Source organism: Curvibacter sp. EU05-FHT14A10 (assembly GCF_058791075.1).
On record NZ_JBYTDE010000006.1, the window covers coordinates 225743 to 426489 of the forward strand.

Here is a 200747-nt window from a genome sequence, read left to right on the forward strand (position 1 = left end):
CTCTGCTACCCCTTCGGCGGAACGGCGGACGGCCTCCAAGGCGACCACGTGCTGCTGGCGCCGCCCTATATCGCAAGCCTTGATCAATTGCAGCAGATCGCCGATTTGCTGGCCCAGGCCGTGGAGGCCGTCGTGCCTTCGCTGGCGAGCTGATTTCACCTTCGATTTTTCAACCCAGAGGTACACACATGATCAACCGCCGATCCGTTCTGCTGAATGCCTTGCTGCGTTCGTGGCTTGTCCTGGCTTCCATGAGCCTCGCTGCCATCACAGCTCAGGCCGAAGGCACTTCTACCCTCAAGAAAATCCGAGAGACCGGGACCGTGACCGTGGGCTATCGAGAGGCTTCCTTCGGCTTTTCGTATGTGGACGGCGGGCCCAAGCCCATCGGCTACAGCCTGGATATCTGCCATCGGATCCTGGAGGTCATCAAGGGCGACCTGAAGTTAACCAATCTCGAAGTGCGGTACCAGCCCGTGACGTCACAGAACCGGATTCCCCTGGTGGCCAATGGTACGGTCGATATCGAATGCGGCTCCACGACCAACCTGATCGAGCGCCAGAAGGATGTTGCCTTTTCGCCCGACATCTTTCGCTACAACGTGCGCATGGCCGTCAAAGTCAGTTCGGGCATCAAAAGCATTGCTGACCTGCAGGGAAAAGCGGTGGTCACCACGGCCGGCACAACATCATTTCGCCTGCTGCGCCTGGCGGACAGAGGGCAAAACCTCGACGTCAATCAACTCGCCGGCAAAGATCATGCCGAATCGTTCCTGCTGGTGGACAGCGGGCGGGCTGCCGCCTTCGTGCTCGACGACATCCTGTTGGCCGGGCAGATTGCCAATGCCCGCAATCCCAAGGATTTCGCCATCGTGGGCGAAAGTTTGCGCACTGAGAACCAGTCACTGATGTTTCGCAAGGATGACGCTGAATTCAAGGCGCTGGTGGATCGCGTCGTGACCGGCATGATGAAGTCTGGCGAAATGGAGCGGCTCTACAACAAGTGGTTCATGTCACCCATTCCTCCCAAGGGCATCAACATCAACTATCCGATGAATGCCGAGACGCGTGACGCCTTCACCAACCCGTCTTCCAAAGGCATCTGAATCCGCCATGACGCGCATTGCATTGATTCATGCCCTCAGCCATTCTGTGGCCCCCATCAACCTGGCCCTGGCCCGCGACTGGCCAGAGGCCCGACGAATGAACCTGCTCGACGACAGCCTTTCCGCAGATCTGGCGAGTCAAGGTTTGGGGCTGGATGAGCTGATGTACGACCGCTTTGGCGTTCTGGCAGGCTATGCCGTCAACTCGGGCGCAGATGCGATCCTATTTACCTGCTCGGCCTTTGGGCCCTGCATTGAACGGGTGGCGCGCAGATATTCACCGATACCGGTGCTCAAACCGAATGAGGCCATGATCGCTGAGGCCGTGAGCGTGGGCAGGCGCATTGGCCTGATCGCCACATTTGCACCGACCCTTGAATCCATGCCGCTCGAATTTCCTGGTCATGTCGCTTTGCGAATCGGGTTGGCTGAGGGGGCGTTGACGGCTCTCAATGCCGGTGACCCAGACACGCATGATGCCTTGATCGTGGCGTGTGCCCGTCGCCTTGTCGAGGAAGGCTGCGATCTGCTGGCCTTGGCCCAGTTCAGCATGGCAAGGGCCCGCGACGCCTGCGAAGTAGCTACAGGCGTCAAGGTCCTGAGCACTGTTGACAGTGCGGTGAGCGTGCTCAGGCAACGTTTGTCATCCAGTGGCCTGCGGGGCCCCGCCTGAGTAAGACCGTGCGCGTATGCCAGCGCCGCGACTGCTGCTATGTTTGGGGTTTTTACCTCCCACACTCGCCCGCCATGGACCTGCGCCACATCGACCTGAACCTGCTGGTGGTGTTCCATCAGTTGCAGTTGGACCGCAGTGTGTCGGCCGCTGCCGAGCATCTGGGCCTGACCCAGCCAGCGGTGAGCAATGCCCTCAAGCGCCTTCGGGCCGGGCTGGGGGACGAGCTGTTCACTCGCACTTCGCACGGCATGTCGCCGACACCGTATGCCCTGCACCTGGCCGATCCGGTGGCCCAGGCACTGAGCACCCTTCAGGGGGCACTGGCCACGCGCGATGCTTTTGATCCATCCAGCAGCACCCGCCTCTTTCACCTGGCCATGACCGACATTGGCGAGATGTACTTCATGCCGCCGCTGATGGAGGCCCTGGCCCAGCGCGCCCCGCACCTGCGCATCAGCACCTTGCGCCCGCACACCGGCGACCTCAAAGAGGACATGGCCCAGGGGCGGGTGGACCTGGCCCTGGGCCTGTTGCCGCAATTGCAAAGCGGGTTCTTTCAGCGCCGCTTGTTCAGGCACCGCTATGTGTGCATGTTCCGCCAGGGCCACCCGACGGCACGCTCGCCGATGAGCCTGGAGCAGTTCTGCGAGCTGGAGCACGTGGGCGTGGTGGCCGCCCACACCGGGCATGGCGAGGTCGATGGGCAACTGGAGCGGGCCGGCATCCAGCGCCGCATGCGCCTGGTGGTGCCGCACTTCATTGCGGTGGGCCACATCCTGCAAAGCACCGACTTGATCGCCACCGTGCCGCAGCGCTTTGCGCTGCGTTGCGAGCAGCCTTTCGGCTTGATCAGCTCACCGCATCCGGTGCGCCTGCCCGAGATTGCGATCAACCTGTTCTGGCACGGGCGCTACCACCGCGACCCCGCCAATCTGTGGTTGCGGCAGTTGCTGATCGAGCTGTTTGCAGACCGCTGAGCTCAGCTCGCAACGGTCTGCCGGGGCCTGCTGATCAGTAGCTCAGCTCGCCATGCGGGATCAGGCCCAGGCGGTTGGCCCGGGCGGCCTCGGCGCTGACTTCGGCGCGCGTCAGGGTCGATTTCAGCAAGGGCTGCACACGCGACATCTCCAGCAGGCTGGGGTCTGCGATCTTCAACTGGGCCGCGGCCACCGCCTCGGCATTGACTTCGGCACGGCTTCGCTGCGACACCACCGGCGCAAATTGTTCGGCGTAGGTGTCGGCTTCGCCGGTGGCAAAGCTGGGGGTGGCGGTCAGGGCAGCACTGGTGGCCAACAAGGCCATGGCGATGAGGGAGCGGTTCATTTTGAAATCCTTTCAGGGGTGATCAGAGGGTCTTGTCGGGTGCCTGTGCATCCGGCACTCGCTGGGCCTGCTGCGGCCTGGGAGGCCGGCTATGGCGCATCGATGGGTGAACTTTATTCTTTCCAAAACAACAATAAAACAAGTTAAATAGAAATTGGAAATTTCTAAAAACGAAACAAGTAACGATGGCGCAAAACCGGAACAGGGCGTTGATGGGACCTGCGGTGCCGACAATCTGTTTCTGAAATAGAAATTACCAATTACTGAAAAACATGTTTTATTGCTGATTTAGGTGTCCTAAAGTCACGCATCGAAGACGCAAGCGCGTTCAGCGCTTCGCTTTCTCCGTCCAGCCGGGCCTGTGCCCGGCCTGCCAACCCATTCAAGGAACCTCGCCATGCACCGCACCTTCTTTTCCGCCGCCTTGTTGGCCGTGACCGCACTTGCCGCTTCCAGCAGTTTTGCTGCGGGTGAGGCCGACACCTACCAGGCTCAGTTGACGGCACCCAATGTGGCTCAGCGCAGCCGTGCCGAGGTGCGCGCCGAGGCGGTGCAGACCGCCCGCCATGGGGCCGATGTCGACCCTATGTCCCAAGGCCTGCCCGTCGTCAAGTCGGCCGTGAACCGGCAGGACGTGCGTGCGGCGGCCGCGGCCGCCAACCGTGCCGGCCTGCTGCCGCACGGCGAAGCCAGCTTCTGAGGGCGTGCGCCTGGCTGTGGCGCCGCCCTGTTTCCTTTTTTCTTTTCCATTGGATGACCATGATGAAAAAATCCCTGATCGCCCTGGCTGCGCTGAGTGCGCTTGCTGGCTCCATCACCGCCCATGCCGAATCCGGCTCCAGTCTGCAGCTTTACGGCCTGGTGGACGCTGGCGTGCGCAGCGACAGTGCCGCGGCCAAAACCAGCGCCGGTACCGGCTCGCAGACCCAGTTCTCGTCGGGCGTGCTGAACACCTCGCGTTTCGGCTTCAAGGGCACGGAAGACCTGGGGGGCGGCCTGCGTGCCAACTTCAACCTCGAGTCGGGCTTCAACACCGGTACGGGTGCCACCTCCAGCACCGGCAACGTCTTTGACCGCCGCGCGATCGTGGGCCTTGAGAACGCGTGGGGCCGTGTCGACCTGGGTCGCAACACCACCTTCAACTACGACCTGCAAGCCGGCTCCATCAACGACCCGCTGGGCCAGGAGCTGACCAACAACAAGCAGTACGCCGCAGTGGCAGCCACCACCGTGAACCCGCTGGGCACCCTGGTGGGCGGCAGCCTGGACACCTCGCGTCGTGACAACATGGTCAAGTACCAGAGCCCCGTCTGGGCCGGCACCTCGCTGGGCCTGGCCTACTCGTTCGGCAATGTGGCGGGTTCGACCGCGGCCAATTCGTCGGTGCAGGCCATGCTCAAGTACGACATGAACCCGGTGCAAGTGGGCGCGGCCTACGACCGCCTGCGTGATGTGGCTGGCCGCAATCAGACCACCTGGACCCTGGGTGGCAACTACCTCTTCAATGGCCTGCGCGTCACAGCCGGCTACACGCAGATGGAGGCCGACGCCAACTTTGCCAACAGCAACACCTCGATCCTGACCAGTTCGAGTGCCAGCACCTCGCTGTACAAGTTCCTGAATGGCGCCAGCGCCAGCACCACGGGCCTCAAGGCCCAGGTGGCCGATGTGGGCGTGACCTTCAACGTGAGCGATCTGGTGAAGGTGGTGGGGGCCTACTACAACACCAAGTACTCGGCTGACGGCCTGTCGTCCAACCGGTACGACACTTACGTGGCCCGTGCCCGCTACACGCTGAGCAAGCGCACCGATGTGTATGCCGAACTCGACTACACCAAGGCCAACAACGTGGCGGCGGCCCAGACCGCGAGCGGCAAGAGCAACAACACCGGTGTAGCTGTCGGCCTGCAGCATCGGTTCTGAAGCCGTCAGGCGCGCCAGCGCCTGACGCATCAGCGGTTTTTCTCCATTGCATTGACCCCGTCACTTCGCTGTGACGGGGTTTTTTTGCGCACGGGTCGCCGTGTTGGTGTGGTTTGGCCGGCGCATGCTGCCCACTGCGCCAGCGCACTTCTTCAGTGCGCACTGCCTGGCTGGGTGGCCTGCTGCTGCCACCCGCCGCCCAGGGCGAGGAACAGGGCGACTTCATCCAGCGCAGTCTGGCCCTGGCTTTGGGCCACTTGTTGATCCAGGCGGGTCAGTGTGCCTTGCGCCTCCAGCTGGCTGAGCAAGGGCGCACGGCCACTCTCATGCAGCCGATGGTTGTCCTGGGCCACCTGATCCGCCTGCTCGCGGGCCTGTGCCAACTGGGCTTGCTCGTCCAGCGCATGCACATAGCGGCTCAGGGCGGTCTCGGTCTCGCGCAGCGCCTTCAGCACCACCCCGTCGAAGCGGGCCAGGGCGGCCTGGGCATCGGCCTGCGAGGCCTGCACGCGGGCACGCGCTGCGTTGTCCGGAATCTGCCAACTGATCAGCGGGCCCAGGCCCCAGCGCGCGGTGGAGGCGTTGCCCAGGTCACCCAGCACCCCGCTCAGGCCAGCCGAGGCGCCCAGGTGGATGCTGGGGTACAGCGCTGCCGTGGCGACGCCGATGCGAGCCGTGGCGGCGGCCAACTGGCGCTCGGCCTCGCGCACATCGGGGCGGCGCTGCAGCAAGGCGGCTCCGTCGCCCACCGGCAGAGGTCGGTCCAGCTGTGGCGGCGCCGCACAACGGGTGCGCTCGCGGTCCAGCGCCCGGGGGGGCAAGCCCAGCAGGGCGGCCAACTGGTAGTGCGCGGCGTCCTGAGCCGCCACATAGGCAGGCAGCTGCGCCTTCAGTGCCAGGGTCTGGGCCTGCGCGGCCTGCGCCAGGGTGCGGGTGCTGCGGCCGGCCTCGACCAGGCGCTGGGCCAGATCGAGCCGGCGCTGTTGCACGGCCAGCGCGGCCTGGGCACTGTGCAGTTCATGGGTGGCCGTGCAGCCCTGCACATAGGCGCGCACGGTGGCGGCGGCCACGCTCACGCGCACCACGTCCAGCGCGGCGGCCGTGGCCTGCTGGCTGGCGTGGGCGGCCTCTTCGGCGCGGGCCAACTGGCCGAACAGGTCGATCTGGTACGAGACGCTGAAGCCCAGGTTGCCCTCGTTCATCACGGGCAGCTTTTCTTTGAGCAAGTAGGTCTCACCAGCCTCCTGGGCTCGTTTGGCGGCCCCCTCTGCGCTGGCGTGGGGCCCGGCCTCGGCCTCTACCGCCTGCACCATCGCATGGGCACGTTGCAGATGGGCCCGGGCCTCGCGCAGACCGGTGTTGGCCCGCAGGGCCTGCTGCACCAGGCTGTCCAGTGCAGGGTCGGCATACAGCTGCCACCAGTGATCGGGCACCGGTCCCAGTGAGACCGCCGGGCCCAGTGCCTGCTCGAAGCCGGCCTGGGCCAAGGCTTGCCGTGCCAGGGCCTGGTCGGCCAGCGGCGGGGTGGGCGTCAGGGGCGAGCAGGCGGCCAGTGCGCTGGTGCAGGCCAGCACCAGGGCCTTGCGCCGCCAGCGGTGCAGGCTCGCGGCGCGGTGGGTTGGCAGGGGCTGGGCGATCATGACGGCCTCCCGGGGCGGGTTGGCGTTGCTTGCGAGGTGGGCCGCTCATCCAGCACCGACACCGTGGCTGTGCGTCCTGCGATCAGGTGGAAGTTGCTCGGCACCTCATCAAGCGCGACGCGTACCGGGATGCGCTGGGCCAGCCGCACCCAGTTGAAAGTCGGGTTGACATTGGGCAGCAGGCTGGCACCGTTGCTGCGGTCGCGGTCTTCGATGCCGGCGGCCAGGCTTTGCACGTGGCCGCGCAACCTCACCTCGCTGCCCATGATGCGGATCTCTACCGGCTGCTGCAGGTGGATGTGGTCGAGCTTGGTCTCTTCAAAGTACCCGTCGACATGGAAGGACGCCCGGTCCAGTACCGACAGCACCGGCCGGCCGGTGCTCACGTAGTCGCCCACGTGGGGGGCGCGGTCGTTCACATAACCATCCACCGGGCTGGTGACGCGGGTGCGGGCCAGGTTGAGGCGCGCCAGGGCCAGGGTGGCTTCGGTGCTGGCCAACTGGGCCTCGGCCTGTTCCAGCCGGGCGTCGCCCTGCTCCTGGCTTTCGCGGGCCACCAGGTCGCTGAGGCGGTGGTTGCGCTCAGCCTCCAGCCTGGCCTGGGTCACCACGGTGCGTTGCGCGCGCCAGGCGGCTTCGGCCTGGCGCACCGCCAGCTCGTGACGTGCGCGGTCCACCACCATCAGCAGCTCGCCCCGGTGCACGGGCTGGTTGTCGTGCACCCGTACCTCGGTCAGCAGGCCCGATACATCGGGGGCCACCTGCACGGCGTCGGCCCTCAGGTGGCCGTCGCGGGTCCAGGGGGCATCGTTGTAATAGGCCCAGAGGTGTTCGCCGGCTTTGACCGCAGCGGCGGCCATCAACAGGGTCAGCAGCACCGGGACGGCCCGGCGCTTCAGGGTAGGCAAGAGGGGCATGGGGCGCTTGGGGTTCATGGGTTCAGGTTTTCCACCACAGGCTGGCTTGCACGCAGGCCGACAGCACGACCACGAACAGGCAGAAGTTGAAAAGGGAGCGGTGCCACACCCGTCGGTACAGGCCCAGCCGGGCCAGCAGCAGGCGCAGCCCCGTGGTCAGGCCCAGGGCCAGCACGGTCAGCAGCAGCAAGCTGGGGACAAACACCCCGTACAGGTCAATCTCGGCATTCATGCAGTGGGGCTCCGTTTGGGTCGGGCGTGACCGGGGGCCGTGCGGGTGCCGGCCGGCCTGGGCACAGCGTGATGCGCAACTCGGCCAGCGCCTGGCGGGCCAGGCGGGCCTGCGGGCTGTCCTGCCTGGCCAGTGTGTGCAGGGCCCGGTCGATGCGCTGGCCCAAGGCCTGTGCTGCGTGGGGGCGGGGGGTCTGGTTCAGGCGTGCCCGGTAGTGGGCGGCCACGGCCCCCAGCACCCGGCGCAAGGCTTGCGCAACAGGGCCGGCGGGCGCGCCGCTGCCTTGCAGATCCAGCACGCTGAAGCCCACACGCAGCTCACTGAAACCATCGGTGACCCGGTCATGGGCGCTGGCGGCCAGGCGCGGTAGCAGCAGGCTCAGGCGATCCAGCATGAGATCGCCCATGGCGCTCGGCGCGGCGTGTTCGCTCGGATGGCGCCCCCAGGCGTGGCGCACCAGGTCGCGCCACAGGCTGCGCACCAGGCGGCGCAAGGCCAGGCCGGTGCCAAAGGGGCGGGTCAGCAGCGTCCACACCAGCGCGCCGAAGGCCCCGGCGATGCCGGCCAGATTGCTGTTCACAAAGTCTGCAAATTGGGCGTCGTAGGCACCCGACAGGCCCAGAAACGAGGCGGTGCAGACGGTCAAGGTCATCGCCATGGGGGCAAAGCTTGGACGCAAGGCCAGCGTGCCCAGGGGCAGGAAAGGCAAGGCCAGGGCCAGCACCAGGGTTTCGAAATCATGGGTGGCCGGAATCACGTAGAACAGCAGCACGCTGGTCAACAGCATGCCCACGCAGGTCCAGGCAAAAAAGCTGCGTTGAGCTTGGGCAGGTTCATCCTGAGCGGCAAAGAAGCAGGCCGTGATGGTGCCCATGATCACCGCGCTGGCGCCTTGCTGCCAGCCGGTTTCAATCCACAGCAGGCACAGCACAAAGCTCAGCGCTGAGGCCGACAGGGCCGAGAACATCACCATGCCGTGGTCCACATGGCGGGCCTCACTGTCCAGGTGCTGGCGGCGGTAGGCCGGCACCCAGTCGTCCATGCCGGTGCGGCCATGGTTGTTTCGGGCGATGCGCTGGCGCAGCGCCAGGCAGTCTTGCCACAGGCAGACCAGGGTGTGCAGCCGGGCCAGGGTGTGCTGCGTCAGCACTGCAGGCCAATCAGGGCCGGCCGCGCCACCTTCATCGTGGTTTAGCCATGGGAGCTCAGGGACAGCGGGCGCCTGGGTGTCAGGGTGTTGCATCCAGTGGACCACTTGCGCCAGGGCTTGCTCAAGGCCCTTTGGCAGGCCTGGCGGGAGGTGGCGCAGCTCGGCCAGCGCGGCCTGCAGTGAAGACAGCATGGGCAGCAGCAGGCTCAGGCGCCAGCGCAGTTCGCGGGCATGGCGCACCACGTCCACGCTGGCGGTGTCATAGGCCAATTGGCCGATGAACTGGTCCAGGGCCAGGATGTCGGTGGCCAGCTGGTGGCGGCTGGCGCCCGGCAACCGACCCGGTTGCAAGGCCTCGGTGGCCCAGGCTGCGGCGTCGCGCAACCACACGCCCATGCGCTGGTCCAGCACCGGGGCCACCCGGCCCGGAAACACCAGGGCGGCCACCGTGCTGGCGCAGGTGATGGCCAGCAGAATTTCCTGGGTGCGGGCCACGGCGATATTGAACACCTCGCTTGGTGAGCCCACGGCGCCGAAGGCGATCATGGGCAGCGTGTAGGCGGCCAGCATGTAGAGGTAGTTGCGCGGCGTGCGGTCCAACTGGGACAGGTACAGCAAGCTGCCTGTCCACAACGACACCACCGCACTGAGCAGCACCGGCTGGTTCACCAGCCAGGGCACCAGCAGCACCGCGGCGCCGGCGCCCAACAGGGTGCCGCCAGCCCGGTACACGCCCTTGGAGCGGGTGGCGCCCGTCAGGGGGTGCGACACCACATACACCGTGGCCATGGCCCAGTAGGGCCTGGGCATGCCCAGCGCCAGCGCGATGTACAGCGCCAGCATCGAGGCTGCAAAGGTTTTGACGGAAAACAGCCATTCCCGCCCGCTGGGCATTGTCATGGGTTCTTTCTTGGCGCAGCGGACTTCAGCGTCCACCGCAAGCGGTCAATGGGCGCTTTGGGTGCAGCGACCCAGCCACGGGTCTTTCTCGCTGTCGGGAAAGGCCTGCGTCAGGTGGTCCAGAAAAGCCTGGGTCTTGGCCGGTACGTGCTCACGCGTCGGAATGGCCGCGTGAAGGTTCAGGGCTGGCAGCCGCCAGTCGCCCAGCACGCATTGCAATTCACCGCTGGTGCAGGCCGGTGCCGCCACAAAGGACGGCAGCACCACCAGGCCCAGGCCCTGCAGCGCGGCCGAGCGGGCGGTCTCCAACTGGGTGGTGCTGAGTGCGACCTGGTTGAAGGCCATGGCATAGCTTTCGTCGGGCTGGCTGTCTCGGGCACTGGCGGGGGGCCGGCGAAAGCTCAGGTCGTGCACAAAAGGCAGGGCCACCAGGGCATGGTTGATCAGGTCTTTGGGGTGCTGCGGGCGCCCATGGGCTTTCAGGTAGTCGGGCGCGCCGCACAACACCAGCTGCGAGTGCGCCAGGCGCCGTGCCACAAAGTCGCCGTTCAAGGGTCGGGCATGGGTCATGACGACGCAGACGTCAAAGCCCTCGTCCAGGGTTTCGGCTTGGGCGTTGGTCGTCAGCTCGATCGTCACCTTGGGGTGCTTTTGCTTGAAGCTGTGAATGATGCGCACCAGCTCATAGGTGGCCAGCGAAGGGGGCGCCAGCACCTTGAGCCGGCCCCCCACCCGCTGCGTGGCCGACTGCACCGAGGCCTCGGCCTCTTCGATGTCGGCCAGGATGCGGCGCACCTGGTCCAGGTAGATGCGGCCCGCCTCGGTCAGCACCAGCTTGCGTGAGGTGGACCGGTTGAGCAGGCGTGCCGAAAGATGGGTTTCCAGATCGGAGATCAAACGGGTGACCACGGGCGGCGACATGTCGAGGGTGCGGGCCGCCGAGGCAAAGCCTTGGCAGTCGACCACGCGGCAGAAGACCTGCATGCTGAGCAGACGGTTCATGGTTGGGGCCTTGTGTGGAACATGGGGTGGACAGCGGTTGCCCAGGCGCTAGAGGTCAGGCGGGGTGGGGCACCGATCCCGATCAAAACGGGCCGCTTGTCGGGCAAGTGGGCTCAGTGTAGGGAGATCAGTTCGCCAGAGAAACCGTTTGCCAAGCAATTGGCTGTTCCTGAAATGGCAATAAAAGCAACAATTAAATTTGTTCTATGTCCCAAATAGAAATAAATCAAACAGCGCATTTGCCGGATCTGATCAGGGGCCGCTCACCTTGAATCCGCTGGGGCTGTTGGGGTGCAGGTGTCTGTCTGCCGGGCCGGCGCGAACGAAAAAGCCCCCAGCAAGCTGCTGGGGGCCGAAAGGCGAAAGGCGAAAGGCGAAAGTCGGAAAGCGGGCCGGTCGTCCGGTGCGGTGGCGCTCAGGTCGCTTGGGCGCTGCGCGACAAAGGCACCAGCAGGGTGAGCGCGGCCCCGGCGATGGCCAGGCAGGCCAGCACGTAGAAGATGGTGTTGAGCGGCAAGCCCGCCGCAATCAAGGCACTGCCCAGGATGGGGCCGCCGATGCCCCCGATGCGGCCAAAGCCGGCACACCAGGCCACGCCGGCGGCGCGCACCTGGGTGCGGTAGTAGTTGGCGACAAAGCCATAGATCAGGGTCTGTGTGCCGCTGGTACCCAGGCCCACGATGGCCACCACCGCCAGCAGCGCCGCCAGGGGCAGGCTCAGCGTGGCAAGCGCCAGGGCCAGTGCGCCCGTCACAAAGCTGGCGGCCACCACAGGCTTGGGGCCAAACCGGTCGGCAAAGCGCGAGGCTGCCATGGCACCGAACAGCGAGCCGCCATTGAGCACCGCCAAAAACGCCAACGAGCCCTTGGTGTTGTAGCCGGCGCGCAGCATCAGCTCGGGCAGCCAGGTGTTGAGCGAGTAGACCAGCAGCAGGCCGGTGGCGCTCATGCAGCCCAGGACCAGGGTCGGGCCCAGGTAGTACCGACCCAGCAGACCGGCAAAGCCGCTGCGGATCTGCGTGGGGTCAACGGTCGTGGAACCTGGCGTGGATGTGGACGCGAGTGAGGGTGTGGATGTGGATGCCAGCGGCAGCGGCACGCCGGTGCGCTGCGACAGCGCCTGGGCTTCGGCAGTGCGCCCGCGCGCCGCCAGCCAGGCGACCGATTCGGGCATCTTGAAATACGCCAGCGGCAGCAGGGTGAGCACAGGCAGCGCGCCGATCCAGAACATGCCTCGCCAGCCGATGTGCTGCATCAGGGCAATGGCCAGCATGGCCGACATCATGCTGCCCAACGGAATGCCGCCATTGCTGATGGCAATGAACAGGTTCTTCTTGTCACGCGGTGCGTACTCGGCGACGAGCGCCGCCGTGGTCGCCACCAGCGCCCCGATGCCCAGGCCAGTGGCAAAGCGCATCCACCCGAAGGCGTCGGTGCTGTGGGTCATGGCCGTGAGGGCCATGCCGACCGAGAACCAGGCGTATGAGGCCAGCATCACCTTGCGCCGCCCGATGATGTCGCCCACTGAGCCCGCCAGAAGGGCGCCCAGTGCCACGCCGAACAGGGCGTAACTGCCCAGGGTGCCCGCGATGTGCGGGGTCACGCTGCCGATCTGGCTGTCATCGCGCAAAAAGGTGGAAACCACCGCGCCATAGACCACCAGGTCATAGCCGTCAAAGATCAGGCCCAGCGTGGCCAGGGTCAGGATCCACCAGACCGTGCGCATGGGGCGCGGGTCTTGTGGCGTGGGTGCTTGGGTGGGTGTCATGGGCATTTTTTTGTGATCGAGTGGGGTATCTATTGCATACATACAATATGTATACTTATGATAAGCTTACGAATCAAAAACAAAACTAGGGTTAACACTTAAATCGATCCGCTGCGCCCCGTCGCACTGCAGCGTGGGGACCGGGCGTGCAGCGGCCTCTCAGGCGCGGGCGAGGGGGACCAGGCTTGCCAGGTGACCCAGGCAGTCGCCTGCGTCCACCCGGGCCAGCGCGCGAATGCACAGGGCCAGGCCCGCGCCCTTGAAGCGCACCTCAGTGGATGGCCTGCTGGGTCGGGTGGGGTCGTGAATCCAGCCGGCGATCTGTCCGGCCTGCACTTCGTCGCCCAGTTGGAAGGCCGGCTCGAACAGGCCGGGCTCGGGAGCGAACACATAGTGGGCATCGCCGTCCACACGGTAAAGGCGGGTGGCCGGGTCGGGCTGCGGCGCTGGCGTCGGGGGCAGCAGCCCCATGCCCTGCATCAGGCGCTCGATACAGGCCTCAGCCAGGGCCAGGCCTTCAGGGCTGCACACGGCCTGGCCGCCAAATTCGCCGCAGAAGAACAGCAGGCCATGGCGGTCCGCCGCGGCACCATAAGTGCGGTCTTCGCCCAGCAGGTCCATCACAAGTGTGCGCGGTGCGCCCAAGGCATGCACCAGTCGGCTGTAGTGCTCAGCCTGGCTCGGGTTGGTGGGCCACGCCGCCAGCACGGTGGGCAGGTAGTGGGTGGAGGCCCCACCCGCATGCAGATCGAAGGCCACGTCGGCCAGCGGGAACAGCACACTGTCCACGTAGTGGGCCAGCATCTCGGTGAGGCTGCCATTGCGTTGTCCTGGAAAGGCTCGGTTCAGGTTGCCCTGGTCGATGGGTGAGGTGCGGGTGCCCTGCATCAGGGCCGGAAAGTTCAGTCCCGGGATGACGATCAGGCGACCCCGGATCTGCAGTTGTGGCAGGCGCCGCATCAGCTTCATCAAGGCGATCGGGCCTTCAAACTCATCGCCGTGGTTGCCCCCGGTCAGCAGCAGGGTGGGGCCAGGCCCGTGATTCAGCACCGCGATGGGCACAGGGATGTGGCCGTAGCCCGATCGGTCGTGCGAGTAGGGCAGGCGCAGGTGGCCCGATTGCAGGCCGGGTCGGTCAAAGTCGATGTCGGTGCTGATGAGGGAGGGACGTGCAGACGCTGGGTCAACTGGGGGCATGGGAGGTGAACTGTTTCAGGGGGCCACCGCTGCAGCGCCCATCGCCGCAGACCCGCCGGCCCCGTGAAGCCGAACTATCGATTCAATGCACAGAAACCGCCAATGCTGTTGATTGATAGCTGTGATGCATTCAAAGCATCACAAGAGCGAAGGCGCCGTTGGCTGCAGGGCACCGAGAAATCGTTGCAGGCCCGGGCCGGTGCCCTCGCGCCGGCAGGCAAACGACAAGCTCAGGGGCACCGAGACATCGGCCAGGGGCACAAAGCGCACCCGGGCCGGCGGCCGGCCCCGGTTGGCGCCATTGACCAGCGCGATGCCGATGCCTGCCGACACCAGCGACAGCACGGCCGATTCACTGCCCACCTCCTGCACGATGTGCGGCGTCAGCCCGGCCTGGGTGCAGGCCCCCATCAGCCGATCGTGGTAGGCCGGGTACACCGGGCGCTCAAACATCACAAAGGGCTCGTCGGCCAGTTCGCTGGCCTGCACCAGAGGGCGCTGGGCTAGACGCGAACCCTCGGGCACGGCCAGGATCACGTCGTGCCGGGCCAGTGCCGTGCACTGCAACGCCGAATCCAGGGCTTCAAAGGGATAGATGAACCCACCGTCCAGACCACCCGCTTGCAAGGCGGCCAGTTGCTGCGGTGTGCTCATCGGAAACAGCTGGATGCGCAGGCCTGGGGCTTCCTGCTGCAGGCGGCCGATGGCGTCTGGCACCAGGCCGTCCCAGCCCGCGCTTTCGATCAGGCCCAGGCGCAGGCTGCCCAGCAGCCCGGCGGCCCGCAACTGCACCGAGCGCTTGGCCTCCTGCACGGCGGCCAGGATGCGCTGGGTATCGGCCTGGAAGGCCAGGCCTGCTTCGGTCAGGCGCAGTCCGCGGCTGCTGCGTTCGAACAGGCTCACACCCAGTTCGGCCTCCAGGTCCTGGACCTGGCGCGACACCGCAGGCTGGGTCACATGCAGGTGCTCTGAGGCGGCGCGCACACTCTGGTGCTCGGCCACCATGGCGAAATAACGGAGATGGCGCAGTTCCATGTTGGGCGTGTCCTTGTGCGGGTGATGCTTTCAAGGCATCAAGCAAGCAAAAAGAATGAATTGTGATGTGGGTTCTCGCTCAGCATAGTGGATGGCACCCTCAACTCCAACCGGTGCCCCTCATGACGCTTCGCCCCCTGACCCATCCACGCTCTGCGGTTCGCCGTTCTTCCCTGTTGCTGGGCCTGATGGCCGCGCTGGCCCTGCCGACGCTGGGCCAGGCCAGCCCCGTGGCCGCCGCCACCGCGCCGGCCTGGAACCCTGACAAGCCCATCCGCCTCATCGTGCCCTGGGCCCCGGGCGGTGCCGTCGATGGCACCTCGCGGGCCCTGGCCAGCGGTCTGGGCGCGCGCCTGCACCAGCCCGTCATCGTCGAAAACAAGCCCGGTGCCAGTGGCATGGTGGGGGCCGGCTATGCCGCCGCCAGCCCGGCCGATGGCTACACCTTCTTCATGGGCAATGTGGACACCCAGGTGGTCAATCCCCTGCTGTTTGCCAAAACCCTGCGCTACGACGCGGCCAACGCGTTTGACCCGGTGCTTGAACTGGGCCGCGTGCCCATGGCGGTGGTTGAGCGCGCGGGCGTCAACGTGCGCAACGCCCAAGACCTGCAGCGCCTGGCGCGCGACAAGCCCGGCAGTGCCAGCTATGGCACCTGGGGCATCGGCAGCACGGCCCACCTGGCCTTTGCGCTGCTGGAGCAACAAAGCGGCGTGGACCTGAATCACCTGCCCTACCAGGGCGCCACTCCGGCCTATGCCGCCTTGCTGGGCGGGCACATCGAGTTTGCCCTGGCCCAGGTGCCCTGGGCCCTGGCGGCCCAACGCGATGGCAAGGTGCAGATCCTGGGCGTCACCTCGGCCCAGCGCAGCACGCTGGACCCCAGCCTGCCCACGCTGGCTGAACTGGGTTTCAAGGATTACGCTGTCGAGCAATGGGTGGGGCTGTTTGCGCCTCGGGGTGTGCCGGCCGATCTGCGCGAGCGACTGGGCCGTGAGGTGAACGCCTGGCTCAAGACGTCCGAAGCCCAGACCGCCCTGCGCGCTGCCGGCGTCGAGCCCGCGGGGGGCACTGCCGAGCAACTGGCGAGCCGTCAAAAATCCGAATCCGTGTTCTGGCAGCGCCTGATCCGGGCCCGCAACATCACCGTGGAGAACCTGCAATGAGCGAGTTGTTCGGCACCCAGGCCCCCACCGGCCCCGTCCACCAGGTGGGCGAGTGGTCCATCTGGAAGGTGGAGGAGCGCTGCATCGACAACTTTGCGCCTGCCTTCCTGTTCCCGGCCTGGGATGAAGCCACTGCGCCAGCGCGCACCGCCTGGACCGATGCCAGCACCACCGCCGATGAGGGCCGCAGCCTGCGCCTGAGCATCCACAGCTGGGTGTTGCGCCGCCCCGGCCAGACCGTGGTGCTGGACACCGGCATCGGCAATGGCCGCGAGCGGCCCGGCAAGGCCATCTTCCATCAGCTCAACACCGCTTACCTGAGCCGCCTGCAGGCCAGTGGTGTGCAGCCCGACCAGGTTGACCTGGTCATCAACACCCATTTGCACACCGACCACGTGGGCTGGAACACCCACTGGCTGGACGGGCGCTGGCAGCCTTTGTTCAGCCGGGCCTGCTACCGCTTCCCAGCCCCTGAATTGGCGCACATTCGCCAGCACACCGGCCACCTGGCCCCGGTCTGGCGCGACAGCATCGAGCCCGTGGTGCAGGCCGGCTTGCATCTGCCCATTGGCTTCGAGCCCACCGTCATCGCGCCGGGCCTGACGATGGTGCCCACCCCAGGCCACACGGCCGGCCACATGAGCCTGTGGCTGGTGTCAGAGGGGCAGCACGCGCTGTTCGGTGGCGATGTGATGCACCACCCGCTGCAGGTGTTGGCGCCGGCGCTGAGTTCGGTCTTTTGCGAAGACCCGGTCCAGGCCGGCGCCACCCGCAGCGCCTTGCTCCACGAACTCAGCGAGCGGCGGGCCCTGTACTTCAGTTCGCACTTTCCGGGCAGCTCGGTCGGGCGGGTGCAGCGGGCGGGGCAGCGCTATCGGTGGGTCGCTGAATAAGCAGCGTTGCCTTGCTTGGCCTTGCAGCAGACACCAGCCGGATCAACGCAGGCAGGGGCCGATGCCTGCGCGCATTGAATGGCATAAAGGCTTTGTCAGTCGTCGATAAATACAGGGTTAATCCAGCCTGAAAATGATCGGGTCTTGTGTGGACTGAACCAAGGCACCGTTTCTTTTGAGAATATGGCGACAGGTTTCAGAGCGACGGGCCAATGAATATCTCAGCAGAGAGGACCCGCAATGACTGCTTCGACCCAAGAATCCAGTGAAAGCTGGACTATTTTGTGTGTCGACGATGAGCCTCACATCCTGAGTTCTCTGCGCAGGCTGCTGAAGCCCTGTGGCTATCAATTTCTCGGCGCCAACAGTGCCGAGGAAGCGATTGCCCGGCTTGAAGAAGAAAAAGTGGATTTGATCATATCTGACATGCGGATGCCCGGCATGCAGGGCGCCGAGTTCTTGGGGATTGCGCGGCAAAAGTGGCCATCGATCACCCGGGTCATGTTGACCGGCTACTCGGATGTCAGTTCAACCATCGAGGCCATCAATAAAGGTGAGATCTACCGATATATTGCCAAGCCCTGGAATGATATTGAGGTACTGGGGGTTATCAATCAAGCCTTTGAACGTCATCGCATGGAGAGAGAAAATCTGCGTCTGCAAGCGGAGCTTCTTTCCAGAAATGAGGAATTGAATCGCCTGAACGAATCCTTGGAAGAGCGTGTGCAAGCTCGTACCAAAGAAGTCGAACGCATGGCGCAACAAATCAGAAAAAGCCACATCAATTCCATCAAAATATTCTCGACCCTGCTTGAATGGCGAGAGGGTTTATTGGCTGGGCATTCGCGTCGAGTGGCCGACATGGCGCGAAAACTGGCCAAAGCCATGGATTGCTCTGAACAAGAGCTTCAAGATATTTTCATTGCCGGCCTGATTCATGACATCGGGTTGATCTCGCTCCCTGATTCGGTGATTGAAAAGCCGGTTTCATTGTTGCAGGGCGACGATTTGCTGCGCTATGAAAAGCATCCTTCTTTTGGTGAGCAGATCCTTTTGTCGCAGGATGATCAGCAGGGGGTTGCCAGCATCATCCGCTCGCATCACGAGCGTCATGACGGGGCGGGATTTCCGGATCGGCTGCACGGCACGCAGATTCCGCTGGGGGCCCGCATCATCGGAATCGCCGACACCTACGATGACCTGTGCTTCGGACGCATCACCAGTGCCAGATTGAGTGATGCGGATGCCCGGCTGGTGATTTCCAGGGGGCGAGGCAGCCAATTTGATCCAGAAATCGTTGATGTCTTTCTGCAAATGCTGCTGGCAGCTCAACCCCAAGCTGAAAAGCCACCTCGGCAGCTGCGCTCAGAGGCCTTGCGTGCCGGCATGTGCCTGGCCCGGGATCTGATGTCTCCCGAGGGGCTGATCCTGCTGTCTGCCGGTCATGTGATTCATGCTGACCTGATCAAACGCATCCGGTCGCGTGAAGCCAGAGAATCGAGTCATTATATTTTTCACATCAAGAATGACTGAGGATCGATCATGAAACAAAGAATCATCTTCATCGACGACGAGCCCAATATCATTTCGGCACTCAAGCGCGTGCTGCTTCCGGCGCTGTCTGAAACGGCAGATATTTATTTCACGTCTGACCTGCAAAAGGCGCTTGAGTGGGTGCGTGAGATCGAGTTCGATGTCATCGTTTCAGATTATTTGATGCCCGACATGAGTGGTCTTGAGTTCATCAAGATCGCCAAGGCACTGCAGCCGGATGCCGTTCTTCTGATGCTCAGCGCCTCCACAGAGTTTGAAGTCATGCGCACTGCAGTCAATGAGTTGAATATATATAAATACCTAATCAAGCCGTGGGTGTCTGACGAGTTGTGCCGAGATATTGCTATGGCTTTGAATAAGGCGTCCGATGATCGCTATCAGAGGGAGTTGGCTGGTGTGGGGCTGATTCAATTCAGACCTGCCTCCTCCGACTGAAGGAACTGTCCCGGACGGTGCGATGTTCAACCTGGATTTTCAGCGAGTTGATGATGGGTGTTCTGGAATTGAAGATACTTGAGGCCATCAGTCAGCCCATCTTTGTCTGCGATGGGCAAAGGATTGTTCATGCCAATGAAAAGATGCTGCGTTTGCTGGGCCGCAGTCTGGCGGATCTGCAGTCCACGACGGGCATTGATTTTTTCTCCGATGAGCATTCATCCAAGGCGAATCATTACTTGCGCACCTGCCTGGACAGCAATGTGGCGTCCCCGTCGATCGAGTTGGACATCCGCTCCGCAAGCGGCTTGACGCGATGCATCGAACTCACAGGTGTCAAACATGCCATGGCAGAGCGGGCGGTGGTGATCTGTACCTGCCAGGACCTGAGCGACATTCGAATTGTTCAGGACAGTTTGATGGAGATGGGGCAGCGACTCAATCAGATCATCGAGAATGATCCGGTCGCGACCTTGGTCATGAATGCCGACCACGTGGTGACCCACTGGAATGCGGCGGCTGAGCACTTGACCGGGGTCAGCAAGGCGGCCATGGTCGGCGGGCGTGATGCATGGCGCCCTTTTTATGTCAGTGCTCGGCCGATTCTGGCCGATTTGATCATCGAAGGCTCGGTGGATGCCGCGATGCCTGTGTTGTACAAGGGCCTTGGAAAGAAATCCAACCTGATCCCGAATGCCGTCGAGGCCGAAGACTTCTTTCCGAACATCGGCGCCAGTGGTTGCTGGTTGTATTTTTCGGCAGCGCCGTTGCGCAATTCAAAGGGCCAGTTGGTGGGGGCCATCGAAACCTTGCAGGACGTCACCAGTCGCAGAGATGCCGAGGACGCGCTGCGCCGTCAGCAATTGGCGCTCGAGTGGTCGGTTGCAGAACGCACGGCCGAGGTGCGCGCGCAGCATCAGCAAATTGAGGCGCTGCTGGAAAATGCCCCCATTGGCATTGTCAAGATCAAGGACGGTGTGATTTCGAGATTGAATGACACCTTTGTCGAAATGTTCGAATTGCAAGATCTGCCCATCGACCAATTGCGGGTTGAGCACATATTTGCCAGCCGCGATGATTACGACTTCATTCGAAAAATGTCGCGTCCAATGCTCAAGGCGGGGGCGGCTTTCAATTATGAAGCCCGAATGAAAACCCATCTGGGAAACCTGCGCTGGATTCAATTGATTGGTTATCCGGCTCAACCAGGCGCTGGTGACGAAAGTTCGTGGTGGTTATTGCTGGATCGAACCGATATCAAGACTGCTCATGAAAATCTGCAGAAAAATTTTGATCGGATCAAGGATATCAATGACAAGCTGGAAGATGCCCAGAATCAACTGCTTCAGTCTGAAAAAATGGCCTCGATAGGGCAGTTGGCCGCCGGGGTGGCTCACGAAATCAACAATCCGCTTGGCTTTGTCAGTTCGAACATCGGGGCATTGGGTCGGTATTCTAAAGACCTGCTGGAGGTCGGGCGGACCGCGATGGCGTTGTTGAAAATGCAGGATCGCCCGCCTGCTGATCGCGCCTGGGCCGATCTCGCAGCCTCATTTGAGCGGTTTGACTTTGAGTTTCTGGCCGAAGACCTGCCCAACCTGCTCAGCGAGACAGAAGATGGTCTCAACCGTGTGAAGCGGATTGTGCAAGACCTCAAGGATTTTTCCAGGGTGGACCACGATGAGTGGGCAGAGGCCGACATCAACCAGGGGCTGGATTCGACGCTGAACGTCGTCAGAAATGAGGTGAAGTACAAGGCTGAAGTCATCAAGAACTACGCCGTCCTGCCAAGGGTGAAATGCCTGGCGGCCCAGATCAATCAGGTGTTCATGAACCTGATTGTCAATGCGGCGCAAGCGATCCAGGACAAAGGTCGGATCGTGCTTCAGACCGAGTTGCGCGACGGTTGGGTGGTGGTTTCGGTGTCGGATACCGGCTGCGGCATGTCCGAGGACGTCAAGAAGCGCATTTTTGAACCTTTCTACACCACCAAACCTGTTGGGCAAGGGACCGGCCTGGGCCTGTCGCTTTCCTACTCCATCGTTCAGAAGCATGGGGGCCGCATCGAGGTCGACTCAACACCTGGTGTCGGGACAACGTTCAGCGTGCACCTCCCGCTGGTGCCTCCCCCGCGGGCGCAGCCCCCGACCGCACCCAGGGCCTGACGCGGCGCCCGGAGGCACGCCGGAGCCCGAACCATCAAGGGCTGCCCGGCCCCAGCAAAACGGCCAGCTCCTGCGGCGGCATCGGGCGCGCGAACAGATAGCCCTGTCCCATGGGGCAGCCCTGCGCACACAGAAAGGCCAGTTGTGCCTCGGTCTCGATGCCCTCCGCCGTCACTTCCATCTCCAAGGTCTTGCTGAGCCCGATGATGGCTCGCACGATGGCCATGTCGTTGGCATTGCCGGGCAGGTCCCGCACAAAGGACTGATCGATCTTGATGCGATCCAAGGGCAGATGCTTCAGATAAGACAACGAAGAAAATCCGGTCCCGAAGTCGTCCACCGCGATGCGGATGCCCATGGATCGCAATTGCCACAGCACCCGCCGGCTCAGCTCCAACTCCTGCAGCAGGCTTTCCGTGATTTCCAGTTCAAGAAATTGCGGCGTGAATCCTGAGCCCTCCAGCGCTTCGGTCACATCCTGTATGAAGTTTTCTGCCGCCATCTGGCGGACCGAGACGTTGACCGCCACGGTCAGGTTTGGGTGGCCTTGCCGGTGCCAGGCGGCACCTTGTTGGCAGGCCGCGTGCAAGACCCAGCGTCCCACGGCCTCGATGAGTCCGGATTCTTCCGCAACGGGGATGAACCGGGCCGGTGACACGAGTCCGTTCTCGGGGTGTTGCCAGCGCACCAGTGCTTCGACGCCGATGATCTGCCGCCCTGGCAGCGCCACGACCGGTTGGTAGTACAGCATCAGCTCCTGGTGTTCGACGGCGTGGCGCAGCCCCTGCTCGATCCGCATGCGTTCATGAACCCGCTCTGCCATCTCCGGCGCGTAGAAGCAATAGCGGTTGCGACCCCGTCGCTTGGCGTCGTACATGGCACTGTCGGCAGCCCGTATCAGGTGGTCCACATCCTCGCCGTTGGCTGGAAAGACCGCGATTCCCAGGCTGGCCGACACCACCAGGCGCTTGTGACCGCTCAAGTCCAGGGGCTCGCGCACGGCCCGCAACAGCTTGTCGGCCAGGCCGGCTCCGTCCTCGATGCGAAGCATGTCGGGAGCCAGCACCACGAACTCATCCCCGCCGAGGCGAAACGCCATGTCTGCGCGTCGGATTGTTCCACGCAGGCGTTGCGCAACCTGTTTCAGCAGCTCGTCACCCACGGCATGGCCCAGGGTGTCGTTGATCGTCTTGAACCCGTCCAGGTCGATGAAGATCAACGCAATCGGTATGCCGGAGCGCCGTGAACGCTCGATTTCACTCTCCATGCACTCGGCCAGCAGGTTGCGATTGCCGAGCCCTGTGAGGGCGTCATGAAAAGCCAGGTGATTGAGTTGCAGTTCAGCGTCGCGAATGGCGCTCAGGTCGGAGAAGGCCAGCACGTACTGGACCACCTGGCCAAGGTCATCGCGCACGGCGCACACGTGTTCCCAGGCGGTGAAGCGCTCGCCGGACCGCCTCAGACACACGGTTTCACCGTTCCAGTAGCCGTGTTCCGAAGCCTCCAGTCGTTCGTAGAAGACCGGGCTGTGCCGACGCGCGTGCAACACCTCGTCTGGCGTGCGGCCAATCACTTCGTCGGGCTCCATGGCGGTCAGCAGGGTGAACGCTGGGTTGATCGACACGATGCGTTGTTGCTTGTCCATGATCGCGATGCCCTCGGCCGTGGTGCGGAAAACGACGCTGGCCTGGCGCAGCTTTTCCTCCATTTCCTTGCGCTCTGTCACATCGCGCAGCACCCCGACAACGCGGTGCTCACCGTGCCGTTTTGCGTGGATCTCGGCCCACAGATGCACCCCGGCATCGCGCTGCAGGCGCACGGTGGCGCAGGCCATGCCAGGTTGTTGCAGGGCTTCGACCAGCACGGCGCGGTCGTCCCCATGGACCTGATGGAGCAAGGCGCTCTCACCTTCCAGAAAGGTCGTGGGGGCGCCCCCCACGATGCGTGAAAAATGCCCTCCGATCTTCAGGTGTCCGCTGTCCGTGTCCCACTCCCATACACCCAGCTCAGCGGCATCGACCGCCAGCCGCAGCCGCTCCTCGGCGCTTTCGATGTCCAGCTCGGCGGTGCGGCGGCTCAGGGCCATCTGCAAGGTGGCGCGCAGCTCGCGCATCTCATAGGGCTTGACCAGGTAACCATAGGGTGCGCTGGCCGCCGCTCTGCGCAGGTTGTCGTCTTCGGCGTAGGCCGTCAGAAAGATGATGGGCACAGGAACGACCGATCGGATCGTGCGGGCCGCCTCGGTGCCGTCCATCGGTCCTTCCAGGTGGATGTCCATCAGGATCAGGTCGGGTGGGCTTCGCCGTGCCAATTCGATCGCTGCGGGGCCGGTGGCCACGATGCCTGTGATCTCGCACCCCAGGGCCTCCAGGGCCTGCTTCAGGTCGAGTGCCACGATGCGTTCGTCTTCGACAATCTGGATGCGGGTGTTTTTCATGGCACGTCCCGGTGTTCCTGGGTGGAGTCGTCCAACGGCTGCAGGACCACGTCAAAGCGGGTTCCCTGCTCACTTGCCATGTGCAACTGGCCTTGCAGCTGCTCCACCAGCAGCGGGATCAGCTGAAAGCCCAGCGACCGGGCCTGGCCCAACGCCGGTCCTTCAGGCAGGCCGATGCCGTTGTCGCTGACCACGATGCGGCCCCGGCCCTGTGCATCACGGTCCAGGATGACCTGGACCTCGCCGGGCCGCTGGTCCGGGAAAGCGTGTTTGAGTGCGTTGGTCACCAGTTCCGTGACCAGCAAGCCGCAGGGCACGGCACGTTGCAGGTCGAGTGCGACCTTGTGGCGGTGGTGCACCAGCAGTTGCACATGCGGTCTGCCCCGGAGCATCGATTCGCGCAGCAGGCTGGACAGCCGTTCCAGGTAGGTCCCCAGGTCGATCTCGTTGAAGTCGTGCCGCTCGTACAGCAGTTGGTGGATCAGGGCCATGGCCTTGACCCGGCGCTGGCTTTCTTCCAGCAAGGCCTGGGCTTGGGGCGGGGCATGGCGTGCCTGCAGGCTCAGCAGGCTGGAGACCACCTGAAGGTTGTTTTTGACACGGTGATGCACCTCCCCCAACAGGGCGGTCTTTTCGCCCAGGGCCCGCTCGATCTGCAGTTGGGCCGCCTTGCGATCCGTTACGTCAACAATGGTGGCCAGCACACGCTGGGATTGGCTGGTGGTGATCGGGTTGAGGCCGATCTCCACCGGAAACTCGCTGCCGTCACGGCGGCGTGCGTACAGCTCACGCCGCTGTGCCATTTCCCGGGCAGAGGGCTGGGCGAAGAAGGTCTGGCGCAGGCTGGGATGGCGTGCCCGGTAGCGTTCGGGCATCAGCATCTCGATGGTCATGCCGAGAAACTCCTCGCGCGAGTAGCCGAACAATGCAACCATTTTTCCGTTGACCATCTGCAGGCGCCCGTGAATGTCGACCATGGCCATGCCGTCCGGCGACGACTCCACGGCCTGCCTGAAGCGCTCCTCGCTCTGCCGCAATTCCTGTTCGCTTTGCTGGCGGCTGCTGATGTCGATCGACGAGGCGATCAGGTGCGTGATGACGCCGGCACTGTCGCGCAGGGGGGCAAGCATCAGGTCGGTGGTGATGCGGCCATCTTCGCGCGACCGCATCACCACATCGAAACGCACCACCTCGCCCTGGGCGGCCTGGCCCACCGAATCCCTGAGCTGCCCTTGCACACCGGGGTCATAGTTCCACCAGTGGCAGTCCCAGAACTTGCGCCCCAGCACAGCGTCCATGCCGATGCCGGCGGCGTCCAGCGGCGCCTGATTGGTTTCGATCAGCGTGCCATCGGGCAAGAGGATGCCGACAAAGGCGAACAAGGTGTTGAGCAGCCTTTGCAGATGCCGTTCATGGGCTTCGTTCTGCAACTCGTTCTGACGCTGCAGGGTCACGTCCTGCACGAGCGCGAGAACGCCCTGCAGCGAGCCCTGCTCGTCGCGGTAGGGGTGGTAGCTGGCCCGCCAGCAGCGGGCCGCCTCACGTGGCGCGCCCGGGCCGGGCTCGACGCCGGGCTCCATGACGACCTCGTCGATCACTGGCAAACCTGTGCTGAGCACACGCTGCAGCAACTCTTCGATCCGATCGGCCGCCGTGGGCAGCACTTCGCGCACGGTCCGGCCCAGGTGGGCGTCGACGGGCAGGCCGTTCGATTGGGCCAGACAGGTGTTGATGCTCAGATATCGGAAGTCTGTGTCCAGCAAGGCCATGCCGTGGGGCACCACGTTCAGCGTGGCGTCCAGCAAATGGCGGCAAGACGGATTGAACCCTGCAAGACCCTGCATACCCCTCCCTCAAGGGTTGAGCTGTTGACGTCAAAGCCTGTCGATGTGCGACACGGCATCGGTGCTCATTTATTGTTTTTCTGGCCGTCCCTCAAGGGTCGGTGCACTGCGATGAACAGTCTTCAGCCTGATGTTTTGATGGTGGCCGTTCGCGCGGGTCGATAGTCCACGCTGGGCCAAGCATTCATGGCTTGTGGCGCTCAGGATACCGTTCATCTCTCAATTCTGTCCAGCGGGAACGGCGGGCAAGACAGGCGATGCGCAGGGGGCGCCTCAATTGGTGCAAAGGATGGCCTGAGGCGCTGGCGCCATGGGGTCGCTCGTTGGCGTTTCGGGCAGGGCTGCCACGCAGATCCGACCTCGGCCCTGGGCCTTGGCTTCGTACATGGCCTGGTCGGCCTGGCGCAGCAGCATGTCTGCCGCGTTGCCGTGGTCTGGAAAGAAGGACACGCCGATGCTGGCGCCCACGCATACCTCGGTGCCGTTGCCCAGTGCGATGGGCTGGCGCACGCAGGCCAGGATGCGATTCAGGACCTGCTCGTGATCGCGCCTGGTGCCCAGAGGGTTCAGGATCAGCACGAACTCGTCGCCTCCGGTGCGGCTCACCGTGTCTGCAGGCCTGAGCTCACGCTCCAGCCTGCGACCTATTTCTTGCAGCAGCAGATCGCCCGCCTCGTGACCGTTCTGGTCATTGACGGCCTTGAAGCCATCGAGGTCCATGAAGCACACACCAATCACCAGCCCGTTTCTGCGTGCGTTGGCAATCGCCGTCTCCAGCCGATCAGTCATCATCCTTCGGTTGGGCAATCCGGTCAGCCCATCGTGGTAGGCCAGTGCCTCGATCTTCTCGAACAATTGGTGGGCCTGCGTGACGTCTTCGATCAACCAGAGCGACTCGCCTTCCTTGCCCGCCAGATGGCTGCCGAAAGCCTTGATCCAGAGGATGTTGCCGTTCTTGTGACGCATCTGGATTTCCGTGCGATAGCGTCCCCGGTCCGACAGCGCCGAGTAGGCCTGCTCACCCACCCGGACGTAGCTGGCCTCATCCGCGTACAGGGCGCGAATCGGTTGCCCCACCAGCTCGCTTTGCTCAAAGTCGAAGATCCGGGTCACCCCGCGATTCATCCACACCACCTTGCGGTCCACCAGCTTCAAGATGCCGATCAGGTCGTTGTCCAGCATGGCCTGTTGCTCATTGACGAGGCCATCGAGTCGTTGCTGCATGTGGTGCAGGCTGGTGACGTCGTACATGACCGTGCGTATCTGCCGGTGCGTGCCTGAGGCCTGGGGGATTGCGGTTGCACTGAGGCTGACCCGGCGCCTGGGCGTGTCCACTGTGGCCAGCAGGTCCACCTCCATGTCCTGGGCCAGGCCCTCTGTCCGGACCTTGTCCAGCAGCCTGGCAAAAACCTGTCGATCGTCTCCCGCCAGGAAGTCGGCCAGCGACCTGCACCCGATCAGGTCGTCACTGGGGTGTTGCAGCCAGCGCAGGCCCGTGGCATTGATCTGCAGGAAAGTACCTTGATCGTCCATGACGTGGTAGGCACAGGGTGCGTTGTCCCAGAGGTCTTGTGCGCGGTCATTGGAGGCCTTGAGCCGTGCCTCCAGTTCGTTTCGGTGGGTCATGTCCCGAGCCGAGCAGAACACCAGCGCCTGGCCATCGAGGGTCACCTTGGCCGCATAGATTTCGACACAGACCTGCCGCCCATCAGCTCTTCGAAACTGGGCTTCGCGGCGCAGATGGGGCCGCCGATCCAGCATCCGGCCCCACACCTGGACGTGTCGCGGGCTGAAGCCTGGCAGCCACAAGGACATGGGGCGACCGATCAACTGAGCGCGCCGATAGCCCAGCAGCGTCAGAAAGGTGTCCCCCACTTCGATCAGTGTGCCCCTGGCATCCAGCACATGGGTGCCGTCGCTGGCCATCCTCAGCAGCGCCTGTAGGCGCTGGCCCTGTCGAGCCAGGGTTTGGGCATGGGTCGACTCGCGGTCCCAGGCCTGGTAGATCAGCCATGTGTACCAGGCGATGACACTCAGTGCCAGCAGGGCCAGCGCCATCACCTGCAGCGCCTGAAGGCGCCAGAGGTGCAGATAGCCTGCGGTGGCCACACCCGCGATCACCGTCACGGCCTGGTCGGGCACGCTCAGGTAGACATAGTTGCGTTCCACGGAGTCGACGTCGCTGCGAGCCGTGAATTCGCCCGTGTCGGTCTGGCGGGCCAGAGCATGCAGAAAGTCGTCGGACAGTCTTGATTCACCGAAGGGGTCTTGTGCCTCGCCACCCGGCCCGAAGCGCTTGCTGGCAAGCAGGCGCATCGAGGGGGTATGGCGCAGGCTGACGGCGCCCTGTGGCCCCATGGCGACCGTGTCCATCAAGGATTGAAAATGCGCTGCGGGCAGCAAGCCAAGGACCGCCCCATCGTTGTCCCCGGCCGGGCTCAGCCCTTGGCGACCCAACACAAGCACCCACCGCCCATCAGGCTGGGCCAGTTGAACCAAGGCCAGGACCGACAGCCTGGTTGTACTGGCGGCCTGCAAGGCCCCGATGATTTCTTGTTCCAGAGCAGGCAATCCCGCGATCGGTTCTCGGCTGTTCCATCGGATTCGTCGGCCCGCCGGGTCGAGCCTTCCCACGGCCATCAGGCCCTGGGCCAGCAGGGTCTGTCCGCTGGCTTGTTCAAACGACCCGGTCGCGAGCCGAGCGTGCCGACGCCATTCGGCATCGGTCAGCAGGCTGTCCAGATGCAGCAGATCAAGCTCGATCACTTTTTGCAGGCTCTGCGCCGTCACCCGTGCGGTCTCGAAGGCCTGGGCCTTCAGGCTGGCCTGGCTGGCGTAAAGCCAGAACGTGGCGAGGGCCGCCAGACAGACACCCACGATGCCAGTTCCGGCCCATGCACGGCGGATCAACTGAGTGCGCAGTCGCGGGCTCAGGGTGTCGTGCAGGGCTTGTCTCAGCATGTCAGGCCAGTGTCAAAGTGGTTTTGCCAAATGTATCAAATAAATCTTTTTTAAATGCCATATCCCGCATTTAAACGGGGTCATTGTGTCGCTGACGAACGTCCAGGTCCGAGCCCTGACGCTCTGAGAGGGGCCTGCAAGGGAGAGAAGGCGCGCTGGTTCAAGGGGCTGGGGCGGTGCAACTGCGTGCGCACCGGCACTTGCCGGTGATGGACGTTCTAAGGACCAACCGTCTTGGATTCTCGGCAGGGCAAGGTCTGTGGGCCGGCCTTGAGCTTGGTATCGATTGGGTGGGTGGCGCATGGCGCGTCATCCCTGCCGTGGTCGCGATGCGAACTTTTAGCAGAAATCACCATGAATTGATAGTGACCCGCATTTTCATCTGAGTAATCATTATTAATTGCTTGAATTGGTATTTGACTGGACAATTTGATCAATTCAATGTTCTTTCAACGATTCAGTACCGAGGTGCCCGATGACCCTACAACGTCTCTCCGTGCGGACCCAGTTGTGCGCTGCCTTTGGCAGCTTGGCTGTCCTGGTCATGCTGGCTGCGGGCATTGCCGTGAATGCGCTCCAGGAGGCCAACGGGGCCTTTGAGTCCTTTGTGCAGGGCATCAATGCCCGCGCGATCCTGGTGGCCCGCATCCGCTCAGAAGTGGATGCGCGGGCAATTGCTGCCCGCAATCTGGTCCTGGTCACCCAAGCCAGCGACCTCGAACTTGAGAAGGCGGCCGTCCATCGTGCCCATCAGCAAGTCCAGACGGATCTGGCGGCCTTGAAAGAGATGGTGGCGGGCCGTGACGTGCCTTCCAACGTCAAGGCGTTGGTCGCAGACATCGAGCAGGTTGAGCAGGTCTACGGGCCGGTGGCCCTGGCCATCGTGCAACTGGGCCTGCAAAACAGACGTGAAGAGGCCATTGCCAAAATGAACGATGAGTGCCGGCCCTTGCTGGCCAGGCTGATTGACAAGACCAATGCCTATGCCGAAGTCACCGCCCACCGGTCGGCCGCTCTGATCGATGCGGCTGAAGCGCATTACGTGACACAGCGCAACTGGCTCATGGCGGCCTGCCTGTTGGCGTTTGCCATGGCCATTCTGGCGGGTGGGTGGATTGTTCGCAGCTTGGGCCGAGCCCTGGGCGCAGAGCCCGGCTTGTTGGGGGAGGCTGCTCAACGGGTTGCCAACGGCGATCTGAGCCCGGTCGAGGGCGTGGCTTCGGCGCCTTCGGGCAGTGTCCTGGATTCGCTCGGCCTGATGCAGCAGAGCCTGGTCCGGATCGTCAGCCAGGTGCGCGGTGCCTCCGATTCCATTGCCACCGGCTCGGCGCAGGTGTCGATGGGCAGCATCGATCTGAGCCAGCGCACCGAAGAACAGGCCACCGCCTTGCAGGAGACCGCTGCCACCATGGACCAGTTCAGCATCACGGTGCGTCACACGGCCGACCATTCGCACACAGCGCATCAATTGGCCCACACCGCCTCTGAGGTGGCCAGCCGGGGCGGCTTGGTGGTGACCCAGGTGGTGGACACCATGAAGGGCATCAACCACAGCTCCAAGAAGATCGGCGACATCATTGGCGTGATCGACGGCATCGCTTTTCAGACCAATATCTTGGCGCTGAACGCCGCCGTCGAGGCCGCGCGGGCCGGCGAGCAGGGCCGCGGCTTTGCCGTGGTGGCCAGCGAGGTGCGCCAACTGGCCGGTCGCAGCGCCGAGGCGGCCAAGGAAATCAAGGCCTTGATCGGGGCCAGTGTGGCGCAAGTGGAGCAGGGGTCCCATCTGGTCGACCAGGCGGGCCTGACCATGGGGGAGGTGGTTGAGGCCATCTCGCGGGTCAGCAGCATTGTGGGCGACATCAGCACCGCCAGCGCTGAACAAAGCGCGGGTGTGGCCCAGATTGGCCTGGCCATCTCCCAGCTGGATCAGACCACCCAGCAGAACGCCGCCTTGGTGGAGGAAAGCGCAGCCGCAGCCCAAAGCCTGGAGCACCAGGCACAGCAGTTGGTGGCGGCCGTGTCCATCTTCAAACTGAGCCACGAAGCGGTTCGCCAGACCGTTGCCTCAACCCGGAGGCCCGTCCCACAACTGCTGGCAGCCTGAACACGGCGGGCCCAACACGCCTGCCGCAGGGCCGGTCTTCTTGTGGCAAGCTGTGGCCCTTTTTGCTTCTGTGCGCCACCGTCACCTGCCATGCACCAGTCCGAGTTGTTTGCCTCTGAACCCCTCCCTGCGTCACACACCACCTTTTGTGATCTGCGCTTGGGCCGCGATGAGGTCCAGGCCCTTTTGCGGGCTGCGAATGGGGCCGCTTTGCGCTTTGAGCGCTGCGATTTTGATCAGCAGGATCTGGCCCAGCTCGCGCTCGGGCAGGCCGCTTTCATCGACTGTCAATTGGCCGAGACCGACTTCACCCGGGCTCAATTGCAGGGCAGCCAATGGTCGGGGTGCCGCGCCAGGCAGGCCGACTTCGGGCTGGCCGACCTGAGCGATGCCCGCTTTGTGGGCTGCGACCTCAATAACACCGAGTGGGGTCGGGCCAAGCTGGCCTCGGCCAGCTTTGCCAGTGTCAAGCTCACGGGGGCGCGCTTTGCCGACAACAGCACGCTGGGCCTGGGCTTTCGCGACACCCTGTTGGTGGCCGCGACCCTGCGGGGTTTCTCGTTTCGCAAGCAGCGCCTGGAGCAGATCGACTTCTCCGAGGCCGATCTGTCGGGCAGCGACTTCCGCGACGCGGTGTTCGAGGGCGGCTGCCTGCGCGATGCCCACCTCAAACAGGCCCGCTTTGAAGGGGCTGATCTGCGCGAGGTGGACCTGGGCGGCCTGCAACCGGGCAACCTGGCCCTGTTCAAGGGCGCCACGATCTCGGTGCGCCAGGCGGTGGCCCTGGTGGCGGCGCTGGGTTTGCAGGTGGCTTGAGGGCGGGGCCGTCCGTTAAATCACCCCCCGCGAACGCAACTGCGCCACTTCCTGGGCGGACAGGCCCAGCTCGCCTTGCAGCACCTGCTCTGTGTGCTGCCCCAAGCCAGGCGAAGGCGCGTGGTGCACCGGTGTGTTTGAAAATCGCAGCGGGCTGCGGATCACGGGGTAGCCTGCGCCGGGTGCGTCGCCCTCATCACCCAGTTGCTGCACCAACTCGCGGTGTTGTACCTGCGGGTCGGCAAACACCTCGTCGATGCGGTTGATGGGGCCGCTGGGCACCCCGCTGCGCGCCATCAGATCGCTGAGTTCGCCCCGGGTGTAGCGGGCGATGGCGGGGGCCAGTTGTTGGCGCAGGGCCTCGCGGTGTTCGATGCGCTTGGTGTTGCTGGCAAAGTGCGGGTCGGCGGCCAACTCGGGCCGGCCCAGCGCGTCGGTCAGGGCCTTGAATTGCAGGTTGTTGCCGGCCGCCACGATCAGCTCGCCATCGGCGCAGGCAAAGACCTCGGAGGGCGCGGCGATGGGGTTCGTATTGCCGGCGCGGTGCGGCACCCGGGCGCCCATCAGGTAGCCTTGAGCCAGGTGGCCGTTGAGCGCCACCGAGGCGTCCAGCAAGGCCATGTCCAGGGTCTGGCCCTGGCCCGTCAATTGGCGGTGGTACAGCGCGCTGACGATGCCCACGGTGGCGTACAGGCCCGTCACCGCATCGGTGATCGGGATGGCGGTGCGCATGGGGGGGCCGTCGCCCTCGCCGCAGGTGCTCATCAGTCCGGCCAGACCCTGGGTGATGAAGTCGTAGGCCGGCCGGGTGGCATAGGGCCCGGTCTGCCCAAAGCCGGTGATCGAGCAATAGATCAGCCCGGGCTGCTGCGCCCGCAGCGTGGCTGCGTCCAGCCCGTAGCGGGCCAGCGCGCCCACCTTGTAGTTTTCAATCACCACATCACAGCGCAGCGCCAGGGCCTGGGCCAGCGCGGCGCCCTGGGGGGTGGCCAGGTCCAGGGTGACCGATTGCTTGCCCCGGTTGTAGGCGTGGTAGGCGGCTGACTCGGTGCGCGCCGGGCCGCCCTCGGGCGGGGTCAGCGTCACAAATGGGCCCATGCGGCGCGTGTCGTCGCCTTCACCGGGCTTCTCGATCTTGTAGACCGTGGCGCCCAGGTCGGCGAGCATCTGGGTGGCCATGGGGCCGGCCACCACGCGGGTCAGGTCCAGCACCTTGATCTGCTGCAGGATGGAGGGGGTCATCGTGGTTCCCGGGGATCAGTCGAGGTGGATATGGGCTTGCTGCACCACCTGGGCCCAGCGTGCTGCCTCGCTGCGGATGAAGGCGTCGAACTGCGCCGGGGTGCCACCCACCGGATCGATGCCGTAGTCGATCAGCTTTTGCCGCATCTCGGGCGCATCCAGCACCTTCTGGGTTTCGGCCGCCAGGCGCTGCAACACCGGCTTGGGCGTTTTGGCCGGCGCCAGCAGGCCGATCCAGCTGCCCGTGGTGAGGCTGGGGTAGCCCAGCTCGGCCAGGGTGGGTACCTCGGGGGCGCCGGGCCAGCGCTGCGCGCTGGTCATGGCCAGGGCATTGAGCTTGCCGGCCTTCACGTGGGGCCCCATGGTCTGCACCGAGTCGAAAATCATCGACACCTGGCCCGAGAACAGATCGGGCAGCGCCGGTGCAATGCCCTTGTAGGGCACGTGGGTCATGGGCAGGCCCACGGTCTGGGCAAACAGCTCGCCCACCAGATGCGCGCCTGAGCCGGTGCCGCTGGAGGCAAAGGTCAGCGCGCCCGGGTGGGCCTGGCCCCAGGCCACCAGGTCCTTAAGCTGGCTGGCGGGCACCTTGGCGCTGGACACCAGCAGCAAGGGGATGTGGCCGAACAGACTCACCCCTGTCAGCTCGCTCAGCGGGGCGTAGCTCATGCGGGTGTACAGGCTGGGGTTGATGGCGTGCGCCGCCACCACCACCAGCAAGGTGTAGCCGTCGGGTGCGGCTCGGGCCACCGCGGCCGAACCGATCTGCCCGTTGGCGCCGGCCTGGTTGTCCACCACGATGGGGTTGTTCAGCCGCTCGGCCAGCTTTTGCATCACCGTGCGGGTGACCGCGTCCGACACGCCGCCGGGCGGGTAGGGCACCACCACCCGGATCGGCTTGCTGGGGTAGCTTTCCTGGGCCCGGGCGAGCAGCGGGAGGCCCACGGCCTGCAGGGTGGTCAGCAGGGCCAGGGCCCCGCCCAGGGCCAGGCGGCGGCCGCGGCCGGATGGGGTGTGTCGGCCTTGCGGGGCCTGGTGGGTCAAGGTCATGCGGGTCTCCGGGGTGTTCATGGGGCTGGGCCGGGGGGCGGCTCAATCGAGCCAGGCGGCTGGCACTTGCAGGGGGCAATCCAGCAGCATCTGGGCAAATGATTTGCCCAGCGGGTCAGAGCGCAGGCTGCACACCCCGCCGCCGCCCAGGGCCTGGTGCAGCACAAAATTGAAAGCCTGCAGGCCAGGCACTTCATGGCGCTCCACGGGGCCCTGTACCAGGTGGGCCAGCCAGTGCCGCACCACCTCGGCCGTCAACTGGGCCCGCAGCAGGGGCAGGTAGCGGGCCTGGCGGGCGATCACGCCAATGTTCTCGTCGTCGCCCTTGTCGCCACTGCGGGCCCAGGCCAGGCGCAGCAGCGGCACGCTCACCAACGGGCCCTGGGGCCCATCGTCGTTCAACGGATCGCCCACCGGGTCATCCGGGCGCTGTGCGGCGGCCAGGGGCGCGGCGGGCTGCGCCGTCGCCACTGGCCCAGGCGGCACGGGCCAGGTCTGATCACCCAGGCGCAGTTGCAGCGCCACCTCGGTCTTGGGCACCAGAAAGGACAGCACCTGGATCACCGGCTGGATCTCGGCCCGGCCCGAGAAAGACGAGCGTGTGCCCGGCCCCATCGAGGTACCGGCCGAGGCGCACTCGCGCTGCAGATACACCAATCCCCGGGCCTCGGCATGGCGGGCCGCCAGTCGCAGCACCACCTCGCGGGTGGGCAGCATCTGGCGTTGCGGGCCGTACAGGGCTTCGCAGCCCAGCAGTTCGACGGCCGTCTCGCTGTAGTCGTCCAGGCCGGCCTGGGCCAGTTGCCGCCGGGTGCGCAGCAGCAAGGCCTCGGCGGTCTTGCGGGCCTTGGCTGGCGCCTCGATGCCCCGGATGGCCATCAGCACCTGGATCTGGTAGCCCTGCTGCCAGGTGCCGTTGGCCTTGTAGGTGTCGGTCGGTGGGCGCCCGCGCGCACCGCTCACGGCCACCCGGTCGGCCGACAGGGCCCGTACCTGCACCTGGCGAAAGTCGCAACTCACGTCGGGCATCAGGTAGTGGGCCGGGTCGCCCACTTCGTACAGCACCTGTTCGGCCACGGCGCCGGGGTGGATCAGCCCGCCGGTGCCCGCGGGCTTGCCGAGTTCGAACGACCCGTCTTCGGCCACGTCGATCACCGGGTAACCGATGCCGGCCCAGTCGGGCACCTGCTGCCAATCGGTGAACAGGCCCCCGGTGGCCTGGGCGCCGCATTCGATCACGTGGCCGGCCAGGGTGGCGGCGGCCAACCGGTCCCAGTCGTCCCAGCACCAGCCAAACTCATGAGCCAGCACGCCCAGCACCACCGCGCTGTCCACGCAGCGCCCGGTCACCACGATGTCGGCGCCCTGGTCCAGGGCCAGTGCGATGCCCTGAGCACCTACATAGGCGTTGGCCGAGATCAGTGCCTTGGGCAGGGGCTGCCCTTGCAGGTCGTGCCAGGCCGGGGCGCTGCCTTGGTCGGTGGCTGCCCGGTGCAACACCGGCATCAGGTCGTCGCCCAGCAGCACGGCGATGCGGGGCCGCAGCCCTTGCTGTGCCGCGATCCGGGCCAGTTCGTCGGCGCAACCCTGGGGGTTCAGGCCGCCGGCGTTGGCCACCACGCGCACGCCCTGGGCCAGCAGTTGTGCCAGGTGCGGGGCCATCGCGTCGTGCACAAAATCAGTGGCATAGCCCAACTCGGGGCGCTTGCGGCGGGCCCGGGCCAGAATCGCCATCGTGGTCTCGGCCAGGTAGTCATACACCAGGTACTGCAGGCCGGGTACGGCCAGCAACTGCGGTGTGGCCAGGGCCGAATCGCCCCAGAAGCCGCTGGCGCCGCCAATGCGCACCCGGCGCGATGACCGAGGGTGGGGCCGTGTGGGTTCGCTCATGCTGACGCCTCCTCGATGCGCATCAACAACGCGCCTTTGCGGGTCTGGGTCTGGGCTTGCACGGCCAGCTCGGCCACCACGCCATCGCAGGGTGCCAGCAGCACATGCTCCATCTTCATGGCCTCCAGGACCACCAGCTTTTGTCCAGCCTGCACCCGATCGCCGGCTTGCACGGCCACGGCCAGTACCCGGGCCCCCAGGGGGGCGTGCACCCGCCCGCTGGGGGTGGGGGCGGCGCGCTCACGGCGCTCGCTCACCTGTTCCAGGGCCCAGGCCCGGCCTTGGTGGAACACATGCCAGGTGCTGTCTTGGGGGGCCAGCCAGACGCGCTCCAGGCGGCCGTCCAGTTCGGCCTGCAGTCCCCTGCGGGTGGCGTCGGTCCAGGCAGCGCCGCGCAGGCGCCAGGGCCCCAGGGGGGCGAAGTCGCCGGGGGCGGAAGGCGAGAACAAGCGCTCGCCCTGCAGCTGCCAGTCGCCGCCCTGGGCCTGCAGTCGCCAGCGCCAGCGCTGGCTGCCTTGTTGCAAGGTGATCGTCTGGCCCAAGCCGGCTCCGGCCAGGGGCGGCGGGTTCAGCAACTGGCCCGGGCCGGGGCTGTGGCTCGGGTGCATCAGCGCTGCGAAGGCCGTCAGGGCCAGGGTGGCCCCGGGCAAGGCCGGCGGGCGCGGGGACAGGCCGAAGCGCTCGGCCACAAAGCCCGTGTGCACGGCGCTGCCGTCCGCAAACACGGGATCGGCCAGGCAGTCGGCCAGAAAGCCCTGGTTGCTGGGCACGCCCAGCAGTACGCAATGGCGCACGGCGTTGAGCAGCTTGCGCCGGGCCTCCTCGCGGGTGCGGCCGTGGGCGATCAGCTTGGCCACCATCGAGTCGTAATGGGGCGACACCAGCGCGCCCTCGGCCAGGGCATGGTCCACCCGAACCGGCCAATCGGTGGCCGGGTCGTGCCAGCGCAGCACCGGGCCGGTCTGGGGCAGAAAACCGGCGGGCACGTCTTCGGCGGTCAGCCGCACCTCGATGGCATGGCCGTGCCAGCGCAGGTCTTGCTGGCGCAGCTCCAGCGCCTCGCCGGCTGCGATGCGCAACTGCCATTCCACCAGGTCAAGGCCGGTCACCGCCTCGGTCACCGCATGCTCCACCTGCAGCCGGGTGTTCATCTCCATGAAGTAGAACTGCCCGTCCGCATCCAGCAAGAACTCCATGGTGCCGGCGCCCAGGTAGCCGATGGCCTGGGCACCGCGCACCGCCGCCTGGCCCATGCGCTCGCGCAGAGCGGCATCCACTGCGGGCGAGGGTGACTCTTCGATCACTTTCTGATGGCGTCGTTGTACCGAGCAGTCGCGTTCGCCCAGGTGCAGCACCTGCCCATGGGCGTCGGCCAGCAGCTGGATCTCGATGTGACGCGGGCGGTGCAAGGCCCGCTCCAGGATCAGCTCGCCCGAGCCGAAGGCACTCAGGGCCTCGGAGCGGGCCGAGGCCAGGGCCGTGGGCAGCTCGTCAGCGCTGTGCACCTGGCGCATGCCCCGCCCGCCACCCCCGACGCTGGCCTTGACCATCAAGGGGTAGCCCAACTGTGTGGCGGCGCGCAGCAGGGCGGCATCGCTCTGGTCCTCGCCCTGGTAGCCCGGGATGCAGGGCAGTTGAGCAGCCTCGGCCAGGCGCTTGGCCTGCGCCTTGTGGCCCATGGCCTGGATGGCCCGGGCCGGAGGGCCGACAAACACCAGGCCGGCCTGGGCCACGGCCTCGGCGAATTCGGCGTTCTCGGCCAGAAAGCCGTAGCCAGGGTGCACCGCGTCGGCACCGCTGACCCGGGCGGCCTGCAGCAAGGCCTCGATGTTCAGGTAGGAGTCTCGCGCCGGGGCGGGCCCGATGGCGATGGCCTGATCGGCCGCCAGCACATGCGGGCTGCCGGCGTCGGCCTCGGAGTACACCGCGACGGTGGCGTAGCCCAGGCGGCGTGCCGTGCGCAGAATGCGCAGGGCGATCTCGCCGCGGTTGGCCACCAGCACGGTGTGAAAGGGCCGCAGCAGCGGCGGGGTGAAGGGGGTCATGGGGCCTCCGGCAGGGTCAGGGCATGGACTTGTTCGGCACTGAAATGCACCTGCCAGGCGGGTGCGCGGCGCTCACGCAAGGCGGCCAGGCCCTCGCGGCCTTCTTGGGCCATGCAGGTGCTGAAGGTGAGCGCGGCCTGATCCAGCCAGGCTGGCACGTCGGCGGTCTGGCCGGGCAGCCTGCCCAGCAGGGGTTTGAGGCTGCGATTGGCGCCGGGCGCACAGCGGCCAATGAGCTGGAGCCAATGGGCCAGGCGCGCGCTGAGTGCGGCGGAGTCGGCGGCCAGCTCATCCACCAATTGCAGGCGCAGGGCCTGCTCGCCGGCCACGCGTTCGCCCGTCAAGCCCAGGCGGCGGGTCGCGGGGGCGCCGATGCGGGCCGCCACAAAAGGGGCGATCTGTGCCGGGATCAGGCCCAGGCCGGTCTCGCTCAGGGCAAAACGGGCGTCCGAACACGCCAGCACCAGGTCGGCGGCACAGGCCAGGCCCAGGCCACCGCCCATGGCCGCCCCTTCGACCACGGCCAGCACGGGCACGGGCAGCGCGGCCAGGCGCTGCATGAAATGCCCGAACTCGCGGTTGCGGGCCGCCACCGGGTCGGCCCCACCGGGGGGCTGGGCCTGCTGCGTGTTCAGGCGTTGCTCAAAGCTGCCCACATGCCCGCCGGCACAGAAAAAGCCCTGGCTGCCGCGCAGCACCAGGGCGCGCAATTCGAGCCGTTCACCCGCCTGGCGCACCACCTGGTCCAGCGCCTGCACCATCGTGGGCGAGAGTGCGTTGCGGGTGCCAGGATCGTTGAGGGTGGCAAACAGCACGCCCTGGTGTTCGCGAACCCGCAAAGGGGTGTCGCTGGTTGCGGGTGTCGGGGTCAGCGGCAGGGTGCCGGGTTCGGGGGTGTTCATGACCGTGCCCCCATCAGGCCCATGTGGCGGGCGATCACCATCAGCATCACCTCGTCGGCGCCGCCTCCGATCGAGCCCAGCCGGTAGTCGCGGTAGGCGCGTGACACGGGGTTGTCCCAGGTGTAGCCCATGCCGCCCTGGAACTGCATGCACCACTCGGCAATCTCGCGCGACAGGCGCCCCGCCTTGAGCTTGGCCATCGAGGCCAGCTCCACCACATCGCCCCCGTGGATGTAGGTGTGGGTGGCCATGTAGGTCAGGGCGCGCAGCGCCTCCAGCTCGGTCTTCAGCTCGGCCAGCTTGTACTGGATGAACTGGTTGTCCAGCAGCGGGCGGCCAAAAGCCTGGCGCTGACGCAGGTAGTCGGCCGTCTCCTGGATCAGCGTCATGGCGGCCAGGCGTCGTGCCGCACCGTCCAGGCGCTCTTCCTGGAACTGCTTCATCTGGTAGATGAAGCCCAGGCCTTCTTCACCGATGCGGTGGCGCACGGGCACCCGCACCTCGTCAAAGAAAATCTGCGCGGTGTCGGACGACCACATGCCGAACTTGCGGATCTTCTGCACGCTGACGCCGCGGGCCCGCTGGCCCTTGTCGTCTTTCAGCGGCACCACGATCAGCGACTTGTTTTTGTGCGAGGGCCCGTCCGAGGTGTTGCACAGCAGGCAGATCCAGTCGGCCTGGGTGCCATTGGTGATCCACATCTTGGCACCGTTGATGACGTAGTCGTCACCGACACGTCGGGCCCGGGTCTGCAGCGAGGCCACGTCCGAGCCCGCGCCTTGCTCCGAGACGCCGATGCAGGCCACCTGCTCGCCGGTGATGGCGGGGGCCAGGAACTCATGGCGCAGGGCATCCGAGCCAAAGCTGGCCAGCGCCGGTGTGGCCATGTTGGTCTGCACCCCCACCGCCATGCCCACGCCCTGGGCCCGCACATGGCCCATGGCCTCGGAGGCGGCCAGCGCGTAGCTGAAGTCAAGGTTCAGGCCGCCAAAGGCCTCGGGCTTGGTGATGCCCAGAAAGCCCAGCCGCCCCATCTTGGCGAACAGTTCGTGGGCGGGAAAAATCTCGGCTGCCTCCCACTCGTCCACGTGGGGGTCGATTTCGGCGCTGATGAAGCGCCGCAGGCTGTCCATCAGGTCCTGGTGTGCGGGGGTGTAGATCATGGGGTGTCTCCGTGTCGGGGGCGTCTCGGGGTTCAGGTCTCAGATGTCGGATCTCAGAATCGGGCGACGCCGAATTGAAGGGCGCGTGGCGTGTGGCGTTCGGCCTCGCGCCGGGTGGCCAGCGCCAGGGCCAGCACGGCGCGGGTGTCGCGCGGGTCGATCACGCCGTCGTCCAGCAGGTGGCCGCTGGTGTAGAAGGCGCTGGCCTGGCGATCGAAGTGCGCCACGATCTCGGCCTTTTGCTTGACCAGCGCGGCCTCGTCGGCGGGCTGGCCGCTGCGTTCGGCCTTCTGGCGAGCCACGATCTCCAGCGTCATGGCGGCCTGCTCGCCCCCCATCACCGAGGTGCGCGCGTTGGGCCACGAAAAACAGAAATCAGGCTGAAAGGCCCGCCCGCACATGCCGTAGTTGCCGGCCCCGAACGAGGCTCCGCACATCACGGTGATGCGTGGCACCGAGGCGTTTGACAGGGCCTGGATCAGCTTGGCCCCGTGCTTGATCATGCCGGCCTCCTCCGAGGCGCGGCCGACGATGAAGCCGGTGGTGTTCTGCAAAAACACCAGGGGCACGCCGCCTTGCTCGCACAGCTGGATGAACTGGGCCGCCTTGGTGGCCCCGGCCGGGTCCAGCGGGCCGTTGTTGCTGATGAAGCCCACCGTATGGCCTTCCAGCGGCCCATGGCCGCACACCGTGGCCGGGCCGTAGTCGGGTTTGAAGTCCATCCAGCATGAGTCGTCGGTCAGGCGGGCGATCACTTCGCGCATGTCCATGGGCTGGCGCGGCGCCAGCGCCATCACACCGGCCAGGTCGTCGGTGCTCAGCCGCGGGGCCGGCCACGCAGCGGGCGGGGGCACGCGCGGCAGGGGCAGACTGGCCACGATGTCGCGCGCGATCTCCACGGCATGCCCGTCGTCGTCGGCCACATACTCGGCCAGGCCGCTCTGGCTGGCGTGCATCTCGGTGCCGCCCAGCTCTTCGTCGCTGGCCACTTCGCCGGTGGCGGCCTTGAGCAGCGGCGGGCCGGCCAGGTAGGCACGGGCCTGTTCGCGCACCATCACCACATAGTCAGACAGGCCCGGCAGGTAGGCGCCGCCAGCGGTCGAAGGCCCATGCACCACGGTGATCACGGGCAGGCCGGCCGCCGACAGGCGCGCCAGGTTGTAGAACAGGGCGCCGCCCCGGATGAACTTCTCCACCCGGTACTGCCGCAGGTTGGAGCCGGCCGATTCCACCAGATGGACCAGGGGCAGGCGGTGGCGCAAGGCCAGCTCCTGACAGCGCATCAGCTTCTGGTTGCCGGCCTCGGTCAGGGCGCCCGCCTGGATGCCTGAATCCGTCACCACCACCATGCAGCGCACCCCGGCCACCACGCCGATGCCCGCGATCTGCGAGCCCCCTGGCACGCTGTGCTCGGGCGATTCGCCGTCCATGCCGTAGCCGGCCAGGTTGCACAGCGGCAGAAAAGGCTGGCCGCTGTCCAGCAGGCGGGCCAGGCGTTCGCGTGGCAGCAGGGCGCCACGGCGCGCAAAGCGCTCGGCCGAGCGGGCCGAGGCGGCCACGGCGCGCTGCTCCAGTTGGCGCAGCTGCTCGATCAGGGCCAGCATGCCGCTGCGCTGTTGGTCGTACACCGGGCCGCTCAAGGCGGCCCGCGACTCAAAGGGTTTCATGAAGACTCCGTGTGCAAGGTTCGATGCCGGAGTCGATTGCAGCGCAGGGCCTGGAGCGCGACAATTTCGAAGTTCTTAAATGTTCACAATATGCACATTCAAGGGAAAACCATGACGATCGAGACCGCCCGAAGGGGTGTGGCCGGCGCTCAAAGTCTGCAACGCGCCTCGGGTCTGCTGTCGCTGCTGGCCCAGCATCAGGCGCAGGGCCTGGGCATGGCCGAGCTGGTGGCGCACAGCGGGCTGGACCGCACCACGGTGCACCGCATGATCAAGGCGCTGGAGGCCCTGGGGCTGGCCACGCGGCGGGCGCAGGACAAGCGCTACGGCCTGGGCCTGCAGGCCTTGGCGCTGGGGTTGGCGGCGATGCAGCACTCGCCCCTGATCGCCCGCATGACTCCTACCATGAAAGCCCTGGCCCGGCGTTGCGGGGCGCCGGTGTTCCTGGTGGTGCGGGCCGGTGACTACAGCCTTTGCCTGCACCTGGAACAGGGTGAGGCCCCGATCCGCAGTTTTGCCGACCACGTGGGCGCTACCAAGCTGCTGGGCCTGGGCATTCCCAGCTTTGCGCTGTTGTCGGCACTCGATGATGATCAGATCCGCCAGCACCTGGCCCAGCACGCCCGCGAGTACGCCCAATGGCAACTCGGCGAAGCCCGCCTGTGGCGCTGGGTTCAGCAGACCCGGCAGCAGGGCTACTCTCACATCCACGCCCAGGGCCTGACAGGTGTGGGCATGCGCTTTGCGTTGGGTGATTGCGCCGACGGTGCGCTGGGCATCGTGGCGCACGCGCAGCGCATCAGTCGCCTGCGGGCCGCGGCCCTGGCTGATCAGTTGCGTGAGGCCTTGGTGCGGGTGTGAGGGCGGGTCACGCCCTGGCCAGGCGCAAGGGTTGCGACGGCGCCACCGGGCCCAGCCTGAACAAGGCCAGTTGCTCGCGCAGCACGCTCACCTGAGCCGCCAGCGAGTGCGTGGCCGCGCTGGCTTCTTCGACCAGGGCGGCGTTTTGTTGGGTGGTTTCGTCCAATTGGCTGATGGCCTGGCCGATCTGCCCTACGCCCGCGTTCTGCTCGGCGCTGGCGGCGCTGATCTGGCTCACGATCTCGCTGACCTGGCGGATGGCGCTCACCACCTCGTCCATGGTCTGGCCCGCCTGGTCGACCAGGGTGCTGCCCTCGGCCACCTGGCCCACGCTGGTGTGGATCAGGGTCTTGATCTGGCGTGCCGCCTCGGCGCTGCGGCCGGCCAGCTGTCTAACTTCACTGGCCACCACGGCAAAGCCGCGGCCCTGCTCGCCGGCCCGGGCGGCCTCGACGGCGGCGTTCAGGGCCAGGATGTTGGTCTGAAAGGCGATGCTGTCGATCACGCCGATGATGTCGCCGATGCGGCGCGAGCTGTCGTTGATGCCTTTCATGGTGTGCACCACCTGGGCCACCACGCTGCCGCCCCGGCTGGCCACCTCGGAGGCGTCCAGCGCGAGTTGTTTGGCCTGCCGCGCGTTGTCGGCGTTGTGTTGCACCGTGGTGCTGAACTGGTCCATGGTGGCCGCCGTCTGTTGCAGGGCGCTGGCCTGGGCCTCGGTGCGCTGCGACAGGTCAAGGTTGCCCTGGGCGATTTCGCGTGCCGCATGGTCGATGGTGGTGGTGGCTTCGCGAACCTGGGCCAGGCTGTGCCCCATCTGCAGGCGCAGGTGGTTCACGGCATGGGCCAGGCTGTGGGCTTGGGCGCCACGGGGGGCGAGTTCGCTGGCCAGGTCGCCCTCGGCCATGCTCAGGGCCTGGCGGGCCACCAGGGCTGGCTCGCCGCCCACAGCCCGCTCGATGCTGCGCGCCAGCACCGCGCTCAGGGCCGACATCAGCAGGCCCAGCACCAGCAGGGCGGCCCCCGACTGCAGCAGTGCGTGGTGAAAGCCCTGCTCGATGTCGTCCACATAGTCGCCCGCCACCAGGTCCCAGCCCCAGGGCTTGAAGCGCACCACCCAGGCGATCTTGGGGCTGGGCGCCTCGCTTTGCGGGCGCGGCCACCAATAGTCCACGTAGCCGTGGCCTTCGGCCGAGGCGCCTGCGGCGGAGATGTTCACGTACAGCGGCGTGCCCTTGGCGTCCTTGAAGGCGATCATGTTGCGCCCCTTCAGTTCGGGTTTGATGGGGTGCATGGCGATCACCGAGTCGGCACCCACCACCGTCACATAACCATCCTTGCCATAGCGCTGGGCGGCCAGGCGGGCCAGGGCCTGCTCGCGTGCCTCGGCCTCGGTGAGCTGCCCTTCGCTGGCCTGGCGGGCCAGGTCACGCACCAGGCTCAGCGACATGTCGGTGATGTCGGCCAGCGCGGCGCGCCGGGCCTCGAACTGCAGCTCACGCGATTGCCAGGCATGGAACACGCTGAGGGCCAGCAGGCTGAGCCAGGCCAGCACCAGCGGCAGCCAGAGTTTTTGACGCAGGGACAAAGTAGGCATGGTGATCGACTCCAGACGGTGGGATGGGGGGAGAGCAGATGGCCCCTGCCAGCGCCCCTGGGGCCGTTGGCAGGGGCGCGGCCCGTCAGGCCTCGGTGGTCAAGGCTTGGGCCTGGGGGGCTGCGCCAGCGGTGGCAGCCGAGGTGGGCGCGCCGTAGCCGCCGCCGCCCGGGGTGTCGATGATGAACACATCGCCCACGCCCATCTCGACCTGGCCGATGTGGTCCAGGGTCTCGGTGCGGCCATCGGCCCGCAGCACGCGGTTGCAGCCCGGCTCGCCGGCCTGGCCCCCGGCAGCGCCAAAGGCACCCTGCAGGCGGTTGTTGCTCAGGATCGAGGCCGTCATCGGCCGCAGAAAGCGCACCCGCCGGCTGCCGCCATTGCCGCCCTGCCACTGGCCCTTGCCGCCCGAGCCGGCCCGGATCTCATAGGTTTCCAGGCGCACGGGGTAGCGCAGCTCCAGGATCTCGGGGTCGGTCAGGCGTGAGTTGGTCATGTGGGTCTGCACCACGCTGGTCCCGGCAAAGCCGGGGCCCGCACCCGAGCCACCCGAGATGGTCTCGTAGTACTGGTGCTCGGCATCGCCGAAGGTGAAGTTGTTCATGGTGCACTGGGCCGCGGCCATCACGCCCAGCGCGCCATACAGGGCATTGGTCACGCAGCTGGAGGTCTCGACGTTGCCGGCCACCACGGCCGCCGGGGCCCGCGGGTTCAGCATGCAGCCTTCGGGCACGATCACCTCGATGGGCTTGAGGCAACCCGCGTTGAGCGGGATGGCGTCGTCCACCAGGGTGCGGAACACGTACAGCACGGCCGCCATGGTGATCGCCTTGGGGGCATTGAAGTTGTTGCGCAGCTGGCGGCTGGTGCCGCTGAAGTCGACCACCGCTGCGCGGCGCCCTGCGTCCACCCGCACCGCCACCTGGATCTGTGCGCCGTTGTCCAGGGGCAAGGTGTACTGGCCGTCTTTCAGGGCCGTGATCACGCGGCGCACCGACTCTTCGGCGTTGTCCTGCACGTGCTGCATGTAGGCGGCCACCGTGGCACGGCTGTAGCGGGCCACCATGGCCTTGAGCTCTTGCGTGCCCTTTTCGTTGGCGGCGATCTGGGCGCGCAGATCGGCCAGGTTCTGTGCCGGGTTGCGGCTGGGGTAGGGTCCACTTTGCAACAGGGCCAGCATCTCGGCTTCGCGCAGCACGCCACGCTCGACCAGCAAGAAGTTGTCGATCAGCACGCCTTCTTCTTCGATGCGGCTGGAGAAGGGCGGCATCGAGCCGGGCGTGGTACCACCCACGTCCGCATGGTGCCCGCGCGAGGCCACGAAGAAGCTGGGCCGGGCGTCGTCGTCTTGCAGGTACACCGGGGTGACCACGGTGATGTCGGGCAGGTGGGTGCCGCCGTGGTAGGGGTCGTTGAGCACGTACACGTTGCCGGGCTGCATGCCGGGGTTGCGCTCGACCACGCTGCGGATCGACTCGCTCATCGAGCCCAGGTGCACCGGCATGTGCGGAGCATTGGCAATCAACTGGCCAGCCGCGTCGAACACCGCGCAACTGAAGTCCAGCCGCTCTTTGATGTTGACCGAGTAGGCGGTGTTCTGCAGGCGCAGGCCCATCTGCTCGGCGATGTTCATGAACAGGTTGTTGAACACCTCCAGCATCACCGGGTCCACCTGGGTGCCCACGGCGTGCACGGTGCTGCGGGCCAACACGCGCTGCAGCAGCAGGCAGCCGTCGGCGCCCATCTGCGCCCGCCAGCCGGGCTCGACCACGGTGGTCGAATTGCGCTCGGCGATCACGGCCGGGCCGTTCAGGGTGGCGCCAGGGGCCAGGGCCTCGCGTTGGTACAAGGCGGCGTCGCGCCAGCCAGCGGGGGCCTCGTCTTGCAGGCAGTACATGCGCACGCTGGAGACTAGGCTGGCCACATGCTCAACCGCGGCGTGGGCCAGGGTTGGCGCGGCGGTGCTCACGCCGGGCAGGGTGCATTCCACGTTCACCGCTTCGATCACCAGCTCGCGTTCGGGCATCAGAAAGGCAAAGCGCTGGCGGTAAGCCGTCTCGAAGTGCTCGCGCAGCGCGGTCAGGGCCTCGGGGGCCGCAGCCGCTGGCTCCCAGGGGCAGGGCAGGGCCGTGTCGGTGCCGGCATAGCGCAGCTGCAGTTGAACGCGGGTCTGCAGCGCCTGAGCACCCAGGCCCTGGCTGCTCAGCTCGCCTTCGGCCTGGGCCTGCAGGGTGGCTGCCTGTCGTGCGGCATCGGCCAGGCCCGCGGCGTCCAGCGGCAATTCGATCGAGGTTTCGCGCAGGGCGATCTGGTCAGCCAGGCCCATGCCATAGGCCGACAGCACGCCTGCAAACGGGTGGGCCAGCACCCGGGTCATGCCCAGGGCATCGGCCACCAGGCAGGCGTGTTGACCCCCCGCGCCGCCAAAGCATTGCAGGGTGTAGGTGGTGACGTCATAGCCGCGGGCCACCGAAATGCGCTTGACCGCGTTGGCCATGCTGCCCACCGCAATCTGCAGCGCGCCGGCCGCCACCTCTTCGGCGTGGGTGGGGCGGCCGCTGGCGGCGGTCATGGCCACGGCCATGGCTTCAAAGCGTTGTTGCACCACGCCGCGGTCCAGCGGCTGGTCGGCCGCCGGGCCGAACACCTGCGGAAACCACTGCGGCTGAATGCGGCCCAGCATCACGTTGGCATCGGTGGTGGCCAGCGGCCCGCCGCGCCGGTAGCTGGCCGGGCCGGGGTTGGCGCCGGCCGATTCGGGGCCCACGCGCAGGCGGGCACCGTCGAAGCTGATGATGGAGCCACCCCCTGCGGCCACCGTGTGGATGCTCATCATGGGGGCGCGCATGCGCACGCCGGCCACCTCGGTGTCGAAGGTGCGCTCGAACTCCCCGGCATAGTGGCTCACGTCGGTCGAGGTGCCGCCCATGTCAAAGCCGATCACCTTGTCGTGGCCGGCCGCCACGGCGGTGCGCACCATGCCCACGATGCCCCCTGCCGGGCCCGACAGGATGGCGTCCTTGCCCTGGAAGCGTTGGGCCTCGGTGAGGCCACCCGAGCTTTGCATGAAGTAAAGCGGCACGCCCGGCATCTGCTGGGCCACCTGCTCGACATACCGGCGCAGGATGGGCGACAGGTAGGCGTCGACCACGGTGGTGTCGCCGCGCGGCACGAACTTGATCAGCGGGCTCACACGGTGTGACACCGAGATCTGGCTGAAGCCGATTTCGAGTGCCAGGGCCTCGGCCTGCAGTTCGTGCTGCGGATAGCGGTAGCCATGCATGAGCACAATGGCGCAGGCGCGCAGTCCATCGTCAAAGGCGGTCTGCAGGGCCTGGCGCAGGGCGGCCTGGTCCAGGGGCTGCACCAGGCCGCCGTCGGCATCCACCCGCTCCTGGGCCTCGATCACGCGCTCGTACAGCAGCTCAGGCAGTTCGATGTGCCGGGCAAACAGCTTGGGGCGGGCCTGGTTGGCGATGCGCAAGGCGTCGCGAAAGCCCTGGGTGGTGACCAGCAGGGTGCGGTCGCCCTTGCGCTCCAGCAGGGCGTTGGTGGCCACGGTGGTGCCCATCTTGACGCAGGCCACGCGCTGCGGCGTGATGGCCTCGCCGGGCTGCAGGCGCAGCAGGCGGCGAATGCCCTCGACCGCGGCATCCCGGTACTGCTCGGGGTTTTCCGACAGCATCTTCAGGGTGTGGAAGCCGCCGGCCGGGTCGCGGCCCACCAGGTCGGTGAAGGTGCCGCCGCGGTCGATCCAGAACTCCCACAGGGCGTTGTTGCTGGCGTGGCTCGGGGTCTGGTTTTCAAGTGGGGAGGTCATGGAGGACATGCTCGTGCTCGGTCAAAAATAGGCAGAAAGGGGTCAGCGCGCCGGGGCGGCGCTGGGGCTCAGTTCTCGGCCCTGGGTTTCGGGCAGTGCCAGGGCGGCGATGATCACCAGGCCGTAGCAGAAGGCCGAGATCCAGCCAATCGTCTGGCCCAGGGGCAAGGTGGCACTCAGTTGGCCGATCAGGGCCGGGCAGATGGCGCCGATGGCGCGGCCGAAGTTGTAGCTGAAGCCCTGGCCCGAGCCGCGCACGTCGCCGGGGAACAGCTCCGACAGGAAGGCCCCCATGCCCGAGAAGATGCCCGACAGGAAGAAGCCCAGCGGAAATCCCAGCACCAGCATCAGGCTGTCGGTGATGGGGATCTGGGTGTAGCTCAGCACCAGGGCGGCGCCCATGGCGGCAAACAAAATGAAGCAGCGTCGACGGCCGATGGCGTCCGACAGCCAGGCGCTGGTCAGATAGCCCACGAATGAGCCGGCGATCAGCACCAGCAGGTAGGTGCTGGTGCCCAGCACCGAGAGGTGACGCTCGGTCTTCAGGAAGGTGGGCAGCCAGGTGGTCACCGAGTAGTAGGCGCCCTGCATGCCGGTGGCCAGCAGGCTGGCCAGCACGGTGGTGCGCAGCAGGCTGGGGTGGAAGATGCGCAGGAAATTGCTGCGCTGGCCGCTGGCGCGCAGCCGGGCTTGCTCGGCCAGGAACACCTCGGGCTCACCGAGGTTGCGGCGGATGTACAGGATCAGCACGGCGGGCGCAATGCCGATCCAGAACAGCACCTTCCAGGCCTGTTCGGGCGGCAGCACCGCGTACATGCCCCAGAAGGCCAGCGCCGAAGCCGCCCAGCCCACGGCCCAGCTGCTTTGCACCAGGCCGGCGGCCTTGCCGCGGTGGCGCGCCGAGATGGTCTCGGCGATCAGCACCGAGCCCACGGCCCATTCGCCGCCCATGCCGAAGCCCTGCATGGCGCGGGTGAAGAACAGTTGGCCGAAGGAGTTGGTGAAGCCGCTCAGAAAGGTGAACAGCGCAAACCACAGCACCGTCCATTGCAGCACCCGCACCCGGCCGAAGCGGTCGGCCAGCACGCCGGCGGCCCAGCCGCCGACGGCCGAAGTCAGCAGGGCGCCGGTGGCGATGTAGCCGGCCTCGGCCTTGCTCATGTTCCAGGCCGCCAGCAGCGTGGGGATCAGGAAGGTGTAGATCATGTAGTCAAAGCCGTCCACGCCATAGCCGGCAAAGGTGGCGGTGAGCGTGCGGCGCTCAGAAGGGGTTGTTTGTTGTAGCCACATGGTGAGGTTCTGATTGAGGGTTGAGGGAGGGTGAAGAAAATCCGGGTTGTGCGGGTCCCGGCCCCCGCGCACTGGGCGTTGGGGCCTGAAAGATTCGGACAGGGGGCGGGCACCAGGCCCGCGGCGCTCAGTGCGCTTGCCGCAGCTCGCGGTTCAGCCGGTCGGTGACCAGCATGTGGCCCGGTGCATGCGTGATGCAGAAGGCCGGACGTGCGGCTGCAATCGCAGCCTGAGGCGTCACGCCACAGGCCCAGAACACGGGCAGCTCGTCGTCGTGCACGGCCACGGCATCGCCGTAGTCGGGTCGGGTCAGGTCGGCGATGCCGATCAGGGCCGGGTCGCCGATGTGGATGGGGGCGCCGTGAACCTGCGGTGTGCGGGCCGTGATCTGCACGGCCCGGATCGCGTCGGCCGCCTTCAGCGGCCGCATGGACACCACAGTGGGGCCATGGAACACACCGACCGATCGGGTCGGGAGGTTGCTGCGGTACATGGCCACATTCAGTCCTTGCTCGACATGGCGCAGCGCGATGCCGGCCTCCAGCAGCGCGTGCTCGAACGAGAACGAGCAGCCCAGCGCAAAGGTCACCAGGTCATCACGCCACCAGTCGCGCAAGTCGCTGGTCTCGGCCACGCGTTCACCGTGGCGCCACACGTGGTAGCGCGGCACATCGGTGCGCACATCCAGGTCCAGCCCCAGCGCGGGCAGGGCGGGCGAGCCCGGTTCGGACACCGCCAGCAGCGGGCAGGGCGTGGGGTTGAGTTCGCAAAAGCGCTTGAAGTCCTCGGCCAGGGCTTGCGGCAGGATGGCCAGGTTGACCTGCACGTGCTCGCGGGCCAGGCCGCTGGTGTGACTCTGCAGCCGGCCTGAGCGGGCGGCCAGTCGCACCTCCAGCGCGCTGGCGTCGGGGCCGGGCAGCTCGCTCAGAGGGGCGGTGGTCGGGGTGGCGGAGATCGTGCTATTCATGGTGCGTGTCTTCAAGAGCCATCACGCGATGGGCGTGATCAGTGGCGATGGGGCGGATTGTGGAAGCCACCGCGCCTTGAATCCAACGCAAAATTTGCTGTGTTTGTCATCGAAAAAATCGATGACGCCGAGAGAATTCTCGATATTGCGAAATGCGTGCCAAGGCCATCAGGACTTACCCCAGGGGCCCGGTGCGCCAGGCTGGTGCATTTCAGGCGCCGGCGCGGCTGCGGCGTACCGGCTTGGTGCGGCCTACGTAGGCTTGTGCCGATTCGAGCACCGATTCGGCCACCCCCGAGCCGGGGTCGGCGCGGTAGCTGGCGTGGATGGGCAGGGGCGCCAAGGTCACCTCCGAGCGCAGGATGCGCAGCAACAGGCGACTCGACAGGTGGCGGGTGGCGGCGCGGGGCAGGGTGGCAATGCCAAAACCCCCTTCCACCAGTTGCACCATCGCCGAAATCGATGAGATCGCATGGATGCGCGGGGCCGGCAGACCCGCCTCCTGAAAGCGCTGCAGCAGGCTCTGGTGGGGCTGAGAGCCGCGCTGAAAGGTGATCAGATCGTGCTGCGCCAGGTCGGCCAGCGTGTAGCGTGCCTGCGCGTGCAGCGCCTTGTGGCCGACGAAGACCATCTCCATGGCCGGCATCAGCCGGGTGTGCACCTCGCTGTCGCTGCCCGCGATCGAGGTGAACACCAGGTCTTGTGCGCCGCGCCGGATCTGGTCGACCAGCACGGGCGAGGTTTCCACCGTCAGCTCCAGCTCGAAGTCGGGGTGCTGCTGGCGCACCTCCTGCAACCAGCCCGGCAGCCAGCTGTGGACCACCGATTCGATGGCCCCGATGCGCAGCGCCATCGGCCCGCCACTGCCCGAGCCCAGCTCCTGTTTGACCTGGCGCTGCAGCTCCAGCAGGCGTTGGGCATGCAGCTGGAATCGCTGTCCGGCCACCGTGAGCCGGAACTGCTTCTCGCGCCGGTCCAGCAGCACCACGCCGAGCTCTTCCTCCAGCGAGGCAATGCGGTTGGACATGGCCGATTGCGTGATGTGCAGCTTCTCAGCCGCACGGGTGATGCTTTTGAGCGAGGCGGCCCAGTGAAAAGCTTCGACGAATCGCAGGTTCATGGGAGGCGATTGTGGACGCCGGAGCGGCCTGCCAGGCAGACGGGGCTGAATTTGTTCAGGCGCCGGGCGGGCTTGTGCACCGCTGCCATCCCAGCTTCACCCAAGTTTGAAACAATACCGCCCATGAGCAACATCACCATTTACCACAACCCCTCGTGCGGAACCTCGCGCAACACCCTGGCCATGATCCGCAACAGCGGCGTCGAGCCCGAGGTCATCCTTTACCTCAAGACGCCACCTGATCGCGCGCAACTGCTGGCCCTGATCGCCGCCACGGGCCAGCCGGTGATCGAGCTGGTGCGCACCAAGGAGGCTGTGTTCAAGGAGCTGGGCCTGGATGCCCCCGGCATCAGCGACGCCCAACTGGTGGACGCCATGCTGGCCCACCCCATCCTGATCAACCGACCCATCGTGGTCAGCCCCCTGGGCACACGCCTGTGCCGGCCCTCCGAGTGGGTGCTGGATCTGTTGCCTCAGCCCCAGCAGGCCGCCTTCACCAAGGAAGACGGTCAGGCCGTGGTGGATGCGCAGGGGCGCAGGGTCTGAGCCTGGCGATGCCTTCGGGCCTGTGTCGACAGATCAGAACTCCACCTTCAACGAGGCCTTCAATGTGCGCGGTGCACCCGCGGCAAGGCGGGTGCCACCGGCGGCCCAGTACTGTTTGTCGGCTGCGTTGTCGAGGTTGACCTGCCAGGTGCTGCGTTGGCCCAGGGTGCGGTCCACATAGCGGGCACCCAGGCTGTACAGGGTCACGCCGGGCAGCCAGGCCTGGTTCAGGTCGTTCACCGGCCGGCGCCCGGTGGTATAGGCCCCGGCGTTGAGCGACAGGCCCGGCAGGGCGGGTACGTTGTACGACACGAAGTTGCTCAGCGTCTGGCGTGAGGCGTTCTCGGGCAGCTTGCCTTCATAGGCGCTGCTCACATGCTGAAAGCGCGGGTCCAGCCACTGGGCCGAGCCCTGCCAGGACCACTGACGTGTGAGCGGCCCCTGAGCGGCCAGCTCCAGGCCCTGGTAGCGCTGCTGGCCGTCGGCCACATACACGTTGCTGCTGTTGGTGTAGTAGCCGGGCCGGCGGATGTCGAACACCGCGGCCGACAGCAGCAGGCCGGCCGGGCGCTGCCAGCGCACGCCCAGCTCCTGCTGGCGGCTCACGCCGGGGGCCAGGCGCACGTTCTGGTTCACCGTTCCAGTGGGGCCTGCCTCGCCTTCTTCAAGGCCCTGAGCGTAGCTGGCGTAGGCCGAGACCTGCGGGGTGATCTGGTGGATCAGCGCGGCCATCGGGGTGGTTTTGGCCACGTCGTACAGGGCCGTGCCCTGCTCGCTGCGGTAGCGGGTATGGCGCAGGCCCGCGATCACCTGCCAGCCGGGGCGCAGTTCGATGCGGTCCACGGCGTACAGCCCGGTGTCGCTGGTCTTGAGCCCGGCGGTGGTGGGGCTGGTGGGTAAAGAGCCCCAGACCACGCTGGTGAGCGGTACCGGGCTGTACAGGTTTTGCGACGCCACGCTGTAGCTGCGCTGGTAGACCGGGTCTTGTGTTTTGTCGGTGCGGCTCAGGCCCAGGGTCAGCTCATGGCGCAGGCCCAGGGCTTGCACGCTGCCGAACAGCTCGGCGCGCAGCAGGTCTGAGCCCACGGCCAGGTGCTGGCTGTTGCCGGTGATGCGCCCGGCGCCGGTGGCAATCGAGGCCTGGTCGTTGAAGCGGAAGATCGCCAGGTTGCGGTCGCGCAGGGTTTGCGAATGGCCAGCCTCCAGCGTCAGCGCCCATTGGTCGCTGAGGGCGTAGTCAGCCCGCAACTGCGCCAGGCTCGACTCGGTGTCGAACGCGGTGTTGGCGGGCGCCACCAATTTGCGCGCATCCACCGGGTGCGGCAGGGTGATCGTGCCGTTCACGGCCGTGGGCAGGTTGATGCCGATCTGTTCGTTGGTCTGGCGCTTGTCATAAGACAGGTCGGCCTGCAGCTTCAGGCGGCTGTTGACCCGCCAATCCAGTGCTGCCGAGGCAAACCGCCGCTGGCCCTTGCCGGTGTTCTCCAGGTAAGAGCCCAGCGAGCCGCCGGCTGCGTTCAGGCGCAGACCGAACTCTTGCTCGCTGCCGAAGCGGCGCGCCATCTCGGCGCTGGCGATGGCCCGGCCCTGGTTGTCCAGCGTGATGCCGACCGAGTTCACCGGCTGGGCCCCGGCCCGCTTGGTGACAAAGTTGACCACGCCTGCCGGCGAGGTGAAGCCGTAGTACAGCGCCGAGGCGCCCTTGAGCACCTCGACGCGCTCCTTGTCCTCCATGGGGATCTGCGCAAAGTTCATGATCGGCATCGAGCCATTGAGGCGGTAGTTGGTGCGGTTTTCCACCGGCATGCCGCGGATCACCAACTGATCCCAGGTCTCGCCACCGTTTTGCTGGCGCGTCACGCCGGCGGTGTTGCGCAGGGCGTCGTACAGGCCGCTGGCCCCTTGCAGCTCCAGCACCTCGCGGGTGACCACGTTGACGGTGGAGGGCACCTCCATCACCGAGGCGCCCCGGAAGGTGCCGGCCTCCACGGTTTCGGGCACAAACCCGTCGGCGCGGGCCTGCTGTACGGTCACGGTCTTCAGCGCGGCTTCGGGTTCGCCTTCGCGCGGGGGCTGCGCCGTTTGGGCTCGGGCGCCGGGCAGGGCCAGGGTTGTGAAAAGCAGGATGGACAGGGCATTGCGCCTGGGGCGTTTCAGGATGGGCATGGGTCAGGCCGCTGGGCTGGTGGTGATGTCAGAGTCTGAATTGTATGAGAATGATTCGTATTTGAATTTGAAAGTCAAAAACTGCAAGCCGCCGTGCCCTCACCTGGGCGGCGCTGCGCCATACTCCCGGCTCCCCCAGCGGTTGGGGGTTTTGGTGACAAGGATCCGTTGTGCAATCAGCCAGTGAGCAGTGGTTTGACGAGGCGTATTACCAGCGCTTTTACTTTGACAAGAAGACCCGTGTGGTGGACGCCGGTCATGCCGAGCGTCTGGGGGCCTTTGTCTGCCATTACCTGCAGTACCTGCGGGTGCCGGTGCACCGGGTGCTTGATGTGGGCTGCGGCATCGGCCTGTGGCGCGAGGCCATCGCACGCCACTTTCCGGGCGCCAGTTACCAGGGCGTGGAGTACAGCGACTACCTGTGCCAGCGCTATGGATGGCAAAAGGGTTCGGTGGTCGATTACGCCAGCGCGCAGCCCTTTGATCTGGTGATCTGCCAGGGCGTGTTGCCCTACCTGAGCCCCGCCGATCTGACCCTGGCGCTGGGCAATCTGGCCCGGCTGTGCAAGGGCGCACTCTACGTGGAGGCCGTGGCCCGTGAGGACTATGAGCGCGACATCATCGACGAAGACCTGACCGACGCCCGCCTGTTCCGTCACCGCGCCGCGCTGTACCGACGCGGCCTGCAGGAGGGCTTTGTCGAGTTGGGTGGTGGCGTCTGGCTGAGCCGCCAGGCCGATCTGCCTTTGTTTGAGTTGGAGTGTCTGGGCGGGCGTTGACCTTGGAGTGGCGCTGCCGCAGCGCTACCATCCACACCGCAAGGTCAAGCCGCATGCGGCGCGTTGCAAGACCGCCCTCCTCGAATCTCAAGGTTTTTCCATGCCGTGGTTGTTGCTGAATCGACTTCAGATCCTTCGTCCAAGGGCGCTTTCGGATGGTTTCCGGTGTCTGATCCTGGCTTGTTTGCTGGTCATGACGGTCAGGGGCTGGGCACTTGAGATGGCGCCCGACTTCGGTGCCCGGAGCCTCAGTCTGGCCGCCGCCGCCGAGGTGCTGGAGGACCCGGAGGGCCAACTCGATTGGCCCGATCTCGATCGTCCCGAGGTCCGTGCCAGGTTTCAACCCGTGCCCCACCCTGTGGGCGACCTGAACTTCGGCTTCACGGCTTCGACTTACTGGGTGCGCCTGAACCTGGCCGCTCCCGCCGGGGCGACATCAGATTACCTGCTCGAGGTGCCCTATGCCTCGCTGGACCACCTGGATGTCTGGGTGCCGGGCCGACCGCCCTGGCGCACCGGCAGCCAGCATCCCATGAGCAGTCGTGCCTATCCCGACCATTTTTTTGTTTTTCCAGTGCACCTCGGGCCGGAGCCTGTTCAGGTCTATCTGCGGGTGCAATCCAATTACGCATTGACCCTGCCTTTGTATTTATGGCAAGCCGAGCGCTTTCAAGTCGAGCGTCAAAACACGCTGATTCTGCAATTTTTGTACTACGGCGGACTGCTGGCGCTGTTGAGCTACAACCTTTTTCTGTACCTCTCCCTGCATGACCGCCGGTTTTTGTTTTATTCGCTGTATGCCGCGACTTTTGGTCTGGGCATTTTTGCCGGCAATGGCTATGGGCGCATGGTCCTGTGGCCGGACGCGGCTCATTTTGATGAATTCAGCCAGAACCTGCTGCTGGCCCTGGCCGCTGTTTTCCTGGTTCAGTTTTCCCGTGAGTTTCTGCAGACCCAAACGCGTTTGCCCCGCTGCGACAGGCTGTTGAAAATCTGTGGCGGCGGCTTCGGGATATTGAGCCTGGGCTTCTTCGCATGCATGTTCTGGCCCGACATGCCCGTGCGCTGGTTGAACCTTGGCATGATGGCCGATGGCCTGATGCTTGGGGCCTCGTCGTTTGGCATCGGTTGGTTGGCTTTGCGCCGTGGGCATGCCTCGGCGCGTTTCTTCATCCTGGCGTGGTGCTGTCTTTCGTTGGGCATGTTGGTGGCCACCTTGCGGGCCTTCAGCTGGCTGCCCACCAATGGACTCACCTCGTATGCGCTGCAGATTTCCTCCGCTTTTGAGATGCTTTTGCTGGCCTTCGCCCTGGCCGATCTCATTCACCAGGAGCGCGCAGCCCGCACCCGGGCCCAGGACGAGGCCTTGCAATCCCACAGGCAGATGCTCGCGGCCCTGCGGGTGTCCGAAGACCAACTGGAACGCGCGGTTCAGGAGCGAACCATTCAGCTCGAAGTCGCCCTGCGCAAAGAGCAGGCCTTGATCCAGCAATACGTTCGCTTCGGTTCGATGATTTCGCACGAGTTTCGCAACCCCCTGGGCATCATCGACAGCCAGGCCAGCCTGATGCGCAAGGAGCGCGAACTCGGCCGCGATCAGACCGAAAAGCGCCTCACCATCATCGCCAGTGCCACGCGCCGCCTGGCCATGATGTTCGAGCGCTGGATGCTCACCGATCGCCTGGGCCACGCCCTGCAACACCTTGCACCAGCCCCGCTGGTGCTGACGCCGTGGCTGCAGCACCTGCTTGAACTCAATCCCCATTGGGTGAGCAACCACCTCTTGCGCACGCGGTGGGCCCCTGACGTGCCGGCGGTGCTGGCCGATGCCTCACTGTTGGAGATGGTGCTGTCCAACCTGTTGGACAATGCCGGCAAATACTCGCCCGAAGGCAGTCAGATCACACTTGAAACCTGTGCCAAACCCGGCTTTGGTGGGTTTTCGGTGCTTGACCAGGGCATGGGCATCGCCCCTGAACTGCATGCCGACATCTTCGACGAGTTCTTTCGCGTGGCGCCAGAGGGGCCGATCCGGGGCATGGGCCTGGGCTTGCCGCTGGTACAACGCGTGGTCGAGGTGCATGGCGGCCAGATCGAGCTCCGCAGTGAGGTGGGGCACGGCAGTTGCTTCACCGTCTGGCTGCCCGTGTTGAAGTCGTCGTCCCCATCCCCCGCTGAATCCGAGGTCTGCAGCGCATGAACAAAGACAAGCCATCCTGCCGAGTGTTGATCGTCGAAGACGAAGCGGATCTGCGTGAGGCCATGGTCACCTACCTTGAAATGGAAGGCTGCCTGGCCGATGGTGTGGCCGATCTGAAGTCGGCCCAGCGCTGGGTCGAGCGGCACCCCTTCGACATCCTGGTGCTTGACCTGGGCCTGCCTGATGGCGATGGCCTCGAATGGCTGGCGCAGGGACGTGACCTTCGCGACAAAGGGGTGATCATTTGCAGCGCCCGGGGCAGTACCGAGCAAAGGGTGGCGGGCCTGCGCACCGGCGCCGACGGCTACCTGGTCAAACCCGTGTCGCTCGAAGAACTGGCTTCCCTGACCCACAACCTGGCGCGACGCCTGCACAAGCCCGTCGAACGCGCACCGCGCTGGGTGCTCAGCCCGCTCAACTGGCGGTTGATCTCGCCTCAGGGGCTGGCCATCGACCTGACCCACTCTGAGCAGGAACTGCTTTGCGCGCTTGCGAAAACCCCGGGTCAGGTGGTGGGCCGTGCCGAGATCGTGCGGGCCCTCAAGCAAAACCCGCTGGACTATGACCTGCGCCGCCTTGAAGTCCTGGTGCGCCGGCTGCGCAGCAAGGTCAAAGACCAAACCGGTGGCATGCTGCCCATCAGCACGGTGCACGCTCAGGGCTATGCCTTCACTGCGCTGATCGAGGTCGATGAAGCCGAAGCGGGCAGCCCCTGGCCCCGAGGGGCCGGCCAGTCAGTGCATCAGAAGGCCGGGTGAGGGCGCAGGGGGCGTTTTCACCTAGGCGCGGGCTCAGTGAGTTTCATCGGTCGAGTGACCGGCGCTGGATGGGTCGTTCAGCGCCTGTTGGGTTTGCCGGGCCTGTTCACGCAGTTCGGACAGGGTGGCTTGCAGGTCGAACAGGTCGGAGATCTTGCCGGTTTCGGTCCAATGCGCCTGCATGTCGGTCTCCAGTTCATCCAGTTGCTCCAGCACCCAGCCCAGTTCGGGGGCGGTGCGGGCCTCGTGCACGTCACGGGCCAGCCGGTGCACCGTGTACCAGTACACGGTCATGCGGGTCTCTGTGGGCAACTGGCGCCAGGTGATCAGCTGCATGAGCAGCGGCCAGGCCACCACCATCACCGCAAACAAGGTGCCCCAGGTGCCTTCGACCAGGCTTGCCAGGGTGTTGGGCAGGTAGTCGAACACCATGGGCAGGCCACCCGAAAAGTAGCGTTCGCCCACTGGGCTCAGGGGCACGCGTTGGTCCACGTATTTCGGAAAGTAGCCCGGCTTGGCAAAAAAATCGCCGCGATTGCGGCTGATGCTGGCGGCCGCACGCAAAAACAGCCACTGCAGGGCCGGGTGCGTCTTGCTCTCCACCACCAGCGTGACCGAGGTCGCCAGCAAGGTCAGGTCTTGTGGGGGGTAGACATGCTCCAGGTCGATGGCCCCGCGCGGCAGGGTGACCAGGTCCAGGTAGGGCATGCGCTTCACGAACGCCGGGGCCAGCTTGAACTCCACGATCTGCCGGTCGGGCACCTTCAGCAGCTTTTGCACCGTGGGGGAGTCGATGCCGTCCACGATGAACACCGCGTCCAACTGGCCGCGGGCAAAGCGGTCGGCCGCTTCCTCGTGGGGAATCTCGAACCGCTGGGGCCCCGGACTCAGGGAGGTGCCCTGCAGCTTCAGCATGCGGTTCAGGAACAGGCGGGTGTTCGTGCCTTGCATGCCGATGGCCATGCGGCGTTGCAGCAGGTCTTGCAGCGGGTGGTCCGGATCGGGGGCTGCGCCGCGGTAGAACAGCCACACGGGCGAGTACTTCAGGCTCCCCAGCGACACCATGCCGGCGGGCGGGTCCTGGCCACTGGTGCCGGCCGTGATGAAGCTGGCGTTCACGCGGGCCTCGTCGTCGACCAGCGCGTGCAGGCCCTCGTCCAGCCCCTGGGTGGGCAGCAACTCCACCTCTACCCCATACGACTTGAAAAAGTCGGCGAACTTTTCAGACAGCAGGTAATACGAAGACCCCCGCTGCCCGGTGCCCAGGACGATCTTCGAGGGCGGCAAGGGGTCCAGATAGGCCAGAAACGCGATCAGGGCCAGCAGCGTCAGCGGCACGCTCCAACCGTAGTAGCGCAGCAACTGCCACCAGCCTCGCAACTCACGCCGGAACTCGTGGCGAAAGTACGCCTGCAGGCGGTGCCTCAGGCGATCGGGTCGGCGGCGCTGCAGCGGCATCACGATGGCGCTCAGGGCAGTTGAAAGTGCTGCTGCCAGAACGCGCTGCAGCGGTGCTGTTCATCGGCGTTGTAGGCCACGGAGCTGCCGGGCACCAGCAGCATCACCGAGGCGCCACCGCGGTAGCGCGGCCAATGGGGCAGGCCGGCGCCATTGGGTTGGCCACGGTGCACGAAGCCGGCCCACTGGCGCACCATCTGGTCCGACAGCCCGCGCGATTCCAGCGTCAGCTCGGGCCCATTGATGCTGGCCTTGTTCGACAGCTTGGGGAACAGGTAGTTGAGTTCGCTCGAATGCACCGAGCCCATCGCAAAATCTGGGTAGGGCGCCGAGATGCCCACCCCCAGCACCGGCGCGTTCTCATCGGCAAACTCGAACTGGAAGACCGGCGCCGGGTGTGCCTGGGTGGCGCGCTTCTGACGGATCACGTCCGAGGTGTGCAGGTACAGGCAGTTGTTGATGCCGATCTGGGGCGAGTAGTCCGAAGCCAGCCGGCCCAGCGCTTCGCGCAAGGCCTGGGTGGTGGGCCAGCCGCCTTCGGGCCGGTACTCTTTCATCACCGCATCCACCTTGTCTTTGCCGTAGTTCAGTGCCAGCCAGGTGGGCAGATTGGCCTCGTCCAGCGGCAGCCCGTGGCCGCCCTGTGCTGCCTGCCAGAAGTACCCCTCGTAGAGCCGGATCTCATGGCGCGTCCCGCCCATCAACAGCGGCACCCGCGAGAAGTGGCCCTGGTCCAGCGCCTCGCGGGTGCTGCGGGGCACGGTCGCATTGGGCTGTGCAGGGTTGCCGACCACGGGCGCGAACGGGATGAAATCACCAGGGTGCTGCTCGGCGTAGTGCCCTTGTTGGGTCAGCAAGGCTTCCACGCTCTGACCCCGCAGGCACTGGGCCGCCTCGGCCTGGTTGCCGCGGCAGTCCAGGGCCTCGGCAATGGCCACGCCAACGGCCTGTGCCTCGGTCACGGTCTTCATGGGCTGCAGGCAGCCCGCGCTTTGCAAAATGGCCTGCTGGAACAGGCCCTTGACCTTCTCGCTGCTGGCCAGGTGCATGCACACCGAGCCCGCCCCAGCCGATTCGCCGGCCACTGTCACGCGCTTCGGGTCGCCGCCAAAGGCCGCGATGTTGCGCTGTACCCAGGCCAGAGCCATGCGCTGGTCTTCCAGCCCGTAGTTGCCGTTGTGCTGGGCGCCGTCGTCCAGGGCCGGGTGCGGCATGAAGCCGAACACACCCAGCCGGTAGTTCATCGACACCACCACCATGCGGCCTTCGCGGGCCAGCTTGTCCAGGCGGTACAGATTGGAAGACCCGCCCACGAACGCACCACCATGGATCCACACCATCACCGGCAACTTGGCACCGGCATGGGTGTTGGGCGGTGTGCTCACGTTCACGCTCAGGCAGTCTTCGGCTGTGCTGCCTTCGGTCAGGTTGAAGCGCGCCTGTTGCGGGCAGGCCGGGCCGAACTGGCTGCCATCACGCACCCCGTCCCAGGCTGCCGGCGCCTGGGGCAGGGCCCATCGCAAAGCGCCCATCGGCGCCGCCGCGTAGGGAATGCCACGGTACTCCCAGGCACCATTGCGCTCCACGCCGCTGACTTGCCCCGTCGCCGTCTGGCGCACCGGCACCGGGGCGGCCCAGGCGGCGTTCAGGCTCAACAGACAGGCCAGTGCACCGGCGGCTGAGCGCCGACCGAGCGGGATCGATGGGGGAAGTGTGAATTTCATGGCCTGACCTTTCTATGGATTGGCAAATGGGGTGTTGCTGCAGGACGGCCTGCTGGGGCCTTCTGAGACGGCTTCAGGGCGGGCCCGAGCGCCGCTCCACGGCCGGGCCGACATACGAGTAGCCGTGGTTGCGCCAGGTGACGATGCGCAGATCGGGGTCGAAACTTGCCAACTTCTGGCGCAGCCGGCTCATCACGGTGTTGATCCGACCTTCTGGAAAGTCCAGAAAATCGATGTTCAGGGCGGCGATCAGGGCTTCACGGCCCACTGTGCTGGCGCTGTGCTCCAGCAAGGGCAGCCAGACGCACTGGTCCTGCGGCGTCAGTGACAGGCTGCGCCCGTCCGGGCTCAACAGCACGCGCTTGTCCAGGTTCAAGCGCCAGTCCTGGGCCCCGCCTTCCTGTGGCGGGGTGGGCGCCACCCGGGCGTAAAGTGCCTGGATGTAGGCCGCCAGCTCGCGCCGGTCCACGGGCTTGACCAGGTACAGGTCGGCGCCTTGCTCGAAGCCGCGCAGCTTGTCATCGATCCCATCGCTGGCCGTCAGCATGATGATGCCCCGGCGTTGACGGTCCACCAGGCGTCGGGCGATCGAGTAGCCGCTTTCGCCCGGCAGGTTCACGTCCAGCACCAGGATGTCTGCTTCCTCGTGGGCCAGCCAGGCGTCCAGCGCCTGGGCTTCACCCACGCCGTGCACCTTGAAGCCCATGTGTCGCAACTGGTAGAGCAGGTCATCGCGCAGTTCGTCGTTGTCTTCGACCAACACGACGCGGGCCGTGCAAGGGGAGGGGGTCTGGCTCATGGTGACGGTCTCAGGCGGCCTGCAACGAGGCCAGCGTCTCGCCCAGGCCCAGCGCCGGGGCGGCGGCAGGGCTGCGCGCAGCTTCCTCGGTGCCTTGGAAGATCAGGGTGAAGCAGGTGCGGTTGCCCGCCAGGCTTTGTGCTTCTACCCGGCCGCGGTGCAGGCTGGCGATCGTCTGCACCAGGTGCAGGCCCAGACCGGCACCGCCCACCGGCCCGCTGGCATGGCGGCGCCAGTATTTCTGGAACACCTGGGCCAGCTCGGAGCGCGTCAGGGCCGGGCCTTCGCTGGTCACACTGCAGCGCACCAGGCGCAGATGGCTTTCATGGTCCTGGCCCGGACCGCTTTCCAGGCGCAGGGTCACCGTGGTGTGGGCGTGCCCATATTTGCGTGCGTTGTCGAGCAGGTTGCTCAATGCAAAGTGCAGCAGCTCGGCATCGGCCATCAGGGCGGGCCAGCCCTGCGGGAGCTCCAGGCGCAAGCGCCCGTCGGCACAGTCACCGATGGTCACGGGCAGCTCCAGCCCATCGCTCAGCTCTGGCAGGATCAAGGCGCTGCTGTGCATGGCCAGCAGTTCGGTCAGCAGTTCGGCCCAGTTCACCGGGCGCATCCGGACCGCCTGGCGCACCGTCTCGCGCCGCTCGCGGCTGAGGGCTTCGTTGGCCAGGCTGTCCAGCCGCTTCACGGCCGAGCGGATGCGCTGGTGGCGTTGCCGCAGCAGCGGTGAGTCTGCCCCGGGCAGCATCTCCAGAGTCTGGGTGGCCGAATCGATCACTGCCAACGGGGTGCGCACCTCGTGCCCGAACATGATCAGAAATTGCCCCAGTTCCTCTCGCTTGAGCCGCTCGACGTGGGCCTCCAACTGGTCGCTCAGGCGATCGCGGTCAAGCTGCGAACTCAAGACTTGCCGGTGCGCAAAGCAGGCCATCACCCCCAGCAGCTGCAGGGCAAGGCTCAGCGTGGCGTTGTGGTGAGACCACCATGCCAGGTCAGCGGGCGCCCAAGCAAACAAGCGGTCGGCCACTTGCAAGGCCAGCAACAGCAACGCCCAGGCGGCCAATTTGCCCCAACTGGCCTGCTCTGCCTGCAGCGCGCGGGGTGCACTCAGGGCCAGCAAGCCGCCCGCCAGCGCGGCCTCCAGCCACGGCAGCACGGCGGCACTCCAGGCTTGCCAGGGTGGATGCCAGGCCAGTGCGGCCACGGCCAGGGGCAGGGCCATCAGCGCCTGCAATCCATGACGCTGGTGGGCGGGCCATGGCAGGCCCGGCAACCACAGGCCCAGTTGAAGCGCTGCAACCCATTGCAGCGCTTGCAGCGCCTGCCACACCGCGGCGTCCTGCTTGGCGGCCGGGAGAGAGAAGGCCAGCAGGGCCGACACCGCCAGGTACCCCAGCAGCCCGGCATACACCCGCTGCCGTGTTTTGACGAAGGACACCAGGGCCAGCAGCAAGGCCATGACCTGGGCACCCAGCAGGGCATCCCGCCAGGCCGGCATGTCGACCGCCAGGGCCGGGCCCAAAGGGCGCGGCGACAGCGCAGGGGCCTGTTCAGCCAGTGCCTGGGCCGAGCATTCGAACCCAAGCAGGCCCAGGCCGGTGGCCAGGGCGGCCAGCATCAGCCCGCGGCGCAGCGAGGGTGTCAGGCAGAAGGTCAGGAACGGGGGGGTCACACCGGATGCTCCGAGAAAGCCAGGGCCTGTGCCCTCGACGGCGCCTCAAAAATGGCTATTTGTGCAATATAAAAATGATAACAATAACTTTATCTCATTTTCATCATCGGATTTCGACCAATTACGACCAAATCCGACATTCATATTTATCAATTTATGCGGTAAACATCCCAGGACGAGCCGGTGTTCCCAACCTGTCAAAACATTGCAATTCGCCGGCGACCGTGGCCCAGGCACCCCGTGGTGCGCAGTGCGCGGGTATTCTTGATCGGCCTGGAGCCTGCGGGCTCTGGTGGTGCTGTGCGCCACCCGAGGGCGGTTCAAACCGCGGGTCCCTGGGCGCTGGAGTTCACGGATGTTTTGACCTTTTGAGCCACCGTTACACCTCGACCAAGTTCGGCCATGCCCTTCACCCTTCTTCGTCCTCTGGCCCTGTCGCACCCGCCGTCGGTCTCACAGGATGCGCCTGTGGTGGCCGGCGCTCGGGAACAACTGCAGGGCTTGGTGGCTGATTTGAGGCACCCGCAGAGCCAGCAGTTGCGCTCGGGATACCTGTACCGCGTGGCCACCCGCACCGGCAGTGGCACGCCGATGTTCGAGCGCAAGGGATGGCTGGCGATGGCCATCACGGCCGGGGAGCACAAGCGCCGCTCCAACCAGGCCTTGCTGCAACTGGTTCGACAGTCGGGCCTGGACACCGGGCCCGCGTTCCAGGCCCTGCAGGCGTACCTCGACCAGGTCTCCAACCGGCCGCTGGCGGGCGCGCCCGACATCCAGCACCTCGATCAACTGCTGCGCGCCGTGCTGGACGAGCCTCCTGCCTGAACCTGCCGCCGGGCTCAGCCCGGGCCGTGGTAGCGCAACGTCAGCAGCGTGATGTCGTCAAAGGGCTCGGTGCCGGCCATGAAGGCCTGCACCTGTTGCAGGATGTGCTGTGACAGGGCCCGAGCGCTGTCGGTCCGCTGTTGCGCGGCAGCCAGCAGCCGACCCTCCTCAAACAAACCCTGATCCGGGCTGTGGGCCTCGGTGATGCCATCGCTGTAAAGCACCAGATCGTCCTGCGGGTGCAACTGGCACACCGCTTCTTCATAGGCCTGCCCTGGCAGGGCGCCCAGCACCAGGCCGCACACGGCATCGAGCCGCTCGCTCTGCCCGTCTCGGCTCAAGCGCCAGGGCGGGTTGTGGCCTGCGCTGGCATAGCGCAGGTGCCCGCTGCGCAGCGCCAACACCCCCATGAACAGGGTGCAGAACAGCAGGGCATCGTTGTTCTGGGCCAGTGTGTCGTTGACCAGCGCCAGGCAGGCGCCGGGGCTCAGGCCCTGGGATGCGGTGGCGCGCAGCAGCGAGCGGGCCATCATGGCAAACATGGCCGCCGGCACCCCTTTGCCCGAGGCATCGCCCACCACCAGCAGCAGGTGGTCGGCGTCCAGCAGATGGAAATCGTACAGATCGCCCCCCACCTCCTTGGCTGGCTGCATCAAGGCGTCGATGTCGATCAGGCTGCTCACACAGGCCAGCGCCTGCGGGCGGGGCAGGTGGCTCATCTGCAGTTCTCGTGCCACCTCCATGTCGTGTTGCAGGCGCTGCAGTTGCTCGCGCTCGGCCAAGGCCTGGCGCACCAGGGCCAGGTCCCGGGTGCGTTCTTCCAGCACCGTCTGCAGCGCCAGCTGCCGGGCGATCACGCGGCTGGTCATCTGCTCAAACTCGCTTGCCAGCGAGGCGGCGCCCACCGTCGCTGAGTCGGCGGGGGGCGGGGCGGCCGGCGGTGCGCCGCCGGGTGCGAAACTGGCATCCAGGCGGCGCAGTTGCTGCTCGATCAAGCCACGTTGGCGGGTCTGGGCCAGGGCGGCTTCGAAATCCCGCTGCGCCAGCGTGACGGCCTGGTGCCGGAACACCTCCACCGCCTGGGCCAACTGGGCCCCTTCAAGCCCACGCGCGGGGGCCAGCGCCGTGCTGTACAGGTCACCCTGGGCCAGCGCCTGCAAGGTGTGCGTGGCCTGCTCCACGGGGCGCAAAAAGCCCTTCAGCACGGCGTCCAGCCCCAGCCCCAGGCCCAGCAGCACCAGCACGGTGGCGGCCGCACCCAGGGCAAACAACCGGGCGATCAGGGTCGTCTGGGCGTCGACGGGCCGCAACACATGCCATCGTGCCACCGGGTAGCCGGCCACGTCGGGCAGGTCGGCCGAGCTGATCTCCCACAGCGCCGCGCCATGGCTGCGGGTTTGCAGCCCCTCGCGGTCCGGCCAGTCGAGCGCGCCATCGCCCAGCGGTGCCGCGCCGCTGCGCAGCAGCCCCTGCGCCGCCTGACCCGCATGGGGCAGCGTGCTCAGGCCGAAGGCCAGGGTCGCGTCTGGCGCTGCCTCGAACAGGGGCGCCAGCTCGCGGGCATCGATGGCCACCAGCAGCCAGCGCTGTTGCGCCATTGCTTGCCCCAGCACCAGCAGCAGACGCGAGGCCTCCCCGGCGCCATGTCCCGACCCCGGGGCCCGTATCAGGCCGAAGACGCCCCCTTGGCGGGCCTGCAGGGCCTTGAGCATGCTCAGGTTCAACAAGGGCGTGCGGGCCTCGGCCTCGCTGGAGGCCAGCAGTCCGCCTTCGGCATTCAGCCAATCGATGCGTGCCAGCGGCCAGCGCCCGGGGCCGTGGTCCTTGAGTTGGGCCGTCAGGGCCGCGGTGGTCAGCGCTGCCGGGGCATCGAGCAGGCCTTGCACATCCTGGGCTTGGCGCACCATCAGGGGCTTCAGGCCTTGCATCGCGCGCTGCCAGATCTGGGCCGTGTCGGCCACCGAGCGGTCGCTCCAAAAGCGGGTTTGCTGTTCCTGCAGCCAGCGCGATGGAATCGCCAGGGTGAGCACCAGCAGCAGCGCGGCCAGGGCGCTCAACGCCAGCACCTGCTGGCGCAGCGCCCGCGGCCACCAGGCTCGGCCGAGCAGGTCTGGCCGGGGCGTCATGCCGGGCCTCCGGCCTGCGGCGCTGTGCTGCCTTGCGTGGCCTCGGCCCAGTCTGGGGCCGCGTCGAGTCGGGCGCGCTTCCAGTCGAGCATCTGACGGCGCTGGCGCACCCGGTCGTGCCCGGCCCCCCAAGCCTGCGCTGCCGCCTGGGCCGCGTGCGCCCAGCGCGGCATGGCGGGCTGGGCCGCGGGCTGGTCGCCACCGGCTGCACGCAGCGGTTCTGGCCAGGATCGCAGCCGGGCTTGTGGCCGGCTGAAGCCTTGCGTCCATTGCCAGTGACCGGTGCCCGCCGCGGCCAGCAGCGTCACGGCGAATACGGCCAGCAAGGCCAGCCCGTGCGCCAGCGTGTGGCCCGACACCAGCAAGGCCTTGGGATGAAGCTGGAATTCGAGGCGCCAGTCCGAACCCCGCAGCACCCAGGCTCGATCCATGATCTCCGGGTGGGCGCTTTGAAAGCCTTCGATCAAGCGCGCCCGCTTGTCCTGCTGGCGGTCGCCGCCTTGCATGGGCAGGGCCTCCAGCCGGTGCTGCAGGTCGATTTCGAATTGCTGGCCCAGGCTGCGCTGCAGCCCGGCCAAGGTGCGGGCCGACTCTGCTTGCAAGACCTGCCCCATCCAGGCTGCACACAGCGTCACCAGGGCAGCCAGTACCCACGCACCGCGCAGAGCGCCCCAGAGCCCGGGCGCCTCGTGGGGGGGGGCCATGCCGGCTTGCGGGACAGGGCTGGGTGCCTTGACCGCTGGCATCAGCCCGGCGCGCTGGTCGAGTGCCGCCTCTTCCTGGTCCAGCCGGGCCAGCGCCTGATGCAGGGCCTGTGCCAGTTCATGTCGCCAGGGTTGCCAGGCCTGCGCCAGGCGTCGGGCCTGGCGTCGGCCCAGCCACGCGCTGGCGAGCAAGGCCAGGCCCAGAGTGCCCAGGGCGCGTGGCGTCATGGCGGTGCGCGAGCGCTCGATCAGGTCCGCTCCGGCCCGCAAGCGGGCCAGCACCACCACAATGGCCCGGGTCTGGCCCGTGGCGTCCTGCAACTGGCGCTCCAGGCCGCGCAGGCCCGGCTCGGGCAACCACACCTCGCTGCCCGAGCGCCAGGTCTCGTTCAGCCAGTGCGCTGGGGCCTGGGCACCGATCTGGCTCGGGTCGGTGTCGTCGGTGATCAGTCCCTGAGGCGTCAACACGCTGATGCGCCGGATCGCCGGTGTTTCGCTGCGTTGGCGTTCCAGCAGGGCTCGTGTGCTGTCACGGCGCGCCGCGTCGAGGCGCCAGACCTGATGCTGGTTCAAGGAACCCTGCAGGTCATCGAGCACGGCCTCGAAGGCATCGCGTACCAGCGCCTCCACCGCCTGTTGCTGACGCCAGCCCTCCCAGCCCAGGTACAGGGCCCATGCGAGCAGGCAAATCAGCAGCCAGGGCCAGGCCAGGCCCGGTGCCAGGCCGCGCGGCGGGGACTCAGCTGTCCTCATGCCGGGCCCTCGGGCCGATCGCGGCGCCAGACCCAGACGTGGTTGCGCCGGTCTCGCCTTTCATGGTGCAACCCGTCGCACAGCTGGCGTACCAGGTACAGGCCCAGGCCGCCGAGCTGGCGCTGCGCCAGCGGGGCCTCCAGATCAGGGTCGCTGGCCTGACCCGGGTCAAACGGGGCGCCGTCGTCCACCACTTCGATCAGTGCCAGCTCGCCGGCCTGCCACAACCGGGCCTCGATGCAGGCACTGGCGGCCAGGGGACGGCCGTGGGTACCGGCATTGAGGATCAACTCTTCCAGCACCAATTCGACAAAGTAGCGCTGCTGCGCTCCCCATGCCGGCGGATGGGCCAAGGCCGACAAGGCCTCGGACACCTGGGCCATCCAGTCGCCATGGCATGCCACCGTCAGCGCCAGCAAAGGGGCGCTTTCGATCACGGGGGGCTGGGTCGATGCATTCATGGCGCCGCGAGCTTGGTGGGGCCTGCAAAAGGCTCAATAATGGCGCCGCGCCGCGCTGGCGCGTCACAGTGAGCCCCCATGTTGAACGACGAACCTGTTTTCGCCCCCCTTGGCCGCATTGATGGGCACAACGCCGCCTTGGTTGAAAAAGACCTGTTGCTGCAGATCGAAAAAACCGGCCCGCACTGTGCCTTTGACCTGTCGGGCGTGAACTTCGTCAGCAGTGCCGGCTTGCGCGTGCTGCTGGTCGGGCTCAAAACCTGCAAGGCGCAGGGCGGCAGCCTGGTGTTGGCCGGGCCCAACTCCGCGGTGTTGGGCGTGTTGAAGATGAGTGGCTTCGACAAGATCATGCCCATCGAGGCAGACCGCAGCGCCGCCCTGGCACGTGTGGCTGCCGCACGCGGCTGAGGACCGTCGGCGCTGAACATCAGCGGGTGGCAGCGGCGTCGCCCGCGGCCTGAGGTTTGCCCCCCACCGTGGCCGGCATGCGCGCCAGCTCACGGCTCAGGGCGTCAATGTCGGCCTGCGTGCGCGCCATGGCGGCACGCGCCTGCAGCTCTTCGGGTTTCGCATCTCGGGCAAAGCCTTCGCTCAGCCGTTGGCGCTGCAACTTCATCTCGGCCTGCGCCTTGTCCAGTTCCTGACGCAGCACCTGCCTGGCCTCCTGGTCGCGCGTGGTCTGCGTCGCCGTGCCCACCCGGCGCGCCGGGTCGTCGGCTGCGGGGACCGCCGCCGCGCTTGGCTTGGGGGCCGCAGGGGCCGAGGCCAGCGACTCGCGCAGCACCGACAACTGCTTGTCCGACGGCGGCACGATCCGGGCGCGCGGGCTGTTCGACATCTCGGAGGCGGTGGTCGGTTGGGCTTTCAGCGGCTCTTCGCCCACCGCCAGATCGGGCGCTGCCGGCTGCGTGGCCGCGACCGGGGGGGCCGCCCTGGGGCTCAGCACATGGGCCCGGATCAGGAACAGGCGCTCGCGTCGTTGCACCTGCCTGGAGCTGTTCGAGAACAGCGCCCCGAACACCGGCACATCGCCCAGCAAGGGCACTTTGTCCTGCGTCTGGGTGGAATGGATCGAGTTGTAGCCGCCCAGCAGCAGGCTCTCGTCCCGGCCCACGCTGGCCTCGGTACTGACCGTGCCGCTCTGGATGACGGGCAGGGTGCCTGCCACGGTCGAGGTCTGCACCTGTCCGTCCTCGATGTCCACATACAGGCGTACCCGGGCGTCATCGCCCACGCCCTCCAGGCGCGGCGTGACGCGCAGCGAGGTACCCGCCGTGACGGGGGTGACCAGGGCCGTGCCCACCGAGGTGGTCTGGATGTACACGGTCTGCGACAGGTCCAGCACGGCCCCCACGTTTTCGGAGGTCAGCACCGAGGGCCGGGCCTGCACACTGGCGTCGCCTTTCTCCTCCAGGGCCTGGATGCGCGTGACGAGGTAGCGCGCCGCGGTGGAGGCCAGTGTGGTGGCATTGGCGCCCGCGCCATTGGGGCCGGCGAACACCGACAGGGTGTTGCTGTCGGCCGTGGTGGCATTCACGTTGCCGTAACCCAGCACCGTGCCGCCATTGCGGCTGGTCAGGTTCCAGGCAATGCCGAGCTCATTGAGGCGATTGGTGTTCACGTCGACGATCATGGCCTCGATCTCGATTTGCGGCGAGGGCACGTCGAGGGTGGCAATCATCTTCTGGTACATCGGGATGCGTGAGGGCAGGTCCTGCACGATGATCGCGTTCAGGCGCGGGTCCGACTGGATCGAGGGGCGGGCCCGCAGGCCGGTGTTGCGCCCTTCCGGGGCCGCGCTGCTGCGGGCGGCCTCGGCCTGGGGGCCGTTGCTGCCGGCGCTGGCCGTGGTGTCGTTGTCTGCGCCCGCGCCAGCCCCCAGCATCAGGCCGGTGCCGCTGTTGGACAGCTTCACGGCGGCGCTCATGGCGTTGGCCGACCCGGGTACGGGCGTCCAGTGGCTGGTGGCCGATTCCGTGGTGCCGGTGACCAGGCTGCGCAGGATGCGTGCCACCCCGGGCGTGGTCAGCTCACGGCTGCGGTAGGTGATGGTGCGGTCCTCGGCCGATGCGTGCAGCAGCTTGAAGATGGCCACCTGCATGCCGTTGTTGGCCTGCCGAGGCAGGGCCGCCACGGTGTTCTCCACCAGCTGTACGTAGGCGGGCGGGCCCGACACCATCACGGCCGACTGGCCGGGCAGCTCGCCCCAGCCAAAGCGGGGGTCCAGCACATGCAGGTTGGTCAGCACCTTGCGCAGGTCTTCGCCCGAGGCCGGCGCGGGAATGGCCTTCACCACCGATTCACGGTTGCCGGCCACGTACAGGGTGCCGGAATGCGTGAACCAGGTGAAGCCATAGATGCCCCCCAGCCGGTTGATGAACTCGGTCGGCGTGAGCCCGTTGAAGCGGCCGCTGACCGAGGCATTCAAGGCCTCGGGCATGTCCAGCGACAGACTGAATCCGGCCGCGAATTCGGCGAGCACCGCTTGCAGGGGCTTGGCCTGTGCGTAGTAGCTGAAGGCCGTGTCGGGCCAGGGCGGCGGGCTGGCCAGCAGGCCGGGCGGGGCACCCAGGCTCAGGCACAGGGCCAGCAGGGCGGCACGGCGCCAGCCTGGCAAAGGGATTCGGGTTAGGCTCATAGCGCACCTCGCCACAGATCGGCCTCATTGCACACCTGCTCGGCCAGTTCGGTCAGCGCGGCGCTGCCCGCCTCGGCGGGCAGGGTGGCCTGAAGCCACAGCGACTGGCCATCTTCGTGGGCGGCCAGGGCCGCCGCGCCGTCACGCAGCCGTGCCGTGGCCAGGCGCAGCGCCTGCTCCAGCGCCCGTTCGCGCTCGTGCGCCGCCAGGGGCAGGTCCAGTACCCGCGTTTCCAGCAGCACGCGCTCGGCGTCCAGGGCCACCAGGTGCAGGCGCACCCGGTCCAGGTTGATGCTCAGGCGCCCCGGGGCGCCCGCCTCATGGGGATTCAGTCCTTGCTGCGAGGCCCATTGGGTGATCAGATCGTTCGATAAAGGCATGGGGACTCCTCTGGGGGCTCGGGTTCGGGTTCGGGGCCGGTGGCTCGCTTCATGGGGCCGAGGGTGGCGCCAGCTGGCGCACCAGGCGCAGCACGGCGGCCACGGGTTCGATCAGGTCGGTGGGGATGTACTGGTCCACCTCGGCCTCGCGAAACAGAGAGTGGGCCAGCGGGATGTTCTGCATCACCGGTACGCCGGCGGCGCGGGCGGCGGCGATCATGCGTTCGGCCAAGGCGCCTTCGCCCTTGCCGGTGACCATGGGCAAGGGCATGGCCTCGTCGTCATAGCGGATGGCGATCGCCAGGTGGGTGGGGTTGGTCACCACCACGCTGGCCTTGCGGGCGCTCTCCACGGCCCCACCTTGCATCAGCTCCTGGTGCAGTTGCTTGCGCTTGCCCTTGATGTGGGGGTCACCCTCCGAGCCCTTGTACTCCTGCTTGACCTCGTCCTTCGACATCATCAGGCCTTTGGTGTGCTGATGGCGCTGCCAGGCCAGGTCGGCCAGTGCGATCACCGTGGTGGTCACACCGGTCTGGATGATGATGGCCTTGAGCAGTTCACCGATCAGCTCGCCCAGTTCGGCAATGCCGCGGTGGGGCACCAGCATGACCTTGGGGATCAGCTCCACGATCAGGGCCTCGATCACCCACGAGAGCACCGCGATCTTGAGCAGCGATTTCAGGAATTCGATCAGGTTCTTCTTGGAGAACATATTGGCTGCGTTCTCCACCACATTGAGCTTCTTGGCCGAAGGCTTGATGGCCTCGAACGCGAACAGAACGCCGGTCTGGAGGGCCTCGGCAAAAATGCCGACGCCGATCACGATGCCCAGAAACGGCAGCAGCAGGCGGGCGCCGGCGATCATGCTTTCTTCCAGCAGGGTGGACAGGGCCTGATGAAAGTCGCCGCCGATGAAAGCAAACGGCAGCATCATCAGGCGCGAGCAATCCTCCATCAGTTGCCGCCCCTGGGCCACGATGTAGGCAAACAGGGCGATCAGCAGGGCGTTCTGGGTGAAGTCCTTGCTCTTGGCCACCTGGCCTTTGTCGCGCGCGTCGCGCAGTTTCTTGGCGCTGGGTTGTTCGGTCTTTTCGCTCATGGTGCGCCCCCCCAGACGGCGTTCAGGCGCGGCAGCCAGGCGCGCAGCTCGCGCACCGGCTCCACGCCCACCTCGAACAGGGTCTGGGCATACAGGATCAGCACGAACAACGCCAGCGCGCTCTTGATCGGCATGGCCAGAAAGAACACCTGCAACTGCGGTGCAAAGCGGCTGACCAGGGCCAGGCCCAGCTCGGCCAGAAACATCACCAGCAGCACCGGTGCCGCCATCAAGAGGCCACTGGTCACCAGCCTGTTGAGCTGGCTCATCAGCAAGGTGGCCGCATCCTCACCCCAGTGCGGCCAGAAGCTCAGTGGCGGCCACAGGCGATAGCTGTCATACACCAGGCCCAGCAACAGCGGCATGCCCCCGGCGGTCAGGAAGTACACGATGAAGGCAAAGCTGAACAGCAGGCCCAGCGGCGAACTGTCGTTGCCGGTCAGCGGGTTCAGGGTGGCGGCCATGCTGGCGCCGCGCTGGTTGTCGATGATGAAGCCCACCGCTTCGAACATCCAGAACGGCAGCGCCACCAGCCAGCCCAGGGTCAGCCCCAGAAGCCCCTCCTTGAGCAGCACCAGCACCAGCATCAGGCCGTCCGGCACCGGGCTGCGGGCCAGCACGGGCGCCACCAGTAGGCTCAGGCCGGCGGCCATGCCGAAGGCGATCACCCGCGGCACCATGGTGCGGTTCATGAAGGGCAGCATCGCCAACAAGGGCAACAGGCGCGCCTGGCTCAGGCTGATCGCCTTGAGAAAGCGCAGGCCATCGTCAATGTTGTTGATCAGCGGCAGCAGCATGGGCTCAGCGGGTGATGTGGTGGAAGTTGCTGAACACGGTCAGCGTGTACTTCATCAGTTCGCCGCCGCTCCAGCCCGCGGTCAGGAACAGCGTCAGGCCGACCGCGATCAGCTTGACGGCGAACGACAAGGTTTGTTCCTGGATCTGGGTCAGCGCCTGCAGCAGCGAAAACAAGGTGCCCACCACGGCCGCCACCAGGATGGCGGGCATGGACAGCACCAGGGTCAGGTACAGCGCGTGCACCAGGTAACTCGTCAGGTCGGGGGCTTGCATGGGGGACTCCTCAACGGTAGGTCAGCACCAGGCCCTGGATCAGGCGGGTCCAGCCATCGGCCATCACAAACAGCAGCAGCTTCAGGGGCATCGAGATCATCACGGGTGACACCATCATCATTCCCATGGCCAGCAGCACGTTGGACACGACCAGATCGATCACCACGAAGGGCAGAAAAATCAGAAACCCGATCTGAAAGGCGTCGGTCAGTTCGGTCACCATGAAGGCCGGCACCAGCACCAGGAAGTCGGTCTCATGCAGACCGCGGGCCATCTCCGGGCCCCACAGGTCTTCGGCGGTCTTGACGAAAAACTCCCGCTGCCTAGGTTCGCTGTGCTTGACCATGAAGCGGCGCAAGGGCTCGGCGCCCGACTGCACGGCGTGGAACAGCTGCTCGGGCGACTGGGTGGCGCGTGGCACCGAGCTCACCTGGCGGTAGATGTCCTGCCCGATGGGCGCCATCACATAGGCCGAGACGATCAGCGCCAACCCGTAGATCGCCAGGTTGGGCGGTATCTGCTGCACCCCCAGGGCGTTACGCACCAGCGACAGCACCACTGAGATTTTCAGAAACGAGGTGCACACCACCGCCAGCGTGGGCACCAGGGCAAGCAGCGCCAGCGCCAGCGTGAGTGAGATCGGATCGAAGTTGTTCATGCTGCGGGGGCCGCGGGCGGCACCAGGCTGGCCAGGCTCACGCCCAGGCGTCCGTCGATCTCCACCAGGTGGCCGTGGCCCACCAGGGCCCCGTTGGCACGCACCTTCACGTAATCGGTGGTGGCCTGGTCCAGGGGCAGGACCTGGCCAGGGCGCAGGGCCTGCAACTCGGCCAGCGTCAGCGTCTTGTCGCCCACGTCAAAGCTGAGGCGAATGCGCAGTTGGCCCAGGTCGGGCAGCGCCAGGTCCGACGCGCCGGGCGCGTCCAGCGCTTCGCCCGCGTCGGCAGCGGGCAGGTCTTGGTGGGGCATGGGGGTGTCCAGTACAGTGAGTCCGTGGGGGTCGAGCTGGGCATCAAAGCGCCAGCCTGGGTGGCCTGGGGCACCGCAGCGCAGTTGCACGCGGCCCTGTCCGGCGAGAAAGCTGCGGCTCAGAAACACCACGTCGCCGGGCTGCAGGGTGCGCAGCCGCTGCCAGGGCAGGTCGGTCTCGCCCAGCGTCAGGCGCATGGGCATCGGCAGGCCGCCCCATTCGGTGTTGGCGCTGTCAGCGCTGGCCGGGGGCAGCAGGCCGGCCAGCAGCAGCAGGCCCATGGCGTCCGCATACAGCATGCCGGCGTCCAGCCGCTGAGGGGTGGCGCCCGCCAGTTGCCAGCCCAGGCTGTGCCAGCTGCCGGCGGGCGCTTGTCCGTCGCAAGGGCCCAGGCCGGCCACCATGGCTGGCCCGCGGCCCGCGGCGGACAAGGTGTCGCACAGTGATTGGGCCGCCTCTTGCCAGGCCACGTCCTGCCAAGCTGCGGGCAAGGCGACTGCGTCGGACCCGCCCAGGCGCAACCCGGCCCAGACCTGCAGCAGGGCGGCAGGCAGATCGACCAGCAAGCGCCCGCCCGACCAGTGCAGGCTCAGGCGTCGCCAGTCTTGCGCGGTGCCCAGCGCCGCTGGCGCCGGGCCCAGCTGCAGGCTCAGCAGCGGCGCCGTGCCTGGGGTGGCCCCCGGCCAGCCCGGCAGGGCCAGGCGCTGGCCGGCGTGGGCCAGGGTGTTGAGGGCTCGGGTCTCGCCGGCGGACAGGCGCGGCAGGGGCAGGGCAGGGTGCCGTGTGCTCATGTTTGGGCCCCCTGCGGAGCACTGGCATAGGCCTCGACGCCGACGCCCTGCTCCAGCGGCGTGCTCAGGGCTTGCCAGCGGCCCGGCTGACGCGCCAACGGCCCACAGGCGCGCACCCGCCACACCGCGCCGCGCCCCAGGGTGGCCGCCAGCTCACGGGCCATGTCGCGTGCCGGCTCGGCCAGGCACAGGAAGCTGGTCTCCACGCTGCATTCAAAGTCGGCCAGGCAGGCACCGGCCTCGTCGCTCACGTTCACACTGACGCCGGGCAGGCAGCCCTCGTCCAGTGTCAGGCGCAGGCTTTGCCGGCCGGCGGGGTCATCGCTCACCATCAGGCCGCTGGCCAGCTCACGCAGGCTTTCCAGCAGGCTGGCCGGCGGCGCGGGTGTGGCCATGGGTGCGGCGTGCTGCCCCAGCAGACCGAAGATGCCTGGTGCCGGTGCCGGTGCCGGTGCCGATGCCGATGCCGATGCCGAGCCGGGGCTGGGCTCGGTGGCTGGCTCGTCGTCGCGCGTCAGCGCCTCGCGAAACGCGCTTTCGGCGTCTGGCGACGGGTGCTGGGGCGTGGAGTGCTGTGCCAGGGCGCCGCCGTCGTAGCGGCTGGGGCTCTGGCGCATCAGGTCGCCCCGCTGGAACGCGTTGCTGTGGTCGCTCATGGTGGCTGGGTTTCCTCGTCATCGCGGCGGCGCGGGTGGCCGGACACTTCTTCCAGTTCCTGTTCTTCACGCCGCTCTAGCTCGCGGCGCTCGGTGGCATGGTGCTGTGCAGCCAGTTCCTCGAACTTGCTGCGTGTGGCACTGGCCACCTGCAAGGTGTCAGCCGCGCCGGTGTAGTGGCTCTGCGCCTGGGTCCGCTCCCGGCCTGCCTGCGCCAGTGCCTCGATGCGCGCCTGCTCTTCGGCCCGCAGGATGGCCACCTCCAGTTGCACCTCGGCAATCTCGCGTGGGCGCACCAGCCGGCTGCACAAGTCCTGGTACCAGGCGCGCTCGTCCTGTTCGGCCTGGGTCTGGAAGCGGCTCAGGCGTTGCCGGGCTTCGTCCTCTACGCGGTGGGCATGGGCCAGTTGGGCGCGCGCCACCAACAGCGCGGTCTCGGCCTGGTCCTTGCGGAAGGTCTTGATGTACAGCAGTTCGTCGAGCATGCCCATGTTGCAGTCTTTCAGGGCTTGGGTGCGGTGGGCGCGGGCATGTCGGTCACCTTGAACAGGTCCGCCAGCGTGGCCTCGTAGGCGGCGCGCTCGGTGGTGGGTTGCTTCAGGAAGGTGCGCAGGCGCTCGATCTTGTCGATGGCCTCGTCGGTCACCGGGTCGCCGCCGCGTTTGTACTCGCCGATCTTCACCAGCAGTTCGACCTCGGCGTACTTGGCCAGCAACTGGCGCAGCCGGCCCGCAGCGGCCCGGTGTTCGCGCGACACCACATGGCCTTGCACGCGGCTGGCCGAGGCCAGCACGTCGATGGCGGGGTAATGGGCCTGGGCTGCCAGCGCGCGCGACAGGATGATGTGGCCATCGAGGATCGAGCGGGTTTCGTCCGCGATCGGCTCGGTCATGTCATCGCCCTCCACCAGCACCGTGTAAAGCGCGGTGATCGAGCCCTTGTCGTTCATGCCGGTGCGCTCCATCAGCTTGGGCAGGGTCGCGAACACCGAGGGCGGGTAACCGCGCCGGGTCGGTGGTTCACCTGCGGCCAGCCCGATTTCGCGCTGAGCACGGGCAAAACGGGTCACCGAGTCCATCAAAAACAGCACCTTCTTGCCCTGGTCGCGAAAGTATTCGGCGATGGCGGTGGCCACATAGGCGGCCTTGGCCCGTTCCATCGACGACTTGTCGGAGGTGGCGCACACGATCACGCTGCGTTGCCGCCCCTCGGGGCCCAGTTCATGCTCCAGAAACTCGCGCACTTCGCGGCCGCGCTCGCCGATCAGCGCCACCACCGTGACATCGGCCGCGGCACCTTTGACCAACATGCCCAGCAGGGTCGATTTGCCCCCCCCGGCGGCCGCGAAAATGCCCATGCGCTGGCCTTCGCCACAGGTCAGCAGCGAATCGATGGCCCGCACGCCCAGCGGCATGGGCTGGTCGATCAGGCGCCGGGTCATGGGGTCGGGGGCCTCAGCATACACAGGGTAGTAGCGCTCGACCACCAGCGGACCCCGCTCCGCCACGTCCATGGGGCGTCCCAGGCCGTCCAGCACCCGACCCAGAAGGGCATCGCCCACGGGCACCATGTGGGCGCGCCCCGTGGGGGTCACCTCGGTGGCGGCCGAAATCCCGTACATGTCACCGATCGGCGTCAGCAGCGCCGCGTCACGGGCAAAGCCCACCACCTCGGCCTTCATCTCAAAGTCTTCACCGGGTTGGCGCAAGGTGCACACCTCGCCCACCTTCACCGACGGCACCACGGCCTTGATGATGGTGCCGATCACCTGCACCACCCGGCCCTTGACGGCCAGGGTCGGCGTGTCGTCCAGCGCCAGCTGCATCATGTCGACGAGGTAGTCCAGGCTTTTCATGGCGGCGTCAGATCGGGCGGCTGCTCAGGTGGTGTTGCAGCAGCTCGGCAGGTGACAGATCTTGCAGGTGTGCGCCGAGTGTGGCCATCCGGGCCTCATGGGCGTCGGTCCGGAGCTGCCAGGCCTGTCGTTCGTCGCTGGCTTCGATGCGGGCCTGGAGCGAACCCACGACCCGCAGCAGCGTCATGCCAGCCTCGAACAGATCGATGTCCAGGTAGTCGGTGATGTTTTCGGCAAAGCGTTCCAGGCCTTCGGCGGCGCCCTCTCGTGCCACACCGTTCTGGCGGTGCATGACGGTGGTGCGTTCCACCCCCTGGGCCAGGTGCTCGACATCGGCCAGCAGTTGTTGCGATTCGGCCTCGATCTGCTCCAGCAGCGCTTGCTGGGCCGAGGTGGGCGGTTGCCCCTGGGTTTGATCCCGCAGGGTGTTCAGCCGTGTGCCCAGATCACAGAACCGCTGCAGTTGGGCGCCGTCGGCGTTTTGCACCCCTTTGCGGTTCAAGTTCTCGGCGCCGCCGGCAAATTGCAGATAAGCGGTCAACAGCACGTTGGATCCGATCGCGATGTAGGTCAGCAGCGGGCTGGCCTGGGTCGCCCAGGCACCGGCAGCCCACAGACCCAATTCGCAGGTCAAGCCTAGGCCGCGGGCGAGGGTCTGGCGGGTCTGCGGGTCTTTCACAAAGAACAGGCCGGCGTGGCACAGGTTGGCCAGGGCGTTCTTGCCCATCGGCAGGTTGAAGCGCGGTGGCAAGCCGCGTTCGGCCCGCTTTTCATCGGCGTGGACCATGGCCGTGCAGGCTGCATCGGCGGCCAGCTTGGTGAGCAGCACGGCCCCCACGACAAAGGAGGTCAAAGTTCCGCCGGTGGCCACGGTGATGCCGACAAACAAGGCCACGCCCACGGCCTGCCCCAGCAGGCCTGCGCAGCGTTTGAGCAGGCTCTGGCCCGTGCGGTCCACCCCGGCATCGCGGGCGCGCTGTACGTTGGCGGCCACGTCATCCAGGTTCATTCCCATCCGGTTGGCCTGAGCCCGCAATTGCTCGGTCGCGGAGCGGGCCCGGGCGGGGCCCTCGGACAGGCCGGCCGCGGCCGTCTGTACCGGGCCCGAGGCCTCGGCACCTGACGCGGACGCCGGGTGCGCCTGGATGGGGGCTTCCTGGTCCAGCGCATGCGGCACTTCGGCGGGCAGGGTGGCACGCTGGGTGGCGTGCTCGGATTCGGGTTCGTCGGCTTCCAGCCGCATCATGGCGTCCCAAAGACCGGGGTCGGCCGTCGTCCCTTGCGTGCTGGACCGGGCGCTCGGTGGCGTCGCCATGGGCGGTGCAAAGCGCGCACTGACGGATTGGCGAGCCTTCGGCCCACCCACGCCCAGGCCTGGCATCAAGGCCGTCGAGCCGCTCAGGGCCGTGCTCTGGCGGCGGGGGTTCAATGGGGAAAGGGGCGGCATGGCGAGGCGCTTATCAATGCAGGTCCGTCAGGGCCCGGTGGATGAGATCGGTCAGCGGCCCCAGGCCCGCGGTCTGGCAGGCTGACTGGCACAGGGCCAAGGCCATGTTGAAAGCGTCGCGCGCCTCCTCGGGGTAGCCCAGGGCGGCCATGCATTCACCGAGCCGATAGGCGCAGGCGGCATCGGCTGGGTTCAGCGACAGCGCCAACGTGAAATGCACGCCCGCGTCGTGGACCTCGCCGATCTGCTGCAGGCACAGGCCCAGACCGAAGTGGTGCTCGGGTCGGCCGGGTTCGCGGCTCACCAACAGGCCATAGGCAGGCAGGGCGTCTTCGATCCGGCCCTCCAACAGGTCGGTGCAAGCCTGCTCGCTGACGGCATCGAGCTCGGCGACGCTGGGCTGCGCCGGGCGTTGCAAGGTTCCAGCCAGGCAATCAGCCACGGCCTGCAGCCGGCTCATCCAGGCGGGGTGGGGTGAGTGCGTGCGTTGTTCAGCCATGTTGTCCCAGCAGGCGTGTGAAGCCTTTTTCAAGCGCCTGCAGTTGCAGCTCGATGCTGGCCTCGACGGTGCCGATCTCGCTTTCCATGAGGGTGGCATCGCCCTTGAGGCGGGCGTCGCCCACGATGTCCAGAATGCCGATGCCCGGAAAGCGCTCCAGCAGTTCGGCGGCGCGCTGGCGCACGGCGGCCACGTGCTCGGGCGCCACGCGCAGGGTCAGCTGCTTTTGGTTGCGCATCACCGCCAGCCCGCTGCGCACCACCATCAGCACGCGCTCCGTGTCATCGTAGTCGGCCAGAATGCGTCGCATCGAGCCCATCACCAGGCCCACCATGCGTTGTTCGACGCTGGCGAAATACTCCACCATGCGGCCAGCGTTCTCGATCAGGGTTTCGGCCTGTGCCAGTTGGGCCTGTTCCAGGCCCTCGGCATGGCCGCGCTGGCGTTCGGCCTCGCGCTCATGCTGGGCCTGCTCGACGATGGCTGCGGCTTCACGCCGCGCATGGTCCATCAGTTCTTGCGCCTGTTGCCAGACCCTGGCTTCGGCCGCCGGCAGCACCGGATCGGCCGCGTCGGGCACCGGGCCGGCGCTGATGCGGGCAAATTGCACATAGCTCATGGCAGCACGCTCCGGGCGGTGTCGTGGTCAGGCAGGCAGGCGTTCCAGCCGGCTTCCCAATCGGGGGCCAGTTCAGCCACGCAGCGTGGGTAGTGGTCCAGCACCCGATGCAGCGCCTGTTCGGTGTCCAGTGGGGCGGGGTTCAGCGTCACGGGGCGCAGTTTCAGGGTCAGGCGTTGCGCCAGTCCGCCGGGCAGGCTGGCTGCGGCCTGGGTCAGCAAGGCCCAGCCCAGTGTGTCCAGCCAGGCCGCCAGTTCGGGCCAGGCCGGCTCGGCCAGGGCTTGGGCGGCGACCGGCCGTTGCGGCTCCAGCAACCAGGCCCATTCGCCACGGCCCAGTTGGCCGGCCAAGGCCTCGCGCTCGCTGCGCAAGATCACCCGGCGCAATCGCCGGCCTTGATCAAGCAGGCCGAGTTGGCGTGCCAGCTGGCCCAGCAGCGCGCGCGGCAGCAGCGCCAGCCGATGCAAGGGCTGGCGCAGGTCGAGCAGGGGCAGGTCGCGTTCCGCGTCCAGCTGCCATTCTTGGCTCAGGGCCTGCTCGGCAGCCGGCGACAGGGGCGGCGCCCAAGCGGCCGGCAGGCTGGCAGTGAGTCGATCAGGGTCGGCCTCACGGCTGGGGTGCTGCAAGAAATTCAGCACCGTGCTCGCCAGCGCGGGTGGCAGTTGGAACAGCTGGATCGGGGTCATCCGGGGCCCTCTGCCGAGCTCGCCGAGGCCGCCGCGCTGCGCCCCGGGGTACCGGTTTCACGGGCCTGCTGGCGCGGGCGCCACCAGAAGGTCCAGCCCAGCCAGCCGCAGGCGCCCAGGGCCGCCAACAGCAACAGGCTCAGCACCGACAGGATCAGGCGCAGGCCCATGGCGTCGTCGGCCTGAACCTGCAAGCCCCAAACCGTCTCCCAGGCGCGCGCAGCGCTGGCGGTGCCCGCCTTGCCGGGCACCAGCACCACCGACACGCGCTCGCTGCTCAGGCCGGGGATGCTGTTGACCACCATGCGCCGCACCTGGGGCTGCAATTGTTCGACCGGCGCGTTCTGTTGGTATTTGATGAACACGGCTGCGCTCGCCGGCAGCTCGGCCCGATCGACCGACCCCCGTTCGGGCAGCACCAGGTGCACGCGCGCAAACAGCACACCATCGATGTGCGACAGCGTGCCCGACAGGTCTTGCGACAGGGCATAGAGGTAGCGTGCGCGCTCTTCGAGCGGCGAGGAGATCAGCCCATCCTTCTGGAACACCTGGCCCATGCCCGCAAAATGCTCGCGCGGCAAGCCGGCGGCGCGCAGCAGGTCCACGGCCTGAGCCGCCTTGGCCTGGTCCACGCGCACCCCCACCATGCCCTCCTTGCCGGGCACCTTGCTGGCCGCGATGCCGTTGTTCACCAGTGCGGCGATCACCTCGTTGGCATCGGCCTCTGGAATGGTCGACAGCAGCTCCACCTGAGACGAGCAGGCCAGCAGACCCCAGGCCAGCAGCAGCGCGCTCAGAACACGGAAAAGGCGGTGGCGGCTCATTGGGTCTTCAGGATCTGGTCCAGGTTTTGCGAGGTCTTGGAGATGCCCTTGCTGAGCATTTCAAAATGCACGCTGGCCTGCAGCAGCTTGGCCTGTACACCCAGCATCTGGGCCGTGCTCAGCACGGGCTGGGCCGTCAGGTCGGCGGCCTGGGCCCAGGCTTGGCTGATCTGCTGGGAGCTGTCTTTCAAGCCCGCCAGAATCGCGTCGCCAGCCGTGCTTGCAGGGCGTTGCGCCACCGGGGCGCTGGCCGCCGCCGACAGGGCGCTGGCGCTGGCCGCGGCAGGCGAGGAGGTGTCGCCACCTGCGAGGGCGTTGCGAAAGCGTTCAACGTCGGCACCCGCCACGGGCACCACCGCAGCGCCCGCGGGGGTCGCGGTGGCCGGCGAGCTCAAGGGCAGGGCGGTCTGAAGCACATCGATCATGAGCGTTCTCCGGGGTCAGAGGCAGAAGCCAGCGGCGGCAGGCCCAGCATGCGTCGGGCCACCGTGTGGGTGCGGGTGTCGGGTGGGCCGGCCAGCGAGTCGTGCAGAGCCTGCTGGCTTTGGGCGTTGTGGCCTGCCCAGTGCAGGGCCAGGCCGTGCCAACAGGCCAGTTCGGCTTGTTCGGCGGCCAGTTCGGCCGTGGCTTCGGGGCCGCTCGGTGTGACCTGGGCCAGCACCTGGCGGCCTTGCGCGAGCAGGGCTGCGGCGGCGTCAGGCCGGGCCTGGTCCAACTGGCAGCCCGCCAGGCCGATCCAGGGGTAGGCGCGCTGCGGCCGCAAATGCACCAGGCTGTCAAAAATGGTCTGCGCCTCGGCCGCCAGGCCGGCGCCCGAGGCCATCACGCCCAGTTGGGCGAGGTGGCTCAGGTCGGCGGAAGACAGCCAGGCTTCAGCCATGGGACAGCAACTCCAGCAAGGCCTGGGCGCGCTGAACACTGCGTGCGAGAGCGGCGTCGCCAGCCCCGCCCAGGCACATTGCGCGCAGCAGGAAACGGGCCGGGGCGTTGCTGCCCAGCCCGATCAGGGCCTCGGCCCAGGGCAGCAGCAGGCGCAGCTCACTGCGGTCACGGTGCCAGGCCAGGGCGTAAAGACCCGCTGCCAGCTCGAAGTTGCCCTGCAGGGCCGACACGCGCCCCAGCCCCGACAAAAAACGCAGCTCGCTGGGGGCCCGGGTCAGCAGCAGCGTGAACAAGGCTTGCGCCTGCGGAAGTTGGCCGGCCTGCAGGGCCTGGCAGGCCGAGGCATAGACCGACTCCAGCTCGGCTGGATCAGGTGCGGGCACAGGCTGCAGGCCACGCATCTCGTCGAGGCATTCGTCCAGCCAGGACGGGCTGGTGCCCGGGGCAGAAAGGTCAGGCGAAGTTGCGTGCAATTTGCTGCTCCGTGCTGTTGAGGGTCTGAACCAGCTCCTGGGTGGCGCTGATCGTGGCCTTGACCAGATCGCGGGCGTTTTGTTCGGTGGCCTCGGCCTGTTGTTGGAAGGCGCTGTGTCTGCTGGCCTCGGCGGCCTCGGCCCGGGCCTCGGCCTGGTCCATGTCGGCGCTGTACTTGAAGCCCGCCGCCGCCAGGCCTGCCAGCGCATTGACGCCGCCGGTGCTGGCCTGCACCAGGGTGTTCTTCATGTTGATCAACATGTCTTCATGGCTGCGCTTGGCGTTGAGCCGGGTGTCCGCCGCGGCTTGGGTGGCCTCCGAGGCATCAAACGGCGCCTGGCCGATTTTTGTGGCGGCATCCCTGGCCTCTTGCAGGGTGTTCTCGGTGGCCGTGACCTTGGCCTTGGCGACGTCCGCGACGTCCAGGGCACTCTTGGCTTCCAATTTGGCGGCTTTCACCTCCTCAAGGCTCACCGTTTTGTCATTGGCCATGTACCTTTTTGCCAGGTCGGCGGCCTTGGCCGCCTTGTCCTGGGCGGTCTTGGCCATTTCTTCGGCGTTCTGCATCAGCGCGGGCAGGTCCTGATCCGCCTGCTGGGCAATTTTGTTGGCCTTGGCGAGGTCGTTGGCATCGCGCAGATGGGTCCTCTCGGTCTGCACAATGCCCTTGAGCTGTTTCAGGCCCATGCCCAGTTGAACGCCACCCATGGCTGCCGAGACCGCGTTGGTGACGATGCCGGCCACCAGTTCTTTGGTGGCGGCCGTTTTCATCTTCTCGACTTCGTTCAGCTGGTGCTGGTATTCGAGCTCTTTCTCGGCCCACTTGGTTTCGTTGAATGCGGTCTTCAAGGCCTGGCTGGCCTGCAGCATGATCTTGAGCACGGCGGTGGGATTGAAGCTGTCGCTGGCCATTTCATCGCTGAGGCGGCTCAGGGTCTTGGCCTGGGCTGCGGCGGCCTGGGCAGGCGGCATGTCCCCGGCGGGGTCCGGGGCGGTGGCTGCCTGGCCTTGCGGCACATGGCGGGTGTCCAGTCCGCTGGCATCGAGCGGCGCGGGGGCATCGACATTCACCGCTGGGTGCGGGGCTTCGCTGCCTGCAAGCGCGGGCAGGGCCGGGGCAGGGCTTGAGCTGACTTTGAGGTTCATGATGAGGGCCTTTGGTGCTCGCGTTTCAAGCCATGAGGGGCGGGGTGTTGGCGCTCAGGGCGTCGAGCGCGTCCTTCATCAGTTGCGCAATGAACTCATCGGCGGCCTTCCAGGCCCGCTCGGTGTTGGCCGTGTCCTGGGTGGTGAGGTCTTTCTCCACCTGTTGTGCCAGGGCCTGGACCATGGGTTCAAGGTCTTTGAGTTTGGCCATGATGTCAGGCAGGCTGTTGAGTCCCTCGCCTTCGAGGAAGGCCGTGACCGCTGTGTTGGCCACGTCAACCACCTGCTTGGCCAGATCGCCCACGCCGCCGTAGCTGGCCAGCGGGTTGCCACCGAGCAGAAAGCCCGCAATGTTCTGCGCAAAGAGGGTGCCATGCACGGCCGCAGCGGCGACCACGGCCGCCGCATCGGGCTCCACGCCCACCACCTCGGCAATGTCCTGGATGGCGCGCGTCAACACTTGGGGGTCGATGGGATCGGCGCCTTTGCTGTTCAAGGCGAGAGCCACTTCCAGCGAGACGTCGACCAGGCTGCGGGTGACCTTGGCCACCTGCTCGGCGGTGGCCTCGGGCACCCCGACAAATTGCAAGAAGCCGGTGGTGACATGGGCTGCGATGTCGCCCGGGCTGATGCCCGCCGTCTGCAGAACGCCGGCGCCGGCTGCCGCCAGGCTGGGGGCCAGCTTGAGCAGGTCCGCCGGCAAGGAGGTCCCGCATGTGGCGATGCCCGTGGCCACTGTCTTGACGATCATGGCGCCCAGTTCGAACACGGCCGTTGGGTTCTTGGCGGCCCATTCGATCATGGCTCCGCCCAGTTGCATCACCACGTCATCGGCCGCATTGGCCTGCATGGTGGCCCCCACGGTCTCGGCCAGGGCAGGCAAGCCTTTGTCCAAGGCCTTCTTGATGACGTCGAGTTTGGCCTCCTGGCTGCTGTTGCTCAACAGGGTCAGGGCGGCTTCCACTCCCAGGGACATCAAGTCAAGCGTGGGTGGCGGCAAGGCGGGTACGCCGGTGGCCTGCAAGGCCATGCTGACGACCTCGGGCACCATCTCGACCACCTTGGGCTGGCCGTCGGCGTTCTGAATGGCGAGCAGCTGGTCGGCTGCGCCGCTGACCCAGGCGCCCCCTGCGGCGAAGGGGTTGGAGGGATTGATGCTTGTCATCGGTGGGTCCAATCCGTTTCGGCACTCAGGCCATCTGGGTGGTCATGAGTTGGGCTTGGGCGGCGCCGCGATCGGCCACCATGTCACTGCAGCGCTTCAGGCCATCGGCCTGGCGCTCAAGAATGCTCTTGAGCTCGTCGCTCATCAGTTCGAACATGGCCTGCATCTTGGCCAGCAGGGCCACCATGGTCTTGACCTCGGCCTTGGCTTTGGCGGCTTCATTGGCGTTGATGGCCGTGTCAACGCCGACGAGACCTCGTCCGATCGAGGCACCGGCATCGACGGTCTCGGTCCCGATCGTGGCCTTGCGCACGGTCGATTGCATGTTGACGAGCTTGCTGGCAGAGCTGGCCACCTTGGCGATGAGCGACACGGCCTTGATCACCAGGGCACCGGTGCAGATGCCGATGGCGATGTCCGTCACCAGGTCGACGCCCATCTTGATGTAGCTCTGCACCTCTTCGCTGGCCCCCACGGCCTTGGCGATGCAGGCCGCCAGTTGACCCAAGGTGGGGCTCCAGCCCAGGGGCGGCAGGCCCATTTCCTTGCGCACGTCCTCCACCATGTCCACCACGGCGCCCGCCATCATGTAGGTGCCCATGGCGATCAGCGCCACCCCGACCAGGGCGCCCACGCCGGTGGCGCAGGCCACCACGCCCACCACCACCGACACGGCGGCCACCACGGCCGTGGCGATGTTGCTGAGCCAGCCAAAGGCCTTGCCCCAGAAGCCGGGTTCGGCCTCCTCGGCCTTGCGCTGCGCGTCCTTGATTTTTTCCAGCTTGTCGGCATTGACGGCGGCCAGCCGTTCCTTCTGATTCTGGATGCCGGTCATGGTGACCTCGCCCAACTTGGTCTGGGTCTTGTCGAAGGTGGCGGCAGCCCAGGAGATGAGGTCATCGGAACTCAGGTTCTCGGGCAGGGCCTCGGTGTTGAGTGGGGGCAAGGGGATGGGCTGGGAAGCCGCTGCAGCTTGGCCCACCGCGGGCTGGCCCAGTGCCTGGAGGGCCTCGGCCACGCGCTGCCGGTCCAGATCGACCGATTGGGTTTCGGTGGCTGCCTGGGCCGCCTGGGCGGCTGCGTCGGCCTCTTGTGAACCCCGCAGATTCAGCAGCCCCGGGGGGCTCAGCGGGCCTCCGATGGGGGTGTTCATGGTTGGGCCTCGGCAGCCGGGGTGGCGGGCCGGGCTTTTTGCATCAGGGCCAGCAGGGCGCTGGCGCGCTCACGCAGTTCGGTCTGGGCGGGGGTCTTGCACAGGCGCACCACAAAGCCCAGGGCCTCGCAGGCGTTTTGCAATTGCCCCAGGGCGGCCAGACATTCGGCCGTGTGGAACAGGGGCACCGGATCGGCGGCGTCCATCACCGAGGCCGCCATGTAGTAGCCCAAGGCGTCGGCATGCTTGCCCTGCATCTGCAGGGCCGAGCCCAGCGCCTGGCTGAAGCGCCGGTCATAGGGATTGTTCATCACCAGAAAGGCGAACACCTGGCCCGCAGGCTCGTACTGCCCGCGGCCATACAAGGTGTGGCCGATGCAGTAGGCGGCTTCGTAGTCCTGGGTGGTGAGCCCACGCAGGTCGCCGATGGTGCCGCCCGCGGCCAGGTGGGCCTGGATCCGGGCCAGCAGTTCGGGCGAGGGCGACGCGTCGGCGCCCGCTGGGGCAGAGGCTGTGGTTTGGCTCATGGGCGGCTCCGTCGCTCAGGTGTTGCGGATGATGGCCGAATGGGTGTCGTCGAACTTCTTGATCAAGGTGCTCAACAGTTGCTGGGTGTTGGTCATCTTGGTGGTCCACGATTGCAGGGCGATCTGGTCGAGTTGGGCGTCGTTGCCCAGCGCGTCGACCTTGGCCGAGACCTGTTGCTTCAGCGTTTCCAGCGCCCCGTAGCTGACCTCGCCCTTGGCCATGGCATAGGCATCGTCACGGCTCAGGCCCGCGTCGTAGGCGGTGCGAGCCGCTGCAATGTTGTCGCGGTAGATCTGCTTGGCGTCGTCCGGGATCTTCGCGGCCTCAATGGCCTTGAGGCGTTCGTCCAGACCGGCGTGGACATCGTCTTTCTTGTCGAAGCTGTCCAGTTTCTGGTTGACGGTGTCGCGGTTCTTCACGCTGGCGTCGGTGCCGCTCACCGCCGATTGGCCGTCGAAAGCCCCATCCACCTGCTTGCGGTAGGTGCTGCCGGAGTCATCGCGCTCGCTGGCCGATTTGGCGTCGTTGTTGAAGCCCTTCATCTGCTTGGTGATCTCGGCCTGCAGTTCGCCCATCGCCTTGAGCTTGTTGTTGCGCATCTGCATGTCTTCGACCTTCATGCGCACCTGGTTCTCACAGTGCTCGACCCGCTTTTGGACGACGGCAATGATCAGGGACTCGATGTCCATCGAACTGGTGTCGATGTCCTGGACCTGGCCCACGGGGGCCGCGTTGTTGGAGGTGATGCCGCTGGTGGCCATGTGAATTTCTCCTGAAGGGGGCAATGGGCCGGTGGTTCTCAGACCCGCAGGCCGCGTACCCGGACGCGGGGCGCGGGGCGAAGCAGGCCGCGCCGGGTGGCCTCGGCGTCGATCTCGCGCTGAACCTCGAGTTGGTCATCGGCGATGGCCTGGGCGGCTTGGTCCTGGCTCTCGGGGCTGTCGTGCTGGGCCAGAAAGGCCCGCAGGCGCTCCGGATCGATGTCCATCTCCTTGCAGAGCCCGTCCAGCGTGTGCCGCTGGGCTTCGGCGATCAGACGCTCCGAGCTGTCGATGAGGTCTTGGATCTTGGGGTCGATGGGCTCGCTCATGGTGGCAATCCTGAAGAGTTGGCAGGGTGTGGGTCGAACTTTGCCGCAAGCCGGCCGCTTTGCGCCGTCTTGGCCTGTGATTGACAGAAACTGACAGATTCAGCGCCCCAGGTCTGGCTTAAGGTCAGCACCATCGGGTCGCGCCTTCAGCGCCGGGCCGGGTCGGCAGCGCACGTGGCGCTGGATTTGATCAAGATGAAACCATCTCCATGTCCTACGACAACATGTTGGCCGAGGCCCTGTGCCTGTTGGGTGAATTCAGCGGGGGACCGTTGCCTGCTTTTGACGACGAAGGCCTGTGCGTTCTGGCGCACGACGATGGCTTTGGTGTCACCCTGTTGCGCACACAGGGCTCGGACATCCTGCTGCTGTCGGCGCAACTGATCGAGGTGCCCCAGGACGGGCGTGAGGCCTTGTTTGCCTGGTTGCTGCGCCTCAATTTTCTGGGCTTGGACACGGGTGGCGCGGCGCTGTCGCTCGATGAGGAAGAGCGACACGTGTACCTGTGCCATGGCGCGCCGCTGAGTCGGCTGGACGCCCCGGGCCTGGTGACGCTGATCGGCAACTTCATCGATGCCGCGGCCAGCGTGCGCCAGCGCCTGTTGGGCGAGGCGCCAGCGGTGGCCGCCGACGCGGCCCTGGTGCCCGGTGTGGGCTGGATTCACGGCTGAGTTCGGAGGGACACCATGCCAGGCATCGACCAACAGATTCGTGCCCGTGTCCAGGGCAACCTGGGCCAGTTGCCCAACCCGCAAGCCCAGGACACTGTGCTCAATGGCGGGCGTTTGCGTGTGCAGTACCAAAGCAACGCCACCCGGTGGTGCGGCCTGGCCAAGGTGGCTGCCGTGGCGTTCTTCCCGGTGGGTATTGTGGCCGCCCTGAAAGGCAGCTACACCCGGCGACTGGCCATCTGCAATGGCGTCGGACAGCCACACATTGACAGCGGTGTGTCGCGCACGGATTGGAAAATGCTGCTCCGGGTGCACCGTGATCGCCCCACCGACCTGGCCCCGACCAAAGAGGCGCACCTGCGCAGCGTGGCCATCAAGCTGATTGGCATCAGCGGGCAGGACTCGGGTTTGAAGTCGCTGTGGCAAAGCCCCGAAACCAGGACGGTCGATCTGCTGGAGCTGGCCGTGGCCTGTGTGGCAGACCAGACGGGCGAGTACCGGAAAACCGTTTTCTCAGCCTTGCGGGACGATGTCAAAGCCTCTTTTCAGCCGGCCCGCAGCGAACAGTTCGAGGCCATGCGCACCGATTTCCAGAACCAGCCTCAGGCGGTGCGTGAGCAATGGGTGGTGGGCGTGCCACAGCGCGCACCGGCCGAGGGGTTGAAATTGGGCGAGCTGTTGGACACCAAGAAAACCGAGCACTTGCAAAAGCAGTTCAACATCCGCCCTGAGCACTTTGACCAGGTTCGCCCCTTGATTGGCCGGCTGATGCAGATGCCGGCAGGGACACCCGACGAGCAGGCGTCCTGGTTGGGTCAAACCCTGGCTGCCCACCCGGAAGGGGCGCGGGTGTTGCTTCGCCTGCCTGAGCTGTTGGCATTGGGCGCCTTCGACGGCTTCGGCCCCCTGAAAGAACTGGTTGAGAAAGACCAGCCTTTGATGGTGGCCTTGAAGGATTTGCTGGGTTTGAAGTTGGATTTGCCGGGGGCTGGTGCGGGCGGCAAGGTGAAGTATCTTTTGGCTGCTGGTGTGTCGAATATCAAGGTGAACAACGAGCTCAAAGCCTTGGGGCACCGGCCTTTGGACCCCGCCAAGGTACAGGCCTTTGCGCAAAGGGTGGGTGGCTTTGCCACCGATTACGACTTCAGCACCTTCGCCGGGTACCTTGACGGCATGACCGATGAGCTGCCGCCTGAGATGGGGCAGTTTCTCAAAGAGGTGATGCAAAACTATTTCGCTTTGCAGACGCCGGCCGACAAAAAGCTGATGCTGGCCTCGCTGTATGAGCACGGCAACAGCACCGAGCCCATGGATCAGCTGGTGGCCTTGCTCAAAGGCGCGGGCCCCTTCATGCAGAAGATGATGCAGTCCATGGGGGCCGATGCCAAAGACCCGTCGGTCAAGGCCGCGATGAACCAGCTCAAGGAAAACCTCAACCCGCTGGACACCGAAGAGCGCCGGGTGCTGCTGCACCAGGCCCTGGGCTCGCTGGTCAAAGATGGCAGCCAGGTCGGCGCCATCAAAGTGCTGAGCTCGGCCTCGGTGGCAGAAACCGTGGCCGTGACGCTCACTTCGCCCCCAGGGCCCGATGGGGCTGCCGGGGTGTCGCGAGAGCTGATCGTCAAATTGCGCCGTCCTGGCGTGGTGGAGCGGGCCGGTCGTGAGCGCGAAATTTTTGACACCATCGCCGGGCAGCGTGCCGCACGTGCTGGCGCGCAGGGCAATGACGCGATTGCGCGCTCGATGAGCTCGATTGCCGATCAGATCGAAAGTGAGCTTGACCTGCGGCTGGAGGCGAAAGAGATTGAGCAAGCCCGCGCCTATGAGCAACGCTCGGGTTTGCGCCGGGGCGGCCTTCGGGTGATGCACCTGGCCGAAGGCGTGCCCAGCAGGGCCGATTTTTTGATCTTGGAAAAAATCCCCGGGCAAAGTGTCAAAGCGGTCATCAAGACCTTGGAAGAAGTCGCCACCGCCCCTGCGCAGCCCCTTGAGGTGCTCGCCAAGGCGCGTGACCGCGCCCAGGACCTGTGTGAACGCTTGTTGCAGCTCAACAACGTCTGGAACCGCGAGCTTTTTCACCACTCGGGCTTCTACCATGGCGATTTGCATGCAGGCAACCTGATGTTTGCTGACGGTGCCGAGGGTCGCCCGTCTGAGCTCGGCATGATTGACTTTGGTAATGCGGCCACCTTGAGCAAGAACCAGCAGATCAACCTGATGCGCCTGAATGCCGCCAGTGATGCAGGGCATCCCCAACTTGCCATCGATGCGCTTCGGGCGTTGCTGCCTCCCCATGCCCAACTGCGCTTGGATCAGGTGCGTCCGATTTTGGTGCTCGAGGCTAAATCGCTGATGGTGAAAGAAGAATTCGGAACCTTGCGTTTGGACGTGACCAGCGAGCTGATCAGCGCAGCCACCCGCTTGGGGATCGAGATCCCTGGGCTGGTCACTCAGGTGGGTCGATCACGTGGCATGTTGCAGGCCACTTGGACCCAGGCACAAATAGCCTTGGCAGCGCTGACGGACAAGCTTGGCCCCCCGGGGACCCAGCCTGTCTATGGGGTCGATGCCTTTGGCACGTCGACCGTGAAGGCCATCATGGGCAGCAGGATCGAGCTGGCCAGGCAGGTGGGGCTTGATTTCAGTGTGAGGGTCACCCGTCACGTCGATCGCCAAGCCATGTTCGATGAATTTCAGGATCACGACGCTTTTGTTGCAGCGAAGAAAGCGTACGAAGACGCCAGCGAAGCCCGCAGTGCGCTTGAGTCTGAATTGCAGGGAAATCTGACAGCCCATCGGATGGCGATCTTCGCGTTGATCCACTCTGCCTTTGCCGGTTCGGACCCGCTTGACGATGCCCAGTGGGATCAGTGGGTCGGTCAACTCGCCGATCCGGGCTTGCGGACACCAGAGGACCTGGCGCAGTTCAAAGCGTTTTGCATGCAAGCAGACGCTCCCACCCAACTGAGTGAATGCGAGCGTTTCAGGCCCTGGTTACAGGCTCTGAACCCTGATTTCCTGGCGAGGCTGGATGATTGGCAATCGACCGAAGTGGCATTGGCCAAATTGCCCTCAGAGGACCCGGCAGGCAAGGTACCGCATTTGCTTGGCCGAGTCTTGGACGCCGAGCGCAGCAAGTTGCTTCAAGCTTTGAACGCCGGGGCCCCGCGGGTGGCAGAGGATCGCCGTGAGGCCGTGCAGCAGGTGGTCCAAGGAGACCAGGCGTCGCGTGATCCATCCTTCGTCATGGTGTGGCAAGAAGACTTGGCCAATCGCCTGAGCCACCATGTGGCCAGCAATCAGCCCCTGCCAGTGGCCTGAGTGGGTCTCACACGCGCACCATGAAAGCCGGCGCCAACCCGCCTGCCAGCAAAGGTGCTTCGGCCCCTGTCTCCTCGTCATCGCCCGGGCTGCCTTCGGCGGCGCTTTGCAGCAGGGCTTGCAGCGACTGGGCGCGGTCCAGGCCGTCTTGCAGCAGGGCCTCGAGTTCGGCCAGTGTCAGGCCCGGCAGGGCTGCGCTGCGGCTCAGGCTGAAGTGTTGCTCGGCGTCCATCACGATCTGCCAGTCGTGCTCAAAGCGCGCCAGCTCGTTGACCTGCAGCACCAGGCTCAGCAGCGGCACCGTGAGCGGGGCGGTCAGTGGGGCCATCTCCACTTCGGCCAGCAGGCGCTCGGGGTGCAGCGGGTGGGGCAGCAGCAGCACGGTCAGACCCTCGCAGCTGAATTCCAGGCCCAGGGGCGCGGCGTCGGCCACCATGCCATGGCTGGCGGCCAGTTCTTGCATGAGGGATTCAAACGGGGTGCTCATGGAGGGCCTCCGGCAGGGTTCAAGGGGTTCTTGGGGGGACCCCGGCAGTTTAAGCGCCACAGGTTTGCCTGCGGCAAGGTCTTCAGAGGAGCTTTCACATGGCAACGTCCATCACATCGCTGCAAGGGCAGGCCGTTCATGGCCTGGCCGGGGTCCGGCAACTCGACAGCGACAGCGCGCTCAGAGTGCTGAACCAGATTCAGACCCAGATCAATGGCAAAAGTGGCGTGCTCAAACTGATGCATACCCAAAGCCAGCGCCCCGGGCAGGCCATGGTGTTCGAGCGCAAAAGTTGGTACCAGGCCATTGCGCGCCGCGACAGCAAGATGGCCGACACGGCCCAGGCTTTGCAAAACCTGTACCAGCAGGCCGGCCTGTCGCCCGCAGCCCAGAATCAGTTGAAGCTGTACCTGCAAAAGCATGGCAACCGGGTGGGGGGGCGCGGGCTGGCCACCTTGATGCAGGATCACCTGGTGCAGGGCACCAGCGAGCGCCTCGTCAAGCAGGTGCTGCCCAAAGAGGGCAACAACAACCTGCTGTTGGGGGATCAGCTATTTGGTACGAGGGACGAGCGGCGCGCACCGTCCACGGGCCCGGGCTTGGCTCGCATCAGCCAACTTCAGCGCCAATGGGGCCTCAACTTAGACCCCCGCTATGTGATCCCGGCCGGGGGGCGCCACACCACTGAGCTGGTGGGCATCAGCCGCTCAGCCAACGCGCAGGGGGGCGCTGCTCTGGACACCAGCCAACCGATCGTGATTTTTTTTGGAGGCTCGCATGGCCATGTGCATGACTACGGCTACCCGGCCGCCGAGGCGGCTGGCCCTGGGGTGGCCGGTGGTTTGAATTTTCTCGCAGTCGATTACCGGGGCTTTGGCGCCAGCGGGCATGGCAATCCCACGCCCAAGTCGATCACTGACGATGCGATGCGGGTCTATGAGCATGTGAAGGGCCTGGGCTTTCGGCCTGATCAAATCATTTTGCGCGGCTACTCCCTGGGGGCGGCGGCGGCCGGTCGGGTTCATGCCCACGCTCAACTCATGGGCGAACAGTTGATGGGCGTGGTTTATGACCGGCCCATGGCCTCGGCGCCCGATCGGGCGGCGGTCGATTTCGGGTGGCTGGGCAAACAAGGGGCCAAGGGCGCCGTGGGGCAATTTGGGGCGGAGCGTTACCTCGATGTCGTGCGTGACAAGGGCCCCAGCGAAAAGTGCCCGGTCTATGTGGTGGCCGACAACGAGCCTGAACTCGGCCCCCGGGCGATGCAAATGGCGGCCGAGCGCCAACTGCCTCTCATGCGACTTGCAGAGGCTCAGTTCCCGGGCTTTCGAGATCCCGATCAGCCCGTGCTGGGGGGGCATGAAGACCACGCCAGCGCCAACCAGGCTGTCGGGGCCTGGTTGGAGCGACTGGTTCAGGGCGGGGTCTGAGCACTGCCCAGCGCTTCAAGTGCTGCCGGGTTGGGTTTGCTTCAGGGTGTGCGGCCGGTCCGCCCCTGGAATTGACAGAAACTGACAGATTGCCAGCGCCCAAGCGGCATTAAGGTCGGGCATCGCCTTTCTCTCCCTTCCCGGCCATGAACATCTCTGCTGCTGCCACGCTCACCCCTTTTCAACGCTGGATCACCGAGGCCATGGCCGCCGCAGGCCAGCCCGTGCCGCCCGAGGTCGACCCGCTGGGCCTGGAGTTTGAAGCCGAGGGTCGCATGGCGCGGGTGATCCCCCACGCCGACGAGTCCCTGGCCGTGATCGAGGTGCAGGCCTGTGCGCTGCACGAGCTCGGCGAAGAGGCGCTGGCCGCCCTGGCCCTGGACCTGATGCGTCTCAACCACGAGGCGCGCTTTGAGCATGGCTGGGTGGCGGTGATCGACGATGAAGACTGGCTCAGCGTCAGCACCACGGTGGCCGTGGCTGCCACCCTGGGCGAGGCGCTGGGCGAGTGCCTGTGGGATGGTCTGGCACGTGCCACCCAGTTGCAAGCCGTGGCGCAAAGCCTGCAAAGCCCCGAGGTGGCGGCGGTGCAGGCGCCGTTGCCTGCCGAGGCCCTGGGTCAGTTCATTCGCGGTTGAAAGGAGCACACCATGCCCGTTGGAATCACGGCCCGGGGCGGCGCAGACTTCATGCGCCATGTGCAGGGCCTGACACAGGATCAAGCTCTCAAGGCGCTGAACGATATCAAGGCCCATCTGTCCAAACCAGGCAAAGCCGATGGCGTGTTGTCTCTGGCCTATCGCAGCAATGCAGGCAAAGAGTTGGAACTCAGGCGCAAGAGCGGGTTTCGGCTGTGGGGGCGGGGTTTGGGCAACAAGCGTCTCAACGACACCCGAGAGGCCTTGTCCACCTTGCTCAAAAGGGCTGGCTTGGACAGCGCTGAAGCCCGACTCACCGCGTACCTCGACAAGAAAGGGAGCCATGCCAACCGAGTCCAGGCCTGTGAACTGTTGGCATTGCTGGGCCCGCCCTCGAATGAGGCGCTCGCTGAGCCTGAGTCGGAGGCCACCCAAAGCCCAAGCTATCAACTCTACGACCAAGCCCAGGAGCCTCCGCAGCCTGACTTGATCAAGAGGCCTGCAGACGATTTCCAGCCTTTCGGTACCGCGGTGGATGACTCACTGATGGCCCCGGAGGACGGGGATTGGCGATTGGATGTGCACGAGCGCCCGCTTGTCCTGAACCAGTCGCCCGCAGAACCTGTCCACTCAGGGGGGCTTTTTGAGCAACTTGCCCAGGGACAAGACCATGACATTGAGCCCGATTTCATGGCGCAGGCCCTTCAGAACGCCCATGAGTTGCAGGCCGAGCCTTTGCTTGAAGAGCCGACTCAGCCGCCATCCCCAAGCCCTGTTGTGTTGCAGGCCAGCAGCCTCAATGAATTGGCAGCTGTGGCTCAAATTGAACTCGGTCGGGTTCTGGGCTCAGGTGGGTTTGGTGTCGCGCGAGAAATCAAAATCGCCGGGCAAGCGGGGGGTTTTGTACTCAAGACTTTCAAAACCGGTTCAGGGGCTGGTGCAACCCTGCCTCTCTCTTCGGTCCGAACCAAGGTCACCAACGAGGCGATCGTCACGTTTTTGAACAGCAACAAAGAGCCTGGCTATGCTGCCGAAGTGAGTGTGGTCCAGCCCAACTATTTTTGGGTGAAAACGGCCCATCACCAATATCAAATGTTGGCACCGGGTCAACTGCGTCAGTTGATCAAATCAGCGGGGGCGGGCGACGTGGCGTGTGCGGGCTTGATCATGCCCAAGGCCGAAGGGCAAGAGTTGAACTCGCTGCTCAAAAGCAAATCACTGGCTGCGGCAGAGCGGCAGTTGGTTATCAAAAATTTGCTGGGCTCAGTCAAAAGCCTCAATCGGCGCGGCTTTGTACATCGGGACTTGAAACCTGAAAACCTGTTTTTCGATCCGATGACAAAAAAGATCTCGCTGATTGATACCGGCATGTTGCACAAAACCAGTAAAAAAAGCCCTGCTTCAAGGTTTGTCAATGGAATGGCGGGTACCAATGCTTATTTGCCAGAGAAAGCATTGAAGAGAGAAAAATACGGCACAGAATCAGATCTGCACGCCACGGCTGTCATTGCCATGCAAATGGAAATGTCGCCAGAGGTATTCACGTCTTTCAAGCAGGCCTTCAAGGACGTGGTAGAAAAATCGCCTCAAGCATGGGGTGCTGATGCCAGCATTATTCCAGCGGGCTATGCTGTTAGATTAAAAAATCAAGCGTCTTTTGAAATGGATAATGCCTTGAAAAGGGCGAATGTTTTTCATCGCCTATTCTCAAGTGGGAACCTCAAGGTCAGTAAAGAGGCATATCAAAAAAAGATGAATGAATATGAAAAGAAGTACGAGCACATGAAGCAGTTGGTAGCCGTTATTGACAAGCCGAGCCCGATGGTGAGTTGGGCGCTTGATGCGATGGATGCGGCCAATCAGCCTGCTGATCGCTGGGCCGATCGAAACTGGGCACAAGGCCAATACCAACAATGGCTGGACGATCCCCGCCTCAGCGCCGTCGCCTGAGGTCGCACCCATTCGGTTCAGCACGCCATGCGGGGGCATTGACAAGAATGTCTGCCGACCTGGACCCCACGACCCGCCCCCCCAATTGACAGGTTTGGACAGGTAGCGGGTGCTTGTTTGAGCTTATCGTGAACAGGCCATGCACCACCCCTCAGCCCTCAGCTCGCACCACCGCCCGACCGGCCTGGGCCATGCCCCGGTTCAGCAGCGCGCGGCCACTGCTGCCGCAGGGGGGGCGCAGACCTTGGCGCTGGCGGTGCTGGAGCCGATGTCGCTGTTGTCCGATTCGGCCGACGAGCTGAGCCAGAGCCTGTCGTCGCGGGTGCAGGAGCGCTCGATCAAGGAGCGCCGCGTGGGGGCCGGCCCCAACGCCGACCTGGCCTTGACGCGGGCGCGGCTGCAAGAGCTGCAGCGCCTGATGCAGGGCGCAGGCCAGTCAGGCGGCGGCAAGCCCGGGCCCGAACACGAGGCCGAGTTGCAGGACCTGGCCCGCCGCGTGTTGCGTGACCCGGGCCAGGCGCGCCAGCAGGCGCAGGCCCGAGGCGACGAGCCGTCGGGCCAGTACCTGAGCTTGCTGGAGGTGGCCTCGCTGATCCGTGATGGCGTGGCTGGTGCCGACCCGGGCGGCCGGGCATTGGCCCAGGTGGAAGAGGCGGCAGCCCAGTTGCTGGCCGAGCATGGCGATTTGATCCGGGCCGACATGAACTCGGCCGATGCGCTGGCCGCGCTGGCCACGCCCGAGGAGGTGCAGGGCTTCCGCAGTGCCTACCGCGACGCGGTGCTGGCCAAGCCCGATCTGGCCTCGACGCTGCGCCATGTGCTGGACACGGCCTCGGGCGGCGGGGCCGACGATTACATGCGGGTGCTGGACACCCTGCGCAATGCGCTGGGTGCCGACCTGGCCGCTGAGCGCCCCTCGGCCGAGCGGGCGCGGCTGCAGAACCTGGTGACCGACCTGTTCCAGCTCAAGGTGATTGCCACCGTGGTCGAGCAGGGCGGCCGACTGAGCCAGACCCTGGCAAAGCGCCATGCGGTGCCGCCGTTCAAGGGCACGCTGATGGCGTCTGAGCTGGTGGCGCTGACCGGTGAGCGCTGGGTGGATGCCAGCCGCTTCACCCGGGTGGCCGAGCGCTGTGGTGTGGCACGCCCGACCGCGTGTGTGGTCGATTTTCTGACCGGCCTGCGCACCGGGCTGCGCGACCTGCCGCCGCAGGTGTTTGCCTCGTCCGAGGCTCGGCAGTCGCTGCTGGACGCGGCTCAGCAGGCCATCGATGCGGCCATCGACCGCGAGGAAACCGAATGAGTGCAGAACAAGCCGTGGCGGAGTTCGGCCAGCTGCAGGGCCTGGAGGGCCTGAGCCTGCACCCCGCAGGTCATGTGCGCCTGGGCCTGCCTACGGGCGACAGCCTGAGCCTGGACCTGAGCCGCACCCACCTGGTGATCAGCCTGGTGGCGCATTGCCCCCATGTGCCGGCCCCGGCCCTGTTGCAGGCCCTGCAGGCCTGTGACCTACGCCACAGCACGGGGCGTTGGCCCATCCGGGTGGGGCTGCATGGCCAGGGACAGGACGCCTGCCTGGTGCTGGCCTTGCGCCTGCCCGACCAACACGGCCTGGGTGGCCCGGATCTGCAGCAGGCCGTCGAACAACTGATGCAGTGGCACGCGCAGTGGCGCCACGCCGCCCAGATCGGCTGACGCACCCGGCGCGCCCCAGCACTGCGCACGTACCCCGCCCGAACCGAACCCCACACCATGGCCACTTCAACTTCCAACACCGCCACGACCGACACCCTGACCCGCCTGGGCAGCCTGTATGGCTTTTTTCAAGGCCGCGACGTCAAGCCCGGGCGTGCCGAGCACCTCGATCTGAAGGCAATTTTTGGTGAATCGTCGGCGGCCCGGGCCTCGGACCTGGAGTTGCAGGGCCTCAAACACACGGTGGCCATTGGTACGGGCACCGACGCGCTGCTCAATGAGTGGGCCTGTGCGGCGCCCATGCCCTCGGCCCGGGTGTTGACCGCGCTGGGTTTTGGTGAATGCCTGGGCGAGTTGTTGGGCACGCTGCGCCAGGCCAGCAAGGGCGCGAGCGACCCGACCATGGCCCTGGACCTGCGGCGTGCCACGCAAGAGCTGTCGGAACACCTGGCCAACCATGACCTTGCCTACGGCATGGCCCACCAACTGATGCAGGGCTGAGGCATGGCACTGCCTGAGGATCAACGCGATGTGCTGGGCATGGTGGGGCGCTTGTTCCTGCTGCATGGCGACCCGGCCCGCGCCTGCACCCTGCTGAAGGCCCTGGCCCATCTGGACCCCGGCGAGGCAGGACACCTGCGTGCCCTGGCCCTGGCCCACACTCGGGCCCGCCAGCCCGATCAGGCGCTGGCCGTGCTGGAGCGCCTGATTCTGGCCGGCCGGGTGGATGCCGGCTTGCACGCCCTGCGGGCCCAGGTGCTGAGCACGCTGGGCCGGCAAGATGAAGCCGACGCCGCCATGCAGGCCTTTTTGGCCCTGCGGCGCCACGCAGCCACACCCGTGAAGGCCTTGCCATGAACCGGATGCTGCAAAAACTGGCCTTGCTGGCAGCGCGGCGCAGCGACATCGTGTTGGCGGTGGTGCTGGTGGCCATCATCTTCATGATGATCCTGCCGCTGCCCACGCTGGTGGTGGACGCGCTGATCGGCGTCAACATGACCCTGTCGGCGGTGCTGCTGATGGTGGCCATGTACCTGCCCTCACCGCTGGCGTTTTCGACCTTTCCGTCGGTGCTGCTGGTGACCACGCTGTTTCGCCTGGGCATCTCGATCGCCACCACCCGGCTGATCCTGCTGCAAGGCGATGCGGGCCACATCATCGACACCTTCGGCAACTTTGTGGTGGGCGGCAATCTGGTGGTGGGGCTGGTGGTGTTCCTGATCCTGACCATCGTGCAGTTTGTGGTGATCACCAAGGGGGCTGAGCGCGTGGCCGAGGTGGCGGCGCGCTTTTCACTCGATGCCATGCCGGGCAAGCAGATGGCCATCGACGGCGACATGCGCGCCGGCACCATCGACATGGCAGAGGCCAAGCGCCGCCGCGGCGTGGTCGAGAAAGAAAGCCAGCTGTACGGTGCGATGGACGGGGCGATGAAGTTCGTCAAGGGTGACGCGATTGCAGGCCTGATCATCGTGTCGGTGAACCTGCTGGGCGGGCTGCTGATCGGCGTGCTGCAGCGCGGCATGCCGGCTGGCAAGGCCATGCAAACCTATTCGATCCTGTCGATCGGCGATGGCCTGATCTCGCAGATCCCGGCGCTGTTCATCTCGATCTGCGCCGGCATCATCGTGACGCGGGTGCAATCCGATGGCGGCGAGGGCAATGTGGGGCGCGACATGGGGGCGCAGATCCTGGCCGAGCCGCGGGCGCTGATGATTGGCGGCTGCATTGCGCTGGGCATGGGCCTGATCCCGGGCATGCCGCTCGAGATCTTTGTGCTGCTGGCCCTGCCGCTGCTGGGCATCGGCTATGCCACCCGCAAAGGGGCCAAGCCGCTCGACGAGGACGGCGACATCAATGACAGCCCGGCCCTGCAGGCCTCGGGCAGCGCACCGCGCCCGGCGCGCAAGGACGGTACCGACGAGTTCGTGCCCACGGTGCCGCTGATTCTGGATGTGTTCACCGGACTCAACCAGGCCATTGACCCACAGCGGCTCAACGATGAGCTGGTCAAGATCCGGCGGGCCCTGTACTTCGACATGGGGGTGCCGTTCCCGGGCATTCACCTGCGCTACAACGACCGGCTGCCGGCCGAGGCCTACCAGATTGTGCTGTCCGAGGTGCCGGTGGCCCAGGGACGCTTGCGCCCGGGCTGGCTGCTGGTGATGGAGCCCGAACAGACCCTCAAATCGCTGGGCCTGGGCTACGAGAGCGACAAACCGTTCTTGCCGGGCATCGAGACTTTCTGGGTGCGTGCCCACCTGGGCGAGCTGCTCAGCCAGGCCGGCCTGCGGGTCAAGACCAGCAGCGAGATCGTCACCTATCACCTGGCCACGGTGTTGCGCCAGCATTCGTCGGAGTTCATCGGTGTGCAGGAGACCCGTTTCCTGCTGACGGCCATGGAGCAACGCTACCCCGACCTGGTCAAGGAGGCCCAGCGCGTGATGCCGGCCCAGAAGATCGGCGAGGTGCTGCAGCGTCTGGTGTCCGAAGACATCTCGATCCGCAACCTGCGCACCGTGCTGGAGGCTCTGGTGGAATGGGGCCAGAAAGAGAAGGACTCGGTGCTGTTGACCGAGTACGTGCGCGGCGCTCTGAAGCGACACATCAGCTACAAGTATTCCGGCGGCCTCAACACCTTGCCGGCTTACCTGCTGGCGCCCAAGGCCGAAGAGGCCGTTCGGGCTGCGGTGCGCCAGACCTCGGCCGGCAGCTACCTGGCGATGGACCCGGCGGTGAGCAAGCGCCTGGTGGACGCCATCAAGCGCAGTGTGGGCACCTTGCCCTCCACCGGCCAAAAGCCGGTGCTGCTGGCCTCGATGGACATCCGCCGCTATGTGCGGCGCCTGATCGAAAGTTCGCTGGCTGATCTGCAGGTGCTGTCCTACCAGGAGCTGACGCCAGAGATCAACATCCAGCCGCTGGCGAGGATCGATCTGTGAGCGCCGACGGCTTTGAGTTTCGGGTGCTGAGCGGGGTGCATGAGGGCGCAGTGGCCTTTTTGCCGCGGCACGACGCCCAGGCCCACTGGCGCGTGGCGCCCGACGACGAAGCCGATCTGATGTTGAGCGACCTGCCGCTGCCGCAGGCCACGCTGTCGCTGCTGGACGACGGCTGGCACTGGGAAGATGCCCTGGGCTCGCTTCACCTGGCCTGGGGCCAGGCGATGCGCCTGGGCGGGTTGTGCCTGCAAGCGGCCCTGGCCTCGGACCCGGTGCCCACCGCCGAGCAATGCCAGGCCTTGCCCGACCGTCTGGCCCAGGCTGTGCCGGGGCCCGAAGCGGATGCCGAGGCTTCAGCGGAGGCGCCTGTGGACAGGGTTGACGCACCAGACCGCGCTGCGGCAGGTGCCTTGAGCGCTGAGGCTGGCGGCCCGGTCGCAGACCCGCGCCACAAGGCGTCGCTGCCCACCGCCCGGCCGCGCCGTCGCTGGCACCGCGCCTTGCCCTTGGCGGGCTTGCTGGCCCTGGCCCTGGGCCTGTTGGGGGGGGCGCAGCTTTGGTTGCAGCAGGCGGGCGTGCACGAGGCCCAGCGCCCAGATGGGATCGAGGACAGCCCCCTGGACCCGGTTCAAGCCCTGCAGGCCGTGCAGCGCCAATTGGGCCAGGCCGGCTTGGGCGCTGCGGTGCGCGCCACCGCCGTGGCGGGTGGTCGGATCCGCCTGCTGGGCGTGGTTGGCAGTGACGACGCGATGGACACTTTGCTGGCGCGGCTCGCACCCTGGCTGAGCCTGCTGAAGGTGGATCTGCTGACCCAGGCTGAGTTTGCCCGCAATGTGGCCGCCCTGGCCCCGCGTTGGCCGGCGCTGCGCCTGACCGCCGAACCCGGCGGCCGGGTGCGGGTGAGCGGGCCCGTCGGTCCGGATCTGGACCGCGCCGTGCTGGGCGAGCTGATTGCCCAGGCCTTGCCCGAGGCCAGTGCGGTGAGCCTGGACGACCTGGCCATGGCCCAGGGCCCGGGCGCCGGTGCCAGCCCGAGGGGCGTGGCGCGCTCGGCCACTGAGCGACTGCCTCAGGTGGCTGCTGTGGTCAGCGGCGAACGGGCCTATGTGCTGTTGGCCGATGGGCGCCGGCTGTTGCCCGGTGGCCTGGTGCGGCAGGGGCTGGTGCTGGCCCGCATCGACGACAACGCCGTGATTTTTCAGACCAGCGCGGGGCAGACGCTGACCCTGCCCCGAGGTGCCCCATGAACGCCCCATCCCTCTCAGGCCCTGCAGCGCCCGATTTCGACCCGGCTGCGGCCACCCCGCTGGACCTGCACGAGGCCCTGTCCGGGCCGCAAGCCGGGCTGCTGCGCCAGCAACTGGACCAGCACCTGGCCCAGGTCGAGTCTGGTTTGCTGGCGCGCAGCCGCCAGGCCCTGCGCCCCGAGGTGCAGCGCGACATGGCCGCCGCCCTGGCGGCCCTGGGTGCGGCGCGCCAGGTGCTGCAACGCCTGAACCTGAGCGGGCCCAGCGCCCTCGACAGCCCTTTGACGAATCGTCGTTTTTTTCAACCGGAGCCCCACCATGACCATCAGCAACAGCGCCCTGTCGTTTGACAGCCTCAGCACCAACATGCTCTCTGCCATGCAGGCCGTGGAGTCCAACCTGCAGCAGACCCTGGCCGCGGCGGCGTCCAACCCCGACACCATCACCATGCTCAAGGTGCAGCAGCAGGTGCAGCAGTGGTCGCTGATGTCATCCATCCAGAGCACGGTGGTCAAGGAAGTGGCCGATGCCATGAAGGCGGCCATCCAGAAGGCCGGCTGAGGACAGCGCATGAAGGCCCCCCTGGACGGCTTTGAGCTGTTGATCAACGACCTGGCCCCGCCGGCCGAGCCGGCCGCGGCGGTTAGCCCGCGCCTGAGCTTTGGCAGCGAGGCACATGCCGGCCGTGTGAGCCGCCACCGGAGTCGGTCCGGCGCCTTGTTGATCGAAATCGAGGTGCTGCCCACGTATGAAACCCCGTTGCCGGGCGATGCCCCGGTGTGGGCGCTGCTGCACGGCCTGAACCATGAGGCCGCGTTGGGCGAGGGCTGGCTGATCAGCCTGGATGACGACGAGGTGCTGCAACTGAACCGCGTGCTGTCCTGGCAGGGCCTGGCCGCGGCCGACTTGCGCGCCACCCTGGCTGACGGCCTGCAGCGCGCGGCCAGCCTGCGCACGCTTTGGCAGTCGTTGGCGCCCTTGGCGACCACTGCTGATGCGGGGGTCGAGCCGATCGGCATGGCCCATGTGCTGCGCGGCTGAACCCACGGCCCCCATTTCAAAAACGTTCCCCGCCCATGACCATCGACCCTGATTTTCAAGCCCTGTTGAGCGCCCTGGTGGCAGCGATGGCGGGCGATACCGCCCCTTCAAGCGCGCCCGCCGACCCCGGCCTGTACGGGCTGGAGTTTGAAAGCGGCGAGCACGCCCTGCGTCTGGGCCAGCACCCCGGTCAGTCGGCCATGGTGCTGCTGGAGGTGGACGTGCTGCCCGCTGAGGCCTTGCAGCCCAGCGACGAGCGTCCGCTGTGGCGCTGGCTGCACCAGTTCAACCATGAGGCCCTGCGCGCCGAGGGCTGGGTGGCCAGCGTGGACGACGAGGGCGTGCTGGTACTGCAGTGGCAAGGCCCGTGGGCCGGCCTGGGCGTGGCCGATCTGCAGGCCCTGATGAGCGAGGGCCTGCAACAGGCCGAAGACTTGGCCCGCCAGTGCCGCGAGCCCCAGGCTGAACCCGATGCCGTAGGGGCGCTGCCCCTGGGCAGCAATGCCCTGATGGGCTGAGGAATTGACGATGCCGATCACTACTTTTCAGGGCCTGAGGGGCAACAGCGCTGCGAACATCGCCAGCACCATTGGCAGCAATGAAGCAATCATTGGCAATGCCAAAGACAAGCTGGCTGAGTTGGGCAGGGCGTTGTTGAGAGATGACAACAGTGGCAGTGTCAGGGACGGGGTTTTGCGCCTGCGCAGCCACAAGGGGCGGCAAGACGCGTCGCTGGATTTGGTGGGCGCCAAGCGCTGGGGTGGCTTGTTCGGCAAGGCTCATTCAACGGCGCGTCTGGCGACCGGCAAGGCCATGCAGACCTTGTTGGCCAAAGCGGGCGCGAGTTCGGCGGTGCTGGCTGAGTTCAAGAATGAATGTGACAAGGCCGGCAAGAAAGGCGTGTCGGCCGAGGTGATGCTGCGTTTTATTGGGCGGGCGCAGCAGCAGGTTCAATCGGAGCACAGCCTGGAGGGCCTGTATCAAAAAATTGGACTGACGTTGAAAAATGTGAACGCCAATCCGATCGGCGTCGGCGCCCATGGCGCTGTGGGCAAAGCCAGCTATGCGGGCGAGAACATGGTGCTCAAGGAGTTCGAGGCCCCCAAGAATTTGAAGCTGGCAGGGCCAGACGGTAAATTTGACCGCGCGCAATTGAACGGCGCGGCCACCTACCTCAAGGGGGTGCCCGGTTTTGTAGCGCCCCGCCTGTACATCGTGGCAGAGCAATTGAACGATGCCCAAGGGGATGACACTCGCTACCACGCCGTGCCCGCAGACAAGCGCTTTCGCGAGTGGGCTCTGGAGCAGCCATCCGAGGCGACTGAGCGCTTGCAGATTGTCGCGACGGTCATGCCCGAGGCCTGTGGGCCCAGCATGGACAACATCATGAACGACACCGCGCATCGGGTGCCCAGCAGTCAATGGCAAAAGGCATTGCACAACGGCTTGCACACCTTGTCGCAATTGCATGCCCATGCGGCAGTGCATGGCGACATCAAGCCCAATAACTTCTGCATGGATGTCAAGACAGGGCAACTGGATTTGATTGATTCCGATGGTCTGAACAAATTCAGCAAACGGGCGGATGCACGGGCAGGGGAGGACGTGAATCAGGTCACTCAGGCGTACAACCTGCCTAGAGGCTCCAAGGCTGATTTGAGAAAGAAGCGCGGCTTGGAGCATGACCTGTTTGGCCTGGGCATGAGTGTGCTGGTGGCCTCACTGGAGAACCGGGGTGAAGCTCAGGTTGTCAAAGATCTTCTCAACGATGTCAGAGACAAAAGCAGCGGTGTAGCGATCTACCAGGCCACCGTGAATCGCAATTACAGCACCGCCCTGGTGCGCCAGGATCTGAGCAGCGAGATGGATGGGCGGCTTGCTGGGATACGCCTCACAGCCGCCGAGCAAGAGGCGCTGGACCTGGTGAAGTGCACGCTGGCCCAACCCGGCATGACCTACACCCGCTTCGATGCCAACGCGCCAGACAAGCACCCGTTCCACGACTGGTATGCCCGCGGCACGCCCTGAGCTTTGACCCACGCTGAAGGCCCACGCCCATGAAAATCCTCTCCCTGCTGTTCCCGTTTCTGACCAACTGGCCGCGCCTCACGGCCGAAACGCTGAAATTCGATCTGATGGCCGCCCTGACAGGCGCCATTCTCATCGTGCCCAAAGGCGTGGCCTATGCCACGATTGCCGGCTTGCCGCCCGAGTACGGCCTGTACACCGCCATGGTGCCGGTGGTGGTGGCGGCGCTGTGGGGCTCAAGCTGGCAGATGGTGTCGGGGCCGACCACGGCGCTGTCGATCGTGGTGTTTTCCACCATCAGCCCAATGGCCGAGGCGGGCACGCCCGATTACGTGCGCCTGGTGCTGACGCTGACCCTGCTGGTGGGGATGATCCAGGTGGGGCTGGGCCTGCTTCGGATGGGCGGCTTGGTCAATTTTGTGTCGCATTCGGTGATCGTGGGCTTCACGGGAGGGGCAGCGCTGCTGATCGTGGCGAATCAGGTGGCCAGCTTTTTTGGCGTGCCGATTGCGCGGGGCTCTTCGTTCTTCGGTACCTTTCAGCAACTGGGGGCGCAGTTCGACCAGATCCAGCCCTGGGTGGTGGCGGTCAGCGTGTCCACGGTTCTGGGCGGTCTGGCCTTCAAGCGCTGGGTGCCCAAGGTACCCTACCTGATCGGGGCCATCGGCGTGGGCGCGGCGGTGGCGGCGGTGCTCAATGCGCTGCTGGGCCAGCAGGTCACGCACATCAAGATGATCTCGGCCATGAGCCTGGGGCTGCCGCCGCTGACGGCGCCTGATTTCGATCTGGCGGAATGGCGTCAGCTGCTGCCGGCGGCGGCCGCGGTGTCGATTCTGGCCTTGACCGAGGCGGCCTCGATTGCGCGCTCGCTGTCCAGCCGCACCGGGCAACGGGTGGATGGCAACCAGGAGTTCATCGGCCAGGGCCTGGGCAATCTGGCAGGCGCGTTCTGTTCAAGCTATGTGTCCAGCGGCTCGTTCAACGCTTCGGGGGTGAATGTCGAGTCAGGGGCACGCAGCCCGCTGGCGGCAGTGGCGATGGCCTTCATTTTGTTCGCGCTGGTGTTCTTCCTGGGGCCGATGGCACGCTACCTGCCTTATGCGGCCATGGCGGGGCTGCTGGTGTTGGTGGCCAGCACGCTGGTCGATGTGGCCGAGATTCGCAAGACCTGGCGCATCAGCCCGCGCGAAGGGCTGATCCTGATCGCCACCTTTGCGTCGGCCCTGGTGTTTCACCTCGAGACCGCCATCTACATCGGTGTGGCCCTGTCGGTGCTGTTGTACCTGTACCGCACCTCGCAGCCGCCGCTGCAGGTGGTCACGCCTGATCCGGGCACACCGCAGCTGAGCTTCAGGCCGGTGCAAGGTCAGCTCGAATGCCCGCAGCTGGAAATCATCCGTGTCGATGGCTCGCTGTTCTTCGGCTCGATCACCCATGTGCAGCAGGGCATCCATGCGCTCGATGAGTTGGGCGTGCGGCAGAACAACCTGATGCTGATCGCCTCGGGCATCAATGTGATCGACTTGTCGGGTGCCGAGATGCTGGCGGCCGAGGCCAGGCGTTTGCGTGAACGCGGCGGCCACCTGTACCTGTACGACCTCAAGCCCGAGCCATTGAAGATGCTGGAGCAAAGTGGCTGCCTGGACCTGATCGGCCGCGACCAGGTGTTTGCTGCTGGCGAGGATGTGGACCGGCGTCTGGTCAAAGCCTTGCAGCCCGAGTTGTGCAGGCAGTGCAAGACACGGGTCTTCAAGGGCTGTGCCAGCATGCCGGCGGGTTGAGGCCAGGGGCCGGTGCCTGGCGATGACCGTCCCGGCGCCGTGGTACCCCGCCCGCATGAGGTCTTGCACCCCTGGGCAGGAACCCCGGCCTGGTTGTCCTCACTGGCCCAGCGGAACAAGGCCTGGAAGAGGGCCGCGCAGGTCGGGCGGCCACTGATCGTGGCCCGTTCCGGCCCCGCGCCTGTTCAGCGCAAGAGCGCTTACTTCACCTGGCTGCTGTAGTTCAACGGCTCCCAGACAAAGCCCTTGCCCGCTGCGCGCAGGCGGCCTACGCCGGGGAAGGGGAAGTGCGCCACGGCCACCAGGCTGCCGTCCTTGGCCAGGGCCTTGAACACGTTGGCCCGGGCCGTGCGGGCATGGGCCTCGTCGCTGTCGAAGCCGATGGTGATCTCGGGTGACTCAAGCTGCACCGCGGCCACATGGATCAGGTCGCCCAGCAGGACCATCCGCTGCCCATCGCTTTCCAGCACATACACGTTGTGGCCCGGGGTGTGGCCATGGGTGGCCTGGCTGCGCAGGCCCGGCACGATCTCGCCATCGGCCTGGAAGGTCTTGAGCTTGCCGGCCTCGGCATAGGGGTTCAGCGAGGCCATGGCGCCCTGGAAGAAGCCTTTTTGTGCATCGGGTGCAGCGGCCAGGCTGGCGGGCGACAGCCAGAAATCCTTGTCGGCCTGGTCGGCGTGCACGGTGGCGTTGGGGAACACCACCTTGCCCTCAGACACCAGTCCGCCCACGTGGTCGGGGTGCATGTGGGTGATGACGATGTCATCCACCTGCTCGGGCTGGTAGCCCGCGGCCTTGATCTGGGCTGACAGGCGCCCCAGGGTGGGGCCGAACAGGGCGCCAGCGCCCGCGTCCACCAACACCAGGCGGCTGCCGGTGTTGATCAGGAAGGCGTTGACCGAGGTCTCGAGCGGGGCCTTCAGGTAGTGCTTGCCCAGGCCCTGGGCCACCCGGCCCTTGGGGGCGTGCAACAGTTGATCGACCGGCAGGTCCACGGTGCCGTCGCTGAGGGCCGTCACCTCGAACGAGCCCACCATCAGGCGGTACCAGCCCGGGGCCTGGGTTTTCTGCATCGGGGCCGCGGCCTGGGCCACGCTGGCGGTGCCAGCCAAGCCGCCCAGAGCAAGCGCCAGGGCCAGCCCGAGACGTGCTGCGGGCTTGGAGATGGGGTTTGAATGCCATGTTTTCATGAAGTGTCCTTGGGTGCAGGTTGCAGGGATGGAATGGAAACAGCGGCTATTGTTGTTTTTTGCGAAAAACAGAACAATACGAAGATGTGCAAAGTATCTTTGCGATGTTTGCAAAGTCAATGCGGGCCTGCCCGCAGGCTCTGGCAGCGTTCATCTCCCTGACCCGGTTCGGTTCCCAAGCCCCATGATCGATTCTCTCAAGACCTTTCTCGCCGTGGCCAGCAGCGCCAATTTCTCCGAGGTGGCACGCCAGCAGGATGTGGCGGTGTCCTCCGTCACCCGCAAGGTGGATGCGCTGGAGGCCGAGTTGGGCACGCCACTGTTCCACCGCAGCTCGCGTCGCATCCACCTGACCGATGCGGGCGAGCAGTTCGTGCCACGGGCCCGCACCATCCTCAGCGAGATCGCCGCGGCCCGCGATGCCTTGCACCAACTCGACGACCTGCCCCGTGGCCCGCTGACCGTGGCGGCGCCCACCGTGTTCGGGCGCCGCCATGTGGTGCCGGCCGTGGCGGGCTTCATGCACCAGTACCCCGGTGTGGAGGTGGATCTGCACCTCAGCGACCAGGTGATCGACCTGGCCGAGCAGGGGGTGGATGTGGCCATCCGCATCGGCGTGCTGCCCGACAGCGACCTGCAGGCCACCTTGCTGGCGCCGGTGCGCCTGGTCACCTGTGCCAGCCCGGCCTACCTGGCGCGGGCCGGGCGGCCGGCCTCGCCGATCGAGCTGCTGCAGCACGAATGCATCAGCGTGGCCACGCCGCCGGCGCCTTCCTTCATCTGGCGCTATGCGGGCGTCAACCGCAATCAGCCCCTGGCCGTGCGGGGGCGGTTTCGCACCGACGACAAGGACGGCATGTTGCAAGCGGCGCTGGGTGGTCTGGGCGTGCTGCACATCGCCACCTGGGTGGTGAGCGACCACCTGCGCGACGGCAGCCTGGTGGCCTTGTTCCCGGAGGAGTTGGGTGCGCCACCGGCTGCGGGTTTGCCAGGTATCCACGCCGTGCGTGCACCGGGCAGGGGCCGCTCTCAGCGGGCCCGGCTGTTCATGGCCCACCTGCGTGCGTCCATTGGCGAGCCGGCCTGGTGGGACCGAGAACCAGCGCAGGCAAGCCATGCGTTGGACCGGAGCCTGACCGTCCCGGTCTGAGCGCTTCAATCGCCCATCGTGGCCGAAGGAAACAGCGGCAGGCTGCGCAGCCGCTGGCGGGTCAGGGCGTACAAGGCATTGGCCAGGGCCGGGGCCAGGGTGGGCACGCCCAGCTCGCCCACGCCGCCCATGGGCTTGCTGCGGTCGGTGCTGGCCGGGCGTGGAATGACCTGCACATCCACCCGAGGCATCTGCTGAGGCCGGATCACCGGATTGGTGTTGAAGTTGCGGCGCTGCGCGGCCCCGTTCACAAAGGTCTGCTGGCCATACAGGGTGGCGTTCAGGCCGTGCACCACGCCGCCGGTGATCTGGGCCTCGATGTTGCCGGGGTTGACGGGCAGATAACAGTCAATCACCACGCTCACGCGCCGAATGCTGAACGAGGTGCTGCTGCTGCCACTGACCTCGACCACCATGGCCACGATGCTGTTGAAAGCGGTGCCGATGGCGATGCCCCGGGCGGTTCCGGCGGCCGTGGGCGCACTCCAGGTGCCCAATGTGGCGGCGGCATCGAGTACGGCCAGCCAGCGTGCATCCGTGATGCGGTTGCGCCGGAACTGGTACGGGTCAAGTTTGCAGGCCCAGGCCAGCTCATCGATCATCGATTCGACCGCAAAGGTGTTGATCGAGGCCCCCACCGAGCGCCAGTAACCCACCGGGATGGGGGCGGTGTGGCTGACCCATTCCACCCGCCTCGCGCCCATCACATAGGGCAGGGCGTTGGAGCCCTCATAGCCCTGGCTGTCGCCGGTGGCAGGCAGGGTGCGACCGCGTTGCCCACTGATCGATGGGGACACATTGCGGTAGGCCCAACCCATGATCTGCCCCGTGGCATCGACCCGGGCGCGGGCCCGCACCAGGCCCATGGGGCGATACTGGTCGTGGCTGAAGTCCTCTTCGCGTGGCCACACCAGCATCACCGGTCGCTGCACGGCCATGGCCACCTGCACCGCCTGGCCGATGAAGTCGATCTCGGCCTTGCGGCCCAGGCCACCGCCCAGCAAGGTGGTGTGGAAGCTGATCTTGTCGGCGCTCAGACCGGTCAGCTGCACCACCAGAGCCAGCGCCGAGTTGGCCACCTGGGTGGGGGCATAAACGGTGCAGCTCACGCCGGCCACGTAATCCACGGTGCAGTTGAGCACCTCCATGCAGCCGTGCGGTACATAGGGCAATTGGTAGCTCACATCCAGCAATTGACTGCCCGGGGTGGCCTGGGTGAGCGCCGCATCGCTGTCGCCGCTGTTCTCGACCGTGTACAGCGTGCCGGGGGGATTGCTGCCGCCGGCCACATAGGCTGGCGCTGAGAGGGCCAGGGCCTTCGCATCGGCAAAGAACTGAGCCGTGTTCAGGGCCGCGGCATTGCCTGGCAGGTTCCACTTGAGGTTGAGGCTGCGCGCCGACTGCATGGCGTCCCAGGTGGTGGGCCCCACCACGGCCACAGCATTCACATTACCGGTCACATCCAGGCCGCGACCGGTGCCCGGGCTCACCCGCACGGGCACCAAGGCCAGCGCACCGGCTGGCTGCGCAGGCACCGACAGCAGCGTGCCACCGAAAGCAGGGCAGTGCCGGATGACCGCGTAAACCATCTTGGGCAGGCGCACGTCCAGGCCGTATTGGGCGCTTCCGTCCACTTTGCTTGGAATGTCCTGGCGTGGCACGCTTTGACCGATCACCTTGAGCTGGTTGTCAGGCACCAGCGGGGCGCTGACGGGCGGGATCAGCAGCGCTGCGGCGGCGGCCACGTCCCCGTAGCTGAGCTGTTTGCCGCTGGTGTGCGTGATGACACCGTTGCTCACCGAGTAGTTGGTGCGAGTGGCATCACCGACCAGATTCATGGCCGCCTGTACCAGGGTCTCCCGGGCGATGGCGGCCGCGTCGCGCAGCTTCCAGTAGTTGTTGCGGGTGGAGCTGGAGCCCGCGGTCACGATGGCTGATCCGATGGGTGCGGGCGACACGTTGTAGACAGGCCCGCCTTGGCGCAGCTGGATGCGGTTGTAATCCACCATCAAGTCTTCGGCCATCACCTGGCCCAGGGTACTGAAGGTGCCCTGGCCCATTTCGGTCACGCCGATCGTCAGCGAGAGGCTGTTGTCGCTGCCGATGTTGAGCCAGCTGTTGACGGGCTGCGTGCTCACGCTGGCGCTCTGGGCCTCGGTGCTGCGGCTGCCGAAATGCAGCGCCACGCCGATCGACAGGCCGGTGCTGCCAATGAACTGGCGACGATTCATTTTGTTGACTGCGATGTCCATGGTGCGTCTCCGTTCAAAACGTCAAAGGGTGCTGACCGCGGTCTTGATGCGCGGGTAGGTGCCGCACACGCAGATGTTCTGAACCTCATTGAGGATGGAGGTGCCGTGGTGGCCCGCCTTCATGGCGCAGGCCACCGACATCAACATGCCCGACTGGCAGTAGCCACACTGGGGTACCTGATTGGCAATCCAGGCCTTTTGGGCGGGGTGGCTGCGGTCGGCCGACAGGCCTTCGATGGTGGTGATCTGTTTGCCCACGGCCGAACTCACGTCCATGTCACAGGATTTTTCGGGCTGGCCATTGACCATCACCGTGCAGGCGCCGCACACCTCAATGCCGCAACCGTACTTGGTGCCCGTCAGGTTCAACACATCGCGCAGCACCCACAGCAGGGGCATGTCGGATCGCGCCACCGTGGCGCTGTAGGACTTTCCGTTCACATTCAGGTTGTAGGTCGGCATGCGGGGACTCCTCAAAAGCGTTTGGATTGAAAGTCTTCCTGCGTTGCGCCTTGCAAGGTGAATCCGACAAGAGGCGCATCAGGTGGATCGGATGCTAGGGAGGGGTGGGCCGCAGTGGCTGGTTAAAAGTATCAGGGTGTAAGCGGTTCTGAGGCGTGTTGCAGCGGCCTGGGGCGGCTTCACGATTTGTGCATCAACGGTTTACAAATGGGATACACGCCACGGTGCTGGCCTTGTCGCGGCCATGGTGCCATGGACTTCTTGACTCACATCAAGTTACATGGCATCACAATTAAGTCATGAATGTGATTAAGTGATACCAATGGGTTCTGATGGCTGTGCGGGTGACAGCCACCGTTGCTGCGGTATTCACGTGTGAAAGAACGGGGCCCAAACCGCCGCTGAATCCAAGGCCTGGCGCTCCGGCGCGGACGGCGACGTGGTCGCGGAACGCTCAGCCCGTCTGACCTGGCGGGTTCTGGTAGTAGAGCTTGTTGGCGCGGGTCAGGTGGGCGCGCATGGCTTCGGCGGCGGCCTCGGGCTGGTGTAGCGCAATGGCGTCCACGATGCGGTCGTGCTCGGCCAGCGTCAGGTCTTCCACCCCGGGGGCGCGCACCATGGCCTGGTAGTACTCGCCAGCCCAACGGAACAGGGCTTCGACGATGGCCGGAAAGATCGGGTTGCCGCTCACCGTGGCCAATTCACGGTGGAAATGCATGTCCAGTTCGATGAATTGCTCCAGGTCGTTCAGCGAGGCGCGGTGGCGTGCCACCGCGAGGCGCAAACGGGCGATGTCTTCCTCGGTGGCGCGTTCGGCGGCCAGGCGGGCCATGCCGATCTCCAGAAACAGCCGGGCATCCTTCAAATGCTCCAGCGAGTCGGGCTGGCTGCGCAGCAGGTGCATGGCACCGCCAGCAATCTGAGCGATCAGCCGGTCGGCGGTAGGCACCACCACACGGGCGCGTTCGCCATGCGCGATCTCCACGATGCCCGATCGTTCGAGGGTCTGCAGTGCCTCGCGCACGGCAGGGCGGCCCACGCCGTATTCCTCCATCAGTTCGCGCTCGGAGGGTAACTGCCCGCCCGGTGGGATGGCGCCTGAGCGAATGCGCGTCATCAGGCGATCAAGAACCTCCTGGAACAGTTTGCGGCGCTGGATCGGTTCGGTCATGACGGGCGGGCTCGGTGGCAGGGGCTGGGCGAAATCGGCGATTTTCGATTATGGCCCGTCAGTGACTCACTCCGAGGCCTGGTCACGGCCCTCGCCAAGCCAGGTAGGCGTCCTCCGTGAAAACCCCAGTGCGGGGATTTTTCAATCAATGGTCTACTCATCACACCAGTTCATCAGACCAGCTGGAAGATGCCCTGTCCATGACGTGGGGCGGCTCAAAACAACGAGGAGACTTCGTGAACAGTTCTGTCAAAACCGTGGAGCAAAGCGCGATCCGCAAGGTGTCGTGGCGGCTCGTGCCCTTTGTGGCGCTGATGTTTTTCATCAATTTCCTGGATCGCACCGCGATTTCATTTGCCGGCCCCAACGGCATGAGCAAGGACCTGGCGCTGTCGGCGGCTCAGTTCGGCATGGCCGCCGGCATCTTTTTTGTGGGCTACATCGTGCTGGAGATCCCCAGCAACCTGGCGCTGCACAAGTACGGCGCGCGTCGCTGGCTGTCGCGCATCATGGTGAGCTGGGGTGTGGTGGCCTTGTTGTTCACCTGGGTGAGCAACGTCGAGGGCCTTTACGCACTTCGCTTTCTGCTGGGGGTGGCGGAGGCCGGGTTTTTTCCGGGCGCCATCCTGTTCCTGAGCCAGTGGGTGCCGGCGCGCTACCGCAGTCACATCCTGGGCCTGTTCTACCTGGCACAACCTCTGACCACCGTGATCGGTGCGCCGCTGGCGGCCCTGTTGATCGAGGCCAACGGGCTGTTCGGTTTGGCGGGTTGGCGCATCATGTTCTTCGGCGTGGCCGTGCCGGCCATCGTGGTCGGCTTCATCGCCTGGTTCTACCTGGCCGACAAGCCCACCGATGCCCGCTGGCTCAGTGCCGAAGAGCAGCGCTGGTTGACTGACGAGTTGGCTCAGGAGGCCCGCCAGAAGGCCAAGACCCCCGGCGCCCAGGCGGGTCTGGCGCTGCGCGATGGCCGTGTGTGGCTGTTCAGCCTGGTGTACTTCGGCTTCATCTACGGCCTGTATGCGCTGGCCTTCTTCCTGCCCACGGTGATCGGCGGCTTCGAGGCCCAGTTCGGCAGCAAGTTCAATGTGTTCCAGAAGGGCCTGATCACGGCCATCCCTTACCTGCCGGCGGCCGTGGCCTTGTACCTGGCCACCCAGCATGCCACCCGCCACGGGGTGTCGCGCTGGCATGTCGGGCTGCCCGCCTTCATTGGGGCGGCCAGCATTCCCTGCGCCTTGTACATGCAGTCGCCAGTGACCACGGTGGCGGTGATCACCGTCACGGCCTGCGCGATCTTTGCCGCGCTGCCCAATTTCTGGGCGCTGCCGGCGCGCTTCCTCAGCGGTGCCGGGGCCGCCACGGGCCTGGCGCTGATCAACACCGTGGGCAACCTGGCCGGCTTTGCCGCCCCCTTCATCACCGGCGCGCTGAAAGACAGCAGCGGCGGCTACCAACTGCCCATGTTGGTGGTCGGCGCCCTGATGGCCGTGGCCGGTGTGCTGGTGCTCAAGGTGGCACACCCCGCCATGCCGCGTGCTGCGGCGCTGGCCTGAACCCTCTGCGCTCAGCGCAGCTTTTTCTGCAAGGGCCCAAGCCTGGGCCCATCGACTTCAAGGAGAACTCCAAATGAATCCCAAAATTGCCTTGTTTGGCGCTGGCGGCAAGATGGGCGTGCGCCTGTCCAAGAATCTGCTCAACTCACGCTTTCGCGTGGCCCACGTCGAACCCGGCGCGGCGGGTCAGCAACGGCTGCGCGACGAGCTGGGCCTGTCGGTGGTCAGCACCGAGGAGGCGCTGAAGGATGTGGACGTGGTCATCCTGGCCGTGCCCGACACCCTGATCGGCAAGATCTCGCACCAGATCGAACCCCAGCTCAAGCCCGGCACCATGGTGATGGTGCTGGATGCCGCCGCCCCCTTTGCCGGCCACCTGCCCCAGCGGGCCGACCTCACCTACTTTGTGGCCCATCCCTGCCACCCACCGATCTACAACAACGAGACCAGCGAAGCCGCGCGCAAGGACTACTTTGGCGGCGGCTTTGCCAAGCAATCGATCACCAGTGCCCTGATGCAGGGCCCCGAGTCGGCCTTTGACCTGGGTGAGGAACTGGCCAAGACCATCTATGCACCCATCCTCAACTCCTACCGCCTGACGGTGGACCAGATGGCCCTGCTGGAGCCGGGCCTGTCAGAAACCGTCTGTGCCACCTTGCTCGACGTGATGCGCGAGGCCATGGACGAAACCGTGCGCCGAGGGGTGCCGGCCGAGTGCGCGCGCGATTTTCTGCTGGGCCACATGAACATCCTGGCCGCGGTGATCTTCAAGGAGATCCCGGGCGCCTTCTCGGATGCCTGCAACAAGGCCATCACCTTCGGCAAGCCACGGTTGATGCGCGACGACTGGATCAAGGTCTTCGAGCGCGAAGAGATCGCCGAAAGCATCCACCGCATCACCTGAGCAAGGCACCCCATGGAACGCATACACGCCACCTATTGGCTGGAGACCGGCGACGACCCGGCCCGGGCGGCCGAGGTGATTGCCGGCGAACAGTCCAGCGGCACCTTTGTGGCCCTGCCCACCGAGACGCCTGAGCTGAAGGCCCGGGCCGGCGCCCGGGTCGAACGCCTGCAGATCCTCGACAGCAGCCTGGTGCCCAGCCTGCCCACGCCCGCCCCCGCGGCCAACGGGCGCTACACGCGGGCGCTGCTGGAGCTGTCGTGGCCGCTGGCCAATCTGGGGCCCTGCCTGCCCACCCTGATGGCCACCGTGGCCGGCAATCTGTACGAGCTGCGCTGCGTCACCGGCCTGCGCCTGATCGATCTGCAACTGCCCCCGGCCTTTGCCCAGGCCTACCCCGGCCCGGCCTTTGGCGTGGCTGGCACGCGCCGCCTCAGCGGCGTGTCCAGCGGGCCTTTGATCGGCACCATCATCAAGCCCAGCGTGGGCCTGAGCGTGCAGGAGACGGCCGAGCAGGTGCAACTGCTGGTGGATGGCGGCATCGACTTCATCAAGGACGACGAGTTGCAGGCCGACGGCCCGGCCTGCCCCTTCGACGAGCGCGTGAAGGCCGTCATGCGCGTGGTGCGCTCGGCGGCGGACCGGCTGGGCCGCATGCCCATGGTGGCTTTCAACCTGACCGGCAATCTGGACCAGATGAAGCGCCGCCACGACCTGGTGCTGGCCGAGGGCGGCACCTGCGTGATGGCCTGCCTGAACTCGATCGGCCTGGTCGGCATGACCGAGCTGCGCCGCCATGCCCAACTGCCGATCCACGCCCACCGTGCCGGCTGGGGTTACCTGAGCCGCTCGCCGCAACTGGGCTTTGACTACGCGCCCTGGCAGAAGCTGTGGCGCCTGGCCGGGGCTGACCACCTGCACGTGAACGGGCTGCGCAACAAGTTCAGCGAAGCCGACGACAGCGTGATGGCGGCCGCCCGCGCCGTGCTGGCCCCGGTGATGGACAGCGCCCCCATGACCGGCATGCCAGTCTTCAGCTCGGGCCAGACCGGGCTGCAGGCGCACGACACCTACGCCGGCCTGGGCAGTGCCGACCTGATCCACACCGCCGGCGGTGGCATCTTTGGCCACCCGGGTGGCGTGGCTGCAGGGGTACAGTCGTTTCGCGATGCTTGGCAGGCGGCGCAAGAGGGCATTGAGCTGGAGCGGGCGGCCCTGGATTCACCGGCCCTGGCCCAGGCCCTGGGGTTCTGGCGATGAATGCGATGAATGCCATAGAAAGCCCCTTGCAGGCGGCTTTGCCCGAGGGCTTGCTGCTGACCTACTACGGCGATGATTTCACGGGCTCCACCGACGCCATGGAGGCGATGACCGCTGCTGGCGTGCCCACCGTGCTGTTCCTGGAGCCACCTGCGCCAGAGGCCTTGCAGCGTTTTCCGGGCGTGCGCTGCGTGGGCCTGGCGGGCTCGTCGCGCGGTCGCAGCCCTGAGTGGATGGCCCGCCACCTGCCCCAGGCCTTTGCCAGCCTGAAGGCGTTGGGGGCGCCCATCCTGCATTACAAGGTGTGCTCTACCTTTGACTCGTCGCCCGCCATTGGATCCATCGGCTGCGCCATCGAGATCGGGCTGCGGCACATGGGGGGCGACTGGAGCCCCACGGTGGTGGGCGCGCCCCGGCTACGCCGCTACCAGGTGTTCGGGCACCTGTTCGCGGCCGTGGAGGGCGTGGGCTATCGCCTGGACCGCCATCCCACCATGTCGCGCCACCCGGTCACCCCCATGGGCGAATCGGATCTGCGCCGTCACCTGGCAGCGCAGACCCCGCGTCGCACGGGCTTGGTCGACATGGTGCAACTGAAGGCCGGCGATGCCCTGGCCCAACTCAGGGTCTGTCGTCAGGCCGACGCTGCGGCCCCCATCGTGTTCATCGATGTGCTGGACGATGAGACGCTGCTCGAAGCCGGCCGCCTGATCTGGACTCAGCGCGGCGGTGGGCTGTTCAGCGCTTCGTCTTCGGGTCTCAGCTACGCGCTCACGGCCTATTGGCGCAGCCAGGGCTGGGTGCCCGCCAGTGCTGACCTGCCCGAGGCCGCGCCTGTGCCGGTGATCGCCGCGGTGAGCGGCAGTTGCTCGCCCGTCTCGGCAGGCCAGATCCGCTGGGCCAGGGCCCATGGCTTTGCCACCGAGCGGCTGGACATCGCAGCCTGCCTGCTGCCCGAGCGGCGCGAGGCCGAACTGCAGCGCGTGCTGGCGCAGGCCGGCGCTGCCCTCTCGGTCGGGCGCAGTGCCCTGGTCTTCAGCGCCGAAGGCCCGGACGACCCCGAGGTGCTGGCCTTTGACCAGCACGCCGCCCGGGCCGGCCTGAGCCGGGCCGAGGCGGCGCGTGCGGTGGGCGCGGGCCTGGCCGAGGTCATGAAACGACTGTTGGACCAGCATCCCCTGCAGCGCGTGGTGGTGGCCGGTGGCGACAGCTCGGGCGAGGTGGCCAGCGTGCTGGGCATCGAGGCCCTCACGGTGCTGGCCCGCATCACGCCCGGCGCGCCCCTGTGTCGGGCCTGGTCCGCGAACCCGCGGCGCGATGGCTTGGAGCTGATCCTCAAGGGCGGCCAGATGGGCGGTGAGGCCTTTTATGGCCAGGCCTTGCACGGGGTGTGACGCGCGGCCGGAGGGGTTTCATGCGGCGGCCAGGGCCCTTGCCCACGGGCGCGCCACGGCCGCTGGGCACGGTATATTGCCCCGACCTCAACAACCCGGCCCGGCCCCGAACATGATCACCTGCCATCTGCGCTACGTCATCGATCCCACCCAGCTTCAAACCTTCGAGCACTACGGCAAACTCTGGATCAGTCTGGTGAACCGCCTGGGTGGCATCCACCATGGCTACCTGCTGCCCTCCGAAGGCGCCAACAACATTGCGCTGGCCTCGTTCTCGTTCCCCTCGCTCGCGGCCTACGAGGTCTATCGCACCCGCTCGCAAACCGACCCCGAATGCCAGGCCGCCTTCAAGTTGGCCGAGGACACCCGCTGCATCCTCAGCTACGAGCGCAGCTTTTTTCGGCCGGTGTTTGAGTAGGCCTGAAAGACTGCATTGGCGGGCCCGTCAATGGGCACCGCCTGGCCGCACTGCGTGGCACCATGCCCGCCGCCGCTGGCGTCCATGGTGACGCCCCATGTTTCGCCGCAACATCTTCTGCAAGCAGGACTCGCCCCTGTGGGACGGATGCGGCCCTTTGATTTCTGATCTCTCATCCCCGTCAAGCCGTTTTCACGGGTGTGACTGCTCGCCTGCCACCAGGCCGTTGCAGTGCGCCCCGTCGACTAGCCGCATTTTCTGGACATTGACAGCCAACCTCGGCTAGTCCGAAGAGCCCCAGTCCACGACGATCAATGCACGAAAAGCGCAATCGTGCTTGCTGATGGGTGAACCCGCCATCCTGCGGGAGCCCAGGCTGATCTTGGGGTAGAGATGATGACCGAGCTGAATTCGAAGGTGGTGATTGTCACCGGAGGCGCAACACTCATTGGTGCCGCCGTGGTGGAGGCCCTGCGTGCCGCCGGCGCACGTGTGGCCGTGTTTGACATCGATGCGGAGCGGGGCGCGCAGGTGGCCGCGCAGTCGCCGCAGACCACGCGGTTCTGGCCCGTGGACATCAGCCAGGACGCCCAGCTTGAGCAAGGGGTGCGCGACGTCGTGGCGCATTTCGGGCGTCTGGATGGCCTGGTCAATCTGGCCGCGACCTACCTTGACGAGGGTGCGCAATCGGGCCGCGCCGATTGGCTCAAGGCCCTGGACATCAACCTGGTCAGTGCGGTGATGGCTGCACGGGCGGTGCGACCCCATCTGGCGGCGGCGGGCGGCGGGGCCATCGTCAATTTCACCAGCATCTCTTCCAAGGTGGCCCAGACCGGCCGCTGGCTGTACCCGGTCTCCAAGGCCGCGCTGGTGCAGGTCACGCGCAGCATGGCGATGGACTTTGCGGCAGACGGAATCCGCGTCAACTCCGTCTCGCCGGGGTGGACCTGGTCTCGCGTGATGGACGAGATGACCGGCGGTGACCGCGCCAAGACCGACCAGGTGGCGGCGGATTACCACCTGCTCGGCCGGGCCGGTGACCCCCAGGAGGTGGCCCAGGTCGTGGCCTTTCTGCTGTCCTCGCGGGCCAGCTTTGTCACCGGGGCGGACTACGCGGTCGACGGCGGCTACTCCGCCATGGGGCCGGAGCAGGCCGTGCCCGCCATTCCGCGCCTGGCCGCCTGAGCCGCCTCGCGTTCCACTTTCATTCAACAGGAGATTTCCATGCAACGCATCGCTATCGTCGGTGGGGGCCAGGCCGGCCTGCCGCTCGCATTCGGACTGCTCGACCAAGGTTATGAGGTCACGGTGGTGACCAACCGAACCCCGGAGGACATCCGCCAGGGCAAGGTGATGTCCAGCCAGTGCATGTTCGACAACGCTTTGCAGATCGAGCGTGATCTGGGCATCAACACCTGGGAGGCCGAGTGCCCGCCTGTCGACGGCATTGGCTTCGCGGTGCCGCATCCGGCCGAGCCGGGCGCCAAGGCCATCGACTGGCGCTCGCGCCTGGACCGCCCGGCGCAGGCGGTGGACCAGCGCCTGAAGATGCCGGCCTGGCTGGAGCAGGTCGAGGCGCGAGGTGGCCGGCTGCTGATCCAGGACGCGGGCATCGCCGAATTGGAGGCGCTGGCTGACAGCCATGACCTGGTCATCCTGGCGGCCGGCAAGGGCGAGGTCGTCAAGCTGTTCGAGCGGGATGCTGCCCGATCGACGTTCGACAAGCCCCAACGCTCTCTGGCACTGACCTATGTGCACGGCATGAAGCCCACGGCCGGTCATTCGCAGGTGTCGTTCAACCTGATCCCGGGCATCGGCGAGTATTTCGTGTTCCCGGCCCTGACCTTGAGTGGGCCCTGCGACATCATGGTGTTCGAAGGGGTGCCCGGTGGCGCACTGGACTTTTGGCGTGAGGTCAAGACGCCACAGGAGCATCTGGCGGCCAGCAAGCGATTTCTGACGCAGTACCTGCCCTGGGAGGCCGAACGCGCGGCCCAGGTCGAACTCACCGACGACAAAGGCATTCTGGCGGGCGCGTTTGCGCCGACGGTGCGCAAGCCCGTGCTCACCTTGCCGTCGGGCCGTCTGGTGTTCGGGCTGGGCGACGCGGTGGCCACCAACGACCCGATCACGGGCCAGGGCTCCAACAATGCCACCAAGGCCGCCCAGGTCTATCTCGACGCCATCGTGGCCCACGGCAGCCAGCCCTACACCCGCGAGTGGATGGAAGCCACCTTCGAGCAGTTCTGGGACTACGCCCGCTGGGTGGTGCAGTGGACCAACTCACTGCTGACACCGCCGCCGCCGCACATCCTGGGTCTGCTGGGCGCGGCCGGTCAGTCGCCTTCGCTGGCCAGCACGATCGCCAACGGGTTCAACCACCCGCCTCGCTATTTCCCCTGGTGGGCTGATGCCCAGGCCTGCGAGGCGCTGATCAACGAGCACCTCGCCCAACCCGTGGCCGCCTGAAGGAGACCTCGATGAACTCCGCCATCACCATCGAGGCCCCGGGGGGGCAGGGCCTGGTCGCCGCCGCCACGGATTGGGGCCGAGTCGACTTCGAGGCCAAGGAACTGCGTCAGGTCCTGGGCAGTTACCCCACCGGGGTGGCCATTGTGGTCACACGCAGCCCTGAAGGGCGCGACGTCGGCCTGACCATCAATTCGTTTGCCTCGCTGTCGCTCGATCCGCCCCTGGTGCTGTGGAGCCTGGTGCGGCATTCGCCCAACCTGGAGGTGTTCCGCGACTGCCGGCACTTCACGATCAATGTCCTGGGCAGAGACCAGGAGGCTCTGGCCCGGCGGTTTGCCAACCCGACCATCGTGGACAAGTTTGAGGGCGTGGCCGTGCGCGAGGCGCCCGAAGGGGTGTCTGCCCTCCAGGGCTCGGTGGCCACGCTGGTCTGCCGGAGTGATCAGCAGCAGATGGCGGGGGATCACCTTCTGCTGGTGGGCCGGGTGCTGCGCACCGATGGCGCGCCGGCCGACCCGCTGGTGTTCCATGCGGGGCGCTTTGCCGCCCTGCATGCCTCGGTGGCGGCCTGAGTCGGTCCCGCTGCGCCGTGCCCCTTCATCTGAACCACGAATCGAAAAGAGGAATCCCCATGAGCACTTCTTCCCTGTCGGCCCTGTCCAGCCAACTGGCCAGCGGCCAGGTGCGTGTCATCGACCTGACCCAGACCTTGTCTGAGTCGTTCCCGGCCTTGCAATTGCCGCCCCAGTTCGGCCAGGTCCAGGGCTTTCGCAAGGAGCGCATTTCGCAATACGACGAGGCCGGACCGGGCTGGTACTGGAACAATTTTTCCTGCGGCGAGCACACCGGCACCCATTTCGATGCACCCGTCCACTGGATCACAGGCCGGGACCACCCGGGCAACACGGTCGACACGATTGACCCCACGCGTTTCATTGCGCCCGCCGCTGTGGTGGATGCGAGTGCGCAGGTGGCGCGAGACCCTGATTGGCTGCTGACGGTGGCGTTTCTGCAAGACTGGGAGCAGGTGCACGGGCGCATTCCCGCCGGGGCCTGGTTGCTGCTGCGGACCGACTGGTCGCTCAAGGCCTCCGACCCGGTAGCCTTCCTCAGCCTGCGCGATGACGGTGCGCACACCCCCGGGCCCACCCAGGAGGCCGTGGAATGGCTCATCCATGAGCGTCAGGTGCATGGCTTCGGGGTCGAGACCATCAACACCGATGCGGGGCAGGCCTACGCCTGGCCGCTGGCCTATCCGTGTCATACCCTGATGCATGGCGCTAACCGCTATGGTCTGCAGTGCCTGAAGAACCTGGACCAGCTGCCGCCCCAGGGGGCGCTCATCATTTCCGCCCCCCTGAAGATCGAGGGCGGCTCCGGCAGCCCGCTGCGGGTGCTGGCCCTGGTGGCCTGAGCGGGAAGCGCCCCATGTCCCGAGACGACAACCCCCAAGTCATCATTGTCGGCAGCGGCATCAACTCCCTGGTCTGTGCGGCCTTGCTCGCCACGCGGGGCAAGTCGGTGCTGGTGCTGGAACGCAATGACCGCTTCGGCGGCTGTATCCGCACCGAGGAGCTGTTCCCTGGCTATCAGCACGAGGTGCTCTCTTCGTGGTATCCCCTCTTTGTGGGCAGTCCGGCCTATGCGGAACTGCGTCCCTTTCTGGAAAAGGAAGGGCTGCAGTTTCTGCAGAACGAATACGCCACCGGCCTGGTCCGGCCGGATGGGCAGGGCATCGCGCTCAAGCAAGGTCTGGACGATGCCCAGGCCCGCATTGCCGCCTTCTCCCCTGCGGACGCGGAGGCCCTGCGGTCCATGGCCCAGCGGATCTTCGGTGCCGATGCGGCGCTGACCTTCGGCCTGCTGGGGCAGAACCCCTACGGCCTCGGCATCCTCCGGCTGCTGTTCAGCGAATGGCGCCAGCGGGGGCTGGATGGCTTGCTGGATTTTGGCCGTGGGGCCCTGGAGCCGTTTCGTCGCTGGGCCGAGCGCAGCCTTGAAAGCGATGAGATGCGCGCCATGATGGCGCCGTGGGTGCTGCACAGCGGCCTGGGGCCCGACGATGCCACCTCGGCCCTCATCGGCAAGCTGACCTTCGCGGCGGTGGTGGCCGGGGGCATGCCGGTGGTACGAGGCGGCGGCAGCCAGCTCGTCCACGCCCTGCAACGGGTGATTGAACGCCATGGCGGGCGTCTGCTGGCCAATGCCCACGTTGAGCAGGTTCTGACCCATGGCGCAGGGCGACAAGCCCGTGCCACCGGCGTGATCGCTGGAGGCCGCACCTTCCTGGCCCGCGAGACCGTGGTGTGCAACGTCACCCCTCAGCAGCTTTACACGGGGCTGCTGCCCGGCGTACCGGCCGTGGTGCATGAACGGGCTGCTGCCTACCGTTACGGGCGAGGGGGCATGCAGATCCATTTCGCCCTGAACGCGCCGCCCGACTGGTGCAACCCCGAGTTGAAGCAGGTGCCCCTCGTGCACCTCACCGAGAGCCTGGAGCAGGTCTGCACGAGCGTGACCGAGGCCAACAACGGCTGGCTTCCGGCCCGGCCCACGCTGGCCGTGGGGCAGCCGGTGGCGGTCGATCCCTCGCGTGCCCCCCCAGGGGGCTGGATTCTCTGGGTCCAGATGCAGGAGTTGCCGCGTCAACTTCGGGGCGACGCCGCCGGATTGATCGCCATCCCCGCCGACGGTCAGTGGAACCCCACGGTGCGCGAGGCCATGGCCGACCGGGTGCAGGCCCGTCTGGAGACCGTCATGCCGGGGCTGGGGCAGCGCTTGATCGGCCGGCGGGCCTACTCACCGGCCGACCTGGAGAGCCTCAACCAGAACCTGGTCGGCGGTGACATCTACAGCGGTAGCTGCTCGCCCGATCAGTTCTTCTGGCTGCGTCCGTTCGCTGGGGCCGAAGGGGCCCGCGGTCATCGCACGCCGGTGCGCAATGTGTTCCACATTGGAGCCAGCACCCACCCAGGACCTGGCCTGGGCGCGGGCTCCGGTTGGCTGGTCGCACAGGCCCTGGCGCGCCGCTGAGCACGAGACATCGCGGCGGCGAGCCCCTTCCGGACACCCCGCCGAGCCGGTGTCCGGCCATTTCTCAGCCCACACCTCATGAAAAGGAGAGTCCCATGAAACGCCCCCACTTCCGCAAGCGCCTCGTCGTGGCCCTGGCCCTGGCCTCGGCCACCCTCGGTGCCCAGGCCACCGAGGGCAATGGCCTGGGTGTCTACCCCGATGGCCTCGAAAACTACCTGGTCGGGGCCTTGCCGCCTCCCGGCGTGCACTTCCTGACCTATGCGGGAACCGCCCGGTACGACACCCTGCGCGGTGCCAGCGGCCAGTCGCTGGTGCCCGATCTCAGCATCCGGGTGAATGTGCTGGCGCCGCGGGCGGTCTGGGTCACCCAGCAACAGGTGCTCGGCGGGCAACTGGCCTTCCATGCGATTGCGCCGCTGCTCGATGTGGATTTCAGGGCCGGGGCCCTGCGGGCCAGCAGCCGTGGCCTGGGCGACATCACGGTCGGCACCGCTGTCGGCTACCACGCATCGCCTTCGCTGCACTATCTGTTCGGGGTCGACGTCAGCGCACCTACCGGTCAGTACAACGCCAATGATCCGTCCAGCCTGGGCAAGAACTACTGGATGGTGCAGCCCCTGCTGGCCGTGACCCAGGTCCAGCCTGCCGGCCTGAACGCCGACCTCAAGCTCATGCTCGATCTCAATGGCCGCAACGACGACACCCGCACCCGGTCAGGGCGCGCCCTCCATGCCGACTACAGCGCAGGCTGGGGGCTGGGCAATGGCTGGGTGCTGGGCGTCGGCGGCCATGTCTTCCAGCAGATCAGCGAAGACAGCGGACCGGCCAGTGGCACCGGCAAGGCCCGCGCGATCGGCTTCGGGCCCTCGGTGCGCTACGCCAATGACAAGGGCTGGCTGTTCACCCTCAAGTGGCAGACGGAGAGCCACGTGCGCAACCGCCCCGAAGGCTCTCAACTCTATGTGAAGGCCACGCTGCCGTTCTGATCGGCACCGGTCTGTCTTGCGAGTTTCTTGGGGGCCTGACCGCCCCCTTTTTTTCATGTGTCAGCGCCAGCAAGGCTCAGAACGATTTCTTCAGCCGACGATCGAGCGACCAGAGACCGCCACCGAAGGCCGCAAAGAACAGACAGCCGAAGGCCCAGATGCTGGACAGCTGGACCGCCTTGTCTTGCAGGAGTTGGGTGAACGTCACGCCTGCATCCATGAGCCGCTTCGTGCCGTTGGCCGTCAGGAACTCCGGGTGCGCCTTGATCGCCTCCAGGCCTGCGCTGCTCAGCAGCGCTTCGGCGTTGTAGGGAAAGTGAAGGTGGAACCACACGGTCACGAACAGCATGACCGCGTTGGCCAGGGCGAAGGGCCTGGTGAAGAACCCCAGGATCAGCGCGATGCCGCCAACGACCTGCATGCTGGCCAGCAGAGGCGAGAACAGCCAGCCGGGGTGAAAGCCGATCATCTCGACGAACTGCACCTGACCCATGGGATTGAGAATCTTCGGCCAGCCTTCATGCAACAGCCAGCCACCCAGGGCCAGTCGAAGCAGCAGCCACCCCAGCGGCTGGGCCAACTTCTCGTAAGGGCCGGCCAGGACGGGGATGAACAGGCTTTCTTTGGGAACACTGAAATCGAGTGGATGGCGCATGAGCTGCCTCAAAAAATGGGTTGGCGATTGCTTGTGAGCCGGAGCCGCCTTCGCGCGGCTCGCGGGCACGGTGACAGCGGGGCTCAGTCTTTCAGCGGCGAGATGCCCTGGACGGGCCCGATCAGGCGTTCGAACAGGCTCTTCACGCGCTCTACGCGGGCGCGGTCCCGCATGAAGGCCAGAAAGTCCTCGGGGCTGGTGTTGTAGTGGTCGATGGTCTGGAAGCCCGGCAGCGGCGCCACGTCCTGGCGGATGGGGAACTGCCGCGGGTTGGAGGCCACCGGCAACGACAACTGCCAGCTCATGTAGAGCTTGGCGGCATTCGGGTGCTTGGCATCCTTGAAGATGGCACCGGTCTGCGCCCAGGTGAGGAAGGGGTCGTTCTTGGGCAGCACAAAACGCAGCGTCGACGATTCCACCGGCACAAAGCTGCCTGACGTCCCGGTCGAGACAGCGTACTTGCCGGCCTCCACCGCGTCACGCGGGGTCTGCGTGCCGCGCACCCATTGCACGCCGTTGGCCTTGAGCCGGTCGATGAACCCGATGCCGTACTTCTGGATGATCTTGTCGAACATGTACAGCACGGCGTCGTCATCGTTGGGGTAGGCGATGATGATGCGGTCCTTGAACTCGGGCTTGAGAAAGTCCGAGTAATCGCGCGGAGCGTTCTCTGCCGTCACGTAATTCTTGTTGTAGCTGTTGGCGAAGGTCAGCATGAACAAGCCGGTAAAACGGCCATCCGGGTCCTTGTAGGCCGCAGGCACCTGGTCCCAGCCAATGGGCTTGTACGGCAGCAGCAGCCCGCGCGCGGCCCAGTGGTCGAAGTCGTGCAGGGTCTGCAGGTGGGCCACGTCCACTTCCAGGTTCTTGCGCAGCAACTGCTCTTCGATGCGCGCGTCGTGGTACTTGCTCAGGTCCACCACCACGTTGAGCTTCATGCCGGGGAAGCGGCGTTCAAAGTTGGACTTGATGCCGAAGCCCTGGGTCACCTCGTCGCCGCCCGCATACACGGTCAGTTGACCGCCTTCCTTGAGTGCGGCCTGGTAGAGCTCATCGAGAGATCGCCCGGCACCGTCGCGTTCGATGGCGGCGGCTGCGGTGACTTGCGGCTGCGGCGTTTGGGCCATGGCTGGTGCGCAAAGGCCGGCGGCCGCGAGTGAGAGGGCCATGCAGGCCAGGCGCAAGGGGTGACGAAGCTTCATGCTTTTGCTTTCCAGGTGACAGACAACATCAAGGGAACCGGGGGAGCGCCAGGTCACGGAAGGCTAGAGGCCTGGCGAGACGCGGTGCTCAGTTCGATGCGTTGATCCTAGGCAGCCAGAAAGCGCAGATAAACGACGTTGGCAGGGATGGTCTGTCTGACAAACAAGAACAATCCCAAAGCGTCAGGCTTGCGGTGCTGGGGGCGCGATAGGCCCGAGGGCAAGGGTGCGGGCGCCTTTGGGCGCCAGCGCGATCGGATCAGTGCCGCCGCAGGCTGTGGCTCGGGCTTTCGCCAAAGCGGGCCTTGTACTCGACGCTGAAGCGACCCATGTGGGCAAAGCCCCAGCGCAGGGCCACGCCCGCCACGTTGCTGGTGTGGCCGGCCAGCAGCTCCTCACGGGCCCGATCGAGCCGGATGTCCTTCAGGTATTGCATGGGGCTGGTGCCCGTGAAGTCTTTGAAGCCGGCGTACAGGCTTCGCAGGCTCACCCCGGCGATCCGGGCCAGTTGATCGGCCGCGATGGTCTCATGGGCGTGGGCACGCAGGTATTCCTGAACCCTGCGGACATGGCGCGGAAGGACGGTCGTGACCCGGGCGGGGGCTGCATCGCTGTAGTTGTGGCGGTGGGTGGTCAGCAAGGTTCCCGTCACCAGTTGCTCCATCTGGTGCACGATGAGTTTGTGCTGTTCGAATCCGGCCTCCAGTGTCACGCACTCGCACAGGTAGCTGATCAGTGCGCGCCAGGCCGTGCTTTCGCGCCAACGGAAATCGGCCTGAAACACCAGAGGCTCTTCCAGGTCGTGCCCCAACTGGGCTGCAAGCGTGCGTTCGGCCAGGGGACGGGCTATCCGGATCAGCACCTGGTCGCAATCGGCGCCCCAGTGCATGCGGGTGTCTTCCTGAGGGCTGAGCACCGAGGCCACCTCGGGAGTCGAGTCGACATGCTGAGGCCCGCAATCGATCTGGGCGCAGCCGGTCAAGGGCATCTGGATCAGGAAGAAATCCTCGAGTCGGCCCGGTTCGATCCGCACGCTGGCGCCGTAGCGCAGGCGACTGATCGTCACGTCGCCCAGGCCGGCGTGGTACATGCGCGCATCCAGACGCTGGCTGTTGCCCAGTACCCCCAGCTCATGCGGCTTCATGACGTGACCCACCATGGCTCGCGTCTCATCGAGATCGACAGAGGCAAAGAGTTGCCGCTTAGGGGTGTCGAGCAGGATCGGGTTCGATGACGAATGAAGGGGGTGGTGTGTGTGCAACATCGCGGTGCTCCTCGCACTGGGCTCAACTCTGATTCGGCTTGCCATGCATTCCGAACGCTTGGCATCTGAAAGAACAGATGCAAATTTGATGCCCGTCAAAACATGAAATTGGATGAATTGAACATCCGATTCCGGTGCATTCCAACCCGGGTATTCACCAATTCGAGTCCGTTTTGAACCCCCCTTTCGACCCATGCTGGGGCGATACGCCATCACGGCCTCAATGCACCAGATCTGTGCCTGTCCGAATGCCGCGCTTGCTGTCAAAAAACTGCAAAGCCCTCTGAAATAAAGAGAAATGAGCAGTCTAAAAGCAGCACTTACCGAATCGATAAAAGAGTTGAGAGCGTTCTTCAAAAGGGGGTGGCAGGTGCCTGATTGGGCGGGCCTCGGGCTTGCTGATGGCCAGGCGTATCCGTTTTGAGGCAGTGCCTATCCAAAGATCGCATGAAGCTCGATTACATGATTATTCATGGATTGACGAGCGCTTTTGAGACCGCGAAAGTACGTTCATACGGCATGAGCCGGAGATCAACAAGCGGGAATCACCATGGCAGAGCGATCATTTGTCGAAGAAGTAAAAAAGCTGCGCATGGGCGCTGGCGAGGTGTTCAGTGGCGAAGGCATCCTGGCTGTGACCAAGGCCTTGCTGGAGTCTGGCGTGGCCTATGTCGGCGGCTACCAGGGCTCGCCGATCTCGCACCTGATGGATGTGTTGTCTGATGCCCAGGACATCCTGGCCGAGCATCACATCCGGTTCGAGAACAGCGCCAGCGAAGCCACGGCGGCCGCCATGCTGGCCGCGTCCGTCAACTACCCCTTGCGTGGAGCGATCACCTTCAAGGCCACGGTGGGTACCAATGTGGCCTCGGACGCGTTGGCCAACCTGGCCTCGGGCGGCGTCACGGGGGGCGCCCTGATCATCGTGGGTGAGGACTACGGCGAGGGCTCTTCCATCATGCAGGAGCGCAGCCATGCCTTTGCCATGAAGTCGCAGATGTGGCTGCTGGATCCGCGTCCCAACCTGCCGTGCATCGTGCAGGCGGTCAAGGACGGCTTTGATCTGTCCGAGGCCAGCAATACACCGGTGATGCTGCAGATGCGCATCCGCTCCTGTCACCTGCACGGACGCTTTGTGGCTGCTGACAACCGTCCGCCGGCGTTCACGGTGAAGGATGCGCTTGAGAACCCGGTGCGCGATCTGGACCGCATCGTCTTGCCGCCGGCCAGCTTTCTGCACGAGCGCGAGAAGATCCAGAAGCGTTGGCCTGCCGCGCTGAAGTTCATACAGGAACGAAAGCTGAACGAATTTTTCGCTGAGGAAGCCCGTGATGTCGGGATCGCGCTGCAAGGGGGCAACTACAACACCGTCATCCGGGTACTGCAGAAGCTGGGCCTGGCCGATGCCTATGGCGACACCCAGGTGCCTTTGTATGTGATGAACGTCACCTATCCCTTGGTGGACGAAGAGTTCGAGCGATTCTGCCAAGGCAAGCGCGCGCTGTTGGTGGTGGAAGAGGGACAGCCCAACTTTGTCGAGCAGAACGTGGCCGCCATCCTGCGCCAACGCGGTCTGGCCACCGCCCTGCACGGCAAGGATGTGCTGCCCCTGGCGGGCGACTACAACAGTGCGACCGTGTTGGTGGGTGTGCGCGCCTTCCTGACGCAATACGGGGTGATCGAGCCCGAACCCGTCAAGGCAGTTCAACGTCGGGTGATCCCTCTGGTGGCGGAGACTCAGGCCCCAACGCCAGCCACCACGTCCGCCGTCGCATCGGTTGACCGCACTGATCTGGCGCCGCTTGAGGACGTCGTTCATTCACGCCCGCCCGGCTTGTGCACGGGGTGCCCGGAGCGACCGATCTTCACCGCAGTCAAGTTGATCGAACGTGAGCTGGGGCCGCATCATTTCAGCGCTGACATCGGCTGCCACCTGTTCTCGATTCTCCCGCCCTTCAATCTGGGTAACACCACCATGGGTTATGGCCTGGGTGCCGCCGGGGCCGCAGCCCTCAACGTGGTGCCGGGCAGTGCCCCGGCCGGCAAGCGGGCCATTGCGGTCATGGGCGACGGTGGTTTTTGGCACAACGGGCTGAGCAGCGGGATTGTCAATTCGGTCTTCAACCGCAGTGACAACCTCACGCTGATCATCGACAACAACTACAGCTCGGCCACGGGGGGCCAGGACATTCCGTCATCCAGGGCTGTCAACGCGTCACGCAGCACCGGGCATGAGATTGAACAGGCCGTCCGAGGGGTCGGGGTCGACTGGGTGCGGACGGTCCGGCGCACCTATGACCTCAAAGCCATGATGGGTGCGCTGCGCGAGGCCCTCACCACCCAGACGCCGGGGCCCAAGGTGCTGATCGCGCAAAGCGAATGCATGCTCAACAAGCAGCGGCGCGAGAAAAAGCAGGTGCGCAAGGCGCTGGCGGACGGCCAACGCGTGGTGCGCGAGCGCTACGGTGTCGATCCGGACACCTGCACGGGCGATCACTCCTGCATTCGACTGTCGGGGTGCCCGTCGCTGTCGGTGCGCACCAACCCCGATCCGCTCCGATCCGACCCCGTCGCCATGGTGATCGACAGCTGCGTGGGTTGCGGCAACTGCGGTGAGGTGGCCCATGCCGCCGTGTTGTGCCCCTCTTTCTACCGGGCCCAGATCGTCAGCAACCCGACGCGCTGGGATCGGTTGCGCCAGCGTGTGCGCGGCCAGGTCATCAGCGGCTTGCAGCGCCTGGAGGCAAGGCGCCGTGAACGCCTTGCCTTCTGACCCGCGTCGGCAGGCGTCAGCTCCCCCCTTCCCGATGTCCCGATTCCCCGTTGACCAAGCTGCTGGAGCGCATGCCATGGCTGTTCTGAATTCGCCCCAAGGCCTTGCGCAGGGGGCTGCCTTCGCGCCCCGTGCCTTGAGGGGTGGGGTCGGCTTGTTTTTTCTGTTGTGTATTGGAGTCCTTTGATGTCTCTTGAACCGATCAAGATCGCCATTCTTGCCATGGGAGGCGAGGGCGGTGGTGTGCTGGCCGACTGGATCGTCGACCTGGGCGAAGCCAACGGCTACTTCGCCCAGACCACCTCGGTGGCCGGCGTGGCCCAGCGCACGGGCGCGACCATCTACTACGTTGAATTGTTCCCGGGTGCCGACGTCCCGGCGGCCCGTCTGCCGGTGCTGGCCCAGGCGCCCATGCCCGGCGACGTGGACATCGTGATGGCCTCGGAGCTCATGGAGGCGGGGCGTGCCGTGCAGCGGGGCTTTGTGACGCCCGAGCGCAGCACGTTGATCACCTCGACCCACCGGGTCTACTCCATGGCCGAAAAGATGGCCATGGGTGATGGCCGCGTTGACGGGGAGGCGCTGTTGGCGCGGTCTCGCCAGGCTGCGCGTTCTTTCGTTGCCTTCGACATGGCTGCCGTGGCGGAGCGCACGGGCAGTGTGATCAGTGCCGTGTTGCTCGGTGCCCTGTGTGGTTCCGAAGCGTTGCCTTTCAATCGACAGCAGTTCGAAAAGACCATCGAGCGCGGCGGTGTCGGCGTCAAGCCCAGTCTGAAGGCGTTTGCGGCAGGCTGGGAGCAGGCGAGGGCAGGGGCGCCGGAGCCACTGGCGGCGGACAAGCCCCAGCTCAGGTCAGCCGCCGGCGTGCAGGTCCGACAGCCCGAGTTGAAGCCGCTGGTGGCGCGTGTCCAGCGCTATCCGGGCACCGTGGCCGATACCGCGCTGGAGGGCCTGCGGCGCCTCATCGACTACCAGGACGTGGCCTACGGGGCGCTCTATCTGGATCGCATGGAGGCGCTGGCCCAGGTCCCCGGGGTCGATGAATTGCTGCTGGCTGAGACGGCAAAGCACCTGGCTTTGTGGATGTCTTATGAGGATGTGATCCGTGTCGCCGATCTCAAGACGCGCGGCAGCCGCTTTGAGCGGGTCAGTGACGAGGTGCATGCCAAGGCCGATCAGGTCTTGGAAATCCAGGAGTTCATGCACCCGCGCCTGGAGGAAATCTGTGAAACGCTGCCGGCCGCACTGGGTCGCTGGCTGGCCCGACCCCATGCCTTGAACCGACTGGTGGCGCGCTTCACGCGGGAGGGCCGCATCGTTCGAACCAGCTCGCTGGGCGGCTTTCTGAGCCTGTACCTGCTGGCGCGCTGGCGCCGGGGCCGGCGCACGACACTGCGCTTTCAGCTGGAGAACCAGCGCATCGAGGCCTGGCTGCAGCGCCTGCGTGCGCTGGTCGCCATCGACCCCGCGCTGGCGCTGGAGGCAGCCCGCTGCCAGCGTCTGGTCAAGGGGTACAGCGACACCCACGCGCGGGGCCTGCGCAACTACGAAACCCTCATGGCCGTGGTCGACCGTCATGGCCCGTCGCTGGCGCCATCGATCCTGCGTGAACTGCGCGAGGCGGCCTTGGCCGACGAGCACGGCCGCCAGCTGCGCGAGCGACTGACGCGCCATTCCCTCACCCCGCAAGGAGCCATTGCATGAACCCCCGTCATTTCAGTCGCTCGCATCGCATCCGCTTTTCGGAGTGCGACCCGGCCGGCATCGTGTTCTACCCCCAGTACTTCGTGATGTTCAACGATCTGCTCGAAGCCTGGGTGGATCAACTGCTGCCCGAGGTCGGCTTTGCCGGCTACATCGGCACCCTGCGCCAGGGCCTGCCAACCGTTCGGCTGGAGGCCGATTTCCGAGCGATCAGTCGGATGGGCGACGCCGTCACCCTCAGCCTTGATCTGGAGCGTCTTGGCGAAAAGTCGCTCACCCTGGCTTTGGCGTGCACCGGCACAGAGGGCGATTTGCGCATGCAGGTGCGTCAGGTGCTGGTCACGACCTCGCTGGTCACGCACCAGGCCATCCCAGTCCCGGACATGTTGCGCCGGGCACTGACCTCCGAAAAAACCAACTGAGCAAGGAAGACACCATGAAAATCGTCTGTATTGGCGGCGGGCCGGCCGGCCTCTATTTCGGCCTGCTGATGAAGCTGCAGGATCCCTCCCACGAGGTGGTCGTGGTCGAACGCAATCGACCCTACGACACCTTTGGCTGGGGCGTTGTGTTTTCCGACGCCACCTTGCAGAACCTTCGACGTGCCGACCCCGTGTCTGCGGAACAGATCGCGGTCGAGTTCAGCCATTGGGATGACGTGGACGTCCACTTCAAGGAGCGCTGCATCCGCAGCGGTGGCCATGGCTTCATCGGCATTGGCCGCAAGAAGCTGCTGAACATCCTGCAGGCCCGCTGTGAGGCCGTGGGCGTGCAACTGGTCTTCGAGACCCAGGTGCAGGACGATCAGGAACTGGCTCGTCAATACGGTGCCGATCTGGTGATTGCCTCCGACGGGATCAACAGCGCGGTTCGCACACGTTACGCCGACACGTTCAAACCCGATATCGACGAGCGCAACTGTCGTTTCGTCTGGCTCGGAACGCGCAAGGTGTTCGACGCCTTTACCTTCATTTTCGTGCCCACCGAGCATGGCTGGTTCCAGGCCCACGCCTATCGCTTCGAAGACGGGCTGTCCACCTTCATTGTGGAAACCACCCAAGCCACCTGGCAGGCTGCGGGCATCGACCAGATGTCGCAAGAAGATGGCATCGCCTACTGCGAGAAGCTGTTTGCCCCCTGGCTGGATGGCGAACCCTTGATGGCCAATGCATCGCATCTTCGCGGCTCGGCCATCTGGATCCGCTTCCCCCGGGTGATCTGCAAGCATTGGGTGAAGTGGACCGAGCCCGAGGGCCTGGGGGGCCGACCCGTGCCTGTGATCTTGATGGGCGACGCTGCTCACACCGCCCATTTCTCGATCGGATCAGGCACCAAGCTGGCGCTGGAGGACGCCATCGAGCTGGCCGACACCTTGCGTCATGGGGGGGAACTGCGCGAACGCTTGAGCCACTATGAAGCGGTGCGCGGTGTCGAGGTGTTGAAGATCCAGAACGCGGCCCGCAATTCGACGGAGTGGTTCGAAAACGTGGCCCGCTACGCGGACATGGCGCCCGAGCAGTTCACCTATTCACTGCTGACCCGCTCGCAGCGCATCTCGCACGAGAACCTGCGCCTGCGGGACCCGCAATGGCTCGACGCCTATGAGCGTTGGCTGGCCGAGCGCGCTGGCGTGCCTGCGCCCCAGGCCGTGGCACCGCGGCCGCCCTTGCTCACCCCGTTTTCCTTGCGGGGGCTCACGTTGCCGAACCGGGTGGTGGTGTCGCCGACCCTGCTGTATTCGGCCCAGGAAGGCGTGCCCGGCCCCTTCCACCTGGTGCACCTGGGCAGCCGTGCACTGGGCGGAGCCGGCCTGGTCCTGGCCGAAGCCACGGCTGTGCTGCCCGAGGGGCGCATGACCCCGGGCGACACCGGGCTGTGGAACGACGAGCAGACCGTGGCCTGGAAGCAGATCACTGACTTTGTGCATGCCCAAAGCACGGCGCGGATTGGCCTCCAGCTCAATCATGCGGGCCGTCGGGGTTCGACACAGCTGGGCTGGGAGCAGGCGGACCACCCCTTGCTTGAGGGCAATTGGCCCCTGGTCTCAGCCAGTGCCGTGCCGTATCTGGAGGGCGTTTCGCAAGTGCCGCAAGCGCTCTCCGAGGCCGAGCTTCAGGCGATCTGCCAGGCCTTCGTGGCGGCCACGCGGCGTGCTGCCGAGTCGGGCTTCGACTGGTTGGAGCTGCAGGCGGGCCATGGCTTTCTCCTGTCGTCCTTCATTTCGCCCCTGACCAATCGGCGCACCGATGCCTATGGCGGCTCGCTGGAGGGCCGGCTCAAGTTTCCGCTGGCGGTGTTGGCGGCGGTGCGTGAGGTCTGGCCCCAGCACCTGCCCCTGTCCGTGCGGATCTCGGCCACCGATTGGGTGCAGGGCGGCACCACGGTGGACGAGGCGGTCGAAATCTCCCGCCGATTCAGGGAGGCCGGGGCCGACCTGGTGGACGTGTCCTCAGGCGAGGTGTCGGCCGATCAGAAGCCGGTCTACGGCCGCATGTTCCAGACCCCGTTTGCGGACCGCGTTCGCAACGAGGCCCGGGTGCCCACCATGGCCGTGGGCGCGATCACCGAGGCCGACCAGATCAACAGCATCGTGGCTTCGGGACGCGCTGATCTGTGTGCCCTGTCGCGTCCTCATCTGGCCGATGCCGCCTGGTTGCAGCGCGAATGCGCTCGCCAGGGCTGGTCCGATGTGGACTGGCCGCGGGCCTACCAGTGGGGCCGTGATCAGCTTGAACGCGCTTCGGCCCCTCGCAACCGTGTTTGAACCAGCAGGAGACCCCCATGGCCAATGCCAGCTATGACCAATTCCGCGAGAGCACCGCGGGCCGCGCGGATGTGGAGGACACACCCGAACTCGTGCGCTATTACCAGGACCTTGAGCGTCTTCAAACCGGCGCCCTCTGGACCGTGGCCAACAAGATCGAGCCCTGGCAGCCTCAGTCGGCTTCGGTGCCGGTGCTCTGGCGCTACCGGGATCTGCGCGAGCATGTGCTGCGCTCGGTTGATCTGGTCACCCCCGAGAAGGCCGGTCGGCGCGTGATCTACCTCAACAACCCGGGGCGCACAGAGGTGTCGGCCGCGGTCGGCTGGCTGTATTCCGGCCTGCAGGTCATGCATGCGGGCGAGGCAGCTTCGGCCCACGCCCACTCTTCGTCGGCGCTGCGCTTCATCATGGAAGGGCGAGGCGCCTACACCATCGTCGACGGTCACAAGATGACCCTGGGCGCGAACGACTTTGTGCTCACCCCCAACGGTACCTGGCACGAACATGGCGTCGAGGAGGGCGGGCTGACCTGCATCTGGCAGGACGGTCTGGACATCCCCCTGGTCAATGCCCTGGAGGCCGGCTTCTATGCCGTGCACCCGGACCTGCGCCAGGCGGTCGGCCATCCGGTCGACGACTCGGTGGGTATCTGGGGAGCCCCTGCGCTGCGCCCTCACAACACAGGCTGGAACAAGCCCTATTCACCGCTGTTCAAGTACCAGTGGGAGCCCACCTACGATGCCTTGTGCCGCTACGCCAAAGCGGCGGCCGGCAGTCCGTTCGATGGCCACCTGATGCACTACACCAACCCGGTCTCGGGCGGGCACGTGATGGCCACGATCGGGGCCAGCATGCAGCGCCTCGAACCCGGCTTTGTGGGCCAGGCGCACCGCCACACCGGCAGCTTTCTCTACCAGGTGGCCAAGGGCCAGGGCCATTCGATCATCAACGGCCAGCGCTTCGACTGGCAAGAGCGCGACATCTTCTGCGTTCCGTCCTGGGCCTGGCACGAACACGTCAACGCCAGCGTCAGCGAAGACGCCTGCCTGTTCTGCTTCAGCGACCTGCCCGTGATGGAAAAGCTCGGGCTGTATCGCGAAGAAGCCTATGGCGAGCGTGATGGCCGCCAGCCCATCGTCCACTCGACCTGATCGCGATCAGGTCGCCCACCCCATTCGACAACCTCTTTCCGGAGAACCCCTGCCATGAAACTTGTTACCTACCGTGCTGATGTCCTGGCCGCCGCCCGTCTGGGCGCCCTTGTGGATGACCTGGTCATCGATCTGCAGAGGCTGGGCAGCCATGCCGGTCACGCGCTGCCCTCGGACATGCTGGCTTTCATCGATCTCGGCCCCTGCGCCGTGCGCACCACCACCGCTTTGCTGCAAGACTTCAAGGGTCGCTGGCCGCTGGGGGTGGCCCAGCCGCTGGCGAATGTGAAGCTGCTGGCGCCCATCCCCCGTCCGCGCAAGAACATCTTCGGCATCGGCCTGAACTACGTCGAGCACGTGGCCGAGTCCAGCCGCACCCTGGACACGGCCAAGGAGCTGCCCAAGCAGCCCGTGATCTTCTCCAAGCCGCCGACCACCGTGATCGGGCCCGGCGATGCGATCGAGCACAACGCCGCCATCACCCGCCAGCTCGACTGGGAGGTGGAATTGGCCGTGGTCATCGGGACGCGTGCCAAGGGGGTCCGCCAGGAGGAGGCCTTGCGCCACGTGTTCGGCTACAGCCTGATGATCGACATGAGCGCCCGGGACAACCGGCGTGCGGGCCAATGGATCTATTCCAAGGGGCAGGACACCTATGCGCCTTTCGGGCCCGTCATCGTGACCGCCGATGAAATCCCGGACCCGCAGGTGCTGGACCTCAGCCTGCAGGTCAATGGCGTGACCAAGCAGAGCTCGAACACCCGGCACATGTTGTTCGCCGTGGACACCCTGATCGCCGACATCAGCGCCGGCATCACGCTGGAGCCCGGCGACATCATTGCCACCGGCACGCCCGAAGGGGTGGGCGCCGGCCGCAGCCCCCAGGAGTGGGTGTGGCCTGGTGACGTGATCGAGGCCCAGGTCGAGAAGATCGGTGCACTCCGCCATCCCGTGGTGGCCGTCGGCAACGATCCCCGTGCCGGCCGCGACTGAACCCCCGACAACGCAAGGAGCTTCCATGCTTGAACTACCCCGATTCAAGGCGGCGACGGTACAGGCCTCGCCCGTCTTCCTGGACACCGAGGCCACCGTGGACAAGGTCTGTGGCCTGATCGCCGAGGCCGCAGGCCACGGTGCGCGCCTGGTGGCGTTTCCCGAGGTCTTTGTGGCCGGCTATCCCTACTGGAGCTGGATTGCCAACCCCATCGATGGCAGCCCCTGGTTTGAGAAGCTGGCCCGCTCGGCCATCGAGATTCCGGGGCCTGAGATCCGCAAGATCGCCAACGCCGCCGCCCGCCATCGCATCCATGTGGTGATCGGCGTGAATGAGCGCGCCAGCCACAGCGTGGGCACGATCTACAACACGCTGGTCACCCTGGGTGAAGATGGCCGCATCCTTGGGCGCCATCGCAAGCTGGTGCCCACCTGGGCCGAGAAGCTGACCTGGGCCCCGGGGGATGCCTCGGCGCTGCGGGTGCACGGCACCGCCATCGGGCCGCTGGGCTCTTTGGCCTGTGGCGAGAACACCAACACGCTGGCCCGCTTCGCTCTGCTGGCCCAGGGGGAGCTGGTGCATGTCGCCAGCTACATCTCGCTGCCGGTGGCCCCGCGTGATTACGACATGGCCGAAGCCATCAAGGTGCGGGCCGCGGCCCACTGTTTTGAAGGCAAGCTGTTCACGGTGGTCTCATGCTCCACCGTGTCCGAGGAGATCATCCAGGCCATGGAGCCCCTCAACCCCAAGGCCCGCGAGCTGCTCGCCCGCCGCAACAGCGCCTTCTCGGGCTTCCTGGGCCCGGATGGACGGGTGATCGGCGAACCTCTGATCGATGTGGAAGGCATTGCCTATGCCGACATCGATCTGGGCCGCTGCATCCAGCCGCGCCAGATGCACGACATCACCGGCCACTACAACCGATTCGATGTGTTTGACCTGCGGGTGAACCGCCGCCCCCTGCAGGCGGCCCGCTTTGACGATGGGGTGGTGCCGCCTGCCCCCGTCGAAGACAACCTTTCCAACGACGCCCCCACGGAAGCCTGTCCATGAGTACCCCCCGCCAATTCCGCATCGGGCAGATCGTGCCCAGCTCGAACACCACCATGGAGACCGAGATCCCGGCCATCCTGCGCGCGCGGGAGGCCCTGTGCCCGGAACGGTTCACCTTCCACTCCAGCCGCATGCGCATGAAGCATGTCACCCAGGAGGAACTGGCCGCCATGGACGGCGACAGCGACCGCTGTGCCCTGGAGCTCTCCGATGCCCGGGTGGATGTGCTCGGCTATGCCTGCCTGGTGGCCATCATGAGCATGGGGCTGGGCTATCACCGGGTGTCCGAGGCGCGGCTGCACCAGTGCACGGTGGACAACGGCGGCCCGGCCCCTGTGGTCACCAGCGCCGGGGCCCTGGTGGACGGGCTGAAAGCCCTCGGCGCCCGCAAGGTGTCCATCCTCACCCCATACATGAAGCCGCTGACCCGGCTGGTGGTCGACTACATCGAGCACGAAGGCATCGAGGTGGTCGACAGCCTGTCGTTGGAGATCTCCGACAACCTGGAGGTCGGGCGGCAAGACCCGCGTGCGCCGATCGAGATCACCCGCCAACTCAACACCCGTGGCGTCGATGCGGTGGTGGCCTCGGCCTGCGTTCAGATGCCCTCCCTGGCCTCGATCCAGCCCATCGAGGACCGCATCGGCGTGCCGGTGCTGTCGTCTTCGGTGGCGACAAGCTACCTGATGCTCAAGCGCCTGGGTTTGAGCACCGAGGTGCCTGGCCATGGATCGCTGCTCAGCGGTCGTTACTGAGCTGTCCGATGCGGGGCGGGATGCCGTGAAGGGGGGAGGCTTGGCCCTAGAATCAGACGTTTGTTCTCCTCACGGTGTGGCGGTCATTCCGATCGCCACCGTGTTTGATCAGCCGTCCATGCCCGAGTCGGAAGCCTTTGTCGATCACTATCTGCCTGCCCTCTTGGGCCAGGCCTGGCACATGGTCTCGTCCGAGTTCCATGCCGTGGTGCAAGCCCAGGGGCTTTCGGTGTTGGAGTGGCGTGTGCTTTCGACCCTGGTCGGCAGCGGGCCGATCGGTATCGGACGCTTGGCCCAGAAAACCCTGAGCAAGCAACCGACGGTGACCCGGCTGCTGGACCGCATGGAAGCCCAAGGGCATGTCGAGCGGATACCCGATCCCTCGGACGGCCGCGTCACGCTGGTGCGGGTCACGGCCAGTGGCCGGCAACTGGTGTCCGGTTTGCTGACCCAGGCTGAAATCCACGAGAAGATGGTGCTGGCCTCGTTGGGGCCGCGCAAGTCGGAGGCCCTCAAGGCGGCCTTGCGCGAGCTGATCGACCGCTACGGCCCCGCCGAATAGGCCAGCATCGCTCAGTGGCGGGCGTGCCTGGCCTGGCCAAAACCAGCGTCGTGCTGTCCGCGTGGCGCAGGAATCCCGCCACCGCCGGCCACGGCGGGCGGCCTGGGTGCCAGACTTCGGGGCTTGTGCTTTTCAAGTGGTGCCCTCCAAGCCCTGTTCCCCTCATGACCCCCACCCAAGACCGTCCCCGACACAGCTACCGACCCGGCGAAGGCCATGGCCTGGCCCACGATCCGCTGCCCGCCATCCTGGGCCCCCGGCCCATTGCCTGGTTGTCGACGCGCAGCCTGCAGGGGCGCATCAACCTGGCGCCCTACAGCTTCTTCAACGTCTTCAATTACCGGCCACCCATCGTGGCCTTTTCGAGCGTCGGCTACAAAGACACGGTCCGGAATGTGGTCGACACCGGTGAGTTCGTCTGCAATCTGGCGACCCGCGATCTGGCCGTTCAATTGAACGCCAGCAGCACCGAGCAGGCGCTCGATCAGGACGAGTTCCAGTTGACCGGCCTCACGCCGTCGCCGGGCAGCACGGTCCAGGCCCCATGGGTGGCTGAAAGTCCGGTGGCGCTGGAGTGCCGGGTGCTGGAGGTGCGCCAATTGACGGATCTGCAAGGCACCGTCTTGAATACCTGGATGGTGACGGGCGAAGTGGTTCATGTGCACATCGATTCAAGCCTTTTGAGCGATGGCCACTACGACACCACAGCGGCCCGCCCCATTCTCCGGGGAGGCGGCCCCGCGGACTATTTTGAAATCACGCCAGCGGCCCGCTTCCAGATGTCGCGGCCCCGTTGAGGCGCCTGTTCCGGTCGGGCGCGCGGGCGAATTCAGCGCCCACCGGGCTCGATGCCAGCAACCACCCATTGCTTTGCGGCGGTCTGCCATTGCGGGAGGGCGCTCGTATCGATGTAGCGCTCCCAGGCATCGATGCCGCTGGTGCGCGCCAGGCGGCGGAACTGCATTGTCGTGACGGCATCTTTCAGCGCCACCGATGAGCGGGTCATGCCCTGTTGTTTGAACAGTTTCTGACCTTCAATCAACTTGGCCTGCGCGTCCTGACGCAACGGCAGCAACTCACGCATGTCCACGACCACACCCCAGCCTGGGGGCAAAGGGTTCGACAACTCACGTTGGGCCGCGGCGACCCACTGACCCATTTCAGTCACCTCGATGCTCCCCTTGAAGGTCAGCACGAAGCCAAAACTCTGCCTGGCGATGTTCCACATGTTGTGTCCTTTGACGATTCGTCAGACTTGATCTGACGCAAGAATTGTTCGTCAAAGGCGGGCCCCGGAACGGCCCTGATCTGAAGTTCTGCCATGGATGGATAGCCAACGCGCTCGGAGGCTCCGGCAGGCGGGCCCACCGGGTGGATCCGGTGGATCCAGCTTCTGCATTCAGTCCTGAGTGTCCTGACGCTCCCTCAACCACTGCGCCAGATCGGCCATCAATTGCCAACCCGTGGGCGACAGCCGCGTGAAGTGCAGGCAGGCATGGATGGCGCCTGGGTAGTGCTGGTGGTGCACCGGCACGCCGGCCCGGCGCAGGTGGCTGGCCAGGGCCACGCCCTCGTCGCACAGAGGGTCGTGGCCCAGGGTGGCCAGCCAGGTGGCGGGCAGGCCTTCGAAGCCGGTGGAGCCGAGCAGGTCCACTTCGGGGTGGCCGCGGCGCGCCGGGTCGCTGCCGAGGTAGGCCTGGTTGAACCAGTCCATGGCCGGGCGGGTGAGGAATTTGCCTTGCCCGTGTTCGTGCTGCGAGGCGCTCTGTGTGTCGGGGTGAGCGGCCACGGGGTAGATCAGGCACAGGGCCTGGATGCCCTGGCCTCGCAGGCGGCGAGCCGCCACCAGGGCCAGCTGGGCCCCTGCGCTGTCGCCGGCCAGGGCCAGCGAGCCGGGCTGGCCGCCCAGCGAGTCGGCATGGACCAGCAGCCAGCGCACGGTTGCCTCCACATCATCGGGTGCGGCCGGGAAGGGGTGCTCCGGCGCCAATCGGTAGTCCACCGCCACCACCAGGGTGTTGGCCATCTGGCACAGGGTCCGGCACACCGCGTCGTGGGTATCCAGATCGCCCATCAGAAAGCCGCCACCATGCACGTACAGCAGCGTGGGCCAGGGGCCTTGGCTGGGAGGGGAGTACACCCTCAGCGTCAGCATGCTGGCGGGGCCGGCGATGAACTGGTCGCGCACCAAGGCCACGGCCGGTGGGGCCTGGCTCAGTTCGGCACTGATCTGCCGATACATCTGGCGTGCCTGGGCTGGCGACAAGCTTTCGATGGGCGGGGCGCCTGAGGTGGCGGCCTGCTGCAAAAAGGCGGCGAAGCCGGGCTCCAGGGGGGCTTGGGCAAGGGGTTCATGGGCGGCAAGGTTCATGGGATGTCTCCTGTGGGGTCAGTCGGTCAAGGCGAGCGAGGGGGCCGTCGTGTCGTGTCGGTTTGGCAACGGTGGGGCGGGGCGTAACAGAAAATGGCTCAGTGCTGGCAGCAGGGTCAGGGCGCCGACCATGTTCCAAAGGAACATGAAGGCCAGCAGCAGCCCCATGTCGGCCTGGAACTTGATGGGCGAAAGCACCCAGGTGCCCACGGCCAAGGCCAGGGTGATGCCGGTCAGCATCACGACCCGGCCGGTGAACTGCAGGGCGTGGCGGTAGGCCATGGCCAGGCTGTCGCCCTGGCGTTGCCGTGCCAGGATGATGCTGAGCACATACAGCGCGTAGTCCACGCCAATGCCAACGCCCAGCGCGATCACCGGCAGGGTGGCCACCTTCACGCCGATGCCCAGCCCTACCATCAGGGCTTCGCACAGCACCGAGGTCAGGACCAGCGGCAGCACCGCCACCACCACCGCGCGCCACGAGCGGAAGGTGATCCAGCACAGGGCGATCACCGCGGCATACACCCACATCAGCATCTGCCGGTTGGCCTGCTCCACCACGATGTTGGTAGCGGCTGCAATGCCGGCACTGCCCGCGGCCAGCTCGAAGCGGATGGCCTCGTTGTTGTGGGCCGCTGCATAGGTTTCGACCGCCTTCACCACCCGCCCCAGGGTGTCGGCCTTGTGGTCCTTGAGGTACACGTACAGGGCCAGAAAGGAGCAGCTCTGATTGAACAGCTCGCGCGGTGCGCGCGTCTGCACGCCGCCCAGGGCGCCGTCGTTGGCCAGCAGGTCCAGCCATTTGAAGTTGCCCTCGTTGTAGCCCACCATGGCCATGCGTGACAGGCCCGCCATCGACTGGGTGGCTTCAACGCCCGGCAACTGTTCGAGCTGCCAGGCCAGCGCGTCCATCGGTGCCAGGGCCGCGTAAGTGGTGCACCGGTCGGGCGGGGTGATGGCCATCACGGTCAGGATGTCGGTGCTGGCGCCGTAGTGGCCGATCAGGTAGGCGTTGTCCCGGTTGTAGCGCGACTCGGGTCGCAGCTCCGAGGCGCCGGGGTCCAGGTCGCCGATCTTCAGCTCACGGCTCACCAGGGTCCCAGCGCCTGCCAGCATGGCCGCCACCATCAGCGTGCCCAAGGCCCATCGGGGTTCGGTGAAGCGGGCCAGCAGGGCCCACAGACCTTGGCCTGGGCCGCTATCCTGTCGCAGGCTACGGGCCGCGGCCGCTGGCGCCACGCCGGTGTAGGACAGCAGCACCGGCAGCAGGACCAGGTTGGTGAAAATCAGCACCGCCACGCCCAGGCTGGCGATCACGGCCAGGTCCTGGATCACCTCGATGCGGATGAGCATCAGCACGGCAAAGCCCACGGCATCGCACAACAGGGCGGTCATGCCAGCCATGAACAGGCGCCGGAATGTGTAGCGTGCCGCCACCTCGCGGTGGGTGCCGCGCCCGATGTCCTGCATGATGCCGTTCATTTTCTGTGCCCCGTGGCTCATGCCGATGGCAAAGACCAAAAAAGGCACCAGCACCGAGTAGGGGTCGAGCGCATAGCCCAGCAAGGTCAGCAGTCCAAATTGCCACACCACCGCCACCACGGAGCAGGCCACCACCAGTGCGGTGCTGCGCAGGCAGCGCGTGTAGGCCAACAAAATGCCGCTGCAGATCAGCAAGGCCAGCACGAAGAAGGCCAGCACCTGGTACAGGCCCTCGATCAGATCGCCCACCACCTTCGCGAAACCGGTGATGCGCACCTGCAGGTGCTCGTTGTTGTGCCGCTCGCGCAGGGCCTCCAGCTCGCGCGAAAGGGCGCCGTAGTCCAGCGGCGCGCCGGTCTCGGGGTGGCGCTCCAGCAGGGGGATCAGCACACTGCTGGAGCGGAAGTCCGTCGCTACCAGTTGCCCGATCTCACCCGAGCGCTCCACATTGGCGCGCAGTTCGGCCAGGCTGGCGGGACTGCCGTCATAGCTGTCCGGGATCACCGGCCCGCCGTCCAGGCCCTCCTCGGTCACCGCCACCCAGCGCGTGTTGGAGGTCCACAGCGACTTCATGAAAGGGCGGTCCACGCCGGGGATCAGGAACACCTCGTCGTTGATCTTCTGCAGGGCGTCCAGGTAGTCTTTGTCAAAGATCGTGCCCTGGCGTGCTTCCAGTACCAGTCGCAAGGTGTTGCCCTGACCGGCCAGGTCGGCCCGATGCGCCAGGTAGTTGGCGATATAGGGGTGCGAGGTCGGGATGGTCTTTTCGAAGCTGGCGTTCAGGGGCAGGCGCAGTGCCTGCCAGCCCAGCAGCAGGGTCAGCAGCAGGCACAGCCCCAGCACCCAGGGCCGGTGGTTGAAGACACTGCGCTCCAGCCAGGAGCCGGACCGGGTGTCGAAATCTTCCAGCCTTGCGGCCACGGGATGGGGATCTGAAGAGGTGTCGGTGTGCATGGGTCAGGGCACCGCCGTGGCGGTGCAGGGAGATCGGTGAATGGAGAGGGGGCCCAGCTCAGCTGTAGCGTGGCACGCCCAGGCGGCGCATGCCACGCAGGCTGGAGGCGACCAGCGAGCCGTCGGCCGCCAAGGCCAGGCCCGTCAACGGCAGGGGCTCGCTGGGTGCGGCCTTCAGGGCGGCTTCGGTGCCCAGGCCCAGCCGCAACTCGCCGGCCTGGCTGCCCACCATGAAGCGGCCAGCGTCCAGCGCCACGCCGGCCCCCAGGGTGGTGCTCAGCCCGCTGTCCAGACGTTGCCAAAACCGGCCCCCGTCCGCCGATTGGTAGGCCGAGCCGCGCAGGCCATAGGCCACCAGGCGCTGGTCGGTGTTGCGCAGCAGGCCGAAGAAGCTGCCCTTGTAAGGCGCCGGCACGGCCTCGAAGGCCTGGTGGCCGAGGGCCTCGCCACGCAGCACCAGGCCTTGCTCGCCCACGGCGACCAAGGTGCTGCCAAGCGCCTGCAGCCCGTACAGGTGCAGCTTGCCGGGGTTGGGCAGGCGCAGGCCCTGGCTGACCCAGTGGCGTCCGCCGTCGTCGGTGCTGAAAAACATGTTGTATGCGCCCACGGCAAACCCGTGCTGCGGGTCCAGAAATGCCAGGTCGAAGAAGGGCTTGTCGGCCCCTTCGGCCACGGCCTGGCGCGCATCGTTCACCGCCCCCTCCAGGCCCGAGGCCTGTGCGACGCCCAACTGGGCCTGGGCCGCGGCCTGGCCATCGAACTGGCGCTGCCAGTGTTCGCCGCCGTCCGCGGTGTGCAGGATCACGCCGGCGTGGCCGGCCGCCCACCCCAGGTGGGCACTGGCAAAACACACGCAGGTGAGGGTGCATTGCACCGGCACTTGGGCCTGCCGCCATTGCTGGCCATGGTCGTCGGACAGCAGCACGATGCCGCGTTCGCCCACTGCAATCAGGCGGCTTCCCACCCGGGTCACGGCCAGCATGGCCGCGCCCTGGGCCTTGGGGCTGATCACGGCCGGCTGGTCCAGTACAGCCGGCAGGGTGGGGCCTGGTGTGGCCGGGGCAGCCCGGCTGCCCAGGCCACCCAATCCAGTCAAGCCCGCCAGGCCCAGCAGTGCGCTGCGCCGACGCCACAGAAGGGGGTGGTTCTGCATGCCCTGCCGTGTCATCGTGCCCCCTCGTTGGACAGGGCCTCGGGGCTGAAGAACGAACGCGGGATGGTGGGCTTCACCTCGTACTGGCGCGGCAGCTCGTTGGACGACATGTTCAGGTAGTAGGCCCCGGTCTGCAGGTCATAGCCGCCCCACATCACCACGTTGGTCACGGCCGGGATGTCGGGCGCGGTCAGCATCAGCGAGTAATTGGTGTGCCACAGCTGGCCCTTGGCATCCCAGCCGTCGAACAGCACGATCTGCCAGCTGTCCTCGTCCAGGTAGTAGCGGCGCTTGGGGATCACATGGCGCTTGCCGCTGGCCAGCGTGGCCTCCACCTCCCACACGCGGTGTAGCTCCCAGCGCACCTGGGCCGGGTTCAGCGTGTGCGGGGTGACCAGGTCCTCGACCTTGGCGCTGGCGGCGCGGTTGTTGTTGTAGGGGATGTACAGCTCTTTCTTGCCCACCAGCTTGAGCTCGTGCTTGTCGATGGGGCCGAACAGGGTGAAGGCCTCATCGAACAGGCCGATGCCCGAGGTGACCGAGTCGGGCGTGTCGTAGGCCACCGATGGGGCCTTGCGCACCCGCCGCTGCCCCACCAGGTACTGCCACAGCCCGCGCGGGGCGGCATCGGACACGCCGTCCAGCGCCAGGATGGCCTCGCCCGCCTTGGAGCCCGGGGCGTCCACCACCAGCTTGCCGTACTGGTAGTAGCCATCGAACTTCTCCAGGCTGCCGGCCGGGTCGTAGTAGGCCTGGCGGATTGTCTGCACCCCGCCCGAGGCCATGCTGCGCTGGCCGTCGCCCGTCACCACCCAGACGCGCATGGGCATGCTGAAGTTGCCGCCACGCCAGGCCAGGCGCTGGTTCCAGGTGGCTTCGTAGCCGTCCTTGGGAATGGGGAAGGGGATGCCCCCGTAGGCCCCCTCGACGCCGTAGCCGCCTTCGATGGTCTTGGCCCGGGTGGCGTTGCGCAAGGTGTTGTCGTAAACCCATTGCGGTGCCGCCGCCGTGCGGTGGCTGGGGTAGACCTCGATGCTGAAGTCGGGGTATTTCTTCATCAGGGCCTGCACGCCATCGCTCAGGCGTTCCGCATGGGCCGCCATGTTCTTGGCGTTGATGGTGAGCAGGGGCTTTTCTGCGGCAAAGGGGTCGGGCCGCGGCGCGCCATTCTTGTAGCCCGCCGGGGCCTGGGTCAGGCCGCCGGTCCAGGCCGGAATGCTGTTGTCCTTGTTGCCGGCCTTCTCGGCGCCCAGCGGCGTGAGCCGGCCTTTGAGTTGGGCGGCCTCGTCGGCGCCGACAGCGGCCTGGGCGGCAGGGTTGGCCAACAGCAGGCTGACCAGCAGGGTGGAAGTGATGGCGCCAATGGGGCCTTGTTGAATGCTCATGGGGTGTCTCCGTCGGGTGTTCAGAACGTGCGCGAGGCGCTGAAGGCGAGGTAGCTGCGATCGCGCAGCGTCTGGCCAAATGACAGCATCCGGGTGCCCAGTGGGTCGGGCACGGTCAGGGTGTTGGCCGAGCCGAAATACGTCATCAGGTTCAGCGACAGGTTCCAGCCGTCCTGGAACTTGGCCTTGACCCCGAGGCTCAGGTCGCCGACTTGGCTGCCGCCGCCGGCAAAATTGATCACCGCCGAGGAGCGACCGGCAAAGTTGTAGCCCAGCCCCACCGGGAACGACAGGTCCAGGCCCGGTCGCACCTGGTAGTACTGGGGTTCGAAGATCATGCGCAGGGCGGCCGCGTCGCGCGTGGTGTTCGGGTCCAGGCCGCCGAAGCCGCGGGCGCTGGGGTTGTTGAGCACGCTGAGTGTGCGGTTCCAGGCCACTTCACCCAGCAGGGCACCGCCGTCCCACCAGGCCGATTTGCCGAGCACGTAGATGCCCGACAGGTTCAGGTGGGCGGTGTTGCCTGTGGCATGGCAGGGGTTGGCCGCGTCGCCGCTGCACTGGCTGCTGGGCATGAAAGGCGCGCCGCCCAGCACGGCGGGGTCGCTGGCCAGCGGGGCGTTGTGCCGCCATGAAGCCTCCAGCGCCCAGTTGAGCTGGCCGATGGACGAGGTGACGCTGGCGCCCAGGGTCTCGATGCCCTTGGCGTAGGTGTTGTGCACATTGCCATTGATCAGGTCGAACACCGGCACTGCCGGGGTCTTGTCGTGGTAGCGCGCGGCATAGAAGCCGTATTCAAAGGCGCTGCCCTCAGGCGACCAGCGCAGCTGGGCCCCGAACTGGCCACTGTTGCCCGGCGTCTGGTTCTTGCTGTTGTCGGTGTTGAGCACCGGAGGCAGCGGCGCCCCGAAGTACACCGGCCCGCCCCCGATGTAGTTCTGGTTGGAGAAGTAGCTGCCCACACCCGGGATCAGGCTGGGCCGCCATTTCCACTGGTAGTAGGCGCCCAGGGTCAGCTGGTCGCTCAGGCTCACGGTGCCCGACACCTGCTCGACCGGCAGCAGCACCTCCTTGAACTGCCAGTTGGGCACCGACAGGATCTTGCCGATGTCGATCGGGCCCTGGGCGCCGGCGATGCCGTTCTGGCCGAAGAACAGCGTCTCGCCATACTGAACCGAGTGCTTGCCCACGCGCAGCGTGGCCGGGCGCTCGCCCAGCGAGCCCTTGAGGTAGACGAAGGCATCCAGCAGTTGGTTGTTCTTGCCCACGCTGCTGCTCACGGCGGGGTTCACGCCGGCCGCGGTGTTGGTGCCGGTGTTGCCCAGGAAGCGCGAGTCGTTCCAGGCCGCGTCGCTGATGCGCAGGCCCCAGTTGCCACGGCTGTAGTCGAACTCGGTCAGCAGGTCGAAGCGGCTGCTCACGATGCCCTTTTTGAAGTTCAGGTCGCCAGCGTTCTCGTTGACCACGCCGCCGTCACCGCGGGCGGCGGGCGAGGTGAGCAGGGCCGAGGGGTTCTGCAGCCGATAGGCCGTGCTGTACTTGGGTGTGAAATCGAGCCGGATGCGGGTGTCGGGGTCGTCTGACTTGAGCTCGATGGCCTGCGCAGACAGGGCGCAACACAGGGCACTGGCCAGGGCCAGGGCGCGCGGCCTCGGCAGGTAGGCTTGTCGGGTCATGGTTTGTCTCCTCATGGGTTGGAATCAAGGGCGTGCCGTTCGAGCGGCACGTCACCCGGGCTGGGGGCGTGCGGTCAGAGGTAGGTCGATGCCAGGCCCCCATCCACCGGCAGATTCACCCCGCTGACCCAGCGGGCCGCGTCGCTGCACAGCCAGGTGATGACGCTGGCCACCTCGTCGGCATAGGCAGGGCGGGCCATGCGGTGCGCATCGCGCTGCACCCGCTCCTCACCCAGCATGGCCACGAAGTCGCCCAGGATGGGCGTGAACACCGGGCCCGGTGCCACGCAGTTCATGCGCACGCCGTGCTGCAGAAACCAGGGCTGCGACTGCACCGCGTTCCACACGATCAGGGCTTCCTTGAAGTACTGGTAGCAGGTCTCGGCGGGCACCGGGTGCTCGGCCAGCCATTGCGCGCCGGCTTCAAAGCCGGCCGTGGCGGCCAGCGCCTTGTGGGCCGCCAGGCGCTGCGGCCATTCGGCCCCCAGGATGGACGCCACATTGACGATGGCCCCGCCGGCGGGCAGGCGCTCCAGCAACTGTGTGCTCAGGTGGCGCAGGCCCAGGTAGTTGACCCGGGCCACTGCATCGGGCGGGGCCGTGCCCGGCACGCCGGCGATGTTGCACAGGGCATCGATGCGCTGGGGCAGCCGGGCCACGGCCTCGTCGATGGTGGCCGGGCTGCTCAGATCGGCCTTCACAAAGCCGTCCAGCGTCAGGCTGGGTTCGTGGCGGTCCACACCGATCACGCGGGCACCTTGAAATCGGGCCAGGCGGGCCACTTCGGCGCCGATGCCGGAGGCGGCGCCGGTCACGACAATGGTTTTTCCTTGCAGGTTCATGGTTTTCCTTGGAGAGAAGAAAGGGGTTGGCAGCACGGGCCCCGCAGCAGGGCCCGCTGGACTCAGAAGGGGTAGGTGGGCGCGTGGTCTTGAACCGTCAGCCATTGCCACTGGGTGTATTCCTCCCAGTCGGCGGGGCCGCACACGCTGCTGCCATTGCCCGCGATGCCGGGGCCGCCGAAGGGGTTGACGCAGTCGTCGTTCACGGTCTGGTCATTGATGTGCACCATGCCGGACTTGAGCTGCCGGCCCACGGCCAGAGCGCGCCCCACCGAGCGTGAGATCACTGCCGAGGCCAGGCTGCCCTGGTGCTGGTTGGCCAGGGCCACGGCCTCTTCGTCGCTGCGGTAGCTGACGATGTTGGCCACCGGGCCGAAGGTCTCCTCGTCAAATACGGGCTGGCCTGGGCGCACGCCGCTGAGCACGGTGGGCTGGTAGAACAGGCCTTCGAAAGTGCCCCCGGCCTCCAGTTGGGCGCCGGCGGCCACGCTGGCCTGCACCAGGGCGTGCACGCGGTCGCGCTGGCGCACATCGATCAGCGGGCCCAGGGCCACCTGGCCGCTGGCGCCATCGCCCACGGGCAGGTGGCGTGCCTTGAGCACCAGGCGCCGGGTGAATTCGGGGGCCATGCTTTCATGCACCAGGATGCGGTTGGCCGCCATGCAGATCTGTCCCTGGTGGAAGTACGCACCCCAGGCCGCATTGCTGGCCGCCACGTCCAGATCGGCATCGTCGAGGATCAGCAGCGAGTTGCTGCCGCCCAGCTCCAGCGTCACCTTCTTCAGGTGGCGGCCGGCCAGCTCGCCGATGCGCCGGCCCACGGCGGGTGAGCCGGTGAAGGCGATCATGGGCACCCGCGGGTCGATGACCAGGGCTTCGCCCACATCGGCATCGCCGGGCAGCACCTGCAGCAGGTCCGGCGGCAGGCCGGCCTCTTCGAACACCCGGGCGATCATCAGGCCGCCCGACACCGGGGTGCGGGTGTCGGGCTTCACGAGCACCGCATTGCCGGTGGCCAGCGCCGGGGCCACGGCGCGCAGCGTCAGGATCACCGGAAAGTTGAAGGGCGAGATCACGCCCACCACGCCCCGCGGCACCCGGCGCGCCAGGCTCATGCGGCCGGGCGTGCTGGGCAGCACCTGGCCTTGCGACTGCAGCGGCATGCCGGCGGCCAGGTGGCACAGCAGGGCGGCCTCGCGGATCTCGTGCTGGCCCTTGGGCAGGATGGACCCGGTCTCGCGGGCCACCTGCAGCGCCAGTTCGTCGTGGCGCTGGCTGAACAGGTTGCCGGCGCGGCGCAGGATCTCGGCCTTCTCACGCGGGGGCACCTGGGCCCATCGGGCCTGGGCCTGTTCGGCCAGTTGGGCTGCGGCGGCCACATCGGCAGCCGTGGCCATGTCCACGGTCCACAGGGTGTCGCCGGTGGCGGGCTCCTTCACCTGGCGGGTGCCACCGCCCAATGCTTGCGGTGTGGCGGGGCTGATGTGGATCGGTTCTGCGGATCGGATGACGGCGCTCATGGGCGGATGTCCTCTGGAAGCTGTTGGAAAGGGTGGGATGAAACTCGCCACCGCGGCGGTGGTGTGCCTGTTCATCGCAAACGCCAGACCAGCCCAGTCTTCCAAGCCCGATTGCTGCACCGCACATGGGTGCTTTTTCGCTCGCAGACTCCGGACATTCCCTAGTACCGATTGCTGCTGTGCAGCAGTTGAAATGTCTCGACTTTTTTTGTCTAAATGGTTACAAAAAGAAATCAAATTTTGATCAAAAGATCAAACCGCCGAGCACCGGCAGGAGACAAGACATGAAGACTGGCGAGCGCATTTCCCTGGCCGACCTGGCCCGCAATTCCGGTGCTGGCCTGGGCCGTTTCGATCCCGGAGCGGTGCAGCAGGCCCTGGGCGGCTTTGCCACGGCGCGCATCAGCAGCGACGCCTCCCCCACCATCAACGACATCAGCGAATGCCTGTTCTTTTCGCCTGGCGACGGGCGCATCTGGCTGCAGGACCAGCGCATGGTGCTGTTGCACACCGAGGCCCTGGGCTCGCTGCGCCGCGAGATGGTGGACAGCCTGGGGTTGGAGCGCGTGCGTGGCCTGTTCACGCGGGCTGGCTACGTCAGCGGGGCGCGCGATGCCAGCCTGGTGCGGCGCCAGTGGCCTGATGCCGAGCCGCCCGCCGCCGCGGTGGCGGGCACCCGGCTGCATGCCCTGGAGGGCATGGTCAAGGTCGAGGTGGTCGATGCCGCCTTCGACCCTGAGCGCGGCACCTATGAGGGCGAATTCCTGTGGCACCACTCCAGCGAGGACGATGAGCACATCGCAGCCTACGGCATTGGCGGCTCACCGGCCTGCTGGATGCAGGTGGGCTATGCCACCGGCTATGTGAGCACCTTGTTCGGGCGCCTGATCGTGTTTCGCGAAGTCGAATGTCGCTCGATGGGCGCCGTGCATTGCCGGGTAATCGGCAAGAGTGCCGATCTGTGGGACGACGTGGAAGAGGACATGCGCTACCTCAATGCACGCGATTTCGTCGACACTGCGGCCTATGACCGCGCACCGCCCCAGGCGGCGCGCCCGGCCTCACCCGAGCCGCACCCCAGCGACGCCATGGTGGGGGCTTCGTCGGCCTTCAACGCCGCCTGTCATCACCTGAGCCGAGTGGCACGCACCACGGCCACGGTGCTGTTCACTGGCGAATCAGGCGTGGGCAAGGAGAAGTTCGCCCAGATGCTGCACCGCATCAGCCCTCGCAAGAACGAGCCTTTTGTGGCCGTCAACTGTGCGGCGATTCCCGAGACCCTGATCGAGACCGAGCTGTTCGGCGTGGAGCGCGGCGCCTACACCGGGGCCAGCCAGTCGCGGCCCGGGCGCTTCGAGCGCGCCAGCGGCGGCACGCTGTTCCTCGACGAGATCGGCACCCTGAGCTTCGTGGCCCAGGGCAAGCTGCTGCGCGCCCTGCAGGAGGGCGAGGTCGAGCGCGTGGGCGGCAGCCGGGCCGTGAAGGTGGATGTGCGGGTGGTGGCCGCCACCAATGAGGACCTGCGCGAGGCGGTGCGGGCCGGACGCTTTCGCGAAGACCTTTTCTTTCGCCTCCATGTGTTCCCGATCCACCTGCCGCCGCTGCGCGACCGGCGTGACGACATCCCGCTGCTGATGAACCACTTTCTGCAGCACTACCGCCATAAGCACCAAGGGCAGGCCAAGGGCTTCACCCAGGCCGCCGTGCGGGCCCTGCTGGGCTACGACTTTCCGGGCAACATCCGCGAGCTGCAGAACCTGGTCGAGCGCGCGGTGATCCTGGCCGAAGACACCGACCTGATCGACACCCACCACCTGTTCATGGGGGGCGAGGTGCAGAAACAGGGCTTTCTGACGCTGGATGTGCGCGGGGCTCCGGGGCGTCTGATGGCGCAGGCACCGGTGCCGCTGACGCCGTCGGCACACGATACGGAGCCGGTCGTGGCGGGATCGGTCGCATCGCTGGCCGGTGGTGGCCGGGCCATCCACCTGGCGCTGGATCAGGCTGAGCGAGAGCTGCTGAAAGACGCGTTGGCGCGCTGCGCCGGCAACTATTCGGCGGCGGCCCGCCTGCTCAAGATCAGCCGGGCCAAGCTGGCCTACCGGGCGCGAAAGCACCAGCTCTGAGTCAGGCCCTGCAGTGGCCGGGCCGTGGCCTCAGAGGTCCAGCACCAGGCGCTCTGACAGCGCGCGCGAGCAACACGGCAGGAACTGCTGGTTCGCGGCCTTTTCCTCGGCGCTCAGGTAGGCATCGCGGTGCTCGGGCTGACCGGCCAGCACGGGGGTCAGGCAGGTGCCGCACACGCCTTGCAGGCAGGCCGTCATCAATGGCACACCGGCCGCAGTGAGGGCGTCGGCGGCGCTGCAATCAGGGGCCACCCACACGGTCTTGCCGCTGCGCGCCAGTTCAATCTCGAAGCCGCGGTCGCCCGCCTGGGTCTGCACACTGGCACCAAAGTATTCGTAATGCAACTGCGCTTCGGGCCAGCCGGCGCTGCGAGCGGCGGCCAGGGTGGCTTCGATGAAGCCCTGCGGGCCGCACACGTACACATGGGTGCCGGGCTCGGGGTGGGCCAGCAGTGCGTTCAGGTCCAGCCTTTGCTCCGGCGGGCCGTCGTCAAAGTGGTGCTGCACCCGCGCGGCCAGATCGGGTTCTGCCAGGCGTTCCAGGTAGGCCGCCTGGGCGCGTGAGCGGGCGGCGTAGTGCAGGCTGAAGCGGGCGCCGGTCGCCTGCTGATCAGGGTGCGCCAGGTGCTGGGCCATGCTCAGCAGCGGCGTGATGCCGATGCCCCCGGCCAGCAGCAGGTGGTGGCTTGCCGATGGGGCCAACTCAAAGTGGTTGCGCGGGCCACGCACCTGCAGGGTTTGCCCAGGCTGCACGGCCTCATGCACGGTCCGTGAGCCGCCGCGCGACGCCGGGTCGAGCAACACGCCCAGGCGGTAGACCCGGTTCTCAGCCGGCGCATTGACCAGCGAGTACTGGCGCACCAGCCCCTCGCCCAACTGCAGCTCCAGGTGGGCCCCCGGGCTGAAGGGGGGCAAGGTCTGGCCTGGCAGTGCTTCCAGCTCCAGCGTGCAGATGCGTTCGGTGGCGGCCTGTTTGCGCACCACGCGCAGGGTCAGCAGGGCTTCGTTCATGCGCTGGTACCGGCCTGCTCTGCGGCCATGATGCGGTCCAGGATTTTGCGTGCCTGCACGCCGCCGGCGTCGATGTTGAGCATCAACAGCTTGCGGTTGGGCCATTGCAGCAGGTTTTGCTGCTGGCGCTCCAGCATTTCCTGGTCTTCGGCAAAGATCCCTCCCTGGCCCTGGCGGATCTGCGCGGTGAGTGCGGCATCCTGCGGCTTGAAGTGCCGCGCCATGCCCCAGAAATACCAGATCGAGGTCTCGGTCTCGGGGGTGATGAAGTCGACCACGATGCTGGAGGCCTTGACTGCCTCGGGGGCGTCGTAGCCACCGTGGCCGGCCAGGGCCACGCCCACCTCGATCAGCACGTGGCTGGGCGGCGTGAAGTGGCAGATCTGCCAGCGGTCCACCGGCTGGTCATCAGGCAGGCCGTTCATGCGCAGTGCCATCTGCCAGAAGGGCGGGGGCTGGATGCCTTCCATGAAGCGGCTGGTGATCACCTCGTCGCCTTCGACCCGGGTGCGGCAAGGGGTTTCGTCGATCTCTTTCTGGCCGATGCTGGTGCTGTGCACATAGGTTTCGTGCGTCAGGTCCATCAGGTTGTCGATCATCAGGCGATAGTCGCAACCGATGTGGTACAGGCCACCGCCATAGGCCCATTCGGGGCTGACGGCCCACTCCAGGTGCGGGATCAGGGCCGGGTCGGCCTTGGCCGCATCACCGGGCCAGACCCAGATGAAGCCGTAGCGCTCCACCACCGGGAAGGGGCGCACGCCCGGGAAGGCGTGCACACGCTGGCCGGGCATGGCCACCGTCTTGCCATCGCAGCCCATCTCCAGTCCGTGGTAGCCGCACACCAGCTTGCCCTCGCACACCTTGCCCAGCGACAACGGGGCGCCCCGGTGCGGGCAGAAATCTTCCAGCGCCACCGCCTGCTGTTCGGGCCCGCGGTAAAACACCATGCGGTGCCCACAGATCATTCGGCCCAGGGGTTTGTCGCTGATTTCGTCGGGCGTGCAGGCCACATACCAGGTATCTTGAGGGAACATTGCTTGTCTCTTTCGCAGGTGGGTTGGATTTATTGGATCCAATTCTAGAAAATAATGTCTGAAAACACAAAAGAAATCTTAAAAATGGATCCAATAAGGCCGGCGTCCGCCGATTCGCTCAGTGTCGTGGCCAGTCTGCGCCAGCTCATCATGGATGGGCACTTTCCGCCGGGTGCGCGCCTGGCCGAAGAGGCGGTGGCCGAGGCGCTGGGCGTTTCACGCACCCCCATCCGGCTGGCCTTTCGCACGCTGGAGCAAGAGGGCCTGCTCGAAAAGACCGGCAAGCGCGGCCTGGTGGTGCGCGATTTTTCCGAGGCCGACGTGCTGTGCGCGCTGGAGGTGCGGGGCGTGCTCGAAGGCTTGGCCGCACGGCGCCTGGTCGAGCGCGGGCTCGATGCGACGCTGCGCGAGCGCTTGCAGGCCTGCCTGGACGAGGGCGAGCGGGTGCTGGCACCGGGTGCTCTGCAACTGGAGAGCGTGGCCGCCTGGAGCGCGCTCAACGACAGCTTCCACAACGCCATCGTGGGGGCGGCCGGCAGCCAGGTGATCGGCGACGCCATCACGCGCAACAACCACTTGCCTTTTGCCTCGGCCGGCTCGATCCAGATCGACAAGCTGGCGCTCGACCGCGAATACCAGAAACTGCGAGTGGCCCAGTTGCAGCATCAACTGGTGTTCGATGCCCTGTTGCGCGGTGAGTCGGCGAGGGTGGAGATGCTGATGCGTGAGCACGCCTACATCGGGCTGCGTTATGGGCCCCTGCTGGGGCCGGCGGGGGTGGGCGGTTTGCGGCCCTGAGCCAATCGGGGTCATCGTTTTGAGCACCTGAGTTCAGGTGCCGAACCCTCGACGGGGCGAGGGCACCGGCCCACGGGATTTCACGGAGCTGGCTCCACAATTCATCCAGATTCGATCGATACATTGCTGATACAAATCCTCCACGGAGTCAGCCATGCATCCTCATCCCGTCGAATCGTCCTTGCGCGAACTGGCCCGGTCGGCCACCTTGATCGGACTCGCTGCGCTGCTCAGTGCCTGCGGCGGTGGCGGTGATCCGGGCAACGGGGTCTTGGCCGTCAGCAGCACCGTCGACCTGGCCGCCCTGGATGCCCCGGTGACGGTCACGGCCCGTGCCACCGTGCCCTTGTCGCCCTTGTCGCCCTTGGCCCAGCTGGGGCAGCAGATCTTCAACGACAGCAATCTGTCGGTGCCCCGGGGCACCTCCTGCGCTTCGTGCCACACCCCGGGCAAGGGCTTCGCCGACAACCACGGCGGCAATTTTGGCGTGGCGGTGGGCAGCCTGCCGGGCTCGATCGGTCTGCGCAACTCGCTCTCCAATGCCTACAGTGCCCGCACGCCCGCCTTCGGCTTTGTGCCCGCCGCCAACGGGCAGGGGGTGATCGCCCGTGGCGGCCTGTTCTGGGACGGGCGCGCCGACACCCTGGCCCAGCAGGCCTTGGGGCCGTTTCTTGAACCCTCCGAGATGAACAACCCCGACGCCGGCGCCGTGGTGCGGGCCGTGGCCCAGGCGGCCTATGCACCGGCTTTCATGGCGCAGTTCGGCAACTCGGTGTTCAGCACGCCAGCCCAGGCCTTTGCCGCCATCGGGCAGGCCCTGCAGGCCTTCGAGCAATCGCAGCTGCTGCAGCCCTTCACCTCCAAGTACGACGCCGTCGTGCGGCAACAAGCCACCTTCACGCCGGCCGAACAGCGGGGCCTGAATCTGTTCGTGGATCGCCAGCGCGGCAACTGCGCGGGTTGCCATCGGGCCAACCCCGCGACCGGCAATCCGCTGGATTCCCCCTTCACCGATTTCAGCTACATGGCCACCGGCGTGCCGCGCAACCCGGCCATCCCGGCCAATGCCAACCCGGCGTTCTTCGATCTGGGTCTGTGCGGCCCCAAGCGCGCCGCCCCCACGCCGCCGGTCGGCGTGGACGTGGCCAGCCTCTGTGGCAAGTTCCGCATGCCCTCGCTGCGCAATGTGGCCTTGCGCCAGCGCTACATGCACAACGGCTTTTTCAGCGACCTGCATGATGTGGTGGCCTTCTATTCGACCCGCGTCAGCAACCCGCAGCACTGGTATGGCCCCAGCGGTGTGCCGAATGACCTGCCGGCCACCTACCAGGCCAACCTCGAAACCCAGCGGCCACCGTTCAACCGCCGTGCGGCCCAGGGGCCCGTGCTGACCCAGGCCGAGATCAATGACCTGGTGGTGTTTCTGGGCACCCTGAGCGACGGCTACACTGCGCCATGACCTGCCCCGCCTGTCGCTTTCCGTGGCGCTCTCGTCGGTACTCGCCATGCGTCTAGGCCTGGCCCAGCAATTGGCGCTGCTGCTGCTGGCGGCCGTGCTCGCCTCGACATTGGGCCTGGGCACGGTGATGGCCATCAGCCTGCGCAACGGCTTCAACGACTACCTGCGCGCCCGCGAGGAGCAGGAGCTGGACCGCTTCATCGGTGTCGTCGAGCGCCACGCAGAGAAAGACCCCAGCCTGCAATGGCTGGACCATGCCCCCGAGGCCATGCGCCAGCTGGTGGATGAGCACGAACTGCTGTTGCAGGGCGATCGCCCCCGCCCGCCGCTGCCGGAGCCCGCAGTGCCCCGGCCGGCAGCCGATCCGTCGTCCGGTGCTCCTCCGGTCACGGCACCCTCCTGGTCGCAACCGCAACCGCAACCGCAACCGCAACCGCAACCGCAGCCACAGCCACAGCCACAGCCACAGCCACAGCCACAGCCACAGCCACAGCCACAGGGCGGCCCTCCCCCCTGGCCCGAGCCGCCCGCGCCCGGCTGGCGGCCACCGCCTCCGCACCCTGGGCAAGGCCCGGGTTCAGGGTGGGGGCGGCCGCCTCCCCCAGCTCACCCACCTCACCCGCCGCGCCCGCGGGCGCCCGAGCCCGGCTGGGGCCCCGGGCCCGTCTCTTCGTTGCCGGCCGGCTTGGCCGGCTGGGTGGATCTGCTGGTCCAGCCTGGCACCGCCCAGGCGGCCACCGAGGCTTGGTCGCCGCCGCATCCCTTGCCGCATCCGCCGGGCAGCATGGCGGGGCGGGTGCAGATTTTCGACAAGAACCACCGGCGCCTGGCGGGAGCCGCCCCACCGCCGGGGGACGAGGTGCTGACGCACGCCATCCAATGGCAAGGCCAGGTGATCGGCTACGCCAGCCTCAATCTGCGCCCGGCCGAGGGCTCGGCCGACTCGGTCTTTCTGCGCCAACAATACGGGCGCCTGGCCTGGGCCCTGGCGGTCACGGTGTTGCTGGCCTTGGCGGCGGCGGTGCTGATTGCGCGGGGCTGGAGCGCGCCATTGCGCGCGGTGCAAGCTGCCGCCCGGCGCATGGCCCGTGGTGACTTCACGGCCCAGCTCAAGCCCCGAGGCGCCACCGAGATCGCTGCGTTGATGGCCGACATGAACGTGATGGGCCAGACCCTGGCCAGCCAGGAAAGCGCCCGCCGAACCTGGATCGCCCAGGTCTCACACGAGCTGCGCACACCTTTGTCGGTCCTGCAAGGCGAACTCGAATCCATCGAGGACGGGGCCCGACAGGCCACGCCCGAAGTGTTGGCCAGCCTGCGCGAAGAGGTGCTCAAGCTGGGCCGCCTGGTCAACGATCTGCACACCCTGGCCCTGTCGGACATGGGCGAGCTGCATTGTGTGTGGCGTGACGGCAACGCGGCTGAGTTGGTGCAACGCTGCGCGCGCCGTTTCGAGGGGCAGGCAGCGCGCCAGGGCCTGCGTCTGGAACTGCTGGTGCTGGACGAGCCCATTGCCGTGCGCTGGGACTTGGGCCGCATCGAGCAGATGCTGGCCAACCTGATCGACAACAGTCTGAGCTACACCGATGCACCCGGCCTGGTGCGTCTGCGCTGTGAGGCCAGCGCCTTGGGCGTGCGTTTCATCGTCGAAGACAGTGCCCCGGGCGTGGCGCCCGAACAGTTGCACCGCCTGTTTGAGCCGCTGTTTCGCACCGAGGGCGCCCGCCTGCGCCAGCGCCCAGGCTCGGCCGGTAGCGGCCTGGGCCTGGCCATTGCCCAGGCCATCGTCAAGGCCCACCAGGGCCGCATCGCGGCCAGCCTCAGCCCGCTGGGCGGCCTGCGCATGGACATCGAACTGCCCCGTCAACCCGCCTGAGTTCCTAACCCCGTCATGTCAACCCCTGCCGCCCCCCCAGTCTCTGCCCCGAAACGCACCGTGCTGGTGGTGGAGGACGACTTCAAGATCGCCGACATGCTCAGCAATTACCTGGGGGCCCAGGGCTTCCGGGGGGTCTGGTTGTCGGAGGGGCGGCAGGTCTGCCCCTGTGTTCGCGAGCTGCAGCCCTCGGCCGTGCTGCTGGACCTCACGCTGCCCGACCAGGACGGCCTGTCGGTCTGCCGCGAGCTACGTGCTTTCTCCGACGTGCCGGTGATGATGATCACGGCCCGTGTCGACGAGATCGATCGCCTGGAAGGCCTGGAGACCGGCGCTGACGACTATGTCTGCAAGCCCTTCAGCCCGCGCGAGGTGGTGGCCCGGTTGAATGCCTTGCTGCGCCGCGCCGAAGGTCGACTGGCCCAGGCGGCCTGGCCGCCCGAACAGGGCTTTGTGGTGGACGAGTCGGCCCTGCAGGTGCGTTGGCAGCGCCAGCCCCTGGGCCTGACTGCGGTTGAGTTTCGCCTGCTGCGCTTGTTGCTGTCGCGCCCCGGCCAGGTGCTGGAGCGCAGCCGCCTGCTTGATGAGGTGCACGAGGGCGACCTGCGCGACGTGAGCGACCGGGTGATCGACAGCCACATCAAGAACCTGCGCAAGAAGATCGAGCGCCTGCGCCCCGAGGGCTCGGGCATTGTGTCGGTGTACGGGGTGGGGTATCGGATGGAGTTGCCGGGGTGAGGCTTGATCCAAGGTTGACCGAGTGAGGTCAAATGGGACCACCTGTTAACTCCGATTGCCCTGTACGCTGATCTGGCCTTTGGCATGCAGTCGCACGGAGCCCCGAGGGGAAGGACGCGACGCTCGTTGACCTGTTCAGCCGGGCCAACTCAGTTCGAATTTTGATCCTCCGCGCTCAGTCGGCGTGTAACGCACATCGCCGCCGTGCGCGTGCGCAATCGCAGAAACAACAGCCAATCCCAACCCGCTCCCTTTGGCGGTAGATAGGGTGTGGACAGTCTGCTCGCGCCTGAACTTGGTGAAGATATGGGGCACAAAATCTGGGTTGATACCCGGGCCTTCGTCCTCAACGCTCAGGTAAATTGAGTCGCAGGAGGCTCTCGTTCGGATGGTGACGTTGCCAGCAACAGCATACCTGCGCGCGTTATCGGTCAATGCGAGCAGCGCTTGTCGGATGCGCATCGAATCACATCGGGCCTGATTCACAGCCAGGTCCAGGACAACGCGCTGGCCAGCCAGGCGGAATTCAGTCTCGCAGAACGAAACCACGGCCCGAATCTCGTCGTCCAGTTGCGCCATCCGGAATTGCAGATCCAGGTGCCCGCTTTCTGCCAGACTTACGACGCGCAGATCCTCGATCAGCCGAGCCAACCCATCCACTTGCGTCAGCAGGGTTTGGAAAATGACCGGTTCAGGCTCGAAGACCCCTTCGGCCAGCCCCTGAAGGCGCCCGCGAAGAATCGTGACCGGCGTGCGCAACTCATGGGCGATGGCCGCATTCCAGAATGTCTGCTCCTCAGTCACGTGTTGAAGCTTCTGCGCGAGGACATTGAAGTCGTCTGCCAGCAATGCCGCTTCGCCAAGTGAGCGGTCTCCTGCATCGGCGCGGGCCTTCAAGTCACCTTGTGCCACCCGTCGAATGCTCTCTGCGACGGAGTTCAAGGGCACGAGGATGCGTCTTGATAGCTTGATGGCCATGAAGATGGCCAGTACCAGCCCCATCAGGATGGTTCCAAACATCCACAGCCATTCTGGCACTGTCGGCACCAAGCTGTCCGGATCGAAGTTCTCGGGCCAATAAGTCTTCCAGAGAAAGTAGAACGCATAGGACGTCAGCAAAGTCAGCAGAGTCACGCTGAGAGCGATGGCCACCATTGAGCGGACGATCTGGCGGCTCAGGCCTTCCAGTCTCATTCAGCCTCCAAAAGCTTGTAGCCCACACCCCGGATGCTCATGGGTATGCCCTCGACCCCCAGCTCCTCGAGTTTCTTGCGTAGCTTGCTCACGTGGCTGTCTACGGTCCGCTCCAGGGTGTCACCTTCAGACAAGCAGTTGGCGAGCAACTCGCTGCGACTGAAAACACGTCTGGGGGCCTTGGCCAGTTGAGCCAGCAGCTTGAACTCGGTCAGCGTCAAGGTGAGACGACGGCGTTGAGCATCCGTCTTCACAAAGGCCTCGTGGTGGTCCAGGTCAATTTCCAGGGGATCGGCGCGCAGAACACCCTTTTCGACACCGCCTCGGGGCCTGGCGCGCCGGAGTACGGCCTGCACACGTGCAACGACCTCCGCTGCATTAAATGGCTTGACTACGTAGTCATCCGCACCGATTCGCAGTCCCATGAGCTTGTCGACGTCCTGGTCCATGGCCGTCAGCATGATGACCGGGGTATCACCACGCTGTCGGATTTGGGCGAGTACCTGCCAGCCATCGATCTGTGGCATCTGGACATCCAAAAGAACCAGGTCGGGCTTGAAAGACAGGTGCATCTCCAACGCCTGACGGCCATTCGATGCGTGCATCGTTCGCATCCCACCGCGCGCCAGGTAGGCGGCCAGGATGGCCGCGATCTCGGGTTCGTCTTCGGCAATGAGGACAAGGGCCTGAACAATTGATGCGTCTGAGGCCAGGTGAATGGAAGTCGACATGCCGCGATTATTGCGCCTGAGTCCTCCATCGAATCTCCACACAAGCTCGTGCGAATCTCGACACGGCGCTCTAAGAATCTTGGTCTTTGACGCTGGCAGAGGTCTGTTGGCGTTTGAAGGACCCAGATATGAAGAATGATTCCGTACAGCGCCACTGCGGCACTGCGGCCCTGGCCCTGGCGCTCACCATGTCCAGTTTGCTGGCAGGTTGTGGAGATCCCGCGTCTGAGGTCGCAGCGACGCCACCGGTCGTCGCAGTGATGACCGTCAAAGCAACCCGGCTGGACCTGACAGAGGATTTACCGGCACGGGTATCAGCCGTTCGTGTGGCTGAGATCCGGCCACAAGTCGGTGGCATTGTTCAGCGACGCTTGTTTGAGCAAGGCACAGAAGTGCGCTCGGGTCAGGGACTGTTCCAGATCAATCCAGCTCCGTTCAAGGCAGACCTTGATACGGCTGCGGCAAACCTGTTGCGTGCAGAAGCTGCGCTCACGCGTGCCCGCACCCAGGTCGAGCGCCTGCAGTCGTTGGTCGAGAACGACGCCGTGAGTGGTCAGACCTACGACGATGCAGTCTCCCAAAGAGATCAGGCCGTTGCAGACGTTTCTCAGGCCCGTGCAAGCCTGACGCGCAAGCAGATCGACCTGAAGTTCGCACTGGTAGAGGCGCCCATTTCCGGACGCATCGATCAAGCCCTGGTGAGCGAAGGTGCGCTGGTCGGCAGCAACGATGCCAGCCCCATGGCGCGCATTCAACAGATTGATCAGGTGTACGTCGATGTACGTCGTCCAGCCACCTCTCTCGAAGCCCTGCGAAAAGCAGTCTCTGTACAGCACGGCAGCATCCATCACGGGCTGCCCATCACTGTGTTGGATCATCAGGGCGAACCGTATGACGTGAAGGGGCACATCTTGTTCTCGGGCATCAACGTCGATGCCGGGACCGGCGACGTTCTTTTGCGTGTCCTGGTGGACAACCCAAGGCGCCAACTGTTGCCGGGCATGTTCGTTCGAGCCCGGGTACCGTACTCCTCCCACGCTGAAGCGCTGACGGTTCCGCAGCAGGCTGTGGTGCGCGTAGCCGGTAAGCCGCAGATCTGGACGGTTGATGCCCAGGGGATGGCCAAGAGTTGCATGGTGGAACTGGGTGAACTGATAGACAGACACTATCGCGTGCGCGCTGGCCTCACTGCCGGAGACAAGGTGGTGGTTGAAGGCATGGAGCGCCTGAGTGACGGTGCCACGGTGACAGCTCAGGACTGGAAGTCAGACGTGTCGGGCGCCCTGCCAGCAGGGACGTCTGCAACCGCGACGTCCGCTCGATAAAGGGTTCACCATGTCCCAGTTCTTTATCAAGCGCCCGGTTTTTGCCTGGGTGATCGCCCTGTTCATCGTTCTGTTCGGTGTGATCGCGATTCCGATGTTGCCGATCGCCCGTTATCCGTCGGTGGCTCCGCCTACGGTCAACATCACGGCTGTCTACCCAGGTGCATCCCCGCAGACCATGAACGATGGGGTGATCAGCCTCATCGAACGTGAGTTGTCCAGCGTCAAGAACTTGCTCTACTTCGAATCGTCAGCAGACACCTCTGGAATGGCTTCGATTGTGGCCACATTCAAGCCCGGCACAGAGCCAGCACTGGCTCAGGTGGATGTGCAGAACAAGATCAAGGCGATTGAGCCACGACTGCCACAGGCCGTGCGTCAAAATGGCTTGACCATTGAGTCGGCCGCCTCAGGGTTCCTGATGATCATCAGCCTGACCTCGGAAGAGGGTCGTTTCGATGAGACTTCGCTGAGCGACTACATGGCTCGGAACATCGTCGAAGAGCTTCGTCGCATCGAGGGGGTGGGCAAAGTCCAGTTGTTTGGTTCCGAGCAGGCCATGCGCATCTGGGTCGATCCCGCCAAGCTGATCTCATACGGCTTGACGATGAACGACTTGTCGTCGGCCATCGGTCAGCAGAATGCACAGATCGCCCCAGGTGCGGTCGGTGCATCGCCCGCCCAGGCTGGGCAGCGCGTCACGGTTCCATTGACAGTCCAAGGCCAGTTGAGCACTCCGGAGCAGTTCGCCGACATCGTGCTTCGCGCCAACACCAATGGCGCCAAGGTCACGATCGGTGACGTGGCAAGGGTCGAGTTGGGGGCTCAGTCCTATGGTTTCATCAACCGTGAGAACGGAAAAACGGCCACGGCAGCCGCGGTGCAACTGTCACCTGGAGCCAATGCGGTGCGCACAGCGCAGGGCGTGCGGGACCGGCTGCAGGAGCTGAGCCAAACCATGCCAACTGGCATGGGCTATTCGGTTCCGTTTGATACGGCGCCGTTCGTGAAAATTTCCATCGAAAAGGTGCTCCACACATTGCTCGAAGCCATGGTGCTGGTGTTCCTGGTGATGCTCCTTTTTTTGCAGAACATCCGATACACCTTGATCCCTGCCATCGTGGCACCGATTGCTTTGCTCGGCACTTTTGCTGTGATGTTGGTTGCCGGTTTCTCGATCAATGTGCTCACGATGTTCGGTATGGTGCTGGCCATTGGCATCATCGTCGATGATGCGATCGTGGTTGTGGAGAACGTCGAACGGATCATGGCCAAGGACGGATTGGGACCACTTGAGGCCACCACGAAGGCGATGTCAGAGATCAAGAGTGCCCTGATCGGCATCACTCTGGTATTGACCGCCGTCTTCATCCCCATGGCGTTTGCCAGCGGGTCGGTGGGCGTGATCTACAAACAGTTCACCTTGTCGATGGCCGTGGCTATTCTGTTCTCGGCGTTCCTGGCGCTGACCTTGACGCCGGCGTTGTGCGCGACGCTGCTCAAGCCTATCGAATCGGGACACATGGAAAAGCGGGGCTTTCTGGGCTGGTTCAACCGTCGATTTGACCGTATGAATGCTCGCTACGAATCCCACGTCCGCCGGTGGGTCACCCATGCCGGTCGTGTCATGTTTGTGTTCATTGCACTTTCCGCTGGCTTGCTGGTCGCGTTCCGACACCTGCCCTCTGCATTTCTGCCGGAAGAAGATCAAGGGTACTTCATGTCGGTGATGCAGTTGCCAGCCGACTCCACCATGGAGCGCACGCTTGATGTTGTGCAGAGGTTTGAAAGGTACACGGCTGGGCGCGCTGCTATCCAGTCCAACATGTCCGTGGTCGGGTTCGGCTTCTCTGGCTCGGGCTCCAACGCTGCCATGGCTTTCACCATGCTCAGTGACTGGGAGAAGCGCGACGGTGCCACGGCCAAAGGCGAGGTCGGATCGGCCCAGGCGGCCATGGCTGGCATCACAGAGGGCACTTTCATGAGCTTGATGCCACCCGCGATAGACGAGTTGGGCAACAACTCCGGATTTGCCCTGCGCCTGCAGGACCGGGCGAACCAGGGGTATGCGGAGCTGAAGGCTGCAGAGGCGAAGCTGTTGGAGCTGGCTTCCCAAAGCCAAGTCGTCACCGGTGTCTACCCAGACGGTCTGCCGCCGGGCACCAGCATCCGCTTGGACATCGACAGGCAGAAGGCCGAGTCGTTGGGCATTCCTTTCTCTTTGATCAGCGACACCTTGTCCGCTGCCATGGGCTCGTCCTATGTGAATGACTTCCCAAATGCAGGTCGGATGCAGCAGGTGATCATCCAAGCTGATGCACCTGCTCGGATGCAGATCGACGACGTGCTCAGGCTCTACGTGCGCAACAGCAGTGGCGGCATGGTCGCGCTCAAGGAGTTCGTCAACCCGGTTTGGACTGACACTCCCCTGCAATTGGTGCGGTACCTGGGTTTTCCTGCCACCCGTATATCCGGCAATGCGGCGCCAGGCGCTTCCAGCGGGGATGCGATGGCCGAAATGGAGCGGCTGGCCCGGCAACTGCCGCCCGGCTTCGCTCTGGCATGGACCGGCCAATCCTTGCAGGAGCGACAGTCCGCTGCCCAGGCACCGATGTTGATGGCCCTGTCCATGCTGGTTGTGTTTCTCGTGCTGGCTGCGCTCTATGAGAGTTGGGCCATTCCACTGTCGGTGATGCTGGTCGTTCCGTTGGGGCTGCTCGGTGCATTGGGCGCGGTCATGCTGCGTGGCCTGCCTAACGATGTGTTCTTCAAGGTCGGCATGATCACGGTGATCGGACTGTCCGCCAAGAATGCGATCCTGATCGTGGAGTTCGCCAAGCAATTGCATGATCAAGGCAAGGGACTGGTGGCGTCGGCCGTGGAGGCTGCAGCCCTTCGCTTGCGTCCGATCCTCATGACCTCGCTTGCCTTTGGGTTGGGGGTGGTTCCCTTGATGCTCGCTTCGGGCGCGAGTGCAGAGACTCAGCACGCGATTGGTACGGGGGTATTTGGTGGCATGCTCACCGCGACCGTGCTGGCCATCTTCTTTGTGCCCTGTTTCTTTGTGTTCGTGATGGACTTGAAAGAGCGCCTCCAGCACGGGAGAACAGCCGTCAGATCCAACACCTCAACTGCACCCGTTCAGGAGGGCTGAGACCATGCGATTCCTTATTCTCCCGTTGGTCCTGTCCCTGTCCGCCTGCTCACTGACGCCGGCACTGGTCAAGCCGTCGGCTCCCGTCCCAGTGGCCTACCCTCAGCGTGAGGGGGCTGCAACCACAACGCATGGAGCCGACCTGGGTTGGCGCAGCATGTTTGTCGACCTTCGTCTGCAGCAACTCATCGCGCTTGCCCTCGACAACAATCGCGACCTTCGCCTGGCTGCGCTCAACGTCGAGGCCGTGCAAGCCCAATTGGGGATACAGCGTGCCGCTCGCTTGCCGGGCGTCGAGGTGGGCGCGACGGTGGCTCGTCAGCGAACCACTGCCAGTGGTGGATCCACAACCGGTGTTCCTGCAGCAGTCCAGAGCCAGCACGGCTTGAGCCTGGGCATGAGCGCCTTCGAGGTCGATTTATTTGGACGCGTGCAGTCTCTGTCGGACGCGGCATTCGCACGTTACCTTGCAAGTGATCATGGACGGAGAGCCACCCAAATCGCTCTTGTTGGAGCGGTGGCGGATGCCTATTTTGCTGAGCGCTTGGCGCAGGAGCAACTCGCGTTGTCCGAGCGCACGTCGTCAGACTGGCATCAATCACTGGACCTGGTTCGACGCCTCAAAGAAGGCCGACAAAGCAGTGCATTGGATATCGCTCAGGCGCAAGGCCAGGTTGCAACGGCAGCCGCCGATGTCGAGGAGCGCAGGAGAGGCCTGGCGCGCGCCAGCAACGCCCTTCGACTGTTGACCGGCACAGACGTGCCCGGCAAGCTGCCGACCGGACTCCCGCTTCAAAGCCAGCAGGTGGTCGTCCAGTTGCCTGAAGGTCTCCCTTCGGACCTGTTGTATCGGCGCCCCGATATTCAGCAAGCCGAGCAAGCCCTCGTCGCGGCGAATGCGGACATCGGGGCTGCCCGGGCTGCCTTCTTTCCGCGGCTTTCATTGACCACCTCGCTCGGGTATACCAGCCCCTCAATAGGCGCGTTGTTCGATGGGGGGCAGCGCGCATGGACCTTTTCGCCCCAGATAACAGTCCCGTTGTTTTCGGGGGGGCGGTTGCGTTCTGAGTTGCGACTTGCTGAAGTGCGGAAGTCAAGTGCCGTGGCAGAGTATGAACGAGTGATCCAAACTGCTTTCCGAGAAGTGGCCGATGGACTTGCTGGGCGAGAAACTTACTCAGCTCAATTGGAGTCTCAAAGTCGCGCGGTTTCCAATGCTGAGCGTCGGGTCTTTTTGGCCAGTCTGCGCTACCGTGCTGGGGTCGATGGCCGGCTTGAATTGCTAGACGCTCAGCGTCAGCTTTATTCAGTTCGTCAGATCCAACTGGATCTGCAGCGTCATGAATTCAGCAATGCGGTGGCGCTTTACAAGGCTTTAGGCGGAGGTTTGATGGATGCCGAAGTAGACAATGGTCCCTGAGGCGGTATCGGCCGGACGCCACTTTGGCGGTATGAGGTTTTGACACGGAGAGGAGCACCCTACCTTGCCCAGTAGCGTCTGCTCATGGCCACAGCAGCCATTCAATGTGTGAGGATCGAGTCGCGAAAGGTTGGCAAGACAGTTTTGCTGGAACGGACTCGGCGCGACAGCACCAGTCACTTCCGGTTGTCGTTGTTGTGCTCTTGGTGAGAGGCTGCATTTCCGGTCGTTCGGGTGTCACCTTTGTCTTCGCCAACTGGGGCGGTCAAGGTGTGGCAGCCTCACGTTCGTTGAGGCATTCAGCCCGCCCGTCAATCCTCGGACTCGGCCAGCGTCACGGCCTGGCGGCGGGTGCTGCCGGCGCGCCACAGGGTCAGGGTGCAGGTCTGGCCCGGTTGCAGGCGCTCCAGGGCGGTCAACAGGTCGTCCATGGTCTCGACCGTGTCACCCTCGACCGCGGTGATCACATCGCCGGCCACGATGCCGGCGTCGCCGCGGCTGAAGGCGCGCAGGCCGGCCTTGGCGGCCGGGCCGTTGCGTTGCAGTCGCACGATGGCCACGCCCTTGGGCAGGCCCAGCGCCCGGTTCAGGTCGGGGCCTGCGCCGCTCAGACCCAGGGTCGGGCGCACCAGGCGGCCATCGCGGATCAGGCTGGGCACGATGCGGTTGACCTCATCCACCGGAATCGCAAAGCCGATGCCGGCACTGGCCCCCGAGGGGCTGTAGATCGAGGTGTTCACCCCGATCAGGCGCCCGGCCGAATCCAGCAGCGGCCCGCCCGAATTGCCGGGATTGATCGCCGCATCGGTCTGGATGGCGCCCTTGATGGTGCGCCGGGTCACCGATTCGATCTCCCGGTTGAGCGCGCTCACGATGCCCAGGGTCAGGGTCTGGTCCAGGCCGAAGGGGTTGCCGATGGCGTACACCTGTTGGCCCACCTGCAGCTCGCGGCTGCTGCCCAGGGGCAGCGGCCGCAGCTTGGCAGCGGGTGCGTTGATGCGCAGCACGGCCAGATCGCGGTCGGCAAAGGCCCCCACCAGCTCGGCCCGGTAGCTGCTCTGGTCGGCCAGCGTGACGCGGGCGGCTGCCGCCCCCTGGATCACATGGAAATTGGTGACGATGTGGCCTTGGGTGTCCCAAACAAAGCCGGTGCCCGTGCCCTGGGGGACCTGTTGCACATTCATCGAGAACACGTCGCGCTCCAGGCCCAGCGCGGTGATGTTCACCACCGAAGGCGAACTGCCCTTGAACACATTGATGTGGTTGAGCTCTTCGGCCCCCAAGGGCCCGCGCGGGCTCACCGCCCGGGGGGCGGCGGGCGTGCGGGCCTCCAGTGGGGGCGTGGCCACGAGTAGCAGACTGGTGCAGACCAGGGGCAGAACAAAGTGCAGGGCGGCGAAGGGGCGTGGCTGCGATCTCATGCCGTGACAGAGTGGATTTCTGAAGCCGGGCTTCTTAACCATCCGCGACGTGTGTGAGGGGTATTTTCCGCAGGATAGGTATCGCATGCTGGGTTGCTTGCTTCGGTCTTAGGCTACTGGGATGATTCTCACGCGCTGCGCTGTCGGTGGTAATTCTCGGGTGTGGTTCCGCGCACCCTCAGAAAGACGCGTCTCAGGTTCTGTTCGGTGCCGAAGCCGCAGTGCCGTGCCACCTGCTTGAAGGTGATGCGATCATCCGCCATGACCCTCAGCGCCGCTTCTAGGCGCATGGCCTCCACGGCCTTGGCGGGCGTGCAGCCAGTCTGTTCGGTGTAGCGGCGTGCAAAGGTGCGTGGAGTCATGCCCACCCGTTCGGCGAGCACCTCCACACGCAGGTCTTCGCTCAGGTGGTCCATGATCCACGCATGAAGCTGACTGAAATGCGGGTCTGACGCCGCCTGACTGGAGAGCGCAGCCGAAACCTGTGCCTGCTCACCAGTCCGTTTCACAAACATCAGCAGTGAACTGGCCACAGCCATGGCGGTGGCGTGCCCCTGGTCCTCCTCCAGCAAGGCCAGCCCGAGGTCCAGCCCGGCCGTGAAGCCGCCGGATGTCCAAAGCTCGCCGTCGCGCAGATAAACCCTGTCGGGCTCCACCTGCAGATCCGGATAGCGGCTCTTCAGTGCATCTGTGGCCTGCCAATGCGTGGTGACCCGCCGCTGCCCGATGAGGCCGGCCTCGGCAAGCAGGAAGGTTCCGGTGCAAATGCCGCACAGGCGTCTGGCCCGTCGACCTTCCCTGGCCAGCCAGTCGATCACATCAAGGGGCAAGGGGGGGCGATCGGGTGGCCCGCCACCCGGCACCATCAAGGTCTCGATTGTGGCTGGGTCGATCGCAGAGAGCGGTGTGGTCGCGAGGGTGATGCCCGAGAAACTGGTGATGGGTCGGCCATGGACCGACGCGATCACCACCTGGTAGGCACCTTGGTTCGGTCGTGGGTGGAATCGGGTGGCCACCGAGAACACATCGGCGGCACCGCAGATGTCTGAGGCGGTGACTTCGTCGAAGGCGAGGATGACAACGGTGCTTGGGCGAGCCGCCGGCGAGAGCAGTGACATGGGCAGCGATGCGACGGAAGTGGGGAATGGCGGATGCAGGGGCAGCCTCGGCGGTGGCGGAATTTGACTGTCTTTTGTCTGGCGCGTCAATGGCGCGGCTTCTATCCTGCAACTGCCTTCAATGACACACGACAGGAGAATTCCCATGGAACACATCTTCATCGAACTCTGGAAGTTCAATGACCGCTGGACAGGTGCTGACCTCGACACACGCACCCGCTACGTCCAGGAACTCATGCCTTCGGTACAGGCCATCATGGATGCAGGCGTCGAGATCATCGCCTGGGGCTACAACGACCTCGACATCGATCACCGTGCGCCCTATGACGCCTTCGGCGTTTACCGCATGCCCAACCGTGCCCTGTTCGATGAGTTCCAGCAAGCGGTGTCCGCCTCCGGCTGGTATGACTACTTCGATCACGTCAATGCAGGAGGCCCGCCGATCCCACCCGGCGCCATGCTGGGACAGCACATTCAATTGGTGAGGCCGACCACGATCACGGCGTGAACAACCTCTGACGGAGACGATACATGAAAATTCTCGCGACCCTGTTCCCTGGCTTCACCGCCATTGACTTGATCGGTCCGACCAACACCTGGATGTTCATCCCGGGCGTGCAGATTCAGATCGCGGCAGTCACGCCGGGCCCTGTGCCCACCGACATCGGCCTCACCATCAATGCCACCCACGACTTCGATACCTGCTTTCAGGCGCCGGACGTGCTACTGGTCCCGGGTGGTGCCCGCGGCGTGTTCGATGCCCTGCAGGATGATGCGTTGGTCGACACCATCTCCCGCCTGGGCACCAAAGCAGGCTGGGTGACCAGTGTCTGCAACGGTTCATTGCTGCTGGGAGCCGCAGGCTTGCTCAAGGGCTACAAGGCCGGCTGCTACTGGTACTCACGCGAATATCTGCGACAGTTCGGTGCGCAGCCCATCAACGAGCGCATTGTGATCGACCGCAACCGGGCCACCGGTGGAGGTATGACTGCCGGCATCGATTTCGCGCTGGCCATGATGGGCCATTGGGGGGGCGACTTCTCGGGGCAACTGGCCCAGTTGTGCATGGAGTATGCGCCTCAGCCCCCATACAGCGCCGGGCTGCCCGAGCTTGCACCGCCTGACGTGCTGGCGGCGGCCCGAGACATTCTGGCCAAGGAGATGCCCAACGAAGTGGCTGACGCGACCGCCAGACGACGTGGCTTCATCTGATTCCGCCTGATCGGCATGCCGGGCCCAACGCCCGGTACGGGCTGAATCGTGCGCGCGAACGACACCATCAAGTCTGGACGAGCTCCAAGCGCAATTGCCGCTTCAGCAGCTTGCCACTGGGGTTCTTGGGCAGGGCCTCGACAAACACCACGCGCTTGGGGCATTTGAAGCCGGCCAGGTGGGCGCTGCAATGGGCCATCACCTCAGCCTCATTCAGGGCCAGGCCGGCCTTCACCACCACCACGGCGGTCACCGCCTCGACCCAGCGGGCGTCGGGCAGGCCTACCACTGCCACCTCGCTGACCTGGGGCAGGCGGTAGATGGTTTCTTCGACCTCGCGGCTGGCCACGTTTTCGCCACCGGTCTTGATCATGTCCTTTTTGCGATCGACCACCGTGATGTAGCCCTCGGCGTCCACCGTGGCCAGGTCGCCGCTGTGGAACCAGCCCCCCTCGAAAGCGGCCCGGGTGCGTTCTTCGTCATGGAAGTAGCCCAGCATCAGATGCGGCGAGCGGTGCACGATCTCGCCCACCTCGCCGGCGGCCACATCGCGCATCTGGTCATCGACCACCCGGGTCTCCACATTGGTGACGGCGCGCCCGCACGAGCCCGGTTTGCGCAGCTGGTCATCAGGGCCCAGCATGGTGGCCAGGGGCGCGATCTCGGTCTGGCCATACAGGTTCCACAGTTGCACGCGCGGCAGGCGCTGGGCCAGTTCCTTGAGCACCTCCACTGGCATGATCGAGGCGCCGTAATAGCCCTTGGCCAGGCTGGCCAGCCGCTGTTCGCTGAAGGCGGGCGAGCGCAGCAGGGCAATCCATACCGTGGGCGGGGCAAAGAAGCTGGTGATGCGGTGGGTTTCGATCAGGTCCAGCAAGCGATCGGCGACTGGCCGCCCGGTGATGATGTTGGTGGCGCCCACGTAAATGGCGGGCCCGAAGAACACGTCTAGCTGGGCGCAGTGGTACAGCGGCAGGGCATGCAGCATCAGGTCGTCGCGGGCAATGGCCGCGTCCATCACGCAGCTCACGTACTGCCACAACACCGCATCGTGGGTCAGCATGGCGCCCTTGGGGCTGGACTCGGTGCCGCTGGTGTAGACGATCTGGGCCAGATCGGTGCTGTCGGGGCCAGTGGCCTGCAGCGTTGCGTCACAGCGCGCCAGGTGGTCGAAATCGAGCATGTCGGGTTCGGGCTCAGTGGGCTCCTCGGTGGGCAGCCAGATGAACTGCCGCACCTGGGTCTGCAAGGTGGCGGCCTGGCGTGCCACCGGGGCAAACTCGGAGTCGGTGGCCAGGGTGCGCGCACCTGCGTGGCGCAGGATGAACGCCACCTCGTCGGCCTTGAGCATGAAGTTGATCGGCACCAGCACGGCCCCCAGGCGGGCCAGGGCAAAGCGCATGGCCGCAAAGGCGTGTGAGTTGCGCGCCAGCAGGGCCACGTTGTCGCCAGGGGCAATGCCCTGTTGGGCCAGGCCGGCCGCCAGGCGGGTGACCAGGGCGTCGAATTCGCTGTAACTCCAGCGGGTGGCACCGCACACGATGGCGGTCTTGTTCGGCAGGCGCTGCGCAGTACGGCGCAGGATGTCGCCCAAGGTCTGGCGACGGCTGAGAGAAGGGTTCATGGCGGCGGCAGGGTTGGTGAAGGCAGCCCCCATCTGAACCGCCGCCGCCGGCACTGGCAATCGGTGAAAGCCTGGGGAGCCTGTTGTCAGCCCGGCCTCATACCGCCGGCAGCATCTTTCCGGGATTGAGCAGGCCCTGCGGGTCCAATGCCCGCTTCACCTGCCACATCAGGGCCAGTTCCACCTCGGATTTGTACAGGCGCAGGTCGTCGCGCTTGGCCACACCGATGCCGTGTTCGGCCGAAATCGAGCCCTGCAGGCGGTGCACGAGCTGGTCCACGGCGGTCGAGACTTCGGCGTAGTGGGCGTCCAGGTAGTCGCGCGCCGGGGTGTTGGCGGGGCGCAGCGGGTTGAAGTGCACGTTGCCGTCGCCCATGTGGCCGTAGATCACCATGCGGCTGCCTGGGGCCAGGGTCTGCACCTGCTGGCTGGCCTGTTCAATGAAGGCCGGGATGTCCGACAGCGGGACCGACACATCGCATTTGATGCTGCCGCCGGTGCGGGTCTGGGCGTCCGAGATTTCTTCGCGCAGGCGCCAGAAGGCCTGCACATCCGACAGGCTGGCGGCCAGCGCGGCGTCTTGCACCCAGCCTTGTTCCATGCCGGTTTCGAGCACGCCCGTCAGTTGGGCGTCCAGGGCGGCCTGCTCGCCGGTGGAGCTGAACTCCATCAGCACCATCCAGGCCGGCTGGCCCGCCAGTGGCGGGCGGGCACCGCCCAGGTAGTCGCAGACCAGGGCCATGGCGTCGGCCGAGACCAGTTCGAAGGCGGTCACATGAGGGCCGGCCAGTTGCTTGGCCAGGCCCAGCAACTGCACCGCGGCCGCCGGGTCGCTGACCGCCACGAAGGCCGCGGACACGGCCCGCGGCTGCGGGTAGAGCTTGAGCACGGCGGCGGTGATGATGCCCAGCGTGCCTTCCGAGCCGATGAACAACTGCTTGAGGTCGTAGCCGGTGTTGTCCTTGCGCAAGCCGCGCAGGCTGGAGTAGATGCGCCCATCGGGCAGCACGGCCTCGATGCCCAGCACCAGATCGCGCATGTTGCCGTAGCGCAGCACTGCGGTGCCACCGGCATTGGTGGCCAGGTTGCCGCCGATCTGGCACGAACCCTCCGAGCCGATGCGCAGCGGGAACAGGCGCTTGGCCTCGTCGGCCGCGGCACGGGCGCCGCTCAAGGTCACGCCGGCCTGCAGGGTCAAGGTGTCGTTGACGGTGTCCACTCCCAGCACCTGGTTCATGCGGCGCAGGTTGAGCACGATGGCGCCCGAGTCGCGCTCGGGCACGGCACCGCCCATCAAAGAGGTGTTGCCGCCCTGGGGCACCACACGGATGCCGTGGGCGTGGCAGCAGGCCATGACTTGGCTGACCTCTTCGGTGCTGGCAGGCAGTACCACGGCCAGCGCGTCGCCCCGGTAGAGCTTGCGGTAGTCGGTGGTGAAGGATTCGGTGTCGACCGTGGCGGTGAGGCAGTGGGCGGCACCGACGATCTGGCCCAGGGCCTGGAGGGTTTCAGCGGAGGTAGGCATGGCAGATGACGTTGTGAGGCGTGTGGCGGGGCTCAGTAGGCCGCACCGGTGGCCGGCGCTGCCACGGGGGCGGTGTTCAGAAAGCTGGCGGCCAGGCGACGGGCTGCCTGAGCGTACAGCAGCACGTCGACCCCGGTGGCGACGAAGGTGCAGCCCAGTTCCAGGTAGCGGCGGGCCAGGACCGGGTCGGATGTCAGGGTGCCGGCGGCCTTGCCGCTGGCGATGATGGTGCGCATGGCGCCTTCGATGGCGGCCTGCACCTCGGGGTGGCCCGGGTTGCCGCGGTGGCCCATCGACGCGGCCAGATCGGCCGGGCCGATGAAGACACCATCCACGCCGTCGACCTCGCAGATGGCCTGCAGATGGCTGAGCGCGGTCACGGTTTCGGCCTGCACCAACAGGCACACCTCGCTGTCGGCCACCTGGAGGTAGTCGCCGCGGGCGCTCCAGCGGGAGGCCCGGCCCACGGCGCTGCCCACGCCGCGGATGCCCTGGGGCGGGTAGCGGGTGGCACTGACCACCTGGGCGGCCTGCTCAGCGGTGTCCACCATGGGCACCAGCAGGTTCTGCACACCGATGTCCAGCAGTTGCTTGATCAGCGCCGTGTCGGCCTGGACGGCGCGCACCACGGGCTGAGCCCGGTAAGGGGCCACGGCCTGCAGCGCGGCCAGGGTGCTGCGCAGGTCATTGGGGGCGTGCTCGCCGTCGATCAGCAACCAGTCGAAGCCGGCGGTGGCGCTGACCTCGGCCAGGTAGGGGTCGGCCATGGACAGCCACAGACCCACCTGGGCCTGGCGTTGTTGCAGGGCGTATTTGAAGGGGTTGCCGCTGGGCAGGCTGGTGGGTGTCATGGCTTGAGGATGGATTTGCGCTGGCGGCAACTTGCTGCCGCCAGGGGTTGAAAATGGGGATGGCCGCGGGGCGGGTTGGCAGAATCAGCCCAGCCCGCCCTGGCACAGGTACTTGATGTGCTGGTAGTCGTCCAGGCCATGCACCGAGCCCTCGCGACCGTAGCCCGAGGCCTTGACGCCGCCAAAGGGCGCGGCCTCTGCCGCCAGGGCACCTTCGTTGATGCCCACGATGCCGCACTCCAGCGCCTCGCTGACGCGCCAGATGCGCGCCGGGTCCTGGGTGTAGAAGTAGGCGGCCAGGCCATAAGGCGTGCCATTGGCGGCGGCGATCACCTCGGCCTCGGTCTGGAAGCGGGTGACCGGCACCACGGGGCCGAAGGTTTCCTCGCAGGCGCATTCCATGTCCGGTTGCGCCTCGGTCAGCACGGTGGGTGCGTAGTAGGCGGCACCGGGGGCGTCATCGCGCTTCAGGCGCTCGCCGCCGGTGCGCACCACCGCGCCTTTGGCCACGGCGTCTTGCACGTGGCGCTCGATCTTGGCCACGGCGCGCTCATTGATCATGGGGCCGATCTGCGAGGCCGGGTCGCTGGCCGGCCCCACCTGCAGTGCAGCCACACGGGCCACCAGCCTGTCCACGAAGCCCTCGTGCACGGCCTCGTGCACATACACGCGGTTGGGGCAGACGCAGGTCTGGCCGCCGTTGCGGAACTTGGCCACCATCAGGCCTTCGACCGCGGCGTCCAGGTCGGCGTCCTCGAACACGATGAAGGGGGCGTTACCGCCCAACTCCAGCGAGAGCTTCTTGAGCGTGGCGGCCGATTCACGCGCCAGGTGGCGGCCCACGGGGGTGCTGCCGGTGAAGCTGATCTTGCGCACGCGCTCGTCGGCCAGCCACACGTCGACCACCTCGGGGGTGCGGTCTCGTGAGGCGGTGACCAGGTTCAACACGCCGGCGGGTACGCCCGCCTCTTGCGCCAGCTTGGCCAGGGCCAGGGCGGTGAGCGGGGTGTCTTCGGCAGGCTTGGCTACCACGGTGCAGCCGGCGGCCAGGGCCGGGGCGATCTTGCGCGCGATCATGGCGGCTGGAAAGTTCCACGGTGTGATCACCGCCACCACGCCCACGGGCTCGCGCACCGCCAGCAGGCGCTTGTTGCGCGCCGGGGTGGGGATCACCTCGCCATTGGCGCGGGTGGCCTGCTCGGCAAACCACTCCACATAGCTGGCGGCGTACAGCACCTCGCCACGGCCTTCGGCCAGGGGCTTGCCCTGCTCGCGGCTGATCAGCCGGCCCAGGTCGTCCTGGTGGGCCACGATCAGGTCGTTCCAGCACTTCAGGATGGCGGCGCGCTCGCGTGCAGGAAGGGCCTTCCAGGCCGGAAAGGCCGCCTGGGCCGCGTTCAGGGCGGCATGGGCATCCATGGCGCCGCCGTCGGGCACGGTGGCGATCTGGCTCAGGTCGGCGGGGTCGTAGACGGGCAGCGTGGCGCCGTCTGCCTGCAGGCTGGCGCACCAAAGGCCTGCAATCAGATGGCGGGTTTCGATCAGGTCGGCCCGGTTCAGGGCCAGCGGGTGGGACACGGTCATGGGGTCTCGTCTTGAAAAAGGGTCAGCTGCGAAGGAGGACTGTCAGCTCACGATGCCCAGGTGCCAGGGCACGAACTCGTGGTCGCCGAGGCCCAGCAGTTCGCTCTTGGTGCGTTCGCCCGAGGCGTGGCGCAGGATGGCTTCGAAGATGCGCTGGCCCATGCCGGGCAGGTCCACCTCGCCGTCGAGGATGGCGCCGCAGTTGATGTCCATGTCCTCGCTCAGGCGCTGGTACATGGGGGTGTTGCTGGCCAGCTTGATGGTGGGCGCCGGCTTGCTGCCGAACATTGACCCACGCCCGGTGGTGAAGCAGATCAGGTTGGCGCCGCTGGCAATCTGGCCGGTGGCCGAAACCGGGTCGTAGCCCGGCGAGTCCATGAAGACAAAGCCCTTGCGGTCGATGGGCTCGGCGTAGGCGTACACGCCCTGCAGCGGGGTGGTGCCGCACTTCATGGCCGAGCCCAGCGATTTTTCAAAGATGTTGGCCAAGCCGCCGGCCTGGTTGCCCGGGCCCACCACGCCATTGAACTGGCCGTTGTGGCCGCGGGTGTACTCGGCCCACCAGGTGAGTTGGTCCAGCAGCTTCTGGCCTACCTCGGGGGAGACGGCACGGCGCGTCAGCATGTATTCCACGCCGTGGATCTCGGGTGTCTCGGACAGAATGGCCGTACCACCGTGGCGCACCAGGATGTCCATGGCCGCGCCCAGGGCTGGGTTGGCTGTGATGCCCGAGAAACCGTCGGAGCCGCCACACTGCAGGCCGATGCTGATGTGGCTGGCCGGCACGGTCTGGCGTTGGCAGGCATTGGCCAGGGGCAGCATCTCTTCGATGGCGCGGATGCCGGCCTCGATGGTGACGCGGGTGCCGCCCACGTCCTGCATCACCATGCTGCGCATCAGGCGTCCGCTTTTCAGGCCTTGGGAGTCCATCAGGTCGGCCACCTGGTTGCGCTCGCAGCCCAGGCCCACGACCAGGACGCCGGCCAGGTTGGGGTGGCGGGCGTAGCCAGCCAGGGTGCGGCGCAGCAGGTCGAAGTGCGGGCTGGGCGAGGACATGCCGCAGCCTGTGGTCTGGGTGAAGGCGACGACGCCGTCCACGTTGGGATAGGCGCTCAGGCGCTCAGGCGTGAAATGGGCCGCGATGTGGCTGATGGCGGTGGCCGAGCAGTTCACCGAGGCCAGAATGCCCACGAAATTGCGGGTGCCCACTCGGCCGTCTTCGCGCACATAGCCCTGGAAGGTGGCTCGCTCGGATTCGTGCACATAGTCGATCGGGCGCACATCCAGGCCGAAGCCCGGGTCGCGGTCGAATTCGACCAGGCGCAGGTTGTGCGTGTGCACGTAGTCGCCGGGCTCGATGTCGCGCGCGGCGACACCGATGACGGCGTTGTATTTGCGCACCGCCTCACCTTCTGCAATGCGGCAGGCCGCGATCTTGTGGCCGGCGGGCACTTGGGCCCGGGCCTTGGCGCCCAGCTCGGGCAGGGCCTGGCCGATGGCCACCGGCAGCTTCGCGATCAACACGTTGTCGGCCGTGTGCAGGCGGATCAGGTGGGGGGAGGTGCTCATGACCAATCAGCCTTTTTCCAGAAGTTCTTTGAGTTTGAGTCGCTCGATCAGGGCGGTGTCGCGCTTGTAGACCTCAGCCACATAGCGCTTGTAGTCGGGGCCGTCCAGGTACATCAGGGGGGCGTCGATGCGGGCTGCGACGGCCTTGAATTCTTCGCTGGCAATGGCCTGGCGGAAGGCATCGCGCAGCTTTTTCTCGACGGCAACCGGCAGGCCGGCCGGGGCGCCGATGCCGTTAGGGGCATCGATCACCACCTTGAAACCCAGCTCTTGCAGGGTGGGTGTGCTGTTGAAGCGAGGCGTGCGCTGTTCGCCCCAGGTGGCCAGGAGTCGCAGCTTGCCGCCTTCGACGTGGGGCGCCCATGAACTGGAGTCGGCCAGCATGTCAACCTGACCGCCCAGGGTGTCGTTGAGGGCCGCGGCGCCCCCCTTGTAGGCCACGGCGTTGAGCTCGATGCCGGCGGCCAGAGCGAACTCCTCCATGCCCACATGGGTGGCGCCGCCGATGCCGGCGTGCGCATAAGTCAGCTGGCCCGGGTGGGTCTTGGCGTAGGCGACCATCTCTTGCAGGGTCTTGAAGCGCGACTCTGTCGGCACGGCAATCCCGAAGGTCTGGCCCGAGCTGCGGGCCAGGTAGCTGAAGTCCTTCAGCGGGTTGGCCTGCAGCATGCCCAGCTGCGAAAAGCGCGTGACCGAGATCGGGATCTGGCCGATGGTGTAGCCGTCGGGCTTGGCGCCGGCCAGCGCTTTCACGCCGATCATGCCGGCCGCGCCGGCCTTGTTGTCCACGGTCACTGGCTGCTTGAGGATGCGCGCCGCCACCTGGCAGATGGCCCGCATGGACACATCGGCCGTGCCCCCGGCCGGCCAGGGGCAGATGAAGTTGATGGGGCGGCTGGGGTAGTCGTCTGCGGCGGCGGCCAGGGCCGGCAAGATGGTGGCGGCGGCGCCCACCAGGGGGCCGAGCGCGGCGCCAGCCAGCCACTCGCGGCGATTGAGGCGAGGCAATTTCATGATGACAGTGTCTCCGTCTGTGGTTGTTGGGCCGCATGGTGCGCTTTTGATTCATAACCGTCCAATTGAAAAATGGAAACTTAATATGAGTAATACCTCATGTAATATGCGCGCCCATGTCCCACATTGACCGCGCTCTGCGCTCCAACATCAAGCTGCGCCACCTGCAATTGCTGCTGGCGCTCAATGAGTTCCGCCACCTGGGCCGCACGGCCGAATTTCTGTCGGTCACACAGCCGGCGGTGTCCAAGATGCTGGGCGAGGTCGAAGACATGTTGGGCCTGCAGCTGTTTGATCGCTCCCGCAGGGGCACCGAACCCACGGCGGCCGGCCTGTCGATGCTGCGCTTTGCCCGTTCGGTGTTGGCCGACTACGAACGCACCCGCGACGAGATCAGCACCATCGAGCGCGGGGTGGCTGGGCGCGCCCGGGTCGGTGCCATGGTGGTGGGCCTGCCCACGCTGCTGGCACCTGCCATCGAGCGCCTGAAGGCCGAATCGTCAGCGGCCACCGTGCTGATCGAGGAGGGCGACCTGACCCACCTGTTGCCCAAACTGCGCCTGGGTGAACTGGATCTGTTCGTGGGGCGGCTGGAGCCCGGCTATGCCGCCCCCGACCTGCTGACCGAGGCGCTGTATGACGAACGCATGCGCGTGGTGCTGCGCACCGCTCACCCTTTGCTGGCGGGCACGGCTGAGCCAGGCTGGCCTGAGCTGGCCAATGGCCGCTGGGTGGCTCCGCCGCCCTGGGCGTCGATGCGGGTGAAGCTGGAGCAGCAGTTCTTCCGCCTGGGCCTGAAGCCACCGCTCGATGTGGTCGAGACCGCGTCCTTCCTGGGCCAGTTGACCCTGCTGCGCGACCAGAACGCTGCTGCCCTGATGGCTGACTCGGTGGCCCGGCACTTTGCGGCCCTGGGCCTGCTCACGCCCTTGGCGCTGCAGGTGGAGGCCGAGGTGCCTCCCGTGGGCCTGATCACCCTGCGCGGGCGGCCGCTGACGCCGATCACCCAGCGCCTGGTGAGCCTGCTGCGGGCAGTGGCGACAGAGCGGGCCTGAGTACGGCAACCGGTTTTCAGGCGGCGCGGGGTGACTTTGCCCGCGTCGCCAGCCAGCACAGCACTGCCCCGCCGCACACCATGCCGGTGCCCAGCCAGAAGGCGGGCGTCAGGGGCACCTGCAGCAGCACTGCGGCCAGGGCGGCCGAGAAAACGGGCGTGAAGTACGAGGCGCCCGCCAGCACCGTGACGTTGCCGTGCAGGATGCCCACGTTCCAGGCCCCGTAACCCAGGCCCATGGCGGCGGCGGCAAAGCCCAGGTGGATGCCGGTGCCCAGGCTCCAGTGCATGGGCTCGCCCCCCGCCAAGGTGTATTTGCACCACAGCGTGAGCGCCGTGAGCGTCACGAACAGCGTGATGGCGTTCTTCCCCTGGGCCATCCGGGCGGTGACCGTGCAGTAGGCCGCCCACAGCAGGGCCCCCAGAAAGGCCAGCCCGTAGCTCATGGGGTTGCTCTGGACGTTGGCCAGCATGCCGGCCAGGTCCAGCCCGCGTTCGCCTGCCAGCACCTGGCAGATGCCGGCCAGGGCAACCAGCACGCCCGGCACGATCAAGGCGTTGGCACGCTGGCCGTTGAAGGCGATGGCGCAAAGCAAGGTGAAGGTGGGCCACAGGTAGTTGACCATGCCGACTTCGATGGCCTGCTGGGCGGTGTTGGCGTAGCCAATGGACAGTGACAGACACCATTCGTAGGCTACGAACAGCAGGCTGCCCCAAACGAGGTAGGCCCGTGGAATGCCGCGCAGGGGGGTGAAACCCGCCGTCAGGGCCAGCAGCAGCGCCCCCAGGGTATAGATCATGGCGGCGCCCCCGGTGGCCCCCAGGCCCATGCTGACGCTGCGGATCAGGCCCACGACGGAGGACCAGAGAACAATCGCGATGAGGCCGATCAGGGTGGCGTTGCGGGCACTGAATTGGGGTGAGGGCATCGGGCGGATTATCCGAGTCCAGGCCGCCGCAGGCAGGCCGAAGCGTTTGCTGATGGTTGCAGTTGTGGTGCTTGAAAAAAACTGATGCAAGGCCGCTGAGCCGGCTGGCCATGCCGGCGGTGGCTAACATCACGCCCACTTTACGGATCCGTCGGCACGAACCGGCGGAGTGACAAGACGGGGTGGCCACCTCACCAGGGCGGCACACCAACGCGATACCCGAGACAAGAAAGACTTCAACATGGCGATCCACGCCTTGGCGCACGTGCCACTTTTTGCCGTGCTGCCACGCTCGCACCAGGCGCCTTCAGCGGCCCGGGCCCAACCCCCCCTTCTGATCACACCAGGTTTGCCGCGCTCTGTGCTGGCGCACCGTCTCGCGCCGCGCCTCTGAGTGTTCCGTTCGCCCGCTCCCGAGCGTCTGTTTCCCGGTCGACGGCCCGCGCCGGGTTGGGACAGCTGGTGGGCAGCTTCTTTTTAAATTTGCCTTTTCCTTTTTCAACCACGACTCACGAGGACGTCTTCATGAAAAAAATCCTGTTCAGCATGACAGCAGTGGCCCTGGCCATGACCGCGATGGCCGCCCAGGCGCAAGAGCGCATCCGCATCGGCTTCATGAGCCCGATCACCGGGCCCCAGGCCGCCAATGGCATTGACAACCGCGATGGTGCGCAACTGGCCATCAAAGAGCTCAACGCCAGGGGCCTGAAAGTGGGCGGCAAGCCCGTGGTGTTCGAGCTGGACATCAATGACGACGTCGCCGACCCCAAGCAAGGCGTGCAAGTGGCGCAGACCCTGGCCGACAAAAAGGTGAAGTTTGTTCTGGGGCCCTACAACTCGGGCGTGACCGTGCCTGCTTCGCGGGTGCTCAATGAGTCGGATGTGGTGGTGCTGACCGTGGCCTCCAACCCCAAGGTGACCGAACTGGGCTACAACAACCTGTTCCGCATCGGGGCCAGCGACAACCAACTGGGCGCCAAGATGGCCACCTATGCCGCGCAAGACCTCAAGGTCAAGACCGTGGCCGTGATCGACGACCGCACTGCCTACGGCCAGGGCGTGGCCAAGGAGTTCAGTGAACAGGCCAAGCGCCTGGGCCTCAAGGTGGTGACCAATGAGTTCACCACCGACAAGGCCACCGACTTCAGCGCCATCCTGACCAATGTGCGGGCCTCCAAGGCCGACGCCGTGTTCTATGGCGGCTACTCGCCGCAGGGTGGCCCGATGCTGCGCCAGATGCGCTCGCTGGGCTTGACCGTGCCCCTGCTGGGCGGTGACGGCATCTGCTCGTCTGAAACGGCCACTCTGGCCCAGGTGAGCGGCGACTTGAACACCTTCTGCACCCAGGGCGGTTCGATGCTCGACAAGAGCGACAAGGGCCAGAAGTTTGTCGAGCGTTACCGCGCCGAGTACAAGCGCGACCCGCTGACCTACGCGGCGGCCTTCTACGACGGCATGTACCTGCTGGCCGGCGCCATCGAGGCCACCCAGTCATTCGACACCAAGAAGATCGTGCAAGCCATCGCGGCCGGCAAATACGCGGGCGTGACCGGCGAATTTGCCTACGACCCCAAGCACGACCTGAAATCGTCGGCCGTGACGGTCTACACCTTCAAGGGCAAGGACGTGGTGCCCTTGAAGAGCCTGTAATCAACACAGGCCAAGCGGCCTTGCATCCGCACTTCAGCGCGCCGGCTCAGGTGCAGGCGTGGCCAGGGGCTGGCCTTTTTCTACGACATACACGCCGATCAGCTTGATGGGGGCGGTTCCGTGGTTGATGGCGTTGTGCACCACCCCGGCCGGGATCACAAAGGCTTCGCCTGCCGCTACCTTGCGCGGAGGCTGGCCGGCCTGCAGCAAGGTGGCCTCGCCATCTTGCACGTAACTGATCTCGTCACCCGGGTGCGTGTGCCAGCCCGCCGCACTGCCCGGGCTGACCTCTACCCGCGCCACCACGGCCTCGCGGTTGGTGACGGAGACATCGGCCTTGGTGACCAGGGTGCGACTCAGGCCCGAAGCCTGGGCCAGGCACAGTGGTGCCGCCACCACGCAGCCGATCCCGAACAGGGTGCGTTGAAGAAATCCGGACATGAAACCTCCTGTGTTGTGCAGCCGGCAGTATGAAAGCAAGGCGGCATGAAGCACTGCGGGTTTGTGCCAGGGCGGTGATTGAGGTCGCCGGGCTGGCTACGGCATACTGGCCCACCGGTCCCCGCTGGGGGCGTTGATCATGTCCAAAGGAGCTGAGCCCACCATGCCGACCCAGACCATTCAATTGCACAGGGTTTTGCGCGCCACGCCTGAGCGTGTGTATCGTGCCTTCATTGATCCGGCGGCCTGGGCCAAATGGCTGCCGCCCCATGGCTTCACCGGCGCGGTCGAGCTGCTGGAGCCCCGGGTCGGGGGGCATTACCGGATGTCATTCACCAATTTCAGCACCGGCCACAGCCACGCGTTCGGTGGCGAATATCTGGAACTGGTGCCCGACGAGAAGCTGCGCTACACCGCCCTCTTCGACGATCCCCATCTGCCAGGCACCATGCAGACCACGGTGATGCTCAAGCCCGTGTCCTGCGGGGTGGAGCTGCAGGTGAAGCAAGAGGGCATTCCCGCCGTCATTCCGGCCGAGGCCTGCTACCTTGGCTGGCAGGAGTCCCTGCAGTTGCTGGCCTGGCTGGTGGAGCCTGAGATCCCGGGGTGAGTGCAACCTCGCGCGCCGCAAAGCGGCTACCGTGTTGATCAAGCGGTCTGGCGCACCGATCCGGGAGGGGATTCAGCCTGAGCGTGCCCCATCCCGTCAATCCTGACCGGCGAAGGTGGCAGCCCCCTCAGGCTTGCACCACGCGGCTGGCCAGCGCCAGAAACGCGCTCTGCTCGGCCTCACTCAGTGGATTCAGTATGTCGTTCTGCAACTCTTGCACGATGGGCAACAAGGCGGCGTGGATGCGGGCCCCCTCGGGGCTGAGCGACAGCTCGCGGGCGCGACGGTCGCGTTCGCTGACGATTCGTTTGACCCAACCCTTCTGCTCCAGGCGATCAATCACCCCACCGATGGTGGCCCGGTCGTAGGCAATCAATTCGGCCACCGTGGCCTGATCGGTTGCAGGGTGGGCCTGGATGGCATCGAGTGCGGCAAATTGCACCGCGGTCAGGTCAAAGCCTGCGGCCTGCGTGCGTTGGGTGAACACCTGGGTGGACTGCTGGTGCAGCCGACGTATCAGGTGCCCCGCCATGTCGAGTGAGTTCATGCCTGCGTTCCGGGATGGGGTCTGGAGAAGAACTGTAACGGGTGTTTTGGTAAGTGTACTTATTTAATTGACAACAAATAGTAAGCATAGTTATTATTTGCGGGCACGCCGGCAGCCCCAGACCGGCACCACCCCATCCCAAGGAGACAAGACATGCAGTTCTATAAAGACGGATTCCGAGGCGGCAACCCCGACGTCAAGCAGGCCGCGCCCAATCGCCGCAACCGCGGCATCAACGAACCGCTGCCCGAGAAGGTGGATGTGCTGATCGCCGGCACCGGGCCCGCCGGCCTGTGCCTGGCAGCCCAGCTGGCGCAGTTTCCCGAGATCGAAACCCTGATCATCGAGCGCATGCCCACCAACATCATCAAGGGCAAGGCCGACGGCATCAACACGCGCACCATGGAGATGTTTCAGGCCTTCGGCTTCGCAGACAAGGTCAAGCGCGAGACCTATTGGGTCAATCAGACGGCCTTCTGGATGCCCGATCCCATCAACCCTCAGCACATCAAGCGTGTGGGCCGGGTGCAGGACGTGGCCGATGACAGCTCCGAGATGCCGCACATCCTGATCAACCAGGCCCGCCTGCACGAGCTGTTCCTGGAGGTGATGAAAAATTCGCCCTCGCGACTGGAGCCGGATTACAGCTGGGAGATCGTCGGCTTGACGGTGGACCCCGACACCGAAGACCACCCCGTGACCGTGACGCTCAAGGACGCCAGCGGCGTGAACTGGGGCGCCACCCGCACCGTGCGGGCCAACTATGTGGTGGGCTGCGATGGTGCCCACTCAGCGGTGCGCAAGGCCATCGGTGGCGTGCTGCACGGCGATGCGGCCCACCAGGCCTGGGGCGTGATGGACATCCTGGCCAACACCGATTTCCCTGATGTGCGCCAGAAATGCCTGATCTCGTCGGCCCAGGAGGGCAATGTGCTGATCCTGCCGCGCGAAGGCGGCTATGTGTTCCGCATGTATGTCGAACTCGACAAGCTGCGCCCCGACGAGAAGGCAGCCAGCCGCAAGTTCACGCAGGACGACATGATTGCCGCGGCCAACCGCATCATCCGCCCGTACTCGATCGACGTGAAGGAGGTGGTTTGGTGGTCCATCTACGACATCGGCCACAGCATCACCGACAAGTTTGACGATGTGCCCGAGGGCAGCCACCGCAATCCGCGCGTGTTCACCGCGGGTGATGCCTGCCACACCCACTCGCCCAAGGCCGGTCAGGGCATGAACGTCTCGATGCAAGACACTTTCAATCTCGGCTGGAAGTTGGTGCATGTGCTGCAGGGTCGGGCCGATCCCAGCCTGCTGCGCAGCTACTCCAAAGAGCGCCTGACCGAGGCGCGCCGGCTGGTGGAGACCGATCACGAGTGGGCCCGCATCATGTCTGCCCCCACCACCCAGGCCGAACGTGACGGTACCGAAGAGCCGCGCATCATCCGCCAATTCAAGGCCAACCTCGAGTTCACCGGCGGCACCGCCGTCAAGTACGATGCCTCGGCCCTGGTCGGCCCTGCCACCCACCAGGCCCTGGCTCGCGGTGAGGAGATCGGCCGCCGCTTCCATTCGGCCCCCGTGGTGCGGCTGGCCGATGCCAAGCAGATGCAACTGGGCCATGCGGCCGAGGCCGATGCCCGCTGGCGCCTGTACGCTTTTGCCGGCCAGGCCGACAGCTCGGCTCCCGGCTCGGCCATCCACCGCCTGGCCGACTGGCTGGAGACCGACCCCGCCTCGCCCGTGCGCCGCCACACCCGCCCAGGCGATGACATTGATGCCGTGATCGATTTGCGGGCCATCTTCCAGCAGACGTTCGACCAACTGGCCTATGAGCACCTGCCCTCGCTGCTCAAGCCCAAGACCGGCCGGCTGGGCCTGCAGGACCACGAGAAGGCGTTTTGTGTTGATCACAAGGGCGCGGGCGATATCTTTGACCTGCGCGGCATTGATCGTGAGCGCGGATGCCTGATCGTGGTCCGTCCCGATCAGTACATCGCCCATGTGTTGCCCCTTGATGGGTATGCCGATTTGTCGGCCTTCTTTGCCGGCATCCTGCGTTGAAGAGGCGCCGGCTATAGACCGTCGAACGCCCACTTGGCCGCCTCAGTCTGGGCAGATCAGGCCTTGAGTCTCTCCGCTGAACTGGCGTTGGCCAGGTTTTCGACCCACAAGTCGGCACTGCTGCGCAACATGGTGCCGGTGTTCAAGAGGCCGCATCAGTTTGATGGGGGCTCTTATCAGGCCATTGACCGCTTGCTTGGCCCCTTGGTTGTAGGCCCTGGGTGCCCTCTCGCAACAGCACCCAACACCTAGTACCCAGCACCCAGCACCCAAGTCCTGGCGCCTGGCGCCGGATCGCTCCCCCGGTGGCTGGATTGACTTGTGGCACAACGCTGTCAACGTCGAGGTCGATTTGCCCCGGGTGGCGGTGCGGCGTCCGCTGGACACGCCGCTCGGCGTGGGCGACACCGTGCGTGCCAACTCCGTGGCGGTCAACCACGAACGGTCCCCCTCAAGACCCTGGCGACCCGCTCTGGGCCCCGCATGGCATGGGTTGCACCGATGCTTCCACCCGCGTCACACCCGATGCCCTGGCGCCCCGAAGTACCGTCAGGGGTTCACCTCGCACCTGAACGCACCGTCGCCCCCTTGGCCATGTGTCTCGCCGCCGCACTGGCCTCGCGCGTCAAACCTTCTGTGAGGGCGGGGCTGGCGCTGTCACTCGGCTACCTCGCTTCATTTTTCAGCACTTGGACCGTGAACGGCGTCGACTACAACCAACCTCGCTCCTGAATGGGTCTGGCGACCATGGAGCATCTGCTCCGTATCCCGCTGGAACACGGCTGTGTTCGCGTCGTTACTTCATTTCTTGCCTCTTGGATTTGCGTTGAATCAGCTTTGGGGGAAAGTGCGTCCTTGTTGAGAAAAATGCCTTTGTATTTATTGCCAATTTATCTCTATGAAATAAACTAGCAATAAATAAGGGGCAACGACACGACTTTTTAGGCGGGTGTTTGCAAAAGTGGTGTCAACCCTTGTTGTGGGCGGTGCACTCGCATGGGGTGGCAATCCAGCGTGCATCGATGAGCTTCATTGCGGCGACAGGGCGCTTGGCTGGCCGTTTTCAGCCACTGGTGTTGGGGCCGTCAACTTTGGAAGGATGTGTTACATGAGCGAAGGAACGTGGTTGGTAGGCACGGCTGGCCAAGCTGTCGTGCGCAGCAATGACCAGGGCCTGACCTGGCATCGGCTGGGTCTTGGGCAGCCCTTGGAGTTCGATGCGGTGGTGCGCTCAGTCTGCCTCGATCCGTCGGAGCCTCAGCGTGTCTATGCCGGCACGGACATCGGGCTGTGTGTCAGTCAAGATCTGGGAAACACCTGGGAGCAGGTGCAGAGCCCCTTCACCGGGCAGATGGTCTGGAAGGTACTGGTGGATCCGGGGAATTCGGCACGCATTTTCGTGGGAACCGGGGCGCCATCGCGTGCTGTCCTGTGGCGCACGCTGAATGGGGGCCTGAGTTGGGAACGTGCCGCGGTTGACATCCCTGAGTTCTGCGCCGGGGTCAACCGACCACGCCTGTTGGCATTCGCATTCGACCCTGTCGACCCAGATCAACTGTGGTTTGGCTTGGAGGAGGGGGGCTTGTTTCATAGCCGCGATGGTGGAATGGCGTGGGAGCGGGTGGACGCCCGCCTGCTTTGGCCCTTCCGCTCGGACATTCACAACATCCAGGTGCTGTCCAACCATGGGAACAAGGTGGTCGTGGTGGCCTGCGTGAACGCGGTCTACCGCAGCTTCGATGAAGGCCTGAGCTGGACAGGTTTTCTGCCCAACGATACCCATGGGCTTTATTACGCCCGCGCACTGAGTGCCCCGCTGGGAACCGAGAGCACCCTGTACCTGAGCTTGTCGGACGGTACGCCGGGGACCACCAGCCGGATTCTGCGCTCTTTCGACGCCGGCGAAAGCTGGGAGGTGCTGCCGCTTCCACAGCAACCCAACTCCTGCTTTTGGACGATTGCAATGGACCCGTCGGATCCGCGCAGGATCGTGGCAGGCACCAAGTACGGCCATCTGTTCACCTCGGTGGATGGCGGCAACAGCTGGCAAAAGCAGTGGCGGGAGTTCAGTGAGATCACCGAGGTGGCCTGGTCACCCGTGGTTGCCCAGATCAATGTCGCGCATCGCTCGGTCGTCGCCCATGAAGAGGCTGCCGCATGACCCATCCCAAAGTGTTGCGAACTCACCTGGCCTTGCTGGTGAAAGATCCCGAGCTGTCTGCGCGCTGGTATGTGGACATCATCGGCATGACTGTAAGTGCCCGTGCCGACAACTGGATCATGATGTCCTTCGGGCCCAAGCACCATGACATCGCCTTGATACGAGCCGAGCCGGGGGCGCAACGAGGTGGCCTGGGCCTGCAGCACTACGGGCTGGAGATCGCGGGTGATCTGGACACCTTGCGGCGCCTGTACGGGATGCTGCTGGATAGGGGCGTGGAGATTGTGAAGGTGACCGACCACGAGATTGGAACCGGTTTGTACTTCAACGACCCAGACGGCAACCGGATCGAGTTTTTTCTCGAAACCGACCACGACGACGAGCGAGCCAAGCAGCGCTTTGCCGATGCGCATGCACCGAGCAGGAACATCACGCTCGATCGCCTCTGATCCCAGGCGTTGCTTCGGTTCGGCCTCGAAAACCTTCGGGCGCAACGAACGAGTTCGCCATTCTCCATTGACATCGCCTTCTTCACCGACATTGGCCCGGCCAGAGCGCCGGTGCCCTGTCCCAACAGGATTGAACATGAACAAGCAACAAACCCAGGTCGTCATCGTCGGTGGTGGCCCGAACGGCATTGCAGCAGCCCACTACATGGGCCTCCACGGCATTGAATGCGTGGTCCTTGAGGTGGCCCGTGAGATCCTGCCTTATCCGCGGGCCGTCGGCATGGATGATGAAGCGCTTCGGGTTCTGCAAGGTGCCGGCGTGGCTGAGCCTGCGGTGCAGGACATGATCTCCGATGTGCCACTGCGTTACTTCAATGCGCGTGGGGTCTGCTTTGCAGAAGTGAAGCCAACGACTGCAGAGTATGGCTGGCCCATGCGCAACATCTTCATGCAGCAACTGCTGGAGGCTACTCTGCGCGAAGAGCTACAGAAGCGCCCCACAGTTGAGTTGCGTCTGGGCCATGAGATGTTGGAATTGACCCAGGATGAATCTGGCGTCACCCTGAAGGTCAAGAACCCGGAGGGCGAGGTTTACGAGCTCAAGGCTCAGTATGTGATCGGTGCAGACGGGGGCCGGTCGGGGGTACGCAAGCAACTGGGCATCGAACTGGTGGGCTTGACGCATCCACGCAAATGGGTCGTTGTCGATGCCGCCAATGACACGCTCGATGCGCCCTACACGGCGCTGCATGCCGACCCAAGCCGTCCCTTCGTGTGCATCTACCTTCCCTATCGCCAACGTCGTTGGGAGTTCATGCTGATGGAGCATGAAGACGAAGAGAAGATGTGCGAAGAGCCCAATATCCGAACCCTGATCCGTTCTCACATTGGCGATGCTGTGGACCAGCTCGACATCATCCGCATCCGGGCTTACACCCACAACTCGCGTGTGGCCGAGCGCTTTGTGCAGGGGCGGGTGGCGCTGATCGGTGATGCGGCCCACATCACGCCACCTTGGGCGGGGCAGGGTCTGAACTCTGGTCTGCGCGATGTGGTCAATGTCTGCTGGAAGGTGGCAGCCATCGTCAAGGGCCATGCCGGCGCTTCGATCCTGGCCAGCTACGATGTGGAGCGGCGTGGGCATGCCACTGATCTGATCGCGCTGGCTGACAACATGGGCGCGATTCTGGGCATGACAAGTCCTCTGCTGGCGGGGGTGCGTGACTGGGTCTTCCAGGCGGTCGACACGGTCGAGAACCTGCGCTCCCACTTGCTGGAGTTCAAGTTCAAGCCCAAGGCCACCATCGTGAAAGGTCTGATCCACCGAGAGTGGCCAGACATTCGCGACGACGACGTCGTCGGGCAGTTGTTCATCCAGCCCTTTGTCGAAGATGGCCGTGGCACGCGATTGCGTTTTGACGATGTGCTGGGCGACTTTTACGCCATCATCGGCTATCGAACGAACCCCAAGGCGGGTTTGTCGGACGACGATATTCGCCATTGGGAAGGCATGGGCGCACGTTTCATCCAGGTCAACCGGTCTCGCAGTGGCAGTGGCCGTCATCAACCCCTGGTGACACCCGGTGTGATCAGCGTCGAAGACGCCGACAACAAGCTGGAGGCTTGGTTCGACAAGGCGCGTGCGCATGTCGCCGTCGTGCGTCCTGACCGATTCGTGGCGGCCATCAGCACCACCGGACGGGTGCCCGAAGTGTTGGACAAGCTGGCCCGGCAGTTGCGGGGACATTGAGCCAGGATCAATCCCTTTCCTGGGGCCTCCCCTGTCGCCTGAACCCCAACAGGGCCGTGCGAAAGGGGAGGCCCTTTTTACAGCCTCAAGAACGACACGAGCCATGCTCCACACATCCCACTGTGTCCCTGTGCGCCGCCAAGCAAGCCTTGTGCGAAGCCGCCCTTGAATACTCCGCCATCATTTCGCCGGCCGCCCTGCACAACGGCCCGGAGCGGGTGGGCAAGGACATCGGCAGCGCCCAGGTGGCCGGGGCGGGCGCCGCCGCCATCGCCTGTCTGGACGCGATGCTCCGCCTGGGCGTCAAGGGGCAGATGATGACCACTGAAGCAGAGCCAAAGGCCCGGCCTCTACACGCGGGGCTGCTACGGTCGCAGAAGGCGGTCCAATAGGCGGATCAGTGTTGGTGACGTGCGGGCTGGCGCTGGTCTGCACGGTGGGTTTGCGATGGCAACTCACCAAACAGGCCGTGGTAGTCGGCGGCAAAGTGGCTCAAGTGACTGAAGCCCCATTTGCTGGCTGCATCTCCAATCGACACTTCCGAGGCGTTGCTGGTCATCAGCTCGCGCCTGGCACCGTTGAGGCGAATGGACCTGATGTAGTGCGTCGGGGTGGTTTCTGTGACGTTCTTGAAGCTGTTCTGAATCGTGCGGCGGCTGATCTTCAGTCGATGGCAAAGGTCGATCACATTCGGTGGGTTGAAGGTGTCGGACACCGTGAGGTGATGGCACTTCTCAACAATGAAACTGTGAACAGACGTGGGTTGTCGTTCCAGCGTCTTGAGGTGGGGATCGGCCAGCAACTCCATCAGCTCATGGAGCATGGCACTTTCAAGATTGGGCTCGAACCCCGTTTGCAGGGTCGCACGACGATCGGCAATCGCTTCAGAGAACATGACCAGCAATCGACGCCGGCATTCACTGAAACGGGACGTCGGGATTCGGATCACGGGTTGCTTGAGCAGCTTCTCGATGTTTTCGGCATCCGGCGAGTCATCAAGTGCATGGTCGAAGAGGTCGCTGTCGAAGGTGAGTGACAGCATGTCCATGCCCATGGGCATGTGGAACATGAATTCCTCGCCACCGCGCAGCACGAACAAGCTGGTTTCATCCGCCTCCCGCCCTTGCATTCTGATGGCACCAGGGATCGCAATGGGAACAGCGAAACAAACCTTTCCGCGGGGCGCTTCACCGTGCTGAACCACGCGTTGATTGATCTGTTCGCGAAATACATGCAGGCGCTGGCTCTTGATCTGCGCCAGAGAGCTTTGCAGATTGCCCGCACTGATCTGGCTGTAGGTCTGACGCCAATCATTCACTGCTGAGGCGTGCATCTGCACATCATTGAAGCAATTCATGCTGAGGTTCATGGCGTTTCTGTGTTGTTTGAATGAGGGGCGGGCTGACGTGTGGGCGACGCTGCAAGAACCGTGCAAGTCCGGAACGATGTCCGTGTGACTGCTCAGAGCGCGGATTTTGCGACCGGTTCAGAGGGACCGTTGATCGGGGAAACCCTTGGGATTCAGCGGCGTTGTGCGGCGGCTCTCGTGCCGGGTTGGCGTGCGCTGATTCCTTTGCGTGCAGCTGGTGCATGCCGTCATCGACGTGCTTGAAATTGGTGCGCGGATGACGTGAAGCGGTGGCGTCGGCAGATGCCAATTTGGGCTAACGATGAACAAGGGGGCTGGCGAGAATTTGCTCGTCCACTACCTCAACGGGTGGCAACGCCCCTTTGAAATCTGCACACCTTCGTGTGTGCGCGTCTTGTTCGGAGAACCGATGACTTACGAAAACGCCCGCTTCTGGCACCCCATGATGCACCCTGGAGCAATGAAGGAGCGCAAGCCGCTTCGCATCGTCCGTGGCGACGGTTGCTACGTCTTTGACGATGCTGGAAAGCAGTACGTTGATGGCGTTGGCGGCCTTTGGAATGTGAACGTCGGGCACAACCGAAGTGAGGTCAAGAAGGCCATCGTTGATCAGCTCGATCAGCTCGAGTACTTCCAGTTGTTTGACGGCGTTTCCAATCCGCCGGCCGAAGAGTTGTCGGCCAAGTTGATCGCCGCGCTGGCCCCGGAAGACATGAAGCGTGTGGTGTTCAGCTCCAACGGATCGGATGCGACCGAAACCGCCTTGAAGCTGGCCCGCCAGTATTGGAAGGTGCTGGGCCAGAAGGACCGAACCAAGTTCATCTCACTCAAGGAGGGCTATCACGGCAGTCACTTCCTGAGTGCGTCCGTCAACGGCAATACAGTGTTTCGTCGCAATTACGAGCCACTGATGCCGGGCTGCTCGCAGGTGCAAAACCCCTGGGTCTATCGCAATCCATTTACCCAGGATCCCGAGCAACTCGTCGACATCTGCATCTCCTTGCTAGAGCGTGAAATCGAGTTCCAGGGTCCGGATACCGTGGCAGCCTTCATTGCAGAACCCGTGCAGGGCGCCGGTGGCGTGATCGTTCCGCCGGCCAGCTTCTGGCCGCGCGTTCGCGAGGTGTGTGACAAATATGGCGTGCTGTTGATTGCCGACGAGGTCGTCACTGGCTTTGGTCGCACAGGCAGTCTGTTCGGCGCACGGGCTTGGGGTGTCAAGCCTGACTTCATGTGCTTCGCCAAAGGCCTGTCCTCTGGTTATGTGCCCCTTGGCGCTACGGTGTTCAACAGCCGAGTTGCAAATGCCTTCGAGTCCAATCAGGACTTTTCCGGCGTCGTGATGCACGGCTATACCTATGCCGGGCATCCGGTGGGTTGCGCCGCGGCGATCGCCAGCCTGGACATCGTCGAAAAAGAAGATCTGCCGGCCAATGCCGGTCGGCAGGGGGCGTATCTGCTTGAGGCCCTGAAGCCCTTTGTGGACCGCTTTGAAGCCGTGGGCGAAGTGCGTGGCAAGGGGTTGATGCTCGCCATCGATCTGGTCAATGACAAGAAGACCCGCGAGTCCATCAGCCCGATGTCAGGGTACGCCTACAGCGTGGCAGAGGTGGCGCGTCGGCACGGCGCGATCGTGCGGCCGGTGGGCACCAAGATCATTCTCTCGCCCCCATTGGTCATGCAGCGCCCCGAGATCGACTCGATCGTCTCGGCCTTGGAAGCCGGCTTCAGCGAAGTGCCTTTTGTGCGCTGAGTGGCCGGTTCATCGATCCCAACCATGCAGGCATTGCCATGAATCAACATTGGAAACACTTCATCGAAGGCGCGCATGCCGAAAGCTCGGATGGCGCCCGAATGGACCTGATCAGCCCGGTCAGTGAACAGGTCTACGCGACCGCGGCGCGTGGTACCGCTGAAGACGTGCAGCGGGCTGTTGCCGCGGCCCGATCCCAGCTGGATGGCGGGCCTTGGAGCCAGCTCAATGGCTCCCAACGCAGCTTGCTGCTCAGCAAGTTGGCCGATCTGGTGTTGCGCGACACGGATCTCCTGGCCGATATGGATGCGATGGCCATCGGTCGTTCGCCCATGGAGCCGCGCATGATGGACGTTCCCAATGTGGTGGCGAATCTGCGCGCCGCGGCAGGCTGGGCGAATCAGCTCGAAGGGCGAACCATTCCTACCGCGGGTTACATGGGCACCAGGACCTTGTCCTACACCGTGCGGGAGCCCATCGGGGTGGTTGGGGCCATCGTGCCCTGGAATTCGCCCCTGATGATCACGACCTGGAAGCTGGCGGCCCTGCTGGCTGCTGGATGCACCGTCGTGATCAAGCCCTCGGAAGAAACACCGCAATCGGCATTGCACCTGGCCTTGCTGTGCCAAGAGGCGGGCTTTCCAGATGGCGTCGTGAACGTGGTCACGGGTGACGGTGAAGTCGTCGGACGTGCCCTGTGTGAGCACTCTGGCGTGGACAAGATCAGCTTCACTGGCAGTCCGGAAGCCGGACGCGCCATCCAGCGCATCGCAGGGCCCATGTTCAAACGGGTTGCTCTGGAACTGGGGGGCAAGAGCCCGCAAATCGTCTTCGAAGACGCAGTCTTTGATGACGCGTTGCGCGGCTGTGCTCTGGGCTTGTTCGTCAATCAGGGGCAGGTCTGCGCAGCGGGTTCTCGGATTCTGGTGCATCGCAGCATCGCCGATCGATTCGCCGCCGCGCTGGCACAGGCGGCGGAAGCGATCACCGTCGGCGACCCGAGCCTGCCAGGTGTCCAGATGGGGCCTGTGGCAAAGAAGGCGCAATACGACCGGGTCAACAAATACATCGAGGTCGGTATTCATGAGGGAGCCAGGTTGTTGGCGGGTGGTGTCGCGACCTCCCAGAAGGGGTGGTTTGTGAAGCCCACGATCTTTGCTGACGCCGACAACCAGATGACGATTGCTCGCGAAGAGATCTTCGGGCCGGTGGGCACGATCATCGCTTTCGACACGGACGAAGAGGCCATTGCCTTGGCCAACGACTCTGATTACGGGCTTGCCGCCACCGTCTGGACCCGTGACCTGGCCCGCGCACACAAGGTGGCCGGGGCCGTGAAGGTGGGCGCCGTCGGTGTGAATTGCTGGAGTCCCCTGGATGCCAATCTGCCCTGGGGGGGATTGAAGACCAGTGGCATCGGTCGTGAGGGTGGCCTGTCAGGTGCGATTGCCTACACCGAAGAGAAGGTCATCACGGTGCTTCTGCCCTGAAACTGACGCGTCACCCTCAATTCAAGGAGAGACCCATGAAGTGGAAAAACACGGTTGATGCCTATGGTTCAGCCTCCATGCTCTTTCATTGGCTCACTGCCGCCGGGTTCCTGTCCGCCTATGTCGTTGTCTATTACGTCATCTGGATCGTGGACCCTGAGACGAGCATCAAGCCCCCCCTTCTGGGTCTGACGGCGGACGCCCATCGAGTGGTTCCTGTGCTCAACATCCATTGGGTGTTGGGCATCACGATCGGTGTGCTGACACTGCCACGCCTGCTTTGGCGCCTGGTGGGAACACGCCCTGACCCGGTGCCGGGGACCCGCCTTGAGCATCTGGCCTCCGAGATGACCCATCGAGCCCTTTACGGTCTGCTTCTGTTGATGCCGATCTCGGGCTACATGACCACCTACGACCCGACGGATTTCGGCCTGTTTGTCTTGCCGGCCTGCCGCGACACCGCCTGGGCCGAGATGCTCCGCTCGGGCATGGGGTGGACGGTACTCGAACTGGAGGAGGGCATGTGGGCCGTCCACAGCTTTCTGGGCAAATGGGTCGCGTGGGTGCTCGTCGCTTTGCATGTCATTGCCGCGCTCATGCACCACTTCATTCGCCGCGACGCCGTGTTGCGTCGCATGCTGCCTCGTCGATAAGCCGTCCTGCCTCAACCGATCACCTCTGACCTACTGACTTCATGGACCTCTCTCTTCATCCCGTGCTCGATCTGATCAGCGAACGCACTTCCATCGACAGGTTTGATCCGACCTTTGAAATCGATGACTCGGTGCTGCAAACGCTGACCTTTTATGCGACAGAAGCGCCCAGTGCCTACAACCTGCAGAACTGGCGGTTCATCGCGGTCAAATCGCCGGCACGCAAACAAGCGTTGGCGCAGGCGGCGTATGGCCAGCGCAAGGTCGCCGATGCTGCGGTGACTTTCATTGTGTGCGGCCGGCTGGACGCTCACCTTGAACTTGGACTGACACTGCTGCCCCTTCATGACGAGGGCCGCATCAGCGAGAAAGAGCTGGCAGCCTGGGTCGGCGATGCGCAGGCTGCCTTCCAGGACAAGCCCGCCAAACAACGGGATGAAGCCATCCGGTCGGGTTCCTTGGCGTCCATGAACCTGATGCTGGCCGCCCAGGCCATGGGCCTTGTCACGGCTCCCATCGGGGGCTTTGATGTCGACGCGCTGCGGCAAGAGTTTGACCTGGCGTCTGAGGACCTGCCTGTGATGCTGATCGCTGTGGGTAAGCCGGCTGCCGGCAATTGGCCACGCAAGCGGCGGCGTCCCGTCGCCGAGATGCTTCAGGTGCTGTAAGTCGCTGGCTCGCACGTACGCCATCGCTCTTCCGTCTTTTTCAACTCACTCCTTCAACTGTTACTCGATTGGAGAATCCATGTCTGTCTCATGTCTGCACCGCGGCCCGATTGCGCACACTCTGAAAATGACCGCCATCGTGGTGGGCCTGGTGGTAGGTAGCCCTCTGGCGCTGGCGGCCGATCTCGCCCAACTCGACAAGCTGACACCATCAGGTGCGGAAAAAAGTGGCAACAAAGACGGCAGCATTCCTGCATGGGAGGGCGCAGAGCCTCCATTGCCAGGCTGGGAATGGGGGAAGCTGCGCCAGGCGCATTGGAAATACAAGGATGAGAAGCCCCTTTTCACCATTGATGCCAACAACGTTGACAAGTACGCCGATAAGCTGTCTGCTGGACAGGTGGCCATGGTCAAGCAAACCAAGGGCTACAAAATGGATGTGTTCCCCAGCCACCGAACCTGCGGCGTCCCTGACTTTGTGGCCAGCAATACGCGCAAGAATGTTGGCACTGCAACGTTGAATTCAGACGGCTGGAGTCTCAAAGACGCCACGGTTCCTGGGTATCCGTTTCCCATTCCCGCAACAGGTGTTGAAGCGATGTGGAACGCCAAGATGCGTTATCGGGGCGTGGGCATCGACTACAAAGCCACGATCACGGCGGTGTCGCCCCGCCGCGGCAGCAACGAGTGGATCCGTGCAGACTCCGAGCAGACACTGTTCATCCCCTGGGGCGTGAAGGGCTCCAACGCACTTTCGTCATACCCGCCCGTCGAGTTTTATGTCTATTTTGGCTATGTCGCACCAGCGGCATTGGCTGGACAGTCTCTGGCCATCACGCAGTACATCAACCAGCCTGAAAACGAAACCTTCTACTACTTCCCTGGCCAACGGCGGGTTCGTCGCATGCCGACCTACTCCCATGATTCGCCCCAGATCGGTATGGAGAACCAGTACACGCTGGATGAGCCCAACGTCTTCAACGGTGCATTGGATCGTTTTGACTGGAAGCTGGTGGGCAAGAAGGAAATCTACGTGCCCTACAACGCCTTCGGTGCGTACGACTTCAAAGCCAAGTTCGAAGACGTGGCGGGCAATGACTTCATCGCGCAGACCCATCGCCGGTATGAACTGCATCGGGTCTGGGTCATCGAAGCCACAGTCAAGGCTGGCATGCGCCACTCGGCCCCCAAACGGACGATCTACCTGGATGAGGACAGCTGGGCACCCGTGCTGATGGATGACTTTGACGGTCGCAACCAACTCGCCAAGATGCGTGAAGGCTTTCTGATCCCGGTCTATGAAACGGGCACCTGTGATGCCATGGCCATGGTGCAAAACAACTTGGCTGAAGGTCGATATGTCTTTGACACCCATACCGTAGGCACCGGCAAAGACATTCGCTGGCTCACTGAACCTGGCAAGCATCCTCGCCTGAAGGCCAATTTCTACACGGCGGACAACCTGCGCTCGATCAGCGAGCGTTGATTCATGGTCTTCCATCCAGACACCGCCAGCAAGGGCTGGGGGTCGGTGTCTGCCCATTCCAAGATTGACTTACAAGAGGGTTCCCCATGATCGGACTTCGCTTCTCCGTTCTGTCAACGGCTGCCTGCCTGGCGTGTGGCCATGCTGCAGCCTTCACCTTCGAGACCGAAGACGGCCTGCGCGGCAGCTTCGACTCGACCGTGTCGGGGGGCACGGGCATCCGTGCCAAAGACCCCAGCCCCGGCCTGATTGCGGCGGGCAACACCGGCTCGCCGGGCGGCGGCCTGAGCGCCGTGTCGGGCCTGGGTGACCAGGGCGACCTCAACTACAAGAAGGGTCAGCCCTTCACCACCTACCTCAAGGGCTCGCACGAGCTGGTGCTCAAGCCCAGTGAAGACCTGACCTTCATGGGCCGCATCACCTGGCTCAAGGACGTGAGCGCCACCCAGACTTCGGGCTACCGCAGCGCCAACGCCCCGGCCGACCTGCCCAGCGACAACCTCAGCTACGAGGCGCGCAAGGCCTTGCGGGTGCAGACTCGGGTGCTGGACCTGTGGGTGAGCAAATCGTTTGACCTGGGCGAGCAGCGGGCCCGGCTGCGCGTGGGCAACCAGGTGATCAGCTGGGGCGAGAGCCTGTTCATTCCCGGCGGCATCAACGCCACCAACGCGCTCGACATCAACCGCCTCTCGCAACCCGGCACCCAGCTCAAGGAGGCCGTGCTGCCCGCGCCCATGGTCAGCCTGGCCACCGGCATCGGGCCCGAGCTGAACTTCGAAGGCTATGTGCAAGCCGCCTGGAACCCCAATTTCATGCCCCCCACAGGCGGTTATTGGTCCACGGCCGATGGCTTGGGAGCGGGCCATCAGGCCTATGGGCTTTCGACAGTTAATGCGAAGAATGGTGGCCAGTGGGGCCTGTCGCTGCGCTACCAACCGACCAACACGCGCCTGAACCTGGGCCTGTACGCCCTGAACTACCACGACAAGGCGCCGCAGTTCTCGTCCAACATCAATGGCAGCGGCCTGGTGGGCTGGACCTATGCGCAAAACCGCCGCCTGTATGGCGTCAGCGCCAACTTCCCGCTGGGCGACTGGGCCATCGGCACCGAGCTGTCGTACCGTCCGCGTGATGCGGTGGCGCTCAATTCGTCGGTGGACGGTTGCGCCGGCAACGGCGGCAACTGCTGGGTGGATGAGAAGCGCTACCAGTGGCACCTGACCGGCATCTACAGCCAGACCCAGTCCAACTCCAAGCCCATTCTTGATTTCCTGGGCGCGGACACCGGCACCTTCATGGGCGAGCTGGTGCTGATCCGCTACCCGGGCCTGAAGTCGAGCTACAA

Annotated in this window: 171 protein-coding genes (1 of these 171 cut by a window edge); 83 read left to right on the top strand and 88 right to left on the bottom strand. The window is 65.7% G+C overall.

Going from position 1 to position 200747, the window contains the following annotated elements; all coding sequences use genetic code 11:
• The 4 genes from AC3WUT_RS13780 to AC3WUT_RS13795 all read left to right on the top strand — a co-directional run.
• Positions 1-153: the final stretch of an aspartate aminotransferase family protein gene (locus AC3WUT_RS13780; RefSeq protein ID WP_492347636.1), read on the top strand. Its footprint begins 1182 nt before the window's first position; 153 of the gene's 1335 nt are visible here — the last part of the coding sequence; the start codon falls outside the window, past its left edge; its stop codon occupies positions 151-153.
• Positions 154-251: 98 nt separating this feature from the next.
• Positions 252-1106 carry a transporter substrate-binding domain-containing protein gene (locus tag AC3WUT_RS13785; protein WP_492347810.1) on the top strand — a complete coding sequence of 285 codons (855 nt, stop codon included), beginning with the start codon at positions 252-254 and terminating at the stop codon, positions 1104-1106.
• 7 nt (positions 1107-1113) lie between these two features.
• Positions 1114-1779: an aspartate/glutamate racemase family protein gene (locus AC3WUT_RS13790; protein WP_492347637.1), complete on the top strand. Its 666-nt coding sequence runs from the start codon at positions 1114-1116 to the stop codon at positions 1777-1779.
• A 74-nt stretch (positions 1780-1853) separates the two neighbouring features.
• Positions 1854-2759, top strand: coding sequence for a LysR family transcriptional regulator (locus AC3WUT_RS13795; RefSeq protein WP_492347638.1), 906 nt, complete (start codon positions 1854-1856; stop codon positions 2757-2759).
• A gap of 34 nt (positions 2760-2793) precedes the next feature.
• Here the strand turns inward: AC3WUT_RS13795 and AC3WUT_RS13800 are convergent, their stop codons facing one another.
• On the bottom strand, positions 2794-3105 hold the full coding sequence (locus tag AC3WUT_RS13800; protein ID WP_492347639.1) for a hypothetical protein: 312 nt from the start codon (positions 3103-3105) through the stop codon (positions 2794-2796).
• A gap of 397 nt (positions 3106-3502) precedes the next feature.
• Between AC3WUT_RS13800 and AC3WUT_RS13805 the strand changes: the two genes are divergently transcribed.
• Both AC3WUT_RS13805 and AC3WUT_RS13810 read left to right on the top strand, forming a co-directional pair.
• Positions 3503-3805, top strand: a complete 303-nt coding sequence (locus AC3WUT_RS13805; RefSeq protein ID WP_492347640.1) for a hypothetical protein — start codon at positions 3503-3505, stop codon at positions 3803-3805.
• A 62-nt stretch (positions 3806-3867) separates the two neighbouring features.
• Positions 3868-5028, top strand: a complete 1161-nt coding sequence (locus AC3WUT_RS13810) for a porin (RefSeq protein ID WP_492347641.1) — start codon at positions 3868-3870, stop codon at positions 5026-5028.
• Positions 5029-5180: 152 nt separating this feature from the next.
• Here AC3WUT_RS13810 and AC3WUT_RS13815 read toward each other — a convergent pair whose 3' ends face one another.
• From AC3WUT_RS13815 to AC3WUT_RS13850, 8 genes are all read right to left on the bottom strand, one after another.
• Positions 5181-6668: an efflux transporter outer membrane subunit gene (locus AC3WUT_RS13815; protein WP_492347642.1), complete on the bottom strand. Its 1488-nt coding sequence runs from the start codon at positions 6666-6668 to the stop codon at positions 5181-5183.
• A complete protein-coding gene (locus AC3WUT_RS13820; protein ID WP_492347643.1) occupies positions 6665-7603 on the bottom strand; it encodes an efflux RND transporter periplasmic adaptor subunit in 939 nt (312 codons plus the stop codon). The genes AC3WUT_RS13815 and AC3WUT_RS13820 overlap by 4 nt, the downstream gene beginning before the upstream one ends.
• 4 nt (positions 7604-7607) lie before the next feature.
• Entirely contained in the window at positions 7608-7817 is a 210-nt protein-coding gene (locus tag AC3WUT_RS13825) for a DUF1656 domain-containing protein (protein WP_492347644.1), read from the bottom strand.
• Complete coding sequence (locus AC3WUT_RS13830; RefSeq protein ID WP_492347645.1) at positions 7801-9867, bottom strand: FUSC family protein; 2067 nt, start codon at positions 9865-9867, stop codon at positions 7801-7803. Before AC3WUT_RS13830 ends, AC3WUT_RS13825 begins: the two co-directional genes overlap by 17 nt.
• 45 nt (positions 9868-9912) lie before the next feature.
• A complete protein-coding gene (locus AC3WUT_RS13835) occupies positions 9913-10869 on the bottom strand; it encodes a LysR family transcriptional regulator (RefSeq protein ID WP_492347646.1) in 957 nt (318 codons plus the stop codon).
• A gap of 415 nt (positions 10870-11284) precedes the next feature.
• Positions 11285-12637, bottom strand: coding sequence for an MFS transporter (locus AC3WUT_RS13840; protein WP_492347647.1), 1353 nt, complete (start codon positions 12635-12637; stop codon positions 11285-11287).
• Between the two features lie 159 nt (positions 12638-12796).
• On the bottom strand, positions 12797-13834 hold the full coding sequence (locus tag AC3WUT_RS13845; RefSeq protein WP_492347648.1) for a succinylglutamate desuccinylase/aspartoacylase family protein: 1038 nt from the start codon (positions 13832-13834) through the stop codon (positions 12797-12799).
• 138 nt (positions 13835-13972) lie between these two features.
• Positions 13973-14869: a LysR family transcriptional regulator gene (locus tag AC3WUT_RS13850; RefSeq protein ID WP_492347649.1), complete on the bottom strand. Its 897-nt coding sequence runs from the start codon at positions 14867-14869 to the stop codon at positions 13973-13975.
• Positions 14870-14991: 122 nt separating this feature from the next.
• Between AC3WUT_RS13850 and AC3WUT_RS13855 the strand changes: the two genes are divergently transcribed.
• From AC3WUT_RS13855 to AC3WUT_RS13875, 5 genes are all read left to right on the top strand, one after another.
• Positions 14992-16035, top strand: a complete 1044-nt coding sequence (locus AC3WUT_RS13855; RefSeq protein ID WP_492347650.1) for a Bug family tripartite tricarboxylate transporter substrate binding protein — start codon at positions 14992-14994, stop codon at positions 16033-16035.
• Positions 16032-16928, top strand: coding sequence for an MBL fold metallo-hydrolase (locus AC3WUT_RS13860; RefSeq protein ID WP_492347651.1), 897 nt, complete (start codon positions 16032-16034; stop codon positions 16926-16928). Before AC3WUT_RS13855 ends, AC3WUT_RS13860 begins: the two co-directional genes overlap by 4 nt.
• A gap of 240 nt (positions 16929-17168) precedes the next feature.
• Positions 17169-18461, top strand: a complete 1293-nt coding sequence (gene nosR / locus AC3WUT_RS13865; protein ID WP_492347652.1) for a response regulator c-di-GMP phosphodiesterase, NosR family — start codon at positions 17169-17171, stop codon at positions 18459-18461.
• 9 nt (positions 18462-18470) lie between these two features.
• Positions 18471-18917 carry a response regulator gene (locus AC3WUT_RS13870; RefSeq protein WP_492347653.1) on the top strand — a complete coding sequence of 149 codons (447 nt, stop codon included), beginning with the start codon at positions 18471-18473 and terminating at the stop codon, positions 18915-18917.
• Positions 18918-18967: 50 nt separating this feature from the next.
• Positions 18968-21082: an ATP-binding protein gene (locus tag AC3WUT_RS13875; RefSeq protein ID WP_492347654.1), complete on the top strand. Its 2115-nt coding sequence runs from the start codon at positions 18968-18970 to the stop codon at positions 21080-21082.
• A gap of 34 nt (positions 21083-21116) precedes the next feature.
• Here the strand turns inward: AC3WUT_RS13875 and AC3WUT_RS13880 are convergent, their stop codons facing one another.
• The 3 genes from AC3WUT_RS13880 to AC3WUT_RS13890 form a co-directional block, all read right to left on the bottom strand.
• Positions 21117-23519, bottom strand: a complete 2403-nt coding sequence (locus tag AC3WUT_RS13880; protein WP_492347655.1) for a two-component system response regulator — start codon at positions 23517-23519, stop codon at positions 21117-21119.
• Complete coding sequence (locus AC3WUT_RS13885; RefSeq protein WP_492347656.1) at positions 23516-25363, bottom strand: PAS domain S-box protein; 1848 nt, start codon at positions 25361-25363, stop codon at positions 23516-23518. Before AC3WUT_RS13885 ends, AC3WUT_RS13880 begins: the two co-directional genes overlap by 4 nt.
• Positions 25364-25636: 273 nt before the next feature.
• Positions 25637-28324, bottom strand: a complete 2688-nt coding sequence (locus tag AC3WUT_RS13890; protein WP_492347657.1) for a diguanylate cyclase domain-containing protein — start codon at positions 28322-28324, stop codon at positions 25637-25639.
• 475 nt (positions 28325-28799) lie between these two features.
• Here AC3WUT_RS13890 and AC3WUT_RS13895 point away from each other — a divergent pair, with 475 nt between their 5' ends.
• Positions 28800-30428 (top strand): methyl-accepting chemotaxis protein, encoded by a 1629-nt coding sequence (locus AC3WUT_RS13895; protein ID WP_492347658.1) that lies wholly within the window; start codon positions 28800-28802, stop codon positions 30426-30428.
• 90 nt (positions 30429-30518) lie between these two features.
• Positions 30519-31244, top strand: coding sequence for a pentapeptide repeat-containing protein (locus AC3WUT_RS13900; RefSeq protein ID WP_492347659.1), 726 nt, complete (start codon positions 30519-30521; stop codon positions 31242-31244).
• Positions 31245-31259: 15 nt separating this feature from the next.
• Here AC3WUT_RS13900 and AC3WUT_RS13905 read toward each other — a convergent pair whose 3' ends face one another.
• From AC3WUT_RS13905 to AC3WUT_RS13935, 7 genes are read right to left on the bottom strand one after another with little or no spacing between them, the layout of a single operon-like run.
• Positions 31260-32486 carry a CaiB/BaiF CoA transferase family protein gene (locus AC3WUT_RS13905; protein WP_492347660.1) on the bottom strand — a complete coding sequence of 409 codons (1227 nt, stop codon included), beginning with the start codon at positions 32484-32486 and terminating at the stop codon, positions 31260-31262.
• Positions 32487-32501: 15 nt separating this feature from the next.
• On the bottom strand, positions 32502-33536 hold the full coding sequence (locus AC3WUT_RS13910) for a tripartite tricarboxylate transporter substrate binding protein (protein WP_492347661.1): 1035 nt from the start codon (positions 33534-33536) through the stop codon (positions 32502-32504).
• A gap of 42 nt (positions 33537-33578) precedes the next feature.
• Positions 33579-35426 carry an acyclic terpene utilization AtuA family protein gene (locus tag AC3WUT_RS13915; RefSeq protein WP_492347662.1) on the bottom strand — a complete coding sequence of 616 codons (1848 nt, stop codon included), beginning with the start codon at positions 35424-35426 and terminating at the stop codon, positions 33579-33581.
• Entirely contained in the window at positions 35423-37471 is a 2049-nt protein-coding gene (locus tag AC3WUT_RS13920) for an acetyl/propionyl/methylcrotonyl-CoA carboxylase subunit alpha (RefSeq protein WP_492347663.1), read from the bottom strand. The genes AC3WUT_RS13915 and AC3WUT_RS13920 overlap by 4 nt, the downstream gene beginning before the upstream one ends.
• The gene (locus AC3WUT_RS13925; RefSeq protein WP_492347664.1) at positions 37468-38373 is read right to left on the bottom strand and encodes an enoyl-CoA hydratase/isomerase family protein; all 906 of its coding nucleotides are present in this window, start codon (positions 38371-38373) and stop codon (positions 37468-37470) included. Before AC3WUT_RS13925 ends, AC3WUT_RS13920 begins: the two co-directional genes overlap by 4 nt.
• A complete protein-coding gene (locus tag AC3WUT_RS13930) occupies positions 38370-39536 on the bottom strand; it encodes an acyl-CoA dehydrogenase family protein (RefSeq protein WP_492347665.1) in 1167 nt (388 codons plus the stop codon). Before AC3WUT_RS13930 ends, AC3WUT_RS13925 begins: the two co-directional genes overlap by 4 nt.
• 53 nt (positions 39537-39589) lie before the next feature.
• Positions 39590-41203, bottom strand: coding sequence for an acyl-CoA carboxylase subunit beta (locus tag AC3WUT_RS13935; protein ID WP_492347666.1), 1614 nt, complete (start codon positions 41201-41203; stop codon positions 39590-39592).
• Between the two features lie 111 nt (positions 41204-41314).
• On the opposite strand from AC3WUT_RS13935, the gene AC3WUT_RS13940 reads away from it, so the two are divergent.
• Entirely contained in the window at positions 41315-42064 is a 750-nt protein-coding gene (locus AC3WUT_RS13940; protein ID WP_492347667.1) for an IclR family transcriptional regulator, read from the top strand.
• Positions 42065-42071: 7 nt separating this feature from the next.
• On the opposite strand, the gene AC3WUT_RS13945 is transcribed toward AC3WUT_RS13940, so the two are convergent.
• The 5 genes from AC3WUT_RS13945 to AC3WUT_RS13965 form a co-directional block, all read right to left on the bottom strand.
• Complete coding sequence (locus AC3WUT_RS13945; protein ID WP_492347668.1) at positions 42072-43661, bottom strand: methyl-accepting chemotaxis protein; 1590 nt, start codon at positions 43659-43661, stop codon at positions 42072-42074.
• Between the two features lie 85 nt (positions 43662-43746).
• Complete coding sequence (locus AC3WUT_RS13950; RefSeq protein WP_492347669.1) at positions 43747-47481, bottom strand: hydantoinase B/oxoprolinase family protein; 3735 nt, start codon at positions 47479-47481, stop codon at positions 43747-43749.
• A gap of 42 nt (positions 47482-47523) precedes the next feature.
• Complete coding sequence (locus AC3WUT_RS13955; RefSeq protein ID WP_492347670.1) at positions 47524-48771, bottom strand: MFS transporter; 1248 nt, start codon at positions 48769-48771, stop codon at positions 47524-47526.
• A gap of 127 nt (positions 48772-48898) precedes the next feature.
• Positions 48899-49738, bottom strand: a complete 840-nt coding sequence (locus AC3WUT_RS13960) for a putative hydro-lyase (RefSeq protein WP_492347671.1) — start codon at positions 49736-49738, stop codon at positions 48899-48901.
• Between the two features lie 211 nt (positions 49739-49949).
• Positions 49950-50858, bottom strand: a complete 909-nt coding sequence (locus AC3WUT_RS13965; RefSeq protein WP_492347672.1) for a LysR family transcriptional regulator — start codon at positions 50856-50858, stop codon at positions 49950-49952.
• Between the two features lie 123 nt (positions 50859-50981).
• Here AC3WUT_RS13965 and arsC point away from each other — a divergent pair, with 123 nt between their 5' ends.
• A complete protein-coding gene (gene arsC, locus AC3WUT_RS13970) occupies positions 50982-51404 on the top strand; it encodes an arsenate reductase (glutaredoxin) (protein ID WP_492347673.1) in 423 nt (140 codons plus the stop codon).
• 33 nt (positions 51405-51437) lie between these two features.
• Here the strand turns inward: arsC and AC3WUT_RS13975 are convergent, their stop codons facing one another.
• Complete coding sequence (locus AC3WUT_RS13975; RefSeq protein ID WP_492347674.1) at positions 51438-53570, bottom strand: TonB-dependent siderophore receptor; 2133 nt, start codon at positions 53568-53570, stop codon at positions 51438-51440.
• A gap of 170 nt (positions 53571-53740) precedes the next feature.
• Here AC3WUT_RS13975 and AC3WUT_RS13980 point away from each other — a divergent pair, with 170 nt between their 5' ends.
• The 3 genes from AC3WUT_RS13980 (at position 53741) to AC3WUT_RS13990 (ending at position 57307) form a co-directional block, all read left to right on the top strand.
• Positions 53741-54349 (top strand): class I SAM-dependent methyltransferase, encoded by a 609-nt coding sequence (locus AC3WUT_RS13980; RefSeq protein ID WP_492347675.1) that lies wholly within the window; start codon positions 53741-53743, stop codon positions 54347-54349.
• A 220-nt stretch (positions 54350-54569) separates the two neighbouring features.
• Positions 54570-56549: a sensor histidine kinase gene (locus AC3WUT_RS13985; RefSeq protein ID WP_492347676.1), complete on the top strand. Its 1980-nt coding sequence runs from the start codon at positions 54570-54572 to the stop codon at positions 56547-56549.
• Entirely contained in the window at positions 56546-57307 is a 762-nt protein-coding gene (locus AC3WUT_RS13990) for a response regulator transcription factor (protein WP_492347677.1), read from the top strand. The genes AC3WUT_RS13985 and AC3WUT_RS13990 overlap by 4 nt, the downstream gene beginning before the upstream one ends.
• Positions 57308-57340: 33 nt before the next feature.
• On the opposite strand, the gene AC3WUT_RS13995 is transcribed toward AC3WUT_RS13990, so the two are convergent.
• The 4 genes from AC3WUT_RS13995 to AC3WUT_RS14010 form a co-directional block, all read right to left on the bottom strand.
• Complete coding sequence (locus tag AC3WUT_RS13995; protein ID WP_492347678.1) at positions 57341-58765, bottom strand: TAXI family TRAP transporter solute-binding subunit; 1425 nt, start codon at positions 58763-58765, stop codon at positions 57341-57343.
• Positions 58766-58776: 11 nt separating this feature from the next.
• On the bottom strand, positions 58777-60489 hold the full coding sequence (locus tag AC3WUT_RS14000) for a carboxylesterase/lipase family protein (protein WP_492347679.1): 1713 nt from the start codon (positions 60487-60489) through the stop codon (positions 58777-58779).
• Positions 60490-60562: 73 nt separating this feature from the next.
• Entirely contained in the window at positions 60563-61288 is a 726-nt protein-coding gene (locus AC3WUT_RS14005; RefSeq protein WP_492347680.1) for a response regulator transcription factor, read from the bottom strand.
• Positions 61289-61298: 10 nt separating this feature from the next.
• Positions 61299-62957: a sensor histidine kinase gene (locus tag AC3WUT_RS14010; RefSeq protein WP_492347681.1), complete on the bottom strand. Its 1659-nt coding sequence runs from the start codon at positions 62955-62957 to the stop codon at positions 61299-61301.
• A gap of 402 nt (positions 62958-63359) precedes the next feature.
• Here AC3WUT_RS14010 and AC3WUT_RS14015 point away from each other — a divergent pair, with 402 nt between their 5' ends.
• Positions 63360-63782: a hypothetical protein gene (locus tag AC3WUT_RS14015; RefSeq protein ID WP_492347682.1), complete on the top strand. Its 423-nt coding sequence runs from the start codon at positions 63360-63362 to the stop codon at positions 63780-63782.
• Positions 63783-63796: 14 nt separating this feature from the next.
• Here the strand turns inward: AC3WUT_RS14015 and AC3WUT_RS14020 are convergent, their stop codons facing one another.
• From AC3WUT_RS14020 to AC3WUT_RS14030, 3 genes are read right to left on the bottom strand one after another with little or no spacing between them, the layout of a single operon-like run.
• Entirely contained in the window at positions 63797-65908 is a 2112-nt protein-coding gene (locus AC3WUT_RS14020) for a PP2C family protein-serine/threonine phosphatase (RefSeq protein WP_492347683.1), read from the bottom strand.
• On the bottom strand, positions 65905-67365 hold the full coding sequence (locus AC3WUT_RS14025; RefSeq protein WP_492347684.1) for a hypothetical protein: 1461 nt from the start codon (positions 67363-67365) through the stop codon (positions 65905-65907). Before AC3WUT_RS14025 ends, AC3WUT_RS14020 begins: the two co-directional genes overlap by 4 nt.
• A complete protein-coding gene (locus AC3WUT_RS14030) occupies positions 67362-67826 on the bottom strand; it encodes an ATP-binding protein (RefSeq protein ID WP_492347685.1) in 465 nt (154 codons plus the stop codon). Before AC3WUT_RS14030 ends, AC3WUT_RS14025 begins: the two co-directional genes overlap by 4 nt.
• Before the next feature lie 78 nt (positions 67827-67904).
• Between AC3WUT_RS14030 and AC3WUT_RS14035 the strand changes: the two genes are divergently transcribed.
• Complete coding sequence (locus AC3WUT_RS14035; RefSeq protein WP_492347686.1) at positions 67905-68234, top strand: STAS domain-containing protein; 330 nt, start codon at positions 67905-67907, stop codon at positions 68232-68234.
• A 19-nt stretch (positions 68235-68253) separates the two neighbouring features.
• Here AC3WUT_RS14035 and sctC read toward each other — a convergent pair whose 3' ends face one another.
• Genes sctC through AC3WUT_RS14155 form a run of 24 tightly spaced genes read right to left on the bottom strand, consistent with a single transcriptional unit; the run spans position 68254 to position 87799 of the window.
• On the bottom strand, positions 68254-70464 hold the full coding sequence (gene sctC / locus AC3WUT_RS14040) for a type III secretion system outer membrane ring subunit SctC (protein WP_492347687.1): 2211 nt from the start codon (positions 70462-70464) through the stop codon (positions 68254-68256).
• Positions 70461-70844 (bottom strand): CesT family type III secretion system chaperone, encoded by a 384-nt coding sequence (locus tag AC3WUT_RS14045; protein ID WP_492347688.1) that lies wholly within the window; start codon positions 70842-70844, stop codon positions 70461-70463. Before AC3WUT_RS14045 ends, sctC begins: the two co-directional genes overlap by 4 nt.
• Before the next feature lie 49 nt (positions 70845-70893).
• Positions 70894-71943: a type III secretion system export apparatus subunit SctU gene (gene sctU, locus AC3WUT_RS14050; protein WP_492347689.1), complete on the bottom strand. Its 1050-nt coding sequence runs from the start codon at positions 71941-71943 to the stop codon at positions 70894-70896.
• On the bottom strand, positions 71940-72740 hold the full coding sequence (gene sctT / locus AC3WUT_RS14055; protein ID WP_492347690.1) for a type III secretion system export apparatus subunit SctT: 801 nt from the start codon (positions 72738-72740) through the stop codon (positions 71940-71942). Before sctT ends, sctU begins: the two co-directional genes overlap by 4 nt.
• Before the next feature lie 4 nt (positions 72741-72744).
• Positions 72745-73014, bottom strand: a complete 270-nt coding sequence (gene sctS / locus AC3WUT_RS14060) for a type III secretion system export apparatus subunit SctS (RefSeq protein ID WP_492347691.1) — start codon at positions 73012-73014, stop codon at positions 72745-72747.
• A gap of 10 nt (positions 73015-73024) precedes the next feature.
• A complete protein-coding gene (gene sctR / locus AC3WUT_RS14065; protein WP_492347692.1) occupies positions 73025-73672 on the bottom strand; it encodes a type III secretion system export apparatus subunit SctR in 648 nt (215 codons plus the stop codon).
• Positions 73669-74775: a type III secretion system cytoplasmic ring protein SctQ gene (gene sctQ / locus AC3WUT_RS14070; RefSeq protein ID WP_492347693.1), complete on the bottom strand. Its 1107-nt coding sequence runs from the start codon at positions 74773-74775 to the stop codon at positions 73669-73671. Before sctQ ends, sctR begins: the two co-directional genes overlap by 4 nt.
• The gene (locus AC3WUT_RS14075) at positions 74772-75431 is read right to left on the bottom strand and encodes a hypothetical protein (RefSeq protein WP_492347694.1); all 660 of its coding nucleotides are present in this window, start codon (positions 75429-75431) and stop codon (positions 74772-74774) included. The genes sctQ and AC3WUT_RS14075 overlap by 4 nt, the downstream gene beginning before the upstream one ends.
• Positions 75428-75922, bottom strand: coding sequence for a type III secretion system stalk subunit SctO (gene sctO, locus AC3WUT_RS14080; RefSeq protein WP_492347695.1), 495 nt, complete (start codon positions 75920-75922; stop codon positions 75428-75430). The genes AC3WUT_RS14075 and sctO overlap by 4 nt, the downstream gene beginning before the upstream one ends.
• A gap of 11 nt (positions 75923-75933) precedes the next feature.
• A complete protein-coding gene (sctN, locus tag AC3WUT_RS14085; protein ID WP_492347696.1) occupies positions 75934-77286 on the bottom strand; it encodes a type III secretion system ATPase SctN in 1353 nt (450 codons plus the stop codon).
• A gap of 7 nt (positions 77287-77293) precedes the next feature.
• On the bottom strand, positions 77294-78733 hold the full coding sequence (locus tag AC3WUT_RS14090) for a hypothetical protein (protein ID WP_492347697.1): 1440 nt from the start codon (positions 78731-78733) through the stop codon (positions 77294-77296).
• A 13-nt stretch (positions 78734-78746) separates the two neighbouring features.
• The gene (locus tag AC3WUT_RS14095; protein ID WP_492347698.1) at positions 78747-79232 is read right to left on the bottom strand and encodes a tetratricopeptide repeat protein; all 486 of its coding nucleotides are present in this window, start codon (positions 79230-79232) and stop codon (positions 78747-78749) included.
• Entirely contained in the window at positions 79225-79851 is a 627-nt protein-coding gene (locus tag AC3WUT_RS14100) for an HrpE/YscL family type III secretion apparatus protein (protein WP_492347699.1), read from the bottom strand. The genes AC3WUT_RS14095 and AC3WUT_RS14100 overlap by 8 nt, the downstream gene beginning before the upstream one ends.
• Complete coding sequence (locus AC3WUT_RS14105) at positions 79848-80537, bottom strand: hypothetical protein (protein WP_492347700.1); 690 nt, start codon at positions 80535-80537, stop codon at positions 79848-79850. Before AC3WUT_RS14105 ends, AC3WUT_RS14100 begins: the two co-directional genes overlap by 4 nt.
• The gene (sctJ, locus tag AC3WUT_RS14110) at positions 80534-81361 is read right to left on the bottom strand and encodes a type III secretion system inner membrane ring lipoprotein SctJ (RefSeq protein ID WP_492347701.1); all 828 of its coding nucleotides are present in this window, start codon (positions 81359-81361) and stop codon (positions 80534-80536) included. The genes AC3WUT_RS14105 and sctJ overlap by 4 nt, the downstream gene beginning before the upstream one ends.
• Complete coding sequence (locus AC3WUT_RS14115) at positions 81358-81786, bottom strand: EscF/YscF/HrpA family type III secretion system needle major subunit (RefSeq protein WP_492347702.1); 429 nt, start codon at positions 81784-81786, stop codon at positions 81358-81360. The genes sctJ and AC3WUT_RS14115 overlap by 4 nt, the downstream gene beginning before the upstream one ends.
• A complete protein-coding gene (locus tag AC3WUT_RS14120) occupies positions 81783-82241 on the bottom strand; it encodes a tetratricopeptide repeat protein (protein ID WP_492347703.1) in 459 nt (152 codons plus the stop codon). The genes AC3WUT_RS14115 and AC3WUT_RS14120 overlap by 4 nt, the downstream gene beginning before the upstream one ends.
• Positions 82234-82716 (bottom strand): hypothetical protein, encoded by a 483-nt coding sequence (locus tag AC3WUT_RS14125; RefSeq protein ID WP_492347704.1) that lies wholly within the window; start codon positions 82714-82716, stop codon positions 82234-82236. Before AC3WUT_RS14125 ends, AC3WUT_RS14120 begins: the two co-directional genes overlap by 8 nt.
• Positions 82697-83863: a hypothetical protein gene (locus tag AC3WUT_RS14130; RefSeq protein ID WP_492347705.1), complete on the bottom strand. Its 1167-nt coding sequence runs from the start codon at positions 83861-83863 to the stop codon at positions 82697-82699. Before AC3WUT_RS14130 ends, AC3WUT_RS14125 begins: the two co-directional genes overlap by 20 nt.
• A 25-nt stretch (positions 83864-83888) precedes the next feature.
• A complete protein-coding gene (locus AC3WUT_RS14135; RefSeq protein ID WP_492347706.1) occupies positions 83889-85028 on the bottom strand; it encodes a hypothetical protein in 1140 nt (379 codons plus the stop codon).
• Positions 85029-85053: 25 nt separating this feature from the next.
• Complete coding sequence (gene sctE / locus AC3WUT_RS14140; protein ID WP_492347707.1) at positions 85054-86181, bottom strand: type III secretion system translocon subunit SseC family protein; 1128 nt, start codon at positions 86179-86181, stop codon at positions 85054-85056.
• A complete protein-coding gene (locus tag AC3WUT_RS14145; RefSeq protein ID WP_492347708.1) occupies positions 86178-86708 on the bottom strand; it encodes a SycD/LcrH family type III secretion system chaperone in 531 nt (176 codons plus the stop codon). Before AC3WUT_RS14145 ends, sctE begins: the two co-directional genes overlap by 4 nt.
• A gap of 15 nt (positions 86709-86723) precedes the next feature.
• Positions 86724-87470, bottom strand: a complete 747-nt coding sequence (locus AC3WUT_RS14150) for a hypothetical protein (RefSeq protein WP_492347709.1) — start codon at positions 87468-87470, stop codon at positions 86724-86726.
• 38 nt (positions 87471-87508) lie between these two features.
• A complete protein-coding gene (locus tag AC3WUT_RS14155) occupies positions 87509-87799 on the bottom strand; it encodes a hypothetical protein (protein WP_492347710.1) in 291 nt (96 codons plus the stop codon).
• Positions 87800-88008: 209 nt separating this feature from the next.
• Between AC3WUT_RS14155 and AC3WUT_RS14160 the strand changes: the two genes are divergently transcribed.
• Together AC3WUT_RS14160 and AC3WUT_RS14165 are read left to right on the top strand one after the other, a co-directional pair.
• Entirely contained in the window at positions 88009-88470 is a 462-nt protein-coding gene (locus AC3WUT_RS14160) for a type III secretion system chaperone (protein WP_492347711.1), read from the top strand.
• A gap of 15 nt (positions 88471-88485) precedes the next feature.
• Positions 88486-91791, top strand: a complete 3306-nt coding sequence (locus AC3WUT_RS14165) for an AarF/UbiB family protein (RefSeq protein WP_492347712.1) — start codon at positions 88486-88488, stop codon at positions 91789-91791.
• Positions 91792-91798: 7 nt separating this feature from the next.
• Here AC3WUT_RS14165 and AC3WUT_RS14170 read toward each other — a convergent pair whose 3' ends face one another.
• Complete coding sequence (locus tag AC3WUT_RS14170; RefSeq protein ID WP_492347713.1) at positions 91799-92278, bottom strand: hypothetical protein; 480 nt, start codon at positions 92276-92278, stop codon at positions 91799-91801.
• A 98-nt stretch (positions 92279-92376) separates the two neighbouring features.
• On the opposite strand from AC3WUT_RS14170, the gene AC3WUT_RS14175 reads away from it, so the two are divergent.
• The 15 genes from AC3WUT_RS14175 to AC3WUT_RS14245 all read left to right on the top strand — a co-directional run bounded on the left by AC3WUT_RS14175 (position 92377) and on the right by AC3WUT_RS14245 (position 107030).
• Entirely contained in the window at positions 92377-93708 is a 1332-nt protein-coding gene (locus AC3WUT_RS14175; protein ID WP_492347714.1) for an alpha/beta hydrolase, read from the top strand.
• A 146-nt stretch (positions 93709-93854) separates the two neighbouring features.
• Complete coding sequence (locus tag AC3WUT_RS14180; protein WP_492347715.1) at positions 93855-94346, top strand: hypothetical protein; 492 nt, start codon at positions 93855-93857, stop codon at positions 94344-94346.
• A gap of 12 nt (positions 94347-94358) precedes the next feature.
• Positions 94359-96296 carry a protein kinase domain-containing protein gene (locus tag AC3WUT_RS14185; RefSeq protein ID WP_492347716.1) on the top strand — a complete coding sequence of 646 codons (1938 nt, stop codon included), beginning with the start codon at positions 94359-94361 and terminating at the stop codon, positions 96294-96296.
• A 139-nt stretch (positions 96297-96435) separates the two neighbouring features.
• Positions 96436-97599 carry a TyeA family type III secretion system gatekeeper subunit gene (locus AC3WUT_RS14190; protein ID WP_492347717.1) on the top strand — a complete coding sequence of 388 codons (1164 nt, stop codon included), beginning with the start codon at positions 96436-96438 and terminating at the stop codon, positions 97597-97599.
• The gene (locus tag AC3WUT_RS14195; protein WP_492347718.1) at positions 97596-97991 is read left to right on the top strand and encodes a type III secretion system chaperone family protein; all 396 of its coding nucleotides are present in this window, start codon (positions 97596-97598) and stop codon (positions 97989-97991) included. The genes AC3WUT_RS14190 and AC3WUT_RS14195 overlap by 4 nt, the downstream gene beginning before the upstream one ends.
• A gap of 57 nt (positions 97992-98048) precedes the next feature.
• Positions 98049-98492 (top strand): hypothetical protein, encoded by a 444-nt coding sequence (locus tag AC3WUT_RS14200; RefSeq protein ID WP_492347719.1) that lies wholly within the window; start codon positions 98049-98051, stop codon positions 98490-98492.
• Positions 98493-98495: 3 nt separating this feature from the next.
• Complete coding sequence (gene sctY, locus AC3WUT_RS14205; RefSeq protein WP_492347720.1) at positions 98496-98849, top strand: type III secretion apparatus assembly chaperone SctY; 354 nt, start codon at positions 98496-98498, stop codon at positions 98847-98849.
• Positions 98846-100933 (top strand): type III secretion system export apparatus subunit SctV, encoded by a 2088-nt coding sequence (gene sctV / locus AC3WUT_RS14210; protein WP_492347721.1) that lies wholly within the window; start codon positions 98846-98848, stop codon positions 100931-100933. Before sctY ends, sctV begins: the two co-directional genes overlap by 4 nt.
• Entirely contained in the window at positions 100930-102180 is a 1251-nt protein-coding gene (locus tag AC3WUT_RS14215; protein ID WP_492347722.1) for a SctD/MshK family protein, read from the top strand. The genes sctV and AC3WUT_RS14215 overlap by 4 nt, the downstream gene beginning before the upstream one ends.
• A complete protein-coding gene (locus tag AC3WUT_RS14220) occupies positions 102177-102530 on the top strand; it encodes a hypothetical protein (RefSeq protein ID WP_492347723.1) in 354 nt (117 codons plus the stop codon). Before AC3WUT_RS14215 ends, AC3WUT_RS14220 begins: the two co-directional genes overlap by 4 nt.
• Positions 102499-102741, top strand: a complete 243-nt coding sequence (locus tag AC3WUT_RS14225; protein WP_492347724.1) for an EscF/YscF/HrpA family type III secretion system needle major subunit — start codon at positions 102499-102501, stop codon at positions 102739-102741. The genes AC3WUT_RS14220 and AC3WUT_RS14225 overlap by 32 nt, the downstream gene beginning before the upstream one ends.
• 9 nt (positions 102742-102750) lie before the next feature.
• Positions 102751-103221, top strand: a complete 471-nt coding sequence (locus tag AC3WUT_RS14230; RefSeq protein ID WP_492347725.1) for a hypothetical protein — start codon at positions 102751-102753, stop codon at positions 103219-103221.
• A gap of 35 nt (positions 103222-103256) precedes the next feature.
• The gene (locus AC3WUT_RS14235) at positions 103257-103739 is read left to right on the top strand and encodes a hypothetical protein (protein WP_492347726.1); all 483 of its coding nucleotides are present in this window, start codon (positions 103257-103259) and stop codon (positions 103737-103739) included.
• Between the two features lie 10 nt (positions 103740-103749).
• On the top strand, positions 103750-105249 hold the full coding sequence (locus AC3WUT_RS14240; RefSeq protein WP_492347727.1) for a hypothetical protein: 1500 nt from the start codon (positions 103750-103752) through the stop codon (positions 105247-105249).
• Between the two features lie 29 nt (positions 105250-105278).
• Entirely contained in the window at positions 105279-107030 is a 1752-nt protein-coding gene (locus AC3WUT_RS14245; protein ID WP_492347728.1) for a SulP family inorganic anion transporter, read from the top strand.
• Positions 107031-107230: 200 nt separating this feature from the next.
• Here AC3WUT_RS14245 and AC3WUT_RS14250 read toward each other — a convergent pair whose 3' ends face one another.
• Complete coding sequence (locus AC3WUT_RS14250) at positions 107231-108223, bottom strand: MBL fold metallo-hydrolase (RefSeq protein WP_492347729.1); 993 nt, start codon at positions 108221-108223, stop codon at positions 107231-107233.
• Positions 108224-108407: 184 nt separating this feature from the next.
• Between AC3WUT_RS14250 and AC3WUT_RS14255 the strand changes: the two genes are divergently transcribed.
• The gene (locus AC3WUT_RS14255; protein ID WP_492347730.1) at positions 108408-109373 is read left to right on the top strand and encodes a LysR family transcriptional regulator; all 966 of its coding nucleotides are present in this window, start codon (positions 108408-108410) and stop codon (positions 109371-109373) included.
• 5 nt (positions 109374-109378) lie between these two features.
• Here the strand turns inward: AC3WUT_RS14255 and AC3WUT_RS14260 are convergent, their stop codons facing one another.
• The 3 genes from AC3WUT_RS14260 to AC3WUT_RS14270 form a co-directional block, all read right to left on the bottom strand.
• Positions 109379-111625, bottom strand: a complete 2247-nt coding sequence (locus tag AC3WUT_RS14260; protein ID WP_492347731.1) for a xanthine dehydrogenase family protein molybdopterin-binding subunit — start codon at positions 111623-111625, stop codon at positions 109379-109381.
• Positions 111626-111646: 21 nt separating this feature from the next.
• Positions 111647-112087, bottom strand: a complete 441-nt coding sequence (locus AC3WUT_RS14265; RefSeq protein WP_492347732.1) for a (2Fe-2S)-binding protein — start codon at positions 112085-112087, stop codon at positions 111647-111649.
• Positions 112088-112541: 454 nt separating this feature from the next.
• Positions 112542-113258 carry a transcriptional regulator NanR gene (locus AC3WUT_RS14270; RefSeq protein ID WP_492347733.1) on the bottom strand — a complete coding sequence of 239 codons (717 nt, stop codon included), beginning with the start codon at positions 113256-113258 and terminating at the stop codon, positions 112542-112544.
• A 236-nt stretch (positions 113259-113494) separates the two neighbouring features.
• Between AC3WUT_RS14270 and AC3WUT_RS14275 the strand changes: the two genes are divergently transcribed.
• The 11 genes from AC3WUT_RS14275 (at position 113495) to AC3WUT_RS14325 (ending at position 125284) form a co-directional block, all read left to right on the top strand.
• Positions 113495-114814 carry an MFS transporter gene (locus AC3WUT_RS14275; protein ID WP_492347734.1) on the top strand — a complete coding sequence of 440 codons (1320 nt, stop codon included), beginning with the start codon at positions 113495-113497 and terminating at the stop codon, positions 114812-114814.
• 73 nt (positions 114815-114887) lie between these two features.
• Positions 114888-115718 carry a phosphogluconate dehydrogenase C-terminal domain-containing protein gene (locus AC3WUT_RS14280; protein WP_492347735.1) on the top strand — a complete coding sequence of 277 codons (831 nt, stop codon included), beginning with the start codon at positions 114888-114890 and terminating at the stop codon, positions 115716-115718.
• Between the two features lie 12 nt (positions 115719-115730).
• A complete protein-coding gene (locus tag AC3WUT_RS14285) occupies positions 115731-116978 on the top strand; it encodes a ribulose-bisphosphate carboxylase large subunit family protein (RefSeq protein WP_492347736.1) in 1248 nt (415 codons plus the stop codon).
• Positions 116979-116983: 5 nt separating this feature from the next.
• A complete protein-coding gene (gene oiaK / locus AC3WUT_RS14290) occupies positions 116984-118372 on the top strand; it encodes a 3-oxo-isoapionate kinase OiaK (RefSeq protein ID WP_492347737.1) in 1389 nt (462 codons plus the stop codon).
• 112 nt (positions 118373-118484) lie between these two features.
• Positions 118485-118790 (top strand): NIPSNAP family protein, encoded by a 306-nt coding sequence (locus AC3WUT_RS14295; RefSeq protein WP_492347738.1) that lies wholly within the window; start codon positions 118485-118487, stop codon positions 118788-118790.
• Positions 118791-119186: 396 nt separating this feature from the next.
• Positions 119187-119975 carry an SDR family oxidoreductase gene (locus tag AC3WUT_RS14300; RefSeq protein ID WP_492347739.1) on the top strand — a complete coding sequence of 263 codons (789 nt, stop codon included), beginning with the start codon at positions 119187-119189 and terminating at the stop codon, positions 119973-119975.
• Between the two features lie 39 nt (positions 119976-120014).
• On the top strand, positions 120015-121259 hold the full coding sequence (locus AC3WUT_RS14305) for a styrene monooxygenase/indole monooxygenase family protein (protein ID WP_492347740.1): 1245 nt from the start codon (positions 120015-120017) through the stop codon (positions 121257-121259).
• An 11-nt stretch (positions 121260-121270) separates the two neighbouring features.
• On the top strand, positions 121271-121834 hold the full coding sequence (locus tag AC3WUT_RS14310; RefSeq protein WP_492347741.1) for a flavin reductase family protein: 564 nt from the start codon (positions 121271-121273) through the stop codon (positions 121832-121834).
• A gap of 59 nt (positions 121835-121893) precedes the next feature.
• Positions 121894-122676: a cyclase family protein gene (locus tag AC3WUT_RS14315; protein ID WP_492347742.1), complete on the top strand. Its 783-nt coding sequence runs from the start codon at positions 121894-121896 to the stop codon at positions 122674-122676.
• A 14-nt stretch (positions 122677-122690) separates the two neighbouring features.
• On the top strand, positions 122691-124295 hold the full coding sequence (locus tag AC3WUT_RS14320) for a phytoene desaturase family protein (protein WP_492347743.1): 1605 nt from the start codon (positions 122691-122693) through the stop codon (positions 124293-124295).
• A gap of 95 nt (positions 124296-124390) precedes the next feature.
• Positions 124391-125284 carry a SphA family protein gene (locus AC3WUT_RS14325; protein ID WP_492347744.1) on the top strand — a complete coding sequence of 298 codons (894 nt, stop codon included), beginning with the start codon at positions 124391-124393 and terminating at the stop codon, positions 125282-125284.
• A gap of 76 nt (positions 125285-125360) precedes the next feature.
• Here AC3WUT_RS14325 and AC3WUT_RS14330 read toward each other — a convergent pair whose 3' ends face one another.
• From AC3WUT_RS14330 to AC3WUT_RS14340, 3 genes are all read right to left on the bottom strand, one after another.
• Positions 125361-126008: a DoxX family protein gene (locus AC3WUT_RS14330; protein WP_492347745.1), complete on the bottom strand. Its 648-nt coding sequence runs from the start codon at positions 126006-126008 to the stop codon at positions 125361-125363.
• A gap of 14 nt (positions 126009-126022) precedes the next feature.
• Complete coding sequence (locus tag AC3WUT_RS14335) at positions 126023-127141, bottom strand: ABC transporter substrate-binding protein (RefSeq protein WP_492347746.1); 1119 nt, start codon at positions 127139-127141, stop codon at positions 126023-126025.
• A gap of 259 nt (positions 127142-127400) precedes the next feature.
• A complete protein-coding gene (locus tag AC3WUT_RS14340; RefSeq protein ID WP_492347747.1) occupies positions 127401-128405 on the bottom strand; it encodes an AraC family transcriptional regulator in 1005 nt (334 codons plus the stop codon).
• 550 nt (positions 128406-128955) lie between these two features.
• Here AC3WUT_RS14340 and AC3WUT_RS14345 point away from each other — a divergent pair.
• The 10 genes from AC3WUT_RS14345 (at position 128956) to AC3WUT_RS14390 (ending at position 140958) form a co-directional block, all read left to right on the top strand.
• On the top strand, positions 128956-131178 hold the full coding sequence (locus AC3WUT_RS14345) for a thiamine pyrophosphate-dependent enzyme (protein WP_492347748.1): 2223 nt from the start codon (positions 128956-128958) through the stop codon (positions 131176-131178).
• Between the two features lie 186 nt (positions 131179-131364).
• On the top strand, positions 131365-132882 hold the full coding sequence (locus AC3WUT_RS14350) for an indolepyruvate oxidoreductase subunit beta family protein (RefSeq protein WP_492347749.1): 1518 nt from the start codon (positions 131365-131367) through the stop codon (positions 132880-132882).
• On the top strand, positions 132879-133304 hold the full coding sequence (locus AC3WUT_RS14355) for an acyl-CoA thioesterase (RefSeq protein WP_492347750.1): 426 nt from the start codon (positions 132879-132881) through the stop codon (positions 133302-133304). The genes AC3WUT_RS14350 and AC3WUT_RS14355 overlap by 4 nt, the downstream gene beginning before the upstream one ends.
• A 14-nt stretch (positions 133305-133318) precedes the next feature.
• Entirely contained in the window at positions 133319-135646 is a 2328-nt protein-coding gene (locus AC3WUT_RS14360; protein ID WP_492347751.1) for a bifunctional salicylyl-CoA 5-hydroxylase/oxidoreductase, read from the top strand.
• A 17-nt stretch (positions 135647-135663) separates the two neighbouring features.
• Positions 135664-136797 carry a cupin domain-containing protein gene (locus tag AC3WUT_RS14365; protein WP_492347752.1) on the top strand — a complete coding sequence of 378 codons (1134 nt, stop codon included), beginning with the start codon at positions 135664-135666 and terminating at the stop codon, positions 136795-136797.
• A gap of 54 nt (positions 136798-136851) precedes the next feature.
• Complete coding sequence (locus tag AC3WUT_RS14370) at positions 136852-137790, top strand: fumarylacetoacetate hydrolase family protein (protein WP_492347753.1); 939 nt, start codon at positions 136852-136854, stop codon at positions 137788-137790.
• A 25-nt stretch (positions 137791-137815) separates the two neighbouring features.
• Positions 137816-138844 (top strand): carbon-nitrogen hydrolase family protein, encoded by a 1029-nt coding sequence (locus AC3WUT_RS14375; RefSeq protein ID WP_492347754.1) that lies wholly within the window; start codon positions 137816-137818, stop codon positions 138842-138844.
• On the top strand, positions 138841-139599 hold the full coding sequence (locus AC3WUT_RS14380; protein ID WP_492347755.1) for a maleate cis-trans isomerase family protein: 759 nt from the start codon (positions 138841-138843) through the stop codon (positions 139597-139599). The genes AC3WUT_RS14375 and AC3WUT_RS14380 overlap by 4 nt, the downstream gene beginning before the upstream one ends.
• Before the next feature lie 118 nt (positions 139600-139717).
• Positions 139718-140161, top strand: coding sequence for a MarR family winged helix-turn-helix transcriptional regulator (locus AC3WUT_RS14385; RefSeq protein ID WP_492347756.1), 444 nt, complete (start codon positions 139718-139720; stop codon positions 140159-140161).
• A gap of 164 nt (positions 140162-140325) precedes the next feature.
• Complete coding sequence (locus AC3WUT_RS14390; protein ID WP_492347757.1) at positions 140326-140958, top strand: flavin reductase family protein; 633 nt, start codon at positions 140326-140328, stop codon at positions 140956-140958.
• A 32-nt stretch (positions 140959-140990) separates the two neighbouring features.
• Here AC3WUT_RS14390 and AC3WUT_RS14395 read toward each other — a convergent pair whose 3' ends face one another.
• From AC3WUT_RS14395 to AC3WUT_RS14430, 8 genes are all read right to left on the bottom strand, one after another.
• Positions 140991-141389 carry a hypothetical protein gene (locus AC3WUT_RS14395; RefSeq protein WP_492347758.1) on the bottom strand — a complete coding sequence of 133 codons (399 nt, stop codon included), beginning with the start codon at positions 141387-141389 and terminating at the stop codon, positions 140991-140993.
• Positions 141390-141560: 171 nt separating this feature from the next.
• Positions 141561-142532 carry an alpha/beta hydrolase gene (locus tag AC3WUT_RS14400; protein ID WP_492347759.1) on the bottom strand — a complete coding sequence of 324 codons (972 nt, stop codon included), beginning with the start codon at positions 142530-142532 and terminating at the stop codon, positions 141561-141563.
• An 18-nt stretch (positions 142533-142550) separates the two neighbouring features.
• Positions 142551-144968, bottom strand: coding sequence for an efflux RND transporter permease subunit (locus AC3WUT_RS14405; RefSeq protein WP_492347760.1), 2418 nt, complete (start codon positions 144966-144968; stop codon positions 142551-142553).
• 58 nt (positions 144969-145026) lie between these two features.
• Complete coding sequence (locus AC3WUT_RS14410) at positions 145027-146121, bottom strand: YCF48-related protein (RefSeq protein WP_492347761.1); 1095 nt, start codon at positions 146119-146121, stop codon at positions 145027-145029.
• 11 nt (positions 146122-146132) lie between these two features.
• A complete protein-coding gene (locus AC3WUT_RS14415; protein WP_492347762.1) occupies positions 146133-147506 on the bottom strand; it encodes a DUF1329 domain-containing protein in 1374 nt (457 codons plus the stop codon).
• A 20-nt stretch (positions 147507-147526) separates the two neighbouring features.
• Complete coding sequence (locus AC3WUT_RS14420; protein WP_492347763.1) at positions 147527-149179, bottom strand: DUF1302 domain-containing protein; 1653 nt, start codon at positions 149177-149179, stop codon at positions 147527-147529.
• Positions 149180-149253: 74 nt separating this feature from the next.
• Positions 149254-150021, bottom strand: coding sequence for a coniferyl-alcohol dehydrogenase (locus tag AC3WUT_RS14425; RefSeq protein ID WP_492347764.1), 768 nt, complete (start codon positions 150019-150021; stop codon positions 149254-149256).
• Between the two features lie 62 nt (positions 150022-150083).
• Complete coding sequence (locus tag AC3WUT_RS14430; protein ID WP_492347765.1) at positions 150084-151541, bottom strand: benzaldehyde dehydrogenase; 1458 nt, start codon at positions 151539-151541, stop codon at positions 150084-150086.
• 284 nt (positions 151542-151825) lie between these two features.
• On the opposite strand from AC3WUT_RS14430, the gene AC3WUT_RS14435 reads away from it, so the two are divergent.
• The gene (locus AC3WUT_RS14435; protein ID WP_492347766.1) at positions 151826-153667 is read left to right on the top strand and encodes a sigma 54-interacting transcriptional regulator; all 1842 of its coding nucleotides are present in this window, start codon (positions 151826-151828) and stop codon (positions 153665-153667) included.
• A gap of 30 nt (positions 153668-153697) precedes the next feature.
• Here AC3WUT_RS14435 and AC3WUT_RS14440 read toward each other — a convergent pair whose 3' ends face one another.
• Both AC3WUT_RS14440 and AC3WUT_RS14445 read right to left on the bottom strand, forming a co-directional pair.
• Positions 153698-154678 carry a PDR/VanB family oxidoreductase gene (locus tag AC3WUT_RS14440; protein ID WP_492347767.1) on the bottom strand — a complete coding sequence of 327 codons (981 nt, stop codon included), beginning with the start codon at positions 154676-154678 and terminating at the stop codon, positions 153698-153700.
• On the bottom strand, positions 154675-155715 hold the full coding sequence (locus AC3WUT_RS14445) for a Rieske 2Fe-2S domain-containing protein (protein WP_492347768.1): 1041 nt from the start codon (positions 155713-155715) through the stop codon (positions 154675-154677). Before AC3WUT_RS14445 ends, AC3WUT_RS14440 begins: the two co-directional genes overlap by 4 nt.
• 84 nt (positions 155716-155799) lie before the next feature.
• On the opposite strand from AC3WUT_RS14445, the gene AC3WUT_RS14450 reads away from it, so the two are divergent.
• The 4 genes from AC3WUT_RS14450 (at position 155800) to AC3WUT_RS14465 (ending at position 160586) form a co-directional block, all read left to right on the top strand.
• Entirely contained in the window at positions 155800-156513 is a 714-nt protein-coding gene (locus AC3WUT_RS14450; protein WP_492347769.1) for a GntR family transcriptional regulator, read from the top strand.
• 154 nt (positions 156514-156667) lie between these two features.
• The gene (locus AC3WUT_RS14455; protein WP_492347770.1) at positions 156668-157972 is read left to right on the top strand and encodes a cytochrome-c peroxidase; all 1305 of its coding nucleotides are present in this window, start codon (positions 156668-156670) and stop codon (positions 157970-157972) included.
• A gap of 46 nt (positions 157973-158018) precedes the next feature.
• Complete coding sequence (locus tag AC3WUT_RS14460) at positions 158019-159848, top strand: ATP-binding protein (protein ID WP_492347771.1); 1830 nt, start codon at positions 158019-158021, stop codon at positions 159846-159848.
• 15 nt (positions 159849-159863) lie between these two features.
• A complete protein-coding gene (locus AC3WUT_RS14465) occupies positions 159864-160586 on the top strand; it encodes a response regulator (protein ID WP_492347772.1) in 723 nt (240 codons plus the stop codon).
• A 135-nt stretch (positions 160587-160721) separates the two neighbouring features.
• Here the strand turns inward: AC3WUT_RS14465 and AC3WUT_RS14470 are convergent, their stop codons facing one another.
• Together AC3WUT_RS14470 and AC3WUT_RS14475 are read right to left on the bottom strand one after the other, a co-directional pair.
• Positions 160722-161780 (bottom strand): ATP-binding protein, encoded by a 1059-nt coding sequence (locus tag AC3WUT_RS14470; RefSeq protein WP_492347773.1) that lies wholly within the window; start codon positions 161778-161780, stop codon positions 160722-160724.
• Positions 161777-162511 (bottom strand): response regulator transcription factor, encoded by a 735-nt coding sequence (locus AC3WUT_RS14475; RefSeq protein ID WP_492347774.1) that lies wholly within the window; start codon positions 162509-162511, stop codon positions 161777-161779. Before AC3WUT_RS14475 ends, AC3WUT_RS14470 begins: the two co-directional genes overlap by 4 nt.
• A gap of 128 nt (positions 162512-162639) precedes the next feature.
• On the opposite strand from AC3WUT_RS14475, the gene AC3WUT_RS14480 reads away from it, so the two are divergent.
• From AC3WUT_RS14480 to AC3WUT_RS14490, 3 genes are read left to right on the top strand one after another with little or no spacing between them, the layout of a single operon-like run.
• Positions 162640-163836, top strand: coding sequence for an efflux RND transporter periplasmic adaptor subunit (locus AC3WUT_RS14480; RefSeq protein ID WP_492347775.1), 1197 nt, complete (start codon positions 162640-162642; stop codon positions 163834-163836).
• A 10-nt stretch (positions 163837-163846) separates the two neighbouring features.
• A complete protein-coding gene (locus AC3WUT_RS14485) occupies positions 163847-166990 on the top strand; it encodes a multidrug efflux RND transporter permease subunit (protein WP_492347776.1) in 3144 nt (1047 codons plus the stop codon).
• Positions 166991-166994: 4 nt separating this feature from the next.
• Positions 166995-168410, top strand: coding sequence for an efflux transporter outer membrane subunit (locus tag AC3WUT_RS14490; protein ID WP_492347777.1), 1416 nt, complete (start codon positions 166995-166997; stop codon positions 168408-168410).
• Positions 168411-168721: 311 nt separating this feature from the next.
• Here the strand turns inward: AC3WUT_RS14490 and AC3WUT_RS14495 are convergent, their stop codons facing one another.
• Together AC3WUT_RS14495 and AC3WUT_RS14500 are read right to left on the bottom strand one after the other, a co-directional pair.
• Positions 168722-169831 (bottom strand): S1C family serine protease, encoded by a 1110-nt coding sequence (locus AC3WUT_RS14495; protein WP_492347778.1) that lies wholly within the window; start codon positions 169829-169831, stop codon positions 168722-168724.
• A gap of 128 nt (positions 169832-169959) precedes the next feature.
• A complete protein-coding gene (locus AC3WUT_RS14500; RefSeq protein WP_492347779.1) occupies positions 169960-171096 on the bottom strand; it encodes a GlxA family transcriptional regulator in 1137 nt (378 codons plus the stop codon).
• On the opposite strand from AC3WUT_RS14500, the gene AC3WUT_RS14505 reads away from it, so the two are divergent.
• Both AC3WUT_RS14505 and AC3WUT_RS14510 read left to right on the top strand, forming a co-directional pair.
• Positions 171095-171457 (top strand): DUF6616 family protein, encoded by a 363-nt coding sequence (locus AC3WUT_RS14505; RefSeq protein ID WP_492347780.1) that lies wholly within the window; start codon positions 171095-171097, stop codon positions 171455-171457. The genes AC3WUT_RS14500 and AC3WUT_RS14505 overlap by 2 nt on opposite strands.
• Positions 171458-171480: 23 nt before the next feature.
• Positions 171481-172161 carry a DJ-1/PfpI family protein gene (locus tag AC3WUT_RS14510; protein ID WP_492347781.1) on the top strand — a complete coding sequence of 227 codons (681 nt, stop codon included), beginning with the start codon at positions 171481-171483 and terminating at the stop codon, positions 172159-172161.
• A 67-nt stretch (positions 172162-172228) separates the two neighbouring features.
• Here AC3WUT_RS14510 and AC3WUT_RS14515 read toward each other — a convergent pair whose 3' ends face one another.
• The 6 genes from AC3WUT_RS14515 to AC3WUT_RS14540 all read right to left on the bottom strand — a co-directional run bounded on the left by AC3WUT_RS14515 (position 172229) and on the right by AC3WUT_RS14540 (position 180328).
• Complete coding sequence (locus AC3WUT_RS14515; RefSeq protein WP_492347782.1) at positions 172229-173785, bottom strand: acyl-CoA synthetase; 1557 nt, start codon at positions 173783-173785, stop codon at positions 172229-172231.
• Positions 173786-173882: 97 nt separating this feature from the next.
• Positions 173883-175310: an FAD-binding oxidoreductase gene (locus AC3WUT_RS14520; protein ID WP_492347783.1), complete on the bottom strand. Its 1428-nt coding sequence runs from the start codon at positions 175308-175310 to the stop codon at positions 173883-173885.
• Between the two features lie 32 nt (positions 175311-175342).
• Positions 175343-176146 (bottom strand): 4-hydroxy-2-oxoheptanedioate aldolase, encoded by an 804-nt coding sequence (hpaI, locus tag AC3WUT_RS14525; protein ID WP_492347811.1) that lies wholly within the window; start codon positions 176144-176146, stop codon positions 175343-175345.
• 99 nt (positions 176147-176245) lie between these two features.
• Positions 176246-177745, bottom strand: a complete 1500-nt coding sequence (locus tag AC3WUT_RS14530; RefSeq protein ID WP_492347784.1) for an NAD-dependent succinate-semialdehyde dehydrogenase — start codon at positions 177743-177745, stop codon at positions 176246-176248.
• Between the two features lie 42 nt (positions 177746-177787).
• Complete coding sequence (locus AC3WUT_RS14535) at positions 177788-179314, bottom strand: UxaA family hydrolase (protein WP_492347785.1); 1527 nt, start codon at positions 179312-179314, stop codon at positions 177788-177790.
• A gap of 6 nt (positions 179315-179320) precedes the next feature.
• The gene (locus tag AC3WUT_RS14540) at positions 179321-180328 is read right to left on the bottom strand and encodes a tripartite tricarboxylate transporter substrate binding protein (protein ID WP_492347786.1); all 1008 of its coding nucleotides are present in this window, start codon (positions 180326-180328) and stop codon (positions 179321-179323) included.
• 116 nt (positions 180329-180444) lie between these two features.
• Between AC3WUT_RS14540 and AC3WUT_RS14545 the strand changes: the two genes are divergently transcribed.
• Positions 180445-181383, top strand: a complete 939-nt coding sequence (locus tag AC3WUT_RS14545; protein WP_492347787.1) for a LysR family transcriptional regulator — start codon at positions 180445-180447, stop codon at positions 181381-181383.
• A gap of 16 nt (positions 181384-181399) precedes the next feature.
• Here AC3WUT_RS14545 and yddG read toward each other — a convergent pair whose 3' ends face one another.
• Positions 181400-182311 (bottom strand): aromatic amino acid DMT transporter YddG, encoded by a 912-nt coding sequence (yddG, locus tag AC3WUT_RS14550; RefSeq protein ID WP_492347788.1) that lies wholly within the window; start codon positions 182309-182311, stop codon positions 181400-181402.
• Positions 182312-182836: 525 nt separating this feature from the next.
• On the opposite strand from yddG, the gene AC3WUT_RS14555 reads away from it, so the two are divergent.
• Entirely contained in the window at positions 182837-183961 is a 1125-nt protein-coding gene (locus AC3WUT_RS14555; protein WP_492347789.1) for a branched-chain amino acid ABC transporter substrate-binding protein, read from the top strand.
• 33 nt (positions 183962-183994) lie between these two features.
• On the opposite strand, the gene AC3WUT_RS14560 is transcribed toward AC3WUT_RS14555, so the two are convergent.
• Complete coding sequence (locus AC3WUT_RS14560; protein WP_492347790.1) at positions 183995-184402, bottom strand: cupin domain-containing protein; 408 nt, start codon at positions 184400-184402, stop codon at positions 183995-183997.
• A gap of 163 nt (positions 184403-184565) precedes the next feature.
• On the opposite strand from AC3WUT_RS14560, the gene AC3WUT_RS14565 reads away from it, so the two are divergent.
• On the top strand, positions 184566-185012 hold the full coding sequence (locus AC3WUT_RS14565; protein WP_492347791.1) for an SRPBCC family protein: 447 nt from the start codon (positions 184566-184568) through the stop codon (positions 185010-185012).
• 127 nt (positions 185013-185139) lie between these two features.
• Here AC3WUT_RS14565 and AC3WUT_RS14570 read toward each other — a convergent pair whose 3' ends face one another.
• A complete protein-coding gene (locus AC3WUT_RS14570) occupies positions 185140-185559 on the bottom strand; it encodes a MarR family winged helix-turn-helix transcriptional regulator (RefSeq protein WP_492347792.1) in 420 nt (139 codons plus the stop codon).
• 153 nt (positions 185560-185712) lie between these two features.
• Between AC3WUT_RS14570 and AC3WUT_RS14575 the strand changes: the two genes are divergently transcribed.
• The 5 genes from AC3WUT_RS14575 (at position 185713) to AC3WUT_RS14595 (ending at position 192375) form a co-directional block, all read left to right on the top strand.
• The gene (locus tag AC3WUT_RS14575; RefSeq protein WP_492347793.1) at positions 185713-187623 is read left to right on the top strand and encodes an FAD-dependent monooxygenase; all 1911 of its coding nucleotides are present in this window, start codon (positions 185713-185715) and stop codon (positions 187621-187623) included.
• Positions 187624-188731: 1108 nt separating this feature from the next.
• On the top strand, positions 188732-189784 hold the full coding sequence (locus AC3WUT_RS14580; protein ID WP_492347794.1) for a WD40/YVTN/BNR-like repeat-containing protein: 1053 nt from the start codon (positions 188732-188734) through the stop codon (positions 189782-189784).
• Complete coding sequence (locus tag AC3WUT_RS14585; RefSeq protein WP_492347795.1) at positions 189781-190233, top strand: VOC family protein; 453 nt, start codon at positions 189781-189783, stop codon at positions 190231-190233. The genes AC3WUT_RS14580 and AC3WUT_RS14585 overlap by 4 nt, the downstream gene beginning before the upstream one ends.
• 136 nt (positions 190234-190369) lie before the next feature.
• Positions 190370-191983, top strand: a complete 1614-nt coding sequence (locus AC3WUT_RS14590) for a bifunctional 3-(3-hydroxy-phenyl)propionate/3-hydroxycinnamic acid hydroxylase (RefSeq protein ID WP_492347796.1) — start codon at positions 190370-190372, stop codon at positions 191981-191983.
• Between the two features lie 122 nt (positions 191984-192105).
• Entirely contained in the window at positions 192106-192375 is a 270-nt protein-coding gene (locus AC3WUT_RS14595) for a hypothetical protein (RefSeq protein WP_492347812.1), read from the top strand.
• 5 nt (positions 192376-192380) lie between these two features.
• On the opposite strand, the gene AC3WUT_RS14600 is transcribed toward AC3WUT_RS14595, so the two are convergent.
• Positions 192381-193352 carry a helix-turn-helix domain-containing protein gene (locus AC3WUT_RS14600; protein ID WP_492347797.1) on the bottom strand — a complete coding sequence of 324 codons (972 nt, stop codon included), beginning with the start codon at positions 193350-193352 and terminating at the stop codon, positions 192381-192383.
• A gap of 409 nt (positions 193353-193761) precedes the next feature.
• Here AC3WUT_RS14600 and AC3WUT_RS14605 point away from each other — a divergent pair, with 409 nt between their 5' ends.
• From AC3WUT_RS14605 to AC3WUT_RS14630, 6 genes are all read left to right on the top strand, one after another.
• Positions 193762-195105: an aspartate aminotransferase family protein gene (locus tag AC3WUT_RS14605; RefSeq protein WP_492347798.1), complete on the top strand. Its 1344-nt coding sequence runs from the start codon at positions 193762-193764 to the stop codon at positions 195103-195105.
• A gap of 38 nt (positions 195106-195143) precedes the next feature.
• Positions 195144-196595 (top strand): aldehyde dehydrogenase family protein, encoded by a 1452-nt coding sequence (locus AC3WUT_RS14610; protein ID WP_492347799.1) that lies wholly within the window; start codon positions 195144-195146, stop codon positions 196593-196595.
• 35 nt (positions 196596-196630) lie between these two features.
• Positions 196631-197248, top strand: coding sequence for a cytochrome b (locus AC3WUT_RS14615; protein WP_492347800.1), 618 nt, complete (start codon positions 196631-196633; stop codon positions 197246-197248).
• 62 nt (positions 197249-197310) lie between these two features.
• Positions 197311-197916 (top strand): nitroreductase family protein, encoded by a 606-nt coding sequence (locus tag AC3WUT_RS14620; RefSeq protein ID WP_492347801.1) that lies wholly within the window; start codon positions 197311-197313, stop codon positions 197914-197916.
• Positions 197917-198043: 127 nt separating this feature from the next.
• The gene (locus tag AC3WUT_RS14625; RefSeq protein ID WP_492347802.1) at positions 198044-199402 is read left to right on the top strand and encodes a DUF1329 domain-containing protein; all 1359 of its coding nucleotides are present in this window, start codon (positions 198044-198046) and stop codon (positions 199400-199402) included.
• Between the two features lie 86 nt (positions 199403-199488).
• Positions 199489-200747, top strand: a 1259-nt coding sequence (locus AC3WUT_RS14630) for a DUF1302 domain-containing protein (RefSeq protein WP_492347803.1), incomplete at its 3' end; no start/stop codon positions are given.

Excerpts from the sequence above, each read along its gene's own strand:
- AC3WUT_RS14175 (WP_492347714.1), top strand. The coding sequence starts at position 92,377 with ATGGCAACGTCCATCACATCGCTGCAAGGGCAGGCCGTTCATGGCCTG.
- AC3WUT_RS14185 (WP_492347716.1), top strand. The coding sequence starts at position 94,359 with ATGCCCGTTGGAATCACGGCCCGGGGCGGCGCAGACTTCATGCGCCAT.
- AC3WUT_RS14500 (WP_492347779.1), bottom strand. The coding sequence starts at position 171,096 with ATGGGAATTCTCCTGTCGTGTGTCATTGAAGGCAGTTGCAGGATAGAA.
- AC3WUT_RS14120 (WP_492347703.1), bottom strand. The coding sequence starts at position 82,241 with ATGGCTGAAGCCTGGCTGTCTTCCGCCGACCTGAGCCACCTCGCCCAA.
- AC3WUT_RS14565 (WP_492347791.1), top strand. The coding sequence starts at position 184,566 with ATGCCGACCCAGACCATTCAATTGCACAGGGTTTTGCGCGCCACGCCT.
- AC3WUT_RS14555 (WP_492347789.1), top strand. The coding sequence starts at position 182,837 with ATGAAAAAAATCCTGTTCAGCATGACAGCAGTGGCCCTGGCCATGACC.
- AC3WUT_RS14610 (WP_492347799.1), top strand. The coding sequence starts at position 195,144 with ATGAATCAACATTGGAAACACTTCATCGAAGGCGCGCATGCCGAAAGC.
- AC3WUT_RS14460 (WP_492347771.1), top strand. The coding sequence starts at position 158,019 with ATGCGTCTAGGCCTGGCCCAGCAATTGGCGCTGCTGCTGCTGGCGGCC.
- AC3WUT_RS14515 (WP_492347782.1), bottom strand. The coding sequence starts at position 173,785 with ATGAACCCTTCTCTCAGCCGTCGCCAGACCTTGGGCGACATCCTGCGC.
- AC3WUT_RS14025 (WP_492347684.1), bottom strand. The coding sequence starts at position 67,365 with ATGAGGACAGCTGAGTCCCCGCCGCGCGGCCTGGCACCGGGCCTGGCC.
- AC3WUT_RS14535 (WP_492347785.1), bottom strand. The coding sequence starts at position 179,314 with ATGAGCACCTCCCCCCACCTGATCCGCCTGCACACGGCCGACAACGTG.
- AC3WUT_RS14625 (WP_492347802.1), top strand. The coding sequence starts at position 198,044 with ATGACCGCCATCGTGGTGGGCCTGGTGGTAGGTAGCCCTCTGGCGCTG.
- AC3WUT_RS13805 (WP_492347640.1), top strand. The coding sequence starts at position 3,503 with ATGCACCGCACCTTCTTTTCCGCCGCCTTGTTGGCCGTGACCGCACTT.
- AC3WUT_RS13810 (WP_492347641.1), top strand. The coding sequence starts at position 3,868 with ATGAAAAAATCCCTGATCGCCCTGGCTGCGCTGAGTGCGCTTGCTGGC.
- AC3WUT_RS14380 (WP_492347755.1), top strand. The coding sequence starts at position 138,841 with ATGAGTACCCCCCGCCAATTCCGCATCGGGCAGATCGTGCCCAGCTCG.
- AC3WUT_RS13860 (WP_492347651.1), top strand. The coding sequence starts at position 16,032 with ATGAGCGAGTTGTTCGGCACCCAGGCCCCCACCGGCCCCGTCCACCAG.
- AC3WUT_RS14235 (WP_492347726.1), top strand. The coding sequence starts at position 103,257 with ATGACCATCGACCCTGATTTTCAAGCCCTGTTGAGCGCCCTGGTGGCA.
- AC3WUT_RS13825 (WP_492347644.1), bottom strand. The coding sequence starts at position 7,817 with ATGAATGCCGAGATTGACCTGTACGGGGTGTTTGTCCCCAGCTTGCTG.
- AC3WUT_RS13990 (WP_492347677.1), top strand. The coding sequence starts at position 56,546 with ATGAACAAAGACAAGCCATCCTGCCGAGTGTTGATCGTCGAAGACGAA.
- AC3WUT_RS14530 (WP_492347784.1), bottom strand. The coding sequence starts at position 177,745 with ATGACCGTGTCCCACCCGCTGGCCCTGAACCGGGCCGACCTGATCGAA.
- AC3WUT_RS14455 (WP_492347770.1), top strand. The coding sequence starts at position 156,668 with ATGCATCCTCATCCCGTCGAATCGTCCTTGCGCGAACTGGCCCGGTCG.
- AC3WUT_RS14470 (WP_492347773.1), bottom strand. The coding sequence starts at position 161,780 with ATGAGACTGGAAGGCCTGAGCCGCCAGATCGTCCGCTCAATGGTGGCC.
- AC3WUT_RS14400 (WP_492347759.1), bottom strand. The coding sequence starts at position 142,532 with ATGAACCTTGCCGCCCATGAACCCCTTGCCCAAGCCCCCCTGGAGCCC.
- AC3WUT_RS14230 (WP_492347725.1), top strand. The coding sequence starts at position 102,751 with ATGAAGGCCCCCCTGGACGGCTTTGAGCTGTTGATCAACGACCTGGCC.
- AC3WUT_RS13930 (WP_492347665.1), bottom strand. The coding sequence starts at position 39,536 with ATGATCTACACCCCCGCACACCAGGACCTGATGGACAGCCTGCGGCGC.
- sctT (WP_492347690.1), bottom strand. The coding sequence starts at position 72,740 with ATGCTGCTGCCGCTGATCAACAACATTGACGATGGCCTGCGCTTTCTC.
- AC3WUT_RS14340 (WP_492347747.1), bottom strand. The coding sequence starts at position 128,405 with ATGTTGCACACACACCACCCCCTTCATTCGTCATCGAACCCGATCCTG.
- AC3WUT_RS14005 (WP_492347680.1), bottom strand. The coding sequence starts at position 61,288 with ATGAGCCAGACCCCCTCCCCTTGCACGGCCCGCGTCGTGTTGGTCGAA.
- AC3WUT_RS14225 (WP_492347724.1), top strand. The coding sequence starts at position 102,499 with ATGACCATCAGCAACAGCGCCCTGTCGTTTGACAGCCTCAGCACCAAC.
- sctN (WP_492347696.1), bottom strand. The coding sequence starts at position 77,286 with ATGAAAAGCCTGGACTACCTCGTCGACATGATGCAGCTGGCGCTGGAC.
- sctC (WP_492347687.1), bottom strand. The coding sequence starts at position 70,464 with ATGAGCCTAACCCGAATCCCTTTGCCAGGCTGGCGCCGTGCCGCCCTG.
- AC3WUT_RS14360 (WP_492347751.1), top strand. The coding sequence starts at position 133,319 with ATGAAAATCGTCTGTATTGGCGGCGGGCCGGCCGGCCTCTATTTCGGC.
- AC3WUT_RS14095 (WP_492347698.1), bottom strand. The coding sequence starts at position 79,232 with ATGGCTGAACAACGCACGCACTCACCCCACCCCGCCTGGATGAGCCGG.
- oiaK (WP_492347737.1), top strand. The coding sequence starts at position 116,984 with ATGAATGCCATAGAAAGCCCCTTGCAGGCGGCTTTGCCCGAGGGCTTG.
- AC3WUT_RS14100 (WP_492347699.1), bottom strand. The coding sequence starts at position 79,851 with ATGAGCTATGTGCAATTTGCCCGCATCAGCGCCGGCCCGGTGCCCGAC.
- AC3WUT_RS14425 (WP_492347764.1), bottom strand. The coding sequence starts at position 150,021 with ATGAACCTGCAAGGAAAAACCATTGTCGTGACCGGCGCCGCCTCCGGC.
- AC3WUT_RS14105 (WP_492347700.1), bottom strand. The coding sequence starts at position 80,537 with ATGACCCCGATCCAGCTGTTCCAACTGCCACCCGCGCTGGCGAGCACG.
- sctS (WP_492347691.1), bottom strand. The coding sequence starts at position 73,014 with ATGCAAGCCCCCGACCTGACGAGTTACCTGGTGCACGCGCTGTACCTG.
- AC3WUT_RS14115 (WP_492347702.1), bottom strand. The coding sequence starts at position 81,786 with ATGATCGATGTGCTTCAGACCGCCCTGCCCTTGAGCTCGCCGGCCACC.
- AC3WUT_RS14475 (WP_492347774.1), bottom strand. The coding sequence starts at position 162,511 with ATGTCGACTTCCATTCACCTGGCCTCAGACGCATCAATTGTTCAGGCC.
- sctU (WP_492347689.1), bottom strand. The coding sequence starts at position 71,943 with ATGAGCGAAAAGACCGAACAACCCAGCGCCAAGAAACTGCGCGACGCG.
- AC3WUT_RS14365 (WP_492347752.1), top strand. The coding sequence starts at position 135,664 with ATGGCCAATGCCAGCTATGACCAATTCCGCGAGAGCACCGCGGGCCGC.
- AC3WUT_RS13875 (WP_492347654.1), top strand. The coding sequence starts at position 18,968 with ATGATGGGTGTTCTGGAATTGAAGATACTTGAGGCCATCAGTCAGCCC.
- AC3WUT_RS14520 (WP_492347783.1), bottom strand. The coding sequence starts at position 175,310 with ATGCCTACCTCCGCTGAAACCCTCCAGGCCCTGGGCCAGATCGTCGGT.
- AC3WUT_RS14160 (WP_492347711.1), top strand. The coding sequence starts at position 88,009 with ATGTCCTACGACAACATGTTGGCCGAGGCCCTGTGCCTGTTGGGTGAA.
- AC3WUT_RS14445 (WP_492347768.1), bottom strand. The coding sequence starts at position 155,715 with ATGTTCCCTCAAGATACCTGGTATGTGGCCTGCACGCCCGACGAAATC.
- AC3WUT_RS14355 (WP_492347750.1), top strand. The coding sequence starts at position 132,879 with ATGAACCCCCGTCATTTCAGTCGCTCGCATCGCATCCGCTTTTCGGAG.
- AC3WUT_RS13975 (WP_492347674.1), bottom strand. The coding sequence starts at position 53,570 with ATGCCCATCCTGAAACGCCCCAGGCGCAATGCCCTGTCCATCCTGCTT.
- AC3WUT_RS14170 (WP_492347713.1), bottom strand. The coding sequence starts at position 92,278 with ATGAGCACCCCGTTTGAATCCCTCATGCAAGAACTGGCCGCCAGCCAT.
- AC3WUT_RS14420 (WP_492347763.1), bottom strand. The coding sequence starts at position 149,179 with ATGACCCGACAAGCCTACCTGCCGAGGCCGCGCGCCCTGGCCCTGGCC.
- AC3WUT_RS13915 (WP_492347662.1), bottom strand. The coding sequence starts at position 35,426 with ATGAGCGAACCCACACGGCCCCACCCTCGGTCATCGCGCCGGGTGCGC.
- AC3WUT_RS14220 (WP_492347723.1), top strand. The coding sequence starts at position 102,177 with ATGAACGCCCCATCCCTCTCAGGCCCTGCAGCGCCCGATTTCGACCCG.
- AC3WUT_RS14020 (WP_492347683.1), bottom strand. The coding sequence starts at position 65,908 with ATGACGCCCCGGCCAGACCTGCTCGGCCGAGCCTGGTGGCCGCGGGCG.
- AC3WUT_RS14585 (WP_492347795.1), top strand. The coding sequence starts at position 189,781 with ATGACCCATCCCAAAGTGTTGCGAACTCACCTGGCCTTGCTGGTGAAA.
- AC3WUT_RS13800 (WP_492347639.1), bottom strand. The coding sequence starts at position 3,105 with ATGAACCGCTCCCTCATCGCCATGGCCTTGTTGGCCACCAGTGCTGCC.
- AC3WUT_RS14320 (WP_492347743.1), top strand. The coding sequence starts at position 122,691 with ATGTCCCGAGACGACAACCCCCAAGTCATCATTGTCGGCAGCGGCATC.
- AC3WUT_RS14430 (WP_492347765.1), bottom strand. The coding sequence starts at position 151,541 with ATGAGCGCCGTCATCCGATCCGCAGAACCGATCCACATCAGCCCCGCC.
- nosR (WP_492347652.1), top strand. The coding sequence starts at position 17,169 with ATGACTGCTTCGACCCAAGAATCCAGTGAAAGCTGGACTATTTTGTGT.
- AC3WUT_RS14395 (WP_492347758.1), bottom strand. The coding sequence starts at position 141,389 with ATGTGGAACATCGCCAGGCAGAGTTTTGGCTTCGTGCTGACCTTCAAG.
- AC3WUT_RS14580 (WP_492347794.1), top strand. The coding sequence starts at position 188,732 with ATGAGCGAAGGAACGTGGTTGGTAGGCACGGCTGGCCAAGCTGTCGTG.
- AC3WUT_RS14250 (WP_492347729.1), bottom strand. The coding sequence starts at position 108,223 with ATGAAAACATGGCATTCAAACCCCATCTCCAAGCCCGCAGCACGTCTC.
- AC3WUT_RS14045 (WP_492347688.1), bottom strand. The coding sequence starts at position 70,844 with ATGCCTTTATCGAACGATCTGATCACCCAATGGGCCTCGCAGCAAGGA.
- AC3WUT_RS14155 (WP_492347710.1), bottom strand. The coding sequence starts at position 87,799 with ATGAGCGAGCCCATCGACCCCAAGATCCAAGACCTCATCGACAGCTCG.
- AC3WUT_RS14345 (WP_492347748.1), top strand. The coding sequence starts at position 128,956 with ATGGCAGAGCGATCATTTGTCGAAGAAGTAAAAAAGCTGCGCATGGGC.
- AC3WUT_RS14545 (WP_492347787.1), top strand. The coding sequence starts at position 180,445 with ATGTCCCACATTGACCGCGCTCTGCGCTCCAACATCAAGCTGCGCCAC.
- AC3WUT_RS14495 (WP_492347778.1), bottom strand. The coding sequence starts at position 169,831 with ATGAGATCGCAGCCACGCCCCTTCGCCGCCCTGCACTTTGTTCTGCCC.
- AC3WUT_RS14375 (WP_492347754.1), top strand. The coding sequence starts at position 137,816 with ATGCTTGAACTACCCCGATTCAAGGCGGCGACGGTACAGGCCTCGCCC.
- AC3WUT_RS14480 (WP_492347775.1), top strand. The coding sequence starts at position 162,640 with ATGAAGAATGATTCCGTACAGCGCCACTGCGGCACTGCGGCCCTGGCC.
- sctO (WP_492347695.1), bottom strand. The coding sequence starts at position 75,922 with ATGGGCATGCTCGACGAACTGCTGTACATCAAGACCTTCCGCAAGGAC.
- AC3WUT_RS14150 (WP_492347709.1), bottom strand. The coding sequence starts at position 87,470 with ATGGCCACCAGCGGCATCACCTCCAACAACGCGGCCCCCGTGGGCCAG.
- AC3WUT_RS13935 (WP_492347666.1), bottom strand. The coding sequence starts at position 41,203 with ATGAAACCCTTTGAGTCGCGGGCCGCCTTGAGCGGCCCGGTGTACGAC.
- AC3WUT_RS14135 (WP_492347706.1), bottom strand. The coding sequence starts at position 85,028 with ATGACAAGCATCAATCCCTCCAACCCCTTCGCCGCAGGGGGCGCCTGG.
- AC3WUT_RS14435 (WP_492347766.1), top strand. The coding sequence starts at position 151,826 with ATGAAGACTGGCGAGCGCATTTCCCTGGCCGACCTGGCCCGCAATTCC.
- AC3WUT_RS13995 (WP_492347678.1), bottom strand. The coding sequence starts at position 58,765 with ATGCCGCTGCAGCGCCGCCGACCCGATCGCCTGAGGCACCGCCTGCAG.
- AC3WUT_RS14390 (WP_492347757.1), top strand. The coding sequence starts at position 140,326 with ATGACCCCCACCCAAGACCGTCCCCGACACAGCTACCGACCCGGCGAA.
- AC3WUT_RS13945 (WP_492347668.1), bottom strand. The coding sequence starts at position 43,661 with ATGCCTACTTTGTCCCTGCGTCAAAAACTCTGGCTGCCGCTGGTGCTG.
- AC3WUT_RS14195 (WP_492347718.1), top strand. The coding sequence starts at position 97,596 with ATGAGTGCAGAACAAGCCGTGGCGGAGTTCGGCCAGCTGCAGGGCCTG.
- AC3WUT_RS13885 (WP_492347656.1), bottom strand. The coding sequence starts at position 25,363 with ATGCAGGGTCTTGCAGGGTTCAATCCGTCTTGCCGCCATTTGCTGGAC.
- sctE (WP_492347707.1), bottom strand. The coding sequence starts at position 86,181 with ATGAACACCCCCATCGGAGGCCCGCTGAGCCCCCCGGGGCTGCTGAAT.
- AC3WUT_RS14255 (WP_492347730.1), top strand. The coding sequence starts at position 108,408 with ATGATCGATTCTCTCAAGACCTTTCTCGCCGTGGCCAGCAGCGCCAAT.
- AC3WUT_RS14285 (WP_492347736.1), top strand. The coding sequence starts at position 115,731 with ATGGAACGCATACACGCCACCTATTGGCTGGAGACCGGCGACGACCCG.
- AC3WUT_RS13920 (WP_492347663.1), bottom strand. The coding sequence starts at position 37,471 with ATGACCCCCTTCACCCCGCCGCTGCTGCGGCCCTTTCACACCGTGCTG.
- AC3WUT_RS13850 (WP_492347649.1), bottom strand. The coding sequence starts at position 14,869 with ATGGAACTGCGCCATCTCCGTTATTTCGCCATGGTGGCCGAGCACCAG.
- AC3WUT_RS14315 (WP_492347742.1), top strand. The coding sequence starts at position 121,894 with ATGAGCACTTCTTCCCTGTCGGCCCTGTCCAGCCAACTGGCCAGCGGC.
- AC3WUT_RS14505 (WP_492347780.1), top strand. The coding sequence starts at position 171,095 with ATGGAACACATCTTCATCGAACTCTGGAAGTTCAATGACCGCTGGACA.
- AC3WUT_RS14385 (WP_492347756.1), top strand. The coding sequence starts at position 139,718 with ATGCCCGAGTCGGAAGCCTTTGTCGATCACTATCTGCCTGCCCTCTTG.
- AC3WUT_RS13940 (WP_492347667.1), top strand. The coding sequence starts at position 41,315 with ATGACGATCGAGACCGCCCGAAGGGGTGTGGCCGGCGCTCAAAGTCTG.
- AC3WUT_RS14605 (WP_492347798.1), top strand. The coding sequence starts at position 193,762 with ATGACTTACGAAAACGCCCGCTTCTGGCACCCCATGATGCACCCTGGA.
- AC3WUT_RS14300 (WP_492347739.1), top strand. The coding sequence starts at position 119,187 with ATGACCGAGCTGAATTCGAAGGTGGTGATTGTCACCGGAGGCGCAACA.
- AC3WUT_RS14575 (WP_492347793.1), top strand. The coding sequence starts at position 185,713 with ATGCAGTTCTATAAAGACGGATTCCGAGGCGGCAACCCCGACGTCAAG.
- AC3WUT_RS14465 (WP_492347772.1), top strand. The coding sequence starts at position 159,864 with ATGTCAACCCCTGCCGCCCCCCCAGTCTCTGCCCCGAAACGCACCGTG.
- AC3WUT_RS14485 (WP_492347776.1), top strand. The coding sequence starts at position 163,847 with ATGTCCCAGTTCTTTATCAAGCGCCCGGTTTTTGCCTGGGTGATCGCC.
- sctJ (WP_492347701.1), bottom strand. The coding sequence starts at position 81,361 with ATGAGCCGCCACCGCCTTTTCCGTGTTCTGAGCGCGCTGCTGCTGGCC.
- AC3WUT_RS14370 (WP_492347753.1), top strand. The coding sequence starts at position 136,852 with ATGAAACTTGTTACCTACCGTGCTGATGTCCTGGCCGCCGCCCGTCTG.
- AC3WUT_RS13820 (WP_492347643.1), bottom strand. The coding sequence starts at position 7,603 with ATGAACCCCAAGCGCCCCATGCCCCTCTTGCCTACCCTGAAGCGCCGG.
- AC3WUT_RS13965 (WP_492347672.1), bottom strand. The coding sequence starts at position 50,858 with ATGAACCTGCGATTCGTCGAAGCTTTTCACTGGGCCGCCTCGCTCAAA.
- AC3WUT_RS13985 (WP_492347676.1), top strand. The coding sequence starts at position 54,570 with ATGGCGCCCGACTTCGGTGCCCGGAGCCTCAGTCTGGCCGCCGCCGCC.
- AC3WUT_RS13870 (WP_492347653.1), top strand. The coding sequence starts at position 18,471 with ATGAAACAAAGAATCATCTTCATCGACGACGAGCCCAATATCATTTCG.
- AC3WUT_RS14590 (WP_492347796.1), top strand. The coding sequence starts at position 190,370 with ATGAACAAGCAACAAACCCAGGTCGTCATCGTCGGTGGTGGCCCGAAC.
- AC3WUT_RS14145 (WP_492347708.1), bottom strand. The coding sequence starts at position 86,708 with ATGAGCCAAACCACAGCCTCTGCCCCAGCGGGCGCCGACGCGTCGCCC.
- AC3WUT_RS14350 (WP_492347749.1), top strand. The coding sequence starts at position 131,365 with ATGTCTCTTGAACCGATCAAGATCGCCATTCTTGCCATGGGAGGCGAG.
- sctV (WP_492347721.1), top strand. The coding sequence starts at position 98,846 with ATGAACCGGATGCTGCAAAAACTGGCCTTGCTGGCAGCGCGGCGCAGC.
- AC3WUT_RS14090 (WP_492347697.1), bottom strand. The coding sequence starts at position 78,733 with ATGCCGCCCCTTTCCCCATTGAACCCCCGCCGCCAGAGCACGGCCCTG.
- AC3WUT_RS14245 (WP_492347728.1), top strand. The coding sequence starts at position 105,279 with ATGAAAATCCTCTCCCTGCTGTTCCCGTTTCTGACCAACTGGCCGCGC.
- AC3WUT_RS13905 (WP_492347660.1), bottom strand. The coding sequence starts at position 32,486 with ATGACCCCCTCCATCCTGCAGCAGATCAAGGTGCTGGACCTGACCCGC.
- AC3WUT_RS13895 (WP_492347658.1), top strand. The coding sequence starts at position 28,800 with ATGACCCTACAACGTCTCTCCGTGCGGACCCAGTTGTGCGCTGCCTTT.
- AC3WUT_RS14030 (WP_492347685.1), bottom strand. The coding sequence starts at position 67,826 with ATGAATGCATCGACCCAGCCCCCCGTGATCGAAAGCGCCCCTTTGCTG.
- AC3WUT_RS14130 (WP_492347705.1), bottom strand. The coding sequence starts at position 83,863 with ATGAACCTCAAAGTCAGCTCAAGCCCTGCCCCGGCCCTGCCCGCGCTT.
- yddG (WP_492347788.1), bottom strand. The coding sequence starts at position 182,311 with ATGCCCTCACCCCAATTCAGTGCCCGCAACGCCACCCTGATCGGCCTC.
- AC3WUT_RS14000 (WP_492347679.1), bottom strand. The coding sequence starts at position 60,489 with ATGAAATTCACACTTCCCCCATCGATCCCGCTCGGTCGGCGCTCAGCC.
- AC3WUT_RS14240 (WP_492347727.1), top strand. The coding sequence starts at position 103,750 with ATGCCGATCACTACTTTTCAGGGCCTGAGGGGCAACAGCGCTGCGAAC.
- AC3WUT_RS14325 (WP_492347744.1), top strand. The coding sequence starts at position 124,391 with ATGAAACGCCCCCACTTCCGCAAGCGCCTCGTCGTGGCCCTGGCCCTG.
- AC3WUT_RS13790 (WP_492347637.1), top strand. The coding sequence starts at position 1,114 with ATGACGCGCATTGCATTGATTCATGCCCTCAGCCATTCTGTGGCCCCC.
- AC3WUT_RS14405 (WP_492347760.1), bottom strand. The coding sequence starts at position 144,968 with ATGCACACCGACACCTCTTCAGATCCCCATCCCGTGGCCGCAAGGCTG.
- AC3WUT_RS14570 (WP_492347792.1), bottom strand. The coding sequence starts at position 185,559 with ATGAACTCACTCGACATGGCGGGGCACCTGATACGTCGGCTGCACCAG.
- AC3WUT_RS13880 (WP_492347655.1), bottom strand. The coding sequence starts at position 23,519 with ATGAAAAACACCCGCATCCAGATTGTCGAAGACGAACGCATCGTGGCA.
- AC3WUT_RS13955 (WP_492347670.1), bottom strand. The coding sequence starts at position 48,771 with ATGTGGCTACAACAAACAACCCCTTCTGAGCGCCGCACGCTCACCGCC.
- sctR (WP_492347692.1), bottom strand. The coding sequence starts at position 73,672 with ATGAACAACTTCGATCCGATCTCACTCACGCTGGCGCTGGCGCTGCTT.
- AC3WUT_RS13890 (WP_492347657.1), bottom strand. The coding sequence starts at position 28,324 with ATGCTGAGACAAGCCCTGCACGACACCCTGAGCCCGCGACTGCGCACT.
- AC3WUT_RS14510 (WP_492347781.1), top strand. The coding sequence starts at position 171,481 with ATGAAAATTCTCGCGACCCTGTTCCCTGGCTTCACCGCCATTGACTTG.
- AC3WUT_RS14615 (WP_492347800.1), top strand. The coding sequence starts at position 196,631 with ATGAAGTGGAAAAACACGGTTGATGCCTATGGTTCAGCCTCCATGCTC.
- AC3WUT_RS14280 (WP_492347735.1), top strand. The coding sequence starts at position 114,888 with ATGAATCCCAAAATTGCCTTGTTTGGCGCTGGCGGCAAGATGGGCGTG.
- AC3WUT_RS13925 (WP_492347664.1), bottom strand. The coding sequence starts at position 38,373 with ATGAACACCCCCGAACCCGGCACCCTGCCGCTGACCCCGACACCCGCA.
- AC3WUT_RS13835 (WP_492347646.1), bottom strand. The coding sequence starts at position 10,869 with ATGAACCGTCTGCTCAGCATGCAGGTCTTCTGCCGCGTGGTCGACTGC.
- AC3WUT_RS13795 (WP_492347638.1), top strand. The coding sequence starts at position 1,854 with ATGGACCTGCGCCACATCGACCTGAACCTGCTGGTGGTGTTCCATCAG.
- AC3WUT_RS13845 (WP_492347648.1), bottom strand. The coding sequence starts at position 13,834 with ATGCCCCCAGTTGACCCAGCGTCTGCACGTCCCTCCCTCATCAGCACC.
- AC3WUT_RS13960 (WP_492347671.1), bottom strand. The coding sequence starts at position 49,738 with ATGAATAGCACGATCTCCGCCACCCCGACCACCGCCCCTCTGAGCGAG.
- AC3WUT_RS14410 (WP_492347761.1), bottom strand. The coding sequence starts at position 146,121 with ATGCAGAACCACCCCCTTCTGTGGCGTCGGCGCAGCGCACTGCTGGGC.
- AC3WUT_RS14305 (WP_492347740.1), top strand. The coding sequence starts at position 120,015 with ATGCAACGCATCGCTATCGTCGGTGGGGGCCAGGCCGGCCTGCCGCTC.
- AC3WUT_RS14035 (WP_492347686.1), top strand. The coding sequence starts at position 67,905 with ATGTTGAACGACGAACCTGTTTTCGCCCCCCTTGGCCGCATTGATGGG.
- AC3WUT_RS14335 (WP_492347746.1), bottom strand. The coding sequence starts at position 127,141 with ATGAAGCTTCGTCACCCCTTGCGCCTGGCCTGCATGGCCCTCTCACTC.
- sctY (WP_492347720.1), top strand. The coding sequence starts at position 98,496 with ATGGCACTGCCTGAGGATCAACGCGATGTGCTGGGCATGGTGGGGCGC.
- AC3WUT_RS14200 (WP_492347719.1), top strand. The coding sequence starts at position 98,049 with ATGGCCACTTCAACTTCCAACACCGCCACGACCGACACCCTGACCCGC.
- AC3WUT_RS13815 (WP_492347642.1), bottom strand. The coding sequence starts at position 6,668 with ATGATCGCCCAGCCCCTGCCAACCCACCGCGCCGCGAGCCTGCACCGC.
- AC3WUT_RS14600 (WP_492347797.1), bottom strand. The coding sequence starts at position 193,352 with ATGAACCTCAGCATGAATTGCTTCAATGATGTGCAGATGCACGCCTCA.
- AC3WUT_RS14560 (WP_492347790.1), bottom strand. The coding sequence starts at position 184,402 with ATGTCCGGATTTCTTCAACGCACCCTGTTCGGGATCGGCTGCGTGGTG.
- arsC (WP_492347673.1), top strand. The coding sequence starts at position 50,982 with ATGAGCAACATCACCATTTACCACAACCCCTCGTGCGGAACCTCGCGC.
- sctQ (WP_492347693.1), bottom strand. The coding sequence starts at position 74,775 with ATGAGCACACGGCACCCTGCCCTGCCCCTGCCGCGCCTGTCCGCCGGC.
- AC3WUT_RS14165 (WP_492347712.1), top strand. The coding sequence starts at position 88,486 with ATGCCAGGCATCGACCAACAGATTCGTGCCCGTGTCCAGGGCAACCTG.
- AC3WUT_RS13910 (WP_492347661.1), bottom strand. The coding sequence starts at position 33,536 with ATGACCTTGACCCACCAGGCCCCGCAAGGCCGACACACCCCATCCGGC.
- AC3WUT_RS13840 (WP_492347647.1), bottom strand. The coding sequence starts at position 12,637 with ATGACACCCACCCAAGCACCCACGCCACAAGACCCGCGCCCCATGCGC.
- AC3WUT_RS13950 (WP_492347669.1), bottom strand. The coding sequence starts at position 47,481 with ATGACCTCCCCACTTGAAAACCAGACCCCGAGCCACGCCAGCAACAAC.
- AC3WUT_RS14190 (WP_492347717.1), top strand. The coding sequence starts at position 96,436 with ATGCACCACCCCTCAGCCCTCAGCTCGCACCACCGCCCGACCGGCCTG.
- AC3WUT_RS14265 (WP_492347732.1), bottom strand. The coding sequence starts at position 112,087 with ATGCCGACCTACAACCTGAATGTGAACGGAAAGTCCTACAGCGCCACG.
- AC3WUT_RS14450 (WP_492347769.1), top strand. The coding sequence starts at position 155,800 with ATGGATCCAATAAGGCCGGCGTCCGCCGATTCGCTCAGTGTCGTGGCC.
- AC3WUT_RS13855 (WP_492347650.1), top strand. The coding sequence starts at position 14,992 with ATGACGCTTCGCCCCCTGACCCATCCACGCTCTGCGGTTCGCCGTTCT.
- AC3WUT_RS14540 (WP_492347786.1), bottom strand. The coding sequence starts at position 180,328 with ATGAAATTGCCTCGCCTCAATCGCCGCGAGTGGCTGGCTGGCGCCGCG.
- AC3WUT_RS14260 (WP_492347731.1), bottom strand. The coding sequence starts at position 111,625 with ATGGACATCGCAGTCAACAAAATGAATCGTCGCCAGTTCATTGGCAGC.
- AC3WUT_RS14015 (WP_492347682.1), top strand. The coding sequence starts at position 63,360 with ATGCCCTTCACCCTTCTTCGTCCTCTGGCCCTGTCGCACCCGCCGTCG.
- AC3WUT_RS14270 (WP_492347733.1), bottom strand. The coding sequence starts at position 113,258 with ATGACCGAACCGATCCAGCGCCGCAAACTGTTCCAGGAGGTTCTTGAT.
- AC3WUT_RS14490 (WP_492347777.1), top strand. The coding sequence starts at position 166,995 with ATGCGATTCCTTATTCTCCCGTTGGTCCTGTCCCTGTCCGCCTGCTCA.
- AC3WUT_RS14415 (WP_492347762.1), bottom strand. The coding sequence starts at position 147,506 with ATGAGCATTCAACAAGGCCCCATTGGCGCCATCACTTCCACCCTGCTG.
- AC3WUT_RS13785 (WP_492347810.1), top strand. The coding sequence starts at position 252 with ATGAGCCTCGCTGCCATCACAGCTCAGGCCGAAGGCACTTCTACCCTC.
- AC3WUT_RS14440 (WP_492347767.1), bottom strand. The coding sequence starts at position 154,678 with ATGAACGAAGCCCTGCTGACCCTGCGCGTGGTGCGCAAACAGGCCGCC.
- AC3WUT_RS14180 (WP_492347715.1), top strand. The coding sequence starts at position 93,855 with ATGAACATCTCTGCTGCTGCCACGCTCACCCCTTTTCAACGCTGGATC.
- AC3WUT_RS14295 (WP_492347738.1), top strand. The coding sequence starts at position 118,485 with ATGATCACCTGCCATCTGCGCTACGTCATCGATCCCACCCAGCTTCAA.
- AC3WUT_RS13830 (WP_492347645.1), bottom strand. The coding sequence starts at position 9,867 with ATGACAATGCCCAGCGGGCGGGAATGGCTGTTTTCCGTCAAAACCTTT.
- AC3WUT_RS14075 (WP_492347694.1), bottom strand. The coding sequence starts at position 75,431 with ATGAGCGACCACAGCAACGCGTTCCAGCGGGGCGACCTGATGCGCCAG.
- AC3WUT_RS13900 (WP_492347659.1), top strand. The coding sequence starts at position 30,519 with ATGCACCAGTCCGAGTTGTTTGCCTCTGAACCCCTCCCTGCGTCACAC.
- AC3WUT_RS14310 (WP_492347741.1), top strand. The coding sequence starts at position 121,271 with ATGAACTCCGCCATCACCATCGAGGCCCCGGGGGGGCAGGGCCTGGTC.